Origin of the sequence: Gillisia sp. Hel_I_29 (assembly GCF_000744275.1) — a bacterium.
Lineage (GTDB): Bacteria > Bacteroidota > Bacteroidia > Flavobacteriales > Flavobacteriaceae > Gillisia.
Window position 1 is genome coordinate 2,249,192 of record NZ_JQLP01000005.1, and the last position, 230,686, is coordinate 2,479,877.

Here is a 230,686-nt window from a genome sequence, read left to right on the forward strand (position 1 = left end):
CCAGCTTGCTGCACGCCGATACGTCGTCAATGATATTAGCTCCAGAACACCTTGCTACCGAAAAAATGCTGCAAGACTCGGGCATTCCGCACACGATTTTACGTAATGGATGGTACACCGAAAATTATACTGCGGGATTAAAGCAAGCAGTAGAGCAAGGTGCTATAATTGGTAGTGCGGGAGATGGAAAAATTTCATCAGCAACACGTGAAGACTATGCCGAAGCTATAGCCGAAACCATCATAAACGATGACCATACAGGCAAAACGTATGAATTGGCTGGTGATCAAACCTTCACCATGCAGGATTTGGCTGCCGAAGTGAGCAAACAAACGGGTAAAAACATCGAATTTGTGAACCTTCCAGAAGCAGAATATGCACAAAAGCTACAGGAAATTGGATTACCTGAAGGGATGGCCAAAGCGTTTGCGAGTTTAGATTATAGCGCTTCTAAAAACGATTTGCATGATGAAAGTGGCGAACTCGCCCGTTTAATTAACCGTCCCACTACTTCTTTATCACAGGCGGTTAAAACTGGATTGAATTAAATTTTAAAATTACGGCAATAGAAACATAGAATCTATTGCCGGTTTTATTCTTTATTCAACACAATTGGTTATTAGAATACGAATAGATTATTAATTGATCCTAGTCCACTATTGCAACGCTATAATTATTGCAACGCTATAATAGGTCTGAAGAAGTGGTCAATACGGTTTGTTAAATAGCCAGTCCAATTTCTTCAGCTACCAATGGCGAAATATTGCAGATGAAAGGAGGTATTATTGATATTGTAATATAAATATAGAAGATGAAGGTTATTCCAGGACATACATGTCGTGTAATTAAGAAAACTCAACTAACAAAAAATATGCTGCGCATAGATTTTGAAATTTCGCAATCTAATTCGGCTATTGTATTCAAACCAGGTTGCTATGTAAAGTTACACCTCCCTGTGGCCAACCGAAAAAAGCCTAAAGTGCGCACTTATACTTTAAAAAATTACGATGAGGTCAATAAAATTCTCACTATAGATTTTGCATTGCACCAACCCGCCGGCATAGCAACAAACTGGGCAATGTGTGCTTGGGCTATTGAACTGAACGCTTTATTCTTGTTTGGCGCTGTGGGGCTAATTTTTACGGGAGCAGGAAAATATTCAATTGATTATCGGTTGGGTAAAAAAACGGCCTAATCTAATTTTTGCAGCAAATGAATAGAAAGCAATTTTTAAAATCAATAGCTTTATTGCCCTTAATACCTTACAGTATGACATTAAAAGATTTAAACAAAATGACCTCAACAATGAGTAACACAGGTAAAATGCCTGTGCTTTTCTTAGGTCACGGCAGCCCTATGAATGCCATTGAAGAAAACGAATTTGTTTCGGCATTCAGAAAATTAGGTCAAGAAATTATAAGACCAAATGCGATTCTTTGTATTTCAGCACATTGGGAAACTAAAGGAACATTTGTAACAGCAATGCAAAATCCACCAACCATTCACGATTTTGGTGGTTTTCCACAAGCATTGTTTGACGTTCAATACCCAGCAAAAGGAAGCCCAGAATTGGCGGAAGAAACCAAAAGTATTATTACCAAAACAGAAGTTGGATTAGACGATAAATGGGGGCTTGACCATGGAGCTTGGAGCGTAATCAAACATTTATATCCAAATGCCGATATTCCGGTCATACAAATGAGCATTGATTATTCGAAACCGGCAAGGTATCATTACGAATTGGCTCAAGAGCTAAATAGCCTTCGCCATAATGGCGTTTTAATTATTGGAAGCGGTAATATGGTGCACAACCTGCGTAGGGTGTCCTGGAACAAGCTAAACGAAGAATTTGCTTTCGATTGGGCTACCGAAGCCAACGAAAAAATGAAAAGCCATATTTTAAGTGGAGACCATCAAAAACTTATCGACTTTAAATCGCAAGGAAAAGCATTTGATTTAGCCATCCCAACACCTGAGCATTATTTGCCTTTACTTTATACCTTGGCATTGAAAGAAGAAAATGAAAAGGTAACATTGTTTAACGACAAATCTGTTGGAGGTTCATTGTCAATGACTTCTTTAAAAATAGAACCTAATTGATGAGCATAGAAAAGGCAGCAGCTAACAACGTATATAAAAAATAGCGGTTCAATAATCGCTTAATCAAAAGAAAATGAATAAATTAAAGGTCACCTATAATCCGAAAAGTTAGTGCATAAAATCCGCTACTTTTCATATACAAAAACGTTGTACACAATATTCCAGAAAATTTCCGAATTCAATAACTTAACGCAACAATTTTTCAATATCTTCATCTAATAGAAAACATAATTATGAAAAGAATTCTTTTATTGATATTAACAATTTTATTATTCTCCAATTGCTCAAAAAACAATGACCACACAGAGAGAGGAGATTTAATTAGTGAAGACAATTTTGACATTCAGAAAATTAGCTTAGATTTTAGTATTGTTGATATGGATTTCTTAGATAAGAATGTGGGATATGCAATTGATTATCAAAATCGCATATTGATTACTCGTGATTCAGGGAATAATTGGAATGAACTCTATGTTACAAATTATGAATTATTAGATATTCAATTTATAAATTTAGAAGAAGGTTTTATTTTAGCTAAAAATGGTGAAGATTTTATTTTATTAAATACTTCGAATGGAGGTGTAACATTCCAAGAAAGAATAATTCAAAATGGTGGAGAACTAACAAAATTGTATTTTGTAAATTCAGAATTAGGCTTCGCATTAGGTAATCATATAGTTAAAACTAAGAATAGTGGTGCATCGTGGAATGAAATAAACTTAGAATTTAATGTTTATCGCGATATGATTAAGATCGACAATATAATTTATACTAGTGGTTTGAGAGGTACTTTTTTAAAAAGTGAAGACGATGGAGATAATTGGGAAAAAATTAATTTGGAGACGGATTCTCACATATATGAAATTAAGCCCTTTCAAAATCTTTTTTATTTAAGAGGTCAAAGCCTTCTAAAAACCGATTTGAAAAATACTCAAGAATTTTCAATACCAGGTCTAATAAACCAAACTCATATATACAATGAAAATGTAGTTATTGGTTTTGGCGAACAATATCCTGATCAAGGATATTTTCAGAGTGGAGCAATGTTTATTTCTAACAACTCAGGAAAAACTTGGAAAACAACTATATTTAATGATTTCAATAGAATAACAGTAACAGATTTTATAGATGCAAATTATGGTTTTGCGATTGCAGATGATTTTATTAAAGGAAAACAATATTTACTAAAAATTAGCATAGAGTAATCATACTGTGTACAACAACGTATATCGCAAATAACGGGCAGTTTGCTGAAAATGATTATTTTAGTGACCAATTTTGGAAACAACTAAACTGACAAATTCGCGTCCTCATTCCCGCAACTTGCGTTATACGAGACCGTTGGCAACAAGCTAAAAAAAATCACTCAATTGGAAAAATTTGAAAAAACAACGAAAGAAATTTTTCATTTAATTGCCGAATACGGAATTAAAAATAAACCTCTTGATTTTAGAAATCCAGAAAAAATTACTGAAAAGGATAAAACTGAATTTCTAATTCAAGTTCATAAAGGTTTTAGACTTGGACAAACTTTAATAATACAAGAAATATTACCACTTATAAAGGAATTAAAACTACTTAAAGAAAACGAAAAACAAGCGAAAAGAGATAAAGACAAAGACTTATTAAAAAAAATCAATTTTGAAATCCAATTAGCTGATTACAAAATCAATATCTTAAGACATTTTGCGGATTTTATAGCTTGGCAAATATTCAAAAAAGACTATTACAAAGCTCGAAGATTTTATTCAGGAGATAGAAATAGACCTGATTTATTAAACACGAATTTAGAATCTGTTATAACAACAGTTGAGCACTATCATAAACAAGATGATAAAAATTTCGCCTTAATATCAGATTTAACGTCATTTATTGATATTGGAGATATATTATTAGTTAATGGGAAAGAAAATATAATCATTGAATGTAAAGAAGGAGAAGTTCAAAAAAAAGTATTTGATTTTTTAGATTATGCTTCACAAGATGATTTTGATGCTACTAAAATAGATTATAGTGATAAAAACGATAAGTTCTTCGACCAAGTAGAAAGGACACTTAAGCAAATGGAAAAAGGAGCTAAAGTTTCTAATTTCCTCAATAAAGAAGAAGGAACTGACGCCTTTTCTGAGACAAAAATTAAAGTATTAGAGTCAACTAATCCTCAAAAATATTATTTTAAATATCTATTAGATTTAATCAAAAATTCAAAAGAAAACAATTCCACATATGGCGAAATTGAAGATATAATTTATGTTGGTATTTATAGAGAAAATAAAAGACTTGTTTCACCACATTTATTTAAAGGAATAGTTGACCATATCTATGAAAAGAGCATAGTTGTGGATTATGTAAATTTAATTGGATTACCATTAAAAGAACCAATGTTTTTAAAACCTTTTGGTGTAGAAAATATTTTCGATATAATGTTTGGAAGAATAAAGATTTATCTAGCCATCAATTTAGATAAACTTATTGAACTATTTAATACAAAAGGAATTTCTGCAAAATGGTTAAGTAGAAAAGAAACTCACAAAATTCTCGACTTAGGACAAAGGCACAAACCTTTTGTTTTCGAAAATAAAGCGATAGAAATTACAGTAAATGGACAAACTATGACATTAGGAGATTCATTTTTAATTTATTTACTTTTAGACAACATAACACCAACATCATATGTTGAGAGATATAATAATCTGAAATAAAAAGCCAGTTGCCAACATCGGTTAAGCGCAAATAGCGGGCATTCTGGTGAAAAGTGCTATTTTAGAGACCAAGAAAAAAACAACAAAGCCGACAAGAACGCGTCCCTACTCCACGCTACTTGCCTTAGGTACTGTGTTAGAAAACAAGTATTTTTGATAAAAATTTTAGGAAGTTGTCAATGCTAAATTACTTCTATCCTGTGCAGCAAGGACTTCGGTTCTTGCTGTCTTTTTTTGCTCATGTTCTGGATCGTAATCTATTTTATTTTTCCATAAACTATACATTAATACCAATAGCTTTCGCTCTACTGCTACTAAGGCTATCATTGGTTTGACTTTAGTGGGTTGGACTCGTTCGTAAAATTTTCTCAAGGTTGGATTCCATTGTATGGCACTCATCGCTGGCATATATAGTGCACTACGAATATGTTTATTCCCTTTCTTACTGATTCTCGTCTTTCCCTTATAAGCACCAGATTCTTTCAAGACCACATCAAATCCTGCATAACTAGTCAATTGTTTAGCATTAGTAAAACCGGTGAAACCCAAAGTTTCACCTACTACGGTCGCTGCAGATTTAAAAGAGATCCCGGGGATACTTTCCAAATGCTTAATCCTTTGATGCAACTGTGGATCATTCTTAACTAGAATTTCCATCTCCTTTTCTATTTCTATCAACTGCTTTTCAATCAATTTTAATCGCTGTCCATAGCGCTTTAGCTCCCGCTTGCTTTTATAAACGGAGTGTTCCAAGGCATGAAGTCTATTTCGCTCCATCTGCTTTTCCTTTAGTAAAAAAGATCGTTCCCGACTCAGCCCTTTTAACTGACGTAATATTGGATCTGGTGGGCTCCATAATGCCAACTCTCTTTCACAACCAAGCATGGCAAGCATACGGCTATCTAAGGCATCGGTCTTGGAACGTTGATCCAAACTTTGAGCATAGCGCTTTACACGTCCTGATTGCATAACACTTACAGGAAATCCTTCCCCATAGAGATGGTATACCAAAGCTTCATGATAAATACCTGTCGATTCCATAACGACAACTATATCCTCTGGAGAACTGGCATTTTTAAGTAACCACTTTACCAACTTTTTAAAACCTGATAAATCATTACTAACCTCAAATGGATCTTCAAACTCCTTTGTAAGTCTAGCCGTTAGACGGCACAAACAAACAGCCAAAGTCTCTTTTGAGACATCTACTCCTAAGGAGAGTTTCAAAATTTCATTCTTCATAATAATGTTGATTTTTTAAACTCTATTCTCCATCACTTTTGCTCGCTTTTGATACGATCTCTGTTATAGGATCTAGGTACTGTTCAAGTTCTTAGAGAAATTAATAGAAGGGTGGAATTTCTAACACACGATATCATTGATTAAATGTATCTACCGAGACCTCCCTATCCCTTCTATGGAGTTTAATAATTAATTCCTATTTTTAGCTAAATTACAATCTCAAATCTAACATACGAACCGAGACCGTTGTAAAACATTTTATAGAAGATTGAAATGGCAAACATTGAAGAGATAACTAGAAAAATAGATATTGAACTGATAAAACAGAATAAAAACTATTTGACTTTGGGACAAGCTAATAAAATGCTTTTTGAAAAAGGAATTATTTCTGAAATCGAAAAAAATAACGGTTTTCTGAAAGGTTTATTAGAAAATAAAAATATAAAACACGCAAAATGTACTGAATCTAGTCCAAGACAATGGAGAATATTTTCATCCAATAAAAATTGGAAAAAGAATACAACATCCTTAAAACAAACAGCTGCCAGAACTAACTCGGAAGTTCGTCGCAAAAATAAATCTAAGGTTCGTGGTAAGAATAAAGAATGGAATATTTCCGGAAAAGAAATAACAATTGGTGTAATCGTATTAATGATAATAGGTTTTTTTATTTTAGATAATGGAAAGTCAGATTCTATTTTAGCTTATAATGTAGCAACTGAATATGTAAAAGTGAATCTAAGATCTCCTTCGACGGCAGAATTTCCAGGAACATTTGAAAAAAAAGACCATATAATTAGCGTAGGGGAAAATATTTATATCATTAATTCTTGGGTAGACAGTCAAAATGGTTTTGGAGCAATTGGAAGAAGTCGATGGTCTTGTAAAGTAATTGTTAACGGAGATCAAATTGAGGTCGAGAACTTAAGAGTGCAATAAAACGTTATACAACATCGGTTAAGCGCAAATAGCGGGCATTCGTGTGAAAAGTGCTATTTTAGACATCAAGTAAAAAACAATAAAGCCGACAAGAACGTGTCCCTAAACCACGCTACTTGCCTTAACCAAGAACGTTACCTGCAAGGTTTTCACAAAGATTTTAGTTTGCTAATAAAAAATAAATAATGATTAATAAAATTGAGAGCCTTGTCTCTATTGGAAAATACAGAAATTACCAAGCTTCAGGACAGGTAAATTTTAAACCATTAACTCTAATTTACGGAGACAATGGTGGTGGAAAAACGACATTAACTTCAGTTTTAAGATCTCTAACGTCAAACGATCCTGAAATAATTAGGAATAGAATTTCAACAGCAAGTACCCAACCCCAAGCTGCTCAAATTACTCAAGTAGGTACACCAAATATTTTTCACACATTTGGAAACTCAGGATGGACTATTCCTTTTCCTAATATTGAAATATTTGATATTCATTTTGTCAATGATAATATTTACTCGGGATTTGACTTTAATGAAGAACATAAAAAACAATTACATCAATTTGTAATTGGTGCCCAAGGTGTTGCAATCCAAAATCAAATTGAACAAAATAAGGCAGACAAGGCAAGCTCAAGACAAAATCAAACAAATTTAGAGGCACAACTAATTCAACAGGTTGGTAATAATCTGACAAGTGACTTGCTAATAAACTTTCTAGCTATAACTCTAACACAAGCAACCGGGATTGATCAGGCAATTACTCTGGCAGAATTAAGCTTAACAAATGCCAATTCAAATGCAGTCATTCAAACATTACAATTACCTGTACCAATTCCACCGTTTAATTCGAATATAAATTTTAGCACCTTAATAACTGATCTTCAAACCACATTACAATCAATTCAAAATCAAACTCTAGAACAATTATTTGCAAATCATTGTCAGGATTTGAATGAGAATTCAATCAATACAGCTGAAAATTGGCTTCAAAATGGTTTTAAATATATTAAGGTTAAAGCCTCCAAAGAAGAAAGTGATTTAACCTGTCCATTCTGTATGCAAAGCATAGATGATAATATGGAAATTATTAGATCATACACGAGCAAATTTAATGATGAATTCAATGCTTTTCTTTTACGACTAAGATCACATTTAAACTCTCTTCAAAATTTTAATCTAGAGGTATTAATTCAATCTATAAACAACAGTTGTGTTGCTAATAATCAAAAAATTGCATCTTGGAGCAGTCATTTACCGAGTACAGTCCAAACTCCAATAAATTCAATTATTTCAAACGAAAGCGAGTTACGTTCCCAGATGCAGAATTTAATCGCCGTGGTAGAGTTAAAAATTCAAAATCCTACTGCTATAATTGATATAAATAGTGTAAACGCTTTTCAAACTTTATTACAAAATTTAACTAATAGTATTACATTATATAATCAAAATATTACAGCGTACAATAGCTCAGTTAATACTTTTAAAAGTGGAATTCAGACAATTCAAAATGCTCAATCTCAAGTTGACAACTTAAAAAGAATAAAAAAGAGATTTGAGCCAGCTATAATTCAGATTTGCGATCAATTAATTGGGGAAAGACAACGTTTAAGAATATTAACTAGTGCTTATCCACAATTAATACAACAACAAGAAGCAGCTGCAACAACTTTCTTTGCGAACTACGAGACTAGAATTAATCATTATCTCGGTACAGTTTTTAAAACTCCGTTTAGGATAAGTAGTGTTCAACACGTTGCTCCTCAAGGACGGGCTACGCAAAGTAAAATAAATTACACGCTCACTATTGATGGTAATCCTATTTCATTTGATACTAACCAACCATTAAGTGCCAAAGAATCTTTAAGCGAAGGAGACAAAAGTACAATAGCTCTAGCATTCTTTTTATCTAAACTCGACATAGACCCAAATAGCCAAGACAAAATATTAGTATTTGATGATCCTTTATCAAGTCTAGATACTAATAGGCGATCTTACACCATTAGCATTATCAAATCGATACTACCAAATTTAAAACAAATAGTAGTACTTAGCCATAATGAATACTTTCTTTATGAAATTGGCAAAGACATACCGGTGGCAAATAAAAGCACTCTAAGAATAAAGCAAGATTTCGCAGCTAATTCATCTGAAATAGGAATTTGTGATTTAAATGAATTAGTAAAAAATGATTACTTCAAACATCTAGAAGCCTTAGAAAATTTCAGATCAAATCCTGATCATCAAATCAAGGATACGGTTTTAGGTTGGTTAAGAAATGTATTAGAATCTCACTTAAGATTTAAATTTTTCAGAGAGTTAAGATCAATGAACGGTCAACAAACATTTGGAAGATTAATATCTTATCTTGATACCTCAGGTGTTGTATTTAGAGATAATGCGAATCGGAATGATATAATTTCAACCTTGAACCTTATAAATAGTGTTTCTTGGATGTCTCACCACGGTAACCCTTTGCCTAATTACACTGCAATCGGAATTAATCCACACACTATAACTGCAACCGAATTAGATAATTTAATTCAGGATACCTTAAGTTTAATTGATACAAGACTTTAAAATATTTTTAGAATAAAACCCTGCAGGTAACATCGTTTAACAGCAAATAGCGGGCATTCAGATGAAAAGTGATATTTTAGACACTAAGTAAAAAACAACAAAGCCGACAAGAACGTGTCCCTACTCCACGCTACTTGCGTTAAACAAGACCGTTGGTTACAATATGAAAAACAATAAATTTAAAAATTAATAAATATGAAACTATTAGAAAACAAAGTATCAATAGTAACGGGTGCTGGATCTGGAATAGGTAAAGCAATCGCAAAATTATATGCTAAGGAAGGAGCTAAAGTCATTGTAAATGACATAAGTAAAGAAAATGGACAAACTGTGGTAGACGAAATTCAATCTGAAAATGGAGAGGCTTTTTTTATTGAGGGAGATGTCTCAAAAGCAGAAGACATTAAGAATTTGGTACAAAAAACAGTAGAAAAATATGGTAGATTAGATATCGCCTGCAATAATGCCGGTATTGGCGGGGAAAAGAATAATACTGGGGATTTCTCCATAGAAGGATGGCGTAAAGTAATCGATATTAATTTGAATGGCGTTTTCTATGCTTGTAAATATGAAATAGAACAAATGGAAAAAAATGGAGGTGGTATAATTGTAAATATGGCCTCTATTCACGGAACTGTTGCTGCAACGCTTTCCCCTGCATACACCGCATCTAAACATGCTGTTGTTGGTTTAACCAAAAATATAGGTTTAGAATATGCGCAAAAGAACATTAGATGTAATGCTGTTGGTCCTGGATATATTGAAACTCCTTTATTAGAAGGATTACCTACAGAAGTCTTAGACGAACTTAAAGCCAAACATCCAATGAATAGATTAGGTAAGCCAGAAGAAATAGCTGAATTAGTACTATTCTTAAGCTCTAAAAAATCATCTTTTATAACTGGTGGATATTACTTAATTGACGGTGGATATACCGCTATTTAGTAGCACTAAAATACTGTAACCAACAATGGCTATAAGTAATTGCTTCTGCTTGCCAATTATGAAAATCCTTGCAAATTTTTAGCATAGTGCGTACTTGCGAAACTTCTGCTAAATTTACGCAACTACTTATAGCCTAAACGTTGTGTGTAATACAAAAAAACACTCGACTAGGAAAATTTTCCTAATAAAATAACAGTTATTTGATAATATTTATTATTTTTGGGAAAATTTTCCTATTTAATGAATGATTTTTCTATTTCGAATTTACTACAAGAATCTTTTGAGAATAAAGAATCTATAAATCCACGCGAAATTTTCGAAAGCAGATTAGCGGAATTAAACATTAGTGAATATCAAGCTTTCAATTTAATTGGACTTGATAAAAACTCTGTTAATCCAATTCTTGATGGTTCAATAAAGCATCCTAGTCTATTCAACGTTTTGAAAATATCAGATTTCCTAAATATCGAACTGAAAGACTTAATTGTGTTTTTAATTTCTAATCAACAAAGTGATAAAATTAAAAAATTGGAAACATCAAATGATTTCCAATTCATCGAAAAGAATTTCGATATTGACAGATTGAGTAAAGTTGGTTTAATCAATTCTAAATCTGACTCGTCAGAAATCAAAAAGAATTTATTAGAATTTTTTGGCTTTGAGTCTATAAGAGAGTACGAAAACTATGCTCTAAAGTTAGATATGATTCTTTACAGTTCAACCAAAAGAAATTTTGCTGACAAAATGAGATATTTTTCAATCTCATCAGCATATATGATATTCGAACGTATATCCAATCCTAATTATTACGATAGAGATAGTTTAAAGGAGCTTGTTCCTAAAATTAAACCATATACCCAAGATGTGGAGAAAGGATTACTGACCGTATGCCAAGCTTTATATAGTATTGGAGTTACCGTCTGTTTCCAAAGACAACTTACGACTTCACAATTTAGAGGTGCAACGTTTGCGGTCAACCGAAAGCCTTGTATTGTACTTACTGACTTAAATCAGAATTATGCAACAATTTGGCACGCATTACTTCACGAATTATATCACGTTCTTTTTGATTTCGACAGCATATCATCTCAAGGCTATCATTTAACTGGAGAACCAGACCTGTTATTAATAAACGAAAAAAATGCGGATGATTTTGCACAAGAATTTTTCTTCGATTCTAACCTTTTAAGGTTTATAAAACCTCACATCAATAATGAACTAATGGTTAGTCAAATAGCAAAGAAAAATAACATTCACAAATGTTTTGTTTATCGTGCATTCCAAATTGATATGTGGTTTAATCATAAAAAGAATTTTTGGAAAGCGACGAAGTATAACAAGCATTTTCCAGAAATAGATGAAACGGTTAAGAGATTATCGCCTTTAGTATGGGAAATAGATTCAATCCCACAAAAAGCGCAAATCATTAAAGAAATATTTGAATTAAATAAAATAGTGGAATAATATGGACAAAAAGAAAAAATCAGCTAAAGACCTAGAGTTAGAAAAGCAGAAAAATATAGAGAAGTTAGAAATACTTCAAAAAGCAAAAGAAACGCAAGGTAAGCAGTTAAGTATCGACATTGAAGATGGTCAATTAAAAGAAATTGATGAACTCAAAGAACTAATTGACAAGAAATTTGACAATCCAGAGGAAAAGCACTCATTGTTCTACAACGGAATCCAAAATCTGTTGTTAAAATATTTACCAAGAGGTAAAGAATTCGCTGAACAAAGAAAAATTATTCACGAAGAAAAGCTTATTTTCTTAAATCGTGGTATAGCACTAAAACCAGATGGAACAAGAGGAAGTGACTCTAGAATGACTTATGCAGAAGATATGAATGAAATGGCAAAACTTATATCTGATTGGGTTTTGACTTCCCAAGATTATGTGGATTTATATTTAAGACTTTACCAATTAAATGAAAAATATGATTACGGACATCAGATAAATGATGATTCAAGCAATCCGTTTTTCAATAGAATGAACGAAAAATAAAGTACTACACACAACAATGTATATAAAACATAGCTCTTACAGGCTTTCCGAGAGGTTTGTGTGTATTTGTGAAGACCGCCAAATTTTTAAATTTGGCTTTTAGTAAAATAAAGATAAAAAGTAAAATTTAAAAATTCGGCTCGTGTATAATCCGAAACGATAGCGTCTTTTTACACGCTACGTTTCATATACGGAGACGTTGGGCGTAATTATTCCACATTAAGAATAGAAATTATTTTATGAAAAAATACCTAGGAATTACATTTATATTACTCTTCTCGTTCAATATTCAAGCACAAGAATTTAAAACTTCCCAAGACAGTATAGAACACTTCTATGACGATCTTTTTAAGGTAATGAAGAATGGATATTTATATAAAGAAACAGTGAACTGGAAAGAAGTAGAGTCAAAAATTGATAAGAAATTAATGCAATATTCAGATTTCAACAAATCACTAAACGAGGTTTCTTATTTTTTTGATTTAACAAAAGCAGATCATTCTAGATTATTTTATAAGGACAATCAATTTAGTGGAAATTTTCAAGGTCCTACTCAAGATGATTTTACCGAGCAATGGATAAAAAAATATAAGACAAATCCACAATTTGAAGTTAAGATTTTAGATAATCAATACGGGTATATTTTAATGCCAGCTATGTACAATGAAAAAAATCTTCATAAACAGTCACAACGCTTGTACGATGAAATTAATAACATTAAAAACTCAAATAAATTACAAGGTTGGATAATTGATCTGCGGTTTAATACAGGTGGCGACATTTTTCCAATGCTTTTAGCTTTGTATGATTTTCTAGGCGATAATGTAGTATGGGGTACACTTGACATTGATAAAAATCAGACTAGCGAAATAAGATTAAAAGATGGAAAGTATAAGGATAATTCTAAAACAGTGTTTTACATAAAACCCAATGGTGAACTACTTGATAAAATAAAAGTTGCAGTCATAACTAATATTGCAACTGGTAGTTCTGGTGAAATAACTGCATTAGCATTCAAAGGAAGAGAAAACACAATATTTATTGGTGAAAAAACATATGGTAAGACAACTAGCAATGTTAAAGCAGATTTACCATTTGGAGCATTTATGACCTTAACAACAGGCTATGACTGCGATAGAAATGGTAATTATTATGAAAATATTATTCCTGACGTTACTGTAGTTGAGAAAGATAATTTTGAAAATCTACTTTTAGATGGAAATATTCAGGAAGCAATAGAATTTATATCAGAACAAGAATAACTTCGCCCAACAACGGTTATCACAAATAACGGGTGTTGTCGAAAAAGCGTAATTTAGCATCCTAACAAGAAAACAACTAAGCCGACAAGTCCGCGTCCCTACTCCCGCAACTTGTGTTAACCGTATTCCAAGGTTAAATCCAAACTTTTTTCCCTAATTCTTCAGGTAGCAAATTTATGTAGTTCCACATACGGAGTACCTCTTTTTACTACTGCAAACACTCTGGATAATAGCTTATTGCGAACATTATGCAGCGCAATCATCTTTAGTTTACCTTCTTCTAGCTTTTTCTTGTAATAACGGCGTAATTCACTATCATGTTGAATAGCTGTACAAGCAGCCATGCTAAGCAGACTCTTCATTTGCCGGTCTCCCATCGGGTGACATTTTCGCCTTTTATGAATACTGCTCCCAGAACTATGACCAAAAGGAGCTGTCCCACAATAACTGGAGAATTGGCGCCAGCTATCAAAACGTTTAAAATATTGGTGTGATAAAGCAACTGGGCACCTACAACTAATCCCACGCCTTTTAAAGAAGAGATCAACCGATAGTTTTGTGATAATGCTTCAGAATTCTTTATAAGTGATTTTAGTTGCTTCTCTATTTTATTTATTTGAGAAGTTAGATGAGCAATAGAGCTTACCAGCGTCTTGCAACAGGTATCGGTTGAACTACTGCTGAGTAACTTCTTTAGCTCGGAAAGGGTACTCATTAAGCCTGTACGACTTCGAACCAGTTGATCCCGTAAAGCGAGTAATCTGCCTACTTCCAAGAGTTCCTTATCTTTCAGCTCACTGGCAGAAAGTTCCTCTCGGTGAAGCCAACCATATCTGGCGATCATCATGGCATCTACAACATCATTCTTCTCCCTGATTACTCCAGAGGATCTTTTGATCACTACTGGGTTTTCCTGCACATAAACCGCCTTCTTCGACGATAAATACAACGCTAACTTCAAGGAATAATGACCTGTATTCTCAAAACAAAAAAACACTTTCTGTTCCTTACCGTTAGCCCATTTCAACAAGGCTTTATAACCCACTACATCATTACTGAACTCACGATGTAAACTTCGATTATACGCAAAAGCATCTAACTTGTTTTTTGAAACATCAATTCCGATTACTTCTTGGTAATTTTTCATATTTTTAAAAATTAATATTTGAAGGGCGCAGTAACTAACTCCTTTAACGGGTCCATTTATTGACCTGGTATTCCAAATGGTTCTTTGCTGCCCATATGAAGAATGGAGGACTCTTACGGATATTGGATCTGTAATCTAGAGACCGTTTTAGTTCTCCTCCTTCTTCATATCAAAGGTATATTTATTAATAAACGTAGTAAAGGAGACCGTTGTGTACAATTTTTAAGAAAATGATAGATTTTAAAGTTCCTAGATATTGGATACAAAGAAAAAGTGGAAGTCGAAGTTATCCAAATGAGATTGAAAACTGGTTCTCTGAGGATTTCGATAATTATTTCATCTATCATAATCCGATTTTAATTGATTTAGATATTCAAAATGGTCGTGAATCTTCTCGCGACGAACTAGGAAGACCTAAAAATAAACGTGTCTTGACATTTAACCAATTCAAAAAGGAATTTTTAAAAGAAGGAGAAGACTTTAAAGATTATTACGATTACGTTATGTATCAGGTCCGAAACAAAGATACGAGACCAAATTATTTATGGGGAAGTGAAGAAGGTTCTAGTATTTATTTTAATGATATTTTAGAACTCTTAAGAGTATTCGATTCAACCCTTCAAACAAAAGTATATTGCCATTATGATGTTTTAAGAAAAATTCGAGGAAATATTGAAAACAATGACTTACCGTCATTATATTTTACAAAAATAGAACAGATTAAAAATATAGCTTCAAATTTTTCAAATCTTTCCCCAGAATTTGTGCTTGAAAAAAATAAAAAATGGTGTTTCACTACTTTATATGATGATTCCAAAACAGCCATTGGCTGTGATAATAATACTGCTGTAAAATTGATTCGAAATGCACATTTAGGAATAGAAAGGATAAAAACTGTACACAACAACGGTTAATCGCCAATAAGCGGCAACGTTAGTAAGAAAATAATTATCTTGATCAACTAATCAATACTAAGCCGACAAATCCGCGTCCCTTACTCCGCCAACTGGCGATAACCGAGACAGTTGTACCCCATTAAAGAAAAACTGACAGAACAGAACAAAAACGAGATTGAAAATTTTATCTTTACTACATAAAAAAGAAACAGAACTGAATGGCTAAAAAAACACAGATTAAAAACCTAACAAAAGCGAAAAAAGATAAGAATGATGAGTTTTATACACAGCTTTCTGACATTGAAAACGAATTACGTCACTATAAAAATCACTTTAAGGGCAAAGTAATTTACTGTAATTGTGATGACCCAAGAGTTAGTAATTTCTTTCATTACTTTTCGTATCGTTTCGAGCAATTAGGAATTAAAAAGTTAATTGCCACTTGTTACAAAAATCAAAACGCAGATTTGTTTAGCCAAAACGACTCTGACAAAGCCATTTATTTAGAATATACAGGAGACAAAAACGGAAACAGAATACCTGACCCAGAGGAAATCGGAATAATCGAACTCAAAGGAGATGGCGATTTTAGAAGTAAAGAAAGTATTGAACTTTTAAAACAAGCTGATATTGTTGTTACAAATCCGCCCTTTTCACTTTTTAGAGAATATATGGCACAACTTATTGAATATGATAAAAAATTTGTAATAGTTGGGCATCAAAACGCTACAAAATATACCGAGATATTCCCTTTAATTAAAGAGAACAAGGTTTGGTTAGGTTTTGGTTTTAAAGGTGGTGCAGGTCATTTTATTAATACCCAGTATGAAGATTATGCAACCGCAGGAGACCACAGAGAAGGAATGATAAGAGTTTCGGGAGTTCATTGGTTTACAAACCTTGACATAAATAAAAGACACGAAGATTTAATCCTATATAAAAATTATACCCCAGAAGAATATCCAACTTATGACAATTTCAACGCTATAAACGTTGATGTTACAAAAGATATTCCTGTTGACTACAAGGGGTTTATGGGTGTTCCGATTACATTTTTAGATAAATATAATCCTGACCAATTTGAAATAGTTGGGTTGGGTCAAGGTAATTTATATAGAGAATTAACACCAAAGGGTTTAAGTCAAAAATTTGTAGATGATTATTATAAAAATGGAGGAACAGGCGCAATAAAAGAAGACCATCCAATTTTAGCATATTATGATAAAGATGGTAAACCAGTCATTCCATATATGAGAATTATTATAAAAAATAAAAAAGTTTAGATGGATATAGAGCTAAAAAAAATCACGGTTCGTGAATTAACAAAAGGCTATCAAGATAATAACGAGGATGGTGTAATTGGTTTTGATGGTAAATTGGATATTAGACCACCATACCAACGAGAGTTTGTCTATGACGAGAAAGAAAGAAATGCAGTTTTGGATACTTTACGAAAGGACTTTCCCTTAAATGTAATGTATTGGGCAGTTCGTGAAGATGGAAACTTTGAAGTAATAGACGGACAACAAAGAACTATATCAATTTGTCAATATGTAGAGGGCGATTTTTCAATAGATGGAATAGGTTTTTATAATTTAACTAACGATAAACAAGAGGAAATCCTTGACTATACTTTAATGGTTTATTACTGTTCAGGTACAGATAGCGAAAAATTAGATTGGTTTGAAACTATCAATATTGCGGGAAAAGTATTGACTAAACAAGAATTAAGAAATGCAGTTTACTCGGGTTCTTGGGTTTCAGATGCAAAACGCTATTTTTCAAAAAGTAGCAGACCTAAAATCGGAGACGAATATTTAAGTGGTTCTGCAAATAGACAAGAATATTTAGAAACTGCGATAGATTGGATTTCGGAAGGGAAAATTGAGGACTATATGTCTAAAAATCAACACGAACCAAACGCAAACGAACTTTGGCTCTATTTTCAAGCAGTTATAAGTTGGGTAAAGGCAACTTTTCCAAAATATCGCAAAGAAACGAAAGGGTTAAAATGGGGTTTACTATACAATGAATTTAAAGACCAAAAATTTGACTCTAAAAAATTGGAAGAGCAAATTACGGACTTAATGATTGATGATGATGTTCAAAACAAAAAAGGAATTTATGTTTATGTTTTAACAGGAAAGGAAAAGTATTTAAACATTCGTGCATTTAGCGACAAACAAAAACGAGAAACTTACGAAAGACAAAAGGGTATTTGTATTGTTTGTAAGCAACATTTTGAAATTCACGAAATGGAGGCTGACCACATTGACCCTTGGCATTCAGGCGGAAAAACAACAGCAGAAAATTGCCAAATGTTGTGTAAAGAAGATAACCGAAGAAAGAGCGGAAAATAAAAAAAACGGGGTACAACAACGGCTATAAGCAATTGGGGTTTAAGTGCTTAACCGAAATTAATACATAAAACAAAGGTCAGTGCTAAACCGAAAAGTTAGGGCAATAAATCCCCAACTGCTCATATCCAAACCGTTACCTGCAATTATCCTAAACAAATGTATTGGAAAGAAATTAAAGATTACATAGAAATAGCAGTTCTAATTCCATCAATTCTTGGAGGATTATGGCAAACTTATGAATTAGCATCAATATCTACGAGCTATATTAGATTCTTTTCCGTAAGTCAAGTAATACCAGATGGATTACTAATTCTATTTAGTGGAATCTGTGTTTTTATCACAGACAAACTAAGTTTTTTACTTAGAAAATTTCTTCCCTTTTATAATAATAAAGTTGATAGTTGGATGGTTTCGACGATAACTATTTTAGGTTATACATTTATCGGATCTGTAATATTATACTTCTCTTATATTCATTTTATAAAACAAGAATACTTCCAGTTATCAGATCTTATATTTCTTATTTTTTTTACAATAACATTTTCATGTATATTTTATTACCTTCTACCTTATAGTTTTAGAAAGAAAATTAAGTCAGCTTTTTTTAATAGGATTAAAAAAAATGAAGAAAAAGGAAATAATGTTTTATTGCAAATAAAGGGTATGGCAATTATGATTATTGGCGCCCTAATCTTAATTATTTCATCAAAATTAATTCAAAATTTTAGACATAATTACATTGATATTGGAGAACTACAAAATTTAAAATGCCTAAAGAAAATTTTAAAGAACAAATCTAATAGTGCAAATTCTAATATAATTTATTTTAACGATAAGTATATTTTCACTAAAACATCGAACTCGGAGAATACTGAAATAGAAATTTTCAAAACTGATATATTGTTTGACGAATGCGGTATAACTGCCTATAACAACGGTTATCACAAATAACGGGTTTTATCGAAAAAGTGTATTTTAGTATCCTAAGTAAGAAAATAATTAATCCGACAAGTTCGCGTCCCTACTCCCGCAACTTGTGTTAACCGTATTCCAAGGTTAAATCCAAACATTTTTCCCTAATTTTTCAGGCAGCAAATTTATGTAGTTCCACATACGGAGTACCTCGTTTTACTACTGCAAACACTCTGGATAATAGCTAATTGCGAACATTATTCAGCGCAATCATCTTTAGTTTACCTTCTTCTAGCTTTTTCTTGTAATAACGGCGTAATTCACTATCATGTTGAATAGCTGTACAGGCAGCCATGCTAAGCAGACTCTTCATTTGCCGGTCTCCCATCGGGTGGCATTTTCGCCTTTTATGAATACTGGTCCCAGAACTATGACCAAAAGGAGCGGTTCCACAATAACTGGAGAATTGGCGCCAGCTATCAAAGCGTTTAAAATTATTGGTGTGATAAAGTATTTGGGCTCCCACAACCAGACTTACGCCTTTTAAAGAAGTGATCAACCGATAATTTTGCGATAATGCTTCAGAATCCTTTATAACTGATTTTAGTTGCTTCTCTATTTTGTTTATTTGAGAAGTTAGATGAGCAATAGAGCTTACCAGCGTCTTGCAACAGGTATCAGTTGAACTACTATTTAGCAATTTTTTTAGCTCGGAAAGCGTGCTCTTTAATCCTGTACGACTTCGAACCAGTTGATCCCGTAAAGCTAGCAATCTGCCTACTTCCAAGAGTTCTTTATCTTTCAGCTCACTGGCAGAAAGTTCCTCCCGGTGAAGCCAACCATACCTTGCGATCATCATGGCATCTACAACATCATTCTTCTCCCTGATTACTCCGGAGGATCTTTTGATCACTACTGGATTTTCCTGCACATAAACCGCATTCTTCGACGATAAATATAAGGCTAACTTCAAGGAATAATGACCCGTATTCTCAAAACAAAAAAAACTTTTAGTTCGTTACTTTTAGCCCATTTCAATAGCGATTTATAACCCAATACATCATTACTGAACTCCCGATGTAACCTTCGATTATACGCAAAAGCATCTAACTTGTTTTTTGAAACATCAATTCCGATTACTTCTTGGTAATTTTCATATTTTTAAAAAATTAATATTTGAAGGGCGCAGTAACTAACTCCTTTAACGGGTCCATTTATTGACCTGGTATTCCAAATGGTTCTTTGCTGCCCATGTGAAGAATGGAGGACTCTTACGGATATTGGATCTGTAATCTAGAGACCGTTTTAGTTCTCCTCCTTCTTCATCTCAAAGGTATATTTATTAATAAACGAAGTAAAGGAGACCGTTGCCCACCATTAAAAAAAACTAAATGCCAACAAAACAACCACCTATTTCAAGTGACATAATAGAAAATATTTGCAGAGTAATTGCGAATACTGAAACAGGTTTGACCGGAACAGAAATTGGGCGAATTTTAGCGGAATCGAACATTCCAGATACGGACCCAAAATTGACAAAATGGAAACGATTGTTTAATGCTTTCGGACATTATCAAAATAAACATAACTGCTCAAACAACATACTTACATTCCTGTCGAGAGCGATGAAACCAGTTCGTTATGTTGATAATCCTGAATTATTTAAGCACAGATTATTGGAATTAAACAAACGATTGTGTTTTATTGGTTTGGAGCTTACGGAAAAAGCCCAGTATAGAAAAATCGAAAAGACATCAACAATTACTGACCCGTTTGTTGATTTAGAAACCAAATCTTCAAACGAATATGATATTGCAATTTCATTTGCTGGCGAAGACAGAAAAATCGCAGAAGAAATTGCTGAAAAACTAAATGCAAGTGGAATTAAAGTTTTTTATGATGCTTATGAAAAGGCAACTCTTTGGGGAAAAGATTTATATGAACACTTAAATGATGTTTATAAGAATAAAGCTACGTTTTGCCTAATGGTTATCTCGACAAATTACAGAGAAAAACAATGGACAAATCACGAACGTAAAGCAGCACAAGCGAGAGCGTTTAGTCAAAATAAAGAGTATATTTTACCGCTTAAACTTGATGACACCGAAATACCAGGTTTGAACGAAACAATTGGATATGTGGATTTGCGGAATAGTGATGCCAATGAAATAGTCGGATTATTAAAAAGCAAACTGAAAGAATAACGGTGGGCAACAACGTATATAGCTCATAGCTAGTCAGTTGTTTAATTCAAAGTTAAGGCATATTTGGAAAGTCGCCAAATTTTTAAATTTGACGACTTTCCAATAAAAAAAATAAATAATAAAATTTAAAAATCTGGCTTCTGCTCAATCCGAAAATAATCGCTAATTTGGACGCTACAAGCTATATACAAGACCGTTAGCTTTAATGCTGGAGCAGGTTTTCGGAATTGATAAGCTAGTTCTCTTTAAGTTTTTCAATCGTTAACAAGTTAAAATAAAAACAACAAATAATTTATTGACTTATATCAAATAGTTTGACTAGAGACAACATTAGTTTTGTAATCTAAATATTAATAATAATTTATAATGGTATTAACAGAATTAGATGCATTACAAACCCTAGCCAAGGATAGTCAAGAACGGTTAGAAAAAGCATTAATACATCTTCAAAATGGAAATGGAGTTATCTTAAAGGATGATAAAAACAGAGAAAATGAAGGTGATTTGATATTTTCAGCTCACAGTATGACAATTAATCATATGGCTCTTATGATTAGAAAATGTAGTGGCATTGTCTGTCTTTGTTTGACAAATGAAAAGGCGGACTTACTTGACTTACCATTTATGGTTAAAAATAACACAAGTAACTTTCAAACACCTTTTACGGTTTCTATAGAAGCAAGAGAAGGAGTCACTACAGGAGTTTCTGCTAAAGATAGATTGAAAACTATAAAAGTGGCTTGTAGTAAAAATGCTAAAAGCAATGATTTAAATAAACCTGGTCATATTTTTCCTTTAAGAGCAAATAATAATGGTGTTTTAGAAAGAGATGGTCATACAGAAGGTAGTATAGATTTAATGAAATTAGCAGGCTTAAAACCAGAAGCTGTATTGTGTGAATTAATGAATGATGATGGGACAATGGCAAAAGCTGACACTATTTCTCAATTTGCAAATGAACATAATTTAATTGTCCTATCTATACAGGATATTATTCATTATCGTAAATTTGTAAGAGACTATAAATAAATGGTAAAACATATTGAACTTACTAATTTCATAAGAAAGAATGTTAACATTGAAGATGACGATTTAAAAATAGTGTTATCTTATTTTAAAACAATAAAAAAAAAGAAAAATGAAATTTTACTTTCAAAAGGAAAAAATAGTCAGGTTAGTTATTTTGTAAAAAAAGGTTGTTTGAGACTATTTTACATAGATGAGAAAGGGAAAGACGTTACACGTTATATTGCATTTGAGAATCAATTTGCTACAGAGCTTGTTAGTTTTATAACGAATCAACCTGCACAAGAAACTATTCAAGCAGTTGAAAGTAGCGAACTTTTATACATCAATCACGATGATTTTAGGCATCTAATGAAAATTATTCCCAAATGGAAGGATTTTTATAGTATCTATTTAGAAAAAGCATATGTTAATAATTCAAAGAGACTAATGTCGTTTACTACATTAAATGCATCAGAAAGATATAATCAATTATTTAAAATAAATCCCAAGATTGTTAAACGTATACCTAATAAAATAGTAGCTTCTTATATAAATATATCACAAGAAACATTGAGTAGGATAAAGTCCAAAATCTGATTTCACCGATTATAATTGAATAAAAAAGCACTAAAAGCTAACAACGTGTATAATTCATTGCTAGTACTCGCCTACTTACGAAAATCCTCGCGGATTTTCTATTCGGTTTGTATTTGCTAAATTAGTTGCTGAAACACGCAACGAAATCATACACAATCACGTTACCTGCAAGCTAAAATAAATCTAAATGCCAATAGAGAACATACCAGAAATTTTCTTTAAAGACCCAAAAGTACAACAAGACATATTTGTATATGACTTTAAAATGACAAGCGATGTTGTGAAAAGCAAAGTCAATTTAGGAATGAATATGTTCAGCTTTTTACAAGTTGGAAAAAAACAAGTACATTTTGCAGGAAAATCGGTTGCTGTAAATAAAGACCAATCATTATTACTTAAAAAAGGAAATTGGCTATGGACAGAATTACTGGATACAGAAGCCATTTACTACTGTAAACTTATCTTTTTTTCACAAAAAAAACTCACAGATTTTTTAAGTAAGTACACGAGTAATGTAAAACCTTATAAGGAGGATGTACCATATTTTGTAATTGAAAATGATGATTATATTGCTTCTTTTATAAGCTCTTTATCTTCAAGCACATTTTCAGATCATAGTTATAGCAATGCGCTATTATCTTTAAAATTTGAAGAAATAATGCTCTACATGCTTAATAAATATGGTAATGAATTCGAATTTTATTTACACTCTTTAATTCCTAAAGAGGTTTCGCCATTCAAAAATACAGTAGAGAGCAATGTAGATTCCAATTTAAAAGTGGAAGAAATTGCCTTTCTCTGTAATATGAGTCTATCAACTTTTAAACGTCATTTTACAAACGAATATAAGGAGCCACCTGGAAAATGGTTTCAAGACAAACGTCTTCAAAAAGCTAAAGAATTGTTGCAAGGAGGTGAATTAAAAGCTTCAGATATTTATTTAGATATTGGTTATAACAACCTGTCTAACTTTAGTGTAGCCTTTAAAAACAAATTCGGAATTAGTCCAACAGATATTTCGAATTAAAAAATAAATTACACAAACCTCTATTTATTAGCTATTTAAGTGTTTTATTTCATATTTAATCTTCACAAATATTCACATTGACCTTTTTTCATAAGTTATTGAACCATATCAGTAAATAGAAAGGTAATAACCCAACATACATTTGCACCATAATTACACAACGCTTGTTTTGGCAAGTATAAATTAAAATCAAATTTAAAAATTATAATTATGGCAAATGTAACAAAACCTGTATTCAAAGAAAGATACGGGAACTTTATTGGAGGAAAATTCGTAGACCCAGTAAAAGGGCAATTTTTTGAAAACAGATCTCCTGTAGATGGTAAAGTATTTACACAAGCAGCACGATCAACACAAGAAGATATCGATCTTGCATTAGATGCAGCACACGAAGCGTTTCCTGCTTGGAGTAACACGTCTGCAACAGAACGTAGCAATGCGTTATTAAAAATTGCTCAGGTTATGGAAGATAATTTAGAGTATTTAGCAACCTTAGAAACCATTGATAATGGTAAGCCAATTCGTGAAGCTCGTGCTGCAGATATTCCTTACTGTATCGATCACTTCCGTTATTTCGCAGGTGTAATTCGTGCAGATGAAGGTAGTATTTCAGAACATGACAAAGACACTGTAAGTATCGTATTACACGAGCCAGTTGGTGTGGTTGGAGAGATTATCCCATGGAATTTCCCAATGTTAATGTTAGCATGGAAAATTGCTCCAGCTTTAGCAGCAGGTTGTACAGCAGTTGTAAAACCAGCAGAACAAACACCAACAAGTGTTATGATGTTAATGGAACTTATTGGTGATATTTTACCAGCAGGTGTATTAAACATTGTAACTGGTTTTGGTAAAGAAGCTGGTGCAGCATTAGCAACATCTAACAGAATTGCTAAATTATCATTCACAGGTTCTACAGAAACTGGACGTACAGTATTACATAATGCAGCAGAAAATATTATTCCTGTAACTATGGAATTAGGTGGTAAATCACCAAACATTTTCTTCCCATCTGTAGCAGCTCAAGATGATGAGTTTTTTAGTAAAGCTATTGAAGGTGCATTAATGTTTGCTTTAAATCAAGGTGAAATTTGTACCACTCCATCTCGTATTTTAGTACACGAAGATATTGCAGATCGTTTTGTTGAAAAAATGCAAGAACGTTTAAAATTAGTAAAACCAGGAAACCCATTAGATCCAGAAACAATGATTGGTTCTCAGGTATCTAAAGCGCAATACGAAAAAATATTAAACTATATTAAAATTGGTATTGAAGAAGGTGCTGCTGTTTTAGCTGGTGGTGAAGCTGGTAACTATGAAGGTGAATTATCTGAAGGTTATTACGTACAACCAACCGTTTTAAAAGGAGATAACAAAATGAGAGTCTTCCAGGAAGAAATTTTTGGACCTGTTGTAGCCTTAACAACGTTTAAAACTACGGAAGAAGCGATTGCTATTGCAAACGACACACCTTACGGATTAGGTGCTGGTGTTTGGTCTCGTGATGCTCACGAATTATACCAAGTACCACGTGCAATACAAGCAGGTAGAGTTTGGGTAAACCAATACAATACCTATCCAGCTCACGCACCATTTGGTGGAGTTAAAGAATCAGGATTCGGTCGTGAAAACCACAAAATGGCTTTAGATCATTACCGTGTTGTAAAAAACATGTTGATCTCTTACGACAAGAAACCTATGGGATTCTTTTAATTAAAACTTTATAAAATAAGTTTATAATAAAAACCCTGGAAATTCCAGGGTTTTATTGTTTTAATCAAAGTCTTAATAAAAGATTTTAATCACTTTTTAATTATGAAAAAAACATTCTATCTTTTCCGTTATATCAGCTGGACTGCAATAATAGGTTCACTTCTTGGCTCACTGTTACTTTTTATCGTTGGTGCTTTAAAAACCATTAATGCTTTTAGAGTTGTCATCTTCAATTATATTCCTGAAAATAAAGCACATTTACATCCTGCAGATATAGCCACTACTTATCTTATAAAATCTTTAGATACGTTTTTAATAGCATTGGTGCTATTCATTTTTGCACACGGAGTTTATACTTTGTTTATTTCAAACAAAATATATGATGATGGAAATGGTGTTTTAAAATGGATTAGAACACCAAATATTGGTCATTTAAAAAATGTGCTTGCCGAAGTTATTGTCATTATTCTTTTTGTGAAATTTCTTGAGGTAGTATTTGTAAATATTGACAACCTTAAATGGGAGATTTTAATACTTCCAGCATCTATTGTGCTATTAGCATTGGGTTTAAAATTTTTAAGTCTTAATAAAGAAGATATTGATAAAACTAAAAAATAATAGCTTAAGAAAGCCATACAATTTACAGGTTATGGAGAGGTTTCGAAAAAAGTAAAAACTTCCGAAATTGTTAAACCAACCATTAGCAAAGATGAAGTATTAATTGAAACGTATGCTGCTAGTGTAAACCCTTTAGATATAAAAGTAGTTGAAGGAAAACTAAAAAGCGTGAGTAATTTTAAGTTACCTACAACTTTAGGTTATGATGTTAGTGGAATTATTATTGAAAAAGGCGAAAATGTTCCTAATTTCAATATTGGAGACGAGGTGTTTTCTAAAGTGAATAGACAAGGAACGTTTACTGAATTTGTCGCTGTGAATCAAAAACTAGTTAGCCTAAAACCCAAAAACACAACTTTTGAAGAAGCTGCTAGCTTACCATTAGTAGGTCTTACAGCAATTCAAGCCTTGAAACGAGGTAAACTAAAATCTGGGGAAAGTATTTTAATTCATGCTGGTTCTGGTGGTGTTGGTTCATTTGCCATTCAATATGCAAAATCAATTGGAGCTTATGTATATACTACTACAAGTTCAGAAAATGTAAGTTGGGTAAAAAAACTTGGAGCTGATGAAGTGATTGATTATAAAACTGTAGATTATACTGCTATTGTACAAGATGCAGATATGGTTTTGGATACACTTGGAAACGAATACACTGAAGAAGCTTTTAGCGTAATAAAAAATGGTGGAAAAGTAATAACCCTTGTTGGTCCTGTAGATAAAGAAACTGCCAACAGAATGAAACTCAATAAAATCACTAAACTATTCTTAGCGTTTAAAAGACGAAAAATAACAAAACAAATAAAGCAAAAATCAGCATTTTATAATTTAGTATTCATGCGAGCCAATGCAAAACAACTCAATGAAATTTCTGAACTTGTAGAATCTGGAACAGTCAAAACCAAAATAGACAAAGTGTTTCCATTAAAAGACACACTAAACGCCTTGCTTTACGTTAAAAAAGGGCGAACTAAAGGAAAAGTTGTTATCAAAATTAAATAAGTCATGAGTAGAGGATTTGTAAAAGAAGATGACCAAGAGGAAATTCCTATGGTACCACCAAGAGCCGACTTACCAGAAGGTGTAACTAATTATGTAACGCAAGTTGGTATGGATGAACTTTTAATTGAAAAACAAGAATTGATTAATGAAAGAGAGCATCTTGACATTTCAAACGAAAAGGAAAGCCGAATAGCCTCCAATTATATAAACGCTAAATTGCAATTGTTGAAAAACCGAATTGCTACAGCAAAAATAGTAGATCTAAACAATCAACCAAAAAACATAATTCGATTTGGTGCATTAGTAACTCTAAAAATTGGAAATAAAACAGCGCCTGAACACTATCAAATTGTAGGTGTAGATGAAGCTGATATTTCTAAAGGAAAAATCGCATTCATTTCACCAATTGCTAGACTTTTGATAAACAAAAAAGTGGGAGAAAAAGCAGTGTTGAAACTAGCTAAAGAAGACAGGTATTTTAAAATTATTAATATCAAATATTAATTATATAAAAACTAAATTAAATGTACACAAAGCATAATTATTCTTTAAAGCAGATTCTACTTTGGACACGGAAAGATATTTTTTATTTCGTAATACTTTCAACAGTACCTGTAATACTTTATACCGTTTTTCGTTGGTATTGGTTACATTTACCTTAGCTACCTATTAGTTTAATAGGTACTGCAGTAGCTTTCATTATTGGTTTTAAAAATAATGCTTCTTACGACCGTTTATGGGAAGCACGAAAAGTTTGGGGAGGCATTGTAAATACTTCTCGATCTTTAACTATAATGCTTAACGATTATGTAAATAATGAACATGCAAAAAAAATACTTTCAGATCAAGAATTATTCGAAATTAGAAGACATTTATATTGCGTCACATAGCTTGGATGAGTTCGTTACGTCACGCTTTACGCACACCAAAGTCTTGGGAAGCAGAACCAAGAAAGAAAACTGGTATAGACTATAGAAAACACTTAGAAATTAGAGAGCAAAAATATTCACTTGAAGAAGAACTAAAAGGCTATTTATCTGAAGAAGAAATGGACTATGTTTTAAGTAAAAAAAATAAGCAAGCAGCCTGTTTAAATTTACAATCAAAACATTTAAGTGCACTTAAAACTGAAGGCTATGTTTGGGAATTTGCCCATTTAGAGATTGAAAAGATGTTTGTTGAATTATTTACTCTTCAAGGTAAAGTAGAACGTATTAAAAATTTCCCTTATCCTCGTCAGTTTGGCACATTAAATAAGTTTTTTGTTTGGATTTTTGTTATTCTCCTACCATTTGGTATGATGAATGAATTTGATAAAATTGGGATAATCATCGTTGAAAGCATGGAACAATACAAACCTTATCCTAATTCAGGATTCCATTATTTAATAGAATTAATGGGGCATTATTTTATATGGTTTACTGTGCCTTTTAGCGTCATCATATCATGGGTTTTTAATACTATGGAGTGTGTAGGTGAAGCCTCTGAAAACCCTTTTGAAGGAGAAGGCAATGATGTGCCAATTACAACAATGTCTCGAGACATAGAGATTGATATTCGTCAAATGATTGGTGATCATGAAAATAATATACCTAAACCAGAGCCTGAAAAATTTAATACTCAATTATAATTTTATGTTTCGGCTCAAATTCTAGGAGCTATTTTTGCAAGTGGTTTACTAAAATTTACATTCTCTAAAAACTTAACGTTAGGAACTACAATTCCTTCTGGCTAGTTAGTACAATCGTTCATTTTAGAATTTGTTCTGACTTTCTTTTTAATGCTTACAATTTTAGGAGTAACATCTAAAAAAGAATTTTCATATATAGCAGGTCTTATAATTGGATGAGTTGTTACTGGAATTATTTTATTTTCAGGTCCAATTTCTGGAGGCTCGTTTAATCCTGCGAGAAGTTTGGCACCTGCAATTGTATCTGGAAACTTCATTGCTCTTTGGGTTTATATTACTGCACCAACTTTAGGAGCAATAGTCGCAATGTTAATTTGGAATATATTTAACAAAACGGAGTAAAGCCAGCAGGTAACAACGTATATAAAAAATTGCTGCAAAGTGCTTAATTCATTGGCTTTTTTATATATTTATGGTCAGTTTAAATTCGAAAGGTTGGTGATTATTTACACGCAACTTTTCATATACAAACACGTTAGCGGCAACCTTAAGCAATGTACTTTCCTGAAATAGGTTGACTAAAAATTAAAACTTTTAGCACTATACCTAATGAAAGAACAAAATGAACACTGTCGAAAAAATTCCTACAAAAAAGTAGGATATGATCTTAAGCTCATCATCATTGATCAGATCCAGAATGCACAAGTTTCTATCAATCATGCTTCCGATAAATATCAGGTTTCCAGAGCTTCTATTTACTACTGGTTGAAAAAATACAGTACTTTAGAACAAAAGAAGCAAGGGATGAGCAAGAAAGATGAGATCAAGAAACTCCAAGAAAAAATAGAGGAACTGGAGTTTGTAAAAGACTTCCAACAAGACATTATTGCTGACATGGAACTTATTACCGGAGTTGATATGTCAAAAAAGTCATTGCCCAAAACATTAGCAGACGAGATCGAAAAAAAGAAGCAAAACCGTTTAAAAGAAAATGGTTGATCCAATGTTTTGGGGTTTCCAAACAAGCTTTCTATAAGCGTTTAAAATCTCATCAGACTAGGCAAACACAGCAACAGCTAATCATTCGGCTCATCAAAGAGTATCGGAGTCAGTTTGGACTGCGCACCGGTGGAATCAAACTATATCAGGAATTAAAGGCTGATATGGACAGACTCGGTATTAAAATAGGAAGGGATAAATTCTATCGAGTAATGCGAATGAATAACCTGCTCGTTCCTAAATTAAAGCGGTTTCATATCACAACCGATTCAAAACACCGATTCTTTAAATACAAGAACCTTGTAAAAGACAAAGTTCCCACCAGACCGGAACAGCTTTGGGTAAGCGATATCACCTATATCAAAACCCAGAACGGACACAGTTACTTGGCATTAGTCACAGATGCCTATTCTAAGCAAATTATGGGGTATAAATTAGCAAGCCATATGAAGACATCACTTTGCATCGATGCGCTTAAAATGGCCATTAAAAATAGGAAATACAAGAATCAGAAACTCATCCATCATTCCGATCGTGGAATTCAGTATTGCAATCCCCAATACACCAGCTTTGCTGAGGAACACGGAATTCAAATGAGCATGACCGAGAAGTACGATCCGTACGAGAACGCCGTGGCTGAGAGAGTCAACAGAACCCTTAAATATGAAAATGATTTAAAACGGACTATAAAAAATACTAACTTAGCGAAGAAGATGGTCAAAAGAGCTGTTGAGATTTACAACAACAAAAGACCCCATTTTAGTCTCAAATTGAACACCCCTAACTTTGTTCATTTGAATAGAAATGTAGACTATCATTCCTACAAAAGGAACAAACAAAATTTAAAACTATTGACCATTTAATCTGTCGAAAATTGAACCTAAAATGGTCAACCTATTTCAGTATAATACACAACTTCCTCAATAAATTTTAGACAGACTGATAAGAATATTGAGACTTTTTATTATTTTTACCTATCTATAAGTAGGTAGATTGCTGATTAAACAAAAAAAGATGACAAATAATAACGAACAGACCATTAAACAATTTAGATTTTCAATTCCTATCCCTATGCGTTGGAACGACTTAGATGGGCTTGGACACGTAAACAACATTTATTACTTCGAATATTTTCAAATTATACGTGGAGAATATTTCCCAGCAGTTAGCGATTGGGATTGGAGAAAAAACATGTTTGTAATAGCACACATAGAATGCGATTTTTTACAAGAACTAACACTACAAAGTATAAGTCCAACCGTAAAAGCGCGAACATCTTCTATTTCTAACAAAAGTTTTGAAATGGAATACCTGATAACAAGTAAAGCAAAAGATGGTTCGGACATAATTCACGCTAAAGGGAAAAGCATAAATGTAATGGTGGACTTTGTTGCGAAAAAATCTGTACAAATTCCAGATTGGTTGCTTAACAAGCTAACTGAGTATGAACCTGCATTAAAACAATAAATATGGACACGAAAGAATTAATAGTTGAAACAGCGAACAGATTTTTAGTAGAAAAAGGGTTTAATGCTTTCAGTTACAAACATATTTCTCAAGAAATTGCTATTAAAACTTCATCAATTCACTATCATTATCCAACCAAAACAGACTTGGGAATTGCCATTATACAGCAACACCTAGCTACTTTAAATCAAACCATTACAAGAAATAAGAACAAAACCCCAATAGAAAAGCTTGACAAATTGTTTACCTATTATCAAAAACTGTCTAAACGCAATCATGTTTGCATTGTAGGTGCCATGGCATCCGATGTATATACTCTGGAGGAACTGCTGAGAAATGAACTTTTGAGCTTTTCAAATGCGGTAATAGATTGGGCTACTTCTATCTTAGAAGAAGGGATAAAACAACAATTATTTAAACCTTCAAAAAATGCTAGAATAACTGCGAAACTAATAGTATCCAATCTAATGGCATTAGTTCAAATATCCAGACTAGAGCAAGACAAAAACAATTTCGATATATATATCGAAGAATTAAAAAGCAATATTTTACTATGAAAATGAATAAAGAAAGAATTAGAACCTATTCGTGGGAAAACCCTGAAGAAATAGCTGAAAAAGCTATGAATTTATCGGGCTATGATTTTTTAAAAGCCATGTTTGAGGATAAGGTTGCTGTTCCGCCCATCTTACAAACGCTAAACTTTACGATATCAGAATTCAATAAAGGCAATATAGTGTTTGAGTTTACTCCCCAAGAATATCATTACAACCCTATTGGTAGCGTACATGGAGGAGTAATAACCACCATTTTAGATTCAGCCATAGGTTGTTCGTTACACAGCACCTTACCAAAAAATACCGCCTACACTACGCTGGAAATCAAGCTAAATTTTCTTAAAAAGATAACCGAAAAAACAGGGGTTCTTAAAACCAACACCAAAATAATACATTCAGGAAAATCAACCGCATTGGTAGAATCTGACCTAATTGATGAAAGCGGAAATACTTATGCACACGCGGTTTCTACCTGTATGGTTTTTAACCTGAAGAAATAAAATGAAACAAGAAAAATTTGAAACATTTTGTGCCGATGGTGTAAAATTAAGCGGTCTTTTACTTATTCCAGAAAAGCCAAAGGCTGTTATTCAATTTAATTGTGGGACGGCAACAAAAAAAGAGTTTTATCTAAAATTCCTGACCTATTTGACTGAGAATGGTTATTTGTGTTGTCTTTGGAATTATAGATGGACAAACGAAAGCGACAACTTAAAGAATAGAGACCTTAGCTATATTGATTATGGCATTAAAGATATGCCTGGTATAAAAAGTTATTTAGATAAACGGTTTCCACACTTACCATTTATGCTTATTGGACATAGCGTAGGTGGACAACAAATAGGATTTATGAACAATCTTGATAATGTGGTAGGAAACATCAACATTGCCGTTTCTTCCGGGTATTGGCTTTATATGCCATTTAAATACCGTATGAGAGCCTATTTCTTTTTTTATGTTTTTTCACCATTGAGCGCATTAGTTTATGGGTATATAAAAGCAAAGCCTTATGGTTTTATGGAAAATCTTCCCACAAAATTTGTGTTGGAATGGCGAAAGTGGTTAGGACAAAAAGATTTGTTTTTAAGTGAAAAATACTACGGAAATAGCATCCCAAAAGGACATTTCAAAAACTTCAAATTTCCTATTCACGTTTATTATTCAACAGACGATACCATTTCCTCCGCCAAAAACACCAAAGCATTTTGGCGAAACGTAAAGAGCGAAAAAGGCATAACATTCACAGAACTGACACCAACCGAGTTTGGATTGAATAAGATTGACCATTTCGGTTATTTCAAAAAAAATATGAAAGACACACTGTGGGCAGATATTGTAAATAAATTAAATAATTTTTTAGACCAATAAAAATGGAAAAACAAAACAAAAAAACACTGCTTTGGGCAAATGCAATAATGATTGCAATGATCATCATTCACGATGCAGACCACGTAAGACAAGCATCATGTTGGGACTACACCATTCCGTTGCTTGTATGGCTCGTAAACATTAGCGTTTATACACCAAGCATCATAGCTTTGTATCTCACTAGAAAAAACAAAAACTCGGCAGCACTGGCAACCGTTGTCAATGGTTTGTTAGTTGCAGCTGCATTTTCCGAAGTCCATTTATGGAGACCAACCTTTCCTGTTTGGGGAATATGGAACTCAAACTTCTTCCAGTTGGGAGCAGACTCTATTAGCTGGACAGTTCTTGCTGTAACGGTATTTGTAGGTGTAGGAGTTTCTTTAACAGGAAACTATGTAAGAGGGAGAATGTCTGTAATGAATAAATGAAACGATGAATAAAACCGTAAAATACATACTAATCACTTTCGCAACAATACTGTCCGTTTTTTTGATTTGGTATAAAATTGATAGCACACCTTACGGTGGAAACTTTACGCTTAACAATGAAAATGGAAAGTGGAAATTTAGCCAAAATCCCAAAAAGATAAACTTATTGTATTTTGGTTTTACAAAATGTGGTTCGGTTTGTCCAACTGCATTGGCAACCGTAAGCAATGCCTATGGAGAACTTACAGATGATGAGCGCAAAAATGTTCGTATGATTTTTGTGAGCGTTGACCATAAACACGACAAACCACAAGACGTTGAAAAATACGCAAAATCTTTTCATAAGGACTTTATTGGAGTTACGGGAAACAAAGAACAAATAGACGAAACTATAAAATTGTTTCCTGCTGGTTATGTAATACAAAAAAACACGAACTCTGTTATGGGATATTCTGTTTCTCACTCTGATAAACTTTTCTTCTTGGATAAAGAAGGAAAAAAAATTGCTGAAATTACAGAACCAAGAAACCCAGAAAAGATTATTGCGAAAATCAGAAAACATCTGTGAATAAAGGCAACCGCTAACAATGTATAAAAATAATAGCGGCTTAATGGCTAAAACGAAAGTTAGTAAATATAAAAAAGGTCTGTGCTTAACCGAAAAGTTAATGCGTGAAAATCCGCTACTATTCTTATACGTATTCCAAGGTTAAATCCAAACTTTTTTCCCTAATTCTTCAGGTAGCAAATTTATGTAGTTCCACATACGGAGTACCTCTTTTTACTACTGCAAACACTCTGGATAATAGCTTATTGCGAACATTATTCAGCGCAATCATCTTTAGTTTACCTTCTTCTAGCTTTTTCTTGTAATAACGGCGTAATTCACTATCATGATGAATAGCTGTACAGGCAGCCATGCTAAGCAGACTCTTCATTTGCCGGTCTCCCATCGGGTGGCATTTTCGCCTTTTATGAATACTGCTCCCAGAACTATGACCAAAAGGAGCAGTCCCACAATAACTGGAGAATTGGCGCCAGCTATCAAAACGTTTAAAATTATTGGTGTGATAAAGCAACTGGGCACCTACAACTAATCCCACGCCTTTTAAAGAAGAGATCAACCGATAGTTTTGTGATAATGCTTCAGAATTCTTTATAAGTGATTTTAGTTGCTTCTCTATTTTATTTATTTGAGAAGTTAGATGAGCAATAGAGCTTACCAGCGTCTTGCAACAGGTATCGATTGAACTACTGCTGAGTAACTTCTTTAGCTGGGAAAGGGTACTCATTAAGCCTGTACGACTTCGAACCAGTTGATCCCGTAAAGCGAGTAATCTGCCTACTTCCAAGAGTTCCTTATCTTTCAGCTCACTGGCAGAAAGTTCCTCTCGGTGAAGCCAACCATATCTGGCGATCATCATGGCATCTACAACATCATTCTTCTCCCTGATTACTCCGGAGGATCTTTTGATCACTACTGGGTTTTCCTGCACATAAACCGCATTCTTCGACGATAAATATAAGGCTAACTTCAAGGAATAATGACCCGTATTCTCAAAACAAAAAAACACTTTTAGTTCGTTACTTTTAGCCCATTTCAATAGCGATTTATAACCCAATACATCATTACTGAACTCCCGATGTAACCTTCGATTATACGCAAAAGCATCTAACTTGTTTTTTGAAACATCAATTCCGATTACTTCTTGGTAATTTTTCATATTTTTAAAAAATTAATATTTGAAGGGCGCAGTAACTAACTCCTTTAACGGGTCCATTTATTGACCTGGTATTCCAAATGGTTCTTTGCTGCCCATGTGAAGAATGGAGGACTCTTACGGATATTGGATCTGTAATCTAGAGACCGTTTTAGTTCTCCTCCTTCTTCATCTCAAAGGTATATTTATTAATAAACGAAGTAAAGGAGACCGTTAGCCACAAGCTGAAAAAAAACACTAAATGACAATAAACTATATCGTAGAAATTTGTGTTGCAATAGATATTGCAATATTAGGTATTGCTTACCCAATTATAGTCGATAAGATTTCAAACATAGGCGACAGATATAAATCAAATTATTTATCAGTTCTATTTAATAAGGAAGTTCCACAACGATCAGTTAATTTAAAATTAGGAAAGAAAGGAATAGAATTATCCATCTTTCAATTGTCATTATATATTACCATAATTTCGTTTTTATTTTTGATATTCCCAATTGAACCACTTTTTGGTTGGGATAATATTTTCATTAATAATTCCGCAAAATTCCTAGTGTTAGGTTTAACCATGATTTTAACCATTTTATTTTTTAAATGGTTAAATATGGTAGTTCTCTATAATGGTAAGCCGACTTCATTATTAAGCTATGTCATTAAAAAATATCACTCTCTTAATAAAGAATCCACGGTTAAACCTTATTATCTAAAAACAATTAATGAATTCACTTTTTACGCTATAGATAAACAAGATGAACACCTACAGGAAACTTTACTTGAATTTTACTACAGTGAGTTTTCGTCTATTAGAAAAAACCACGACAAGTCAAAGTCATTAATTTATCCTTTCGATTTATATGCTATGGTGCATAAACTAAATGTACAGCTTTCAAATAGTAAAAATTTAAAGTTGCCTGCAATAGAACACAGAGCAGTAAGTGGTTGGTGGCTTTTAGGAGAGGATTTCGAGGAAATTAAAATTTCAAAGGAAACTTATAATTGGCTTTGGAGAAACTTATATGTTATTTGTGATAATGAGAAGTTTGTGAAAATGTATTGGTCAAATGCCTATCAATATTTTGAATTTAGATTACAAACAATCCAACAAGATTATGACTTTGAATCTAGAGAAATAAAAAATAAAATAGAGGTCGCTAATCGAAGTAAAGAAAGAAAGTCTTTCCTTGAATTTCATTATGCTTTAGGAGGTCTTTTATTGTACAGAAAGCAATATAAAACTCTCAAATATATATTAAATTATTCTCAATCATTTCCACCAAAATTTGTTTTACTTCCAGAAACAATGACAGAAATTTTTGAGTGGTTGGAAGAATTTAGAAACGAATTCAAAAATCGAAAAACCCCAATAGATATAAAATTCTATTTCCCTGAATTAGATAATCTAGGAAATAGAAAACAAGTCAATTATTGGATATGTAGTTATTTAACAGTACTATTTTTACGTCAATGGACACTTCATGAACACTACACTTTCCAAGATTTTACTACTCTTCCAAATTTACCTAACAATGTTGTTGAATTAAATAATTGGTTGGCTACAGTTTCATTTTTTGAGAATTGTCTTAAAGATGTATTAGCTAATGAAGAACTTCTTGACGTTTTAAGTTACAAGGATACTATTAATAAAAAATTGCAGGAAATAAATGAATTTCCCCAAACTCTCAAAAAGGAAATCACAGATAAAATAGGATTAGAAAAATTAAACGCACAATTATCTAAAGAAAAAATCCAAAACTTTGAAGGTAAATCAAATGAAATTATTACAAATGCTTTTAAAAGCTATAATGAAATTTTCATAAAATTAGATGATAAGGAAAAAGATGATGAGTTAAAGCTAACCTTAATAGGTGGAAAAACTTTAATGTCAAAATCAGCATTTACTGATAATGATATTCCAAATTTGAACTATGATTCTATTTTTGCCAGTCAAATTTCTAAAAATAGTATAAAGCGTTTTATCCCCAATTCATTTTTAGTTTCGAGAACAAGACGTTATTTACTCAATAAGGATAATATTCTTGAAGGTTTAAATAAACTAATTGATAAAAATCCAGAGATTATTATAGTAGCAGTAAATGCGAGCTATCGTTTAAAAGAAATATTGCATAAATATGATTCTATAACAAAATATATTCCTTCAACCGAATATCGAATACAAGATATCATTTATGTCTTAAATCAATCTGACTTACCTAGCATTGAACATAGAGATATTTTAGAGCAGGAAAAAACTGATAGCCAGCTCAAATTAATCAATGATAAATTAAAAATATATGCATCTATAATTGACATAAATAATCCAGATAATGAAAAGATAAAAGAGAAATGGGAAAGTAAAGAATTTAAGGATAATTCAGAAGTCCAGGTACAGGTAACGATTGCCTTTTTAGCTATAATTTATTGGAGAAAAGAAAGAGATATTGTACAAATTGGACTTGTATCTGAATTTAAAGAGCAAGGAATAGAAAATACTATTGATGAAATAGAACCATTTAAGAAAATCTCTAAAAATTAATATAAAAAAAAGCCAGTGGCAAATATCGGTTAAGCACAAATAGCGGGCTTAGTCGAAAAAGTTTATTTTAGATACCTATTAAAAAACAACTAAGCCGACAAGTTTGCGTCCCTACTCCACGCTACTTGTCTTAGGTACTGTGTTATAAAACAAGTAATTTTGAGAAAATTTTTAGGAAGAAGTCAATGTTAAATTGCTTCTATCCTGTGCAGCAAGGACTTCGGTTCTTGCTGTCTTTTTTTGCTCATGTTCTGGATCGTAATCTATTTCATTTTTCCATAAACTATACATTAATACCAATAGCTTTCGCTCTACTGCTACTAAGGCTATCATTGGTTTGACTTTAGTGGGTTGGACTCGTTCGTAAAATTTTCTCAAGGTTGGATTCCATTGTATGGCACTCATCGCTGGCATATATAGTGCACTGCGAATATGTTTATTCCCTTTCTTACTGATTCTCGTCTTTCCCTTATAAGCACCCGATTCTTTCAAGACCACATCAAATCCTGCATAACTAGTCAATTGTTTAGCATTAGTAAAACCGGTGAAACCCAAAGTTTCACCTACTACGGTCGCTGCAGATTTAAATGAGATCCCGGGGATACTTTCCAAGTGCTTAATTCTTTGATGCATCTGTGGATCATTCTTAACTAGAATTTCCATCTCCTTTTCTATTTCTATCAACTGCTTTTCAATCAATTTTAATCGCTGTCCATAGCGCTTTAGCTCCCGTTTGCTTTTATAAACGGAGTGTTCTAAGGCATGAAGTCTATTTCGCTCAATCTGCTTTTCCTTTAGTAAAAAAGATCGTTCCCGACTGAGGCCCTTTAATTGACGTAATATTGGATCTGGTGGGCTCCATAATGCCAACTCTCATTCACAGCCAAGCATGGCAAGCATCCGGCTATCTAAGGCATCGGTCTTGGAACGTTGATCCAAACTTTGAGCATAGCGCTTTACACGTCCTGATTGCATAACACTTACAGGAAATCCTTCCATATAGAGATGGTATACTAAAGCTTCATGATAAATACCTGTCGATTCCATAACGATAAATATATCTTCTGGAGAATTGGCATTTTTAAGTAACCACTTTACCAACTTTTTAAAACCTGGTAAATCATTACTAACCTCAAATGGATCTTCAAACTCCTTCATAAGTCTAGCCGTTAGACGGCACAAACAAACAGCCAAAGTCGCTTTTGAGACATCTACTCCTAAGGAGAGTTTCAAAATTTCATCCTACATAATAATGTTTATTTTTTAAACTCTACTCTCCGTCACTTTTGCTCGCTTTTGATACGATCTCTATTATAGGATCTAGGTACTGTTCAAGTTCTTAGAGAAGTTAATAGAAGGGTACAATTTCTAACGCACGATATCATTGTATAAAATGTATCTACCAAGACCTCGCTATCCCTTCTATTGAGTTTAATTTATAATTCCTATTTTTAACTAAATTACGATCTCAAATCTAACATACGAACCAAGACCGTTGGGCTTTATACTTTAGAAAAATTTGAATTCTTATTTTTGTATCTTTGAATTAAAGAAAGAGAAATGGATATTAAAACCACAAAAATTGAATTAGTAAAAGCAATCTTGGAGATAGATAACAATGAATTTATCCAAAGAGTTGCAGACTTTATTAATAAAGAAAAAGTTGATTTTTGGAATGAATTAAGTTCTGCTGAACAGAAAGAAATTAAACAAGGTATTCAGGAACTTGATCAAGGTAAAAAAGTTTCATATGATTCATTTTTAAAGAAAATTTCTTAATGAAAGTTTTTTTATCAGAGCTTGCAGAATCAAAACTTTTAGAACTTAACGAATATCTTTTAGAAAACTGGAGTAAAAAAGTAAGAGATAAATTCATAGAAAAGTTATCTAAAAGAATCCAACAAATATCTTCGCAACCAGAAAGTTGTCCAAAATCGACTGATTTAAAAGGACTTTTTAAATGTGTTGTCACAAAACAGACAACCTTTTATTATAGAATATCTAATTCTAAAAAAGAAATAGAAATAATTACCGTCTTCGATACAAGGCAAAATCCGAAAAAATTAAAAAAGGATATTAGATAAACGTACGAAAGCCCAACAACGGTTATCACAAATAACGGGTGTTGTCGAAAAAGTGTAATTTATTATCCTAAGTTAGAAAATACTTAAACCAACAAGTTCGCATACCGTGTTCCGTAACTTACAAAAACAGCGAACCGTTGCCTTTAATTACAAAAAATACTTTTAGATTAAAAAAAATCCTTCAAAGTGTGATTTTTTCAAAATTTGATACACTAATTAGGAGAAGTTTATTTTTTAAATGAAGAAAAAAGAGCATTTTACAAGAGTAATTGAAGACAATGAAGGCTTGCTTTATAAAGTGACCCTGCTTTATACAAATAACCTTCAGGATAGAGAAGATCTTTATCAAGAGATTGTTTTTCAACTTTGGAAATCTTTCGACAGCTTTAATGAATTTTCAAAATTGAGTACCTGGATGTATCGAGTAGCATTGAATACCGCAATCTATACTTTGAAAAACAATAATAGAAAAATAGTAACGACTTCAATAGATCCTATTGTGGAAAGAATTGCCGACCTCAAGGATAATTCAAAAAAAGAAAAACTAAAACTGCTTAATAAGCAAATTCAAAAATTAAACATTTTGGAGAGAGGTGTTATTCTACTATATCTGGAAGAAAAAAGTCATGATGAAATCGCGGAAATAATTGGAATAACTAAAAGCAACGTTGGAACTAAAATTTCAAGGATCAAGAAAAAATTAAAAACCCAATTAAAAGGGAAATAGGATATTATGGAATTAGAGAAAATGAAAAATTTATTGGAAGGAATGAGCGACAGAATCGAAAAACAGGAACTGCTCACTAAAAATCTTATTGAAAACGTTACTAGTGAAAAATACCATTCAAAACTAAATAAGTTAAGATACTCTGAAATTATAGGCGCAATCATCTGTTATCTGGGTGCTATTTATTTAATAATGAATTTTATAAAAATAGATCCGTTAGCAGAAAAAATCTTCGCGATTATAGCTATTGGGTTACTCCTAATACTACCTTTAATCTCTTTAAAAAGTTTGAATGGAATGCAAAAAATAACGATTTCGTCTAAAACCTATTTAGAAACATTAAATAATTTCGAAAAACGAAAGATCAAATTTCAAAAGTTTCAAAAATTGAATGTGTCATTGGGATTATTTTTAATTTTGATCTCTATTCCAGTTCTTTCGGCAATCAAAGGTGTTGATCTTAGTAAAACCGAAAATTTCTGGATTCTTACATTTCCAATTTCAATCATCGCTTTCTTAGGATTTTCCTTTTGGGTAATAAGATCTTACAATAAATCTTTAGAATCCACTGAGAAATTACTCGCTGAAATTAACAACTAAAAAAATTTAACTATATCCGTAGTTCTATCTGCTGAAATATTCAGCAAGGATAGCTACGTCTTAAACTTAACAAAATCATGAAAACATTTATGCTCACTCTAATCGTCATATTATCAATTTTAGTCAATAATTTATTTGCCCAGGACTTGGAAGGAATCTGGCAGGGAAATCTTGAAGTTCAACCCGGGAAAACCATGCTATTTGTCTTTAAAATTTCCGAATCTAATGAAAGCTTTTTTACCAAGTTAGATATTCCCAGTCAGGGTTTGAAGGATCTTCAACCAGCTTTCACTACGTTTCTCGATAATAACTTGATCATTAACGCATCTAATTTAGGTTTTAAATTCGACGGAGTGTTAAATAAGGAGTCAGGCGAAATAATAGGCCCTTTCAAGAAGGCTTGAATAGTGTTCCTTTAATCCTAGTTAAAAAAGACAAGGCAGAACATGTAGTAATTCGGAAGAGGCCTCAGGAACCTTCCCAACCATATCCGTATCTGGTTGAAGAGGTGAAAATATATAATTCTGAAGATCATATTAGCCTTGCAGGAACATTTACCTTACCCAAATCATCTAACCAACATACGCCAGTGGTAATTTTGATTTCTGGTAGTGGTCCACAAGATAGAGATGAATCTTATATGGGGCATAAACCCTTTCTGGTACTGGCTGATTATCTAACACGTAGAGGAATAGCGGTTTTAAGGTATGATGATCGAGGTGTCGGAGAATCGACTGGAAATTTTGAAGAAGCAACTACAGCCGACTTTTCCAATGATGTATTGAAAGTCATTAAATTTTTAAAGAACAGAACCGATATTGATAGTCATAATATAGGTTTAATAGGCCATAGCGAAGGGGCTATAATCGCTCCAAAGGTTGCAAATAGCTCAAAAAATGTGTCATTCATTGTTATGTTGGCTGGAACGGGAGTTGTGGGTAAACTAGTCTCTCTTCAACAAGCTCTAGATTACAGAAATTTTCCCGTAGATGACGAAGAAAAATATAAAGAGTATATCAAAAAAGCTATTGATATTGCGGCTTATGATAAAGATGTGACAATAGTAATAAATGAATTGAAATCCTTTTATCAGAATTCTGAAGTATTAAATTCTATTTTACCTCAAAACTTAAATAAAGATGAATTTATAGAAAACCTGGTAAAAAGCAGAACCAATCCATGGATCCGATATTTTTACAACTATAATCCTGCAGAAGAAATTGCAAAAATTGAAATTCCTGCCTTGGCTTTATATGGAAGTAATGATACTCAGGTTCCTCCAAATTATAATATGCAGCCAGTAAAAGAAGCTTTACAAAAAAGTAACTCTAGAAATTACGAAGTTATTTTGATGCAAGATTTAAATCACTTGTTTCAGGAAAGCAAAACAGGTCAAATTGCTGAATATCCAGAGATCCAACAAACTATGAGTCCGAAGGTTCTTGAAAAAATTAGTAGTTGGATTCTGAATGAAATTTAATCGCTCATTAGTATATTAATTAAATTAAATGTTCTTTATGTCAAAATAAAAATTTATTAATGTAACAGTTGGCAACAACGGGTGTCAAAAATAAGGGGGTATCGAAAAAGTGTAATTTAGTATCCCAAGTAGGAATATACTTAAACTGACAAACTCGCATCTCTACCACCACAACTTGTGTTAGGTACTTTGGTATTAAACAATTAAGTTTAAGAAAATTTTTAGAAAGAAGTCAATTTTAAATTGCTTCTATTCAGTGCTGCACGGACTTGGGTTCTTGTCTTTTTTTGCTCATGTGCTAGATCGTAATCCATTTAATGAATTTTCTTGTTCAGTTATCTTTACTTAGTTCTACTGGGATGTGAAGTCCGTTACAATGCAAGAACGATTTAATTTTGGTCTTAGTTCTTGAAAGATCTCTGGATCTGGTTTTTCTCAAACGAATAAGACTTCTATCTGCTGAAGTTTGGATTGAGGTAATGTAAATCGGGGTTAGTTCACTATTCTTTAAAGAACGAGCAATTTTTTGGCTGTCCATTGAATCATTCTCTTTTACCTTCTTTTTAGTAGTGGAGACATCTGCAGGATTCACTACAATGAATTAGATACCAGTTCCTAATCGATAATGAGGCAGAAAGCCAACAAATCCAGCTTCAAAGGCACTATAAAAATCAGAGCCTTGATAATTTTGTTAGTAATGGATTAAAACTATGTTGACATTATCCTTCTGAGAAAAAAGATGATTGATCATAACCATTACCTGCCATCTCTTAAGATGAATATCGATACCAACATAAATATTTTTGGCCGGTGAAGTCTAATTGTGTACTTTGTGTCCTCTTAGGTTTGGATTTTAGAGTAAGAAAGTAGATATATTATAATAACTATCTGAAAATTATGCTTTTATCTTTAATAAGAACCTAGAGCCTTCTCCACGCTGCTCGCCTCAACAAAGACTGTTGCCCACAATACAAAAAATACAGGATGATAACCGAAAAATTATTAAAGCAAATTGATTTTATAAAAGAAATTGACAAAATAAAATATATTCAAAGACAGACAAAATTATTTAATAGTGATAGACGAGAAAATGATGCAGAACATAGTTGGCATTTAGCGATGATGGCAATTGTTTTAAGCGGCTATTCGGATTATGAAATTGACTTATTAAAGGTCATCAAAATGGTATTAATTCACGATGTAGTTGAAATAGATTCAGGTGACATTTTTATTTACGATCAAAATAAAAATCACGAAAACACTGAAGAAGAACTAAAAGCAGCTGAACGGATTTTTGGGATTTTGCCAAAAGAGCAAGCAGAGGAATTTATCAAAATTTGGACTGAATTTGAGGAAGGAAAATCCAACGAAGCGAAATTTGCAAGGACTATGGATAGACTTGAACCATTGTTACAGAATGCATCAAATGATGGTGGAACTTGGAAAGAATTTGGAGTTAAATATCAAGCTGTTTACGATAAGAAAAAAGTAATTAAAAATGGCTCAACAGAATTATGGAAATTCGCTGAAAATCTTATTAATACCAGTGTCGAAAATGGTATTCTAGAGAAGTGAGTTATAGCTAAAATATTAGAAAACAATGAAAAAATATGAAATTATAATGATAATTTGCGCCACAATTTTTATTAGTTGTAATGCAGACAAATCAAAAACGAAAGAAGAGAATCCCGAGTTCACAAAAACCAAAGTAAAAACAGATACGCTGACAAAACATCTAAAACCTTTTAATCCAGAATTGCCAACAATAGGACTTTTGATGTATAACGGAGTTTTACAAAGCGAGGTAATTGCAACATCTGATGTTTTTGCAAAACCGACCGAAGATGGGAAACAACTTTTTAATGTTATTTCTATAGCAGAAACTGAAAATCCAATTACAACTGAAGAAGGGATGCATTTCGTTCCCGATTATACTTTTAAGGATTGCCCTAAACTGACTGCTCTTTTTGTACCAAGTGCCTATGATATGTATGCCCAAGTCCACAACGAAAAAATTGTAAATTTTATAAAAAAGAAAAATAAGGAAACTAAATATACTGTCAGCAACTGTGCAGGAGCTCAACTAATCGGAAAATCGGGAATTGCTGACGGACACAAAATTGTTACGTGGATTGGAGGTGGTGAACAACTGCAAAAAGACTATCCGAATTTAAATGTTCAAAATGAAGTGTAATAACTTTCGTAGAAGATGGAAAATTTAGTTCTTCAAACGGAAATTTAGCCAGTTACATTTCGGCACTGAATTTACTAGAAAAAATGACCAGTCTGGAACATCGAAAATTTGTTGAGAGTTATTTATATCTCGACCGTCTTCAAAGTTGGGGAAAATAAATTTTGTGATCAAAATAGAACTAATTTTCTATAGAAAAATATGGAATGCATTTAGTAAATTACACTAATTCACTTGGGTGCTTTTGGTAAAAAGCAGTTATTAATTGTGTTATAATAAATTCATAGTCGATAAATTTACTTTGAAGAAGTAATTAAAAATCCTTTAGAACAATTTGTTTATAATATTAATTGGTGTGATTGGAAAAGAAATCGACTACTATGAATAGTAAAAATCTAAAATAATAACCTCAAGCATTTTTGCTTGAGGTTATATAAAGATGTGGCATAACACAAACTATTCCTCTTCCTCTTCTGGACTTCTTTGGTTTCTTCTTCTTTGATCTTGATCTTGATCATTCTGAAGATTTCTCTGATCTGGATTATTTTGTCCAGCTTTCCTCTGATTTTCATTTTGTTGTGTGCTCATAATAAAAGGTTTAGGTTTATAATAAATGAATTAAATGTAAATTACTCTAATAATTTATTTTTACAACAACACCCAATGCTAATAAAATTATAAATTATGCCTGGCTTCGCTTAAAGCTATTTAAGTTAAAATTAACAGCAGAATCTATTAACTTTTCAGACTTATATGAAGCTATTATAAATAAAATCATAAAATATAATTTATCCATCTCTAACATATTAAGACTATTTTTATAAAGAGTATATTATAAAACAAATCATGCAGTAAGTAATTAGTAAAAAATTCTATGTCTAGGTAAAAAATAACGTAGCTCCATATATAAAAAATGTTATTGTTTACTTTTGAGTGGTAACATTGTATATGATTAAATTGATTGGATGGGTTTCTTACTTTTTTGCTAAAATTGAAAAGATTAAACCCCGTGAAATATTTATAATTTCTAGAAATGCGAGAAAAAGAGTCGTCACGGAAACCTAATCCAAAATGGTAATTCTTTTGGCTTTTAAATTTCCAAAATATATCGAAGAAAAGGTCAAATGTGATTTGCTTATGCTTAAAATGTGAAATGATAATTACCTTTCCGAAGGCTTTGTAAAGCGGATTTATTTAATTATTTGTGATAGATAATACAATCTAATAGCTCAAATTTCCTATTCTTAATTATAGTTATGAATTTTCATAAAGGAAACAATGGTTTTTAATTAATAAATTAAATAGAGTCATTCATTTTTATTTGTAAGTTAGTTGTTATTTTCCTTTACCGCCATCCTTGCTCTGAGTTTATTCATATCCTCACTCAATTTTTCATCTAAGATCTTAGCATAATGTTGTGTTATTTTGAGAGAACGATGCCCAAGCATTTTACTTACTGATTCTATTGGTACGCCATTGGAAAGTGTTATAGTGGTAGCGAACGTATGTCTAGCCATATGAAATGTCAAATTCTTTTTTATTTCACAGCGATCGGCGATTTCTTTTAAATAACTGTTTATTTTTTGGTTTGAATAAACAGGAAGAAGTTTTCCTGTTGAGTCATCTAGGTACTTATATTTTTCTATAATTTTTTCAGCAACTGGGAGTAGAGGTATACTGCTTAGCGTCTTTGTCTTAGTCCTTTTTATTTTAATCCATTGGCTACCGTCTATTCCCATAATTATATTATTCGGGGTAAGTTTAAATACATCACTATAAGCAAGTCCTGTATAACATGAAAAAAGAAAAACATCTCTCACGTGTTCAATACGTGCAATAGTGAACTGCTTTTCCATAATAGTTATTATTTCTTCTTTGGATAAGAATTCGCGTTCTTTTACCTGAAGTTTAAGTTTAAAGTTATAAAATGGATCTTTTTCTATCCATCCATTTGCATAGGCTACACGTACAATTTTTTTAAGGTAAGAGAGATACTTTAATGAAGAATTATGCGAAAGATCTAATTCTGTTTTTAAATAATAAATAAAACTATTTATGAATTTAATATCAACATTTTTAACCGGATAATCCTTGCTTTTAAAAGTAAATAAAATGAAAGAAGAAATATGTTTTTTGGTAGTTGCGTATCTTTGAAGTGTTCTAAAAGAATAATCCTTACCAACTAATTTTTTCATTCTGGAATTATGTTCTTCAAACATTTCAAGTAAAAGTTTATTATCATCACCAATTCCCAAGTATTCATTTTTTATTCTCAGAAGTGATACCTCCTCATTATTATTTATAATTTTCTGATAGATTTCATAAATTCTGTTTTTAATTATATCTAAATTTCGGTTTACTTGCTTAGCTTCAATGGATGTTCCTATTACCTTGTTAGCTTTCGGATTCCATTTTGAAAGGGTAACTTTTCTCATTGTACTTAACTCAACTCTTTTGCCATCATAGGTAATTCGTAAATATACCGTGGCTTGATCAGCATTTTTATTTTTACTTTTTCTGGTGTAAAATAATATTGATAATAGATCTTGCATCTTTTATAGTTTAAAATTCAATCTAAATTTAACTGAAAATATTTATACGAAAAACGCGTAAAGCTTTATTTAACAATAGCTTACCTGCTATTCGGGGACACCTTATGAGATAGTTAAAGTGTCCCCGAAATAGACTCTTTTTAATTGTAATTAAATGATATCAGATGAATTCAATAAAAATGAAAAACCCCATAAACAGTGAAGTTTATGGGGTTTTAGTTTAATTTGATATGTAAAAAGTACTCGAGGCGGGAATCGAACCCGCACTTCCGAAAAAACTGGATTTTGAATCCAGCGCGTCTACCAATTCCGCCACTCGAGCCTAAGCAGGCGGCAAAATTATAAAAATTATTTGTTTGTCTAACATTAAACTTCAAATTTTATTGAGACTTTCTGAAATTAAGTAGTACCTGTTTAATTATAAAATCAAATGCTTAATCAGCACTCATTTAAAACATTGATAATCAGTATTATATAAACTTTTAATTTCTGCTAATATTCCTGATGTGTGGTATGCAATGCCAGTAAATTAATTTCTAAATTTGTTTCGCAACAACATAAATAGTATAAATCCACAAAACACAACACAATATGCCTGATTTAATACCTGAAGCTAAGATTTTTACTTGTACCCAAAGTAGGACACTTTCAGAAAAGATTGCAGCTGCTTATGGTACTCCTCTTGGAAATGTAATTACTGTAACCTACAGTGATGGTGAATTTCAGCCTTCATTTGAAGAGTCTGTAAGAGGATCTAGAGTTTTTATTATTGGTTCTACCAATCCAAATTCAGACCATCTTATGGAAATGCTTTTAATGCTAGATGCAGCAAAAAGAGCATCTGCAAGGCATATCACAGCGGTTATTCCTTATTATGGTTGGGCGCGTCAGGACAGAAAAGATAAGCCTAGAGTTCCAATTGCAGCTAAAATGATTGCAAGTATCTTAGAAACAGCTGGAGCTACACGTATTATCACAATGGATCTTCATGCAGACCAGATTCAAGGATTTTTTGAAAAACCTGTAGATCATCTTTTTGCTTCTACAGTATTTCTTCCGTACCTAAGAAGTCTGAATTTAGACAATTTAACTATTGCCTCGCCAGATATGGGTGGATCTAAAAGAGCGTATGCGTACTCTAAAACTTTAGAGAGCGATGTGGTTATTTGTTATAAACAACGAGCTAAAGCCAACGTGATCTCTCACATGGAACTTATTGGAGATGTTACCGGTAAGAATGTGGTGCTGGTAGATGATATGGTAGATACCGCAGGAACATTAACCAAAGCTGCAGATGTAATGATGGAAAAAGGAGCTTTAAGCGTTCGAGCTATTTGTACGCATCCTGTTCTATCTGGAGAAGCTTATGAGCGTATAGAAAATTCTCAATTATTAGAATTGATAGTTACAGATTCTATTCCATTAAAAAGACATAGTGATAAGATTAGGGTGGTGAGCTGTGCAAATCTTTTTGCAGATGTAATGCAACGCGTGCATCAAAATAAATCTATCAGTTCAAAATTTATTATGTAACTAATTGAGTTGATAAAATTTGGCGAGCCATATCGCCGTAAATATTTTTACATCAGGGTTTTAAAAGTTGCGAAAAATGTCGCACCTTTGCAACCTAAAATTTTTAAAAATGAAATCACTTACGATCAACGGATCTAAAAGAGAAAGCGTGGGGAAAAAGGCAACTAAAGCCCTACGTAATGCTGGACAGGTGCCTTGCGTTATATACGGAGGGGGAGAACCATTACACTTTGCAGCGAATGAGATTGACTTCAAAGACTTGGTTTACACTCCTGATGTGCATACTGTGGTTCTGGATTTAGGGTCAGATAAAATTGATGCTGTTTTACAAGACATCCAATTTCACCCTGTAACAGATGCCATTCTACACATGGATTTTTACCAAATCTATGATGACAAAGAAATTACTATGGAAATTCCTATTCACACTGAAGGTGTGGCTCGTGGAGTTAAAAATGGTGGGGTGTTACGTTATAACTTACGTCGCCTTAAAGTTAAAGGTCTTCCAGGTACACTTCCAGATTATATTAAAGCAGATGTTTCTAAACTTAAAATTGGAAACAAACTTTATGTAACTGCAGTAGCTAGTGAAGATTATGTTATTCAACATCCAGATAACACAGTTATCTGTCAAGTTAAGACTTCTCGTAATATTACTGAGGATCTTGAAGATGATGAGGATGAAGTAGCAGCAGATGAAGTTCCAGCAACTGAAACTGATGATGTAGCTGCGGTAAAAGAATAAACATTTTTCTACCAAAAATAAAAAGCATTCCTTTCCGATTTTGTCGGGATTTGGGATGCTTTTTTTATTTTTACCAAAATTTAATACTATGCTGGCTTTCTTCGGAAGATTATTAGGTAAAACAAAAGAAATCCAGGAAGAAGTAGATCCTATGAAAAAATTTTTGATTGTTGGACTGGGAAATATCGGTCCGAAATATCACAATACAAGACATAATATTGGTTTTAAAATTTTAGATTATATCGCCGAGAAGGAAGAGGTGACTTTTACTACAGATAAACTTGGAGATATGGCTACTTTTAGATTTAAGGGTAGAACCTTTGTCATGATAAAGCCAAGTACCTATATGAATCTTAGTGGGAAAGCGGTTAATTATTGGCTTGCTAAAGAAAAAGTACCTTTAGAGAATTTAATGGTAATTACAGACGATCTTAACCTTAATTTTGGAGCTATTCGCGTTAAGACTAAAGGTAGTGATGGTGGTCATAATGGGTTAAAAGATATACAAGCAACTTTAAATACCAGTAATTACAATAGATTTAGATTTGGAATTAGCGACGAGTTCTCAAAAGGGAATCAGGTAGAATATGTACTGGGTGATTGGACTAATGAAGAGGAAGATAAAATGCCCGAAAGGTTGGAGACTTCCCATAAATTAATTAAGTCTTTTGGTACCGCAGGCATCAACAATACAATGAATACTTTTAACGGAAAATAACCCTCACTTGAAAGAACATAAAGGAGCAAATGCTTTTAAAAGCGATAGACCTACAGTAATTACTATAGGAACTTTTGACGGGGTACACGCCGGCCATCAAAAAATAATAGAGCGTCTTATAGACACCGCGAAAGTTAATAATATGGAAAGTGCTATTCTTACATTCTTTCCACACCCCAGGATGGTGCTTCAAAAAGAGGGTGAGTTAAAACTTATTAATACTATAAACGAGCGTAAAGCACTTCTAGAAAGAGCAGGGTTAGATCATCTTATCATTCACCCCTTCACTATGCAATTCTCCAGATTAAGCGCCTTAGAATTTGTGAGAGATATTCTGGTAAATAAGCTCAATGCTAAAAAAGTGATCATAGGGTATGACCATAGATTTGGAAGAAATAGAACAGCAGATATTGCAGATCTTCGCGAATTCGGAAAACAATTTGATTTTGAAGTAGAGGAGATCGGGCAGGAGGATATTGAAGATGTGGCTGTAAGTTCTACCAAAATCAGAAAAGCACTATTAGAAGGTAGAGTGGAGAAAGCTAATAATTATTTATTGCATCCATTTGCTATCACAGGGAAAATAGTTAGAGGAAAAGGTTTAGGTAAAGAATTTGGTTATCCTACCGCCAATCTTAAAGTAGAAGAAGAATATAAACTAATTCCTAAGAATGGTGTGTATGTGGTACGTTCTTTTATAGATGGGAATTCTTACTATGGGATGATGAATATAGGCACCAATCCAACTGTTGGGGGAACTCATCAAACTATTGAAACATTTTTCTTTAATTTAGATAAAGATCTCTATGGAAAAGTGCTTACCATAGAAATGCTATCCTGGATTCGAGATGAGAAAAAATTTGAGTCGGTTTCTGCTTTAAAACTCGCAATGAGACAAGACGAAGCTTTCTCTAAAGTTTATATCAAAGATAACTATGCTGAATAGGTGGCTCTTTACCCAAATTGATAATAGTGCCCTAGTGGTATTTCGTATTATTTTTGGATTATTGCTTGCGCTTCAGGCATTTTCAGATGTAGCCTTGGGATGGGTTCGTAGAAGTTTAATAGCACCTCAAGAAACATTTAATTTTATTGGATTTGAATTTCTGCAGCCACTTCCAGGTGATGGAATGATCTATTATTACTTAATAATGGGGCTTTTTGGTCTTCTTGTTATGGTGGGCTATAAATATAGATTTAGCATAATTGCCTTTACAATTATGTGGTCTGGAGTTTATCTTATGCAAAAGACTTCTTATAATAATCATTACTATTTGCTGATGCTCTTAGGGATTATTATGACTTTTTTACCCGCAAATAGATATGCTTCTATAGATGCGTGGAAAAACCCAAAGTTAAGAGCTATCTCAATGCCTCGTTGGGTTTGGTTGGTAATTGTTCTGCAATTATGGATAGTATATACGTATGCCTCTGTGGCAAAGTTATATCTAGGTTGGTTTGATGGTTCTTTCTTTAATATCCTTCTTAGGTCCAAACAACATTATTGGATGGTTGGAGAATTTCTGCAGGAGAAGTGGGTCCATACAACGATGGCTTGGTTTGGGTTTTTATTTGATCTTACTACCATTCCATTGTTCTTAAATAGGAAAACTAGAATTCCTGCATTTATTGCTGCAATCTTCTTTCATCTCTTTAATAGCTTTATTTTTCATATTGGAATATTTCCATACTTATCATTAGCCTTTGCGCTTTTCTTTTTCTCTTCAGAAAGGATCAATAAGAACATTTTACGTGGTAAGAAGAAATTTTATACGGGTAATGAGATCAAAGTTCCTGCATATAGAAATCTACTTATAATAGTTCTTGGGATTTGGTTCATACTTCAAATAGGTTTACCATTAAGACACTGGTTCTTTAAAGATGATGTGCTCTGGACGGAGGAAGGACACAGATTAAGCTGGAGAATGATGCTACGAGCAAAGTCTGGGCGTAGTACTTTTAAGGTGGTAGAAAGAGGAACACGAGATACTATAATCGTTCAAAAGACAGATTATTTAACTCCCAAACAAAACAGAGCCATAAACTCTAAGCCAGATCTTATTTGGCAGTTTGCGCAACGCTTAAAGCGAGAATATGCTAAAAAGGGAAAAGATGTACAGGTGTTTGCAGATGCAAGAGTTAGTGTTAATGGGCAAGGCTTCTATCCATTTACAGACCCCAAAGTAGATCTTGCCAACGAGCCATGGTATCATTTCAAACATAATGATTGGATTTTACCTTCGCAATTTGAATGATACTTTTATTGGCTTTTGTTACATTTGCTGCTTATTAAAAATTTAACGGCCTTATGTTACAAGTAAGCAATATTAGAGCGCATAAAGAGGCGTACATTCAAGCCTTGAAAAAGAGAAATTTTGAAGCAGAAAGCATCTTCAACGATGTCTTAAAACTTGATGAAACTCGACGCTCGTCCCAAACAAAATTAGACGAAACTTTGGCCGAAGCAAATCAGCTTTCAAAAGAGATAGGTTTGCTGTTTAAAACAGGAGAGCATCAAAAAGCGAATTTGCTTAAGCAAAAATCTGCTCAACTAAAAGAAGCTTCCAAAAGTCATTCTGATGAACTGGGTGATGCTGTAAAGCAATTAGAGAAATTGCTATATACCATTCCTAACATTCCTCATCATTCTGTGCCTGCGGGAGTTTCAGAAGATGATAATGAAGAGATATTTAAAGCTGGAGATATTCCTGTGTTGGCAGAAGGATCCCAACCTCACTGGGAACTTGCGAAAAAATATGATATTATAGATTTTGAACTTGGTAATAAAGTTACCGGGGCAGGATTCCCTATTTATAAAGGAAAAGGTGCACGTTTACAGCGAGCACTTATTTCTTATTTTCTAGATAAAGCAGCAGATTCTGGATATAAAGAATATCAGTTGCCGCTTATGGTTAATGAAGCATCAGGATATGGAACCGGGCAATTGCCAGATAAAGAAGGACAAATGTATCATGTTACGGAAGATGATCTTTATTTGATCCCTACTGCAGAAGTCCCACTTACCAATATGTTTAGAGATGAGATGTTATCTGAAAATGACTTGCCATTAGCTTGTACAGGATATACACCTTGTTTTAGAAGAGAAGCAGGATCTTACGGTGCACATGTACGTGGCTTGAACCGTTTACACCAGTTTGATAAAGTAGAATTGGTAAGAGTGGAAAAGCCCGAAAATTCTTTTGCGGCTTTAGATACTATGGTAGACCATGTAAAAGGACTTTTGGAAGATCTAAAGTTGCCTTATAGAATTTTAAAATTATGTGGAGGCGATCTTGGATTTACTTCTTCCCTTACGTATGATTTTGAAGTATTTTCTACAGCGCAAGACAGGTGGTTAGAAATTAGTTCTGTTTCTAATTTTGAAACCTTTCAAACCAACAGGTTGAAATTGCGTTATAAAGATAAAGATGGTAATAAGCAATTATTGCATACGCTTAATGGGAGTGCGCTTGCATTGCCAAGAGTTTTAGCAGGTATCTTAGAGAACTATCAAACTGAAGATGGAATTAAAATTCCTGAAGTTTTAGTGCCTTACACAGGCTTTGATATAATAGATTAAGTTTTTGACCCTTCGACTCCGCTCAGGGTGACAGAATCTATACATCACGGTTCTAGGTGTGTTATCTAGAATCGAGATGTTATTTAACCTTTCAATAAATTAAGCAAGCAACGCATTTTGTTATCTTTACAAAATGCGCTGCTTTTTTTTACTTTGCTTCTGTTTTCTAACCAATATCGGGCTGTTTGCACAGTCTGAGCAGTTGGCTAAGAATTATATGAATCAGGGGGAGTATGAAAAAGCCTTAAAAACCTATGAGCAGTTGGTTAAAAATGATCCTCGAAATCAGCTTTATTTCTTCGGACTCATAAATTCGTATCAGCAATTAGAAGATTTTACTGTTGCAGAGAAACTTCTTCAAGAAAAACTTAGTGCCAGTAATAATCCTATTTACCTCATTGAACTAGGTCATAATCTTGAGCTTCAGAAGCTAAATGAAAAGGCTAATAGCTATTATGAAAAAGCTTTAGTGACTATAGCTCAAAATGTAAATTACTCCTATTCTTTGGCTCGTAGTTTTGAGAAATATAGCTTGTTGGATTATGCTGAAAAAGCTTATAAGAATGGAATGGCCGGAAATTCTATGATGCGATTTGAAATTCCGTTAGCAAGAATTTATGGGGAACAGGGAAAGCTAGATCAAATGTTCGAAGCATTTCTAGCTCTTATTGAAAAAGAACCTGAATTAAGTACTACTATAATTCGAGAATTTGACTGGTATATAACTAATGACGCTAGTAATGAGGCAAACCTAATATTAAAAAAAGCTATTTTACAGAGGCTTCAGCAAAACCAGGGAATTGTTTTTACTGAGATCTTGTCCTGGTTGTTCATTCAGCAAAAGGATTTTAATAAAGCATTTGTTCAAGAAAAAGCGATCTACAAAAGGGGTAATAAGAATTTACAACGAATCATTCAGCTTGCTGTAATTTCAAGATCAGAAGAAGATCTGGAAACTTCAAAAGAGGTACTGGAATTTATAATTGGAGAAGATCCACCGGGAAATATATTATTACAGGCAAAACAATTATTACTGAATATGAAGGTGCAGACAGCATCTAAAAAAGAATATGAGGAGATAGCAAAAGATTTTGACTTGGTGTTGGAAGAGTTTGGTAATGGGGAAGAGACGCTGTCAATACAGATAGATAGAGCAAACTTTATAGCATTTCAACTAGAAAATGTAAAAAAGGCAGAAGACTTACTTTTGGAACTAGCTGCTCGTACAAACTCCAATTATCAATTAGCTTCCGTAAAGATGGCGCTGGCAGATATTCTGGTAATAGCACAAAAATTTAATCAGGCGCTTATAAATTATTCCCAGGTTCAAAATTTAGTAAAGAATGATGAGCTGGCACAAGAAGCAAGATATAAAGTGGCTAAAACCAGTTATTATAAAGGAGATTTTGAATGGGCCAAATCTCAGTTAGATGTGCTTAAAGCTTCATCTACTCAGTTAATAGCCAACAACGCGCTAGAGCTTAGTTTATTAATTCAGGAGAATTCTTTAGAAGATTCTACTCAAGCGGCGCTCAAATTATATGCGCATGCAGATCTTTTGATCTTTCAGAATAAAAAAGAAGCAGCAATTAAGATCTTAGAAGAGCTGTTGCAGCAACATAAAGGAGATAAGATAGAAGATGAAGCCCTTTTAAAACAAGCAGCGCTTTATGTGGAGCTTCAACAATATGAAAAGGCAGAAACTAATTACCTAAAGATACTTGAATATTATCCAGATGACATTTTAGGTGATAATGCTACCTATCTTCTGGCAGATCTTTATAATGGGCCTCTTGGTAAACCAGAAAAAGCAAAGGATTTTTATGAGCAAATCATCTTTAATTACGCTGATAGTATTTACTTTGTAGACGCTAGAAATAAGTACCGAAGTTTGCGAGGAGATCTTCCAGACTAGAAGAAAAGGTGAGGTACATTTCAAAATCAATTCAGCTTTTTAAAAACGCTAATACTATGTATATATATAACGTAACAATCAATATTCAGGAAGATATTCATGACGAATGGCTTTTATGGATGAAAAATGAGCATATTCCAGAAATGCTTGATACTAAGAAATTTTCTAAAGCTTTAATGACTAAAGTTTTGGTTAATGAGGAAATGGGAGGTATTACTTACTCGGTACAATATACTGCAGATAGTAAAGAGCTTTTGGAAAGTTATAAAGCAGAAAATGCAGCAGAGCTAAGAGCAAAAACCAAACGTTTTGAAGGTAGATTTGTAGCTTTTAGAACAGAGCTTGAGATTGTAAGCGAACAATAATAATATCTTTTAAAGTCGTCTTTAGAAGTCGGTTAAAAAAATCCCCATGAAAAATAATAAAAAGAAGTCCTATTCAGGTAAAGACAAGAAATACGGACAGCAAAAGAATTCCTCTAAATTTCCGGATGAAATAGTAGAAGGTTCTGTAAGAGCTAAAAAACATCTGGGGCAACATTTTCTAACCGATGAGACCGTAGCAGAAAAAATTGCCAATTCGTTAACCTATTCTGGATATAAGAATGTGCTGGAAATAGGCCCGGGAATGGGAGTGCTTACTAAATATGTTATTAAGAAGGATGTAGATCTTCACGTTATAGAAATAGATACCGAGAGTGTAACGTACTTAAATGATAATTTTCCTGATCTACAAGGCAAGATTCATGAAAAAGATTTTTTAAGGTATGATATTAAAGAGATCTTTGGGGAAGATGCCTTTGCGATAATTGGTAACTTTCCTTATAATATTTCAACACAAATTGTGTTCAAAACTTTAGAAAATAGACATCAGATCCCAGAATTTTCTGGGATGTTCCAGAAAGAGGTGGCGCAAAGAATAGCAGCCCCTCATGGAAATAAAACTTATGGGATACTTTCAGTATTAACACAAGCATTTTATGATGTTACCTATCTTTTTACTGTACCTCCGGGAGTTTTCAATCCGCCGCCAAAGGTAGACAGTGGAGTGATTAGATTATCCAGAAAAGAGAATTTCACCCTTCCGTGTAATGAGGCATTGTTCTTTAGAGTGGTGAAAACAGCATTTCAGCAACGTAGAAAAACCTTAAGAAATAGCTTAAAGATCTTTCAATTACCAGACGAGATAAGGGAAGATGTTGTTTTTAATGAACGCCCGGAACAATTAAGCACTCAACAATTTATAGATCTTACCCTAAAAATTCAGCCTTATGCAATTTGAAGTTACAGAGGAACTAATTGAAAAAATAGAATCTCTTATTGAGCAAAAGAACGATGAGGAATTGTTGTTGCATCTTGATGAGGTTCACCATGCAGATATTGCAGAGATCCTTTCTGACCTTGATCTTGATGATGCTACGTATATTGTAAAGCTTTTAGATAGCGTAAAAACTTCTGAAGCTCTTATGGAGCTGGAAGAAAGCGTTAGGCTCAGAATTCTTGAGAATCTCTCTCCAAAAGAGATCGCTGAAGAATTGGAGGAAATGGATACCGATGATGCTGCAGATATTATTTCTGAACTTTCAGAAGAACGTCAGCAAAAGGTAATTTCTCATATAGAAGATGAAGAGCATGCAGATAATATTGTTGAGTTATTAAGGTATGACGAAGATTCTGCAGGGGGGTTAATGGCGAAGGAGTTGGTAAAGGTAAACGAGAATTGGAACGTTACCGGATGCATGAGTGAAATGCGAGCTCAGGCAGAAAATGTTACCAGAGTACATTCTATTTATGTAGTAGATGATAGAAACAGATTGAAAGGAAGACTTTCTTTAAAAGATCTTCTTACAGCTCCAAGTAAGGCAAACATTAGCGACGTTTATATTCCCAAAGTAGATTATGTAAATGTGCATACCGAAGGAGAAGAAGTGGCCAGGATCATGCAGAAATATGACTTGGAAGCAATTCCGGTGGTAGATGAAATGGGCAGATTGGTTGGTAGAATTACTATTGATGATATTGTAGATTTTATAAAAGATGAAGCTGAGAAAGATTACCAGATGGCTGCGGGTATTTCTGAAGATGTAGAAGCAGATGATAGTATTTGGAGACTTACACGTGCCCGATTGCCGTGGTTGATACTGGCACTATTTGGAGGATTTATAAGTGTTACAGTTCTAGGTACATTCTCTTCTGCAATGGAGAAGCATGCTGCATTATTTTTCTTTGTTCCATTAATAGCCGCAATGGCTGGAAATGTGGGAGTACAATCTTCAGCTATAGTTTTGCAAGGTTTAGCGAATAAAACCTTGAAAGGTTCTCTCTTCAGCAGATTATTAAAAGAGGTTACGTTGAGTCTTTTTAACGGAGTGGTATTGGCCGTAATTCTTGGTATTGGAGGAATATTTCTTTTAGGGTTTGATCTAACTTTTGGACTTACTGTTGGAATATCTTTAATATCAGTAATCGTAATCGCATCTCTTATAGGAACTTTTGTGCCTATTATGTTAGACAGAGTAGGGATAGATCCTGCCATGGCTACAGGTCCATTCATTACCACAAGCAATGATATCTGCGGAATTTTGATCTACTTTACCATTGCGCAACTTATTCTTGGATTCTAAAATCAGCATAAATGAAGACCATCAATATACAAGAAAAGCTTACCAAATTTAGCGATTATTGGCATCCACACCAGATCGCTGTGGTTAATGATATGCAGGTGTTGTTGGCTAAAGTTTCAGGTGAATTTGTGTGGCATATGCACGATGAGGAAGATGAACTTTTTCAGGTAGTTAAGGGGAAATTATATATTCAATTTGAAGATAGAATCGAAATTTTAGAAAAAGGAGAAATGTTGGTGGTTCCAAAAGGAGTGAAGCATTGCCCCAAAACAGATGAAGGGGAAGAAGTACATATTATGCTTTTCGAAAAACTTACCTTAAAACATACCGGAAACGTAGAGAGTACTTTAACCGTAGACGACTATCCTAAAATATAATTATTGATGAGAATTCTTCACGCAGACAGCAATCATCCATTAATGATAGAAATGCTCGAAAAAGCCGAGCATGAAAATATTGAAGCTTATACTTGGAGCAAAGAAGAGATACTAGAAAAACAGCATTTGTTTGATGGTATCATCATCAGAAGCAGATTCAAGATCGAAAAAGATTTTATAGATGCAGCTCCTAATTTAAAATTTATAGCCAGAGTGGGTGCCGGCTTGGAAAGTATAGACGTACCGTATGCCGAGAGTAAAGGTATAGCACTTTTTTCTGCTCCGGAAGGGAATAGCAATGCAGTAGGAGAACATGCTTTAGGAATGCTATTATCTTTATTTAATAAACTGAATAAAGCCGATAGAGAAGTAAGAAAGGGTTTTTGGCATCGGGAGGATAATCGCGGAATTGAGTTGGATGGCAGAACAGTGGGAATTATTGGATATGGCAACATGGGGAAAGCATTCGCTAAAAAACTTCGTGGCTTTGATGTAGAAGTGCTTTGTTATGACATTAAAGCAAATGTGGGAGATGAAAATGCTTCTCAGGTACCCTTAGATGAATTTCTGCAGAAAGTCGAGGTGGTAAGCTTACACACGCCGTGGACTCCGCAAACTGATAAGATGATAAATTCAGACTTTATCAATAAATTTAAAAAACCTTTTTGGTTACTAAATACCGCGAGGGGAAATAGCGTAGTAACAGCAGATCTGGTACATGCAATTATAGAAGGGAAAATTCTTGGAGCCGGATTGGATGTATTAGAATTTGAAAAGAGCTCTTTTGAAAATCTCTTTGTAGATGAGAATTTGCCGGAATCACTTAGGGAGTTAATGTTCTTCGAGAATGTTTTATTAAGTCCGCATGTAGCCGGATGGACGGTAGAATCTCATAGAAAACTAGCAACGACTATTGTAGATAAGATCATAGCCAAATTTGGAATAAGAAACCAATAATTTAAACAATATGAAAAATAGAGTAACCGGTATAGGAGGAATATTTTTTAAATCTAAAGATCCAGAGGCAGCTAGAAATTGGTATAATAAACATTTAGGTTTTGATACTAACCAATGGGGAAGTACATTTTGGTGGAAAGACAATCATGGGAAGGATAGTTCTACACAATGGAGCCCGTTTAAAGATGATACCACCTATTTTGAACCTTCTAAAAAAGAGTTTATGATGAATTTTAGGGTGGAAGATCTCGATGAACTATTAGATGCATTAAAGGAGGAGGGGGTTCATGTTTTTGAAGAAAGACAAGATGTGGAAGAAGGGAAATTTGGATGGATCTTAGATCCTGAAGGCAATAAAATAGAGTTATGGCAACCTAATGATAAGGCTCTGAAATAACCTATATCTAAATTATTAAATAAAAAAAGGATTGACCATTGTCAACCCTTTTTTTATTTAATAATTATATATTTATCTATGCCTGACTCATATCTATCAAAGCATTTTTAATTGGTTCTCTACCTTCCAAAGCTTCAAATGTCTTATTCTTAACCAAAGGATCTGCAAGACTCATTACCAATAAAAAGGCAACATCATCTCTAGAGATCTCACCGCGTTCATTCAGTTTCTCTCCAAGTTTTACTTTTGCAAGTCCAAGATCATCTGTTAAAGCTCCCGGACGAACTATGGTATAATCCAATCCGCTTTCTCTAAGATAATCATCTGCGTTTGCTTTTGCTTCAAGATATGTTTTAAGATCTTCATTAGAAGAAGGATTATCTGCACCCATGGCGCTTAGCATAATAAATTTCTTAATATTGGCTTTTTTAGCCGCATCTATCAATCTTTTAGCTCCTTCTTGATCTACTGCTATCGTTTTGTCTTCTCCGGTATTTCCTCCAGATCCTGCTGCAAAGATTACTCGGTCTATTCCTTTCACGGTGTGATCTAGATTTTTTTCCAGATCTCCCATTACTGTGGTAACTCCCATATCTTCAAAAACCTCTTTTTGTTCCTCTTTTCTTATAAGAGCAATAGGTTCAAAGCTAGTAGAGCTATTTAAAATTTCAATGATTCTTTTCCCTGTACTTCCGGTAGCTCCGGCAATTAATATCTTTTCCATTATCGTTTCATTTTTAATTTATACGAAGATAAAATTGATACTTGGCAAATCCCAATTCGGTAGGTGGAATAACATGAAATTAACAGCAGGAAAATAATGATTTTAAGGATGCTGTGCTTTCTGTTCCAGTTCCTTTTGAAACTCTTCCATAATTGGTTTAACCGTACTTTCAGGAAGATCTGCAATGCGTATATACATCAATCCATCTATCGCATTATTAAATAGAGGGTCTACATTAAAGGCAATAACACGTGCATTTTGCTTGATATATTTTTTAATAAGCACCGGCATTCTAAGTCCGTCCGGCTCAATTTCATCTATAATCTTATCAAATTTATTAAGATCTGCTTCACTTTCATCAAAGACAAAATCTTTATCGGCATCATTCAATTTAACTTTGAATTCTTTTTTAGGTCTTATATATTGAGCCACATAAGGATCGTAATAATTAGATTTCATGAATTCTATCATTAATGATTTAGAGAAATTCGAGAATTTATTGCTGATGCTCACTCCGCCAATAAGATATTTATGCTCCGGGAATCTAAGTGTACAATGCACGATCCCTTTCCATAATAAGAATAATGGCATTGGTCTTTGTTGATATTCCTTAACTATAAATGCTCGTCCCATTTCTATAGACTGGCTCATCATTGTATAAAGCTCAGGCTCAAATCTAAAGAGATCCTGTAGGTAGAAACCATTTATTCCATGATTTTTAAAGATCTCAGAACCCATTCCCATTCTATAGGCACCGGCAATCTTTTTTGCCTCATTATCCCATAAAAAAAGGTGATAATAATAATTGTCAAAATCATCAAGATCTGTAGCATTATTGGTGCCCTCCCCAATTTCTCTAAAGGTGATCTCTCTAAGTCTTCCAATCTCACTAAGAATGTTAGGGATGATCTCTTTCTTTGCTAAAAAGACCTCGTAATTTCTACTTTCTAAAAGACGTTTATCGAGTCTTCTGCAAGTTTCAATTTCTACTTCCATTAAACTCTCACTGGTCTCATCTATAATCTTCTTGGGAGTTTTAGGAAGTTTTATACTCTTTGGAATATTATCAAAAAGGCTCTTTTTTTCAAAAGAATTAGCCAGCATATAAGTTTTTCTTCTAAGAAATGCCGTGTAACCTTCCAGCGTTATATTAGCGTTTTGATCTGCCACAGAAATAGCATTTCCAATTCTTACATTTATTTTTCTCTTCTTCTGAGAAAGCATTTCGCTAGGAAGCTTTGCAGTTCTTAATACATCGCTCATTCCTGCAAGTCTATAGAAAAAAGTACTATTCTTAGCATGAAAATAAACCGGAATTACTGGGACCTTTGCTTTTCTAATAAGCTTCATTGCAGAAGGTTCCCAAGGTTTATCTACGATCATTTTTTCATCCTTATTGGTAGAAACTTCACCTGCTGGAAATATTCCAAGTACTCCTCCGTCTTTTACATGCTGAAGCGCTTGTTTAATTCCGCCTAAGCTTGATTTTGCATCCTTGTGATCCTCAAAAGGATTTACAGGCATAATATATGGCCTTAAAGGATCTAATCTATGAAGCAAGAAATTCGCAATGATCTTAAAGTCCGGGCGATGTTCCAGTAATGTTTTCATCAATATCATACCATCTATACCACCAAGAGGGTGATTAGAGATCACAATAAAGGGACCTGTCTTGGGAATCCGCTTTAGATCTTTCGGAGGAATTTCAAAATCTACCTCAAAACCATCTAAAATTGAATTTATAAAGTCTATTCCAGAGAGACCCTTTCTCTTTTCGTATTCTTTATTGAGCTGAGAGATCTTTGTAGTTCGCAAAACAACCCATCCTATTGAAGTTCCAAGTACACCCCACTTGTCCAGGTTCATAACTTTGGCGACTTCTTTTGCGTTCACAATTCCCATGAAGGATATTTTAAATATTAATTATTATGTGATATTCTTAGAAACAGAATTATTAGTTTCTTGTAACCAGCTGCACCGTATTTTGTGTCACCTGTTTAAGCAAGACTTCTTTATCTTTCTCTAAAGAATTAATGGCTCTTTCATCAAAATGACGAATGGTATATAATGATACCTCTGTTAAGAACTCTACTTTAAATCTCGCTTTTAAATGCTGAATTAATTTTTCAAGATTATTGAATCTATTGTCTACACAAACAGAAAAACTAATGGCAGAATTTTGAATTAGATCTACTTTCATCTGATATAAATGAAATAATCTAAAGATCTCACTAATATTCTCTTCAACCATAAAAGAGAAATCTAATGATGATAAGGATATCAATACCTGGTTCTTTTTAACTATAAAGCATGGTATAGACGGTATTAATGTCTGGCCCTTACTTACTGCAGTTCCTTTTCCATCGGGTTCCAGAAAAGATCTTACATATAACGGGATCTCTTTGCGTTGTAAAGGTTGTAAGGTTTTAGGGTGAATTACAGATGCTCCGTAAAATGCTAGCTCTATTGCCTCTTCATAAGAGATTTGGTCTAATAGTGTTGGATTTTCGAATATTCTGGGATCTCCATTCAATACTCCCGGTACATCTTTCCAAATGGTAACCTTCTCGGCATTTAAACAATACGCAAAAATAGCAGCGGTATAATCACTTCCTTCTCTCCCTAAGGTTGTGGTAAAGTTATTAGTATCTGTAGCAATAAAACCCTGCGTTAGGTATAAGTTATTAGGTTTTAAACCCGAAATATTTTCTTGAGTTTTGGTCCAGTTCACCGTAGCATCTCTATACGTACTATCTGTTTTAATATAATTTCTGGCATCTATCCAAGTATGATTTACAGCCTGAGATTTAAAATATTCGCTAACAATAGTTGTAGAGATCAATTCTCCATAACACACAATTTGATCGTATACAAAATCGTATTGCAGAGATTTGTTGTGCTTCATAAAATTATAAAGCTCTTTGAAAAAATCATTCATCTTATCAAAAACAACGCCTTCAGTGTTTTCAAATAACTCCTCTGCCAATTGATAATGATACTCTTTTATATAATTTAAACTGTCCACAGGAATTTTGCCTGTTTGCAGGTATTCAGATATAACCAATTCAAATGCATTGGTCATTTTGCCCATAGCAGAGATCACGATCATTTTATCATCAATCCCTGTTTTATTGAGCACTTTAAGAACATTTTTAACTCCAGAGGCATCCTTAACAGATGCCCCACCGAATTTATATATGTCCATATTTATTTTGTAATGTTTTTCTTAATCCCGGTTTCATCCATATGTACGGTGTACCAATTCTTCTTGATATCTGCTCCAGTATTTTCATAGAATTCAATGGCATTCTTGTTTCCTTCAGAAACCACCCATTCTACTCTTCTAACGCCATTATCATGACCATATTTTACTACCGTTTGGTATAAGGCTCCACCAAGGCCAGTTCCTCTCATAGATTCTCTTACAATAAGATCTTCTAAATGCACGGTTCTTCCTTTCCAGGTAGAAAATCTGAAGTACACCAAGGCCATACCTTCAATTTTTCCTTTTACATCTGCTACAAAACATTTAAAGTTTCCTTCCTCAAATCCTTCTTTCTCAAGGTCTGAAATTTCTATTTCTACCTGATCTGTTGCATTTTCGTAAGCAGCAAGTTCTTTTATAAGTTCAAGAACCTGTGGCATGTCTTTCTTTTCGGCTTCTCTTATAGTATAATCCATAGTGTTTTTTGGTTTGTTACAAATTTAGTAATTGATTTTTATAAACCTGTTAATGTGTTCCTATAGTTGCCTAGATACCTTAGTGTTTTACAAATTTCTTCATAGCACTTTCATCCATTTGTACAGTATTCCAGTTATCAAAAACTGTAGCTCCACTGCGTTGATAAAATTCTACTGCAGGTTTATTCCAATCTAATACTACCCATTCTGTGCGTTTAACTCCTTTTTCAACCGCGAATTCTATTACTTTTTTATATAAAGCACTTCCTAATCCTGTACCACGCATGTGCTCTCTTACAATAAGATCTTCTAGATGAACTGTTCTGCCCTTCCAGGTAGAAAATCTAAAATAGATTAAAGCCATTCCTTCAATCTTATTTTCAACTTCTGCTACAAAACAATTAAATAACGGGTTTTCACCAAAACCTTCTTCTTCAAGAGTGTTTAGATCAACTTCTACAGCATCTGGTTCTTTTTCAAATGCTGCCAATTCTTTTATCAAATCTAAGATCTGCGGGAGATCTTCTTTTTTTGCTGGTCTGATGTTATATATCATAGTATGTTAATATATTCAAAAATAAGGAACCTGATGCTTATATATTTTCCGAAAACGTTGTAGTAACTAAAAATTTGAATATTTTTACGCTGTCTTAAAAATTATACCCCATAAAATGGCTACAAAGAATCAAACCTTAGGTGAATTTATTATTGAAAATCAGCAAGATTTCGCATATTCTTCAGGAGAACTTTCACGATTAATAAATTCTATAAGATTGGCTGCGAAAGTGGTAAATCACGAGGTAAATAAAGCCGGTTTAGTAGACATTATTGGTGCCTTTGGAGAAACAAATATTCAAGGAGAAGAGCAACAAAAACTAGATGTATATGCAGATAAGACTTTTATAAGAACCCTTACCAATAGAGAGATTGTTTGTGGGATTGCTTCTGAAGAAAATGACGATTTTATTACCATTGAAGGTTGTAATAAAGATAACAAGAACAAATATGTGGTTCTTATAGATCCATTAGATGGAAGCTCTAATATAGATGTAAATGTTTCTGTGGGAACCATCTTTTCTATTTATAGAAGAGTAACTCCAGTTGGAAGTCCGGTAACTATTGAAGATTTTTTACAACCCGGGAATAAGCAAGTAGCTTCTGGATATATTATTTACGGTACATCTACTATGTTAGTATATACCACTGGAAATGGAGTAAATGGATTTACCTTGAATCCTGCTCTTGGGTCTTGGTATTTATCTCATCCGGATATGAAAATTCCTGAGACTGGAAATATATATTCTATAAATGAAGGGAATTACGTGCATTTCCCGCAGGGAGTGAAGGATTATATCAAATACTGTCAGGAAGAAAAAGAAAATAGACCATATACTTCAAGATATATTGGATCTATGGTAAGTGATATTCATAGAAATATGATAAAAGGAGGAATTTATATTTATCCTAAAAGTTCAAAATCTGAATCTGGAAAATTAAGATTGTTATATGAATGTAACCCGATGGCTTTTATTGTAGAGCAAGCCGGTGGAAAGGCAACAGATGGTTACAGTAGAATAATGGACCTAAATCCTTCAGAATTACACCAAAGAGTTCCATTCTTTTGTGGAAGTACTACTATGGTAGAAAAAGCTGAAGAATTTATGGCCAAATATGAAGAGTAATTAAATAATTACTTTCTTTCTAAAAGGTATCTGTAATCTTCAAAATTTAACTGTCCGCTAAAGATTTGGATAGACCTATTTATTATTTCTTTTGAAGCTTCAGAAGAAAAACCAAGTCCTATTGCATAACGCTGTATTAGGTCTGCTTCTTCATCATCTATTATATGATCAGAAAAGATGATTGTAAAAAGGTCATGTAATCTTTCCAATCTTCTTTCAAAATCATTAGGCGGCTGAATAGGAAAAGAAGAAGGATTTTTTATAACCTTTAGATATTCTTCTTCGCTAATATCTAGCTTTCGAGCAAATCTCATTAATTGAGCTTCTTCGCGCTCATTAATTTCACCATCTACGGCTGCTAAGTTTACAATAGCCGCAAAATGGCCTAAATTTCTCAAGTGCTCTCCTGAGCCAAACAAATCTGAAAATGACATATTTTAATAAGTTTTACCGCACAAATATAGGTAATAGGTAGTGGATGTTATATCAAATTTTTGCAAAAATTATATAGCAAACAGAAGCTAATCTTTTCTTAATCGTTTTAGGTTACTCCTGTAATTTGCTAATTTTCATTATAAATAGAGAGAAAGATATGAAACCGCCATTACTAGCATTTAATGATAAAGGAATTTACTGTGCAGAGGCAGATGTATATCTAGACCCGTGGAGACCTGTAGATAAAGCAATCATTTCTCATGGGCACGCAGATCATTCTCGTTGGGGCCACAAACAATATATTACGCATCACACCAATGTGCCCATCATTAAGCATAGGTTGGGTGACATTCAAGTAACAGGAAAAGCTTGGGATGAATCTTTTGTAATTAATAATGTAAAATTTTCATTACACCCTGCCGGTCATATTATAGGTTCATCACAAATCAGAGTAGAATATAAGGGAGAGGTTTGGGTTTTTTCAGGCGATTATAAAACCGAAGATGATGGAGTAGCAGTACCCTACGAGCCAGTTAAATGCCATAGTTTTATTACGGAATGTACTTTTGGTCTGCCAGCTTTTAAGTGGTTACCGCAAGATCAAGTAATGAGTGATATTAATAACTGGTGGCAGCAAAATAGAGAAGATGGGCGAACTTCTATTTTATTTGGATATTCCCTAGGGAAAGCACAACGACTTCTAAAATTTTTAGATCCTTCTATAGGGAAGATATATACGCATGGTGCTATAGAGAATATGACAGAAGTGATTCGGCCTATGTTAGAACTTCCGGAAACCATCAGAATTACTAGAGATACTAAAAAAGAAGAATTTAAAGGAAATATAGTTCTGGCACCACCAAGTGCACAAGGAACTACTTGGATCCGGAAAATGGTACCGTATGTAACCGCTTCTGCAAGTGGTTGGATGGCTTTTCGAGGTGCAAGACGAAGAAGAGCTATAGATAAAGGTTTTGTATTGTCAGACCATTGTGATTGGCAAGGATTACTTACTTCTATAAAAGCTACAGGTTGTGAAAAAGTAATTTGTACACATGGTTATTCTGATATTTTCTCAAAATATTTAACCGAACAGGGGTATGATGCAAGAACAGAAGCCACTCAATATGAAGGAGAATTAGGCGAATTGGAAACTAAAAATGAGCAGGAGGTGATATCATGAAACAATTTGCAGAATTAATAAGAACCTTAGATAGCACTAACAAAACCACCTTAAAGGTAGAAGCGCTCACGCATTATTTTAAAATTGCAGCTCCAAAAGATAAGGTTTGGGCTATTGCAATACTTTCTCATAGAAGACCACCTCGCCCTGTAAACACTACTTTGTTGAGACAGTGGGCTTCAGAATTGGCAAATATTCCCGCGTGGCTCTTTGAGGAATCGTATCATATTGTTGGAGATCTTGCTGAAACTATTGCACTTATAGTTCCTGCCTCCAGTTCCTCTTCAGATAAAAGTCTAACTCAATTCTTGCAAGAGATCATCGAGTTGAAGAAAAAATCTGATGAGGAAAAGAAAGAATATCTGTTCAGCAATTGGAGAGATCTTAATTATTACGAGCGCTTTGTTTTTAGTAAACTAATTACTGGTAGTTTTAGAATTGGAGTAAGCCAGAAATTAATGACTCGTGCGCTTTCAAAAGCTACAGAAATTGATGAGGATATTTTGGCTTACAAACTCATGGGAAACTGGGAGCCAAGTAAAATTTCTTTTGATCAGTTGATTTTACAAGAAAATGGAGAAGATTATTTGTCTAAACCTTATCCTTTTTACCTCGCGTATGCTGTGGAGAATGATGTTAAAGATCTGGGAGATGTTTCAGAATGGAGTGCAGAGCACAAATGGGACGGAATTAGAAGTCAGGTGATCGTTAGAAATAATGAACTTTTTGTATGGAGTAGAGGAGAAGAACTGGTTACAGATAAATATCCCGAATTTCAGGTATTTGTGGGTACGTTGCCTAACGGAACTGTGTTAGATGGCGAGATCTTACCTTTTCCAGATAATGAAATTGGAACTTTTAATGATCTGCAAACCAGAATTGGTAGAAAAACAGTTTCTAAAGCCTTGCTAAAAAAAACACCTGTTATTTTAAAGGCGTATGATATTTTAGAGTGGGAAGGAAAAGATGTTCGAGAATTGGCATTTTCGGAACGCAGAAAGATCTTAGAAGAACTTTTTAGCAATGTGAAAAATGAAGAAATACCATTGCATCTTTCAGAAAAAATATCTTTTAATTCCTGGGAAGAAGTAGCAATAGAAAGAGATAGGGCAAGAGAAGAACGGTCTGAAGGCTTAATGCTGAAGCGATTGGATTCACCTTATTTGGTGGGTAGAAAAAAAGGAGATTGGTGGAAATGGAAGGTAGATCCTTTAACTATAGATGCGGTGCTCACTTATGCAATGCGGGGTCATGGAAGAAGATCAAACCTTTTTACAGATTACACCTTCGGACTTTGGGATGAAGAAAAAAAGGAACTGGTTACTTTTGCAAAAGCCTATTCCGGCCTTACCGATGAAGAATTTAGAAAAGTAGATGCCTGGATTAAGAAAAACACACTGGATAGATTTGGTCCGGTACGAAGTGTTACGCCGCATCATGTTTTTGAGATCGCTTTTGAAGGAGTAGCGGCATCTGGCAGACATAAAAGTGGGGTGGCTACTCGTTTTCCACGAATCTTACGCTGGAGAAAAGACAAAAAAATTGAAGAAGCCAATACTGTAGAAGATCTTAAGGCATTAATACCTTAGTTGTTTTATCTACTCCAAAATTCCATCTGGAGAAATAAATATGAACAGAACCGAACTTTATAATTTAGCTGAAAACTGGTTTGAGCAACAAAACTGGAAACCATTTGCATTTCAGAAACAAACCTGGAAGGCTTTTTTACAAGGTAAGAACGGACTTCTAAATGCACCTACCGGAAGTGGGAAAACCTATGCTTTATGGATTCCGATAGTGTTAGATTATATAAAGCAAAATCCGGATTATAAAACAAAACATAGAAAAGGCCTCAAAGCCATTTGGATCACTCCGTTGCGCGCACTTTCTGTAGAGATCGAGCAATCTGCAAGAAGATTTGCAGAAGAAATGGGGACGTCGTTAACGGTGGGAATTAGAACTGGAGATACTTCTATGAAAGAGCGTGCAGCTCAGAAAAAGAGCATGCCAGATCTTTTAATAACCACTCCGGAGAGTTTGCAATTACTCTTATCTTCTAAAGGTTATGATAAGACCTTTAAAGATCTAAACGCTATTGTGGTAGATGAGTGGCATGAACTTTTGGGAACCAAACGCGGAGTTCAGGTGGAATTAGGATTATCTAGGCTTAAAACAATTTCAAAAGGATTAAAGATCTGGGGAATTTCAGCAACCATTGGAAATCTTCAGCAAGCACGAGAAGTTTTATTGGGCCCGGAATCTGAAGCTTTTAAAAATTCAGAATTAATAAGAGCGAAACTGGACAAAAAGATCTCCGTAAGATCTATAATTCCAGAGAAAATGGAAAAATTTCCATGGCGTGGCCATTTAGGGTTGCACCTCATAGATGAGGTTGTTCCAATTATTAATAATTCTAAAACTACGCTGCTTTTTACCAATACGAGATCTCAATGTGAACTTTGGTTTCAGAAATTAATGCAGAAATATCCTGAATTTGCCGGAGATGTTGCTATGCATCATGGAAGTATAAATAAAGAAACCAGGCTATGGGTAGAAGAAGCAATTAGAAATGAAAGCTTAAAAGCGGTGGTTTGTACCTCCAGTTTAGACTTAGGAGTAGATTTTGCGCCTGTAGAGACGATTATTCAAATTGGAGGGCCAAAGGGAGTGGCACGTTTTATTCAAAGAGCGGGGAGAAGTGGCCACCAACCCGGAAAAGAAAGTGTGATCTATTTTCTTCCCACGCATGCCATAGAGTTGATAGAAGCTGCGGCCCTTCAAAAAGCAGTTTCTCAAACGGTGGTGGAAGATAGAATTCCCTATTTAATGAGTTTTGATGTGCTCGTTCAATATCTGGTTACACTTGCAGTTTCTGACGGATTTTTTCCGAAGGATATCTATCCTGAAATAAAGTCTACTTTTTGTTTTCAAGGAATAACCGAAGATCAGTGGATCTGGATACTGAATTTTATTACTAAAGGAAGTCAGAGTTTGCAGGCTTATGATGAATATAAAAAAGTTGAGATTGAAGAAGATGGTAAATTTAAGGTGAACAACCGCGGAATTGCCATGCGCCACAGACTTCAAATTGGAACTATTGTAAGCGATGCCATGCTGAGTGTGAAATATATGAAGGGCGGATATATTGGAACTATAGAAGAATGGTTCATTTCTAAATTGAATCCCGGAGATGCTTTTACTTTTGCCGGTAGAAATCTAGAGCTAGTAAAGATTAAAGGGATGCAAGTTTTGGTAAGGCAGTCTAAAAAGAAGAATTCTAAGGTGCCGAGCTGGATGGGGGGAAGAATGGCCTTTTCTGCACAAATGAGTGAATTATTACGTGCAGAAATGTATGAAGCTGCAGAATCTGTAAATAGTAAATCTATAAAATCTCTGGAACTCAAAGCCTTGCAACCAATTTTATTGCGACAAAAGCTAGAATCTATAATTCCCACCAAAAATGAATTTTTAATAGAAACCTTTAAAACTCGTGAGGGCTATCATGCTATTTTCTATCCTTTTGAAGGGAGGTTTGTGCATGAAGCCATGGGTAGTTTATTGGCGTATAGAATTAGTTTGTTGTTGCCAATTTCTTTCACTATTGCTTTTAACGATTACGGTTTTGAATTGCTTTCAGATCAAGAAATTGATATGGAACAAGTGCTAGATAACGATCTATTTTCTTCGGCATTTCTTATGGATGATCTTTATAAGAGTTTGAATGCTACCGAAATGGCACGAAGAAAATTTAGAGATATAGCCGTTATTGCGGGAATGGTGTTTACAGGATATCCAAATAAGTTGGTAAAGAGTAAGCATTTGCAATCTAGTTCTCAATTGGTGTTCAGCGTTTTTAGAGATTACGAGCCAGATAATTTGTTATTCTTGCAAGCCTTCAGAGAAACCTTTGAGCATCAATTGGAAGAAGGAAGGCTTAGATTGGCATTAGAGCGAATCTCTAATCAACAAATTGTTTGGAAAGCCTGCGAAAAACCAACTCCATTTTCATTTCCTATTATTACAGATAGACTTCGAGAGAAATTGTCTTCAGAAAAATTGGAAGACCGCATCAAGAGAATGCTGCAACAATGGGAAAAGTAGTTATTTTTGCAGCGTGATAGAAAAGATTCAGATACAAGAACAAAATTTTATTTTACACTCTACTGGTGTGCTTTTTTGGGAAGAAAAGAGCATACTATTAATAAGTGATGTACATCTGGGTAAAATATCTCATTTTAGAAAATATGGAAGCGCAGTGCCGCAAAATGCGATTGCTGAAAACTTTACAAGATTAAATGAAGTTGTAGCGTTCTTTCATCCTAAAAAGATCTATTTTATGGGAGATCTGTTTCATAGTTCACTTAATATGGAGTGGGATCTTTTCGAGAATTGGCTGCAAAATATCACTTCTGAAATAATTTTAGTAGCCGGTAATCACGATATCATATCTTCAGTAAAATATGAAGCGTTGGGCATTAAGATCTATTCAGAGATCATTTTTGATCAATTTTTATTTACGCATCATCCTGAGGAACGAGAAGGTTTTTTTAATTTCTGCGGACATTTACATCCCGGTTTTAAATTGAATGGAGCTGGAAGACAACAGCTCAAATTGAGATGTTTTTATAAAAACAATAGTCAGATGATACTTCCGGCATTTGGAGAATTTATCGGGAATTTCTGGATATCTCCAAAGCCCGGAGATAAGATCTATGCAGTAACAAAAAAAGAAGTAATTTTAGTCTATTAATAAAGTTCTTACCATGGCCAAAAAACTATCTATTTTAAATTTTATCTCTGTCCTTCTAGTAATTGTGGTTAATTATTACTCTCAAATGTATACCATTAACGGGAATACAATGGCGAGTTTGAGTGCAGAATATGACAATCTCTTTACTCCAGCAGGCTACGCCTTTGCTATCTGGGGATTGATCTTTTTAGCCATGTTTGCTTATGCTATTTTTCAGATTAGAAGAGCATTTTTCAGCGATAAAAAATCAGATTTTATAGAACAAACAGGCCCCTATTTCTTTATTGCAAATTTTGCTAATGCTTCATGGGTAGTAGTATGGTTATACGAGTACACTTTTATGTCTATTATTTTAATGTTCATAATACTAATTAGTTTACTAATGGTAGTAATAAAAACCAATATGGAGCGCTGGGATGCCCCTATAAAGATCATCGCCTTTGTATGGTGGCCAATTTGTTTATATTCCGGTTGGATCGCGGTTGCTGCAATAGCAAATGTTGCTGCATATCTCTCCAAAATAGGTTGGAATGGTGGATTTTTGAATGAAGTTCAATGGACCATGGTAATGCTTACGATAGATATCTTTTTAAATATTCTAATAATTTATAAAAGGAACATGAGAGAATTTGCTTCCGTTGGAATTTGGGCTCTAATTGCAATTTATGTGAAGCAGCAAGGGAGTCATGATCTTATAGCGTATTACGCGCTAATTGGAGCAGTTTTAATTTTCTTAAATGTGGCTTATCACGGCTATCTCAATAGAGAGACCAATCCGTTCAAGAAAATGATGAATTAATTTAAATTATAGCATGCCTTTAATGTCACTTCCCCAAGTTGGGTAGGCATAGATCATATTTTTTAGTTCTTTAGTGGTTAATTTTCCACACATTGCCATTACGAACATATTAATGATCTCTGAAGCTTCCAATCCAATTAAATGCGCTCCTAAAATGAGGTCTGTTTTTTTATCTACCAACGTTTTATAGGCATATTCTTCAGAATTAACTCTTTTTGCATTAAACCAAGAAGGTACAAGTTCACACTCTAAGATATAATCATATCCTTTTTCTTTAGCTTCTTTTTCTGAAAGTCCTACAGATGCTATATTTGGAAGTGTGAAGACCACAGAGGGTTGAGGTGGATAATTTGCTTCTATTGGACTAGGTGTTTTTAGTAGATTAGAAATAACAATCAATGCTTCTTTAGAAGAAAGAGGGGTTAATGGCAATCCTTCACTATCTGAAACATCTCCACAAGCGTAAACACTTTTGTTGGTTGGATTTTGTAAATGTTTATCTACGGTGATTCCTTTTTTGCTAAAAGAAACTTCCCCTTTTATAAGATCTAGTTCATCAATAGAAGGAACTCTTCCGGCGGTATTAATTATAAGCTCTGCTTTTTCTGAAATGTCTTTCCCGTTTTGGTTTGCTGTAATTCTAAAGTTCTTTCGAAGTTTCTCGATCTTTGTGGCCTCCGCATTAAAAATGAATTTTATACCGATCTTCTCAGAAGCGGTTACCAGATGCGCAACGATATCTTTATCAAAATTATTTAGTGGTCTTTCTGAAGTATCTATCATTGTAACTTTTACTCCAAGTCTTGCGGCCATATGCGCAAATTCCATCCCTATATATCCTGCGCCAATAAAGATCATACTCTCTGGTAGCGATTTAAGGTTTAAAAAGTCATCACTTACAATAGCATATTCTCTTCCAGGAATTTTTAGCTCAAGAGGTTTTTGCCCGGTGGCAATAACTATCTTCTTGGCCGAAATTGTTTTGCCTTCTACAGAAAGCGTATTCTTATCTATAAATTTTGGAGACTGATGGAACATTTTAATATTCAATTCCTTAAAATCTTCTTCTGTTCTTCTTGGAATTGAATTTACAAAGCTCTCTTTGAAAGCCATAAGATCTTCCCAGCTAAATTCTGGCATTTTAGTAATGCCAAAACCTCTCATTCTTTCTGCTCTGTCAATAATTTCAGTTAACCCCAATATCACTTTCTTAGGGTCGCAACCTCTGTTAGAGCAAGTTCCTCCAAATTCACGATTATCTGCAATGGCAACTTTCCATCCTGCTTTCACACATTCTGTGGCTACTTTTTTTCCTGCAGTACCGGTTCCTATTACAAATACATCGAACTCCTCTATTTTAGGCATATTTATTTTCTTGAATTCTGTCGAAATTAAGTAAAAAACAAGGAGTGAGGTTTGTTCTGTATAGATTTAGGCTGAAATTAACAAGTTGAAGATTACAATACTATTTTTAGATACTACACGTATCAATAAATAGTTAAATAAACCCGCAAGTTTTGTAAACCAATTTGGTAGGAATTATCTTTGTGCCAATGAGTAAATCTACTATTGCCCAAATCTTTGCGAAGTCTCCACAACAGGAGAAACTTCAAAATATTCTTACCCAAAATTCAGAGAAACCAGCCAAAATTCATTTAAAAGGACTAGTTGGATCTTCACTTTCTTTTGTGCTTTCTAATAGTTTTAAAGAAGCAGATGCACCATTCTTGTTGATCTTTAATGATAAGGAAGAAGCAGCTTATTATCTAAATGATCTGGAACAATTAATTGGGGAGAAAAATGTGCTTTTCTATCCGGGAAGTTATCGCAGGCCTTATCAAATTGATGAAACCGACAATGCAAATGTATTGTTGAGATCTGAGGTTTTAAACCGAATTAATTCGCGTAAAAAACCTGCGGTAATAGTAACCTACCCAGATGCACTTTTTGAAAAGGTAGTTACCAGAAAAGAGTTGGATAAGAGCACCTTGAAAATTGCTATTAATGACCAGCTTTCTATAGATTTCGTAAATGAAGTTTTGTTTGAATACAAGTTTAAACGAGTAGATTTTGTTACGGAACCGGGAGAATTTTCAGTACGTGGAGGAATTATTGATGTCTTTTCCTTCAGTAATGATGAGCCTTATAGAATTGAATTCTTTGGTAATGAGGTAGACAGCATTAGAAGTTTTGATGTAGAAACTCAGTTATCTACAGATAAGGTAAAGAAGATCTCCATTATGCCCAATGTGGAGAATAAAAAGCTAGATGAAGTAAGAGAGAGCTTTTTAAAATATGTATCGTCAAATACGGTTGTTTTTGTCAAGAATTTAGATATGCTCGCTGCACAGATCGATAAGTTATTCGATAAAGCAGAAGAAGCTTTTGGAAAACTATCTGAAGGAATAAAGCATAATTCGCCGGAAGAATTATTTTGTCATTCTTCGCTCATCAAAAAACAATTACTGGATTTTAGCGTAGTAGAATTAAGCAATCAAGCTTTTTTAAGCAGTCCGGAAATTATAGAATTTAACACCAAACCTCAACCTTCTTTCAATAAACAATTCGATTTATTAATTGATAATCTTATTGAAAATCAGGAAGCGGGGTATACCAATTATATTTTTTGCGTTAGCGATCAGCAAGCGAAACGGTTTCACGACATTTTTGAAGATCAAGAACGAGAGGTTAAATATCGCACCGTGGTGCTTACCATGTTCCAAGGTTTTATAGATGAAACTTCAAAAACTATTTGTTATACAGATCATCAGATCTTTGAGCGGTATCATAAATTCCATTTAAAGAATGGGTATGCTAAAAAGCAAGCCATTACTTTAAAAGAATTAACCAATTTAGAAGTAGGAGATTATGTAACGCATATAGATCACGGAATCGGGAAATTTGGCGGACTTCAGAAAATAGATGTCGAAGGAAAAATGCAGGAAGCCATAAAATTGATCTATGGCGAACGCGATATTTTATACCTGAGCATTCACTCTTTACATAAGATCTCAAAATACAACGGGAAAGACGGGAAACCGCCCAAGATCTATAAACTTGGTAGTAATGCCTGGAAAAATTTAAAGCAGAAGACTAAAGCCAGAGTTAAGCATATCGCTTATAATTTAATTGAATTATATGCAAAACGCCGACTACAGAAAGGTTTTAAATACGGGCCGGATTCTTATTTGCAAGCAGAATTAGAAGCCTCTTTTATTTATGAAGATACTCCAGATCAAAGCACAGCTACAGCTGCGGTAAAAGAAGACATGGAAAATGAGCGTCCTATGGACCGCTTGGTTTGTGGAGATGTAGGTTTCGGAAAGACAGAAGTTGCCATTCGTGCTGCTTTTAAAGCGGTAGATAATGGAAAACAAGTAGCTGTCCTGGTGCCTACAACTATTTTGGCATTTCAGCATCACAAAACCTTTACAGAGCGTTTAAAAGATCTTCCCGTAACTGTAGATTATTTGAACAGATTTAGAACTGCCAAAGAACGAAAAGCGACTTTAGAAGACCTTGAAAAAGGAAAAGTTGATATTATAATTGGGACGCATCAACTGGTAAGTAAAGCAGTTAATTTTAAAGATCTTGGATTACTGATAGTAGATGAGGAGCAAAAATTTGGAGTTGCCGTAAAAGATAAATTAAAGACCATTAAAGAAAATGTAGATACGTTAACCTTAACAGCGACGCCTATTCCAAGAACATTGCAGTTCAGTTTAATGGCAGCACGAGATTTGTCTACCATTACCACGCCGCCACCAAATAGGTATCCTATTGAAACCAATGTTATCAGATTTTCAGAAGAAACTATAAGAGATGCGGTTTCATATGAAATTCAGCGTGGAGGGCAGGTTTTCTTTATTCATAATAGAATTGAAAATATAAAAGAAGTAGCCGGAATGATCCAAAGATTAGTGCCAGATGCTAAAGTTGGCGTTGGTCACGGGCAGATGGAAGGTAAAAAATTGGAGAATTTGATGCTTTCTTTTATGAATGGAGAGTTTGATGTGCTAGTTTCTACCACCATTATTGAAAGTGGTTTGGATGTTACAAATGCCAACACGATATTTATTAATAACGCTAATAATTTCGGGGTTTCAGATCTTCACCAAATGAGAGGGAGAGTTGGGCGTAGCAACAAAAAAGCATTTTGTTACTTTATTACGCCACCGTTTTCTGCAATGACAGATGATGCGAGAAAGAGAATTACTGCATTAGAGCAATTTTCGGAACTGGGAAGCGGATTTAATATTGCCATGAAAGATCTGGAAATTCGTGGAGCTGGAGATCTTCTTGGTGGGGAACAAAGCGGATTTATTAATGATATTGGCTTTGATACGTATCAGAAAATATTGAATGAAGCGATCGAGGAATTAAAGGAAAATGAATTTAAAGATCTGTATGAAGATACCGAGAGTATAGAAGAAAAGAATTTTGTAAAAGATACTCAGATAGACACAGACTTTGAATTGCTGTTCCCGGATGATTATATCAATAACATCACAGAGCGATTGAATTTGTACACTCAGCTTAATAATATCAAAACTGAAGCTGAATTGCAGAAGTTTGAAAGCGAATTGGTAGACAGATTTGGAGAGTTACCAACTCAAGCTTCAGATCTATTAAATAGCGTTAGAATTAAATGGATCACTTCTAAAATAGGTTTGGAAAAAGTGATCATGAAACAAGGGAAGTTAATAGGGTATTTTATAGCAGATCAGCAATCGAATTTCTATCACACACAAGCATTTACTAAAGTGTTGCAATATGTACAAACGCATTCACAGTCTTGTACAATGAAAGAGAAAAAGACTCGATCTGGGTTGAGGTTATTGTTGACATTTGATAAGATCACTTCTATAGACAGAGCTTTAAAAGTATTGGAACCTTTAGATTTTAGAGTAAAAGAGGAAGAGCCGGCGAAAGCTTAAATTTGATCTCCTCCTAATTTTAGGAGGGGTGCTCGTAGAGCGGGGTGGTCAGTTATTTAAAATTATTTTTTATTTCTTGTAACACAGATTGTAAATTATCGAAAACCATTTTATTTTCAAATCTAATTACTTTAAACCCTAATTCTTCCAATCTTTTAGTTCGATTTTTATCATTTTCTTGAGACGTTGGGTTAAAATGTACTTGTCCATCGAGTTCAATAATCAATCTTTGCTCGGGACAATAAAAATCAGTAATATAATTTTCTATACTATGCTGTCTCCTAAATTTCTTTCCGTCTAGTTTTCTTTGTTGCAATTGTTTCCAAAGATAAGCTTCCGCTGATGTTAGATTTTTTCTCAGTTCTTTCCTGTAGACTTCCAGATATTTTTTATTATGAATTCTTTTATCCATGATAGTTATTTTTACCCTTCCGTCATTCCATGGGAATGACACCTTCCCTAAAAAATAGGGAAGGAGCAATTAAAGTTTATTCAAAGTATAAAAAAGCATTTTCCAAATGCTCTATTTTGGTTTGTTTAGAATTTTTGATGATGGCAATAATATCAAATCTTACATCAACCTCCAGTTGATGTTCAGATACAAAATGATCTACAGCCTTAACTAAATGTTGAATTTGTCTAGCTTTCACAAACTCTTGAGGATCTCCAAAATTAGAAGTGCTTCGGGTTTTGACTTCAATTATGGCGAGCACATTGTTTTTTCTCGCGATAATATCAACTTCAGCCTTTTGAAATCTGAAGTTTCTGGCAATGATCTTATAACCTTTAGAGATCAGAAACTCCGCAGCCAGTTGTTCTCCCTTTTTACCTAGATCATTATGATTTGCCATTAGTTTTTACACTTCTTAAATGAAGTGCAATAAAAATAGCTAATAATGAAAGAGCGTAACAGGGGGTTATTCCCTATTTATCTCTACGTTTTATTCGCCTAAATGAAGTAAAATAGTTTGAACTTTTAGATCTAAAGCTTCAATCTCTTCAGGAGTTGCTTTTATAATTCTGTCGCCGTAATATTTAGCATTCACCTCGTTATCGGGTCCTATAAAAACTCTCAGTTTTCCGTTTTCCAATTTCCCATCATTCCATAATACAGCACCACTATAATCCCATCCAAAGCCATAAAAAGAAATCGGTTTTCCATTCATTTTGTTCAGCTCACTGTAGGTAGTTCCTATTTTTATCCCAGATTTAGATTTCCATTTACCATTATCAGAAAATCTGATCTCATCGATCTTAGTTTTACTATTATCAGTCCAAGTAATGTGAATTTCATTGGGAGTTTCCGGATATAACACTGTAAAATCTTTTTCTACGGTACCTTCTTCGAACATGCCCGTACCTTCGTTTATAGTAGCATTGGGAAAAGAATTCTTGATCTCTTCCGCAGTAAAATTTGCTAAATTTTCGATCATAAGTTTATCAAATCTACTTGAAACCGATTTTTTTGAACTTCCGCAGGAAGCCAGTGTTACAAGAGCTATAAGTATAAAAATTCTACGCATTGGTTAAGTTTTGTCTAAAAATAGACACATTTGCTCCACCAGCCTTGTCTTTTACAAGATTTTAACGTGTAATATTTAACAGTTGCTTACCTTTACAGACTCAAAAAAAGAAATGGAATAAATGAATAATTCTCCACAACGATATACAATTACCGCCGCATTACCTTACACCAACGGTCCCATTCATATTGGGCATTTGGCCGGTGTTTATGTGCCAGCCGATATTTATGCACGTTTTTTAAGAATGCAGGGTAATGATGTTGCTTTTGTTTGCGGAAGTGATGAGCATGGGGTAGCAATACCTATGAAGGCTAAGAAAGAAGGAGTAACTCCGCAGGAAATTATAGATAAATATCACGCAATTATAGAAAAGTCTTTTCAGGATTTTGGAGTTTCTTTTGATAACTACTCCAGAACTTCAAGAAAGATCCATCATGATACCGCTTCAGAATTTTTCAAGAAATTATATGAAGATGGGAAGTTTATTGAAGAAACTACAGAGCAATTATATGATGCCGAAGCAAATCAATTTTTAGCAGATAGATTTGTAACAGGTACTTGTCCAAAATGTGGACATGAAGAAGCTTATGGCGATCAATGTGAGAATTGTGGAAGTTCTTTAAATGCTACAGACCTTATCAATCCAAAATCGGCTATTACAGGTGCGGTTCCAACACTTAAGCAAACTAAGCATTGGTTCTTACCATTAGACAGGTATGAAGATTGGTTGAAAGAATGGATTATAAAAGGACATAAAAAAGACTGGAAAGTTAATGTGTATGGGCAGGTTAAATCTTGGGTAGATGAAGGTTTGAGAGCTCGTGCGGTAACTAGAGATCTGGAATGGGGAATCCCGGTTCCTGTGGAAGGTGCCGAAGGGAAAGTGCTTTATGTTTGGTTTGATGCGCCAATCGGATACATTTCTTCAACCAAGGAATGGGCAGAGAGAGAAGGTAAAGACTGGGAGCCGTATTGGAAAGATAAAGACACCAAATTGGTACATTTTATTGGTAAGGATAACATCGTTTTTCATTGCATTATTTTCCCTACCATGCTTAAAGCAGAAGGAAGCTATATTTTGCCTGATAATGTGCCTGCAAATGAATTCTTGAATTTAGAAGGTAAAAAACTTTCTACATCAAAGAACTGGGCTGTTTGGTTGCACGAATATTTAGAAGATTTTCCAAATCAGCAAGATGTATTGCGTTATGCGCTTACGGCAAATGCTCCGGAAACTAAGGATAACGATTTTACTTGGAAAGATTTTCAGGCTAGAAACAATAATGAATTGGTGGCTATCTTCGGAAACTTCATCAACAGAGTGGTGGTGTTAACCGATAAATATTATAGCGGTGAAGTTCCAACGCCAGGAGATTATTCTGAAGTTGATGAGCAGACACTTGCAACACTTAGAGCATATCCGGCAGTAATTGCCAGCTCTATAGAAAAATATAGATTTAGAGAAGCACAAGGAGAATTGATGAATCTTGCCAGATTAGGAAATAAATATTTAGCAGACGAAGAACCTTGGAAACTTATAAAAACTGATGAAGAAAGAGTAAAAACTGTATTGTTCGTGGCATTGCAAATTGCATCTGCACTTGCAACTTTAAGCGAACCTTTCTTGCCATTCACTTCAGCCAAATTGAAATCTATTTTGAATATTTCTGATGCTGAAAATGGACAAGATTCTACATGGGATGAAATTTCAACTAAACACATCTTATTAAATTCAGGTCATAAAATTGGAAAAGCAGAGTTGCTTTTCAGCAAAATAGAAGACGAACAAATTCAAAAACAATTAGACAAATTGGAAGCTACTAAAGCCGCTAACGAAGCTGAGAATAAAAAAGCAGAACCTCAAAAAGAGATCGCAACTTTTGAAGATTTCACGAAAATGGATCTTCGAGTTGGAACTATTACCGAAGCTACAAAAATGCCAAAAGCAGATAAGTTATTGGTGTTGAAAGTAGATACGGGATTAGATATTAGAACTATTGTATCTGGTATAGCTAAAAGCTTTAAACCAGAAGAAATCATTGGAAAAAAAGTAACTGTTTTAGTCAACCTTGCTCCAAGAAAACTTAGAGGCGTAGAAAGTGAAGGAATGATCTTGATGACAGAAAATGCTGATGGAAAATTGGTCTTTTTGAATCCTGATGAAGATAAAGTGAATAACGGGACTATAATTAGTTAATAAGCTAAGCCTTACTTTTAAGTAAGGCTTTTTTTACATCTATGCTCAAAATAGCTAATCATTCCATCTACAAACACTCATTGCCGGAAGGTCATAGATTTCCTATGGAAAAATATGATCTATTGCCGAAGCAATTATTACATGAAGGTACTTGTGTTGAGGATAATTTTTTTGAGCCTGAAATGCCCCCTGAAGATCTGATCTTAGCTGTTCATGACAAAGAGTATTTTGATGATCTAAAAAATGACACCTTAGATAAAAGAGCAGCCAGAAAGATAGGTTTTCCTCTTTCAAAGCAATTGATACGAAGAGAACTCATTATTGCAGACGGAACCGTGAAAGCTTGTGATTATGCTATAGCATATGGAATAGCCATGAATATTGCCGGCGGCACTCATCATGCATATTCAAATAGAGGTGAAGCTTTTTGCCTTTTGAACGATCAGGCTATTGCAGCAAGATATCTTCAGAAAAAGGAAGAAATAGAGAAAATCCTTATTGTAGATCTAGATGTGCATCAGGGAAATGGAACGGCAGAGATCTTTGAAAATGATGCTTCTGTTTTTACCTTTTCTATGCATGGCAAGAATAACTATCCTTTCAGAAAGGAAAAATCTGATCTTGATATTGAGCTCCCAGATGGAACTGAGGATGAAGAATATCTTGACATTCTCAAAAACACCTTACCCGATCTAGTTCAACAGGTTCAACCAGATTTTGTTTTCTATCTAAGTGGGGTGGATATACTTGCTACCGATAAGTTAGGAAAACTCGGATGTAGTGTGGAAGGTTGCAAAGAACGAGATCGCTACGTTTTGCAAACATTAAAAGATCTTAATCTTCCGGTAGAAGTGAGTATGGGAGGTGGTTATTCTCCCGATATTAAAATTATTTTAGAAGCACACGCCAATACTTATAGGCTAGCACAAAATATCTTCTTCTAACTATCTCTTTGACTCTTTTTCTGTTTTATAAAATTGATAAATTTTATAAGCATTTAATGTTTAGTTGATTTAATGCTTATATTTAAGTGCCCCACCCACTTTTTATTAATCAAATCAATCAAAAAAATGAGAAAATTAATGATCGTTTTCCTGATCGTTTTTGGCTTTGTACAAAAATCTCGGGCTCAAAATTCAGTATTTAAAGCAGATGACATCAACATTGATTATGAAAAATTTGTGTTGCCAAATGGATTAACCCTTTTGGTTCATGAAGATCACAAAGCGCCAATTGTGGCAGTCAACGTTTGGTATCATGTAGGATCAAAGAATGAAAAAGAAGGTAAAAGTGGGTTTGCACATCTTTTTGAACATTTAATGTTTAATGGTAGTGAGAATTATGATGATGACTATTTTCAGGTAATAGAAAGAATAGGAGGAACCGATGTTAACGGAACGACCAATACAGATAGAACTAATTATTTTCAAAACGTTCCGGTTTCGGCTTTAGATCAGGTTTTGTTTCTAGAGTCAGACAGAATGGGGCATTTACTTGGAGTTGTGGATCAGGATCTTTTAGATGAGCAGCGTGGTGTAGTTCAAAATGAAAAACGACAAGGAGAAAATCAGCCTTATGGACAACAGTGGAATTATATAACTAAAGCCATGTATCCTAAAGGGCACCCATATTCTTGGACGGTAATTGGGGAAATGGAAGATCTGAATGCTGCTTCTTTAGAAGATGTTCAAAACTGGTTCAAGTCATATTACGGTGCTGCGAATGCAGTAATTGCTATCGCCGGAGATATTAAGCCGGAAGAGATCCACAAAAAAGTGTTGGCTTATTTTGGAGATATCCCTTCAGGGCCAACCATCCAAAGACAAGAAAGAAATATTCCGGAACATAACGGAGATACGTATCAGGTTTATGAAGATAGAGTGCCAGAGGCGAGAGTACTTTTTGCATGGAATTCTCCTCCGTTTGGAGAAAAGGAAGATCTGGAATTAGATCTTGTGGCTTCTATTTTGAGCAATGGTAAGAATTCCAGACTTTATAAAAAATTGGTTTATGAAGATCAGATTGCTAGTAATGTTGCTGCTTTTCAGTCTTCAAGCGAAATCGCGAGCAATTACATTGTGTATGCGAACGTAAAACCTGGAGAAGATATTGAAGAAGTTAGAACTAAACTTTTAGCCGAAATAGATGATCTAATAAAAAACGGACCTACCGAGCAAGAGTTGAAAAGAGTTAAAGCCGATTACTTTTCAGGAATTATAAAAGGAACAGAAAGAATTGGTGGGTTTGGAGGAGTTTCAGATGTATTAGCATCAAACCAAACGTATCATGGAGATGCATCTTATTATAAAACTCAAATGAAATTTGTAGAAAATGCTACTGCTGCTGATCTACAGGCAACAGCAAAGAAATGGTTAACAAAAGGAAAGCATACTTTAATTTGCAAGCCATTCCCTGAATATACCGTTGTGAAATCTGATATTGATAGATCTAAATTACCTCCTTTAGGAACTGCTAAGGCTGTAAAATTTCCAGAAGTGCAACGAGCAAAATTGTCTAACGGGATGAACATCGTTTTAGCAAAAAGAGAAGGAGTTTCTACCGTAGTTATGGATCTTATGTTCAACGCCGGATATAAAACAGATTATTTAGCTACTCCGGGAACTGCAGCTTTAGCGATGGATCTATTAGATGAAGGAACTAAAGATATGAACTCACTTCAGATCAATGAAAAACTTCAAATGCTGGGAGCTAATTTATATACAGGATCAGACCAGGATATTTCCAGAGTGGGTATGAATACCTTAAAACAAAGCTTAGATGGAAGTTTAGATGTTTTTGCAGATGTTATTTTGAATCCTGCTTTCCCTCAAAAGGAATTCGATAGATTAAAGAATGAGCAGTTAAATGATATCAAAAGAGAGAAGTCTCAACCTGTTTCTATGGCATTGCGAGTGGTCAATAAATATTTATATGGCGAAGATCATCCTTACAGCAATCCATATACAGGAACGGGATATGAGAAAACGGTAGAAAATTTAACGCGAGCCGATGTTCAGAAATTTTATGACACTTGGATGAAGCCGAATAATGCTACACTAATTGTTACCGGAGATGTAGAAATGAGTGAGCTTAAAGCGAAGCTTGAAAAATCTTTAGGAAAGATGAAAAAAGGAGACGTTCCAACCATCACTTATAACAAGCCAAAAACAGGAACTAAAAATACGTTGTATTTAATGAACAGACCGGAATCTCCGCAATCTGTAATTATTGGGGGTTATTTAACCGGAAAGTATGGCGAAGTGCCAGAAGTTGCTGTAGAGCAAATGGTGAATGTGTTGGGAGGTGAATTTACTTCCCGTATCAATATGAATCTTCGAGAAGATAAACATTGGGCTTATGGCGCCTTCGGATTTGTGATGGATGCACAACAGGAAAGACCATTTATTGTTTATGCCCCGGTTCAAACCGATAAAACTGCAGAATCTATCTTAGAGTTGAAAAAAGAGTTATCTCAATTTGTATCTACGAAACCTGTTACTCAGGAAGAGTTAGATAAAGTAAAGACTAATCAGATTCTTGCTTTACCGGGACAATGGGAAACAAACTCGGCGGTAAATAACTCACTTTATAATATTGTGAAGTATGATCTGCCAGATGATTATTACCAAACCTATGATGCCAATATCAAGAATTTGACTTTAAGCGATTTGAAATCTGTTAGTAATAAAATGGTAAAACCAAATGAAGTGAATTGGTTTATGGTAGGAGACAGAGCTAAGGTTGCAGATAAATTAGATGAACTAGGATTTGATTCTATCATTGAGATCGATGCCGATGGAAATGTATTATCTCCAGAGATCAAAATGCCTAAAAAAGAAGAGGTGAAGAATTAGAAAATACTTTTCATCTTATTTAAATAAAATATAAAGCGACATTTCTTAACTGCTAGAAATGTCGCTTTATTATTTACTTAATGCATACTTTCTATTTCCCTAGAAGTAAAAGTTCATTACAAACCACTTCAGTAATGTAGCGTTTTACACCTTCTTTATCTTCATAGCTTCTGCTGGTAAGTTTTCCTTCAATACCTACTTCTTTTCCTTTTGGAACATAATTTTCTATCAACTCGGCAGTCTTGCCCCAAGCAACTACATTATGCCATTGTGTATCTGTGATCTTTTCGCCTTTGGCATTTTTATAAGATTCATTAGTAGCGATGGAGAATTTGGCCAATTTTTTACCAGATTCAAGATTTACGATTTCAGGATCATTACCTACATGCCCGATCAATTGTACTGTGTTTCTTAAAGTGCTCATAACTATAGAATTTATTGCAGTTGAAAATCATTCGTTCATTTCAACAGGACAAACCTACATCGAGACAGAAAGTTTATTCGGTTGGCAAAGGCTTGTTTTCGTTTACTTACGTTTGTAAACATTTGTTGTCGGTTAAGTGGTGATATTTTTTGATTTTCAGAAGATATATGAAGAATCATTTATTTAAATAAGGATTAATCGCCAACTTGCAGGTTCTTATTTTTGCGGAACAATTTCTGTCAAAAATTATCAGTTAATTTCGATAATATGTCATTTAAAAAGCTAAACACTCCGTTAATGGAGGCCTTAGAAAGATTGGGTTTTGAAGAACCTCTACCATTTCAGAAGAAAATATTACCTAAGATAAAAAGTGGGTCTAATCTTTTTATAGTAGGTAAAGAGGGAAGCGGAAAAACTTCAGCAATGATCATAAGTGTTATTCAGAAATTAAAAGGAGAAGCTTTTGAAGATGCGCCACGTGCGTTGATCTTTGTTGAGGATAAAGCTGCAGCCGTAGAACTGGAAGAGAAGTTTAAAACTTTTACCAGACGCACAGATCTAAGAGTTTACGCCGCTTTCGACGAGCCAAACATAGATAATCAAAAAGAAGATATTTACGACGGTATCGATATTTTAATAGCTACGCCAAAAAGGTTGTTTCAGTTATTCAAGATTACGGGTGTTAATGTAAGTCAGTTGCAAATGTTCATTGTTGAAGATGCCGCATTCTTAATTAGAAATAGCGCTTATAATGATGTGGTGAGAATTCCACAGAGTATTCCTAAATGTCAGTATCTTGTCTTTGCAGATAGAATGGACCCTAAAATTGAACGTTTGAAGGATACCTTTATGGAATATTCTCAGGTGGTTTCTTATAAAGGAGAATAACAGGAAAAAGTTAGTAATTTAGGGATCAGAACAGCAGGCGCAATTTGGTTCTCCAACTAAATTTCCGTCTTTATCTATTTCATATTTACAGCACTCATTAAAATTTTTCTTCAGAATAGCTTTTCCACGTCTAATTCTAGCCTTCACGTTGGCTAGACTAATAGTCAGTTTTTCTGCAGCCTCATTTTGTTTTTTGCCATCGATATAAACCATTTCTATTACCTCTTTGTAAGTCTCGGGTAGATTATTAATGAATTTATCAAAACAGCAAATGTGCTGATAGTCTGAAATAGTATTCTGCTGATCAGGATTTACAACATCCTTGAATTTAGATTCCTGATTGAAATAATTGGTAATTTCATTTCTGGTAATTTGAAAAACCCAAGCTTTTATTTTCTCTTCCTCTTCAACCTGATGTAGATTTCCATGAATTTTTAAAAAGGAATTTTGGAAGATATCGTTCGCGGCATTTTTATTCTTCACTTTTTTAAGAATGAAGAAATAGAGCTCTTCGTTAAACCAATTCCATATTTTTTGGGTTTCCATACTTAAAAATAAAGAAAAGGCCAGCTACTTCACCGGCCTTTGTAAGATTTAACAACAATTGCATTTATTACAGTCACACTTGGTGCACGGACAATTATTTTCTAAACAATTAACGCAATTACATTTTGCACAATCGCAATTGGAACATTTACAGGTATTCATAATTCTAGCTTTAAAGGGTTTATAGAGTAGACTGAAATAAATTAAAAAGGATACTCTAAAAGTGATCTTTTTTCTCCTAAAAACGACTAAGCTTTTCTGGTTCGCTTTTTTAATTTGAAAATTCGATCGTCATAATATTCTTTTAATTCTTGCAAAAAGCTCATCGGGTCTTTATATTCTTTTAGCACTTTATAAGTGTGTTTATTCTTAGCGGCTTGCAATTGCTCTAATAGATCTTTCAATTTATTTTCAAGATACTTGTCTTTTTGAGCCAATTCTAAAGATGTAGTAGGAAGTAAATTATCTCCGGCAAGCGCATTACCACTCATAATATGTAAATGAAAAAGCTTTAATTCCTGTAATTCTCCATTTTTATAAAGCTCTATAAGCTGCGTGGTAATCTCTGTTGTCAATTCAATCTTTTCATGATCTAAAGAGAATTTATCTGGATGGGAAAATAACATAGCCTCTCTATACAGTCTTTTTCGCTCCTTTTCATCTTCAGGATCCTTAATTTTTAAAGGTTCCTTTTGTTGGATTTTAAGCTCTTTACTTATTTTAAGCTTTTTGCCTTTTTGTTTTTGCTGAAGTCTTTTAAGTTTCTTAGCCTTTTTAAGCTCTTTATACAAAACGCTTAATTCTTGCTCTTCAATTATCAGGTCGCTTAAATGAGAACGAAGAATAGCTTCAAATTGAAGGGTTTCCTGCTGAACTAATTCCAGTTCTTGAGTGGCTTCCTCAATTTTTTCTTTGAGCAAACGTTGCTTTTCTAAATTAATATGAATCAGACTATTTTCTTCCATGGCGGTTTTGCTTCAACCTTAGCAAATATAAAGTTTAAGTTAAATTTACTGCGAAGTAAAATTCGGTTTAGACTTTTGTAGAAATAGCACTTCTTAACTAAAGTTTCCTACAAAAAGTTGTAATATTAAGAATGAAAAAATTTTCAGCGTTTTTACTTTTATTACTTTTTATGAATACAGCACAGTCCCAAGACCTTTCTAAGCATCATTGGGAAGACAGGTTGATTTTATTGCTTACGGAAGATCTTGAAAATGAAGATTTCACCAATCAGCTTCAAGAATTGGAAATGGGATTAAAGGAACTCGAAGATCGAAAAGTAGTTGTTTATCAGGTTTATCAACATCAAATGAAAGTAGGTTTTGCTGAAGATGCTCAGTGGACAACAGCTACCAATTTGTATAAAAAATATGACGAAAAAGATAGTCCGTTTGAGTTTTATCTAATAGGTTTGGATGGCAAGATCAAATTAAAAGATTACAACTGCATTTCTTTAGATAAAATATTAGATCTAATAGATTCCATGCCTATGAGAAAAGATAAGATACGTTCCAAATCTTAAGTTTCATTATAAAGTTAACTTAAAAATAACAGCTTTGAAAAAATTAATTACCTCCATTTTAATTGCTATCGCGCCATTCATTGGGAATGCCCAAGATAAAGAAGGAGTGAACATCAAAATAATTCCGGTAAGCGAAAATATTTCTATGCTGGTAGGGCAAGGTGGAAATATTCGAGTTTTAACAGGGGAAGACGGCACGATCATGATCGATGATCAATTTGCACGACTTTCTGAAAAAATTATGGCTAGTATAAAAACATTAAGTGATAAGCCGGTAAAATATCTGGTAAACACTCATTTTCACGGAGATCACACCGGTGGGAATGCCAACTTTCAAGAACAAGGCGCTTTAATTCTAGCTCATGATAATGTAAGAAAAAGATTGGCAGCAGATGAAAAGAATACAGATGGTAAAGGCTTACCAATTATAACTTTTGATAGTGATGTAACGTTGCATTTAAATGATAACGACATTTTGATCACACATATTCATAATGCGCATACAGACAGTGATGTATTGGTATATTTTCCAACTTCTAATGTATTGCACACCAGGGACACTTTTTTTAATGGATCTTTTCCATTTATAGATCTAAAAAGTGGTGGAAGTATTGATGGGGATATTGCTGCAGCAGAAATGGGATTAAAACTTATTAATAAGCAGACTAAGATCATTCCGGGGCATGGTGATCTGGCAACTTATGAAGATTACTCAAAGTATTTAACTATGCTAAAAGGCCTAAGAGAAAATGTTCAGAAGGCTCTAGATTCTGGGAAAGATAAAGATGCAATTATAAAAGATGAAAGCTTAACGAGTACGTTTTATTCAGATGAAGAGGTGAAAGACGGATTTATAAACGGCCCTAAAATAAGAGAAACAATTTATATGAGTCTTTCTGAACCTAAAAGTGAAGATGAAACCGAATCTAGAAAATAGGCAGTATTGAAAGCAGCTACCGTAAGTCAGATTAAAAAAGAGCTCAAGTTTAAGTCTACAGATGAATTGATGGAGCTTTGTTTGCGTTTATCAAAATTCAAAAAGGAGAATAAAGAGCTGCTCACTTATATGCTTTTTGAATCTGCAGATGAAGAAGCATTTATAGCATCTGTAAAAGCTGAAATAGATGCAGATCTAAAAAATATTAATACCAAGAATTTCTACTACATTAAAAAAAGTCTTCGGAAAATCTTGAAGAACGTTAAGAAGTACATTCGATATTCTCCAAAAAAGGAAACCGAGATCGAGTTGCTTATTTATTTCTGTGAGCAGCTTAAAGATTTTAAGCCTTCCATTAAAAGAAATGCTACCATGATGAATTTGTATAATAGGCAGGTGGCTTCTATTAAAAAAACACTTTCTGGTTTACATGAAGACCTTCAGTTTGATTATGAAAAAGAAATTGAAGCATTAGAAGATTTTTAAACCGATCAGAAAAACAGCGATCACACCTATTTAAACATTTTCGCTATATTTAAGAATGCAAAAAACCTGTTTAGAATGTGGGGAGAAGATTGTTGGAAGAGCAGATAAAAAGTTCTGCAGCGATTATTGTAGAAATGCCTACAATAATAACATCAATAAAGATAGCACCAATCTTATTCGGAATGTGAACAATTCGCTACGGAAGAATTACAGGATCCTTCTCGACTTAAATCCAACAGATAAAACAATGACCAGCAAATCTAAGTTGCTGGCCAAAGGTTTCAATTTTGAATATTTCACGAGTATTTACACCACCAAAACAGGCAATGTTTACTACTTTGTTTACGATCAAGGCTATTTGCCGTTAGAAGGCGATCTTTATGCCTTGGTAAAACGAAATTAGCAATGCCAATTCTGACCTCTTAATTTTAAGGCAGCACAAAGAATATCTTTTCGGCTTATCTGGCCTATTAATTTGCCATCTTCTACAATTGGAAATCTTCTGCAATCGTGCTTATAGAAAAGAGAAGCACAGTCAAAAATATTCACATTCTTGTCTACGGTTGGCACATCTGTAGCCATAAATTTTTCTATTTGCATGTCACCAATAGGCATGTTATAATATCTGCTTTCAGAGATCTGTTTCATACAATCTCCGTCAGATATAATACCTACCAGTTCATTGCGCTCATTTACCACAGGGGCTCCAGACATTTTGTTCTTTATTAAAGACTCCATCACTTCCACCACCAATTGCTCTTTTCTAAAGGTGATCAAATTTGTAGTCATATAATCTGAAACCAATATGGGGGCACTTTGTAATTTTTCGGGCACTGCCCGTTGTCCTTGAAAACTTTTTATCCCCATAACTGTAATTTATTGATTATTAACTACTTAAATATAGGTCTTTATTTTCGGTTTTGGAAGAGCGCCATTATTTTATTTTTTTCAGCTTAACTTATTTATCTTTAAACTCTTTATATTTCTTAGACTCTATGCTTAAAAAATTATACCCGCTCTTAGTAGTTATTTTATTGATATTTTCGGTTTGGTTCATATTTTATTCCAGCATGCCAAAAAATGCAGAAGATGAGAATATTCCTTTAACCCAATTTTCTACTCAAAGAGCCTTTAAGCATGTAGAGAATATCTCGAAACAGCCTCATTTTGTTGGAAGTGCGGCACATAGTTTGGTGAGAAATTATATCGTAAATCAACTTCAAGATCTAGGATTAGAAGTTCAAACTCAAGAAGGATATAGCCTAAATAAAAAGGGAGAATTAACAAGATCTCAAAATATTCTAGCTCGAATTTCGGGTGATGAAAACAGTAAGGCGCTGTTATTAATGACGCATTACGATAGTGCCGGCCATTCTTCTTTTGGAGCCAGTGATGCAGGTAGCGGGGTTGCTACAATTTTGGAAGGTGTAAGAGCTTTTCTTGCTAAAAATGAAGCGCATAAGAATGATATGATCTTGCTTTTTACAGATGCGGAAGAGTTAGGATTGAATGGAGCTGAACTTTTTATCTCCAAACACAAATGGGCACAAGATGTTGGTTTGGCTTTAAATTTTGAAGCAAGGGGGAGTGGCGGAAACTCTTTTATGTTGTTAGAAACCAACAATGGAAACGCTAAGCTTATTCAAGATTTTATTAAATCTAAACCTGAATTTCCGGTAACAAATTCTTTGGCCTATTCGGTTTATAAAATGCTGCCAAATGATACCGATCTCACAGTGCTTAGAGAACAAGGCAATATCAACGGTTTCAATTTTGCCTTTATAGACGATCATTTTGATTATCACAGTGCAAATGATGTTGCTGCAAATCTTGATCCTGAAACCTTAGCGCAACAAGGGAGTTATTTAATGCCATTGTTAATTTATTTTAAAGATGCAGATCTTCAAGACCTAAATTCATCTGAAGATCTTATCTATTTTAGTTTGCCTTTAGGCGAAATAGTGAGTTATCCGTTCTCATGGATCTTGCCGATGTTACTTCTTGGCTGGGTCTTATTTTTGGGAGTTCTAGTTTACGGTTTCTTTAAAAAACGATATACAGTTAAAGAGGTTTTTAAAGGTGCTATTCCATATTTTATGAGTCTTATTGGAGGATCGCTCTTGGTATATCTGCTTTGGAAATTCGCTATGTTCGTGTATCTACCATATGCCGAGATGGAAAATGGATTTACTTATAATGGCTATTATTATATCTATGCCGCCATCTTTGTGACTCTAACAGTTTGCTTTTTAAGTTATAATCTGTTCAAAGGGGAAGGCAGAAAAGCAGGTTTATTTGTATTCCCACTTTTCTTTTGGTTACTTATTTGCACTTTGGTAGCTTTCTACTTAAAAGGAGCCGGCTATTTTATAATTCCCATTTATTTTGGAGCACTGCAGTTATGGGTAATGATCCGTCAAAAAAGTCCGAATTTACTGTTGATGTTCTTATTAAGTCTACCATCTTTACTCCTTATTTTGCCATTCGTGGTGAGCTTTCCGGTAGCATTGGGCTTAAAGATCGTATTTGTGGTAGCGATGCTTACCGTGTTCTTATTTGCTCTTTTTCTGCCTGTCTTTGGATATTTTACACGGAAAAAAGCAATGGCATTATTGTGTTTTATGGTATTTAACGTGATGTTTGTGATCGCTCATTTTAATGCTGATTTCAGTGAAGATCAGCCGAAGCCAAATAGTTTGGTATATTTATTAGATACAGATGCGAATAAGGCCACTTGGAATTCTTACGATCATTTGATAGATCCTTGGACGCAGAAATATTTTGGAGAAGATCCGGTAATTCTTCCTGTAGAAGAAAGCAACTTCAGTAGTAAATATGGAAGTAAATTTTCATTTAAAGCTAAAGCTCCGGTAATAGATATTAAAAAGCCGGGAGTGATTTTTGAAAAACTGAAATCGGTAGATTCTACATCGAGTCTTTCTAATTATATGCTGAAAATTGCACCAAACAGAAAGATCAATAGAATGGAATTATATGTAGATAGAAAAGTAGATTTTGAGAAATTTACAGTGAATGATCTGGAAGCAGATTCAATTTATTTAGGGGAGAATGCTTTTCATATTTTCACCAATAGATGGGAAAATAAATTACTTACGTATCATGCAGCAAATCAGGATACCTTAAGGATTAAGTTCAGTTTGAAAAAGGAGCAGCAAGTTCCAGATTTTGTGTTGTATGAATCTAGTTATGACCTTTTGAAAAATGATCAATTAAAAGTAGCCCCAAGAAACAAAGATATGATGCCAAGACCTTTTGTTTTGAATGATGCTGTAGTTCTTAAAAAGGTGATCAGTTTTAAAGAAAAAAAGAACAAGCAGAAAAAGACTAATTAAGAATATATGAAAATATCAATACTAGGATGTGGTTGGTTAGGACTGCCCTTAGCTAAAAGATTGCTGGAAGAAGGACATATTGTTAGGGGTTCCACCACAGATAGAGATAAGTTAAGCAAATTAACTCAGGAAGGGATCACTCCTTATGAAATAAAGATCTATGTAGAAGGAATACAAGGTGATATAACCTCTTTTCTTTCAGACGCAGAAATATTAATAATAGACATTCCACCTGGTCTTAGAAATGATCCGGATGTTAATTTTATTGGAAGAATAGGGAGGTTGAAAGATTATCTAGAAAAATCTGGAGTAAGCAAAGTACTTTTTGTGAGCTCGACTTCTGTTTATGAAGATGAAGAAATTTTTCCTAATTACACAGAAATGGATCGTGCAAATGCAGAAAACAATGCTTCTAAGCAACTTATAAGTGCGGAAGAGCATCTTAGAGCTAGCGAATCTTATAAAACCACCATTGTTAGGTTTGGCGGATTATTTGGTCCAGGAAGGCATCCTGTAACATATCTTGCCGGAAAAATTGGAATTAAGAATCCGGATGCTCCTATTAATATGATTCATCAAAGTGATTGTATAGAGATTATCTCAAAAATCATTAAAAATGAAGCATGGAATGAAACTTTTAATGCGGTGTATCACGAACATTCCAGTAAGGAAGCTTACTATACACAGCAAGCACAAGAAAGAAAATTAGCAATGCCTCAATTTGATAATGAGACACCATCAAAAGGTAAGGTAGTAGATTCTATAAATCTTAAGGAGATATTAGGCTATACATTTAAACATAACCTTTTTTCACCTTTAGAAGAAGCGTAATTATTAGCAATAAAAAAAGGGCCGCATTTCTGCAGCCCTTTTTTATTTTAAAGAAATTCTTACCAGATCTTAACTCTATTTTCTGGAGCAACATACATTTTATCGCCTTTTTCAATATTGAAAGCTTGGTAGAAAGCATCGATATTTTGAAGAGGCACATAAGCTCTGTACATTCCAGGAGAATGTGGATCTGTTTTAATTCTGTTTCTAAGCGCTTCATCTCTCATTTTGGTACGCCATACCGTAGCCCAAGAAAGGAAGAAACGTTGTTCTGGAGTATATCCATCTATCTTCCCAGGATTTTCATGATCTTTTAAGTGAAGTTGAAGTCCATCATAAGCAGCATTCACACCACCAAGATCTCCAATATTTTCACCTAAAGTAAATTTACCATTAATATAAACGCTGTCTAATACTTCAATTGCACTGTATTGTTCAGCTAAAGAACCTCCAAGTTTTTCAAATTCTTCAAGATCTTTATCTGTCCACCAGTTGTTCAAGTTTCCTTCAGCATCAAAACGAGCACCACTATCATCAAATCCGTGAGAGATCTCATGACCAATAACAGCACCAATTCCACCATAGTTTACAGCAGCATCTGCTTTATAATCGTAGAAAGGAGGTTGTAAAATAGCTGCAGGAAATACAATCTCGTTATAGCTAGGATTGTAATATGCATTTACTATTTGAGGAGACATAAACCATTCATTCTTATCTACCGGCTGTCCTAATTTAGCCATATCTTCTTTTACATTCCACTTTGCAGTGTTCATTAAATTTTGAAAAAGAGAACCTTTACCATCTTTAGGAGAAGAAATTTCTAAACTGCTATAATCTTTCCAATCATCGGGATATCCAACCTTAATTCTGGTAGTCTCTAACTTTGCTATTGCTTTAGCTTTAGTGCTATCGCTCATCCAGGTAACTTGGTTAATTCTATTTTGGTAAGCTTTAATTACATTAGCAATCATTTCTTGAGCTTTCTCTTTAGCTTCTGCAGGGAAATATTTATCTACGTATAGTTTTCCTAGAGCTTCTCCAATAGTTCCATTTACAGTTTGCAAAGCACGCTCGTTTAATGGACGTTGTTGCTTAGCGCCTTGAAGTTCACCGCTATAAAAATCCCAATTTGTCTTTTCTATTTCTGTAGTTAAAGAATTAGCAGCGTCATTAAAAAGATTCCATTTTAAATATGTTTTCCAGTCTTGTACATTGTTGGATGCAAATGTCTTTTGTAATGCTTTCATGTATTTAGGCTGAGATACGATTATGGTATCTACCTTAGAAGCACCAATTTCACTAAGATATTTTTTCCAGTCTATTGCAGAAACTTCTTTTTGCAATTGCGCTATAGCCATTGGATTGTAAGTTTTTCTAGCATCTCTACGATCTACTTTATCCAATTGCGGTTCTGCCAAACTAGTTTCAAAAGCTAAGATGGTTTCAGCACTTTTTTCTGCATCTTCTTTAGAGTCTCCTAAATATTGAAGCATTTTAGTAACAAAAGTTTTGTATTTGGTACGAATCTCTTCAGAACTTGCATCTTTTACCACGTAGTAATCTCTATCTGGAAGTCCTAATCCCGAAGGATATAAATAAGCGGCATTCGTATTACTATCTTTAGCATCTGCACTTATAGAAAATGCGAAGAATCCAGCACCACCATATTGTTGCATTTCAGTTAAGTAGGCTTGTAAATCTTGCTTGTTGTTAATAGCATCTATTTTTGCCAAGTAAGGTTTTAGAGGTTCAACCCCTTTTTTGTTACGCGCAACAGTGTCAATAATGCTTTGATACATGTAAACAGCTTTAGCCTGATCGCTAGAAGCGTCTAAACTATCGCTATTTGCAGCTCCTTCCAAGAGTGAAAGTGCATCTTCATCTGTTCTCTTACGTAATTCGTTAAAACTTCCCCATGTAGTATATTCATCAGGAATTTCTGTAGAATCAGACCATTTTCCATTTACGTATCTAAAGAAATCTTCTTTTGGACTAACCGTAGTGTCCATGTAGGAAAGGTTAATCCCGTGATTTTCTTCTTCTACTGCCATTTTTTTATCGTCGTTCTTACAACCGGTTACCAGAGCGGCACCTAAAAATGACAAAAAGAAGGCATTCGATAATTTTTTCATGCTTCTAATTGATTAAAATTTTAGCACTAAAGTACTAAAAAGTAATAAATTAGGAAGAGAATATTTGCAGGTATAATTTAATGCTGATTTTAGATGTGTTAACTTTATATTAAGCGGTAATAAATTTAAGCTTCCTTAAATTCAAAAAGCTTTATTGCTTGTGCTTAGCGATATAAGTGCTGTCAAAATCTTTTTTGATCTTGGTAATCTCAGAGACATTGTCGTTGGGAATTGCTATGGAAAGTACATAATGGCGAATCTTCCAAGTACCATCAATTTTAGTTAAGACCCCAGATCCTCTGCAAATTCCCATTTGCGTATCCAATAATTCGTCAAACCATGCGGTGTTATCAGAATTAGAAAGGTATATATTGCGTTCTATGGTAGTGAAGTTCCAAGCTTTTCCTTTCTCGAAGTAAGGTTTTGCAAAATTTCTGAATTCATCATTTTGCCAGTTTTCTGAAGCATCGGTACCAATAAAAATACCGTCTGCTGCCATTAATCCAAAGTATTTATCAAAGTTGGTAGTTGCAGCAGCATGGTGCCATTGTTCCATTACATCATTTATCTCCTCCTTTTGAATAGCTCCATTAATTTCTTGAGCGTATATCAGCGTAAAATTGAATGATAATAAGAGTATTAGTAGCAGCTTTTTCATAAAATAAAATTTTAGGTGGCTATTGGTTATTGTCTAAAGAATCTTGTTTAGCTTGAAATCGCTGTTTTGGGGTAGTATATTTATTGGGTATAGCATTGTTTATAGAATCTGCTCTGGCTTCAAATTCATCAAGTTCGTTATCAAAATCTTCTAGTGTTTTTAGAAAAAGTTCATTTATCTGGATCTTCAAATTATTAAACTCGCTAGGAATAGATGCAGCAACCTCAGCTATTTTTTTAGATTTATACTCCGGTCTTGCTGCTAGTTGCTCCAGTACCTTTGCTTTTGTATACAATACGGTTAACCTTGCTTGCACAGGTTTAGATTTTAAAGTGTCTGGTACAGATTCCTGCATAGACTTCATAATCTCTACAATAGGTTTTGCATTGGATGTTACATCTTTAATAGAATAATTTTCAAAATTTCTAATCTCCTCCTGAGCCGTTACAAAACCTAACCAATCTGAAGTATACGCACTGGCAGCAGGAAGTAATCTAATTGTTTGAGAAGGCATCTTTATTTTTTGGTCTACACTAGTAGTATCTATACCAGTAGATGCTGCATTTTTTTGAGGTTGCTCACTCTGCTTGCAACTAAAAATGCTGATCAACATTAGAATGCTAAAAAATCTTCTCATAAAACAGTATTGAACGGCAAAGTTAAGGAAAATGCCAGCTATATCCATCTTTGAAAACTTCGGAGTTTAGACTCCTTTTTAACGTGAATCTTCGCAGCATCTTTATTGAAATGGATATATTTGTGCTACAAATTGAAAATAAATGAATTCTAAGAAGATATTGATTATTGGAGCTTCCGGGCAAATTGGAAGCGAACTGAGTTTAAAATTGAGAGAATTGTATGGCAATGATAATGTTGTTGCAAGCGATATTAAGGAAGGAAATGAGGAATTGATGAGCTCAGGACCTTTTGAAATTGCAGATGCAACAGATCAACCAAGAATAGAGGCTCTAATAGAACAGTATAAGATCACAGATGTGTATTTGATGGCGGCTATGTTAAGTGGAACAGCAGAAAAAATGCCAATGAAAGCCTGGGACCTTAATATGAATTCACTTTTTATCATATTAAATCTTGCAAAGGAGAAAAAGATAGAAAAGGTTTACTGGCCATCTAGTATTGCGGTTTTTGGACCTACCACTCCAAAACAAGATACACCACAAACTACCATTATGGAGCCAAGTACGGTATATGGTATAAGTAAACAAACGGGAGAGCGCTGGTGTGAGTATTATTTCAATAAATATGGAGTAGACGTAAGAAGTATCAGATATCCGGGAATTATAAGTTATAAAACCTTGCCTGGAGGTGGAACTACAGATTATGCTATAGAGATCTTTCATGAAGCTCTAAAAACAGGAACTTACACTTCTTTCTTATCTGAAAATACCAGCTTACCAATGATGTTTATGGAAGATGCTATTAAAGCAACTATAGATATTATGCAAGCACCAGCAGAGAACATAAAAGTTAGATCTTCATACAATTTAGCAGCTATGACCTTTACACCAGAAGAATTGGCAAGTGAGATCAAAAAGCAAATGCCAGATTTTAAGATTTCTTACGTACCAGATTTTAGACAAGCAATTGCAGATTCTTGGCCGGCAAGTATCGATGATAGTGAAGCTAAAAAAGATTGGAATTGGGATTTTGAATATGATCTTGAAAAACTTACAACCGCTATGTTTGAAGGTTTAAAGGTAAATGCAGTTAAAGAAAACTAAGAAATATTCTAAAAATAAAGTATAAAAAAAGCCGTCTAATTAATTAGACGGCTTTTTAAGCTTTTCGAATTAAAATATAGAAATATATTAATCGTTGATTAAACGCACTTGACCAGCGGTTAATCCTTTTCTTCCTTCTTCTTCAACGTACTCAACTTTATCTCCTTCGTTTAAAGACTCACCATTAAGTCCTGTAACGTGTACGAAGATGTCTCTTCCTGTTTCGTCGTTAGTAATGAATCCGTATCCTTTAGACTCATTGAAAAATTTAACTGTACCTTCCATTATAATAAAATAAAAAATTAATAAAGGACAAACTTACATAATATTATCAATTAGAGATAGCTAAAATAAAAAATCTTTTTAACGTTATTGATTATTAGTTAGTTAATCAATTCCGCGATCTCTCATTTTTCTCATATTTTCTTCTGTAAGAGTATAATCCTTAAGTTTTTTTCCGTTCCATCTGTGGTACAAAAAAATAGGCATTAAGATGAAGGCACTTGCTAAAACAGCTATTCCAATAATACGGTCTCCCAGCATCATTTCATCATTCATTCTATAATAAAATCCTGTACCTATAGCAATGGCTATTAAAATGCTTAATATTCTTATGATTAGTTTCATTCTTAAACAGTTACTTCAATTAATTTCTGGCGATATGCTGTTAACAATTTAGATTTAGAGACAAATCCAATATAGGTTTCATTTTCCACCACCGGTAAATTCCATGCGTCGCTATCTTGGAATTTTCTCATGATGTCTTTCATACTGTCCTTCTTCATATCTATAATTTCTGGCGCTCGTTGCATGATCTCCTGTACGGTAACTTTTTCGTAATAATCTTGTTTAAACATGATAGGTCTTATGTCATCCAGCAGGATAATACCCATAAAGTTATTGTCTTCATCTATAACCGGGAACAGGTTTCTGGAAGATTTCAAAACTCCTTCATGTATTACATCTCCCAAATTCATATTCATTTTAATACTTACAAAATTGGTTTCTATAACCTGCTTTATATCCATTAAAGTTAATACATTTTGATCTTTATCATGAGTTAACAATTCACCTCTCTGAGCAAGTTCCATGGTATAAACAGAGTGGGGTTGAAATTTATTGGTAATGAGATACGAGATCACTGCAGTTATCATTAAAGGTACAAAAAGCTCATAACCTCCAGTAAGTTCTGCTATTAGGAAGATAGCAGTTAATGGAGCGTGTAGTACCCCAGCCATAAGGCCTGCCATTCCCACCATGGTAAAACTACTTACCGAAATTGGCTTATTTAGAAAACCAAGGTTGTTCACAATTAGTGCAAAACAATGTCCCATAGCACTTCCCATAAAAAGTACGGGTGCAAAGATACCTCCAACTCCACCAGCTCCAAATGTAAATGAGGTAGCAACTATCTTAAAAATAACGAGTCCGGCAAGCAGGGTGATCACTACCCAAATATTGTCTAGAAATTCATTAAAAAAGTTGGTGCCTAAAGCCTCTATATAATTTTCGGTGAGCAGGTTATTTATAACATTATATCCTTCCCCGTAAAGTGGAGGGATAAAATAGATCATTATACCCAGTCCTAATCCACCAACAAGCAGTCTTTTAAAAGGAGAACCAAAACTTTTAAAGAAGTTATTTATTTTGAAATATACAGCTGTAAAATAGATAGAGCATAAAGATGCCAATACTCCTAAGATCATGTAAAAAGGGACTTCAGAAATATGGAATTTATCTTTAAGTTGAAAGGATAATAAAATATCAGACCCAAAGAAAAAATAAGATGTAAGGATAGCTGAAAGAGATGCTATTAATAAAGGTAGCATAGAAACCAGTGTAAGGTCTAAACTAAAAACTTCAATAGCAAAGATGATAGCAGCAATGGGAGCTTTAAAAATAGAAGACATTGCTCCGGCTGCGGCGCAACTTATTAAAAGCGTTCTCGCGCTTTGATTCATTTGAAACATTCGGGAAATGTTAGACCCCAATGAAGCCCCGGTAGCAACGGTAGGTCCTTCCAACCCAACAGATCCTCCAAAACCTACTGTAAGGGGGGCGGTAAGTAAAGATCCATACATTTGAAAGGATTTCATTAATCCCTTCCTTTTAGAAATAGCATATAAAGTAGAAGGTATACCGTGACCTACGTCTTTCTTAAAACCATATTTTATAATTAGTAGGGTAAGCGTTAGACCAATGATGGGAAATATAAAATAGAAGGCGTGATGGTAATTATAAATCAATTTACCCTCCATCAAACTTTGAATGAAGTGAGTAAGATTTTTTATAAGCACTGCTCCAAGACCTGCAGCAAATCCAATAACTCCACTTAGAATTAAAATAAATTGTTGTTGAGAAAGATGTTTTGTCTTCCAAATTAAAAAACGTTGTAAACCAGGAAATTTTTTAGGAAACATCGCTATTGATAGAATTAAGTTTGTATAAAAAAATCCTGCAATTAAGCAGGATTTGAGTTGTTATAGTTTTACTTGTAAGTGTAATTCTTTTAATTGTGCTTCATCTAAAGCGGCAGGAGCGTCTATCATCACGTCCCGGCCTGCATTGTTTTTTGGAAATGCTATATAATCTCTAATGGTTTCTTGGCCGCCAAGAATAGCGGTAAGTCTGTCAAATCCAAAAGCAATTCCTCCATGCGGCGGAGCTCCATATTGAAATGCATCCATTAAAAATCCAAATTGAGCTTTTGCTTCTTCTGGAGTAAATCCTAAATAATCAAACATCATGGCCTGAGTTTCCTTGTCGTGAATACGAATAGACCCTCCTCCAATTTCATTCCCATTGAGTACAAGATCGTAAGCATTAGCTCTTACTTTTCCTGGTTCTGTAGCTAATAACGCTATATCTTCTGGCTTAGGAGAGGTAAAAGGATGGTGCATGGCATGGAAGCGCTTGGTATCTTCATCCCATTCCAACAATGGAAAATCTACTACCCATAGCGGTGCAAATTCTTCATGATTTCTCAACCCTAACTCTGTTGCTAAATGCATTCTCAAGGCACTAAGCTGTGTTCTTGTTTTATCTGCAGGTCCCGCCATTACAAGAATTAGATCTCCTGGTTTAGCAGAGGTCTTTTCTGCCCAAACTTTGAGATCTTCTTCAGAATAGAATTTATCTACAGAAGATTTTAAACTTCCGTCTTCATTATATTTCGCCCAAACTAATCCGGTAGACCCTATTTGCGGTCTTTTTACCCAGCTTATAAGGTTATCTATCTCTTTTCTAGTGTAAGAAGCTGCTCCAGGAACTGCAATACCAACAACAAGCTCTTGTTGATCGAAAACATTAAAACCTTTGTTTTTGGTAACTTCGTCTAATTCGGCGAATTCCATTCCAAATCTTATATCTGGTTTGTCATTACCATATTTCTTCATGGCATCTGCATAGGTCATTCTTGGAAAGTCACCTATTTCAACACCTTTGATCTCTTTTAATAAATGTCTTGTTAAGCCTTCAAAAATATTCAAGATATCTTCTTGCTCTACAAAAGCCATTTCGCAGTCTATCTGTGTAAATTCTGGTTGGCGATCTGCTCTTAGATCTTCATCTCTAAAACATTTTACTATTTGGAAGTACTTATCCATACCTCCCACCATAAGTAATTGTTTAAAGGTTTGAGGAGATTGTGGTAAGGCATAAAATTGCCCTTCGTTCATTCTGCTTGGTACCACAAAGTCTCTTGCTCCTTCTGGAGTAGACTTTATAAGGTATGGAGTTTCAACTTCTATAAAATCTTTACTGGAAAGATAATTTCTTACGTGCATTCCAACCTTGTGACGAAACATAAGACTTTCCTTAACCGGATTTCTTCTTATATCCAGATATCTATATTTCATTCTGAGTTCTTCCCCTCCATCTGTGGTGTTCTCAATAGTAAATGGGGGAGTAAGAGAGGCATTGAGTATCTTAAATTCTGAAACCAGGATCTCTATGTTACCTGTTGGAAGGTTTGGATTCTTAGATTCCCGTTCTATAACCTCACCTTTAACTTGAATTACAAATTCTCTACCTAGTCCGGCAGCATCTTTCATCATTTCTTTAGAAGTTCGCTCTTCATCAAAAATAAGTTGGGTCATCCCGTATCGATCTCGCAGATCTACCCAGATCATAAAACCTTTATCTCTTATCTTTTGAACCCATCCAGACAGGGTTACCTCTTTACCAATGTGATCTTCACGCAGTTCACCACAGGTATGACTTCTATACATAATTTACTATTGAAATTTCGAACAGCAAAAGTAAGAAGATATAGCGGTTTAGTGAACTTATACCTTATAAATTATTAGAGAGGTAATGCAAGTTTTTAGATATGACTAATCTTAATTAGCTGATTTTCAATAAAAACCGTTCCAATGTTAATTTAATGTTACGTGATTATTGCTTAATTGTAAATTATACTGTATATTCGTGAAGTAAATATTAAATATCAGGCTATGAAAAATATAAAATCAATGTTAGTGATGGCAGCGCTGCTAATTGGATCGGTAGTTTTTGCTCAGGAAGTAAAACCTAGTTTTGAAAAACAAGGAGATTTAATTAAAGGAACGTTTTATTATGAAGATGGAAGTGTTAGACAGGAAGGTACGTACAAGGATGGAAAACTCCACGGGCAATGGGTTTCTTTCGACCAAAATGGTAAAAAGATTGCCCTTGCGAAATACGAAGAGGGGAATAAGTCTGGGAAGTGGTTTTTTTGGAATTCAGATCAGTTAACTGAAGTGGATTATGATAATAATCAAATTGCAGATGTAACTAGTTATAAAAACACAACCTCTATAGTTAGTAGAAATTAAGCAGTAGTCTTATAAGATATAAAACCTCGAAGCAATCGCTTCGAGGTTTTTTTATATTCAATCCTTACTATATTTCATAGAGATATAGAAGATTATCCTTTAATAGGATCTATATTTTTATCCTTGAGATGCTCTGCAAAAAATCCCATCATTGCTTTGTATAGCGCTAGTTGATTTTCTTCTTTTGCGAAACCATGGCCCTCATCATATTTTACCATATACGGTACTTCTACACCGTTATTTCTCAAAGTCTCCACAATTTGGTCTGCTTCATTTATATTCACTCGAGGATCATTTGCTCCTTGCACCACAAATAATGGTTTGGTAATCTTATCTACATGTAGAGCAGGCGAAATTTCGTCCATTATAGTTTTCTCTTCAGCGATGTTTGGATTGTACCAGATCTTGTAAAGTAGCTCACGATATTTTTCCCAATATGGCGGGATGGAGTTCATAAAAGTATGCAAGTTACTTACTCCCACATAATCTACTCCACATGCATATTTTTCTGGCGTCTTGGTCATTCCTCTTAGAACAGCATAACCTCCATGGCTACCACCGTAAATGGCTATTCTATCTTTATCTATCCAACCTTGATCTACCGTAAAATCTACACCGTCTTCTACATCATCCATAGCTTTTCTGCCAATTTCTCCAAAACCTGCTTTCAAGAATGCTTTTCCATATCCTCCAGAAACCCTAAAGTTTACATGCAGCGTTGCATAACCACGACTTGCAAATAATTGTGCAACCGGGTTAAAACCCCAGCTATCTCTTATTCCTTGTGGCCCGCCATGAGGATTTACAATTAAAGGTAATTTTTGACCATTCTTATACTCTTGGGGTAAAGTAATGTATCCATAAAGTGTAAGCCCATCTCTACTTTTAAATTTGATAGGTTTCATAGAAGCCATATTTTCGGCTTTTAAATGCGGTAATATTTTGTATAGTTGTGTTACAGAATCTTTATCAATATCATATAGATAATATTCTCCCACAATCTTATCGCTGGTAACTATTACCATATATTGAGTTTCATCATCTGTCTTTCCTACAGTAAAGAATTGTTTTTCTCCAAATTCACTTTGAAGACGGTCATAGATCTTTTTATAGGTTGAACTTACCGGAACTATAACAGTTCTTTCACCTTCATATGCAAAATAGTCTATCTCATAGTTCCGTTTTCTTGAAAGCGCAAGGCTGGAAACATCAAAGGTGTCATTGTTAAACAAAGTTTTTATCTTTTTGTTCTGCTTAAGATCATAAAGTTGGATTTCTATCTTATCACCTTCTAAATTCGAGATCACATAAGCATCATCTGGATTTTTGGTGTTAGGGTTGAAAGAAGAAATTGCAAAGGTGTCTCCAAATTCTGTCACTTTAATTTGCTTGAACTCTCCATCAATCTTATAAAGTAACTCCATATTTATACCATCAACAATTCTGTTGATTGCTCTTAAATTTCCTTCCTTGTCAAAATTATAACTGCTTACTGGTGGTTCTCCATCTTTTACGGTGTAAAGTTTAGTGATCTCTCCTGTATTTACATTTAGGCGGTAAGGCTCTTCCTGCTGAGGATTATCCTTGTTCATCTGTACAATTATATGTTCTTCATCTTCCTTTAAAGCTTCAATAATATTTACCTTAACATCAGAAAATGGAGTAAGCTCTTTCTTATTCTCTCCGGTAATATCTACTCCAAAAACATGATGGTTTTCATTCCCTCCTTTGTCCTGTAAGTATAGAATACGAGTATCATTTGCCCAGTAATAACCGCGAATAAGATCTTCTTCCTGCTTAATTAATAAGCGTTCTTTTTGGGTAGCGGTTTCTTTGATATATAGATCTCGCTCCCCACTTTCTCTTCTTTTTAAATAGCTAATGAACTTACCATCTGGTGAAAGTTTAAAAGAATAAGCCTCCGGAGTTTTAAAATAATCTTCTACAGAATATTTATAGGTTCCTGTTTCTTTGGAAGCTAAAGTAGAGAGCGTACTCTCGCTAGACGGGAGCGTTGTGTTGCCGGGCTTCTTTTTAATCGTCTTTTTTAAGTGAAGTGGATATTGTTCTCCCATTTGTTCGTAAGTTCCATTAATACCATCTTCTGATAATGTACCCTTATAGGTCATTTTTAATTTCACAGAGCTTATGGTAAGTTGATTATTCTGCAAATTTACCGAATCGAGTTCGATTCCCGTGGCTCCTTGTGCCGGAACATCCAAAGTTGCCTTATATTCATCATTAGTAGATGAAATATTGAATATAAGTTCTATTTGAGAGTCTTTTACCTGAAGAGTGCCACTGTAGGAACCTTGTAAATCCTGAGAAAATAATATTTGACAGAATAGCAACATTATTGCAACAGCATATTTTGTAAGTATTGTCATAACGGTAGTTTTAAAATATTAATTTTATTATTAGAAATATGGCAACTCCAGCTACTACTCCAATGGCAATCTTTAAGAATTGGATCTTAGTAGGGGAGGGTAGCTTCTTATTTATATTTTCCTCGAAAGTGTTTTCTTGTAGTTCCATGATTTTAAATTTTAATTAAACTGAGTGTAAATGCTTATTTCTGATAGTGTGATAATCTTTTAAAGGTTCTTCTTTGAACTGTTTATATTTTATTCTGGATGATCTCACCTTGTTTTATTTTAACAGTTTCGCTCTTGTTGGTATTCTGAAAATGAAGGATGAGTAGATCTACATCAGCATAATTATCTACTTCCATTTTTAATACTTCATGTAGTCTTGCAGCCTCTTTTTCAATTTTGGTATTTACAGTGCAATTCTCAAGGGTGATCTCTAACGCTCTGTTATTAATGCCATCTTCCTTACTAAACTGAAGGCCTACAGCACTAAATTCTGATCGTACACTTTCACAATCACAATTTTTCCTGATAGATTTTTCTATAGAAGAAGTTAGCCTGCTTTCAGATTTTATAAGCTTTGCTACTCCAAAGCCAAAAGAGATCCCTATAATGAAACCTAAGATCACTTTTAATACTAAATTCCGATTCCGATTGTTGCTTTTACTTGTTTTCATATTGTTTGTTTTAGTGGTGATTAACTAGAACAAAGCTGCAATACAAAACGCTGTAATAAAAGTGGAGCTTCCCCAGATTTAAGAAAATAGGGTGTAGAAGCTACTTAGTAAGTTGCTGTTTATAAAGGATGTACAGCTATTTTTGTGATTTAGGTATCTGGTAATGTGAAAGCCCGATATTTATAAATTTGGGGTAGTTTTTAATCTTTTCACGTTATATTCTTGAGTTCTTTTATATAAAAAGATGGATTTAAGCCAGTGTCTTTTTTAAAGTATTTTGAAAAGGAATCTGCAGATTTATAACCAACTTCTTCTGCTATGGCTTGAATAGAATATGATCTAAAAACTGTATCGTTCTTAAGACGAACAATGGTATAGTTAATTCTTAGATCATTAATATAAGTGTTGAAGTTCTTTTGGTAATGATTATTAATTACTTTGGAAAGATAGGAAGTATTCGTATTAATTTTTTTGGCAACATTATAAGAATTACATTCTTGTTTTAAATAATATTCCTGAGTCTCTAGTTTCTTTAATCCCATTAATATTTGTTGCTTAATTTCTTCTGGAACATCGGTACTGTTTTTCGCCTCTAAGATCTCATCTTTTGTATCTATAATAACATGGTCATCTTGAGGTAGCGTTTTCATTTTTTCTAAAAGAGCTTCAAATTTAATTTCATTTGCTCTTTTAGTTCTGTAAAATTTCAGAAGAAAGAAGAGTAGAAAAAGAATAACTATAGAAGCTCCTAGGAGAATATAGATCAGAAATTTTGTACGAGAATCTTTTTCCTTTTTTAATAGAACTAATTCTTCCTTGAAAGCTTTTAATTCTTGTTGTTTTGATGCCCTAACTACATCATTTTTCATCTTATTAGCATCATCTGCAGTTACAAGGTGCTTTTCAAAATAATAGCCGGCTTTTTCAAAGTCTCCGGTTTCTTTATAGGCATTGGTCATAAGCCTATAATAATCTCCCATAAACCCTTCTTCTTGGGGAGAGACCTCATAATCTACCAAGCCTTTTTCAAAAATTGTTATGGCTTCATTGTAATTTTTAGCCTTCATTTCTACCCGTCCAAAGAAATGTGCTTTTCTAAGATCTGCAATTGGAAGACCTATTGGGCATGTATTGTAATAACGTTTATAGAAATTTCTTGCAGCTTTAAAATTGTTATTCTGTAATGCGATTTCTGCATTGGTATTATACAAGTACATTACGTAGCAGCTATCTGCAGTGCGAACAATTTCTTTAATCTTTTGATTGTAATATTTAGCAGAATCTAACTTGTTATTTTTAAGGTACGAGTTGAAGAGTAAGAAGTATCCATAGGCTAATGTTCCACTTTTCTGAGCTTTTGTATAATTAGAATCGAGAGGCTTTTTTTCATATAGAGCGATGATCTTTTTCCTAATTTTTAGGGCTCCAGCATAATCGCCAGTTTCGTTTAATAAATTAGATATGTTGATAAGCGCTATATCTCTATACTGAGTATTATTTAGAGCTTCTGCCAGGTGTAAAGCAGCATTAAAACGCTCTATAGCTAGACTAAAATTTGGTACTTGTTTTTGAATTTCCCCTCCCAGATCGTAAGTGAAAATAGTTTGCTCTTTTAGATCATTTTTGTTTACGAAATCTAATAAAGCACTGTACTTCTTTTCAGCTTCCGCTAATTCTCTATGAAGAAGAAGAGCATAAATTTGATAGTAGAGTCCATTAAACTCTTCTTTTTTATTGTTTAGTTTTTTGGCTTTGGAGATATATGCAGTTGTAAATATTCTTTGCTGCTCCGGTTTACCGTAATTTGATTTGATAGAATCCATCAAAACCCCGAACGTGTAGTCGTCATATTGCAACCTATCTTGCCCATGAGATATGTTTACATATAAAAACAGAAAAAATAGGCAGTAAAATCTCATACAGTATTAGTAAGAAAAACTCTATTATGTAACAGGTATCTAAGATATCATTTAAATTTTTTTGATAGAGTTTTTATAAAAAAACTATGCCGATTAAAGTATTACTCAATACTTTAATCGGCATAGAAAATTCAAAAATTAAAAATCTTAGAGATCCGCAGATATTGGAGCATCCTGATTTTTAGGTATGGCCTCTCCATTCTTCTTAGTTGCTATCCACATTTTTATTCTCATTGAGATATAGAATAAGATAGGAACTACATTTAATGTTAAGAAAGTAGCTATAAGTAATCCGTAGATCACGGTCCATGCTAGTGGTCCCCAAAATAAAACGTTATCTCCTCCAAAATAGATATTGGCATCAAACTCACTAAACAGCGTAAAGAAGTTTATGTTAAGTCCTATAGCTAATGGAATTAAACCTAATATAGTGGTAATAGCAGTTAAAAGAACAGGTCTTAAACGTGCTTTTCCGGCTAGAATGATGCTATCTAATAATTCTTCTTTATTAAGATATTCATGTTCTTCCAGATTTAGTTCATTTTTCTTCCTGTCTATTAACAGCTGTGCATAATCTAAGAGTACTACCCCGTTATTTACCACAATTCCGGCAAGGGAGATAATACCCATCATTGTCATCATAATAACAAAAGGAGCTCCGCTAATTACAATTCCACCAAACACCCCAATAAAACTTAGGAATATGGCGATCATAATAATAAATGGTTTAGAGATCGAATTAAATTGAAAGATCAGAATAAAGAATATTAATCCTAAGCCGCTAAAGAAAGCTCCCATTAGGAAAGCTTGTTGCTTATTTTGCTCTTCTATTTGCCCTGTATAATCTACTTTAATATCATCAGAAAGACCTTCATACGTTCTCATTTCATTCTGAATTTGCTCCACCGCAGCACCAGCATCTGTAAATCCTGGAGATAATGCAGAATATACAGTTACCACTCTTCTAGTATCCCTATGTTTTATGGCGCTAAAGCCAGAGCTATTCTTCTTAGAGGCAACAGCAGATACAGGAATTTGACGTAACTGACCTTTATTATTTCTAAAGATGAGGTCTTGATTGAAAAGTGCACTAGAATTATATCTGCTCTCTTCATCAAATCTAACATAGATGTCATAATCTTCACCATCATTCTTGTAGATCCCAGCTTTAGTACCAAATATAGAATTTCTAAGTTGTTGCCCAACCTGTCCGGCGCTTACACCAAGCTCTCCTGCTTTTTCTCGGTCTACAATAACCTGCATGGCTGGCTTATCTTTGTTGACATCTATTTTTAGCTCATCTATAGCTGCAATGTTCTTATTATTAATGAACTCTCTCATACTCTCTGCAGTATTTATAAGTTCATTATAATCTTCACCTTCCAGTTCTATATTAATTGGCGCTCCGGTTGGAGGTCCATTTTGATCTTTCTCTACAGAAATCAAGACTCCCGGATAAATACCATCTAGAGCTTCCTGAACTTTTTGTCTCAGAATTTCTGAATCTTCTCCTTGTCTAAATTTAAACTCCCGCATAGAAGCTGTGATCTTCCCCTTATGAGGCATCTCTGCTGCAGATCCCCCATCGGTTTGTGGATTTCCTGCACCTTCTCCCACTTGAGATACAGCACTTTCTACCATAAAATTTCTATCACCCTCCATATATTGAGCGTCATTAATTACGGTATAAACCCTTTTTTCTATCTCTTTGGTGATGCTATTGGTCTTCTCTATATCTGTTCCCTGAGGATATTCTATATAAACAATGATCTGATTTGGTTTGTTCTCCGGGAAGAATTCTACTTTAGTTCTTTTAGAATTTAAAGAGGCACCAAAAGCCACAAAGGCAAGGATCAATAGAGCGAACGTACTTCCAATTAACCAATAGGGACGCTTCTTTAAAAATGACTTTGTTAACTGTCTTTCATACCAATTCTCTAGTTTAACTAAAGATGTATTTTGAAAACGATTTGCCATTTTTCTCAACACCAATCTATAAACCCAAAGCATGATGGCGGTAAAGATCATCACAGAACCTAAAGCGCGATAGTCGCCACCAAAAATAAAGATCAACAATCCTATTGCTGCTATTATAGAAGATGTTTTAATAATGGTTTTTAAAGGTAGATTTCTATCTTCTGTGGTCATGAACTGAGAGACTAATACAGAATTAAAGAATATAGCTACAAATAAAGAAGACCCAAGCACTACAGATAATGTTATTGGGAAGTAGATCATAAATTGCCCCATTAAACCAGGCCATAACCCCAAAGGAACAAAGGCTGCTACAGTAGTTGCTGTAGAGATAATAATAGGAAATGCAATTTCACTAATACCTTTCTTGGCAGCATCTACACGATTCATACCTTCTTCATCCATCAATCTATATACATTCTCAACAACCACAATTCCGTTGTCTACCAACATTCCAAGACCCATGATGAGTCCAAACAAGATCATGGTATTCATGGTATATCCTAAATAGTTCAAGATCATAAGAGACATGAACATAGACATAGGAATAGCAAACCCAACAAAAAGTGCATTTTTAAATCCGAGGAAGAACATCAGCACCGTTACCACCAGAATAATTCCAAATATGATGTTATTCACCAAGTCATCTACCTGTCCTATGGTTTTTGAAGATTGATCGTTAGTGATAGTGATCTTTAAATTAGACGGAAAAACATTTTCCTTAGCCTCTTTTACAATTTGCTCAACCTTTTCTGCAGCTTCCACCATGTTCTTTCCAGAACGCTTCTTAACATCCAACATTACTACACGCTCCCCAAATTCTCTAGCATAAGTAGTTCTGTCTTTTTCCTTAAAACTAATATCTGCTATATCTTTAAGGTATACATTATTTCCACCATCAGACTTTACTACAAAGTTTTCTAAGTCTGAAGGGGAATCTATTTCTCCTAAAATTCTAATAGTTCTACGCTGCCCACTGGCTATAAAATTACCTGCAGACATGGTCATATTTCCACCGTTAATTGCACTGGTAATATCCTGGAAATTTACAGAAGATGCCATCATCTTATAAATATCTACCGCAACTTCAATTTCCTTTTCCTGTGCCCCACGAATATCCACTTTTTTGATCTCGGTTAGATCTTCAATATCGTCCTGAAGATACTCTCCAAACTCTTTAAGCTTAGCAACAGGATAATCTCCAGAGATATTAATATTTAAAATAGGAACCTCTTCAGAGATACTTAATTCAAAGACATTTGGTTCTACTTTGGCGCCGTTAAATGTAGGCCAATCTTCTCCAGAGGTTTCTGAATCTATTTCATCCTTCACCTTTTGTTTGGCAAGTTCAACAGAAATACCTTCATCAAACTCCACTACGATCATAGAGTAATCTTCTTGTGAAGTAGAAGTGATCTCCTTTACATTACTTACCGTCTTTAATTTATCTTCTAAAGGATTAGTAATTAGTTTTTCAATATCTTCTGCGGTATTCCCAGGAAATAATGAGCTTACATAGATCTTAGTTTCTCTAATTTCCGGGAAGCTTTCTCTAGGCATACTAAAATATGCAGATGCTCCCAGGAATAAGATAAGGATCATCATTACATAAATAGTGGTCTTGTTTTGTATAGCCCAAGAGGATAATTTAAACTCCTGATCTATAACTTTTTTCTTCTTTTCCATATAATGTAACCTTAATCTGTAATAATTTTCACGGTTTGCCCGTCTTTAACACTTCTAGCACCTTCTTTAATGATCTGGTCTCCATCTTTTACTCCTTCTAGAACCTCAATAACATCTCCTTGAGTTTTTCCGGTTTTAATGATCTGTTGTTTTGCAACGGCTTTTTCACCTTCAACATTCTCTAAAATATAGATGTACTGTTCTCCTTCTGCATTTTCTGAAATAATACTTTGTGGGATCAATAATGCTTCTTCACTGGTATAATCGTTAATTTTTAACCTTGCAGTTAAGTTAGGTTTTATCTCTTTCTCCTTATTTGGAACTTCAATTTCTACCTTGAAAGTTCTGTTGTCTGGATTTATAAAGTTTCCTGTTTGTCTTATCTTAGTATCTATAGATTTCCCAAGTACCGGAAATGTTACTTTAACTTCTTTCCCTTTGGTAACATCAGAAATATAATTTTCGGGTACATCAGTTTGGATATACATATCAGATAAGTTCACAATTCTTAGAATTGGAGTTTGTCCTGGAGAAACCACGCTTCCTGCCTCTGTAATAACATCATCTATAATTCCTGAAAAAGGAGCGATAATCGTAGATCTTGCAACCTGACTCTTCATTTGGTTTACAGCACTTACCTGTCCTTCGTAATTAGATTTAGCCTGTAAAAATTGGATCTCACTTCCAATCTTTTGGTCCCATAATCTTTTCTGACGTTCAAAAGTGGTCTTAGCAAGATCTGCCTGAGTTTGTAGTTGTGCCAATTGTTGGCTCATTCCGCCATCATCTATTCTCGCCAAAAGCTGGCCTTTAGTAACTTTATCACCTTCCTTAACATAAACCTTATTAAGGATCCCGCCAATTTCAGCATTAATTACTAGGTTCTGCTTTGTTTCTACACTACCCTGAAGTTCCAGATAGTGATTAAAAACTTCTTTTTTGGCTAAAATAGCGGTAATTAAAGGCACATTCTTTTCAGGATTAAGCTCATCTAATTTTGCATCCAGAACTTTTAGCTGATCGTGTATTTCCTGCTGTGTGGTAGTTAATTCATCTCTTTTCTGCTGAATTGTTTTAACATCATTTGATGCTGCAATCTCTTCTACAGATTTATTGTTATCTCCTCCACAAGAAATGAGAAGCGTTGAAAGTGTAAGTATTGATAGTAACTTTTTCATGTCCTTATTTATTGAAATAAATTTAATTTTTAGCGGTGTATCTTGAAGTATCTAATAAGTTTTCTAACTCCACCTTGTTGGTTATTACATTAAGCATAGATTGTAAAAGCTCTTGTTGAGCAGAGAATAACTGGGTTTGAGCATCTCTAAGATCAAAACTCGTAGCCAATCCTTCAGAAAACTTAATTTGGTTCTTATTCTCAATTCTCTCAGCAAGCCTTAAGTTTTGCTGTTGAGTCTTGTAATTTTCTAAGCTGTACTCGTAGTTATTCTTAGCAGAATCTATTTCGAGCCTTACCTGATTTTTTGTTTGATCTAGCTGAATAAGAGCCTGATCATATTCGATCTTCTTTTGCTGAGTTCTAGCTCCGCGCATTCCACTGCTAAATATTGGGATACTAAGGTTAACGCCAAGAATAGATTGCGTAAAATATTTCTGATCGTTTTGTAAGAATGAAAAACTTTCGCTGTTTCCTTGAAATCCATAATTTACAAATGCAGATAATCTTGGTAACGCTTTAGATTGTTCTAATCTCACATAAATTCTAGCTGCCTCTGCCTGATTTTCTGCAATTCTATAGTCTATGTTTTCTTCTACAGAAATATCTTTGGCAAGAAGTTCCAAATCAAAATATCTTAATGCTAAAATGTTAAGATCTTCGGTAAGTTTTAATCGGGTTTGCACGGGTAAACCTAAAGTTAGATTAAGCATTTCATAAGAGATATCTCTGTTGCGCTTATTCCTGTTCAGGTTATTCTTAAGCCCGATTAGGGTGATCTCTAATTGTTCTACATTTTCTTCTTCGGTTAACCCATTTTCAAAGATCTTTTTAGTATCAGAATAGTTCTTCTCTAAGGTCTCTATATTATATCGAAGTATTTTTACGCTTTCTTCTGCAAGTAAAACATTTCCGTAAGCATTAATAACACTAGATTTTACCTGCTGGTCTGTTTTGGTCTTCGCATTCTTAGAAATTTGAAGCAGGGTTTTTGCAGACTGAACTCCAACAATATAAGAACCATCAAAAATAAGTTGATTCCAAGTAGCTGTTCCGTTGAGGTTTTGCTGAGTCCCAAATCTTACTGGAGTAAACGTACCTGGTTCTCCACCGGTTATCTCTGCAGGAATTAATGTTACAGGTTGCTTCAAGAAGTTTTGGTAATCTAAATTCCCTGTAATTTGCGGCAGCCCTTGTGCAATGATCTCCCATTTTTGTTTTAGGGCTTTGTCTATATCTTTAGAAGAGATCCTGGCAGCATAATTATTGTCTATCCCAAAGGCAATAGCTTCCTCTAAAGAGAAGGTATATACTCTTGAGGTGTCAGATTCTTGAGCGCAGAGATTGGCGCAAAATAGAACTGCTAAAAGCAATGAACTAATATTTTTCATATTTAAACAACTTCAGTTTTAATAAATTGATTGAGGGTTTCTAAGCCTTTGTCTGTAACTATAGCGCGCAGATGATATTCTAAAAAACTTTCTAAAAGCTCAAAGCTGCTATATTTATCTACCGGAAAATGGTAATCATCTTTAAGTCCCATCATTCCTACAAAATAGATCTTACTAATAAAGTCTATAGGTAAATTAGCTCTATACAACCCGTCTTTTATGCCGCGCTCTAGATTTGTGGTTACAGAACCTTCCATTATTTGTAAATGGGTTTTTTGAACACTCGCAAACACCTCAGGATAATATTTTTTAAGTTGATATTGAGGGGAAGATTTTTCATCCTTTAAATTATTCATTGCGAACTTTTTGATTTCAAAGAGTTCTACAATAGGATTCATCTTTTGTTTGTTTATACTTTCAATACCACAAGAAATAGTGGAGATAATATAAAAAGTGCTTGCTTCTACTAATTTGGTTTTCGTAGAGAAATGAGAGTAGATGGTCTTTTTAGAAATTCCCAGTTTATTCGCAATATCATCCATAGTAACGCTCTTAAAGCCAAGGTTTAAGAACAGATCTGCAGCGGTTTGAATAATGTGATCTTTCAATTTTATTTAATTTGAAGCGCAAAAGTACATCAGGAAACTTTAAAAACCTTAAAAGTTTCCGAAAATTTTGTAATTTAATTCGATACTGAAATTTGAAATAATATCATTTATGGTATTTTAGCCAAAAAATTAAAAATGCTATCAATATCTGAATATCGCGAAGCTTTTGTAGAGTATCTTGAAGAGAAAGTAGTTACAAGAGAACCCGTGAATTTGTACGAGCCAATTACCTACATTTTAAATTTGGGTGGAAAGCGATTAAGACCGGTATTGGTATTGATGACAGCAGAGATCTTTGATTCTTCTTACAAAAATGCACTAGATGCTGCATTGGCTATTGAAGTGTTTCATAATTTTTCTTTGGTTCATGATGATATTATGGATGCTGCACCTTTAAGAAGAGGTAAGGAAACCGTTCATGAAAAATGGGATCTTAATACGGGAATTCTTTCTGGAGATGCTATGCTTATTAATGCATACCAATTATTTGAAAATTATGATGGCGTTATTTTTAAGGAACTTGCACAGTTATTTACAAAAACGGCCATAGAGGTTTGTGAAGGGCAGCAGTACGATATAGATTTTGAGAGTAGGGAAGATGTAAAGATCTCAGACTATCTTAAAATGATAGAATTTAAAACTGCGGTTTTAGTTGGAGCATCGTTACAAATGGGAGCTATTGTAGCTGAAGCACCTGAAGAATGTAAACGCGCAATGTATGAATTTGGTAGATTGCTAGGAATTGCTTTTCAATTACAGGATGATTATTTAGATGCCTTTGGAGATCCTGAATCTTTTGGGAAACAACTTGGTGGAGATATCATTGAAAATAAAAAGACCTTTTTATATCTAACGGCACTTCAAAAAGCAAGTGAAGCAGAAGCTAAACAACTAGAACATTTATATTCTATCTCGCCTATGGATGCGTCTGGTAAAATTGAAGCGGTAAAAGGAATTTTTGAGCAAAGTGGAGCTTCTAATCTCGCTCGAGAAGAGATCAAAAAATATACAAAAGAAGCTTTTGATGTACTTGATAAAATTCAGGTGCCGGCAGATAAGAAATTATTGCTCAGAAAATTCGGAGAATCTTTAATGGATAGGCAGGTTTAAAAGTAGATGCTTACAAAAGGTAACAGGGCACTATTATTAATGCTTTTGTCATCATCATATAAAACATCATATTTTAATCCTACTGTAAAGGGTCCTGTAGTATACCCCAGCCCTAAAAATAGTGCGGGAACCCAATCTTTAGTAGTTACATCATTAGCGTCTATATATTCAATCTTTCTATTGATATAGGATTCTTGTAATTCTGTAGAAATCTGTATGGAAGATATGGGTCTTACAATTCCAATTAAACTTCCACCCACACTAGTAGCTTTAAAATTATCCACTTTTCCATAGGCAGCATTTATACCAACTCCAGCAGAAAAAGTTTTGTTAAAATCATATAAAGCAGAAGGCGCTATTTCTACTGAAATATAGTCGCTACCAACACTTAAACCTAAACTTCCTCCAAACCTAACCTGACTCCAAAACAGACTGTTGTTGTCTGATATTGAGTTTTCTGTAGTCTGCGACTTTATGGTTTGTAAACAGCTTACAATAATTAATGCAATAAGAAATACAGCTTTTTTAGGCATAATTTGATACTTAAACATGTTAAAATTCTTATAATATAATAGATAAATATAATGTTTTCTATAAGCTATAAAATCTAAAAATTGTATTTTTGCGATGTTTTATAACAAAAGAAACATTAGTTTCCACCTATGGATAGATTTTCATTTCTTAACGCCGCAAATACAGCATATTTCGCTGACCTCTACGATCAATATTTACGAAATCCAGATAGTATAGAGCCAAGTTGGCGTGCTTTCTTTCAAGGTTTTGACTTTGGAATGGAAGAAAGTGGCGTAACTGCAAATAACAATGAAGTACAATTTCAAGCCAATCCTCTTGAAAATCAGAATGGGGAAATTCCTCAGTCTGTTCTTAAAGAGTTTGAAGTAGTAAGGCTAATTGATGGCTATAGAACTCGTGGGCATTTGTTTACTAAAACAAATCCTGTTCGAGATAGAAGAAAATATACTCCAACTTTAGAGTTACAGAATTTCGGACTTTCTGAACAAGATTTGGATGTTAAATTTAGCGCTGGAGAAATATTAGGAATAGGAGCGGCTACACTTAGGGAGATCGTAGATCATTTAGAAACCATCTATTGTCATTCTATTGGGGTTGAGTATATGTACATCCGCAAGCCAGAAGAAATAGAGTGGATCCAGAAAAAACTTAACATAAATGACAATCAGCCTAAATTTAGTAATGAAGAGAAAAAACAAATTCTCTCTAAATTAAATCAGGCTATATCTTTTGAGAGCTTTTTACATACCAAATATGTTGGGCAAAAGCGTTTCTCTCTAGAGGGCAACGAAAGTTTGATCCCAGCTTTAGACGCAATTATCGAGAAAGCAGCAGATCTTGGAGTTAAAGATTTCGTGATGGGTATGGCTCACCGCGGGAGACTTAATACGCTTACCAATATTTTTGGGAAAAGCGCTAAGCAGATCTTTAGTGAATTTGATGGGAAAGATTACGAACAGGATATTTTTGATGGAGATGTAAAATATCATTTGGGCTGGACCTCTTGCAGAACGACCAACAGCGGTAAAGAAATCAACATAAACATTGCGCCAAACCCTTCTCATTTAGAGACGGTAGGAGCTGTTGTGGAAGGAATTTCTAGAGCTAAACAAGATCGAAGATATAAAGACGATATTTCAAAAGTACTTCCAATAATAGTACATGGTGATGCAGCAATAGCAGGGCAAGGTTTAGTTTATGAAATTGTGCAGATGGCGCAATTAGAAGGATACAAGACCGGAGGTACCATTCATATAGTAGTTAATAACCAAATAGGTTTCACTACTAATTATTTAGACGGTAGATCTTCTACCTATTGTACCGATGTTGCTAAGGTTACACTTTCTCCTGTATTACATGTAAATGCAGACGATGCAGAAGCAGTGGTACACGCGGTACTATTTGCTTTAGATTTTAGAATGCATTTTGGTAGAGACGTTTTTATTGATCTATTAGGATATAGAAAATACGGGCATAATGAGGGTGATGAGCCTAGGTTTACCCAGCCAAAATTATACAAAGCTATAGCTAAGCATGAGAACTCTAGAGATATTTATGCTGAAGAGTTACTTAAGAGTGGTGTAATAGAGGAAGGTTACGTTAAGAAACTGGAAGAAGAGTATAAGGCAAAATTAGAAGAAGAATTAGAAGATTCTCGTAAGGAAGATACCACCAAGATCACTCCTTTCATGCAAGATGAATGGGAAGGTTTTGAAAATGTTCAGGAAGATGTAATGATGGAGGCGGTAGATACTACTGTGTCATTAGATAAATTAACTGAAGTTGCAGAAGTTATTACCAAACTTCCAAAAGATAAGAAATTTCTACGCAAGATCGCTAAACTTATAGAAGCACGTCATACGATGTTCTTTGATACTAATAAGTTAGATTGGGCGATGGCAGAATTGTTGGCTTATGGAACTTTAATGCAGGAGGGATATAGCGTTAGAATGAGTGGGCAAGATGTAGAAAGAGGAACTTTTTCTCATCGTCATGCTGTAGTTAAGGTGGAAGAGAGTGAAGAAGAGATCATTCTACATAATAGTATACCAGATAAAAAAGGAGATTTCCATATCTACAATTCATTACTATCAGAATATGGGGTAGTGGGGTTCGATTATGGTTACGCAATGGCAAGTCCGCAAACGCTTACTATTTGGGAAGCTCAATTTGGAGATTTCGTAAATGGTGCGCAGATCATGATAGATCAATATATTTCTGCAGCAGAAGATAAGTGGAAATTGCAAAATGGATTGGTAATGTTGTTGCCTCACGGATACGAGGGGCAAGGAGCAGAACACTCTTCAGGAAGAATGGAGCGTTTTCTTCAACTTTGCGCAACAGATAATATGTTTGTAGCAGATTGTACAACGCCTGCAAATATGTTTCACCTATTGCGTAAGCAAATGAAGGTGAACTATAGAAAACCTCTAATTATTTTTACTCCAAAAAGTTTGTTGAGACATCCTAAAGTGATCTCTACAAAAGAAGAATTTGCAAATGGATCTTTTCAAACAGTTATTGATGATTCAGAAGCGAATGTAGATAATATCAAAACTTTGGTATTCTGTACAGGAAAATTCTACTATGATCTTTTAGATGAGAGAGAGAAAAATGAAAGAAATGATGTAGCTTTAGTTCGTGTAGAGCAATTATTTCCGCTTCCTTCCACTAAGATGAAAGAGATCATGGCTAAGTATAAAAATGCAGATGATCTTGTTTGGGCTCAGGAAGAACCAAGAAATATGGGCGCTTACAGCCATATGTTATTACATTTTGATGAGGCTAAGAATTTTAGAGTATGTAGTAGAAGATTTTATGGATCTCCTGCAGCAGGTAGTTCTGTAAGATATAAAAAGCGCCATGAGAAAGTAATCGAAAGCGTTTTTGATAAAACAATGAATTAATTAGCTGAATAATAAACTAAAAATTTAACCCTTATTGCGCAAGCAGAAGGATTCAAAAAATAAAAATATAAGATCATGGCTTTAGAAATGAAAGTTCCTTCTCCCGGAGAATCTATCACAGAAGTTGAAATTGCTCAATGGCTGGTAGAAGATGGAGATTATGTAGAAAAAGATCAGGCTATTGCAGAAGTAGATAGCGATAAAGCAACTCTTGAACTTCCTGCTGAAGCAAGTGGAATTATCACTTTAAAAGCTGAAGAAGGTGATGCTGTTGCCGTTGGTGCTGTGGTGTGTTTAATAGATACAGATGCTCCAAAACCAGGTGGTGGTGATAAAAAAGAATCTCCAGAATCTGAATTAAAAGAGCAGAAGGAAGAAACGTCTACTAAAGAAGATAGTGATAAAGCAGATGCTTTAAAGCAAACGCCTTCTAAACCATCTACGCCTTCGCAAAAACAAGATAAAACGTACGCTACCGGAACTCCATCTCCTGCTGCTAAGAAAATTTTGGATGAAAAAGGAATGGACTGCAAATCTGTAAAGGGAACTGGAAGAGATGGTAGAATTACCAAAGATGATGCTGTTCAGGCAAAACATTCTATGGGGACTCCTGGAGCTGGTAAAAGAGGTGAAGAGCGCAAGAAAATGTCTATGTTAAGACGTAAAGTTGCAGAGCGTTTGGTAAGTGCAAAGAATGAAACAGCTATGCTTACTACCTTTAATGAGGTAGATATGTCTGCGATCTTTTCTTTGCGTAAGCAGTATAAAGATGAATTTAAAGATAAGCACGGAGTAGGGTTAGGATTTATGTCATTCTTTACTCTTGCAGTGGTTAGAGCTTTAGAACTTTATCCAGATGTAAACTCTATGATAGATGGAGATTATCAAATAAAATATGATTATAAAGATATAAGTATTGCTGTGTCTGGACCAAAAGGTTTGATGGTTCCGGTAATGCGAAATGTTGAAAATATGGGCTTTAGAGCTGTTGAGGAAGATGTAAAACGCCTTGCTTTAAGAGCTAGAGATGGAAATATTACAGTAGATGAAATGACAGGTGGTACCTTTACAATTACCAATGGTGGTGTATTTGGTTCTATGCTTTCTACTCCAATTATCAATCCACCTCAAAGTGCTATTCTAGGAATGCACAATATTGTAGAGCGTCCTGTAGCTATAGATGGCCACGTAGAAATAAGACCTATTATGTATGTAGCGCTTTCTTATGATCATAGAATTATTGATGGTAAGGAATCTGTTGGGTTTTTAGTTGCAATAAAAGAAGCTTTAGAAAATCCGGAAGAGCTATTAATGGATAATGATGTGAAGAGAACTCTAGAGCTTTAATCTAGATTTTTGAATAAAATAAAAGGCAATAATTCTACTTGAATTATTGCCTTTTATCTTTTTGATTGGTTTCAACTAATTAAAGTAAGGAAATCAACGTCAGGATATTAATAAGAAGTACGGCTGCAACTATTACTGCTAGCACTGCCATTATAAAGGGCGGTATCGTATTTTTATCTTGAATAGACTCCATAACTTATATATTTATACCAAACTTACCTCTTTTTGTAGCACATTATAATGGGGGTTTTTCCCCAGTTTTTGTTATTTCAAATAAAGTGCTTTGTTTTTATAATCAATGACGGCTTTCCCTTTCTTTAGAACATCAGCACCTATAATTCCATGAACCTTTTCAGCTTTATGGTCTTCCAGAGCTTCATTAACGTGTGTTAGATCAAATAATACGAGGTCTATTTTTTTCTTCTTCCAGCCTTTAAGTTCTAGAATGTTCTCCTGTGCCATTTTAGTAAGCATATTATTTGCTCCCGCCCCGGCGGCTCTTACCTTGCTTTCTTCTGCTAGTAGTTTAAAATGTGTAGCGGCATCAAATCCTACACAGGTACTCGATGCACCGGTATCTAAGATAAAATTCCCTTCAATTTTATTTATTTTTGCTTTTACTTCAAAATGATTGGTTGCTGTGAACTTCATTTTGATGCGATAATATCCTTTATCTTCTAATAGTTTCCTTAGCGTAGACATTCTTTATGTTTTGGTAAAGATAGGTCTTCAAAATAAATTAATTTTGTAAATATGATATTAACAGACACGCATACACACTTATATAGCAAAGATTTTGATGAAGATAGGGCAGAGGTTCTACAGCGAGCTTTTGAGAATAATGTTAGAAGATTCTTTATACCTGCAATAGATTCTACTCATACAAAGGCTATGTACGAGCTTAAGGAGCAATTTCCAGATAATTTACATTTAATGATGGGACTGCACCCAACATCTGTAAAAGAAAATTACGAAGAAGAATTGCGGCATGTGGAAGAGGAGTTTCAGAAAAGAGATTTTATAGCGGTAGGGGAAATTGGTATAGATCTATACTGGGATAAAACTTTATTGCAGCAACAGCAAATTGCGTTCAAACGACAGATCCAATTGGCTAAGAAATACAAATTACCAATCGTAATTCATTGTAGAGATGCCTTTAATGAAGTTTTTGAGGTATTAGAATCTGAAAAGGATGATGATCTTTTTGGGATATTTCATTGTTTTACCGGAAATTTAGAGCAGGCTCAAAAGGCACTTTCTTATAATATGAAGTTGGGAATTGGAGGGGTTGCTACCTTTAAGAACGGTGGTCTCGATAAATTTTTAGTTGAAATTCCATTAGCTAATATTGTATTAGAAACAGATTCGCCTTACTTGGCACCTGCACCTTATAGAGGGAAGAGAAATGAAAGTAGTTATTTAAAGCTGATAGCAGATAAACTTTCAGATATCTATGAGGTAGATATTGAGACGATAGCAGATGTTACCACTCAAAATTCAATCGATATCTTTGGGGTATAATGTTAATTTTTAATTATTAATTTTGTTCATTTGTGAACTTAAGAAGATATACGTGACAGACTTTGATAAAATAAGATTTTACCGAGATTCTGAGGTGCATCCTGCGCTTCAGCAATATATTAAGCATCCAATGGTGAAAGCCTTGTTGCAATTCTCTTTTCCTGAAAAATCATTTTCTGAGATTGAGGAGATTGTGATGGATTGCCATTCTATTAGAGATTTTCAAACCAAGGTGATTTATCACTCTATAAGAAAAGTCTTAGAGAAAAGCTCTGAAGGATTAACCTATAGCGGCTTTGACTCTTTAAGTAAGGATGAGTCTTATATGTTTATCTCTAATCATCGCGATATTTTATTAGATACCAGTTTGCTTAATTGCGCCTTGTACGAGCAAGATCTTATCATGACGGCTTCAGCAATTGGAGATAATCTGGTTCAAAAACCATTTCTACTTTTATTGTCTAAACTAAACAGAAATTTTTTAGTGCAAAGAGGCTTGGGTCCAAGAGAAATGCTAAAGAGTTCCATGGAGCTTTCAGCATATATTAAAGATCTTTTGGTAGAACAGAATAGATCTGTATGGATGGCACAGCGAGAGGGTAGAACAAAAGATGGGAATGATCATACTCAACAAGGAGTTTTAAAAATGCTGGCTATGGCTAAGGGAGATCTTAGTTTGTCAGAATATTTTTCCAAGATCAAGATCGTTCCAATTTCCATGTCTTACGAATTTGATCCTACAGATATTTTAAAAATGCCAGAGATCATGGCAAAGCATAATGAAGAAACTTACGTAAAATCTGCTAACGAGGATTTTAATTCTATTATGCAAGGTGCTTTAGGAAATAAAGGAAGAATACATATCACTGCTGGAAATGTAATTTCTGCAGATGTATTTAAAAAGATGGAACAGGAAGAGTCTTCAATAAATGATCAATTAAAGAGTCTGGCTACATATATAGATAATAGAATTCACGAGAATTATAAACTATGGCCAGCTAATTATATAGCTTGCGATCTGTTAAAGAATAACGAATTACATAAAGATAAATATACGTCTAAGCAAAAGAGGCAATTTGAAAGGCGTTTAACACGCAGGATAGATTTTAAAAATTCTTTAGAAGTAAATAGTTACTTATTAATGTATGCCAACCCGGTGCTTAATCATGAAGCCCTTAATGAAGTCTAAATCAAACATTTTATTAATATATACCGGTGGAACCATTGGTATGATTAAAGATTTTGAAACGGGTGCTCTTAAGGCGTTCAACTTTAGTGAGCTTCTTCAAAGCATTCCGGAATTAAAACTTTTAGAGCATACTATTAATACAATAAGTTTTAAAAAACCAATAGATTCATCCAATATGAATCCAACGTATTGGATTCAGATCGCAGAAATTATTGAAGAGCGCTATGAAGAATATGATGGTTTTGTGGTGTTACATGGAAGTGATACCATGTCCTACACAGCGGCTGCATTAAGCTTTATGTTCGAGAATCTTACTAAGCCTATTATTTTTACCGGCTCTCAATTACCAATTGGAGATTTACGAACAGATGCAAAAGAGAATCTTATTACCAGTATTCAGATAGCCGGTTTGCAGAAACAAGGGAGGCCAGTAATATCTGAAGTTGGTCTTTATTTTGAATATAAATTATATAGAGGAAATAGAACAACGAAGATGAATGCAGAGCATTTTCAGGCTTTTTCTTCTTTAAATTATCCTGCTTTGGCAGAGTCGGGTGTTTATTTATCTGTTAATCATAATGTACTTTGGAAGACCAACAGAAGAAAACGTACCCAGCTACACACAAATTTTAACGATGATGTAGTTATTTTGAAGATGTTTCCCGGAATTACAGAGAGTACTATAGATCATATTTTATCTAAAAAAGGCCTTAAAGGAGTAGTTTTAGAAACTTTTGGGAGTGGGAATGCCCCAACAGATTCTTGGTTTATAGAACTGCTTAAGAAGTATATTTCTAAAGGAATTATGATCGTTAATGTTACCCAATGTATCGCTGGTAGTGTGAATATGGGGCAATATGAAACTAGTACGCAGTTAAAGAAAATAGGTGTGGTTTCTGGAAAGGATATTACTACAGAAGCAGCTGTGGCTAAATTAATGTATCTTTTAGGGAAAGAATTATCACCTAAGGTTTTTAAAACTATCTTTGAGACTTCTCTTCGCGGGGAAATGTTATAAAATTAACGCTTCTTATTTGATGGTAAACAATTTTTTTTATTATTTAGCGCACCAAATTAGAATAACGTAATAGAGAGGTGGCCGAGTGGTCGAAGGCGCACGCCTGGAAAGCGTGTATACGCCAAAAGCGTATCGAGGGTTCGAATCCCTTCCTCTCTGCAAAGTATTTTTATTAAAAAAATATTTTTATATCTTTAACCCTTTAACTAATTAATTTAAGACAAACAGTAATGAAAAGATTATTTTCAACTTTGGTAATCGCTTCGATTATGTTATTTGGAGCCGCTAATGTAAATGCGACAACTTATTTCCAAACAGCTCCAGATAATATCGTGAATTTTATTCAGGATAATCAAGACGAAGCAGCAACTCCTGACATGGACAGTGAGGAAGATTTAGGTTTTCACCAAGAACTTAAGAAACGTTTTATTGAGGGTGGTGCCGGATTTATGGGTATCGTTCTTTTATGTTTAATTCTTGGTTTGGCCATTGCCATTGAAAGAATTATCTTTTTGAACCTTTCTACAACAAACACTAAGAAATTAGCTCAAGATGTAGAAGATGCTTTAAATAGTGGTGGAATTGAAGCTGCTAAAGAAGTTTGTAGAAACACAAAAGGCCCAGTTGCCTCTATTTATTACCAAGGATTAGACCGTGCAGATGAAAGTATTGAGGCTGCAGAGAAAGCTGTTGTTGCTTACGGTGGTGTTCAAATGGGACAATTAGAGAAGAACGTATCTTGGGTTTCTTTATTTATCGCTTTAGCTCCTATGCTTGGTTTCATGGGTACAGTAATCGGGATGATTCAGGCTTTTGATAGAATTGAAGCAGCTGGAGATATGCAACCTTCATTGGTAGCAGGTGGTATTAAAGTAGCACTTCTTACAACAGTATTCGGTTTGATCGTAGCAATTATTCTTCAGATTTTTTATAATTATATCATCGCTAAGATCGATAGTATCGTTAATGACATGGAAGATGCTTCTATCACATTAATCGATATGCTTGTTGACTACAAAAACAGAAAAAGAATCTAAGAAGTAGAAACACTATGAATTTACATAAAATATTAAAATATCTAGCACTCGTTATTGGTGTCATTGGACTTATCCTATTGGGTAGGATCCTTATGGCCGGCGATGAGGCAATCAAAGCTTCGGCTGATTTGCAGGGTAGTATGCTAGACCCAATGATGTGGGTAACTTATATCGTGTTTGCAATTACTTTAATTATTGTATTGATATTCGTTATCAAAGGTCTTTTTACTGGAAACATTAAAAACACTCTTATCTCTGTAGGTGCTTTTGCACTAATTGTTATCATTGCTTACGTAGTAACGGATGGAAATCAATTAGAATTAAAGGACGGTACAACATTATCTGCTAGTGGAGATCACTGGGTAGGTGCAGGTTTGGTAGTATTTTACATACTTGCCGTAATCGCTGTTGGCGCAATGGTACTTTCTGGGATCAGAAAATTAATAAAATAAACTATGGCTAAAAGAACAGCACCAGAAGTAAACGCAGGCTCTATGGCCGATATAGCATTCTTGCTATTGATTTTCTTCTTGGTAACCACTACCATTGTTTCTGATAAGGGGATTAGCCGTAAGCTGCCTCCTATTCAGGATGAAAATGTAGAGCCTCCTATCATTAAGCAAAAGAACATCTTTACCGTAATTGTAAACAGAGACAATCAATTGCTAGTAGAGGATCAACCAATGAAAGTTAAAGATCTTCGTGCTGCTGCAGTTAAGTTTTTAGATAACGGTGCAGGTTTGGGAGATGATGCATGTAGCTATTGTCAGGGTGCGAAGGATCCTTCGTCTTCAGACAACCCTACGAAAGCAATTATCTCATTGGTTAATGACCGTAAGACAGAATATGGAACCTATATATCTGTACAGAATGAATTGGTTGCTGCCTATAATGAATTGAGAAATCAAGCTACTCAAAGACTTTATGGTAAAGACTATATTCAAATGGAGAATAACTATAACGATCCTAGCTTTAGAGGAAATAAAGAAACTCTAAAAGAAAGATTGGATAAAGTTAAGGATATGTATCCTCAAAAATTATCTGAGGCAGAGCCTAAGGGATAGCAGCTCATATAACAAAATTTAAATAATATTATGTCTAAATTTAAAAAGAAAAAGAGTGGGGAATTGCCTGCTATAAGTACGGCTTCCTTACCAGATATCGTTTTTATGTTGCTTTTCTTTTTTATGGTTGCTACTACAATGCGTGATACTACCTTAATGGTACAAAACAATTTGCCTTATGCAGACCAGGTAGAAAAGCTAGATAAGAAAGATTTAGTAATGTACATATATGCAGGAAAGCCAAGCGAAAGATATCAAGGCAAATATGGTACAGAAGCTCGCATACAGTTAAATGATAAGTTTGCCACCGTTCGCGATGTTCAAAAATTTATCTATGCTGAAAGAGAAACCAAAAGGGAAGAGTTAGTTCCGTATTTAACAACTTCTTTAAAAGTAGATGTTGAAACTAATATGGGTCTTGTTTCTGATATTAAACAGGAATTAAGAAAAGCTGAAGCTCTTAAGATTAATTATACCACCAAAACTGGTGATGTAAGCCAAAACTAAGAAATTTATTTCTTTACTGTTATAAGAATCCCTTCTCAGGTAAAACTGTGAAGGGATTCTTTTTTATATTAAATTAGCGCTGTTAAAATTCTTCTATGAAAAGATCTATCCTGGTTCTGTTGACTATCACATTTCTAAGTATTGATTGCTTATTTGCTCAGGAGAATATCATAGAGCAGCAACTGCAAGAAGTAGATAGCCTATATAGAGAAGATCAATTTTATCTGGGTCTAACCTTTCACTTGCTTACCGATCTTCCTGCAGATGTTTCTCAATCTGGATTTTCCGGCGGTTTACATTTTGGATTCATAAGAGACATTCCTCTAAATAAAAGAAGAAACATTGCGATTGGAATTGGTGCTGGTTGGTCTATAAATACATATGGTCAAGATCTATTAATAGAAGAGGGAGAGAACGGAAAAAGTGTTTTTAGCAGTCTTAACGGATTAGATTTTGACACCAATAGATTTTCTACACAAATGATTGAAGCTCCTTTAGAGTTTAGATGGCGTAGCTCTAACGCTACGTCCTACAAGTTCTGGAGAATTTATGCCGGATTAAGACCTGGGTATATATATTATTCTAAGTCTACCTATAAAGATGCAGATGCAAAAATTACCGTTAATAACATACCCGAGCTAGATAAGTTTAGACTTGGTACAACGTTAACCTTTGGATATAATACGTTTAATTTTCACGTTTATTACAATCTAACTCCAATGTTTAAAAATGCCAATTTGGAAGATGTCTCTGTAGATATGAGTGTTTTTAAAGTGGGGTTAATGTTTTATATCCTATAACCAATATTTTAATACAATTAGTTGCGGAACAAATCCTATAAAGGTTCCTATAATCAATTCTAGTCCAGTATGTGCTTTGTAGGTAAGTCTACTACTTGCTGTCCAGCCTATAGCTATAATTAGAAACGCCAAAGTGAATAGAAGATTGATTCTGTAAAAGATACTAAGCGCTAGTATAAAAGTAAAAATTCCACTTATACCTACCATATGCAGACTCGCTTTAATATTTAGCCACGCAAGTATAAAGCCTGTTGCCACAGAGATCATAATTCCTACAAAGTAATAATAGAGCGCCGGGTAATTGTAGATGTCTAAAATCTGATATAGATTAAGACCTATCAAAAGAATGTAAAAGAATAATGGCCATTTGCGTTCTTTTACATCGCTTAAAAATACATTCTTAGCTTTCCCGAGGTTCTTAAGTAGAAAAAAGAATACTATAGGTATAAATAAAGTGGTAATAGCTATAGCTAGCATCTTAGCCTGTATTAGAGGCAAAGGAAAAAACCTGGGTGTAATTAAAAAATAGAACAAGCTTCCTATAAATGGCATCCAAATAGGGTGAAAGATATAGGAAGCGCTTTTTAGAAGTTTACGCATTAAATTTCTTTTCTCATCCTTGCTACCGGAATGTCTAGCTGCTCTCTGTATTTTGCTACAGTTCTTCTAGCTATTGGATATCCTTTATCTTTTAAAAGTTTCGCCAGTTTCTCATCTGTTAGAGGCTTTCTTTTATCTTCCTCTTCAATAGAGATCTCCAAGATCTTTTTTATCTCTCTGGTAGAAACTTCTTCTCCTTGATCATTGGTCATAGATTCAGAAAAGAATTCTTTGATAAGTTTAGTTCCGTAAGGAGTGTCTACATATTTACTGTTAGCTACTCTAGAAACCGTAGATACATCCATGCCTATCTCATCTGCAATATCCTTTAAGATCATAGGGCGTAAGTTACGCTCATCTCCTGTTAAGAAATATTCTTGCTGGTAATGCATAATAGAACTCATTGTAACCATTAGGGTTTGTTGGCGCTGTTTAATAGCTTCTATGAACCATTTTGCAGAGTCTAATTTCTGCTTAATGAACATAACAGCATCTTTTTGAGCCTTGGTTTTCTCTTTAGACTCTTTGTAACCCTTAAGCATATTGTTGTAATCATTAGAAATATGCATTTCGGGTGCATTTCTTCCATTTAGACTTAATTGTAACTCACCATCTTCAATCTTAATTGTAAAATCTGGAATTACATGCTCCACCATTCTAATGTTACCTGCAAAGGTCCCACCCGGCTTCGGATTTAAATGTTCTATTACATCAATAGCATCTCTAAGTTCATCTTCAGAAATATCATGCTTAGATAATAGTTTAGAATAATGTTTTTTACTGAAGTGATCAAAAGATTTCTCCAACAGGTCTGTAGCTAAAGTAACCTCTTTGGTCACTTCCTTTCTGTGCAATTGTATTAATAAACATTCTTGTAAAGATCGAGCTCCAACTCCTGCAGGGTCTAATTCCTGAACTTTCTTAAGAACTTTTTCTACCGTAGGTTCATCTGTATAAACATTTTGGGTGAATGCGAGATCATCTACAATATCTTGAATAGTTCTTCTTATATAGCCACTTTCATCTACACTACCTACCAAGAATTCTGCAATTTCCTTTTCTATCTCGGTAAGTCTAAATGTACTTAATTGAGATTTTAAATGCTGGGCAAATGAAGTTCCAGATGCATAAGGAACATTTCTGTCTTCATCATCTGCGCTATAATTATTTGCCTGTAGCCTATAACTTGGAATTTCATCATCACTCAAATAGTCGTCAACATCAATATCAGATTCTATACTTTCAGTTCCCTCATCATATTCATCGTTAGAAAACTCATCATCAAAATCTTTTTCAAGATCTTCCTTTCCGTCTTCTAGTGCAGGGTTCTCTTCTAATTCCTGTTTTATGCGTTGTTCAAATGCCTGCGTAGGTAATTGAATAAGCTTCATCAACTGGATTTGCTGAGGAGAAAGCTTTTGAGATAATTTAAAATTTAATTGCTGTTTTAGCATAAAGTAAGTGTTCACTATTACTACAAAAATAAGCAAAAACAATCCTATTGCTACCTAGCCTTACATATGCTTTTGGTAAATTTTTGTTAATAGCTCCTTCTTCATGAGGATATATTATGGTACCCTAAACTTTTTGGGTAAATCTAAATTAAGATCTAAAATAGCGCGAGTCTTTGGGTGCTGGAGTTTTAATCCTATAGATGCTAAGTAAAGTCCGCGAAATCTTTTACTGGTTTCTTCCATCCCATATTCTTTATCACCTACAATTGGAAAGTCATTGTTAGATAAGTGAATTCTGATTTGATGCGTTCTTCCGGTATCTGGATGCGCTTCTAAGAGCGAGTATGCTAAATTCTCAATTTCCAAATGTTTCAACTTAATAAATTGAGTGGAAGAAGATTTTCCATCTAAAGCATCTGTAATTTTGAAGTTTTGAGAGGTGCTACCATGAACTAAGGCAATATACTTTTTCTGAATTGTTCTATCTTCAAATGCCAAGTGCAATGCAGTTTGCATGGTTCTAGTTTTAGCAATAAGTAGAAGTCCGCTGGTGGGATTGTCTAATCTATGCACAGGAACAGGGTATGATAGTGTATCAAATTCCGTAGAAACCTTTAAATTGAAAGGAAGCGCGTTTTCGATGGTTTTAAAATAGTTGCCACTGGTAGGATAGCCTGCAGGCTTATTAATTACGGCTAGATATTCATCTTCATATATGATCGCTAATTTTAGCTGAAATATCTTTTTAGCTTTTGTTTCAGATTGCAAAAGATCAATCTTTTGATGTTCTTTAATCCAGTCTGAAGTTTGAGCTATCTCCCCATCCAAAAGTATTTCCTTGCGTTTTATTGCTTTCTTAATACCATTTCTGGTAGTAATAGATCTAAAGATCGTTGAAGCATATTCCTGCAATCGAATATTCTCATCAATTGCAGGGACAATATGCGTTTCAAGTATTTTCAATAGTAGATTAAAATTCTGCGTTAAGTGGTGTTCTTGGGAAAGGAATTACGTCTCTAATGTTAGTCATTCCTGTTACAAAAAGAACTAAACGTTCAAAGCCAAGTCCAAATCCACTATGCACACAAGTTCCAAATCTTCTGGTATCTAGGTACCACCATAATTCCTCTTCATCTATGTCTAACGCCTTCATCTTTTCTTGAAGAACGTCTAAACGTTCCTCTCTTTGAGAACCACCAACGATCTCACCAATACCAGGGAAAAGGATATCCATAGCTCTAACGGTTTTACCGTCCTCATTCAAACGCATATAAAATGCTTTGATATTTGCTGGATAATCAAAAAGAATTACAGGGCATTTAAAGTGCTTCTCCACAAGAAAGCGCTCATGCTCACTTTGGAGATCTGCTCCCCATTCATCTATTGGGTATTGGAATTTTTTCTTTTTATTAGGCTTAGAATTTCTAAGAATATCTATGGCTTCTGTATAGCTTACTCTCTTAAAGTTGTTCTCTGTAACGAAATCTAATTTTTTAAGCAAACTCATTTCACTGCGTTCTGCTTGTGGTTTTGCTTTATCTTCTTCTTCCTGGCGTTTGTCTAAGAATTCAAGATCATCTTTGCAATTCTCCAAGACATATTTCACAACATATTTAATGAAGTCTTCTGCTAGATCCATATTTCCATCAAGGTCACAAAAGGCAACTTCTGGCTCTATCATCCAAAATTCTGCCAGATGTCTTGATGTATTAGAATTTTCAGCTCTAAATGTAGGCCCAAAAGTATATACCTGTCCTAGACCAAGAGCGAAAGTTTCTGCTTCTAACTGGCCAGAAACGGTAAGATTGGTTTCTTTTCCGAAGAAATCTTTTTTATAGTTAATAGAGCCATCTTCATTTTTAGGTGGATCTTTAAGATCTAAAGCTGTGACTTTAAACATCTCTCCAGCTCCTTCTGCATCACTACCTGTTACGATAGGAGTGTTCACATAGAAAAAATTATTCTGCTGGAAATAGCTATGTACAGCAAAAGAAAGTTTACTTCTAACTCTCATGATAGCTCCAAATGTATTGGTACGCACTCTTAAATGAGCTTGCTCTCTTAACTTTTCTAAACTATGGCGTTTAGGAGAAAGAATAGTAAGCTTAACTTCTTCAGGATTCGCATCACCAAGAATTTCTATAGACGTAACTTCTACTTCCATACTTTGCCCGCTACCTAAGCTTTCTTTTAAAGTACCAACTACTTTTATGGCTGCTCCTATATTTATACGTTTAAGAACATCTTCTTTGGTATTCTCAAAATCTATCACACATTGCAAATTATTGATAGTAGATCCATCATTTACAGCAATAAAACGGTTACTTCTAAAAGATCGAACCCATCCTTTTACTTCAACTTCCTGTAGAAATTGATTGCTCTGTAATAATTCTGCAATTTTTGCTTTTATCATTTTATATAGATTTTAGTAAACCAAAGATAATTTTTCCTAGTATTCCTACCAAGACCCTGGATTTGATTTTTATTATGAATTAGTGTCGTCTAAAATATCGTCTTCTTCAGTTATAATTTGAATAGCCGGCTCCTTTAAGGTCTCTTTATTAGCAATACTTTTTTCTAGTGATAGTAATAAAGAAGGTAAAAGTAGTAGGTTTGAGAGCATAGCAAATAGAAGTGTGGCAGAAACTAATCCTCCTAAAGCTACCGTTCCACCAAAGCTACTGATCATAAAAACTGAAAATCCGAAGAAAAGAACAATGGAGGTATAGAACATACTTACTCCTGTTTCTTTTAAAGCTGCATACACAGATCTTTTAATCTTCCAATTATTAGCTTTTAACTCCTGTCTGTATTTTGCTAAGAAGTGAATTGTATCATCCACAGAAATTCCGAATGCAATACTAAATACTAAAATTGTGGAAGGTTTAATAGGTACTCCTAAAAATCCCATCATCCCGGCAGTTACTATTAATGGAAGTAAATTGGGTATTACAGAGATCAAGATCATTCTAAAAGATCTGAACATCCAAGCCATTAATAAAGCTATTAAAATGATTGCTAATGTAAGTGAGATCACAAGATTTTTAACCAGATAGGTAGTACCTTTTTGAAAGATCAATGCCTTCCCAGTCATGCTCACCTTATATTGTTCTTCAGGAAATATCTTATTGATTTTTGGCCAGAGTTCTGCTTCAATTCTGTCCATTTCATCTGTACCAATATCTTTCATAAACGTAGTGATCCTTGCGTATCTTCCGGTAGTATCTACATAAGATGACATGAGATTACCTTCCGTAGAAAATCCTTTTAAATAAGGAGCGATAAAATTTCTTTCCTGGGAGGTAGGTAATTGGTAATATTTTGGATTACCATTATAATAAGCTTGTTTAGAATATTTGGCTAATCTTACTACAGACAATGGTTGCGATAATTGTGGAACCTCTTCTATAGCAGTTTCCAAAGTTTCCATTTTCTTTAAAGTAGAAAGTTTTAAAGCTCCTTTTGGTCTTTTAGTGTCTATTAATATTTCCAAAGGCATAATTCCATCAAATTCTTCTTCAAAGAATCTAATGTCAGTAAAGAAATCTGCTTTTTGAGGCATGTCTTCTAGTAAACTACCGGAAATCTTGATGGTGTATATACCTATAATGCTTACTACCAATAAACATACAGAAGAAATGTAGATGGCAATACGATGATGCCTTACCATTCTTTCTATCCAGTCTACAAACCCACCAATCCACTGCTTGTTTAAATGTTTAAGATGCTTGTCTTTTGGCAGAGGCATGTAACTATAGATAATAGGTATTATCACTAAGCTAAGAATAAAAAGGGCTACGATGTTTATAGATGCAACTATTCCAAATTCTTTTAGTAGCGTACTATCTGTTAAGATGAAAGTTGCAAATCCGGAGGCGGTTGTTAAGTTAGTTAGTAAGGTAGCATTCCCCACTTTTGAAATTACCCGTTGTAAGGACTTAGCCTGATTTCCATGATTTTTTACTTCCTGCTGATATTTGTTGATTAGGAAAATACAATTTGGTATTCCAATAACAATGATTAATGGAGGTATAAGCGCCGTAAGTACAGTAATTTCATAATGTAAAAGGCCTATGATCCCGAATGCCCACATTACGCCAATTAAAACCGTGATCATAGAAATAACAGTAGCTCTTATAGATCTAAAGAAAAAGAAGAAGATTAAAGAGGTTACCAAAAGTGCAGCTCCAATAAACAATCCAATCTCATCTATAATATTTTGAGAGTTTAGAGTGCGGATATAGGGCATTCCTGAGACATATACTTTCATGTCTGCATCCTCCTGAAACTTGTCTATTAAAGGTTTTAGATCTTCTATTACAAAGATCTTTCGCTGTTTAGAATTTACAATATCTTCATTTAGATAAAGGGCAGTTTGCACTGTTTTCTTATTACCACTGTAGACTAGATTTTTATAGAAGGGAAGTTTATTAAGTAATTCATCTTTATAACCGGCTACATCTGTACTGTCCCAATCTTTTTGTTCAATGAATGGAACCATTTCAAAGCGCTTGGGATTATCAAATTTCTCCAACTTTTGCAAAGTCCCTAAAGAGATCACATGGTCTATTTCAGAATAGGAACTTAAGGTTTTGGTTAGGTTATTCCATGCCTTAAATTTTTCTGGAGTGAAAAGCGTAGAATCTTTTACGGCAATCACAATCAAATTTCCCTCTTCCCCAAAGGTGTCTAAGAAATTGTTATATTCTAGATTGATCTCATCATCATCTGGTAAAAGATTGGCTTCCGTATAGGAAAAGCGCATGTTCTTCCATTGAGTAGCCAAAAAAGCGGTAAGACAAAGCGTAATTATAATAATTGTAACCCTGTTTCTAAGAATTACTCGAGCAATGGAATTCCAAAATCCAAAACTAAAAATTTTTGACATGGCTGTTTTTTAAGCGAGCGCAAAGTTACAAAAAGGCTAAGTATTAATTGATTGTAACCTAATTAATCTTCAGTATCAGATTTTTAAAATGAAGGTAGCTTTAAAAGAAAAGTTCTCTTTAAAGGTCGGCAAATGGTATGCTCCATATCTATAGGCAAAACTAAGACCAAAACCTGCAAAGATTTGGTTGATCTCTATTCCGCTTTCTGAATAGCCTTTGTTTAAGGTGTTGAATTGTATGTTCTTATGTACAGATTGATCCTTAAAATCTCCTAAGGCATGGCTAGAAACAAAAACAAGTTCTGGTTGTATTTTATCTGTAATATTAATGGGTCTTAATTGATGTCTCAAGTGAAGACTGATCTGCCTGTCGCTATAAAATTCTGTAAAATACATAGTTTCAAAAGCCATTTTACCAGCGATAGAAACTCTACTAATTATTTCTTCTTTATTTGGATTATTAGGGTAGGCATTAAAGGCATGGGTAATTGGAAAATTTCCATTTATATAATTTCCTTCTAATATGATCTCAGAAATACTCTGGTCTAAACGGAAGATCTTATAATCCATCTTAAAACCGAACTTAATATAATCAAAATCACCTTTTAAGAATTTTGAAAATCCTTTGTCAATTTGTGCAGTAAATTGTGGATATCCTGTGCGAACTTCTTGAACTTTCTCTGGGGTGCTTACGTAATTGCTGAAAGGTTTCCATGAAAAGCCTAATTTGGCTTCGGCAATTTGATAATCTTCAAAATAATCTCCTCCAGAAGAATAAGTATAATCAATGATAGGGTTAATACGCGCTGTAGATAATTCTACTTCAGACCTAAATCTAGGCGAAAATGGATGTTGTAAGTTAATTTGAAACTTCTTGTACCTATAGAATTCATTAATATTACCGTATCTGGGCTGAAGCAAATAGAATGCTTCTGTGCCACGTAGGTAACTAAAACTAGCTACTTCATTAAGGTCATCTGTATAATTAAAGCTTAATTCTGTGCCACTATTTTTATCTAATACCAATCCAGCTCCTGCATTAAATTTTACATTCCCATCTTTGGTTCCGTAGATGAAGTATCCGTTAAAACTGAATCTTTCAGAAAATTTGTTATTTGTTTTACCTCCTACGCCTAGTCTAAACCCTTGGAGATTATTATATTTTATGAATCTTTTTAAAGAGAAATCCCAAAGCCCTACCGGATAGTATCCATTAGAAATACCTTTCTTAACTTCTATCTTTCGCTCTATATTATTAAATTGAATAATGCTATCTACTTTCATTGCAGTAAGCTCATCTTTAAAAGTAAAGGGCAGTTTTCTATTGGCAGCCCAATAATTCACAGAGTGCTCTCCGGCATTTTCCAAAACTAGAATGGAGGCATCAGAATTTTTAACATTTACAGGAACATTAAATTCTAAATCGTAATTAATTGTTTTGGACTCTAAGTAAAGGCCTTCTTGTGGTGTGCCAGAGCCCAATACAGAGTTAAGAATAGATCTTTTTTGTTGCACAGATCCTAAAGAAATGCTTCCTCCAAAAACAGAAATATCTTTTTCTCCACTTCCAGGTTGTATAGTTACAAGTTGGCTGCTAGGAAACCATAGATCTTTATTTTCATAATAGTTGTACTCATGAGCGATCTTTAATTTTACAGAACCTGCAAGTTGTGCTGTTGCTTTTTGAATAGCGTAACTTGTGGTATCTATATATAATACACCTTCCAAACCTGCAACTAACCGTTCTCTTTTTGGCTTGAAATATATAAGATAAGCAGGCCTCTCTTGATTTGTGATGGTGTCTAATATCTTATAATTATAGTTTTCGAAAGCTTCATGATTATCTAAAGGCGCAGCATAATCTGTTTTATAGATGGTATAATTTTCTCCATAGAGAGAAAGGGGCTCCACTTTAAGAGCAAGAACATCATATACCGGATCACGAAAGCCAGCGGTTTTAATACCTTCTACAATTTCTCGTGGATCTAAAGACTTACTAAATACATGAGAAGAAACTTTTTCTGATAGATATGCACGGCCAACGTTGACCACTTCATTTATTGCAATATTGCTGCTATCTGTTTCTACCTTTGCAGATTGATCTAAATTGTCTATTAAAAATTTATTGTAACTCTTGTACTTATAGGAATCTAGAACTTTTGTGGGGTCATTAAGTTTTTTATTCTGAATTGCCTTTTGAATGATCTTATTGGCAGGGTTTTCCTTAGAAGAGATCAGTACCGTTTCTAGTATTTGAGCTTTTGGAGCTAGTTCAATTTGAAATTCCTTTATATCTTTTAAAAGATCTATAGATCTGGTTTGATAACCAATATAGGATACTTTTAGAATAGAGTCTGTAACACTTAAGGTTAGTGTAAAACTTCCATTTATATTGGTGAGTGTGCCGTTACTTTCTGATGAGCTTACATTAGCAAAAGCTAAAGGGTCTTTGGTCTTAGCATCAGTTACGATTCCGGATATGAGTTGCTGCGCAAAAAGAGATGGAGATGAAATAATAAACAAGACTAGAATTATAAATATTCGCATAGGTTTACTATTTCACATTAATTTGATTTGGAATAGGTGTTAAACTAAAAATGTCAGTTTCAAATAAAATTAGATCCGGTAGAACACCGAATTAATTCATTTGAAACTGACACAAATATATCTTTTTTAAGAAATGTGCAGTATTAAATGGTCATTATTTCTTTTTCTTTATTTTCAAAGATAGATTCTGTCTTTTTTATATGCTTATCTGTTAATTCCTGAATGTTGTCTTCAGCAATTTTTTTAGCATCATCAGAAACATCTAATTTTTTAATGTCATTATTAGCAACCTTACGATCATTTCTAATTCCAATTTTCGCATCTTCAGTCTCTGCTTTTGCTTGTTTTACAAGTTCGCGTCTGCGTTCTTCCGTTAATGGGGGAACACTAATAATAACACTTTCTCCATTGTTCATAGGGTTAAAGCCAAGGTTTGCTACCATGATGGCTTTTTCTATGTCTGGAATAGCTTTTCTTTCAAAAGGCTGAACTGTAATTGTTCTGGCATCTGGAGTGTTCACATTAGCCACTTGTTGTAGCGGGGTCATACTTCCATAATATTCTACCATTACACTTCCAAGCATCGCAGGACTTGCTTTTCCTGCTCTAATATTTAAGAGTTGTTTTTCCAAGTGTTTAATAGCATTATGCATATTTTCTTGGGTACTGTCAAATATAAAATCTAATTCTTCGTTCATTTTTTTAAACTTAAAGTTGAAAAAAGGCTATAGTTAGTTTCTTATAAATTTACTTTGGTTCCTATTCTTTCTCCAGTAACAACCTTTAAAAGGTTTCCTGGTGTATTCATATCAAATACAATTATAGGTAATTCATTTTCTTGGCTTAAGGTAAAAGCAGTAGTATCCATTACTTTTAATCCTTTTTTAAGAACATCGTCAAATGTAATAAAATCAAATTTTGTTGCAGCCTTATCTTTTTCAGGGTCTGCCGTGTATATTCCATCAACACGGGTTCCTTTTAAAATAACATCAGCATGTATTTCAATAGCTCTAAGAACCGCTGCAGAATCTGTAGTGAAATATGGATTCCCTGTTCCTCCTCCAAAAATTACAACTCTACCTTTTTCAAGATGGCGCATTGCTTTTCTTCTGATGAAAGGCTCTGCAACCTCATTGATCTTTACAGCAGATTGTAATCTGGTTTGTATTTCTGCATCTTCCAAAGCACTTTGTAATGCCAACCCGTTAATTACAGTGGCTAGCATTCCCATATGGTCTGCCTGTACTCTATCCATCCCTTTACTAGCTCCGGCAACACCTCTAAAGATATTTCCTCCACCAATAACTATGGCTACTTCTATACCTCTATCTACTACGGCTTTAATCTCTTGAGCATATTCTGCCAGACGTTCCGGATCTATCCCGTACTGTCTGTTTCCCATTAAAGCTTCGCCTGATAATTTTAGAAGAATTCTATTGTATTGCATAACTGTTTTGTAGATAAGTTGTGCAAATATAGACAATATCTTAATTTGAGAATAATTAGCACTTAAGGATTATTTTAAGTTGCTCATATTTAGTAATATTTTAAGAGAGTAGCTATTCCTGCTTCAACTAATTATCAATATTTAATTAGTTGACATGACATCTTTGTAATGGCGAGATTTTTGATATTATTGCAGCAGTCTATTTAAAATTGAAAATAAAATGATTGGATATTATATAATTGCAGGGCTCTTATTTTTATTGAGCATGTATGTAAGCAATAAGCTTAAAAGCAAATTTAAAAAATATTCTAAGGTTCATCTTCAAAATGGAATGAGCGGTAAGGAGATTGCGGAAAAGATGTTGAGAGATAATAATATTAATGATGTGAAAGTAATTTCTACTCCTGGAATGCTATCAGACCATTATAATCCTCAGAAGAAAACAGTAAATCTGAGTGAGGGTGTTTATTCTCAAAGAAATGCCGCCGCTGCTGCAGTTGCTGCTCATGAATGTGGGCATGCGGTGCAACATGCGCAGGCTTATAGCTGGTTACAGATGAGAAGTAAATTGGTACCTATGGTGAGTGTGGCTACAAAAATGTCTCAATGGGTAATCATGGGGGGGCTGGTATTGATGGCAACCACTGCTTTGGGGAGTACTGTACTTTTAGTAGGAATCGTACTTTTTGGTCTAGGAACCCTATTTAGTTTTATAACGTTACCTGTAGAATATGACGCAAGTAAAAGAGCTTTAGTTTGGTTAGAAACAGAAAACATGTTAACTCCACAAGAGCACGAAGCTGCAGAAGATTCTTTAAAATGGGCAGCAAGAACTTATGTAGTAGCGGCAATAGGATCTTTAGCAACCTTATTATATTTTGTAAATATTTACTTGGGAAGAAGATAGAATCTTATTCGAACTTCATAAAAAAAGGCTGGTTGAAAGACCGGCCTTTTTTTATGAAGTTCTTAAACTTTAATTTGTCTTTGTATTTGCTGATTTAATGAGATAAAAGTCTCAGTTCTGGAAACCCCATCTATAGCTTGGATATTCTTATTAAGAACATTCATTAAGTGTTCATTATCTTTACATAAGATCTTTAAAAAAATAGACCAGTTACCAGTGGTATAGTGGCATTCTATCACCTCCGGAATTTCGCTAAGCCTTTTTACCGCTTGGGGGTTACTAACGGCTTTGTCTAGATAAACACCCACAAAAGCTAATGTGGTATAGCCTAGAATTCTTGGGTTGATCATTAATTTGGAGCCTTCAATAAGCCCTGCATTTTCTAATTTTCGCAATCTTTGATGAATAGCAGCGCCGCTAATTCCTATTTTTCTTGCAATTTCAAGAATTGGTTTTCTGGCATCCTCCATTAAATAATTAAGGATGGTCTTATCTATACCGTCAATACTTACTTTTTCGTCTACTATTTTCATTGTGGAGCAATTATAAGATTTTGGAATTAAAAGGGAGTTGTTTTTATTTAATTACCTACTTCGCCAAGAGGATTGTATCCTAGATACTCAGTTTCAGTTTCTCTAAATTTAACACCATAAGCTTCTAATTCTTCTAAAATTGGTTTGTAAACCTCTTTCTTAATAGGAATTTGAACTCCAGGTGTAGTGATTTTTTTATTCAGAATTGCTAAGGCGGCTATCGCTACTGGCAAACCTACAGTTTTTGCCATAGCTGTTCTGGTTTGATCTTCACCAATAAGAACCATGGTAGCATCTATCTGTTTTCGCTGTCCATTAAGCTCATATCCAAATTTATGATACATTACTATCATATCTTTATCCTCTTTATCTAAGCTCCATTTGTCTGTTAATATTTTCTGAAGCGCTTGTGCGGGAGTAGCATCTTTAATACCGATCTTCTTTTTATCATTAAAAAGATCTAGCTCTAAAAGTTTATCCCACATAATATCATCCTGATCTATTTTAAGATTATGACGCATTTTAAGTTCTACCGTGTTGGTAGGGGAGTAGGGTAGGAATGAATTTACAAAGTCGCGGTATGATAGGTTTTCCGAGTCTTTTAACGTATAGGTATCATCTGTCATACCCAATTGTACGAACATATTCCAGGCTCTACTAAAACCAACTCTTCTTATGGTGCCTCTATATAGGGTTAGAATATCATGAAGTCCGTAGATATCCTGATAGTCTAAGGAATTTCTGTTGGCATAAACCTCAAATCTTCCATAATTATCCACTTCCAAAAATTCTGTTCGTCTAAATAATCTATGATAAGGAATGTACTTGAACTTTCCTTCTTGAATAAATTCCGCAGCTCCACCTTGCCCTGCCAGCACAACATTTCGCGGATTCCAAGTAAATTTATAGTTCCAAAGATTGGTGTCACTCTCCGGGGCTACTAATCCACCGGTAAAAGATTCAAAAAGTAAGATCTTGCCACCTTTATCTCTAATTCTATCTATAACCTGCATGGCACTCATATGATCAATTCCCGGATCTACTCCGATCTCATTCATAAAAACTAGTCCGTTTTCTTTCACTTCCTCGTCTAGAGCTTTCATTTCATTACTTATATAAGAAGCCGTAACAAGTGATTTTTTAAATTTGATGCAGTCTTTCGCTGCCTCTATATGGAATCTTGCAGGTAGCATAGAAATAACAATATCTGCTTCCTTAATTGCTGCTTCTCTACTTTCTCTATTAAATACATCTAAAAAGATAGCTTTACATCTGGGATGATCATTACAGAGTTTATTAGCTTGGGCAAGATCCAAATCGCCTATAGTTAAAAATAAATTTTCTTCTTCAGATTTATCTAGGAGGTAAGCTATAAGTACGGAAGTAGATTTTCCAGCACCAATCACTAATAGTTTTCGCATTTTAGAATTTTCTTGGTTAATTTTGTGGCTATGTTTCACGAATGTATATAATTGTGTAGACTTAAAAAAACAATCTATGGGAAGAAGATTTTATATAGCAGGATTTTTGATTGGAGTAGTGGGAGTAATTTTAGGTGCATTTGCTACGCATGGATTAAAGCCTCTAATTTCTCCAGATGCTATGGCTACTTTTGAGACTGGAACAAAATATCAGATCTATCACGCTTTGTTATTAATAATATTAGGTGGTATTTCTGGTTTGAAACCAAAAGTGGGTAAATGGGTATTCTTTCTAATAATAATAGGAGTACTATTCTTCTCCGGATCTATCTATCTGCTTGCCACTAACAGCTTAACTTCCTTTAATTTTAAGGCAATAGCATTGCTAACACCGCTGGGAGGTAGTTTATTAATATTGTCTTGGCTTATACTATTATGGTCTTTTATAACGTTAAAAAAGAAATAAATTAGAGGCTTTTGCTCTAGTATGAACTTAAGATTATATACTTTTGTATGCCTAAACAAACACACAACTTAAATTTTTATGTTGGCAAATAAACAAATTACGAAATCGATTTCGTTGGATAATTATGGGATTAAAGGTGCAACCGTGCACTATCAACTCTCCCCGGAAGAACTTCATGATATTACTATAGAGAAGAAACAAGGGGTAGAAGCTAGTTCTGGAGCTTTAGCTGTTAACACAGGTGAGTTTACAGGACGTTCTCCTAAAGACCGTTATTTGGTAAAGGATGATGAAACTAAAGACAGAGTTTGGTGGGGAGACATAAATATTCCTTTTGACCCAGAAAAATTTGACTCTTTATATAAGAAAGTTGTAGACTATCTTTCTGAAAAAGAATTGTTTGTACGTGATTCTTATGCATGTGCAGATGATAAATATAAACTGAACATTAGAGTGATCAATGAATATCCTTGGTCTAATCTATTTGCATATAACATGTTCTTAAGACCAGACGATAATGAATTGCAAGGTTTTAATGAAGATTGGATTATTGTTAATGCTCCAGGATTTAAAGCAGATCCAGAGGTAGACGGAACGCGTCAAGCAAATTTTTCGATTTTAAATTTCACCAAAAAAATAGCACTTATTGGTGGAAGCGGATATACAGGAGAAATTAAAAAAGGTATATTCTCTGCTTTAAACTTTGTACTTCCTGTACATCATAACACATTACCTATGCACTGTTCTGCAAATATAGGTAAGGATGATGATACTGCTATTTTCTTTGGACTATCCGGAACCGGAAAAACCACACTTTCTGCAGATCCAAAACGTAGATTGATAGGAGATGATGAGCATGGATGGACTAAAGAGAATACTATCTTTAATTTTGAAGGTGGTTGTTATGCTAAAGTAATTCATCTTTCAGAAGAGAACGAGCCAGATATCTTTCATGCTATTAAGCCGGGTGCAATCTTGGAAAATGTGGTTTTAGATAAAAATGGCGATGTGGATTTTGATGATACTTCTATAACTCCTAATACGAGAGTTAGTTATCCAATAAATCATATAAAGAATATAGCACAACCATCAGTAGGTAAAAATCCGAAGAATATCTTCTTTCTTACTGCAGATGCTTTTGGAGTATTGCCTCCAATCAGTAAATTGAACCCTGCACAAGCGGCTTATCATTTTATTAGTGGTTATACAGCAAAAGTTGCAGGAACTGAGGCTGGGGTTAATGAGCCTCAACCAAATTTCTCAGCTTGTTTTGGTGCACCTTTCATGCCTTTACATCCAACCGCGTATGGGGAGATGTTGAGTAAGAAAATGAAAGATGCCAATGTAAATGTATGGCTAGTAAACACTGGTTGGTCTGGTGGAGCATACGGTACAGGAAGTAGAATGAAGTTGAAATATACAAGAGCGATGATTGATGCTGCTCTTGAGGGGAAGTTGGAAAAGGTTGATTATACAACCCATCCAATATTTGGTTTAGAGATGCCGGTAGAATGTGATAATGTTCCATCTGAAATCTTGAACCCAAGACAGACCTGGGCAGATAAAGATGTGTATGATGCAAAAGCATTAGAGCTTGCAAATTCTTTTAAGAAGAACTTTACAAAATTTGAAGAGAACGCAAACCAAGAAATTCTTTCTGGAGGACCGGTGGTGTAATTAACATTAAAGCTTATAAATATGAAAAGCCTATAATTTATTAAAATTATAGGCTTTTCTAATTAAAAACAGAAGGTAATCTTTATTTCTTATTCGCTTCTTTAATATATTTCATAAGTGCCATGGTCATAGACGGAGTTTCTGGCGTTGGAGCCTGAATGTTAACAACCAAACCATGCTCTTTTGCGGCTTTTACAGTAGTATTTCCAAAAACCGCGATCTTAGTATCTTTTTGCTCAAAGTCTGGGAAGTTCTCAAAAAGAGAAACTATACCACTAGGGCTAAAGAAGACCAAAATATCGTAATAAACATCTCTTAAATGAGTAAGGTCACTAACTACAGTTTTATAGAAAACTGCTTGTTTCCATTCCACACCAAGCTTATTTAAAGTTTTAGGGATATCTGGTTTTAGCATATCTGATGCCGGAAGTATGAACTTCTCATTCTTATACTTCTTGATATAGGGAGCTAATTCAGAAAAGGTACGTTTACCTACGTAGATCTTACGTTTACGGTAAACAACATACTTCTGAAGATAATAAGCAACAGCTTCACTTAAACAAAAATATTTAAGAGTATCTGGCACTTTATATCTCATCTCCTCTGCAATTCTAAAAAAGTGATCTACCGCGTTACGGCTAGTTAATATCACTGCAGAATATTTAGTTAAATCTATTTTTTGCTGACGCACATCTTTAGACGGAACTCCTTCTACGTGTATAAACGGTATGAAATCAATTTTTACTCGTTGCTTTTCTTCCAGCTCAAAATAGGGTGAATTTTCTATCTTAGGCTCTGGCTGAGAAATTAAAATTGTTTTCACTTTCATATGTTACTGATTTTTAGAAACCTTAGGTCAATGTAATAAGCTTATACAAAATAATGTAAGGGGTTATTTCGAGAGTGCAAAGGTACAAAATAAAATAGAACCAATTACGTGTTGCAATGTTCATATTTTTTTGAATAACTCTGGAATAACTGAACATTATAATTATAAGGTAAAGACCTCCAATGGTATAGAATATCCAAGGTTGGGGATTCTGCGCGTAAACAAGAATAATGGAAGCTGGAAATAGAATTAAAGAAATGAAATTTCTATAAGTATGCTTTTGATAGAGGTAGGTATCTATAATTTCATCTATATCAAAAACGTTAGCAATAATTTTTTCTACGGTAATTTTTAGGAGTACAAAAAAGCTGTATGCGGTGGTTATTCTCAATAAGAGTATTCCTGCATTATTTTCAATTCCAAAAAATTGTCTGTAGAGGACATATAGAAATATTGAAATGCTCAAAATGTGAGTAATAAGCATGATCACATTAAATCCAAAAAGAGCTTTATGTTCTTTAGATTTTATTACCAGGAATTTTCCGGAGGTAACTAAAGATATGAAATCTTCAAACCTGTGTGAGAACAGTTTCCTGGCGAGTACTAATAAAATTAGCACCAACAAAATAATAAGCGTGAGTAAATCGTTTGAGGTACTATATCTTTCTATGGCTTCCAAACAAAAAGTTTTTACAAAGGTATGACTAATAGGGTTAAAACTTCAATGTAAATTGAAGTAGCTGTGCACAAAAATAGTTACATTTGGGCAAAATTTTTGAGCATGTCTAATGGGATAATCATTATACCCACTTACAATGAAATTGAGAATATAGAACGGCTGATTAGGAATATATTTTCTCTACAGCGTAAATTTCATATTCTAGTGGTAGATGATAATTCTCCAGATAAGACCGGTGAAAAGGTAAAAGCACTTCAGGCAGAATATTTTGGAGCCTTATATCTAGAAGAAAGAAAAGGTAAGATGGGATTGGGTACGGCCTATATACATGGTTTTAAATGGGCCTTGCAAAGAGATTATGAATACATCTTTGAGATGGATGCAGATTTCTCGCATAACCCAAATGATCTTATAAGGTTATATAATACATGTGCAAAAAATGGAGCAGATCTGGCTATAGGATCTAGATATGTAACCGGGGTGAATGTGATAAACTGGCCAATGGCTAGGGTATTATTGTCTTGGGTAGCTTCTAAATATGTGCGATGGGTTACAGGGATGGAGATACATGATACCACTGCTGGATTTGTTTGTTATAAAAGAAAGGTGCTGGAAAGCATTAATCTTAATAAAATACAATTTGTTGGATATGCATTTCAAATAGAAATGAAATTCAAAGCCTATCTATTAAAATTTGACATAAGGGAAGTTCCTGTTATCTTTACCGACAGAACCAACGGAACTTCTAAAATGAGCAGCGGAATTATATCTGAGGCTGTGTTTGGGGTAATTAATATGAAATTTAAAAGTCTTTTCAATAGGGCAGAAAAATAATGAAGAAGGTTTTAATTAAGAATGCACGTATCGTTAACGAAGGGGAAATTAAGGAAGGCGATGTATATATTGTAGATGGGATAATTACAGAAATAGCCGACAGTATTAGTGCTAAATCTCCAGATGTAAATATTGTAGATGCAGAAGGGAATCATCTTTTTCCAGGGATTATAGATGATCAGGTTCATTTTAGAGAGCCTGGCCTAACTCATAAAGAAACTATTGAGTCTGGCTCTAGAGCAGCAGTAGCCGGGGGAATTACTTCTTTTATAGAGATGCCTAATACAAACCCGCAAACTACAACTATAGAGGAGTTAGATGCTAAATTTGAGCTTGCAAGTAAAAGCTCATATGCCAATTATTCTTTTATGTTTGGTGGAACCAATGATAATTTAGAAGAGATATTAAAGGTAGATCCTAAAACTACAGCAGCTTTAAAGTTGTTCTTAGGTTCCTCTACAGGTAATATGTTGGTAGATAACCCTACAGTCTTAGAGGAGATCTTTACTAAATCGCCTTTAATGATCGCAGTGCACTGTGAAGATGAAGAGACCATCAAACAGAACTTAGCAGAATGTGTAGAACGTTATGGAGATGATATTCCTATGGAATTGCATCCAAAAATAAGAAGCGAAGAAGCTTGCTATTTATCTTCCTCTAGGGCGGTTGCTTTGGCAAAGAAAACTGGTGCTAGATTGCATGTTTTTCATCTATCTACAGCTAAAGAGCTTTCGTTATTTGATAATAAGAAGCCACTAAAAGATAAGAAGATTACTGCAGAGGTTTGTATTCATCATTTATGGTTTAATGATTCAGATTATCAGAAAAAAGGAACATTTATAAAATGGAATCCTGCGGTTAAGACCAGAGAAGATCAGGAGGCGCTTTTGCAAGCGGTTATAGATAATCATATAGATGTGATTGCTACAGATCATGCTCCTCATACTAAAGAAGAAAAGAAAAATGTTTATACCAAGGCGCCAAGTGGTGGTCCTCTTGTGCAACATGCTCTTCCTGCAATGCTACAGATGTATCACCAAGAAAAGATAAGTCTTGAGAAGATTGTAGAGAAAATGTGTCATAATCCAGCTATTTTATTTCAAATTGAAAAACGTGGGTTTATAAGAGAAGGTTATAAAGCAGATTTAGTATTAGTAGATCTAAATGCTCCATGGGCGGTGCAGCCTAACAACATACTTTATAAATGTGGTTGGTCTCCTTTTGAAGGGGTAACATTTAAATCTCGAATTACACATACTTTTGTAAATGGAAAATTGGTATACAAGAATTTTCAAGTATTGCCATTTGCTAATGTTGCAGAAAAGTTAACTTTTGATAGATAATCTGATGAAATATCTGGTTTTGATAGTTGCCTTACTTTTGGTTTCCTGCCAGAGTGTGGATAAAACGAAGAAACCAGATAATTTGATCTCAGAAGGTAAAATGGTAGAAGTTCTAACAGACCTGGTACTTCTAAACTCGGCTAAGAATTATAACCGTCGTATACTCGAGGAGACTGGAATTAATATTAATCCTTATATCTATGAGAAGCATGGCATAGATAGTCTTCAATTAGCTCAAAGCACCCAATATTACGCAGAGAATACTTCTAAATTAGATAAGATCTATAAATCTATAAAAGATTCTTTAGAGGTTAGAAAAAGTGTACTGGAAAAAATAGAAGAAGAAGAGGTGAGAGTACAAGATTCTATTAGAGAAGCTTCTGTAAAAGATTTACAAGATTCCTTAAAAAAGCAAGATAAGAAAGCAGATTCTTTATTGAAAATTAAAAACCAGGATCCCCAAGTTTCCAGCCCAGTTAGATCTTCCTCTCAAAATTAAGTTGATCTAATTTCCTTATCCAAGATATAGAAATTCCCCGTTTCTTCTATAACTCGCTGTATATTGGTGTAATCAAAATCTAGATCTTTTTTACTTTTAGCATTCGAGTAAAGTGAAGTTTCAAACAAAGCTTTATGATCTCTGCTAGATAGTTGCTTTTTTGTATTGAACAGCATGCTTCCCAAGCTTTGAAATATCCATCCTAACCTTACCATCCAGGGCTTAAGAGTTTTTGTGGGGGCAGGTTTTTGAAGTGTGAAAGCTACTTTTTCAAGAACTTCTTTAAAACTCTTATTTTCTGAAACTGCAATAAATTGTTCATTGATCAAATTAGATCGCATTGCCTTAATACTAAGAAGAACCACATCTTGTACTCCTACAAAACCGGTGATCTTTGGAAAATGAAATTTTAGACCATTATCTACTTTTTTAAACAATAAGCCACTAGCTGCATTCCAAAAGCCGGGACCAATAATTATCCCTGGATTTATAATAATTACCGGGAGACCTTCTTGTGAAGCACGCCATACTTCAATTTCTGCTCCGTGTTTGGAAATAGCATACTCTGAATGATATTTTTCTGGATGCCATGCAAAATTTTCTGAGATCATTCTTTCTCCAAGTTCTAAATCTAAAGTAGCTATAGAACTGATGTAACAAAATTTTTCAATTTTTTGAGCGATTGCCAGATTTACCATATTAGCAGTTCCGGTAATGTTCGTTTTTCTAAGTTCCTTAGAATTTGAAGAATCAAAAGAGATCATAGCGGCGCAATGATAAACTTCAGATATGTGCGCAAAAGCAGTTGTTAGCTGTGGGATGTCATCCAGATCTGCTTGTATCCATTCAATTCTTGTATAAAGATCTATTGCTTTTTCAGAAGGATGGTAGTATAAAAAAACTTTCTTTACAATTTCTAGATTGCTTTTTTCTCTGTGTGTAGCTCTTACTTTGTTGCCAGATTCTAGCAATTTCAAAAGTAAGTGTGCTCCAACCAAACCTGTTCCTCCGGTGACTAAAATCATAAGGTAAATATAGCTAATTCAGTTTAGGAAAAAACCTAGTTTGTGGTATCTTTACGGCTGTTTCAGTACAAAAATATATGATGATCAAAAATTTTGTTGAAGAACTTACTTGGAGGGGAATGCTTCACGATACCATGCCCGGAGCAGAAGAACATTTAAATCAAACTATGAGATCTGCCTATATAGGTTTTGATCCTACAGCAGATTCTTTGCATATAGGTAATCTAGTGCCCATAATGCTTTTGGCACATTTCCAAAGATGCGGTCATAAACCTTTTGCATTGGTAGGAGGAGCTACTGGAATGATTGGGGATCCTTCAGGAAAATCTAATGAGCGTAATCTTTTAGATGAAAAAACCCTAAGACATAATCAGGAATGTGTTAGAAAACAATTATCGCAATTTTTGGATTTTTCTTCAGGAGTTAAAAACGAAGCAACTTTAGTGAATAATTATGATTGGATGAAGAAAATTTCATTCCTTGACTTTATTAGAGATGTAGGAAAGCATATTACTGTAAACTACATGATGGCAAAAGATTCTGTGAAAAACAGACTTACCGGAGAAGCTACAGAAGGAATGTCCTTTACAGAATTCACCTATCAATTAGTGCAAGGGTATGATTTCTTGCATTTATATAAAAATGAAAATTGCACCCTTCAAATGGGAGGGAGTGACCAGTGGGGCAATATTACTACCGGTACAGAACTTATTAGAAGAGTGGCTGGAGGGAAAGGATTTGCGCTTACATGCCCACTAATTACAAAAAGTGATGGTAGTAAGTTTGGAAAAAGTGAAGGAGGTAATATCTGGCTGGATGCCAATAGAACATCGCCTTATAAATTCTACCAATATTGGTTGAATACCAGCGATGAAGATGCGGAAAAATACATCAAGATCTTCACATTTTTAGATAAGGAAATCATAGAAAATTTAGTAAAAGAACATAAAGAAACCCCACATTTAAGATTGCTTCAAAAGAGGTTGGCAGAAGAAGTTACAGTTACTGTACATAGTCAGGAAGAGTTAGATAATGCAATTAAAGCTTCTGAAGTTCTATTTGGTAAAAGTACTGCAGACGATCTTAAGAAGTTAAATGAAGCTACGTTCTTAGATGTTTTTGAAGGTGTGCCACAAGCAGAGATCTCTCGTGCAGATATAGATGCAGGTTTGGATATGATAGCTGCTCTTGCCGCTAAAACAGATTTTCTAAAATCTAATGGAGAAGCTCGTAGAGCGTTAAAGGAGAATTCTATCTCTGTGAATAAAGAAAAAGTTGGAGAAGATTATATGATCTCTTCAGAAGATCTTATTAATGATAAATACGTAATTATTAATAAAGGAAAGAAGAATACTTATATTCTAAGAGTGATATAAATTACAAAACCCCTTTATTCTAAAGATAAAGGGGTTTGCAACTAACTAACCAATCTAATATGAAAAAACTTCAATTAGCTGTAAACAAAAACCTAACCAAAAATTATGTTTACAATTATTAGTTCGAAGTTTTTTTCTTTCATTACAGTCTTAACAGAATAATAACAGTTTTAGGATCAGGCAGTTTGATGCTCAAATTTTAAAGTTATAAGACCATAAGATTACAACCTCTAATATCGCTATTATCAAACCTGCCCAGAATCTCTACAGAATCTTTCTTATGGATCTTACCAAGATCTTGAGTAGCGATAAAAGAGCAAGAGTTAATATTTGCCAAATCTATCACATTGATACCTCCAGTTTTGCCTTGAGATAAATAGCTCAGGGCATCTTCAGGATCTCTTATAAGGATCTTCATCCAGGGAGGACAATTAAAGATGCCGTTTCCATTAGAATAGGCTTGAGATAATAATTCTGTCATTCCATATTCGCTATGAATAGACTTAACTCCGAAACCAGCAGCAAGTATTTTATGTAATTCTTCTCTAATCATCTCTTTTCTTCTACCTTTCATACCTCCGGTTTCCATAACTACCACATTTTTTAGATTGAACTTATAATTCTCTATAAGATCTAATAGCGCAAAAGAAACACCTATCAATATTATTTTTTGGCCAGATCTATCTAATTGGATCAGGTTATCTTTTAATTCTTCCAGATTGTTTAAATAGAATCCGCTTTTAGGGTGTTTGCTCGCTTTTATTAGATGGTCTGCCATATAAATAAGGGAAGAACCATCTCTTTCTAAGTAAGAGGGTAACAGCGCTAAAACAGCATAATCTTCTATATTTCCATAAAATTCTTGAAATGCTTTATTAAAACTTTCTTCGTAAATATTAAGATCTGTAACATGGTGTTTGCTCGTATTACTTCCGGTAGTGCCACTACTGGTAAAAGTCTTCTGAATTTTATCTGCTGAAGAAAGTATGGTTTCAGATTTGAAGAAATTTATGGGTAAAAAAGGAATTTGATCGATCTCTCTAACAAGCTTAGGATCTGTATTCAGAAGATTACAGAATTTTTGATATACAGGATTATTATCAAACTGAAATTTGAAGATCTCTAAAGTAGTAGCTTTAAATTGCTCTTCGGAAGAGATAGAGAAAATCTTATTCTTATTCATATCTATATGTTCAAAAACGGACAAAGTTAAAAATAAAAAAGCTTCCTAAATGGAAGCTTAATAAGTTGTATGGCTAATATCTTACCGGACTACTAATTTTCTAGTCGCTTGCTCATCACCTTCTTTAATCTTCACAATATAAATACCCGGAGTTAATTCTGAAACATCAAGTTCTCTTCCCGTTAAACGGGCAATGAGTACTTTTTTCCCCAATACATTGTAGACTTCTATCTCTTTTGTACTATTAGCGTCTGAAGTGATATACACTTTACTTCCCGTAACAGGATTTGGATAAATAGAAAGGCCAGAAATAGGTTTTTCCTGGGCGTACGCAGGAATATTAGTGCTTTGTGCTGAGGTAAGGTTACTTAACAGCAAAAAACAAACCAATAAAAAGCTTAAAATGTAATGCTGTTTCATACTTTTTGGATGTGGTTAATACAAACTTACAATTTTTAACCCAAAAATGATACCAACTTATTGTGTTGATTGTGTTAAAAAAAATAGTTAAAAGTGCTAAAGTTTTAAAACAGAAAAAGCGAGCTAAAAAGCTCGCTTTAAAAATTGAAATATGATTATTAAGATTATAGTCTCGCATCAATCCAGTTCCAACCAGAGATGTCTACTTTAGTTCCTAAAGAGTAATCTGCATCTTTTACAGCATTAACTCCATCGATCTTTATATTAGATAATGCTCCAAAATCTTTCATATCTATATTAGTGTCATAACCTTCTAAATATAGGTTGTTAATTGTGGCTCCAGATTCTTTTTTGAATTGAAGAGCAATACCTCCTGTAGAAGAAATAGCAGTAAAGTTAATAAGTTTAGGATTGTTGTTTAGTCCATCTCCTTCAACTGCAGTAGAAAAACCTTCAATGTTGTGTAAAACATATACATTGGTAACAGTTCCATTCCATCCTTCAGTCCAATCTACAGCGTCATCTTCATTATTTTCAAAATAAAGATTCTTTGCAGAGACAGTCCCTCCAAAAAATTCAACTCCATCATCAGATCCATTTATTACGGCAATGTTCTCTACAACCGTTCCAGAACCTACAGAATAAAACGAAACTCCGTTATATTGAGATTCCGAATTAATTTGAGCTCCAGTTCCAATAATTACTAGATTTTTGATACTTCCAGAACTATCTGCATTGTCACTTCCGCCGTAAATAAAACCACCAACTTCTGCAGTAGCATCTATACCTTCTGTGGTTACAGCTTTCCCAACAATGGTTAAACCTCCCCAGTCTCCGGATTTTGCATTTATAGAAGACATAACTACAGGATTACTTTCTGTACCCTGAATATCAATTTTTCCTCCTTTAAGCACAGCTATATAAACATCTGTTCCTCCGTCTCTAGCCGTGATCTTTGTTCCTGCTGGAATGGTAAGTTTTCCGCCATCCTGCACTATGTAGGAAGAGGTAAGTTGGTATTCTAAAGAAGCATCTAAAGTTAGATCTCCGGTAACGGTACCTTGCAAAATAGTGGCATCTACACTAGATCTGTTATTGATCCAATTAAAAGAGCTTTCATCTACTGTTGCAGTTGCAGTGTAAGATATTTCTGGATTTGCAGTCTCCCCATTAAGTTTTATGTTGCTTAGAGGTCCAAAATCTTTCATATCTACAGAAGTATCATATCCTGTAAGAGAAAGACCGGTAATAGTTGCTCCAGATTCTTTTTTAAATTGTAAAGCTGTTCCTCCAGTGGTAGAAACAGAAGTTAAGTTTACAATTTTAGGATTGTTATTAAATCCATCTGCTTCAACAACTGTTGAGAAACCTTCAATAGTGTGAAGAGAATAGGCGTTAGTAACGGTTCCATTCCAACCTTCTGTCCAGTCTATAGCATCATCTTCATTGTTTTCAAGATAAAGATTTGTAACAGAAACAGTTCCTCCAAAAAATTCAACTCCATCATCTGCTCCGTTAATTAAAGCAACGTTGTTGATAGAAGTTCCAGAACCAACAGCATATAATGTTAGACCATTATATTGAGATTCTGCATTTATTTGTGCACCAGCTCCCTCTATTACTAGGTAATCTATAGATCCAGAATTGTCTGTATTGTCTGTTCCTCCATAGATAAAACCTCCTACTTCAGCCTTAGCATCTACACCTTCTGTAGTAACTGCATTCCCTAAAAGTAGCAATCCACCCCAATCTCCTGCTTGCGCATTTACGGAAGTCATGATTACCGGATTATTACGAGTTCCATTTACGGCAATTTCTGCCCCTTTTTGAATAGCTATATAAACTTCTGTACCAGCGTTCGCAGTGATCTTAGTTCCTGCAGGAATAGTAAGTGTTACTCCAGATAGTACATTTAATTGTCCTGTTAATTTGTAAGAAACAGAAGGGTCTAAAGTTAGATCAGACTCAATGTTCCCTTTTAATTCATTGTTTACCGGTCCTGGATTTACACCTCCATCTGGGTCGATGATATTGCTATCATCTGTGCTACAACTTGAGAATGTAAGCCCGCAAGCCAAAGCGAAAAGTACTGAAAAAGTTCTTAATGTTTTTTTCATGGTTTTTAATTTAGTTAGTAAAATATTTAGTGGTTAATAATAGACATGTGGTTAAATGTGCTAGAAGTTATATTTAACTCCTAATTTTAATACGGATCCTGTTGTGTAAGATCTCACAGTTTGAGTGGTCTCCACTCCTGTAGTACTAGGTCTTACTTTTTGGGTCCTTTCAATGTTAGGATTTAACAGGTTCTTTCCGCTTAAAGAAATATTGAAATGTTCTCCTAGGTCTTTAGAAATGTTTGCATCTAAGCTTACAAATCCTTTTTCTATGATCGCATCATTATAAAAAGTTGCACTTTGTGTTTGAATTTCTGGTGCTCCCAATGCGTATATTTTATCTGAAGCATAGTTAGCTGTTATGCTTGCATTGAACTCATCTTCTTTATTATCTGAGAAGTTTAGAGAAGAGTTTAAGATCCAATCTGAAGCTCCTTGCAAGCCTGTTTCAGTTAGACCTTTATATCTAAAGGTTCTAATAAAATTCCCATTTGCATCTACGGTTTCTTTAAGATCTTGCGTATGCCACATTTTTGAGGCATTAAATGTTAGGTCTAGATCTACATCAGACTGTATTAAGCCCATTCTAGTTTCTAGTTCCAATCCGTAGATCTCTGCTTTATCTCCAGAGTTAAAGAAGGAGAAGATCCCTGCAGAACCTCTATCTTGAACTTTATTAATTGGATCTTCTATTCTTTTATAGAAACCGGTTAATGAAATAAGTTCTTTTGCAGTTGGAAAAAATTCGTATTTAATATCTAAGTTATAGTTGGTAGAAGCTTGTAGATCTGGGTTCCCTCTAATTACCTGTCCTGTTTGAGAAACATATTCAAAAGGAGCAAACTCTTTAAATTCAGGTAACGTTAAAGTCTTACTTGTTGCCAATCTAAGGTTGGTCTTATCATTTAAGGCATAACGTACGTTTAAACTAGGATAGAAATTATCTTTTGCAATTTCAGATCTACCTACACGTCCTGGGATGTTACCAACGTTATAAACCGTATATAGATTGTCATTTTGGTAACGTACGCCTAGGTTAATATTAAATTTATTGATCTCATAATTAGCACTTACAAATCCAGCTGCAGATTCCAAAGTAGCGGCGTAGCGATCTGGTTGCAATCTGTTAATGATTAAAGAACCATTATTGAAATTTGTTGGAGTAAATATCTCTGAGATATTGTCTATAGAACTTGGATTAAGCAAATTGGTAATACGCTCCTCTACTCCTAAAAATTGAGAAACAAAATCTCTTTGCTTGTTCCTGTAATTTCCTCCAAGAGTTAGACTTAACTTTTGAGTTTCTTCATTGATCAAGGTCATTTTATCAGAAAGTAAACCATTATATTCTTCATCATTAATAGCCTGTCCGGATTTTCTTTGTTGAAAACCACCATTTCTACCTAGTTGAACAAAATCATCATTAAAGTTTACCTCGTTTCTAATTCTGTTTGGCTCATCTGCATCTACTCTGTTATATCCAATGGCCCAATTAAGTTCATTATTTTCAGTAAGATTATGATCTCCTATTAATTGATTGATCCAAAGACGTGTTTGTTTGATGTTTTGATCTCTAATAAATTGAGAAAGACCTTCGCTTGGTGCAGTTTCTTCAAATATTACTCCTTCTCCATTTCTACCTCCTTCATAAACTTCATCCGAAAGTTTATTTATAAAAAGGCTGGTGGCTGTCACTTTATTAGCATCATTTACTCTATAAGTAAGCGTTGCCAAACCGGTAGTATTTACAGATTTTGAAAAAATTTCTGCATCTAAGATAGAATCGTTTATAAAGTTTGCTCTAAACTCTCTAAACACGCCTTCTCTATGTTCAAAATTAGTGCTTTGAGATCCAGAAAGGAAAACAGATAATTTATCTCCTATTTTTTTCCCACCACTAATAGAATATCCTGTATTTACTGGAAGGTTTGCTGTTTCCGGACTCCAGCTTTGGTTTATGATAGACTCTCTAGGAGAAAGTTTTTTAGAGTAGAAGCCTAATGTTATATCATCTGAATTTGGAGAAACTTTAAAGTTGTTACCAACACCGCTTTTAACTGCATTGGTGTTAATTCCTCCATCTATTCCAAGAGTTAATTCTTGAGTCCCTCTTAATTCTCTTGAAGTGATATCTATATTTCCAGAAGCTTGATCTGCAGAGCTGGAAGCAGCGTATGTTTTGCTAATACTAACATTTTGAATCACCTTGGTTGGAAATAGACCTAGGTCTATATTCTTATTTTCTACATCGTCTGAAGGTATAGGTAACCCATTCATAGTAGTATATAGATAACGATCTCCAAGTCCGCGAACAAATATATCTCCTGAAGCTTCACTAGAAGTTACACCAGAGATCTTTGTAGTAGCAGCTGCGGCATCAGAAACTCCCATTTTCGCTAATTCCTGAGCTCCAATACTTTCTTTAATTTCTACAGCACCTTTTTGTTCTAGTAATAAAGCAACTTCAGAATCTCTTCTAGAAACTGTTTTAATTACCACTTCATCTAAAGAAGCTGCGCTGGCTCCTAGCTCTGTGTTTACTTCTGTCACTTTTCCTGCAACCACAATAACATTAGGTATGTCTAGCGTTTCATATCCAATAAAGCTGAAACTTACAGTATAAGTTCCGGGTGCTAAATTTTGCAACGTATATAATCCGTCAAAATCTGAAGTGGTACCTGTAGAAGTACCTTTTATTATAACATTAGCAAAAGGAAGCGGTTCTCCACTCATTTCCTTATCAGAAAGTTTTCCTGCAATAGAACCTGTAGTAGCTGGTTCTTGAGCTTGCACGATTCCTATTAAAAAAAGGGCGATAACTAATAAAAAATTCTTCATTTAATTCTGTTTGTTTCTATGCTGCAAATTAACGTGCTTAATCCCACCCGAAACTTACCTTAAGTTTAAGATTGGGTTAATGCAAGGTGTTGGAATGTTATCTTAAAGTTTATAAAAACTCACATTTTGAGAATTTTGAACGAGGATGAAAAAGGTGATTTTGTACAAGTGTTAATTATACAGTGGCTTAGCTCAAAATTTCACTTATTTGATTGTTAAGTGATTGTTACCAGATGAAACCGTGGGGAGGATACGCTAAATCAATAATATGTTTACTTTTGTATGGAACTCTTATTAAAATGCCTTTATGAAGAAAAAAGATATTACTATTCTGTTGGTTGATGACGAACCGGATATATTGGAAATTGTTGGATACAATCTTTCTTCTGAAGGGTATACGGTTATAACCGCTGAAAATGGAGCTCAGGCCGTAAAGCTTGCTAAAAAGAAAAAGCCTCATCTAATTATCTTAGATGTAATGATGCCAGAGATGGATGGTATAGAAGCTTGTGAACAAATTAGAAAGATTCCAGATCTTGGTGAAACAATTATTACCTTTCTTACCGCTCGAGGAGAAGACTATTCACAAATGGCAGGTTTTGATGCTGGTGCAGACGATTATATTACCAAGCCTATCAAACCAAAAGTTTTGGTGAGTAAAGTAAAGGCGCTTCTTAGAAGATTTAAGGAGACAGAGTCTACAACCAATATCGTAAAAATAGGGAATCTTGTAATTAATAGAGATGAGTATAAGATCATGAAAGATGATGAGGAGCTTATCTTACCAAGAAAAGAGTTTGAACTACTATCTTTATTAGCTTCCAAACCAGGGAAGGTGTTTAAGAGGGAAGAAATTCTGGATAAGGTTTGGGGAAATGAAGTAGTTGTAGGTGGAAGAACTATAGATGTTCACATTAGAAAATTGAGAGAGAAAATTGGAGACGAGAGTTTTAAGACTGTAAAGGGAGTAGGGTATAAGTTTGTAATTTAATGTCTAAAAACTTTAAAAGATCATATAAGTTTGCGATAAAAACATCGCTATACATTACAATTTTTCTGATGCTCTTAATGAGCGTCTTCTTATATATCATGCATACTTTTGAAGTAGTGCCAGTATTATTCTTCGCGGCAGCATGTTATCTATTTTCGTTTTTCATCATTCAGTATAGAGTTGAAAATTTTATATATAAAAGGGTAAAGAAGATCTATGATAATGTAACCCTCTTGGAGGCTTCAACTTTAAGACCAAATCAGATAACTACAGATATGGCTACTCTTACCAAAGAGGTAGAGAAATTTGCAGAAGATAAAAAGTTAGAAATAGAAACCTTAAAAATTAGAGAGACGTATAGGAAAGAATTTATGGGGAATGTTTCTCATGAATTAAAAACACCTCTATTTACAGTACAAGGATATATTCTTACACTTTTAGATGGAGCACATAAAGACAAAGTAATACGCAAAAAATACTTAGAGCGTGCTAGTAAAGGAGTAGAGCGGTTAATCTATATTGTTAAAGATCTAGATATGATTACCAAACTAGAGACCGGAGATCTACACCTTCATATCGAGAATTTCAATATTGTAGAGCTTGTACAAAATTCTTTTGATCTTTTGGAAATGAAAGCAGCCAAAAGAAATATCACTCTTACTTTCGATATTGCTTATGATAAACCAATCTGGGTGTATGCAGATAAAGAGCGCATTCAACAAGTAATTACAAATCTTGTGGTGAACTCTATAAAATATGGTAAAAAGGGTGGTACTACAGAAATTAGTGTGGAAAATCTTATTAAAAATAAGGTGATTGTAAGAGTTACAGACAATGGCGAAGGAATTGAGAAAGGTAATATTCCACGGTTGTTTGAAAGATTTTACCGAGTAGATAAAAGTGGATCCAGAAAAGAAGGTGGTTCTGGATTAGGTCTTTCTATAGTTAAGCATATTATTGAAGCACACCTAGAAAAAATATATGTTGAAAGTGTCTTTGGTGTTGGAAGTGAGTTTTCATTCACTTTGGAAAAGAGTAAAGAAACTACCAAGATCACAGCTCCCGTTAAATCCGACTAACCCACTATAATTATCATTCGTTTCCAACATCTTCAAATTAAAATCTTTCTGTTTACAGCTATTAGCAATATTAAGTTTTTTAAGTCTGGCAGCTAAATATTCCTGTTCCGGTTGACCCGGAGTTGGTATAAAAAATGCTTTTTTCTGTAATTTCGTTAGATCTAAAAGTGTTGTATAACCAGATCTGGAGATCACTAATTTAGAAATGTTTAGAAAAGTTTCCAGTTCTTCAGATTTCATATAGTTATAGCAAGTAATATGCTCTTTTCTCTCTATTATTTGCTGAGACTCTACAATTCCTCTAACCATAATTACATTTCCTTTAAAAGATTTAAATTCTTTAAGGAGCTTGTTCTCTAGAATTTCTCGCTGAGGTTGTGGTCCGGATAGAATAATTAGAATATCTATGGATAATAATTCTTCCTGTTTCTTAAACCTACTTATAATACCTAAATAATTGATCTTCAATTTTTTGGTTCTTAAATGTCCTAATCTTCCACTAAGATTATTTTCTCCTTCAACATCTGGAACCCAGCATTCTTCAAAATTTCCAAGTTGTTTTTGCTGAATCTTACTGCTTATAAAAGTTGTTGCTCCAGAAATTACATTTAGCTGATGTGTAATAATTACAGAATTAATTTTCTTGGAATATGCTCCCCATCGATTATCTGATATAACTCCAGCTATATTTTCTTTCTCTATAAGTGTTTCAATTACTTTATTTTCTTCTTTGATCGTTCTTAAGATATGCGGGGTTTGGCGTAATATTTTCCACGTAAAGAATAAGCTGGTTTTAGAATATCTTATGTTGTAAGAAGGTAGCGAGTATGTTCTTAGGTGCGGAAATTCTTTTTTAAGCAATAATAAAGCGTCCCCATCTGAAGCTAAGATTACTTCAAAATTTTGAGACTCAAGTTCGCAGATTATAGGAATGCATCGGGTGGCATGTCCCAGTCCCCAATTAAGCACCGCTACTAAGATCTTCTTATTTCTCATACACAAATATAGAAACACTTTACTGCAATCTCAGTGCACATTAGCGTTCAAAAATAGTACTCGTTAAAAGGTTTTTTAGGATTGTCTGCTCGATTTTAGCTAATTTTACCAAAATATTAAGTACCAGTGGGGAGTAAAAATAAACTCAAAAGATTTAGAGAGAATGAGCAATTCTCTAATGTTATTCAGCCTTCTAGAGAAGAAATTACAGATAGTACCTATCCTTTAAAGGGTAAGTGGAATGAAAATTTCTTTAAGAATGAGAATCCTATAGTTTTAGAATTAGGTTGCGGAAAAGGGGAATACAGCGTTGCCTTAGCGCAAGCTTATCCAGAAAAGAACTTTATTGGAATAGATATTAAAGGAGCAAGGTTTTGGCGAGGTGCTAAGACTGCAATAGAGGAAGATCTAAAGAATGTGGGATTTATACGTACCCAGATAGAACTTATAGATAAGTTATTTGCTGAAGGTGAAGTTGATGAAATATGGATAACTTTCCCAGATCCTCAAATAAAGTACAAGCGTACTAAGCATAGATTAACCAATTCCGAATTTCTTCAGAAATATAAATTGATTTTAAAAGCTGATGGAATGGTGAATTTAAAGACCGATTCAGAATTTATGCATGGGTATACGTTAGGTCTTTTACATGGTGAAGGTCATGAAATTATTCAAGCTAATCATGATGTCTATAAAAATGAATATTCTCCAAAGGAAGTAGTTGGTATACAGACTTTCTATGAAAAGCAGTATCTTGAGCAAGGTAAACCTATTACCTATATTCAATTTAAGATAAAATAACACTTTGGAGGAAACAAAAATTTTCCTGATAACTTATTTTGCAGCACTTCTGGGAGTAGTACCTCCCGGACTTGTTAATATGACCGTAGCTAAGACTTGTTTAGAACAAGGAAAGAAAAATGGATTGTATGTAGCGGCAGGAGCTTCATTTGTGGTAATATTTCAGGCTCTAATTGCAATTTTACTGGTAAAGTATATTTTCGATAATCCTTTTGTTAAGAATATTTTGCTACGCGCTGGTTTAGTCATCTTCTTATTACTCACTATTTATTTTTACGTGCAGGCTAGAAGAGGAACCCATATGGAAACGCATTCCAAAAAAGCTAATACAAACAGTATTTTTAAAGGGGTTTTGGTTGCCGTACTTAATTTATTTCCTATTCCCTTTTTCTGTGCATTGGCTGCAGGATTAAATATTGGGGGAGATGTAGATTATCATATTACTTTCATCCTACTTTTTATAATTGCTGCATCCTTAGGAACATTTACTACTCTTTACTTTTATGTGGTCTCCTTTCTTAAGATAGAGGAGAAAACAGAGATGTTCAGCAAATATTCTAACTATTTTATGGCTGCTCTTATGCTTGTTCTGGTCATAATAACTTTTATTAGAATCTTTCTATCTTAATATGGCTACTGAAAAAAGTTTTTTTGAAAAGGTATATGAGGTTGTGAGATTAATTCCTGAAGGTCGAGTAACCTCTTATGGAGCTATCGCAAAATATTTGGGATCAGCCAAAAGTGCTCGAGTGGTTGGGTATGCGATGAATAATTCTCATAATATGGAAGATATTCCTGCTCAAAGAGTAGTGAATAGGTTAGGACTACTTACCGGGAAGCATCATTTTGGAGGAACTTCTGCAATGCAACAATTATTAGAGGCAGAAGGAGTTCAAATCAAAGAAAATCAAATTCAGAATTTTAAAGAACTTTTTTGGGATCCAGTGCAGGAATTAACGGAATATGAAGATTGATCCTCTTTATAATTTCCGCTTATAATAGCATCAATCAATTATCTTTAAATACTTCGAATTCTTAGCTTTTACTGTTATATTTGCATTTTAGAATCAGTCTATATAAGAGGCTGAAATTGAAACAAATCAGCATGAAATTAGATCGTAAAGATATACTAGCCGCCTTAGAAACTATTACTGTTTCTGGGGAAGGTAAGAATATGGTAGAGAGCGGAGCCGTTCAAAATATAATGACCTTTGGAGATGAGGTGGTAGTAGATGTAGTTCTTACAACGCCTGCACTTCATATTAAAAAAAGAGCCGAAGTAGATATCATGAAAGCAATTCATGATAAAGTCTATGAAAAAGCTAAAGTAAAGGTGAATATTAAAGTAGAGGCTCCGGAAAAGACAGAGATCAAAGGGAAATCTATTCCCGGAATTACCAATATAATAGCTGTAGCCTCCGGAAAAGGTGGTGTTGGAAAATCTACTGTAACTGCAAATTTAGCAGTGTCTCTAAGTAAAATGGGTTTTAAAGTTGGAGTCTTAGATGCAGATATATATGGGCCTTCTATGCCTTTAATGTTTGATGTAGAAGCAGAAAGACCACTTTCTGTTAATGTTGACGGGAAATCTAAGATGAAACCTGTAGAGAATTATGGTGTTAAAATGCTATCTATAGGATTTTTTACAAAGCCAAATCAGGCAGTAGTTTGGAGAGGGCCAATGGCAGCAAAGGCTTTAAATCAAATGATCTTTGATGCTGCATGGGGAGAATTAGATTTTATGCTGATAGATCTTCCTCCTGGAACAGGAGATATTCATCTATCCATCATGCAATCATTGCCAATTACAGGTGCTGTAATTGTAAGTACTCCTCAAAATGTTGCTTTAGCAGATGCTAAAAAAGGAGTGGCAATGTTTCAGCAAGAAAGTATTAATGTACCTGTTCTTGGAATTATAGAAAATATGGCTTATTTCACCCCAGAAGAATTGCCGGAAAATAAATATTTTATTTTTGGACATGGTGGAGCTAGACATCTAGCTGAAGATCTTAAAGTGCCGTTTTTAGGTGAACTTCCACTAGTACAAAGTATTAGAGAAGCAGGAGATATTGGTAGACCTGCAGCCTTGCAAACGGCTACACCATTAGAAAGTGCTTTTGAAGAGATCACTAGAAATGTGGTACAAGAAACTATTAGTAGAAATAAAAGTATTCCTCCAACCGAAGCTATAAAAATCACTACCATGGCGGGATGTAGTGCGGTTAAAAAGAAATAAATGACTAGCGAAGAAATAAAACTTAATGTAGAAAAAGCTTTAGCCGAAATTCGTCCTTTTTTACAGAGCGATGGGGGAGATATTTCCTTAGTCTCTATTGAAGACGACAAATTGGTAAAGGTTCAATTAGAAGGTGCTTGCGTAGGTTGTCATGTTAACCAAATGACTTTAAAGTCTGGTGTAGAAATGACCATTAAGAAATATGTACCTCAGATAGAGCGAGTTATAAACATTGAGAGTTAGTAGTACTATTACTATCGATCCATGCAAATAGAAATAAGATGATTAAAACAGATATTTTGATTATTGGTGCTGGTCCAACAGGGCTTTTCACCGTTTTTGAAGCCGGATTATTAAAGTTGAAATGCCATTTGATAGATGCGTTGCCTCAACCTGGAGGACAATGTTCAGAGATCTATCCAAAAAAGCCTATTTATGATATTCCCGGATTTCCGGAAGTGTTGGCAGGAGATCTTGTAACCAATTTAATGGAGCAAATAAAACCTTTTAGCCCAGGTTTTACCTTAGGAGAAAGAGCAGAAACCTTAGACAAGCAGGAAGATGGAAGTTTTATAGTTACTACTTCTAGAGGCACAAAACATCATGCTCCTGTGGTGGTAATTGCTGGAGGTCTTGGTAGTTTTGAGCCAAGAAAACCACCTATCGCTTCTATAGGAAATTATGAAGATAAAGGAGTTTCTTATATCATTAAAGATCCGGAAGTTTATAGAGATAAGAGTGTGGTAATTGCTGGGGGTGGAGATTCTGCTTTAGACTGGTCTATTTACCTTGCAGGAATTGCAAAAGAAGTTTCTTTAGTGCATAGAAGAACAGATTTTAGAGGAGCGCTAGATTCTGTAGAAAAAGTAGAAGAACTTTCAAAAATTGGCAAGATCAATTTAATTACAGAAGCAGAAGTTGTAGACCTAAAAGGGGAAGATCATTTAGATGCTGTTGTTATAAGACATAAAGGTCAAGCTTCAGATGAAGAGGTAAAACCTACAGATCATTTTATTCCTTTATTTGGTCTTTCACCAAAATTAGGTCCTATTGGAGACTGGGGATTAGAAATAGAAAAGAACGCCATTAAGGTTGATAATACGTATGATTATCAAACCAACATTCCTGGAGTTTATGCAATTGGAGATGTGAATACCTATCCCGGTAAACTTAAATTGATACTTTGTGGTTTCCATGAAGCAGCTATTATGTGTCAGAGTGCTTACCAAAAGATCAATCCAGATAAGAAATATGTTATGAAATACACTACTGTTAGTGGTGTAAGCGGATTTGATGGTTCCAAAAAAGAAGCCAAAAGAGAAGTTGTAAAAAGCATCAATTAATAACAATAACCTCATTAGATCGAAAGAGCTCAATGAGGTTCTTTTTTATAAGTATATGTCAGACATTAAAATTACGATCATAGATAGAGAAGGAGAAGCACATGTAGTAGATGCTCCCACAGATATGAACATGAACCTGATGGAAATTGTTAGATCTTATGAATTAGCGCCAGAAGGAACTATTGGTATTTGCGGAGGAATGGCAATGTGCGCATCTTGCCAATGCTATGTGCTTAGCAATCATGATCATGTACTTCCGGAGAAAAGCTATGAAGAAGAAGATATGCTAGATCAGGCTTTTTTTGTAGAGGATAATAGCAGATTGGGCTGTCAAATCCATATGACCCCAGAATTAGAAGGTCTAGAAGTAAAATTAGCACCCGCGTCTAACTAACCTCAGCCTTTACGTTTAGAAGTATTCTAATAAGATCAAAATCCTTTTTTTCTTTACCTTGCATCTTATCTACAGCAAATCTTGGTAATGATAAGAATATTCTTTGTTCTCTTTTTATTCAATTTTACGGTCTCTGCCCAGGAGATTAGTCCTTATTTCAAGAACTATAGCAAGCAAGATTACAAAGGAGAAAATACCAATTGGGATATCTCTCAAAATTCTGAAGGCTCTATCTTTATAGCCAATGGGGCTAACCTACTTACGTTTAATGGCGATTTCTGGCAGAAATACAATCTGCCTAATTCTTATACAATAAGATCTGTAGAGGTTATAAATGATACTATTTATACCGGATCTTATCATGAATTTGGATATTGGTTAAAAGATGAAAAGAATAGACTGAATTATACTTCGTTAAGTACGTCTATAGATGCGGCTAATTTTGATAATGATGAGATCTGGAAGATCATAGCTCTCAGAGATGATATTCTTTTTCAATCCTTCGGCAAGCTTTATATATATCATAAAAAGGATGCAAAAATTGAAATAGTTCCCTTTGGGAATATCTCAGCTGTCTATAGTTTCTATATAAACAAGATACTCTACATTACTACGAAGAATAATGGGCTATATAAGCTGCAGGATAACAACGTGCAATTTATAAATTGGAGTACACCGTTAAAGGATTATACCATTCAGAGTATTGCGCCTTTTAAAGAGGGATTACTTATTGCTACTCAACTTAACGGTTTATTTCTTTATAAAGATAATAAACTCACCAAATGGCGATCTGCCTTAGATTCGCAATTCGAAAATCTAGAGATTAATAATCTTAATATTGTTAATGATCTGGTTTGTGTGGGGACCATTAATAATGGGTTGTTAGTATTAGACACAAATGGTAGTTATAAGTATGTCTTCAATAAAAAGAATGGTTTCGAGAATAATACCGTAATAAGACAATTTGTAGATAGTGATGAAAATTTGTGGCTTGCCTTAGACAATGGTCTTAGTAAGATTCATCTTTCCAAACAGATGTTTGCCTTTAATGACAAATCTGGAGTTCTAGGAACTGTTTACTCTGTGCTGGCAACAAATGAAGGGCTTCTTTTAGGTTCTAATCATGGAGTATTTAGTCTGAAAGACGGAAATTTAGAATTCTTAAGGTCATCTAATGGTCAGGTCTGGAGTCTGACGGCAGTAGGAGATGAAATTATTTGCGGTCATAATAACGGTACTTATATTATTAATAACGGAAGATTTGATTATTTAAATGAAGTGAATGGGGGTATGGATTTTATACCTATCCCTAACTCTAATTATTATTTACAACCCAATTACACAGGGTTGGCTAGATATGAGAAGGTAGATGGTAAATGGCTTTATAAGAGATATACTGAAATAGATTTTCCTGTTAATAAAGCGTACTTTGATGAAAAAGGTAAATTATGGGTGGAGACGGCCCACAGAGGAATTTTTCAATACCAAATAACTAAAGACTTTCAAAAGTTAAGATTGATACGAAAGTTTACGGATTCCCGATCTCAGCTTTTTGCTATAGGAGCTAATATGTATCTATCTTCAAAAGACAAAATTCTTAAATATGATGCAGTTAACGATACCTTATTGATAGATACCGTACTTGCAGACAAATTGAAACCATTTAAAGAAATAGCCACCTTAAATGATCATTTAGTAGTCTCCAAAAATACAGATGCTTTTAAAATAGTTGATGTAGCTTCAGGAATGCATTTTAATCTGAATGATGATTTAAATTTTAGCAGGATCGTAAAGAATTACCGTAGCGCTATAGTTATAGGAGAGTTTATATATGTTTTCATGGATGATGGTTTTCTCAAAATCTCTAATAAGGCTGTAGGACAGACCACAGAATCTGCAAGGACATTTATAGAAAAAGTATATATAAATGGGAAGCTTTCAGATCTTTATGACAAAGATGAAATTCCATATAATAAAAATGCCATAAGCTTTTGGTTCTCCAGTAAAGATCCGGGTCCACTTTCATTACCAGGATATGCTTATAAGTTGGAAGGTTATGATACAGCCTGGTCTAATTATTCAAAAGTCCATACCGTAGCGTATAACAATTTACCTCCAGGAGATTTTATATTTAAGGTTAAAAATGATTCTAATAGTGAAGAGCAATCTTATGCTAGTTTTGGTTTTAAGATTTTACAACCATGGTATTTAAGGGGATGGGCGTGGGTAGCTTATGCAGTAATATTGACCATCCTTTTATATTGCATTCATTTATACAATAAATTGAAGTTTCTTAAGCGTAAGAAAGAGTACGAAAAGAATCTGGAATATGAGCAAAAGCTCGTTATTCAGCGTCAGAATTTTGAAAATAGTAAAAAGATTACTGAATTAGAACAGGAGAAATTACGAGGTAAATTGAAGTCTAAGAGTAAAGAGTTAGCAACATATGCAGCGCTTATGGCAAGAAAGGAAGACATTCTTATTGAGATGGAGCGTGAAATAGATAAGTCTAATATTAAAACTGAGAATAATAAACTCTATAGTAAGCTAATCGATATAAAAGATAAGCAGGTACATACACAAAATGAATGGAAGCTTTTTGAAAGGAACTTTAATGAAGTTCATGAAGACTTTTTTAAGAATCTGCAGCAAAATTATACCACTCTAACTCCTAAAGATCTTAAGCTTTGCGCCTATCTGAAAATGAATTTAAGTTCTAAAGAAATTGCCCCACTTATAGGTATTACATTTAGAAGTGTAGAACTACATCGATATAGGTTAAGAAAGAAATTTAATCTTAGCAAAAAGCAAAACCTAGTTAAATTCTTAATGGAATTGTAAAATTACACTTACGAAAACGTTATAATTTTGTATTTCATACCACATCATTACCACATCAAAATATAATATTGTTAGAATTATTACTTTATTTAATTTATTTAACAAGTTAATATTCAATGTGTTGAGTATTGTTCATAACTTGATGTGTTTAGTTATATCCTCATATTAGCAACAACTACAACTCTTAACGTAGTTTTGAAAGTAATCGATCTCTATTCTTAAATTTTTTAAGAATTGAACAAGAAATATTGTCCATCATTATAAATAATTTTTAAAATTCGGGTGTCCACATGAAAACAAAACTAACTCTAATATGCTTGTTGCTTCATCTATTTTATTTTCAGGCTCAAGCTCAGGAACGTATCCTCTCAGGAACTGTAATGTCAGAATCAGATGGTTTGCCATTGCCGGGAGTGAATGTAATTGTTAAAGGAACTTCTACAGGAACCATAACAGATTTTGATGGTAAATATAGTATAGGAGCAAATAGTACAGATACGCTACTATTTAGTTTCTTAGGATTTGAGAGCAAGGAAATAGTTGTTGGCTCTCAAAATTCTATAGATATAGTACTTGGCGAAAGCGCATCTACGTTAGGAGAAGTAGTTTTAGTGGGGTATGGTAGCACTAAGAAACAAGATGTTACCGGTGCTATTACTAGAATTAAAGCTGAAGAATTGGTAAAGCAACCCGCTCTTACGCCTACTCAGTCTTTACAAGGAAAGGCTTCTGGAGTACAAATTATTGCTTCTGGTGCACCGGGAAGTTCGCCAATTGTAAGAATTCGTGGAACGGGTACCGTACAAGCGGGAAGAGATCCTATTTATGTAGTAGATGGAATAATTACAGATAGAATAGACAATATTAGCAGTGAAGACATAACTTCTATAGATATCCTTAAAGATGCATCTTCTCTGGCAATTTACGGAACCAGAGGGGCAAACGGGGTTATTATTGTAACTACTAAGTCTGGTAAAGCAGGTAAAATGCAAATAGATCTTTCTTCCTATTATGGAATTAAGGAGGTGTTGAGTAAAGTAGACATGGCTAGTGCTAGCGAATATGTTGACTTTTCTAACAGGGCTTACGGCTATGAAAGATTCAGCCCTAATCAACAATATGATACAGATTGGTTTGATGAAATTTCACGCACTGGAACGGTAATGAATCACAATATCTCTATAAGTGGAGGGAATGAAAAAGTTACGTCTTTCTTTAGTGCTAATTACTTTGAAGAAGAAGGGATCTTAATTGGAAACGATTATAGAAGATTGAATCTTAGAGCAAAAGCTTCTTATAAGCTAACAGATAAATTAAAGGTAGATCATAATATATCTTTATCTCTTAATAGATCTGTTCCAAAACCTTTCTCTGCTTTTACATCTGCATACAAACAATCTCCAATTGTACCTGTAAGATACGTGGGTGGAAGTTTTGATGGTAGATATGGAGTGCCTTTTGATGATTCTGGTGCAAGTTTTAATAATGTAGGGAATCCTGTTGCAGCTCTGGAGCTTAATGATGAAAGACAAAAGAATTTAATATTACAGGGTAATGTTTCTGCTACCTATGATGTTACAGAGTATTTATCTGCAACTTCAAGATTTGGAATTGAGAGCGGATACGGCAAATCTTATACGTTCACTCCAAATTTACAGCAGTTTCTTGCTGCAGACCCTACTAGAGAAATTAGAGACTTTAATTCTACCAATAGAAATACTTTAAGAGTTAGAAAAAGCGATTTCTACCACTGGGTATTCGATGCATTTTTAACATTCGATAAAAGATTTGCAGAACAACATGGTGTGAAATTAACACTGGGTACTACTGCGGAAGAAGAACAGAATGATTTTATAGAAGGAACTAGAAATAATGTTCCGGATGACTCTAATCTGTTTTCACTTAATAACGGAGAGCAGGGAACAGATGTGGTTAATAGTGCGCTATCAGATAAAAGAAGATTGCGTTCTTATTTTGCACGTTTAAATTATGATTTTGATAATAAATACTTGCTTACTGCAACTATAAGACGAGATGGATCTAGTGTTTTTGCAAATAATGATGATAAGTGGGGTAATTTTCCATCTGTTGGTCTAGGTTGGGTAATTTCTAATGAAGATTTTCTTAGTAATTCCAATGTTGTAAATAATTTAAAATTTAGAGCGAGTTGGGGACAGTTAGGAAATCAGAACATTCCACTAAATGTACTTACTTTTAATTCTGATCTTGGATATGTATTTGGTCCAGATCAGGTTATCACTCCTGGATCTACCATAACCGCAATTATAGATAATAACGTTGGATGGGAAGTTACCGAAGAATATGATTTTGGGATTGAGTTCGCCTTTTTGAACAATAGACTTTCCGGAGAATTTGATTACTACGATAAATTAAATAAAAATGCAATTCTGCCAATAAGCTTGCCAGATGCATTTGGAGCTTCAGGAATAACTTTAACTCATGCTGGAAAAATTAGAAATAAGGGACTAGAATTTTCATTGAATTGGGAAGATAAGATTGGTAAAGATTTCAATTATCATATAGGAGGTAATATCACTAAAAATGATAATAAACTTGAAGAGATCACCAATCCGTTCGCTTTCGAACAGCAAGGTGGAAGTATCGGAAACGGGCAGGTAACAAAACGTTTAAGAGAAGGGGAGCCGTTAGGAAGCTTTTACCTACTGGAAGTTGATGGATTTGATGAAAGAGGAGATTTTGTATATAGAGATGTAAATAATGACGGAACTATAGATGATGGAGATCGCAAATTCTTTGGATCTATTCAGCCAGACCTTTACTTTGGAATAAACGCAGGTTTAGACTATAAGAATTGGGATTTCAATATTCAAGGATATGGAAATACTGGAAGCATGGTCTATAACGGTAAGAAAGCACAGCGTTTTGGTGGAGAGAATATCGAAGCAAGCTTAGCTCAAAATATTTTCAATTTTGATAATGGTTCTAACATGAACCCGGCACCTTCTAATGAAGTGCCATTGTCTTCCACCTATTTCTTAGAAGATGGAGATTTCTTCAGAATAAATAATATCACTTTAGGGTACACCTTACCAGATATTTTGCCGGGGGCAACCAAGATCAGGATCTATGGTCTTGCGCAAAATCCGTTCATATTTAAGAAATATACAGGATTTACTCCAGAACTACCAGGTAACGGAGATCCATTAGGAGATTCTGCGGGAATTGAGTTAAGTGCCTATCCATCTGTACAGTCCTATATAGTAGGGGTGAATTTAAATTTTTAAAACGATCTAGTTATGAAAAAACCTATAATTACAATTATAACAGGACTAATGCTAGTATCATTAGCTTCTTGTAACGATGATGAGTTTCTTGCCGTACAACCTTCCAAAGAAACTACAGAACAAGCCCTCTCAAGTCCTACAGCAGCTACAGAATTGGTGAATGCTGTATATAATAAATTTCTATCTTTTAACGAGAGTTCTTTTTCGTGGATTGGTGTTACGAGTATAACAAGTGATGATGCAGATAAAGGAAGTGATCCGGGAGATAACGGTACAGATAAAGACCTTATGGATGCTTTGACTTTTACTTCTAATACCATTTCTATAAATGAAGTTTGGGAAGCCAATTATCAAGGTATATCCAGAGCAAATCAGGCGTTGCAATATTTACCAGATCTCGATATAGATGAAACTTTAAAAGCCAGACTAATTGGTGAAACTAGGTTCTTAAGGTCTATGTTTTATTTTAGATTGGTAAGAATGTTTGGTGGAGTTCCATTAATACAGGGAGTTCCAGATATTCAAAATCAGGATGATATAAATGCGGCAAATAATAGAGTATCAAAAGAAGATATTTACGCATTTATAACTGCAGATCTACAAAATGCAGTAGAGAATCTACCTACCTCTTATCCAAATACAGATCTTGGAAGAGCAACAAAAGGAGCAGCATTGTCTTTGTTGGCTAAAGTGAATATGTATCAGGAAAATTGGCAAGAAGTGTATGATCTTACTAATGAAGTGATGGGTCTAGGATATAGTTTAACTCCAGATTATGAAGATGTTTGGAAAGAAATTGGCGAAAATAATTCGGAGTCTATATTTGAAATTCAGGGTAGAGGTGAAACTCCAAATAAAGGAGTAGAAGGCTATTTTGTGGTACAAGGTGCTAGAGGTGCCGGTGGATGGGGCTGGGGATTTAATACTCCTTCTGAAGATCTCGCAAGTTCTTATGAAGAAGGAGATACTAGAAGAGATGCAACTATCATTTTTAGAGGAGAAACTCTTTGGGATGGATTTTTAGTGGCAGAAACGGTATCTAATCCTATGTATAATCAAAAAGCATATGTTAGTAAAACCATGGAAAGCTTTAATGGTGGAGATTGGGAGTCTAATAAAAATGTTAGAATTCTTAGATATGCAGAAGTTCTTTTAATGAATGCAGAGGCAGCTTTAAAAGTTGGTGGCGATGCTCTTACTCCATTAAACCTGGTAAGAAATCGTGCAGGACTTGAAAGTCTTAATACAGTTACTCAGCAAGATGTTTGGAAAGAACGCAGATGGGAACTTGCTTTTGAGCACGATAGATTTTTTGACCTTGTACGTCAAGGTAGAGCAGGACAAGTTTTAAGAGCTCATGGGAAGAATTTTGTAGATGGTAAAAATGAATTGTTCCCAATTCCACAAGCACAAATAGATCTAAGTAAGGGTAAGTTAACTCAAAACCCGGGATACTAAACTGAATCATTTAGCATTGGATCGACCCTACTAAGATCCAATGTTATTTCAAAATAAATAAAAGCTATCTAAATGAAAAGAACACGAATTATAATCGCCCTTATGTACTTCGGAATAATAAGTTCTGTAATGATCTCGTGTTCCAAAAGTGAAGATAATAACGGCAGTAATCCAACTCCAAATCCTCCAGATCCAGGATTACCTCAACAATTATCAGATGTAGAGTTAATGGATAAATTACAGGAACAAACGTTCAAGTATTTTTGGGATTTTGCACATCCTGTAAGTGGCTTGGCCAGAGAACGGTCAGATGCTAATTCTTACGGCGGTGAAGCTCCCAATATTGTTACAACAGGAGGGAGTGGTTTTGGTGTAATGGCAATAATTGTAGGAGTAGAAAGAAATTATATTTCTAGAGAACAAGCTGTAGAAAGATTGAATAAGATCACCAATTTTATATTAAATGGGGATAGATTTCATGGTGCTTTACCACATTGGTATAATGGAAATACTGGAAAAGTACGGCCATTCTTTACGGAAGATAACGGTGGAGATCTCGTAGAAACTTCTTTTATGATTCAAGGACTTTTAGCTGCCAGGCAGTATTTTGATCTGGATGTTTCAGAAGAACAGGCTTTGCGAGAAAATATTAATGCTATCTGGGATGGTGTAGAATGGGATTTTTATACCAATAATAAAAAGTCATTAACCTGGCATTGGTCTCCAGAATATCAGTTTCAAATAAATCATCAAATTCAGGGTTATAACGAAGGTTTGATAACTTATGTATTAGCAGCTTCATCCAGAACCCATGCTATTGCGCCAGAGGTTTATCATAACGGATGGGCTTCTGGTGCTAATTTTGTAAATGGAAGACTCTATTATCAAAAATGGCAATTGCCACTAGGACCAGATTTTGGAGGTCCGTTATTCTTTGCTCATTATTCTTTCTTAGGATTAAATCCTAAAGGATTGCAAGATACTTATGCCAACTATTGGGATCAGAACGTGAATCATACTCTTATTAATAGAGAGTATGTTATAAAAAATCCAAAAAGCTTTGAAGGTTATAGTGCGGTAAACTGGGGCTTAACCGCTAGTGATGATAATACCGGGTATTCTGCGCATAGTCCTACTAATGATAACGGTACTATAACTCCAACTGCAGCATTATCTTCTATGCCATATACTCCGGAAGAATCTTTAAAAACGCTTCGTCATTTTTATTATGATTTTGATGGTAAACTGTGGGGCCAATATGGATTTTATGATGCTTTTAATCAATCTGAAAATTGGTATTCCAATCAATATTTAGCTATAGATCAAGGGCCAATAATAGTCATGGTAGAAAATTATAGAACAGGATTATTATGGGATCTTTTTATGTCTTGTCCGGAAGTAAAGCAAGGCTTAACAAAATTAGGTTTCAGTAGTCCAAACATTTAGAAATACAAGAGGTGGGGAACTCCACTTTTAGCAGAACAATCTTTAAGCATTAAAAAGTAGAACTAACTTAAATCGCGTTGAATAATGAAAACAATTAAACTATTCCTAAGTTATATATCACTGGGATTATTAATGATGTTTTTCTCCTGTACAGAAGAAGATCAATTTTACCCATCTATAGAGTCTATACCTTGCGAGCAGACTGATGTAGTTGCAGATCCAAATATCATTTCAGACTTTCAATGTCAGGCAAATGTAGAGCTTGAAGGGGTAGAGGCTGTGTTAAATCCAGATGAGTCTGGAATTAATACTAGTAGATTTGTAGGTGAATATAAAGATCCTGCAGCGCCCTGGGATGCTTTAATTGTAGACTATGGTTCTGCAATAGACCTTTCTACTTATAATACCTTCAAAATAAAGGTGAAAGCCCCGGTGGCAGGGACTTTAATAGCTAAATTAGAAGGTGGGAATTCTCCCGCTAAAGAATTAAATGTAAACATCACTAATATTTCAGGGTGGGTAGAATATTCATTTGATTTTAGCGATCAATTCAATAAAGACCATACCAAGTTAGTATTGTTCTTTAATGCAGGAGTAGATACAGATGGATCAGATGTTTATTATATAGATGATCTTAAATGGGTAACTACGGCAGATCCTTGTGCCGGCGTTGCACCAAATCTGAATGTAGTAAATGATTTTGATTGTCAGAAAAATCAGGAAGTTCCTGAAGTGGAGCTTACTGCTAACCCAGCGAAATCTGATCTTAACAATAGTAAATTTGTTGGTAAATATGTAGATGAAGTTGGAGCTTGGGATGCCGTAATTATAGAGTATGGTACTTCTATAGATCTTTCTACTAACAATGTTTTCAAAATAAAAGTTTGGGCTCCGGTAGCAGGAACGCTAAAAGCTAAATTAGAAGGAGGAACTTCTGCAGGAATCGAAAAAGATGCTGCTGTTATCAAAACAGAACAGTGGGTAGAATATTCTTATGATTTCAGCGATCAGGCTATGGAAGATCATACCAAAATTGTTTTATTCTTTAATGCAGGAGTAGAAACAGATGGTAAACAAGTGTATTATATAGATGATCTTAAATTTGCTGAACTTTCTGATGTTTGTAATGGAGTAACTCCAGATAGAAGTATTATTAATGATTTTAATTGTCAGCAAAACACTACAATTCCCGGATTCCTTTCAACTTCTATAGTAGAAAACCCGAAGGTGGGTGAAGGTAACCCTAGCGATATGGTTCTGGAAGTTACAGATGATGGTACGCAAGCTTATGATGCATTGATATTTGAATCTTCACAAGCATTTGATCTATCCACAAAAAATTACTTCAAGATAAAAGTTCTTGCTGAAAGAGCAGTGCCATTATTGGTGAAACTGGAAGGAGGAACTACCCCGGCAAAAGAAGTTTTTGCAGCTATAGATGTAGTAGGAGAATGGGCAGAATACACAGTAGATTTTACAGATCAGGCAGCTTCAGATCACACAAAATTAGTGCTGTTCTTTAATGGTGGGCAAAGTGATGGAACCCCAACAGATAAATATTATATAGACGATCTAAGATTTGCAGCATTCGATCCATGCGATGGAGTTGCAACAAATATGAACATCGTAAATGACTTTGAATGTCAACAGAACTATGAGATTACCTGTTGTGTAACTACAGAAATTGTAGAAAATCCAAAATCGAGTGGAGCTAACACTAGTAGTAAAGTGCTTAAAGTGCTAGATAATGGTACCGAAGCTTATGATGCTTTGGTTTTTGATAGAGGAGGAGTAATAGATCTTTCTACTAAGAATACGTTGAAGATAAAAATTCTTTCTACCAGAGCCGTGCCTTTATTAACCAAGCTTGAAGGTGGAACTTCTCCTGCCAAAGAGATTTTTGCAGATATTACCGTTGTAGACAAATGGACAGAATATACTGTAGACTTTAGCAGTGAAGCTGGAGCTAATCATAAAAAATTAGTTCTCTTCTTCAATGGAGGTCAATCTGATGGTACCGCAGAAGATATCTATTATATAGATGATATCAAGTGGGAATAAGGTGAAGGCTCTAAATGGGCATTTTAATCTCAGTCTAAAAAAAATAATCTTTTTTGAATTAGTAAAATGTGTTGCACTTCCAATTTGGGAGGGCAACATGTTTTTACCTAACGCAAACAAATCAGTTATATGAAAATTTATACCTACCTATTAATTGCATCCATCTTTTTAAACACTTCTTGTAAAAATACTGCTGAAGATCAGCAAAAATCAGAGATAGATTCCAACGATAAAACAATTCAAAAATTAGAAGGAGAAGCATTATTGGATACTGTAGAAAGTCAGACCTTAAAATATTTTTGGGACTATGCAGAGCCAAATTCAGGATTAGCTAGAGAAAGGTTTCATCCAGACGGTAATTATCCTTTAAATGATCAAAATATTATCACTACTGGTGGTTCTGGGTTTGGATTGATGGCCTTAATTGCTGGAATAGACAGAAAATTCATTCCCAGAGAAGAAGGAATAAAAAGATTAGATAAAATTGCAGATTTTCTGGCAAAAGCAGATAGGTATCATGGGGCATGGTCTCATTGGATTGATGGTGAAACAGGAAAAACTCAACCTTTCGGACAAAAAGATAATGGAGGAGATCTTGTAGAGACTTCCTTTTTAGCACAAGGTTTTATCGTGATCAGAGAATATTTAAAAAATGGAACAGATCAAGAAAAAGCGGTAGCTGCAAAATATGATGAACTTTGGAAAGGGATAGATTGGAACTGGTATACTAATAATAAAGATGTATTATACTGGCACTGGTCTCCAGATTATAAATGGGAAATGAACTTTCCGTTAGAAGGTTATAATGAAACTTTGATAACTTACATCATGGCCGCAGCATCTCCAACTCATAGTATTTCTGCAGATGCTTATCATAAGGGCTGGGCAAGAAATGGAGCTATAGTTTCACATAATTCTAAATATGGATTGCCATTAGTTCTAAAACATAATTATGCTGAAGAATTTGGGGGTCCCTTATTTTGGGCGCATTATTCTTACTTAGGCTTGAATCCAAAAGGACTTTCAGATGAATATGCAGATTACTGGGAGTTAAATAAAAATCATGTAATGATAGATTATTTGTACTGTGTGAAAAATCCTAATCAATTTGAAGGTTATGGTGAAAATGTTTGGGGACTTACCGCCAGTTATACAAAAGAGAAAGATGGGAGTACTGGATATACCGCTCATTCTCCTAATAATGATAGAGGAGTAATTTCTCCAACTGCAGCTATAAGTTCTATTCCATATACTCCTAAACAATCTCTAGCTGCCATGAGCTATTTCTATAATGAACTGAATGATCTTACTTGGGGACCTGCCGGATTTTATGATGCTTTTAGCTTGGTAGGAGAAGATTGGGTAGCCCCTCAATATTTAGCGATAGATCAAGGGCCAATGGTGGTAATGATAGAAAATTATAGATCGGGTTTAATCTGGGATCTATTTATGGGTGCCGATGAGGTAAAGCAAGGATTAGATAAATTGGGTTTTAAATATTAATTGATATAGCATGAAAAAGTTTTTAATTCTATTCTTAATAACAATGTTTCACTTTCAGGTGTTCTCACAAATTTCTGAACACTCTTTTGATGAAAAAGTTGAAGTTCCTGTAAAGTTAGATTATGTATTATATACGCCAGATGGATATAAAGATTCCAAAAAAGAGTATCCGTTAATTGTATTTCTTCATGGAGCCGGAGAGCGTGGCGAAGATCTTTCGAAAGTTTCGGTTCATGGACCTTTAAATTATATAAAAGAAGGAAATAAGATTGATGCTGTGATCTTGGCTCCACAATGTCCGGAAGGAGTGTATTGGAGAGCGCATGAAGTTGCCGCTTTGGTTAAAAAAGTGATCAAGGAGAATAGAATTGATGAAAGCCGCGTGTATTTAACAGGTTTAAGTATGGGTGGATATGGAGTTTGGGCTACAGGAGGAGAATATCCTGAGCTTTTTGCTGCGATGGCTCCGGTTTGTGGTGCCATTTATAGACCTATGTACAGAAACATCTCTCATATCCAAAAAATGCCGATTTGGGTGTTTCATGGTGCCTTAGATGATGTGGTTTCTCCAACCAATAGTAATGAAATGGTTAAGACGTTAAAAGAGGCTGGTAATGATGTAAAGTACACAGTATATCCATTAGCCAATCATAATAGTTGGACAGAAACTTATAACAATCCTGCATTATACGAGTGGTTATTAGCTCAGAAAAAATAGAATAAATGTCAAGATCTATAGGCTAGATCGAAAAAAAATAGAAGAAGATGGAAATGATTAATACCCTATATAAACCCACTACACTTGCAAAGAAATTAATTGTTTTGGCAATTTGTGGATGTTCTTTTGCCATGAATGCTCAAGAAAAAAAACTAAATAGCAAAAAGCCAACCATAGACTACTCGGCATATAAAGCTGATAAAGTTGAAATGAACAGAAAGATAGATTCCCTGATCTCTGTAATGACTTTAACAGAGAAACTTGGACAGTTAAATCTACCCTCTTCTGGCGATTTTACTACAGGGCAGGCTAAAAGTACAGATGTCGCCAAGAAGATTGAAGAGGGAAAGATTGGTGGTTTATTCAATATTAAAACAGTTGAAAAGATAAGAGAAGTTCAAAAGATCGCTGTAGAAAAAAGTCGTTTGAAGATTCCTTTGATCTTTGGGATGGACGTGATTCACGGGTATGAAACCACCTTTCCAATTCCATTAGGCTTGTCTACCTCTTGGGATATGGCGTTGATAGAGAAAACTGCACAAATGGCTGCCATGGAAGCGAGTGCAGATGGAATTAACTGGACATTTTCTCCAATGGTAGATGTTTCAAGAGATCCACGCTGGGGGAGAGTTTCAGAAGGGAATGGGGAAGATGCTTATTTAGGTGGAGAAATTGCAAAAGCAATGGTACGTGGGTATCAGCAAGATGATCTTAGTAAAAGCAATACCATTCTTGCTTGTGTTAAACACTTTGCTTTGTATGGCGCATCAGAGGCAGGGAGAGATTATAATACAGTAGATATGAGCAGAATTCGTATGTATAACGATTATCTGCCTCCTTATAAAGCGGCGATAGAAGCTGGGGTAGGTACTGTGATGGCTTCTTTTAATGAAGTAGATGGAATTCCTGCCACAGGTAACAAATGGTTGTTAACAGACTTGCTAAGAGATCAATGGGATTTTGACGGATTTGTGGTGACAGATTACACCGGTATTAATGAAATGATAGCGCATGGAATGGGTGATCTTCAAACAGTTGCTGCTTTAGCATTAAATGCAGGAGTAGATATGGATATGGTGGGAGAAGGATTTGTTTCAACATTAGAAAAATCGCTTTCAGAAGATAAAGTTTCAGAAGAAAGCATAGATACGGCGGTTCGAAGAATTTTAGAAGCGAAGTTCCAATTAGGACTTTTTGAAGATCCTTATAGATATACAGATAAAGAACGAGCAGATTCTGAAATCTTCACTAGCGTAAATAGAAAATTTGCCAGAGAAGTAGCCTCTCAATCTATGGTATTACTTAAAAATGAAAATAATGTTCTTCCAATTAAAAGATCAGGAACTATTGCAGTTGTTGGTCCGTTGGCCAATGCCAGCAATAATATGGCCGGAACTTGGAGCGTAGCTACTCCTCAAGATAAATCTGTTTCTGTATTGGATGGAATTAAATCTGCGGTTGGAAATTCTGCTAAAGTACTTTATGCTAAGGGGAGTAATTTGTCTTACGATAAAGAATTTGAAGCACGAGGAACTGCTTTTGGAAAAGACATTCCAAGAGATGGTAGGTCTGATGAAGAGATGTTAAAAGAAGCGGTATCCATTGCTTCAAAATCTGATGTTATTGTCGCTGCAATTGGTGAAGCCGCAGAAATGAGCGGAGAAAGCAGTAGTCGTACCGATATTTCTATTCCTAAGGCACAAAGAGATCTGTTACAAGCCTTGGTGAAAACCGGAAAACCTGTAGTGTTGGTGCTTTTTAACGGACGTCCGTTGGTGCTAACAGAAGAAGATAAAACAGTACCTGCAATTTTAGATGTATGGTTTGCAGGGAGCGAAACAGGAGATGCACTGGCAGATGTTTTGTTTGGTGACGTTAATCCATCGGCAAAGATCACAGCAACTTTTCCAAGAAATGTAGGTCAGATCCCTATTTATTATAATCATAAAAATACGGGGAGACCTCTAGAAAATAAAGAAGGGGAATTCGTAAAATTTCGATCTAACTATCTAGATGTTAGAAATGAACCTTTATACCCATTTGGGTATGGTTTAAGTTATACCACCTTTAGCTATAAGAATTTGAGTCTGAGTACGGAGCAACTTGCGGAGAATGAGACCTTAAAGATTAGCGTAGATATTACCAATTCTGGTAATCATGATGGAAAAGAGGTTGTGCAGTTATATGTAAGAGATCTTGTTGGCTCTGTTACTAGACCGGTTAAAGAATTAAAAGGTTTTCAGAAGATATTTCTCAAAAAAGGAGAAATGAAAACTGTAACATTTGAGCTTAGTGTTGAAGATTTAAAATTTTATAATTCCAGTTTAGAACATATTTATGAACTAGGAGATTTTGAAGTTTTTGTTGGAACTAATTCTGCAGACGATTCTTTAAGAACATCTTTTGAATTAGTGAAGTAATAAATTAATTTGTTTTAATAATAAAAGGGCAGAAAATCTATTTTCCTGCCCTTTCTTATGATTATTCTCTAATGAGTTGCTATAGTTTCTGAAATTTCACTTTCTATTCCGTCCCAAAGTTCGATTCTGTGTTCCAGACTTTTTTTAGAAATATACATCACTTCTTGCCATTTTTCAGGATCGTTATTGCAAAGTTCCTCTATCATTTTAAAAGCCATTGGCCCATGTTCATCGGCGTCTAGTTCTATATGTCTATCAAAATAATACTTAAAGAGCTTAAGATCTTCTTCCGGAAAATTCTGTTGTACACTTTTAATAATGGAAGTGAACATATCTGGAATTAGTCCTTCTCTTCCAAAGGTGAAAGCTGCAGCAATTTTATGTGGTTTTCCTTCCGCAATAGTTTCAAAAGTAAATTTCAAAAATTGTTTAATACTGAGAGGAAGATCGCTTACCGCGATGATCAAGAAAATATCTGTACCATGAGTTACCTGAAATAAAAGATCTTCAATCTTTTTTCTGCTGGCGCCACTTCTTTCCATCGCTTCCAAATACATCTCAAAATGACTTTGATGATTGCCATCTATATTCACATCAGTCTCTTCTGCAAGAACTATTTCGTTTATGAGGTATCTTATTTCAGGATTACCAACCGGTACCCAGGGAGTAGATGTTTTAGTTAGTTTTTCCTGCAACGATTTTAATAGAGACATGAAATCCCAGACTGCAAATACATGGTGTTCCATGAAACATCGTAAATGCTCCGGTCTGGTGATCTTATTATATAATGGATGATTTAATAATTGTGCTGTATGTGGCTTTAAAGCCTTATTTATATCCTGAATCATTTTCTTTCTTTAGAGTATGCAAAAGTAATTAGCAGCTTATTACTTTTAAAATGATTAACTGTGTTTTTCTGCTTTTTAACGCTTGTTGTAGCTCTCTTTTAAATAGTACAGATACAAGAGCGTAATGCGATTTAATATTGAGATATGAAAAAAGGGTAAGCCATTATGTATAGACTTACCCTTTGGTATTTAAGTTTTAATATTTCTTAATTGAAAGCAGATATCCCGGTAATATCCATTCCTGTAATAAGTAAATGAATATCATGTGTACCTTCATAGGTTATTACACTTTCTAAATTCATCATATGTCTCATTATGCTGTATTCTCCAGTAATACCCATTGCTCCAAGTACCTGTCTGGCTTCTCTTGCAACATTTAATGCCATAGCTACATTATTCCTTTTAGCCATAGAGATCTGAGCTGAGGTAGCTTTACCTTCATTTTTAAGAACACCTAATCTCCATGCTAAGAGTTGAGCTTTTGTGATCTCTGTGATCATTTCAGCCAATTTCTTCTGTTGTAATTGAAATCCGGCAATTGGTTTTCCAAATTGCATTCTTTCTTTAGAATATCTCAGCGCTGTATCATAACAATCCATTGCAGCTCCAATTGCTCCCCAAGAGATTCCATATCTAGCGGAATCTAAACATCCTAGCGGAGCTCCCAATCCACTTTTATTTGGTAAAAGGTTTTCTTTAGGAACTTTTACGTTATCAAAAATAAGTTCTCCGGTTGCACTTGCTCGAAGCGACCATTTATTGTGGGTTTCTGGTGTAGAAAAACCTTCCATTCCGCGTTCTACAATTAATCCGTGAATTCTACCATCTTCATTCTTAGCCCATACCACAGCGATGTCTGCAAAAGGCGAATTTGAGATCCATAATTTTGCACCATTTAATAAATAGTGGTCTCCTTTGTCTTTAAAATTAGTAACTAGACCTCCTGGATTAGATCCATGATCTGGTTCCGTAAGACCAAAACTTCCCATAAATTCTCCAGATGCCAGCTTAGGAAGAAATTTCTTCTTTTGCTCTTCACTTCCATAGGCATAGATTGGATACATCACCAAAGAAGATTGTACAGAAGCCGTAGATCTCACGCCACTATCTCCACGTTCAATTTCTTGCATTATAAGTCCGTAAGAGATCTGGTCTAAACCAGCTCCGCCGTATTCTTCTGGGATGTAAGGTCCAAATGCGCCAATATTGGCAAGACCTTTTATAATAGATTTTGGAAATTTTGCTTCTTGAGCAGCTTGTTCAATAATAGGAGAAACATCTCTTTTTACCCATTCACGAGCAGCATCACGAACCATTTTATGTTCGTCTGTAAGTAGATCGTCAATATTGTAGTAATCAGGAGCTTGAAATAAGTCGGCTTTCATTTATCGTGGGTTTGTACACAAAAATAGCCAACCCAAGAATAGCAAACAATTTAAAAGCTTATAATTTTAAGTAGAAAGGTTCTACCATTTTATGATATTCTTTAGTATAATGATGTCTGCTTTCCTCTAAAATCAATATATCTTGTATAGTTTCTTTCTGCTGAAAGCTCAATAAGATCAAACTTCTTTTAATTTCAGAAGTAGGAGTGCCTTTCACTCGGGTGATCTTTGAGGGGTATAAATTGCAAACTTTAGCCAACTCTAAGATCTTGCTTTCTTCATCTGCAGGCACTATCAGGCTTAATTTTCCTTCTTCAGAAAGTAACTTTGCCGCTCCAGAAATTAATTCTTCAAAAGGCAAAGCATCTTGAAATCTTGCAATTTCTCTAGAAGAGGTCTTTTTATCAGAAAGATTAGAATTATAAAAAGGGGGGTTACTTACAATTAGGTCATATTTTTCATCCTGCATCTCCTCTACAAATTCATCAAAGCCTGCATGATAACAATATAATCTATCTCCCCAAGGGCTATTTTCAAAATTTTCTACCGCCTGTTCATAAGCATTTTCATCTATTTCAAGAGCATCTATTAAATCTGCATAACTTCTTTGCGCAAGCATCAATGAAATTAATCCAGTTCCTGTTCCAATATCAAGTATAGAAAATACATTTTTATCTACAGGAGTCCAAGCACCTAAAAGAACACCATCTGTACCAATTTTCATGGCGCATCTGTCTTGAGAAATACTAAATTCTTTAAATTTAAAAGGAGCTTCCAAGCTAATTAATCTAAGTAAAGATCTATTAGACCTTCAGGAGTTTTTAAGAATATGATCTTATTCTTTTTATCTAACTTTTCTATGAATTCCTCATTCATAGGGATAAGAACTTCTTTACCGTCTTTTTCGATCTCAAATAAAGATTGGGCAGTGCTATCGTTTATAGAAACAATTTTTCCAACGGTACCATATTCTATATCCTCAACGGTAAATCCAATAATTTCATGAAAGTAGAATTTATCGCCGTCTAGTTCTGGAAGAAGAGTGAGAGGAAGGTAGAGATCACATTTCATTAGATCTTCAGCATCTTCTTCGGTATTTACATCTTCAAATTTAGCGCGAAGCAAATCGCTTTTGTGGAGAGAGCTTCTTTCAATAAAAAATGGAACCAGATTATCGTTGTAATCAACGAATACTGATTCCATTTCTGTGTAAGCTTCGGGTTCATCGGTATCAAGTTTAATTAATACCTCCCCTTTGAAACTAAATTTACTAACGATCTTTCCTAAATAGAAACATTCTTCTTTAAGCATCGCTAGTTAATTAAATTAAGCTTCTTTGTTTTCTTCAGTAGAAGCGTCTTCTGTAGTTGCTTCAGCATCATTAGCAGCAGCTTCTTCAGCAGTTGCAGCATCTGCAGCTTCTTTAGCAGCAGCTTCGCGCTTAGCATTTACTTCTTTTTCAGCTTCTAGAGCTTTTTGCTTTGCAGCTTCTTGCTCTTTAGATAAAGATTCTTTTTTATTAGAAACTTTTCCTTCTTTTTCATCTAACCAAGCTTGGAATTTTTCATCTGCTTGCTCTTCAGTAATTGCTCCTTTTCTAACTCCACCAGCAAGGTGGTTCTTAAGAAGAGCTCCTTTATAAGAAAGGATAGCACGGGCAGTATCTGTTGGTTGTGCACCGTTCTGTAACCATTTTACCGCTTCATTAACATCTAATTCGATAGTTGCAGGGTTGGTATTTGGATTGTAGATCCCTAATTTTTCAAGGTATTTACCATCTCTTTTCGCTCTAGCATCAGCAGCGATAATCCAGTAAAAAGGTTTTCCTTTTTTACCGTGTCTTTGTAATCTTATTTTTACAGGCATAAAAATTAATTTGTGAGGTTCTCGACCTCCATTATTAATGAGTCTGCAAAGATACTATATTTATTTATTCAGAACATAATTTTCTGAACTAAAGATACCTGTGTCTATTTAAATAGGCTGCTGTGCTTTTTAAAAGAGGGTTCTTGGCAGCAATTTAAGAGAAATTAAAATATTTTATTTCAGATTGTTAATTCCAGTTAAACAGTGCTAAACCTTGTTAAAAACCTGGATATACGAAGCTTAGCGTGTACTTTTGAAGAAGAAAAAATGTTTAATAAAAAATAAAGTTATGAAGTATTCTGAAGATGTTGCTAATAAATTAAATAGTCTGCTAGAAAAAAATTATGATTCTGAAAAAGGATATCAAATGGCAGCAGAGAACGTAAAAAATCCTCAGTTAAAAGAATTCTTTAACCAACGTGCTAAAGAAAGATATGATTTTGGACATGAATTAAAATCTGAGATCAAAAGTTTTGGACAAGAGCCGGACAAAGGAACTAGTTTGAAAGGAGATATTCACAGAGGATGGATGGATATTAAAACATCATTATCATCAGATAACGAAGAAGCAGTTTTAGAAGAAGCTATTAGAGGAGAGAAAGCTGCGGTAGAAGAATATAATGAAGTGTTGAAAAGTGAAGAAATTCCACCATCAACAGGGAATGTTTTAATGAAACAACGTAATTCTATTACAGATGCATTAAATAAAGTAAAGTCTTTAGAGCAGTGGAAAGATTAATTTCCATTAAATAAAATTGTTAGTTAGAGTTAGCCAGAAAACTCTTAGAAAAGTGCAGTAACACTGTGTTTTCCTAAGAGTTTTTTATTTTTGGGAAATTTGGTTAATAAATTGAAAGTTGGACGACTAGAGGAAGGTGAATTTTTTCTTATTTTTAAATCTGATTAGTTTTACTTCATGGTTTTTTGTTGATTTCTGATAATCAATGCATAACCTCCAAATATCCCTTATAGAATGTACCTTATTTTTGATACCGAAACCACCGGATTACCTAAACGCTGGGATGCTCCATTAACCGATTTTGACAATTGGCCTCGATGTATTCAAATTGCATGGCAGCTGCATGACGAAATGGGAAATCTTATAGAAAGTCAGGATTATCTTGTAAAACCTGAAGGTTTTAATATTCCCTTTGATGCGGAAAAAATTCATGGAATTTCTACAGAATTAGCGCAGGAGGAAGGGATTTCTTTACAAGAGGTATTAGAAAAATTCAACATTGCACTGCAAAAAACCAAATTTGTAGTTGGACAGAATGTAGGTTTCGACCTTAATATTATGGGAGCCGAATTTCTACGAGAGGGAATGGAAAATTCTCTTCAAGATTTTCCGGTGTTGGATACGTGTACAGAAAAAACTGCAGAGCTATGTAAGTTACCGGGAGGTAGATATGGTAGATTTAAATTACCTACCCTTACAGAACTACACGAAGAGTTATTTTCTGAACCTTTTGCAGAAGCTCACAACGCAACGGCAGATGTAGAAGCAACTACGCGTTGTTTTTTGGAATTGATCAGAAAAGAAATTTATACCAAAGAAGAGCTGGATGTACCTGTAGATTATTTTCAGAATTTTTCTGAAAGCAATCCTCAGCCTATACAGCTTATCGGTTTAAAACACATCAACCTTAAAAAGGCTTCTGCTAAAATTAGAGAACGACTCCAAAAGGTAAATGGGGTTGATGAAATTTCTACAGAAGAGATACAGGAAAATTTAGAAAAGCTAGATGAAGTACGATTTTCTCACCTCCATAACCATTCTCAGTTCTCGATCTTACAATCTACGATAAGCATTCCTAATCTTGTAAAAGCTGCAGGAGAAGAAAATATGCCTGCTGTTGCAATGACAGATCATGGGAATATGATGGGTGCTTTCCACTTCGTAAAAGAAGTAGGGAATTACAATAAAGCTGTAAGAGCAAAAAATGAAGCTGCATTAGCAAATAATGAACCTGCAGACGCAAAGGAGTTAAAAGCAGTTCTTGGCTGTGAATTCTTTGTTTGTGAAGATCATAAAGATAAAACCAGAAAAGACAACGGGTATCAAATTGTAATTCTTGCCAAAAATAAGAAAGGTTATCACAACCTTGCAAAAATGGCGTCTGCTGCTTATATAGATGGGTTTTACTATGTGCCTAGAATAGATAAAGAAGTAATAAAAAGATATAAAGAAGATCTCATTGTACTTACTGGAAATCTTAATGGAGAAGTTCCAGGAAAGATTTTAAATGTTGGAGAAAATCAGGCAGAAGAAGCTTTGATATGGTGGAAGGAAACTTTTGGTGAAGACCTTTATATAGAATTGATGCGTCATGATCTAGAAGAAGAGAATCGTGTAAATCAAGTCTTGCTTCAATTTTCCAAAAAGCATAATGTTAAAATAGTAGCTACCAATAATACTTATTATAGAGCACAGGCAGATGCTAATGCTCATGATATTTTGTTGTGTGTAAAAGACGGAGAAAAGCAAGCTACTCCTATAGGTAGAGGTAGAGGCTATAGGTATGGTCTTCCTAATAATGAGTTCTATTTCAAATCTGATCTGGAAATGAAATCATTATTTAAAGATCTACCACAAGCGATCTCTAACATTCAAGAGGTGGTAGACAAAATTGAGCCTTTTGAGTTAGCGCGAGATGTACTTTTACCTGCCTTTGATATTCCAGAGCGATTTATTGTTGCGGAAGATGCAGTAGATGATGGAAAAAGAGGGGAAAATGCCTATTTAAAACATCTCACTTATGAAGGTGCAAAAGGGAGATATGGTGAAATTACTGAAGATATTAAGACCAGATTGGATTTTGAATTGTCTGTAATTGAAAAAACCGGATATCCTGGATACTTCTTGATTGTTGAAGATTTTATTAGAGCGGCTCGACAAATGGATGTTTCTGTTGGTCCCGGTAGGGGTTCTGCAGCGGGTAGTGCTGTTGCTTACTGTTTAGCAATTACCAATATAGATCCAATTAAATACGATCTGCTTTTTGAGAGATTCTTAAATCCGGATCGTGTAAGTATGCCCGATATAGATATTGACTTTGATGATGAAGGTCGAAGTCGGGTAATGGATTATGTGATTAAGAAATATGGTGCAAATCAGGTGGCACAGATTATTACATATGGTACCATGGCAGCTAAATCTTCTATTAGAGATACTGCGCGGGTATTAGATCTTCCATTGAACGAGGCAGATCGAATTTCTAAGCTTATCCCAAACATGTCTAAGCTTGGGAAGATCTTTGGAGTAGATGAAAAAGAATTAAAAAAGAAATTTAGAAGTGAAGATCTGGATAAAGTACGAGAGCTTTTAAATATAGCCGATGGTGATGATCTTGAGGCACAAACCTTAAATCAGGCCAGAATTTTAGAAGGTTCTGTAAGAAATACGGGGATACACGCATGTGGAGTTATTATTACTCCTAGTGATATTACCAATTTCGTTCCTGTATCTGTAGCTAAAGATTCAGATCTTTATGTTACGCAATTTGATAACTCTGTAGTAGAAAGTGCAGGGCTATTAAAAATGGACTTCTTGGGGTTGAAAACATTAACCCTTATCAAAGACACTGTCAAAATTGTAAAAGGAAGACATAATATAGATCTAGATCCCGATAACTTTCCGCTAGATGATGAGAAAACCTATGAGCTTTTTCAACGTGGAGAAACGGTAGGGATCTTTCAATATGAATCTCCCGGAATGCAAAAGCACATGCAGGCATTAAAACCAACGGTTTTTGATGACCTTATTGCCATGAATGCGTTGTACAGACCGGGGCCAATGGAATATATTCCAAGCTTTATTGCTAGAAAACATGGAGATGAAGAGATAGCGTATGATCTTGAAGATATGGAGGGATATCTTAAGGAAACTTATGGTATTACAGTATATCAGGAGCAAGTGATGTTGCTTTCTCAAAAGTTAGCAGGCTTTACCAAAGGTGAGGCAGATATGTTGAGAAAGGCGATGGGTAAGAAATTAGTTGATTTGTTGGCTACTCTTAAGCCTAAGTTCTTAGATGGAGGAGAGGCAAAAGGGCATCCAAGAGAGATTCTAGAGAAGATATGGAAAGATTGGGAAGCTTTTGCATCTTACGCTTTTAACAAATCTCACTCTACATGTTATGCTTGGATAGCATACCAAACAGCTTATTTAAAAGCGCATTATCCTGCAGAATACATGGCAGCAGTACTTTCTAATAATATGAATGATATTAAGCAGGTTACCTTCTTTATGGAAGAATGTAAGCGGATGAAATTGAAAGTTCTTGGGCCAGATGTGAATGAATCTTACTACAAATTCTCGGTAAATAAGGAGTATGCGGTGAGATTTGGGATGGGCGCAATTAAAGGGGTTGGTTCTGGAGCAGTGGCTACCATTGTAGAGAATAGAAAAACAGAGTCCGGACCCTACAAGTCTATTTTTGATATGGCCAAGAGAATAGATCTGCGTTCAGCAAATAAAAAAGCTTTTGAAAGTTTAGCATTGGCTGGGGGATTTGATGGTTTTGGGAATCATCGTGCTCAGTATTTCCACGATGAGGGAGATGGAATTACCTTTTTGGAGAAGGTAATAAAGTATGCTGCAAAATTTCAGGAAAGTGAAAATTCTTCTCAGGTAAGCTTATTTGGTGAGGCCAGTGATGTTCAAATACCAGAGCCAGTGGTTCCGCCATGTGAAGAATGGGGTACCATGGGAAAATTGAAGCGAGAAAAAGATGTGGTCGGAATTTATATTTCCGGACATCCTCTAGACGATTTTAAAGCAGAGATCCATTATTTCTGCAATGCGCAGGTTTCAGACTTTAAAGATCTTTCTACCTATGTAAACAGAGAATTGGCATTTGGAGGAGTGGTTTCAGATGTGCAACATAGAACCTCAAAAATGGGTAAAGGATGGGCAGCTTTTACAATAGAAGACTATTTAGACTCTTATGAATTCAGAATATTTGGAGAAGAATATTTGAGATTTCAGCATTTCTTAGTCCCAAATGGTTTTGTCTATGTAAAGGCTTTTGTGAAGGAAGGTTGGACCAATAAAGATACCGGCGCTAAAAGTGAACCTAGACTTCAGTTTAATAACTTTCAATTGCTGCATGATGTAATGGATATCTATGCTAGAAAACTAACTATTCAGCTAGACATTAATCATATCAAAGAAGAACAAATTGAAAACCTAAAAGAGATTATTAGAGCTCATAGGGGAGATCATAGCCTTAATTTTATAGTGTATGAAATGAAGGAAATGGTGAAGGTTGATATGACTAGTAGAAAGCAAAAAGTAAAGATTTCTCAAGAATTGCTTGACGCTTTGGAAGGAGAGCAAGTAATGTATAAATTGAATTAGAAAAATAAAATCGTCTTAATTTTAAAGAAATTGTACATTCAAGCTGTTTGTAGAAAATACAGTGCGTCTTAATTTGAATGGTCTTTATAAGATAGGGGCTTACAATGCGAGCATAATTAAATCTAATATGACACGTGTAAGTTTTGGCAAAATATTTGACTATTTTTACATATTAATCGGAAAAAATAAAAATTATGGCTTTAGAAATAACAGATGCTAATTTTGAAGAAATGGTGCTTAAAAGCGAGCAACCAGTAATGGTTGATTTTTGGGCTGCATGGTGTGGACCTTGTAGAATGGTAGGACCAATTATTGATGATATTAGTAAAGATTACGACGGAAAAGCAGTTGTAGGGAAATTGGATGTAGATGCCAACCAGGAATTTGCTGCAAAATACGGAGTAAGAAATATACCAACCGTATTGATATTTCAAAATGGGGAAGTAGTAGGGCGTCAAGTAGGTGTTGCTCCTAAGAACACTTACGCAGAAGCATTAGACGCTTTATTGTAGTGTATAAAGAGATCTTCTAAAGGAAGATAGATATATTTTGAAAAGACCTGGCAATTATGTCAGGTCTTTTTCATTTATAAATATTCTTTACCTTTCAATATCATTCTTAATTAAGAAGTCCATCATTTTCCATGAAAAAAGGTTTAGAGCAAAACGTAAATGAATTAAATGACGCATTCAATTTAGAACTTCTGGCAAAGCAAATTGTAGAAGGTTTTGTATCTGGAATGCATAAAAGCCCGTTTCATGGTTTTTCTGCAGAGTTTGCCGAGCATAAATTGTACAATAATGGGGAAAGTACAAAACATATAGACTGGAAGTTGTATGCTAAAACAGATAAATTATACACCAAAAGATTTGAAGAAGAGACCAACTTAAGATGTCATTTAGTTATAGACAACTCTTCTTCCATGCATTATCCAAAAGTCAATGGTTTTAAAAGAGATAATCTTAATAAGATCAACTTCTCTATATTGGCTGCTGCGGCTTTGATGCAGATTTTAAAGCGACAGAGAGATGCGGTTGGTTTGAGTATATATAGTGATACTTTTGAATTCTACGCCCCAGAAAAAGGAGGGGAGCGACATAGGCATATGCTTTTAAATAAGTTGGAAGGTGTTGTAAATACTCCAATTAAAAATAGGCAAACCAAAAGCTACACGTATTTACATCAAATAGCAGAGAAATTAAAGAGGCGGTCTTTGGTTTTTATATTTACAGATATGTTTCAAGAAGATAAAAACGCAGCAGAATTATTTGAAGCGTTAAAACATCTTACTTATAATAAACACGAAATTGTTCTATTTCATGTAATAGATAAGCAGCATGAATTGGATTTTAATTTTGATGATGCACCAAAAAGGTTTGTAGATGTAGAAAGTGGAGATCATATAGATCTATATTCGCAAAATTTTAAAGATTCCTATCATGAAATAACTAAGAATTACTTCAAATTTTTACAATTGCAATGTGCAAAATACAAGATTAAGTACGTATTGGTGGATGTGAAAGAAAATTTTGAAAAAATTTTAACTACCTATCTAGTTGAGCGACAAAAATTTAAGGGGTAGAGGAAAGGTTGCTGTAAAATTAAATCAAAAAAATATTTGTGGAATCTAAAAACTGCTGTATATTTGCCCTCGCAATCAAGCAACGGTCTGGTAGTTCAGTTGGTTAGAATACCTGCCTGTCACGCAGGGGGTCGCGAGTTCGAGTCTCGTCCAGACCGCAAGTTTGCAACAAAAGAAGCTTCAAGAAATTGAAGCTTTTTTTAGCAAGTATAATGAAGTTGTGTTGTTTATCTCATGAGAAGTCAAATTCTATGAGGTATGTGGTTAAAATGCTTGATTTATCAAGTATTTACCAATGAGAAGCTTTTTTCCATTAGGTTGGGAAAGGGCTTTTTTCTTTTTAGATCGATTCTATTAGGGTGAATAAAATTTACTCAATAACAAATTTGGCGTATAAAGGGAAATGATCTGAGCCAATTTTTGATAGTGTATTAAAGTCTTGAACAGTTATATCTTCAGTTACAAAAAAGTGATCTAGAGGCCAACGCATTATCAAAGACTCTGCATTAAAAGTATTGTAGAGTCCTCTTCCAATTCTCACATCTTTTAGATTGCCATCTTTGCCAAATAATCTAGAGGTATTAGACCACGCAACATCGTTAAAATCTCCAGCAATAATTGTAGGTAATGTGTATTTAGACGCTATATCTCCAACTCTTAGTAATTCTACTTCTTTTTGTTGATCCTTTCCTTGTTCTCCAATATTTTCTGGATACTTATCACTAGGAAAAGGGGCTACCGGATGCACTCCAACAAATTTGAATTCTTTTCCGGAAGCCAGAGTCACCTTCGTAAAGAATGATGGCACTTTGCTATGGTTTAAAAATTTGATCTGATGATTTGATATTGGTAGTTTAGAATACAATGCCATTCCATAGGCGTTGTCTAAAGGATATTCTATAGTATAGGGGTGTGTCTTTTTTAAATAAGAAAAATTATCAACCCACCAAGAATCCACCTCCATTAGAAGAATAATATCTGGTTCTTTGGTGGTAATTATCTCTTTTAGTGTTTGAGTCTTCCTATTTTTTATTAGAACATTCGCAATTAGAATATCAACACTGTTTTTATTTGTTACTTCGGAAGCTTTTACGGTCTTAACTACGGTATCTTTTAGAAGATAAGGAGAAATAATTTCAAATTGAATAAATATAGATGCTAAAAGTCCTGAAACTAATGCTATGCTGGAGAATTTCCATTCTTTAGTTATCAGGAGAAAGGAAAGAAATAGAAAAATGCCAACTGTTAAAAGCTGAAGGCGTGGAAAATCTAGAATTTTTAAATACCATCTGGGTATATCATAAACTAATGATGCAAGGCTAAACATGATAACTAGGCAACTTAATATGATTAATACGACCCTTGCAAACTTTCTGATATTCTTAGATTTCATTTTTGAGCTTTTCTGAATTACTTTAAAACTTAAGTTTTCTGCTGCAGCCATTTAGTAAGATGATGATGCAACTATTCCACATCAGGATATTAATAAAGACTGATTACGATGAACATATAATAACAGAATTTAAAGAACCTACTTATGGATGCAGCTTCTAAAATACGATTTTTAAAATTCGAACCTTTTTTGATGTGGTATTGTTTTGGATAATTGATGTGAAACAATCGATAAGCAATTAGATATTATAAATCGTAATTACAGAAAAGATGTATTTAGTATTAGCGATGATATAAAACATTTAACTAGCGCACAAATAAAACTTTGTGAGATCAATTATTAATACTCCCAATTTCATGATTATTTATCCTTTTAATAGCTCATATATAGTATATAATAAGATAATAAAGAAGTAAGTATTAATAATTCGCATTAGTCATAGAAAGGTCTTCTCAGCGCTTAGAAAATATTATGAAAAAAAGTGGCTTACTGCTTTCTCAGTTGGAGTAACTACTGTATATTTGCCCCCGCAACAAAGCAACGGTCTGGTAGTTCAGTTGGTTAGAATACCTGCCTGTCACGCAGGGGGTCGCGAGTTCGAGTCTCGTCCAGACCGCAAGATTGCAAAAAAGAAGCTTCAAGAAATTGGAGCTTTTTTTAGCAAGTATAACGAAGTTGTGTTGTGTGTCTCAAGAAGTTGAGACAACGTGGTTAAGATGCTGTTTTTACAGCATTTACCAATGAGAAGCTTTTTTCCATACTATTGGAAAATGGCTTTTTTATTTTATAGCTTTTCTGTTAAAATTTATTCCAAAGACTTTTTCTTCAATTTTTGGTGTCCCATACGGTGTCCCATTTTTCACCCTGGTGTCCCATTTTTCAATCTAATTAAATACTGAAAAAAATGAAGATTCTATTCTTAATCCAACGTTCAAAAATCAATAAGAAGGGGCTTGTACCAATCATGTGTAGGCTTACATATAACAGACAAAGAAAAGAGTTCTCAACAAGGTTAATGGTTAGGCCAGAAGATTGGAATGGTCACGAAAAGAGGTTAAGAAATTTACTAGAAAACGATGTCTTAAATTTTGAATTGGAGATAATGAATCAAAAGCTGCGAAAAGCATATATGTTACTTGAGGTGAAAGATGTTCCTTTTGGTCTAGAAGACATAGTAAGATTGTATAAAGGAGAGTCAGCAAAAGCAGATATAGGTGTTATTCAAGCTTATTCTGAACATAATAATTATTATAAAAATTTAATAGGAAAAGATATTAAGCTGATTTCCTGGCAAAAATTTGAGAACACTAAGGGACATTTGAAAGATTTTATATTTAAAAAATATTGTCAGAAAGATTATAAGCTTAATAAGCTAAAATTCCAGTTCATAAATGACTTCGAATATTACTTGAAAACTGAAAAGGAAATGCAACAGAGTACTATCAATAAAGCTCTACAGCGATTTAAAAAGATGATAAATTTTTCTGTTGCGCATGAATATTTAGACAGAAACCCATTCATGCTACACAAAACAAAATCAGTAAATAAAAAAATACTTTTTCTAACTGAGCAAGAACTGGAAAACCTTCAAACCAAGAAATTAACTCATAAGAGATTGGAAGAAGTGAAAGATTGCTTCATCTTCTGTTGTTATACGGGATTAGCTTTTACGGAAATGAGTAATCTCAGAATTCACAATATTATATTGGATAAAGAAAATAAGAACTGGATTAGAATGACAAGGCAGAAAACTGGCAGAAACATCTCTATTCCATTACTACCAATGGCCCAAGAAATTTTAGATAAATATAAGGGTAAGTTAAATAATGACAGAGTATTACCCACAAAAACCAATGCCCATTTCAATGCGTATTTAAAGGAAATTGCGGGCTTATGTGACATTAAAGTTAATTTAACACATCACATAGCCAGAAAGACATTTGCAACAACCGTTCTGCTTTTAAATGATGTACCTATGGAAATTGTTAGCAAATTATTGGGACATTCTAGAATTGGTATAACCCAAGCTCACTATGGTCAGATTTTAGAAGAGAAAGTTGGAATGGTAATAGAAAGGCTTTCTAATACGTTGAAGAAGAATTAAAAAGATTTGTATTAGAGCCTTCCCTTTTCTTTTTCCCTTAGCTACCATATATAAATTTTAAATTTTCCAATATAGATGTGGGTGTTTGTAATAAATCAAAATCTGACAGCTTCTTGAGCGTTACATCCTCAGTATAGTTCCAATAGTAAGTTTTTAAATCTGTAGTTAATATAAAATAAGGTGTTTTAGGATGAACTTTAATTTTATAATGATTTTTTAAAAATTGTATGTTAAGAATTAGGCTGGGGTCAATAATATATGTTTTGTTATCTATTAAAGCCTCACACCAAGTATGATAATACCCAACATTTCTTGGATTACTTGGATTCTTGCTGCTATATAGAATTTTGTTTTCATTTTTATCTAATAAAACTAGATGTCCTGTTGCAGAACATGAGTCAATATTTTTGGCTTTTAGTTTTTCAACTTATATATACGCAATGAGATGGTAAGTTCCATGGGGTGGTACTCCATTTAAGATTTCTAAATTTTCAATGAGATTTACGTATAACGTTTTAATTTCTTCAAGATTCATTTGTCCTATTATTATTATTGAGTATTAAACCACTCGGATTTAAATTATATGTGGCTAATGTGCTACAAAATTATTTTTTATATTTAACACAAACCCCTGGTTGTTAGCGTGTTGTAGGTAGCCCCAGGGTGTTACTGTTTTGTTGTCTATTATAGAAACCATCAATCAGGTATATACCTCTATCCAAATAATAATGAAACATTTAAATTATCATTACATACATTTCCCATATAGGGTTTATTAGAATTGAAATAACTAATATTGAACTTATACCCATTTACCTGTAGAGGGATTGGCTCAATGATATCCCAAGGGGAGAGTATAAGGCCATCGTGTAACCGAATTCCTTTGTAATCAAAATGTTGGTTGTACGTTTCCAGTGCTAAATTTTCCTGTTCAGTCATTTTCATATAAAAAGAACCCTTATCTACCTGTGCTGTAATTGCTGCTAATCTTATAGCAGAATCTACATCATAACCACAGATTTCGGTATAGAATTTAATTGCATCAGTTCTGGTTAGGTAATGCGAATTCAAAAATTTATTATATTGTTGTTTCGCCTTGTCCCTGTCAATATCCTGACTAAGCATGATATTATCATAAACTTGAGAATACATATCAATTTTCAGTATTTTATCTACGAACTGTGCATTAGCACTTATTAAATCAACTAGTATATAGTCAAAAGGAAATACCTTTCTATAAATTTTATTCAATTTCGTCATTGGATTATATTCTCTACCTTTTTCATTTTCAATTTTTATTTTAGGATTAATCCAATAATGAACACTATCACTTATTTTCTTTTTTATACTAGATTCATTATAGCCTAAATACTTATATTTATCCTTGTCATTTTTAGAGTAAGCTAAACCAATTATCTTCTCTATACTTCTTTCTTCCTCTACTTGTATGTTATTGAATTGTGATTTTATTATTTTTTTGACAGCTCTATAGGCCAGGGTGTGTCTTTGCTTTTTATTATCCTCAAATGGTTCTAGATTACTCCAATCCCCCGCAGTCTTACGAATAAAGAAGAGTCTATTTAGGCCCTCAGGAAATTCGTCTTTTAAAACCTTAAATACAGAATAGAATAAGTACCAGTGGGTTAGAAGATTTGTGTCGACATTATTCTTATCCGCAGCTTTTAAGATTTTTATTTGCTTTAGGCATTGTGGGCTTCTTCGAAAATGCTCAACAAGATATTTATGAGGATAATTGCGTTGTAGGTATTTATCAAAATATTCATAAAAAGCTTTTGGTTTGAGTTTAGGGTTATCAAGCTTTTCAAACAAATCTTTATCATCAATTACTTTTATGATTAAAGCAGTGAGTCTTTCCATGGCTCTATTAGAGTTATGTGAACCTTGATTGTTAAAACGGAGATTAGCAACAACCTTTTCATATTTAGTTTGCATTTCTTCACTATCACCTTCTGATACATTTAAAATCCTCTGTATAAAATTGACTCCTTTTTTTTCTTCAATTTCAATATCTGGAGATTGATATGGAATTAAATCAATTTCGTACTTGTTAAATCTTTCAGTTAAAGAGTCGGTCATATGTAACTCTAACCAATAAATCTTATTTAACATATCACTTGCAAGTCGTCCTCTATTACAATACAACTCTGGAGTAATAGATTCATTTTCATTAACCTGCCATGGGAATTTATATTTCGAGGCTTTTTGAGTATAGTAGTTAACATCAATGTGGTACTCCTTTTGCACATCTATTTGAGATGATTTTTGGGGTAAGAAATTGTTTTTAAGTCGGGTGTTAACATATAAGGCGTTAATTATATTGCCCCTACAGCGGAATAAGGCTTGAACAGCTAAATTAACACCAATTCTGGTAGCTTGATTTTTAGCTTCACTTAGTATAACTACGGATATATCTTCTTCAATATCATACCCAATAAAATATTTTCCTGAGAAAACTATTAAATTGGAATCCTTAAACAAATTCCCATCAGAGATATCCCCCATAGTTATATCATAGTATTCCAGCTTTAAGGTGAGATTTTCCCCAGCCATACTTTTTTGAAGTGTTGTAATATCCTTTTTATGAACATTTAAATTATTTGTGAAACAGGCTACTTTATGGCCCAATTCTATTTCATTATGAATAAATCGAAAAGCATCCTTATACTCGTTGCTAACACAAACATTAATCTTTGTGTTAATCTCTCTGCCAACAGTATATATAGGAATGTTTTTATCTGAAGGAATGTCCAAATACTCATAATTAGGTGTTGCCGTGGTTAGAGTAAAATTCGATACCCATTTATTGAAGACAAGCTCTAAGAATCTTCCACAATCAGGTCTCAATTGGGATTGAAGTACAACTGTATCATACTCATCCACAATAATAGGTATTTGTATTAATCGTTCAAATAACTCTTCATTATTATCGAACAAGCCACATATGCTATCTGGTGTACAGTTAATTATTATGTTCTGTTGCTCAATTGGCGTCTTTTTTAGATAGTCCAAAACATCCTTCCAGTTACTTTTTAGTTTATTGCATTTGAAGAATTGTTTGGTACTGCTATATTCTCCAACTTTCATTGCTTTTTTTTCAATCATAGGAGTTAAAGGACTAATGATAATAATATTTCCACTAGTGTAATTTAATAAGGCTGTAGTTACACCTATTCCTGGAGAGGTCTTAGTGATAAATTTGTTTTCACTAAAATCGAATAGCTTATATAACGCTTTGCCGTTTATGTATTTTCCCTCAAAAGAGATATGATTTTCTTTCATTTAATTGATTTTTAAAAATATGAGTTCTGTCCAAATCGTAATTGAATTAGATAGAATTTGCTTTGAGCAAGAATTAATTTATATGCTAGATAAGATTATAGTGCTTGAAAATCTGGTATGGTGATTTTCTTTCCTATGACTACGTAAACTGTGTCTGATTTAATAGTATGAGGACCTAGACATTTTCTTTCTTCTAAAATGAATTTATTTAGAATTCTACTACCAGTAGGTAATCCTATAAGTTTTTTTAAGGTAACGTTAATGCTAGGTGGATGGAAGTTTTTTTGAATCTGAGACAGGTTTGAGTAATAATTAGACTCTAAGTCATTGCAATAGAGATTTAAAGACATTTTCTTTTTAATATAGAAATCCATGTTAACAGTTAAGGCATAATTACCTGCTGTCGGATTTTCATTATACTGAATGTCTTTAATAAATAGTTTATTTGTACCGTAAAAGGCTCCAAGAATTTCCTGCGGGTTTTTGGTTAATAGCACATCTAAATTTGTAGGATTTTTAAGACGTTCTAATAACTTTTTCTCTATAATATTATGAAGCCCATTTTGTTTTTTATGGACATAGAACACTGTTTTTTCCTTTCTTTCATTAGTAAATGCAATCATCTCATTTTTATTAATGACTAGAGTATGAACTGTTTTTTCTAGTTTTCTGGTGCAATGATTCCTTTCGTACTCATAGGCAAAAAATTCAGCAACCTTTTTGTCTAAAGACCATGCAACACCAAAGTTTCCACTGTTTCTTTCCTTTTCGGTCATCCCTCTATAAATTGTGATTTTATCAGGGAGGTTATTCACTAAATCTAACTCTTCTTGTTCCATTATAAATTCAGGCTCAGCATTTATTTTTGAAAAAGCTTTAATAATTTCTTTTCTCCATATGTAATTGTTATCTGAGGCATCAAAAGCATTGATACAAGCATAGCCGTAAAGGTTATTACTTAACGATTTTTGAATATCTAAGAATGCTTCAAATCTATTATAGGAATTAACTCCTTTTCTGTAAATTAGGTTATCGACATCGTCTTTTGTTTCAATAATTTTCATTTTTTTTAATTTTTTAAATTAGGGAGCATTGCTCCAATTAGTAATTTTTACTCCACATTAATATCTCTGGCCAGAGTATAGGCAGTCATAAGAGGTTTCTCCTCTTATTTAATTTTTGTCCGCTTGTTAATTTGGATTAGGACTGCAAAGATAGATAATAAACTCTATCCTCCAAATATTAATTATATTATTCTTAAAAAAAACTATAAATCATTCTAATTAGTTTAATAAAATAGCATTTTTTATAAATAAAATTAATTAATTTGATAATCATTCTAATTAATTTGATAATTATTAATTAAGCAATCGATACTAAAAAATAAACTAACGGTTATGCTTATGTAATTGTGTTAAGTCAAGGTATTACGAGCTTTTTATATATCTATTCAGTAATAAGATTTGATTAGTTTTATATGGCTTTACATAAATGGTTTATATTTTATTTAATTATTATTTGTGTGTTTTTAAGTGATTAATAGATACTTTTTGACCTGTTTATGACAGTATAGTAGAGGGTGGTTTAAATTAGAAAATATAGGTATGATTTAACAATTTTCTTCTTTAGGGCCATAGTACATGGGGTTATAGAGTGTAATTTTTATTCTGTAATCTTTAGATAACATGGGGTGGTGTTTAAACAATGCTTGATGCTTTTAGTTTATTTTTTCAAAAGAATTGATGGAAATTCGTAATCACCGTTTTTTCAACATATGACCTACGGGGGGGAGGTCCTCCAAGGTATCCCCTCTCTCTCCTGGGGGGTATGGAGGGGGTGTTTATAAGATATACGATATAGTGCTTAAAAAATTTTTTCAGATTTTGGAGCTGATTTTATTTCTGACTTAATATAATATACATTGAAATAGAATTTAGAAATTTTATTTATTATTTTAGACCTCATTCCTGACTATCCCTACTTTGTCATTTATTTACGGAAAGCCTTTCTGAAACATGTTCAGAGTTTTCTATCTTTAACAAAATTTATATTATAAACCTCAATAACTACAGCCCTTTTAATGACTAACATTAAAGAATCTGCAAATTTTATATGGTCCATTGCCGACCTTCTCCGAGGAGATTTTAAACAAAGTGATTATGGTAAAATAATTCTACCCTTTACCGTATTAAGAAGACTGGATTGTGTTCTTGAAAACACAAAAGCTGATGTTCTAAAAAAATTAGAACAAGCCAGGAATATGAATATCCAAAATCTTGACCCAATACTAAATAAGGAGGCAGGATATAATTTTCATAATGCAAGTAAATTTGATTTTGACAAGCTTATAGCAGACCCAAGCAACATTGCATCAAACCTTCGCAATTATATCAACGGATTTTCTCAGGAGGCTCGAGAAATAATTGAAGAGTTCAATTTTGATGTCCAAATTACCTTATTAGATGATAACAATCTTCTATTTATGGTGTTAAAACGGTTTCAAGAAGTGGACCTTCACCCTGAAAAAGTTTCCAGTATGGAAATGGGATATATGTTCGAGGAGCTTATTAGAAAGTTTGCCGAAATCTCTAATGATACAGCTGGGGAACACTTTACCCCTAGAGAAGTAATTAAACTAATGGTAAACTTGTTGTTTATGAACGATAGGGATATTCTGACTAAAAAAGGAGTTGTAAAAACTGTTTTCGATTGTTGTGCAGGGACAGGGGGAATGCTATCTGTTGCTGAAGAATATTTGAATGAGCTCAATCCTGATGCAAGTTTGCAAGTGTTTGGTCAGGAATTGAACCCTGAATCTTATGCAATTTGTAAATCAGATATGCTTATTAAAGGTCAAAAGCCATCCAATATTGAAAAAGGTAATAGCTTAAAAAATAAGGATACCCCTAAACAGAAAGGTGACCAATTTAGAAATCAAAAATTTGATTACTTAATTACCAATCCGCCATTTGGAGTTAAATGGGGTAAAGTTGCAAAAGAAGTTCAGGAAGAACATGATGATTTAGGTCATGGTGGTCGTTTTGGTCCTGGCTTACCATCCAAGAGTGATGGCTCATTCCTGTTCCTAATGAACCTAATTTCAAAAATGAAACCAGAGGGTTCTAGATTGGCCATTGTATTTAATGGTTCTCCATTATTTAGTGGTTCCCCAAGTTCTAATAAGAACGAAAGTTCGATTCGTCAATGGATTATAGAAAACGACCTGTTAGAGGCTGTTATCGCCTTACCAGACCAGCTTTTCTATAACACTGGGATAAGTACATATATTTGGTTGTTGAGCAACCACAAGGCCCCTGAAAGGAAGGGTAAAGTACAGCTTATAAATGCTGTAGATTTCTATGAGAAAATGCCTAAGAGCTTAGGTAATAAACGCAAAGAGATAAGTGATAGACAAATAGAAGACCTTACTAAAATCTATGGGAATCATAAGTCTGGAGAGTTTAGTAAAGTATTTGATAATGAAGATTTTGGTTATTCTAAAGTCACTGTCGAAAGACCTTTAATGAAAAATGGAAAAGCAGTAAAGGATAGTAAGGGTAAGTTGAAGGCAGATTCTAGTTTAAGGGATACAGAAAACATTCCCTTGAAGGAAAATATTCAGGAATATATGAAGCGAGAAGTTCTCCCACATGTTCCAGATGCCTGGATAGATGAAAGTAAAACAAAGACTGGATATGAGATTAACTTTACTAAGTATTTCTATAAGTTTAAACCATTGAGGTCGCTAGAAGAAATACGAGCCGATATCTTGGCTCTAGAAGATGAGACGGAACACATGATTGGAAAAGTTATTAGATAATGGGGTTAGAAGGAATAATTGAAAATATAGCTCTAAGGTTACCAGAGCTACCTAGACCTCCTCGAAAAAATCTATTTCAAATCTTGGGGGTACAGAGTAAAGAGACTCTAAATTCCAGAATCCTTGCCTATTACTTTAATCCTAAGGAGGACCATGGTCTAGGATTACTTTTTTTTAATTCCCTTCAAGAATTGATTGCTGAGAAGTGCAATATTGAAATAGAGAACTATTCTGGTGAATTTTTTGTTTTTACCGAAGACTCTACTTCTAGAATTAAGGAACAGGAATTGAAATATAAGTCGATTGATATTTCAATTGATGGAAAGGATTGGTCAATAATTATAGAGAATAAATTAAATCATCACTTAGATAATCCACTGGATGTTTATTGGGACCATAAAAAGGAAGATTTCAAAAAATTAGTTGGGATTATACTATCATTACGGCCAATTCCTGAAAAGAAATGTACATCCAAGAAAGGTAGAAGCTATATAAATATCACTCACCAAGAACTAGTTCGGCAGGTTCAGTCTAATTTGAATATGGAAGGTGGCTTGAGTCATACCAGCTTAATATATTTATATGAATATTTTAAAAATATTCAAACACATTACGAAACCAAAATTGCAGAAAAGCCAATGAATGAAATAGTAAAGGCACTTAATAATCAAGGGAAAGAAGTACTGCAGATTCAAAACAAAGTGGATAGGGCTGTAGAATATATTGACAATCAGGTTTTAACAATTTTTGAAAATAATGGTTACGAAAGAAAGAGTTCAGGTCTAATCCACCCTCAATCTAATCATCAAATAAGATTTTGGGTAAACGGAGGCCGTGAAATTATATTGAATAATGAAATAAGATTTGTAATTGAATCTTTCAGTCAGACTGATTTGGTCATCCGAAATAATGAGAAGGAATTTTTTGATTTCTTACAAAAGAAGAGCAAAAGCAATCCCTTTTTCACCTATGGGAACACCAATGGGAGCAGGACCAGAACTCATTTAGTTAAATATTCAAATGAAAATTTTCTAGGTGAGAATGATATATTCAGCGAGAAATTCGAAGAATTGTTAAACGAATATTTCTTTGAGAAAGGCGGTATCGTGGATGTAATTGAAGAATATCTTTCTAATAAGCTTGGTGAAATTAATAAGGAAGCTGAAATCAATGAATAAATACACATCATATAAAGATTCTGGCGTAGAATGGATAGGTGTAATCCCAAAACATTGGAAAGTTTCAAAACTAAATTATATCTTCAAATTCAATACAGGCTTTACACCATCAACCTCCAATAATGAGTTTTATTCTAATGGATTACACGATTGGATAAATATCTCTGATTTAGGCTCCAAGTATATTAATGAATCGAAGACTAAATTGACGGATTTAGCAGTTGCTGGTAAGGAAATTGTGCCAAAGGGCTCATTGATGTATAGCTTTAAATTAAGTGTTGGGAAAATGGGTTTTACTTCAAAAGATGTTTATACCAATGAGGCTATTTTTTCTGTACTTCCTCATCCTTCTCTTAATTTGAACTATTATTATTATTTGCTCGGAACTATACTTAAATTCAATTCAAATGAAAATATTTATGGGGCAAAAATCTTGAATCAACAATTAATCAAGAATAGTAAATTGACGATTCCCCCCTCGGATGAACAAATAGCAATAGCAAATTATTTAGACAAAAAAACCACAGAAATAGACACCCTAATTTCTAAAAAAGAACTGCTCATTGAACTTCTTGAAGAAGAAAAAACTGCTGTCGTTAACCAGGCAGTTACTAAAGGTATAGACCAAAATGTGCCGATGAAAGACTCTGGAGTAGAATGGTTGGGAGAGATTCCTGAACATTGGAAAATTAAGAAATTGAAATTTCTAGGTAAAGTTCAAAATGGCGTAAGTGAAGGGGGAGAATATTTTGGTTCAGGTTATCCTTTTGTAACATATGGAGATGTATACTATAATGCAACACTGCCAAATATACCTTCGGGATTAGCCAAATCTGATGATGAAGCCAAAATAAAATATTCCGTCAAAGAGGGTGATGTTTTTTTTACAAGAACATCAGAAACAATTGAAGAGATAGGAATAGCTTCAACTTGTCTTAATACGATTGAGGGAGCGATATTTGCTGGTTTTCTTATTCAATTTCGACCAGAAAACAACTTAATTAATAAACACTTTTCAAAATTCTATTTTAGAAGCTTTATTCCTAAAACATTTTTCGTGAAGGAAATGAATCTGGTTACTAGAGCTTCCCTCAGCCAAGGTTTGCTTAAAAGGCTGCCTGTATTGCTTCCCCCTTATAAGGAACAAAAAAAGATAGGTAAGTTTCTTGATATTGAACTGACCCGAAGAAATATGACAATTTCCAAAATGGGTAAAGAAATTGAATTCCTTAAAGAATATAAAACAGCATTAATCAGTGAAGTTGTGACGGGAAAAGTAGATGTAAGAAAAGAGATATTGGTAAATTAATTTAGTATGAAGAAAATTTTAGGTTCTCCCAAAACTATAAGGGAATTATTCACTGGGGTTAAGTATAAAATACATTACTACCAAAGAGAGTATCAATGGGGTAGAAAGCAAATTGAGGAGCTGGTTGAAGATTTAACTGGAGAATTCCTTCAATATTGGTCTGAAGACCATGACCGTCCTGAAGTAGAAAAATATGGTCACTATTTTATGGGGTCTGTAGTTCTTACCGAGGATGAAAATGCCATTATAGATGGTCAACAAAGATTGACCTCTTTAAGCTTACTACTTTTATATTTAACTAAGAACCTAGAAGATTCAAATGACAAGGCTGAGGTTTTAAATTTAATTTATTCTCAAAAGTATGGTAAAACCACATTCAATATCGATGTGGAAGAAAGAACGAGTTGCCTCCAAGCGATAGTAGATGATAAACATTTTGATATAGAAGGTCATCCCGAGAGTGTCCAGAATATTTGGAAAAGATATCAGGATATATCTGGGTTGTTGTTGGATATCTTACCAGATGAAGCACTTCCATTTTTTAAAGATTGGGTAATAGATAATGTTCAATTTATAAAAATCGTAGCTCAGACCGAACAGGATGCTCATAAGATTTTTGTTTCCATGAATGACCGTGGTCTTAGTCTTACCGCAACTGAAATGCTTAAGGGTTATATCTTATCTGAAATAGCTGATAACCAAAATCGAGAATTTGCAAACAACCTATGGAAAAGCAAAATACTTCAGTTAAAATCTTTAGGGAAAGAACAAGAAAGTGACTTTATTAAGATATGGTTAAGAGCAAGATATGCCCAGACTATAAGAGAACGTAAAAAGGGAGCACAGCCTGGAGATTTCGATATTATTGGTACAGCCTTTCATAAATGGGTAAGAGAAAATTCTAGTGACATAGGTCTTTTAAAACCAGTGGACTATGAATCATTTGTTATGGATGAATTCCATTTATTTTCAAATACCTATGAGAGAATAATCAAGTATTCAGAGAATCTAACCCAAGGATTCGAATATATCTTCTATAATGCCAATCGTAATTTTACTTTGCAACCGCTTCTCCTTTTGGCTGCAATAAATAAGAAAGATACGAGAGAAGAAATAGATAAAAAATTAAGAGTAGTATCATGTTTCTTGGACCAATACATATCAGTTCGAGTGTTTAATTATAAAACTATAGATTATTCAGCAATGACCTATGCCATGTTCCAACTATCAAAAAGGATGAGGTACAAATCACCTGAGGAATTAGCCGAATTGTTGACCGAAGAAATTAATAATATGGAATTCACACTTGACGGTGTAGATACATTTAGGCTAAATGGTTGGACTAAAAGATACATGCTTCATCAGTTAGCTAGAATTACTCATTATGTAGAAAATGAAAGTGGTAAGGACACTCAATTTGATGTATATGTAAATAGAGAAATTAAGAACCCTTATGATATTGAGCATATATGGAGTGACCATTACGAGGACCATTTAGAGGATTTTGAGAGCGAAGATGATTTTCAACGTAATAGAAACTTATTTGGAGGCTTATTGATTTTGCCTGCTAATATTAATCGAAGCCTGAATGATAATAAATATTCCCAGAAGATTGAAAAATATTATGGTCAGAACTTATTAGCGGCTTCATTGAATCATAATTCCTATCAGAATAATCCTGGATTCAGAAGTTTTATCTCTAATAATGATTTAGAGTTTATTGCTATTTCAGATTTTCAGAAAAGCTCTTTTCAAGAGAGACAGCAGTTATATAAAAAATTGGTAATGCAAATTTGGAATGTAGCTAATATTAAAGCTCAATTGAACTAAATATATGGGAGTAAATCTATCAGAATATATTCATCCCGAAATGGACATACTTTTTGTAGCTCTTAATGCCCCAGTGAATTCTAATGATAACGGACATTGGTTTACCAACAATTTATCTTTTTGGAACATACTTTATAGAACTGGTATCATAACTCAATCTGTAACGAACAAATTACATGGGGATGAAAAAGTGTTTGGTAAATCTTCTATTAATTTCAATAATTGGACAATTGGTGTAACTGACCTTATAAGAACCGTAGTTGAAACAGATAGTTCTAAAGTGGACCCTACAAAGGATGATGTAAACCGTATACTGGATATTCTCAAGTTAAATAAGGTTAAAAAATTATGTTTAATGCATAGTAAAGTTGGTGCCGCTTTTAGAGATTATGCATTTAATACTTCTTTTAATAAAAATAGGTACGGTAAAATTGGAACTTGGAATGAAACTGAGATATATGAAGTTCCATTTCATAATGCCACCGTGGCAAATAAAGACCATTACTATTCATTATTAATAAATGAGGGACCTGATGGTCAAATTGAAAAACTTAAAGAGTTATCCAATAAGAATGTTCCTACTAGTAAAGAAATAAAAAACATTTCCAGTAAATCTTTTGTTATCCCTAAGTCTGGAAATAGCATCACGGAAAAGGATATTGAAAAAGGACAATTGAGGATTACGGTAGATTTTAAAAAGTATTTTCCTGAAAATTCAGAAATTATTCAAATTAAATATTTGGGTAAGAATTACAAGGCTAAATATGATTTCCAAGAAAGACGTTCATCAATACTTCGAGTTGGGCATAAATTTATGGGTGAAATGCGGATTCACCAACGAACTAGGTTAAAGGTTAGCCGAGAAAATGGCAAATACATATTCAATTTAGTTTAATGAAAGCTTTAGTAAAAAGAGTATATGATATTATAGACCTCTGCTGGTTAAGTTTCTCTGCCAAGGTAGGGAATAGCCTTATTCAAATCAATAAAGAAGCATCCATGCAATTACAATTGGCCTATCTTCTTAAAAACACATGTGATTTATCAATATATAATGAAGATGAATCAGTTCGGATTGAATTAGAAACAAGAATTGTTGTAGAAGGAAAGGTTAAAATGTGTGATATTTTGTTACATATTAAAAAAGGAGAAAAAGAGGTTTTACTACCTATAGAATTGAAATGTTATAAAACCATAAGTTCAAGTGGTGGTCCAAGAGGAGCTCAAGATATTTTTAGATGTGAACTATACAAAGATTTAGAGTTGCTTGAATCATATGAAAGGCATAATGAAAATACTGTTTTAGGTGTCCAATTAACCATGACAGATAGTAGGAATTTTATATATCCAAAAAGCAAGAATTTTAAAAGCTGGAAATATGATACTTCTCACAACACTCTAATAAAAGATGGTATTTTAATAGATACACCTATTGGTGGCAAACCAGTTAATATGATTTTACATAAAACATATTTATTTAATTGGACTCAAGTCGGTGATTACTATTTTTTAAAATTACAAGGAAAATAATATGGCAAACGGTATACACACTGAAGCAACATTTGAATCTACTATTGAGTTGTCCTTGATTGAGGATGGAGGGTATTCCCGTGGCTATTCTAAAGATTTTGACCCCCAAACAGGAGTTTTTCCATCGTATATTATCAATTTCCTGAAGAACTCTCAACCTAAATCCTGGAATAAACTCGAGAATATTCACGGAGTCAACGTTGAAGAGAAGGTAATCCTGAGAATACTTAAGGAACTAGATTTAAGAGGAACTTTAGATGTTATAAGAAACGGATTCATAGACTATGGCGTTAGGTTCCAAATGGCATATTTTCGCCCAGAAACAAGTCTAAATCCAGATGCCGAAGTATTATACAGAAAGAATAGACTAACGGTTACCAGACAGCTATATTATGAGCGTAAAGGGCGAAACTCCATAGACATGGTATTAGCACTCAATGGTCTACCAATAGCTACTATCGAGCTTAAGAATCAGTTTTCAGGTCAGGACGTAAAGAATGCTAAAAAGCAATATGTTTTCGACCGAGAACCAACAGAACCCATTTTTAAATTTAAGAAACGTTCATTGGTGCATTTTGCATTAGATACAGATGAATGTTTTATGACTACAAAACTTGAAAAGAAGAATACAAGGTATCTCCCTTTCAATTTAGGTTATAACAATGGTGCTGGGAATCCACCAAAAAAGGACAATTATCGTACAGCATATCTTTGGGAGTATGTATGGGCTAAAGATTCTTTTATGGACCTTATTGGAAAGTTCCTGCATTTAAATGTCGAAGAATATCAGCTGAATGGGGTTGTAAAAACGAAGGAGAGTATGATTTTTCCTCGTTATCATCAAATGGATGTAGTAAGATGTTTAACCAAGAATGCAAAATTAAATGGAGCGGGTAAGAATTACTTAATCCAACACTCGGCAGGTTCAGGTAAATCAAATTCCATTGCATGGCTTAGTTACCGTCTTTCCAGTTTACACAATGATAAAGATGAAAGAATATTTGATTCGGTTATAGTTATTACGGATAGACGAGTTCTTGATTCTCAATTACAAAATACCATATATCAATTTGAACACAAACAAGGAGTTGTTCAGAAAATAGATAAGGATTCTCAACAACTTGCTGATGCACTATCGGCTGGGAGTAACATAATAATCACTACACTTCAAAAATTCCCATTCGTACTGGATAAAATCGGAGAATTACCAGCCCGAAAATATGCTGTTATAATAGATGAGGCACATTCCTCCCAAGGAGGGGAAGCAACTAAAAAAATGAAAGAAGTCCTTTCTGCGAAATCTTTGGAAGAAGCTGAAGATGAAGAGATGAATTCTGGTTTGGATGAGGATGCAGAGGATAGCATAAGAAAGTCAATGGAGGCTAGGGGTAAGCAAAAAAACTTAAGTTTTTTCGGTTTTACCGCAACTCCAAAATCAAAGACAGTGGAGGTATTTGGAACACCAGATAAAAATGGCATCCCAAAACCTTTTCATCTTTACTCAATGAAACAAGCCATTGAAGAAGGATTTATATTGGATGTCCTTAAAAATTATATTACCTATAAAACCTACTTCAGACTATCCAAGGAAATAGAGGAAGACCCAAAGGTGAATAAGAAACAAGCTGCTAGAGCGATAGGTAGATTTATGTCTCTTCACCCACATAATCTTTCACAAAAAACTGAAGTTATTGTTGAACATTTCAGGCAGGTGGTTTCTAAAAAAATTGGAGGACAAGCTAAAGCAATGGTTGTCTCCAGTTCCAGACTTCATGCAGTTAGATATAAAGAAGAATTTGATAAGTATATCAAGCTAAAGGGCTATAAGGATATTAAAACACTAGTAGCCTTCTCGGGTAAGGTTATTTATGATACCTACCCAGAAGGAGTGACAGAGCAGCAATTAAATGGTTTTAAGGAAAAAGAATTACCAAAGAAATTCTCAACTGATGAATACCAGATTTTATTAGTGGCAGATAAATATCAAACTGGTTTTGACCAACCTTTACTTCATACCATGTATGTTGATAAGAAGCTATCGGGTGTGAAGTGTGTACAGACTCTTTCCAGATTGAATAGAACTCACCCAGGTAAAGAAAATACCTTCATTCTTGACTTTACCAACGAAACCGAAGATGTTCTAAATTCATTTCAGCCATATTATGAGTTGACTACAATAGAGAAAAACACCGACCCAAATCATTTATTCGATTTAAAGACAGTGATAGATAGTGCTCAGATAATTTGGGATAGTGAGGTTAATAATTTTTGTAATGTATTCTTTAAATCTGCCGCCTTATTATCTAAAGGAGAGCAAAAGATTCTTAATGGTTGTATAGACCCAGCAGTTGATAGATTCAAGCAACTACCTGAGGAGAATGCAGATGATGGGAATGGGTTGGGCAATCAGATATCCCAAGATGATTTTAAGAATGCTTTGCAGGCTTTTACCAGATTGTATTCTTTTCTTACTCAAATAATGCCATTTTCAGATGTGGAACTAGAAAAGCTTTATACTTATGGAAGATTTTTATTGAAGAAGCTTCCCAAAAAGCATCAGGGAGATAAATTTCAGTTAGGTGACGAGGTATCTCTGGAATATTATAGACTACAGAAGATTGCAGAACAAAATATAAACCTGGTTAGCGAAGGCGAATCTCATCTTGATGGAGGAGGAGAAGCAGGTATTAGAAAGCCAAGAGATGAAGAAGGCCAACTTTCAGAAATTATTGAAGTTTTGAATCAACGTTTTGGTACGGAATTCAATAATGCCGATAAGTTATTTTTTGACCAAATGGAAACTGAATTGGCCCAGGATAAGAAATTATCAGCACAGGCTAAAAGCAATTCTATTGAGAACTTCAAGTTCGGTTTTGAAGATGCCTTTATGGATAAGCTCATAGGACGTATGGAGCAAAATCAGGACATCTTCACTAAGATTATGGATGATAAGGAATTTGGTGTGTTGGTGAAGAATTACCTTTTGAAAAGAGTGTATAATCAGTTAAATCAATAAAATTTATGAATTCTGAGTTAACTAAACTCTACAGCTCTAAATGGACTAAATTTTATGAGGAACTTTCTAAAATCAATACGGATAGTAAATTTCCAATAAAACCTGCAAACCCACTTTTACTAAAAATAGGAGATGTTGAAAAATATAGAAATTCCGATATCAAAGTTATGTTTTGTGGTCAGGAACCAAATACGTGGGGAGGCGAATTAAAAAACAGTATTAGTAAAATTCAATTGTATTATCAGGATTTCTTCCTTTCCAATTATTGTTACGATAAATATGGGGGTCAATTTTGGAATGGAGTCAATAGATTAAGAGAATTGATTTATAATAAGTTCCCAGGAAAATCAATTGATTTCATTTGGAATGATATTGTGAAAGTAGGAAAAAGGGACGGACTTGGACTTCCTCCGAGGTATATTGAAGAGGTGGAACTAAAGTATTTTAAAGTTATTAGAGAAGAAGTTGAGATATTAAAACCTGACGTAATAATTTTTATGTCTGGACCAAACTATGATTGGTTCATTAAACAGCAATTTGGAGAGGTGAATTTCATTTCAGTAGATAAATTTACTGAGCGGCAAATAGTTAAAATAGATATTCCTGGTGTATCATCAGCTTATCGAACATATCACCCTAATTATTTATGGAGGAACAATATTGACCATTACTTTAATTCCATTCTTGAGGAAATTACTTTAGACATAAATTCAGACTAATATCATAATCTAGAGAAAATATATCAATGGTATGAATATGAAACGGTTGTTGAATTTAAAATTTTATCTAGCCGTTTTATCTAAATAATAAATATTATATGAGCAAAAAATTTTCCGAGATTATTTATTATAAATATTTGGAAACAGTACAAGAATCTGGGGTATTGAATACTTATGAAGCTGAACATGGTCACGAGAGTGAATTTGCATATAAGTTAACACGTTGCAAAATGGTTGCTCAAAAAGAATTTATTTCCTGCCACCATGAAATTGTTCAGATTTTTGATGAAATTATAAAAATAGATAAAAGCATCAATAAGGATATTAATAACATACAAAATAAATATTCAACCTATGATGAAATTTGGGGAAGCATATTTGATGAATTTAATTTTGCACTCACCGAAATTTTCAATTACGGGTCTGATAAACTCATAGCTTCCTTTGAAGAAAAAATTCAGAGAATAGATAAGTTTACAATATGTTTATTTGGCAAATCTAAAGTTGGTAAAAGCACCACTATGGAAGCTCTTACAAACGGTGATGGTAGTACGATTGGAATTGGAAGACAAAACACAACTAAAGATGTAAAGGAATATTCATGGAATGATTTAAAAGTAATAGATACGCCAGGGATAGATACCTTACATAAAATTGACCAACTCGATAAGTTGGCATTACAATATGCCGATAAATCCGATTTAATTGCCTTCTTAATGCCGCATCAAATTGACGAGAGTGATTTTGAGAAATTCAAATTATTTTATCAGCAGAAGAAGCCCATAATCATTATTTTAAATGTTAAACAAAGTGCTGGTAAATTAGGCACAAAGGACTTGGAAATGTTTCTCAAAAATTCAGATAGAATTTTTGAAGAAAGTAAAATCCAAGAATACAAGGATAGAATTAATGACTATGTTTTGAATGTCTTAGGAATAGAAAAGGACTTGATTCCAATTATACCAATTCACTCTGAATCAGCATTTCTTTCAAATAATTCTACTGATAAAGTTCTTTCTGAGAAGCTTAATTCTATTAGTAACTTCGAAAATTTGAAAAATTTATTGATTACGGAAGTTACAGAATTCGGAGAACTTTATCGAATAAAGAACCCTCATGAAACTGTGAAATTGTTTTCAGATAAAATTGTTGGGGAACTTAATGTTTTCAATTCCTTTTTGGATGAGCAGCAAAAAGTTTTTATTAGAAACATTGAAAAATTCAATTCCGTTAAGCATAAAATAAGTCAAATTGAAAATTCAATTATACAGAAAATACTCGGCAATTATTTTCAGAATAAATTAAGTGTTATTGACTTTGTTATAAATCAATTGTTTGATGCAAAAGAAGAACAGGAAAGAAAGAAGATATTAGATGATTTTATTTGTGAATCTGAAATGAGGATATGTATTGATAAGGCTAATAGCGAATTGCAAAATGCTATCAAGAAGGAGGTGAAGGACTATTTTAATTGCTTTTCAGATGAACTTCAATTATTAGATTTAAATTTCAGTAAGTCTAGTTTAAATATTTCAACAAGTGAAAAAATAACTGACATTGATAAGGCTAAGTCTAGGAGTAATGTTATTGACGGAGCAAGAGTTATTTCAGGTGTATTTGGGGGCATCGTATTGGGTATTTCAGGAACAGGGCTTATAGGAGGTGCTACAGGAACTGTTTTTGGATTGGGAAGTACAAATTTTTGGAATCCTGTAGGTTGGGGTCTAATGGGTCTTGGAATAGTATTGTCCATTGCAGGGATGTTTTTGTCTAGAAAACAAAAGAAAAAAATAGCAGAAGCCAAGAATAAGGCGCGTTCTGAACTTAAAAAAGAAATTAAGGCCATAAAAAACAATTTAATCAATGAAATTTTAGATTCTAATGCAAAGATAATAGAGCAAATAAAAGTTGACCATATCGATGTACTAAGTGAATATCAACTGTATTCCAAAAAGCATCAGTCTGAAATTAAAAGTTTAAAAATTTTAATTGAAAAAATAGCAATTGTCACGGATAAGAATAAATATCAGGCAATTATTGATAATCTCTCTAATACAACCTCCTGTAAGATTCAAAATGTTATTCATTCTGAAAAATTAATAACTCTAATTTTAGAAGAGCTACCAGATGCAATCCATGAACTTCAGAGAGTATTTACACGAGTTGAAGAAAAGCAAGTAATTTTATTAAAAGCATAAAATCATGATAGAAACAAAGGTTGAAATAATTCAAAATAAGGTTAACACAATTTGTCAATACTTCAAGAGCTTAGTTTTAAATAATAAATTGAATTATAGGACAGAATATGACAAGGAGAAAGTCCTAAAGGAGTTGGAAAATATCGAGGAAATGATATTCAACACTAATGAATTAACAATAGCTTTTGTGGGAGAATATAATGCAGGTAAAACTACTATTATAAACATTCTTACAGGGGAAAATTTTCCTACTAGTAATAAGCCTGAAACATTTAAAGCTGTTGAGATACCATGGAAGGGTTACAAATTGGTGGATACACCAGGGCTAGGCAGTGGTAATCCCGACCATGATAGCGAAACCCGCAAATGGTTAGAAGAGGCAGATTTGTTATTATATTTTTTGACCCCAGATTTGTTTGATTCGTTCGCAGGAAGAAGATTTCATGATATTTTAAAAAAATATAATAGGAAGCAAGAGTTGATGCTTGTTATGAATTTTATAGATGGGGAGGGAAATGATATAGAAATTTTCAGGGAAGAATTGCAAGAAGCAATTGACCCTACTCCATTAGAAGATTATTTTCCAACTTTTATTTCTGCTGAATATTTCAATCTAAGTAATCAAGAAAAAGAGCTGGAAGATAAAAAGTACTATATGGAGAAAAGTGGGTTTAATTCTTTTATGGAAACATTAGATTCATTTCTTTTAAATAAAGAAGAGAAAAGTCGGTTAACGACTCCCTTAATGAAACTTTATGTACTGTCTCAAGCTATTGAAGTAAACAGCGATTTTAATAAAGAAATTGAACTAATAAATTTTAAACTCCAATTCTTAAATGAGACGGTAAAAACAATTGAGTCCATTACCAATGATTTTGAGGGTAATTTAAATTCTGATGTATTACAAGTGTCTGGTGAAATTTATTCTGCATTGGATAATCCGCCTAAGGAATTCAAAATTTTCTTAGAGAATAAATTTGCGGAATTCAATGAGAAAATAACTGGGAGAATCGACTATTTGACACAGCAGTCTAATTTGGTACTTGAGGATTTCGAAAGTGAAAATATCAAATTAGCTAATTCAGAACTATCCAAAGAAGTGGAGAAGCGCATAAATGAATCAGAAAAATTAAAAAATATTTTCGGGAAGGTATCAACTATTTCCTATAAAAAAGAAAAATCTTCCGATTCTAGCCTTTTAAAAGATATTAGGGAAAATGTTATTGAATTTGAAACTTTGGGAGGTAGAGAGGATAAGATGGTTTCAACCATATTTAAAGGTGATTATAGTTCATTATCAAAACAATTGATAAGTAAGATTGATAGGAATGTGGTTTTAGATATCGGACACAAGTTGGGTCATAAATTCAAACCATGGGAAGCTGTAAAGTTGACTCAAAAAATTTCCACGCGTATAGCCCAGTCCGTTCCTTTTATTAATATAGCTGTTGCAGTGTGGGATGCGGGAGCCCATTTTTATAAAAAGAAGAAAGTGGAAAATGCTGAACGTAAACTGAGGGAATTTAAAGAAGAATTAAGAATTAATTTTAATAATGCAATATTGGAGACCAAAGAATCGGTAAGAAAGGAAATGATACAACCTCTACTAACAAACTTTCATTTATTGAAGAAACTTAATAATGATAAAAAAGAGGAATTAATGAAAGTTAGCGAAATCAATGAAAGCTTATTAAAAGAGATAGAAGATAAAAGACAGATGTGTCTGGATATACATAGTGAAGTACATAAAGTACTTAATTAATAAAACTAAATGGAAAAATTAATATGAGCATAAAAAAGAAAAGTATCGATACAATTAAATTTCTTTATCCACTAGAATCCTACTTTTTGGAAAAGTCAATGGAAGTTGCAGAAATTCTGAAAAATGGAGATATAGCAGAAATGAAAATTGAATTGGAAAAGAAGATAATTGAATGCAAAATTTTGGAATTACAAGCAAAGACAGACCAAGAATTTGCTATTTCAAGAAGAATCGATAATGCAGTCGATGTAGAAATTGAAGAATTTTATGAGTCATCTGGAAATGGCAAGATAGGAGGAAATGCTAGTGAAAATTCCATTGGTATTGATATTAGTGGTAGTGGAAAAAAAATAACTAGACGCATTTATAAATTTAAAGGAATAAAGGATGCATGATATTATTAGACCTTATTCTAGGATAGATATTAACAAGGAATTTATTAAGGTAAAGAAAAAACTACATGATGAAGCAGTTATAAGAGGGGTGGAATTGGATGGAAGACCTGTTTCTTACTTTGAAGATGTATACACTGGTTCAATTTTTAGAGGTGGGGAAAAGTACGAATATGAGCATATAAGGTCTGCCGAAAATTTGCATTCTGAGTATAAAAATATTCATACTGATAAGGAAATCGCACTAATCGTAAATCATAGAAATAACATTGGAGTTACTAGCTTGGAGATTAATAGATTTAAAGATAAGTATAGAATTGAAGATAGGATTTTGAATGATGATGATTTAATTAGAAAATTTCAGATTGATGTTTTTCTGACAAAACGGAATGTGAGCAAGGCGGATACTAGTATTAATGAAATGTCATTGCAAATTTTAAGGGATAGGAGGAATGATTAAAGATTTAAAATTAAACTGATGGCTATTCTCGTTCAATTTTAGACTATGCCCTTGTTGGATATACCTAATTGGTATAAAATGGTCGTTTTTTGATGTATTATTTTGCCACCCTAAAAATATACATTATATTTGAATTATTCCTAGAAATATATCATCATGACCAAAGTTAAATACGTTAGAGTTTCCACAGTAGAGCAGAACACTTCGAGACAAGAAATTAATTCAAACGAATTTTCAAAAGTATACGTTGAGAAAGCATCTGGTGCAGTAAAGTTCCTTGAACGTGATGAGGCTAAAAAATTAATTCAAGATATCGATAAGGGAAATATAGCTGAAATCCACATTACAACTCTAGACCGCCTGGGTCGGGATATAATCGACATCTTGACAATGATTGAATATTTCAATTCAAAATCAGTGAACCTATTTGTTGAAAATATTGGAATGTTCTCAATGATTAATGAAAAACCAAATCCAACCTTCAAGATGATTGCATCAGTTTTGGGGAATGTCGCTGAAATGGAACGTAATAATATGTTGGAGCGTCAAAAAGCTGGTATTGAATTGGCAAAACTTAAAGGTAAGTATAAAGGTCGCTTATATGGAACTCGCATGACCGATGAAGAATTCTTAAAGAAATATAAAAACGTGCAGGCTGAACTTAGAAATGGTGAATCATTAAGAAGAGCTGCACGTTTGGGTGGTGTCTCGTTAGGAATTGCACAGAAAGTTAAAAGATTGATGATGTCCGAAGCCTAACAACACCAATCAATTTTAATAGCTCCCATACAGCGAAGTGTGTGGGGATATTTACAGTATCACAAAACTGGAGTTAAACAATAAAAGAAGTCTACAGCCTAATAAAGAATCAATATAATGCTAGGGACGAATTAAAAGAATAAATCAATACTATTACATCCAAAGAAAATGATATTAATGATAAAGGATAAGGTAGTTGAGATACTAATGACAAGGATTAATTTAAAAAGGGAAATAATAGACCAACTAAATGTAGAGTTCAAACAAATAGATGATACTTACTATCTACAAAATGAGGTAAGGGCACAAAAGTTTCTCCCGAATAGATTTGGTCAATGGATAACCATAGAAGGTAAGAAGTGGTATAAGGATTCAACTCTTAACTATGGATTACTAAATAAACCAAAAAAAGAAGAGTTTACTCAATAATAATCGTAACGTATTATCAATTGTCACGGTGTACCCATTTGTTGGAATAAGGTCGCATTCTAGGTTGCTATGTTGTTTGAAAATTAGTCTTTAAAATATCACTTTTCACCAAACTGCCCACTATTTGCGAGTAAACGATGTTAGCCAACGTTCTATATAAGATTTAATTTAATACAATTTTTATTTATTTTTTCTAAAGCATTTAAGAATTCTGATGTATCCAAGAAGTAACTTGGATATGCCTTTTTTAAATCTTTAAATGAAGTAGCGGATACCAACACAACTGCATTTTTAGAATCATCAATGTTTTTCTCAATTTCTAAATATCGATTAGTTGCTAAATTATAACTTGATTTATTGAATACATTTAATGAGACAACCTGTTTGACAATGTCAATATGAATCAAATAATAATCTCCAGGAAATTTTTGTTTCTCAAGATGTTCAGTGGTAACTCTTAATGCTTTAAGAGTATCGATTACGCTTAGGTTCGTACACGATTTATAACATTCAACCATTAACTCTTCAAGGCTGCTTTCTTCATGAATATCTAATACAGGTAACTTCTCTTTTATGGCAAAAAGGGAACTAACTACTTGAAAAAAATCTAGCCAATCGTCTGGGCCTTTGCTTGATTTTAAGGATGTTTTTGTTATAATTCCAGCTGTTTCTACTGCCGTTGCCCAGTTATGTTGAAGTTTAGTTCTAATCTGAAGCTCAACTCTCAATTGATTATATTTTTCAACTTTTGAATTATAATTGTAAATGAAATGAATGCTCCTATATCCAGAGGGTTTTGGTCTAGAAACATAATCATTGGTCTTATCTGATTTGTTGTGATATGTCTCGCTCTCTAAAATTCCTTTAAGTTTTTTTAAATCCTTTACATCTTTAAGTACAGCTCTATATCCACCAATATCTTGCATACCTCCTAAGCCCATACTAGGGTTTAGGTCTAACTTATATTCAATTGATGTCAATCGCTTTAACCTTTGTGAGATTAAATGAGGCTCAATTTTATTTTTATCTAAAACTTTCATCAATCTTCTCTTCATAACTTTTAATGGTTGAAGATGATTTGTCCGCCAAATATTTATTTTATTTAATGCAATATTGATTTCATCTTCAGATTTTGAAGCTAAAAGCACGTTACCAGCTCTTGTTATTTCTTTTCTTGAATATTTCATTTAAATGTTGGCTAGAACTAGCAATAAATTATATAAGGTGATAGCATACGTTATTTTTCAGGTTCACTTATATTTGGACTTTCAAAAAGATTAATTTGCCTTATCGCATTCTCAATTTGTGATTCACTTATTTTAGGGTCGAGGCTATCTTCAAATTCCGAAATATTATCCATCCAAAAGTAGAACTCATCATTAGTGAATTTTGATGCTTTTTTATCCGCTGTTTTTTCAACGGAAGCAATTAGATTTTTCGTTAAATCTTTAATTTCTTGTTTTGGCGCACTATTAATTCCGTCTTCAAATAAATCTTTCTTGTAATCTTCAAATTTTTCTGCCTGTTTTATATATCTACTCAAATAATATAAGGCACTTCTTATCTCTGGAATTGAAAATCCTTGAGTAATTTTTTTAAATTCTTTCATCTTATCCGATTTTAATTATATCAAAAGCTGACTGTGGTAAATCCGAAACTATATACTCATGTGATAATGGATTTGCTCTATCCTTTACGTCTACTTTATTATAGTAAGGAACAGCTTCTAATCGGGAAATCACGCAAAGAAGAGGTCTAAACTGTTGGTCTTTAGCCAACTTTGAAATAGCAACTATTTCATTGTGTTTTTCTTCGTCAATCTTACCTAATTTAAGCATAATGTCAGCACCTTTTCTGATTCCAGTTCTGTTTAATTTAATTTTGACATTGTGCAAATCCGAACCATCGATTTCATTTTGCAATAATTTATAAATCTCTATTGGTGATGAACTTGGTGGAACTGTAAAATGAGGTGATTGAAAATCTGAACCAAAATACGGTGTACACCACATATAGTGTTTATCGTTATAGTATTTTTTATTAATGTTATATGCAAGAGTAGTCATCGTTGAATATAATATTGGATGTTTAATATCTTTTAATGACATACTTTAATATTTGTTCTATTGTTCATTATATGAGTGAGTTCTTAATGTATGCTAACGGTCTTGGTTAAGGCAAGTAGCTTGGAGTAGTGCCGCTAAATTTTCGGCTTTGCTGTATTGTTACTTGGTGTCTAAAATAGCAATTTTCAACAGAATGCCCGCTATTTGCGCTTAACCGATGTTGGTTGCAGTTTTTTTCTAAAATGCTCAGGGTAAATCGATTTTTCCTCAAATTTTTCAAGCCACTTCAAATCTCTATTCAACAGATTAATGATTAATGATATTCCTCCTAAGTCATAATTAAATAATAAAATATCATCTGACACTTCTTTAAATCTCAACTTACATTTTATTTTACTTAATCTGTATTTATCAAGATAGGTAGGAATACTTTTCGAATTTTCCAAAGCTTTATTAGTGGTTATGAAAACCCAGTCTTTAGTGTTTTGATTAGTCAAATAATGTTTTAATTCTTTAAAATTATATTTATCATAAAGCTTTTTTTGAGATTTATATATTGATTCAACAGCTACCATCAATAAGAACTTAGAAACAGCATTTTCACTTTGGTCAAATGCTTTAACGTAAACCTGACCAGTTTTAGTTTTGGGATTATAATTTTTGAAATTTTCCTTATCTAGTCCTTTGATTTCAACATGGTTTCTTTTAAAATCTTTATTTCCTTCTATTTCTAGTTTGTCAACTTTCCCCTTTGCAGTTTTACCTTTCTTTGTTTTTATTCCAAGTCGAGCTCTTTCCATAGCAAAAACTGAATTCGATAACGCCTTATTCTCGAATTTGGAAAATAAATTATTGCAATTATCACATAATTCTCCTTTTTCAAGAATATAATGCTGATTTCCTAAACTTTCAGGTATAATATGTTCAATTGAATTCGAATTATTCTTCTTATCACAAATAATACAATTAGTCATTTATTATTTCTCTGTTTAAAAATTGCTACCAACTTTCTTGGTTGAGACAACAAGTAGCGTGGAGTAGGGACACGTTCTTGTCGGCTTAGTTGTTTTTTACTTGGTGTCTAAAATATTACTTTTTATCTAAATGCCCGCTATTTGCGCTTAACCGACGTTGGCAACTGGCGTTTTACTGAAATCCTGTTTCACGTCAGCTACGCTTTTTATTATCAATCTCACATAGTAAAATATTGTTACAAGAAATAACCAAATAGTTAGAACTGTAATTATTTTACTAAACCAATTTAAACTCCATTGTGCATCCAATAAATCTATAATTGCTAAAACGGGAAAAATTATTGGGATAACCATTATTGCAATAAGTGGTATCGTTAGTAAGATTGTATCTATTTTAAGTTTTCCCTTATCTAAGTATTTACTTTGTACTTCTTCAGCAATGGAAAAAGGCATTATCCCTAAAAGGAATGACTTTGAATACATTGATTCTTCGAAAATATCATTTTTTGTATTATAAATATAACCTCCAATTTGTCTTATATTACTTATAATTGTTCCTCTCTGTGAATTGATAGCTGCAAATTGTAAAAAGAAATAATTGAAAATTAAAGGAATTAGTAGCTTTATAATTTCTTGATTAGTTGAGATACTAAATGTTCCAAGATTTATCTCTGAAAAAAGCTTCAAATCAATTCCGTAATATATCATGATTAAAGCTAAAAGCCACATTTGGGTTTTAATGTTTTCACTTTTAAGAGACTCCAACTTACTTAATAATTTGTCAAAGTAATCTCTAATGATTTCTATGGAACTGGAATTGGAATCTAAAAATTTTTCAGTTTGTACTTTATTCATATTTTAATTATGCTTGTTGCCAATGGTCTTGTATATGGCTCGTAGCGTGCAAATTAGCGATAGCTTTTCGGTTAAGCACGAGCCGAATTTTTTAATTTTTTTATTATCTTTTTTTATCAATAAGCCAAATTAAAAAATTTGGCGGACTAGTAAATGTACCTTAACATGGATTTATCAACTATCTAGCTATGAGCTATATACGGTGTTACCCGCTGGCTTTATTTCCTCACATACTTTCTAAATGCTGAAATAAATTGAAATATAAAGAAACCTACAATTATTTTATTTCCAAAATCGAGAAACAATGTCCAAAATGTATACTCCGATTTAGGTATTAAAAAATCCTTTCTGTGAGTTAAATCTAAGAATGAAAAATAATGTCCTACTAAATTCCAGTCAATTTCTGTTGACTTAAAAATTCTACCAATATTTAAAAGATATAAAACGTAGAAGAGTATTGAGAAGAAAAAAAGTCCCAAAAGAGGTCTTTTAATTGATAATCCGTGATTGTTTGAAATACTGTTCAAACCAAGGATAAATTTATCAGATTTCGGTAAGCTGGAAATCTTTTTCAAAGAATCTTTTGAAATAGCACCGAGTTTTTGTGCCTCAAAATAATTTCCAGAACCTTCTAAAGATTTCCTCAATTGAAGAAACGTTTCATATTGGTCTTTATAATAGTTTTGTGGTTTTTTTTCAGGGTAATGTATATTTTCTAATGTCATAAACTTTTCAAAACTCAAACTATCTTTTGGGAAATTACAGCTTGTAAAAGTTGCTTTAGCAAAACGTGTTCTATAAAATGACAATGTTTTATAAGCATTGAAATCAATGTTATCGAACCAACTATTATCCATATTAGATTTATGGACTTCAACTTTAGAATCAATTGAGTAGGGCGAAATATTATAAAGCAACATTTCAGATTCAGAGCTAAAATCTCTAATGAAAAGGTTGCTTATTTCTGTATTTTCAATGGAAATTTTTTCATTGGCAGAACCTCTTAATGATAGAGAATTCAAGATGCAATTTTCAATCTTTAGTTGTTCATCAATTACCTTGGAAAAATCTATGCTTAAGTTTATATTTAGTTTTTTCTTTTCCGCATTTGTTAAAAAATATCGAGTTTTATATTCCGTTATTTGTTCGTTTAGGGCACAATAAACTCCTGATTCTTCTTCTTTGCTTTGGTTAAAGCGAATATTTATTTGTTTTGAGTGATTAACATAAATTGATTGTTTTAGACTTAACAAACTACCTATTGACTTTACATCAGAGCCTTTAAGTAAAGTTTTCCATTTACTTAAAAATATATTTTCTTCAGTGTAAGATATGTCTATTCGTTTTTGGTATTGTAAAAATAGAGAGGGTGTAAAGCAATTATTAATTGAAATATTTTTAATTAAATTATTATTAATATTCCCACTAATTATAGAACCGCCGAAATGAAATGAAATTTGTTCGGTTTTTATTGTGCCTATTTGAATATCTTGAATTTGGCAGGATGAAAAGTTTAACGATATACTTTTGAAGTCAATTGCATTTTCGTTGATAATAATTAGCTTTTGAAATCGACAATTGTCAAAGTTCAGAACTGTTTTATTATCTATAAATATAACGTCGTCAAAAACTTCCTGCGTTATTTTTATTTCCGCTGTTCCAAAATCCTGATTCTTAATCGTTTTGTATGGTTCTAATTGTATCTCCAATGTTTTTTTAGCTTGCGGGTAACATGTTATACAAAATATAAATTAACGAAATAATGGTGTTATCTTAGGTATTAAAGCATCTTTTCGTAAGTTATAACAATATCAAGATTATGAATTAGTCCTTTAGATAATATCATTTTGGTTAGTTGGAGTAGTTGCGGTCTTTGTGCTGCACAGAAGGTTGAAGCTAAATAATACGAATCAATTTTAATAGCTCTCATACAGTTAAATGTGTGGGGGTTTTGCAGTATCACAAAACTGAGGTAAGCAATAAAAGAAGTATACAGCTTTATAAACAATCAATAAATTTATCTATAAATGCAATAGAGGAGTTCACAGAATTAGTGATTGAGGATATTAAAAGTTACTCACCAGTATGTTCAACCCAGATAAAATAAGGTGGCATGCTTTCTCCGTACTCTAATGTTACAGTAAATATTCCATTCGATAAGTAAGCTCTCCATTTTTTACTGGAAATTGTGATTAATTCTTTGTTATAAATTTTCACAAATTCATTTAGTGCAGCATTGCCAAATGGCATTACGGTTTGGCTTTTACAAATTCCATTCAAATCATGAAAAAAAGTAGTTTCGGATTTATTGGTTGTAATTGTAATAGATTCACCGAATTGGTCTGTTACACTATCTAGAACATATTCGCTATCGGAGTGATATGCTTTAATTTGAGAGGATGTAAAACCAATCAGTATTTGACTATATAGGGAGCCACTTAAAGTCATAAAAATAAATGTAAATACCAGATTTTTCATTCTTTATCTTTTTATAAAATTGCATTCATTAATGTGAAAGTTTTAATAGTTTCAATAAATATACTTTTTATCTACAAAAAACCTATAGATTTCATCACCAGTATCATCTTTAAGCGGATAAATAGCTCTTATCTCTTGAACATTATCATCATCTTCAAAGTAGACTATTATTAGGGTAGGGTCTTCATCATCATAAGAGATACCGTGATATACAGAATTACCACTGATATCCTCAATATTATGTTCAGTACTATTTTTAACCAATTTTTGATACATTAATAGTATCATCACTTTTGATTGTTTCAATGGTAATGTACTTATCATCAATCATGATTTTCGGGTAATCCGAATTTTTTTTTATTAATAGTAGATAGTGAAAGTAATAAGCTCATTATTTATTCGGAATAATTCCACTGAGGTGGACTGCTGATTTTATTTGTTAAAAATTATAAACATTAATAGCCAAATCTATCCTGTTCACCGTTTTGAAATGACCTCATTATTGCATCTTCTTCACCCAAATCTCCCAAACTTAAAGTTGAAGGCCTATTTTGTTTAGAAGGTTAACATGGTCTTTATATATATTTACACAATAAAAACATAATTCATCGATTGCAATTTGAATAATATCGAGACTTGAGTTAATTTTAATTAAATGAACTAGTTCCTTTAAAGGCTCTGAATTATTAATAGGGGAATATTCATCGAACGATAATATAAGAGGAATCAAGGAGCCCGTATTTTTATTACCTTTCCTAAAAAAGGACCTAATATCTCTACAAATAGCCATATCTATAGCTCTAAAATATTTGTTCTTTATAGCAGTTTCAATGACATCTGATTTAAACTTGTAAAAAGATTCTTCCGTTGCCATTATTGAATTAGAATTTTGAACATTCTTAGAGAACTCAAAAAAATTAAAATTTTGATTAGGAATATTAAAGATATCTTTTGAGTTTTGAATCAAAGCTTGTAATTCTTGAATGTTTTTTCGATTATACCTGCTATAGAATTGCTCAAATCTCTTTATGCTTAGGATAAGAGGTTCCCACTTTTCTAGAATTTTTTTTAAGTCTAATTTACGTTTGGCTAATTTTTCTTTGGCCTCTTTCTTTTGTAGTTCTCTGAGATTTACAGTCATTTTATGGTTTGTTGGGAAGGTTAAGGTACTAAAGTTAAGGATTTAAAAAGTATCCAACTTATTTCGATTATTCGGAAATTAAGAAATATATAAATTTGATTGCTTTATATATCCAATTTTAAATTCTTAAATTAGAATTGAATTAGAAGTTATTTGAAATATATTTTAACAAGGAAAAAAGTGACCCAACTCATTTTTAGCTAATTGAACAGATGTATATTTGCCATCGCAATAAAGCAACGGTCTGGTAGTTCAGTTGGTTAGAATGCCTGCCTGTCACGCAGGAGGTCGCGAGTTCGAGTCTCGTCCAGACCGCTTATTACGATGTAAAATTATACTAAAAGCCTCTAAATCAACGATTTAGAGGCTTTTTAATTTTAATTATACTCATTTAAACCCATATAAACGTAACTAATTGGTGCTCAATTCGGTGAGCATTTTTTTGCTCTGAAAATGCTCACCAGAACACTCATAAATAGCTGTTAATGAAAGTGTTGCGAGCTTTCTTTAACACTTTTATATTCCTTCATTTTGTACCTTTCCGGTGAGCATTTTAAAACTGTCACCAATGTCAAATTCATTTTCAATTCTTTTTTATCCAAAACAAAGAGCCTCTGATTCAGCAGAATCTGCTGTTTTATATACTAGAATTACCTACATAGGTAAACGTTCTGAATTTAGTACTAGTCGAAGAGTGGATATTAAATACTGGGATAACAGAAGTGGGAAAGCCAGAGGGAACTCCGATGAATCTAGAGCTATTGATCGGTATCTGGATTCCATCAAAACCAAATTATATGATATTCACGATCGATTATTAAGAGATAATCTGCCTATTTCACCTAAAATTATTAATGACATATATTTTGGAAAGGGTGAGGAGGAGCGGATGCTTATGGAGATTTTTCAGGAGCATAATGACCAAATGAAAAAGTTGATAGGTAAAGGATACACCAAAGGCACTATGCAGCGGTATGATGCCTGTAAAAATCATATCGAAAATTACCTACAATTCTCTTACAAGAAGAAAGATATTCTGGTTAAGGATGTAGATCATAAATTCATTACTGGATTCGATCATTATTTAAAATCCCAAAAAGACTGCGCACATAACACCTCTCTAAAGTATATCGTCAATTTTAAGAAGATTATTCGAATTGCCTATGCCAATCAGTGGATAGATCGTGATCCATTTTTTCACTGGAAGGGAACCTGGAAGTCTTCCGAAAGAGAATATTTAACCGATCTGGAACTTCAGAAGATGGCAGAAGCGGAATTTGATATTTCCCGCCTAGACCTTGTGAGAGATATCTTTCTGTTTTGTTGTTATACCGGTCTGGCTTTTGCCGATGTAAAAAAGCTTTCGGAAAATGATATTGTCATCGGAATGAATGGAAAGAAATGGATAAAAACCAAACGCCAAAAAACAAATTCCTTAAGCAGCATTCCCATTCTTGATGTGCCGGAAACAATACTTGAAAAATACAGCGATCATCCGCAAGTGAAAATGGGAAAAATAGTATTGCCGGCTCTGACAAATCAAAAATCTAATGCCTATTTAAAAGAGATAGCCGACGTGTGTGGCATCAAAAAGAATTTAACCACGCATCTAGCCCGTCATACCTTTGCGACCACCGTAACGCTTTCTAAAGGTGTGCCTATTGAATCGGTTGGTAAGATGCTTGGACACAAATCTTTAAAAACAACACAGATTTACGCCAAAGTGCTGGATGAGAAGGTAGGAAAGGATATGGAGGCATTGGAACAAAAGATGAAACTTCAAAAGTGATTTGTAGTCGAGGATTAGTTCAATAGAAAATTCCCTGAATTCATATTAGATAAATTAAGTTCTTAAACTCGTGTATGAGAATAAACATCACACTAATAGTACCTAACACAATAAGCGTGGAGTAGGGACTCTAATTTGTTATTTGTTATTTAGTGTCTAAAATATCACTTTTCACTTAATTGTCAGCTATTTGCACTTAACCGACTTAGCGGTAGTGTTTGTGTTGTAATTCATTATTTTTGTTCTAAAAAGGAAAATTAATGAAAAGCTATAAAATAAATGTGCCTGCAAATCAAGAAATGGATGATTGGTTTGAATTTATAAATGAAAGCTTAAAGCATAATTCTGAGGTTAATAATCTGATTGTTGATTTTAATTATGTAAATTTTCTTCACACTGACGATTTTGTGGTTCTCGCTTGCCTTATTGAGAGTTTTTATATAAAAGGTGCAAATGTTTCGTTTATAGGTGGAACATCTAAATTCAATAATCATTTGAATAATTTTAAATTTAAAAGGTATTGGGAAGATGGATTTAATCGAGAGAATTTTACAATTTCATTAAATCGAACAACTCTCTGTTTGTGGAAATTGAATAGAGATATGATGTATGGTTATTCAATGTTTGCTAAAAAATATTTTAATGATACATTTATGAGCAATAAGGATTTGTTGCCATTATCATCTAATTTGTATGAAGTATTTAATAATATTTTTGATCACTCTAATTCTGAAATCTCAGGCTATGTTATTACTCAATATTTTCCTAAAATTAATAAACTATCTTTTTCTGTTTGTGATTTTGGTATAGGCATTTCTAAATCAATTAATAATTATCGGATTAAAAATAATCAAAAAGAGAGAAGATTTCAGGGCTCTTTTAAAATCCATTGAATTAGGATATTCCGTTAAATCTACACCGAGGAATAGAGGTTTTGGACTAAATAATATTTTAGAACTGACCGAATCCTCCAATGGAGAATTAACAATAGTTTCAAATAATGGAATATTACAAAAAAGAGCTAATGAAAATTATGATGTTGGACCAACAAAGCATTCATTTTCAGGAACTTTAATTAAAGTTGAAATGGATTTAAGAACATTCTAAAATATTGATGATTCGGATGACTTATATCGATTTTAGTCTTTCATGAATTGTTAAAACAAAGAAAAGAGTTATTTTTGCAAAAGAATTATTTGTACTTTTAAATATATAATTAAATAAATATGTTAATAACTCTGAATAGTTTAGTAGACAACTGTAGTTCTAATTCACAAGGGGTTAAGTTATTTAATGCCTTAGACAGTGCAGTTCATAAGAATAATGAAATTATAATTGTTGTAGATAACAATTGTTCATTGTCATCTTCTTTTTTAAATTCTTCAATTGGTTCTTTCTTGGAAAAATATGGGATTGACCTTTTTAAAAGTAAGGTTAAATTTAAGGGTTCTAAAAATCAATTTAATCGTATTTCTGAATATTTGAATAAATTTTCAAATCTATACTCGTGTTAAAACATTGCCACTAACGGTCTTGTTTAACGCAAATGGCGTGGAGTAAGGGCGAGGACTTATTGGCTTTATTGTTTTTTTTACTTGCTCTCTAAAATAACACTTTTCAGAAGAATGCCTGTTTTTTGATTAACCAACCTATTGTACGTTTGCATTTAACACTATTTTCTTCCGTAATCAGCTGGAATTTCGCCCCAAGCTTTCGTTTTCCATTTCAAAATCTTATTTTCAACTTCGTTATTTTTCAGCCAATTTTCTGCTCTTTTAATTAAGTCGAAAACTTCTTTATTTTCTTTTGTTTCGGTAGCGGTAGTATTACAACGTTTATATTTTACCCAACCTATTGCAGTTTTACTATCCGAATAAATTGGTAGATTATCTCCTTTATTTTTCATTAATGCAACTGCGTGAACAAGCGCGAGAAATTCGCCGATATTGTTTGTAGCCCCTTTATGTGGTCCTTGTTTAAAATGCACTTTTTTAGTGCTCGTTTCGACTCCTTGATATTCCATTTGACCATTTTGCATATTACAAGCTGCATCAACGGAAATTGAATTTAAATTTGGTTTACCAATCAGCTCTAATTCTTCATCAGACAATTCGGTTTCAAATATCTTTTTACCTT

General features: G+C 33.8%; 209 protein-coding genes, 5 tRNA genes and 1 pseudogene (2 of these 215 cut by a window edge). 136 read left to right on the top strand and 79 right to left on the bottom strand.

Annotated features, from left to right (window positions below):
• From P163_RS15430 to P163_RS15450, 5 genes are all read left to right on the top strand, one after another.
• Nucleotides 1-548 carry the 3' portion of an SDR family oxidoreductase gene (locus P163_RS15430; RefSeq protein WP_034887670.1) on the top strand. 298 nt of this gene lie to the left of the window's left edge, so only the last 548 of its 846 coding nucleotides appear in the window; its start codon lies off the left edge, out of view; it ends in the stop codon at nucleotides 546-548.
• 263 nt (nucleotides 549-811) lie between these two features.
• Nucleotides 812-1,195 (top strand): siderophore-interacting protein, encoded by a 384-nt coding sequence (locus P163_RS15435; RefSeq protein ID WP_034887672.1) that lies wholly within the window; start codon nucleotides 812-814, stop codon nucleotides 1,193-1,195.
• A gap of 17 nt (nucleotides 1,196-1,212) precedes the next feature.
• On the top strand, nucleotides 1,213-2,100 hold the full coding sequence (ygiD, locus tag P163_RS15440) for a 4,5-DOPA dioxygenase extradiol (RefSeq protein WP_081891346.1): 888 nt from the start codon (nucleotides 1,213-1,215) through the stop codon (nucleotides 2,098-2,100).
• Between the two features lie 233 nt (nucleotides 2,101-2,333).
• Nucleotides 2,334-3,305 (top strand): WD40/YVTN/BNR-like repeat-containing protein, encoded by a 972-nt coding sequence (locus P163_RS15445; RefSeq protein ID WP_034893280.1) that lies wholly within the window; start codon nucleotides 2,334-2,336, stop codon nucleotides 3,303-3,305.
• Nucleotides 3,306-3,470: 165 nt separating this feature from the next.
• Nucleotides 3,471-4,802 carry a hypothetical protein gene (locus tag P163_RS15450; protein ID WP_034893283.1) on the top strand — a complete coding sequence of 444 codons (1,332 nt, stop codon included), beginning with the start codon at nucleotides 3,471-3,473 and terminating at the stop codon, nucleotides 4,800-4,802.
• A 165-nt stretch (nucleotides 4,803-4,967) separates the two neighbouring features.
• Here the strand turns inward: P163_RS15450 and P163_RS15455 are convergent, their stop codons facing one another.
• Entirely contained in the window at nucleotides 4,968-6,044 is a 1,077-nt protein-coding gene (locus P163_RS15455; RefSeq protein WP_034890591.1) for an IS110 family transposase, read from the bottom strand.
• Between the two features lie 273 nt (nucleotides 6,045-6,317).
• On the opposite strand from P163_RS15455, the gene P163_RS15460 reads away from it, so the two are divergent.
• The 6 genes from P163_RS15460 to P163_RS15485 all read left to right on the top strand — a co-directional run bounded on the left by P163_RS15460 (nucleotide 6,318) and on the right by P163_RS15485 (nucleotide 13,768).
• Nucleotides 6,318-6,983: a hypothetical protein gene (locus P163_RS15460; protein WP_034893285.1), complete on the top strand. Its 666-nt coding sequence runs from the start codon at nucleotides 6,318-6,320 to the stop codon at nucleotides 6,981-6,983.
• A gap of 185 nt (nucleotides 6,984-7,168) precedes the next feature.
• Nucleotides 7,169-9,559 carry an AAA family ATPase gene (locus P163_RS15465; protein WP_034893290.1) on the top strand — a complete coding sequence of 797 codons (2,391 nt, stop codon included), beginning with the start codon at nucleotides 7,169-7,171 and terminating at the stop codon, nucleotides 9,557-9,559.
• Between the two features lie 195 nt (nucleotides 9,560-9,754).
• Nucleotides 9,755-10,504: an SDR family NAD(P)-dependent oxidoreductase gene (locus P163_RS15470; protein ID WP_034893293.1), complete on the top strand. Its 750-nt coding sequence runs from the start codon at nucleotides 9,755-9,757 to the stop codon at nucleotides 10,502-10,504.
• A gap of 240 nt (nucleotides 10,505-10,744) precedes the next feature.
• Nucleotides 10,745-11,968, top strand: coding sequence for an ImmA/IrrE family metallo-endopeptidase (locus tag P163_RS15475; RefSeq protein WP_034893295.1), 1,224 nt, complete (start codon nucleotides 10,745-10,747; stop codon nucleotides 11,966-11,968).
• Between the two features lies 1 nt (nucleotide 11,969).
• Nucleotides 11,970-12,506 carry a hypothetical protein gene (locus P163_RS15480; RefSeq protein WP_051931264.1) on the top strand — a complete coding sequence of 179 codons (537 nt, stop codon included), beginning with the start codon at nucleotides 11,970-11,972 and terminating at the stop codon, nucleotides 12,504-12,506.
• 239 nt (nucleotides 12,507-12,745) lie between these two features.
• Nucleotides 12,746-13,768, top strand: coding sequence for a S41 family peptidase (locus P163_RS15485; RefSeq protein WP_034893297.1), 1,023 nt, complete (start codon nucleotides 12,746-12,748; stop codon nucleotides 13,766-13,768).
• Nucleotides 13,769-13,929: 161 nt separating this feature from the next.
• Here P163_RS15485 and P163_RS18635 read toward each other — a convergent pair whose 3' ends face one another.
• On the bottom strand, nucleotides 13,930-14,334 hold the full coding sequence (locus P163_RS18635) for an IS110 family transposase (RefSeq protein WP_316930089.1): 405 nt from the start codon (nucleotides 14,332-14,334) through the stop codon (nucleotides 13,930-13,932).
• A 197-nt stretch (nucleotides 14,335-14,531) separates the two neighbouring features.
• Nucleotides 14,532-14,915, bottom strand: a pseudogene (locus tag P163_RS18640) (IS110 family transposase); the annotation flags it as partial.
• Nucleotides 14,916-15,145: 230 nt separating this feature from the next.
• On the opposite strand from P163_RS18640, the gene P163_RS15495 reads away from it, so the two are divergent.
• From P163_RS15495 to P163_RS15510, 4 genes are all read left to right on the top strand, one after another.
• Nucleotides 15,146-15,829 carry a hypothetical protein gene (locus P163_RS15495; RefSeq protein WP_034893301.1) on the top strand — a complete coding sequence of 228 codons (684 nt, stop codon included), beginning with the start codon at nucleotides 15,146-15,148 and terminating at the stop codon, nucleotides 15,827-15,829.
• A gap of 200 nt (nucleotides 15,830-16,029) precedes the next feature.
• Nucleotides 16,030-17,094, top strand: a complete 1,065-nt coding sequence (locus tag P163_RS15500; protein WP_034893303.1) for an adenine-specific methyltransferase EcoRI family protein — start codon at nucleotides 16,030-16,032, stop codon at nucleotides 17,092-17,094.
• Nucleotides 17,095-18,171 (top strand): HNH endonuclease family protein, encoded by a 1,077-nt coding sequence (locus tag P163_RS15505; RefSeq protein WP_034893305.1) that lies wholly within the window; start codon nucleotides 17,095-17,097, stop codon nucleotides 18,169-18,171.
• 156 nt (nucleotides 18,172-18,327) lie between these two features.
• Nucleotides 18,328-19,122: a hypothetical protein gene (locus P163_RS15510; protein WP_034893306.1), complete on the top strand. Its 795-nt coding sequence runs from the start codon at nucleotides 18,328-18,330 to the stop codon at nucleotides 19,120-19,122.
• A 205-nt stretch (nucleotides 19,123-19,327) separates the two neighbouring features.
• Here P163_RS15510 and P163_RS15515 read toward each other — a convergent pair whose 3' ends face one another.
• A complete protein-coding gene (locus tag P163_RS15515; protein ID WP_231556209.1) occupies nucleotides 19,328-20,056 on the bottom strand; it encodes a transposase in 729 nt (242 codons plus the stop codon).
• A 418-nt stretch (nucleotides 20,057-20,474) separates the two neighbouring features.
• Here P163_RS15515 and P163_RS17970 point away from each other — a divergent pair, with 418 nt between their 5' ends.
• From P163_RS17970 to P163_RS15560, 10 genes are all read left to right on the top strand, one after another.
• Nucleotides 20,475-21,287: a toll/interleukin-1 receptor domain-containing protein gene (locus tag P163_RS17970; RefSeq protein WP_051931265.1), complete on the top strand. Its 813-nt coding sequence runs from the start codon at nucleotides 20,475-20,477 to the stop codon at nucleotides 21,285-21,287.
• Nucleotides 21,288-21,653: 366 nt separating this feature from the next.
• Nucleotides 21,654-22,316, top strand: coding sequence for a 3,4-dihydroxy-2-butanone-4-phosphate synthase (ribB, locus tag P163_RS15525; protein ID WP_034893308.1), 663 nt, complete (start codon nucleotides 21,654-21,656; stop codon nucleotides 22,314-22,316).
• Nucleotides 22,317-22,892, top strand: a complete 576-nt coding sequence (locus P163_RS15530) for a Crp/Fnr family transcriptional regulator (protein ID WP_034893311.1) — start codon at nucleotides 22,317-22,319, stop codon at nucleotides 22,890-22,892.
• A 187-nt stretch (nucleotides 22,893-23,079) separates the two neighbouring features.
• Complete coding sequence (locus tag P163_RS15535; protein ID WP_034893314.1) at nucleotides 23,080-23,919, top strand: helix-turn-helix domain-containing protein; 840 nt, start codon at nucleotides 23,080-23,082, stop codon at nucleotides 23,917-23,919.
• 210 nt (nucleotides 23,920-24,129) lie between these two features.
• Nucleotides 24,130-25,632, top strand: a complete 1,503-nt coding sequence (locus P163_RS15540) for an aldehyde dehydrogenase family protein (protein ID WP_034893317.1) — start codon at nucleotides 24,130-24,132, stop codon at nucleotides 25,630-25,632.
• Between the two features lie 102 nt (nucleotides 25,633-25,734).
• Nucleotides 25,735-26,250, top strand: coding sequence for a YqhA family protein (locus tag P163_RS15545; protein ID WP_034893320.1), 516 nt, complete (start codon nucleotides 25,735-25,737; stop codon nucleotides 26,248-26,250).
• 81 nt (nucleotides 26,251-26,331) lie between these two features.
• Complete coding sequence (locus P163_RS15550) at nucleotides 26,332-27,252, top strand: NADP-dependent oxidoreductase (RefSeq protein WP_410503406.1); 921 nt, start codon at nucleotides 26,332-26,334, stop codon at nucleotides 27,250-27,252.
• Between the two features lie 3 nt (nucleotides 27,253-27,255).
• The gene (locus P163_RS15555) at nucleotides 27,256-27,756 is read left to right on the top strand and encodes a GreA/GreB family elongation factor (protein WP_034893326.1); all 501 of its coding nucleotides are present in this window, start codon (nucleotides 27,256-27,258) and stop codon (nucleotides 27,754-27,756) included.
• A gap of 197 nt (nucleotides 27,757-27,953) precedes the next feature.
• On the top strand, nucleotides 27,954-28,142 hold the full coding sequence (locus tag P163_RS18830; RefSeq protein ID WP_231556230.1) for a bestrophin family ion channel: 189 nt from the start codon (nucleotides 27,954-27,956) through the stop codon (nucleotides 28,140-28,142).
• Between the two features lie 5 nt (nucleotides 28,143-28,147).
• On the top strand, nucleotides 28,148-28,882 hold the full coding sequence (locus tag P163_RS15560) for a bestrophin family ion channel (protein WP_231556210.1): 735 nt from the start codon (nucleotides 28,148-28,150) through the stop codon (nucleotides 28,880-28,882).
• A 101-nt stretch (nucleotides 28,883-28,983) separates the two neighbouring features.
• On the opposite strand, the gene P163_RS18650 is transcribed toward P163_RS15560, so the two are convergent.
• Nucleotides 28,984-29,199 carry a hypothetical protein gene (locus P163_RS18650; RefSeq protein WP_034893329.1) on the bottom strand — a complete coding sequence of 72 codons (216 nt, stop codon included), beginning with the start codon at nucleotides 29,197-29,199 and terminating at the stop codon, nucleotides 28,984-28,986.
• Here P163_RS18650 and P163_RS18835 point away from each other — a divergent pair.
• The 9 genes from P163_RS18835 (at nucleotide 29,135) to P163_RS15605 (ending at nucleotide 34,269) form a co-directional block, all read left to right on the top strand.
• Complete coding sequence (locus tag P163_RS18835; protein WP_410503407.1) at nucleotides 29,135-29,284, top strand: aquaporin; 150 nt, start codon at nucleotides 29,135-29,137, stop codon at nucleotides 29,282-29,284. The two genes, P163_RS18650 and P163_RS18835, sit on opposite strands and share 65 nt — an antisense overlap.
• Before the next feature lie 207 nt (nucleotides 29,285-29,491).
• Nucleotides 29,492-29,881, top strand: coding sequence for a transposase (locus P163_RS15570; protein ID WP_034893332.1), 390 nt, complete (start codon nucleotides 29,492-29,494; stop codon nucleotides 29,879-29,881).
• The gene (locus tag P163_RS15575; protein WP_081891347.1) at nucleotides 29,878-30,744 is read left to right on the top strand and encodes an IS3 family transposase; all 867 of its coding nucleotides are present in this window, start codon (nucleotides 29,878-29,880) and stop codon (nucleotides 30,742-30,744) included. The genes P163_RS15570 and P163_RS15575 overlap by 4 nt, the downstream gene beginning before the upstream one ends.
• A 151-nt stretch (nucleotides 30,745-30,895) precedes the next feature.
• Nucleotides 30,896-31,348 carry an acyl-CoA thioesterase gene (locus P163_RS15580; RefSeq protein WP_051931310.1) on the top strand — a complete coding sequence of 151 codons (453 nt, stop codon included), beginning with the start codon at nucleotides 30,896-30,898 and terminating at the stop codon, nucleotides 31,346-31,348.
• A 2-nt stretch (nucleotides 31,349-31,350) separates the two neighbouring features.
• The gene (locus tag P163_RS15585) at nucleotides 31,351-31,905 is read left to right on the top strand and encodes a TetR/AcrR family transcriptional regulator (protein ID WP_051931266.1); all 555 of its coding nucleotides are present in this window, start codon (nucleotides 31,351-31,353) and stop codon (nucleotides 31,903-31,905) included.
• The gene (locus tag P163_RS15590; protein WP_231556211.1) at nucleotides 31,902-32,405 is read left to right on the top strand and encodes a PaaI family thioesterase; all 504 of its coding nucleotides are present in this window, start codon (nucleotides 31,902-31,904) and stop codon (nucleotides 32,403-32,405) included. Before P163_RS15585 ends, P163_RS15590 begins: the two co-directional genes overlap by 4 nt.
• A gap of 1 nt (nucleotide 32,406) precedes the next feature.
• On the top strand, nucleotides 32,407-33,273 hold the full coding sequence (locus P163_RS15595) for a serine aminopeptidase domain-containing protein (RefSeq protein WP_034893338.1): 867 nt from the start codon (nucleotides 32,407-32,409) through the stop codon (nucleotides 33,271-33,273).
• A 56-nt stretch (nucleotides 33,274-33,329) separates the two neighbouring features.
• Nucleotides 33,330-33,701: a hypothetical protein gene (locus P163_RS15600; RefSeq protein WP_156100725.1), complete on the top strand. Its 372-nt coding sequence runs from the start codon at nucleotides 33,330-33,332 to the stop codon at nucleotides 33,699-33,701.
• 4 nt (nucleotides 33,702-33,705) lie between these two features.
• The gene (locus P163_RS15605) at nucleotides 33,706-34,269 is read left to right on the top strand and encodes an SCO family protein (RefSeq protein ID WP_034893341.1); all 564 of its coding nucleotides are present in this window, start codon (nucleotides 33,706-33,708) and stop codon (nucleotides 34,267-34,269) included.
• A 169-nt stretch (nucleotides 34,270-34,438) separates the two neighbouring features.
• Here P163_RS15605 and P163_RS15610 read toward each other — a convergent pair whose 3' ends face one another.
• Nucleotides 34,439-35,425, bottom strand: a complete 987-nt coding sequence (locus P163_RS15610; protein WP_034893344.1) for an IS110 family transposase — start codon at nucleotides 35,423-35,425, stop codon at nucleotides 34,439-34,441.
• 238 nt (nucleotides 35,426-35,663) lie between these two features.
• Here P163_RS15610 and P163_RS15615 point away from each other — a divergent pair, with 238 nt between their 5' ends.
• Nucleotides 35,664-37,955, top strand: a complete 2,292-nt coding sequence (locus tag P163_RS15615; RefSeq protein WP_034893347.1) for a hypothetical protein — start codon at nucleotides 35,664-35,666, stop codon at nucleotides 37,953-37,955.
• Nucleotides 37,956-38,126: 171 nt separating this feature from the next.
• Here P163_RS15615 and P163_RS15620 read toward each other — a convergent pair whose 3' ends face one another.
• Entirely contained in the window at nucleotides 38,127-38,825 is a 699-nt protein-coding gene (locus P163_RS15620) for an IS110 family transposase (RefSeq protein WP_034893350.1), read from the bottom strand.
• A gap of 3 nt (nucleotides 38,826-38,828) precedes the next feature.
• Complete coding sequence (locus P163_RS15625; RefSeq protein ID WP_197055444.1) at nucleotides 38,829-39,188, bottom strand: IS110 family transposase; 360 nt, start codon at nucleotides 39,186-39,188, stop codon at nucleotides 38,829-38,831.
• 327 nt (nucleotides 39,189-39,515) lie between these two features.
• Between P163_RS15625 and P163_RS15630 the strand changes: the two genes are divergently transcribed.
• The 6 genes from P163_RS15630 (at nucleotide 39,516) to P163_RS15650 (ending at nucleotide 42,846) form a co-directional block, all read left to right on the top strand.
• Entirely contained in the window at nucleotides 39,516-39,734 is a 219-nt protein-coding gene (locus tag P163_RS15630; RefSeq protein WP_034893355.1) for a hypothetical protein, read from the top strand.
• A complete protein-coding gene (locus P163_RS15635; protein ID WP_034893358.1) occupies nucleotides 39,734-40,039 on the top strand; it encodes a type II toxin-antitoxin system RelE/ParE family toxin in 306 nt (101 codons plus the stop codon). The genes P163_RS15630 and P163_RS15635 overlap by 1 nt, the downstream gene beginning before the upstream one ends.
• Before the next feature lie 238 nt (nucleotides 40,040-40,277).
• Nucleotides 40,278-40,766, top strand: a complete 489-nt coding sequence (locus P163_RS15640; protein ID WP_034893360.1) for an RNA polymerase sigma factor — start codon at nucleotides 40,278-40,280, stop codon at nucleotides 40,764-40,766.
• A gap of 6 nt (nucleotides 40,767-40,772) precedes the next feature.
• The gene (locus tag P163_RS15645; protein ID WP_034893363.1) at nucleotides 40,773-41,366 is read left to right on the top strand and encodes a hypothetical protein; all 594 of its coding nucleotides are present in this window, start codon (nucleotides 40,773-40,775) and stop codon (nucleotides 41,364-41,366) included.
• 77 nt (nucleotides 41,367-41,443) lie between these two features.
• Entirely contained in the window at nucleotides 41,444-41,770 is a 327-nt protein-coding gene (locus P163_RS17975; protein WP_051931269.1) for a hypothetical protein, read from the top strand.
• Nucleotides 41,767-42,846 (top strand): alpha/beta hydrolase family protein, encoded by a 1,080-nt coding sequence (locus P163_RS15650; protein WP_051931270.1) that lies wholly within the window; start codon nucleotides 41,767-41,769, stop codon nucleotides 42,844-42,846. The genes P163_RS17975 and P163_RS15650 overlap by 4 nt, the downstream gene beginning before the upstream one ends.
• A 331-nt stretch (nucleotides 42,847-43,177) precedes the next feature.
• Here P163_RS15650 and P163_RS17980 read toward each other — a convergent pair whose 3' ends face one another.
• Nucleotides 43,178-43,438, bottom strand: coding sequence for a hypothetical protein (locus tag P163_RS17980; RefSeq protein ID WP_051931271.1), 261 nt, complete (start codon nucleotides 43,436-43,438; stop codon nucleotides 43,178-43,180).
• Nucleotides 43,439-43,830: 392 nt separating this feature from the next.
• Between P163_RS17980 and P163_RS15660 the strand changes: the two genes are divergently transcribed.
• Nucleotides 43,831-44,421, top strand: coding sequence for an HD domain-containing protein (locus tag P163_RS15660; RefSeq protein WP_034893367.1), 591 nt, complete (start codon nucleotides 43,831-43,833; stop codon nucleotides 44,419-44,421).
• Nucleotides 44,422-44,446: 25 nt separating this feature from the next.
• The gene (locus tag P163_RS15665) at nucleotides 44,447-45,040 is read left to right on the top strand and encodes a DJ-1/PfpI family protein (protein ID WP_316930085.1); all 594 of its coding nucleotides are present in this window, start codon (nucleotides 44,447-44,449) and stop codon (nucleotides 45,038-45,040) included.
• Nucleotides 45,041-45,493: 453 nt separating this feature from the next.
• Here P163_RS15665 and P163_RS18750 read toward each other — a convergent pair whose 3' ends face one another.
• The 3 genes from P163_RS18750 to P163_RS15675 all read right to left on the bottom strand — a co-directional run bounded on the left by P163_RS18750 (nucleotide 45,494) and on the right by P163_RS15675 (nucleotide 47,911).
• Complete coding sequence (locus P163_RS18750) at nucleotides 45,494-45,625, bottom strand: hypothetical protein (RefSeq protein ID WP_262489661.1); 132 nt, start codon at nucleotides 45,623-45,625, stop codon at nucleotides 45,494-45,496.
• Between the two features lie 740 nt (nucleotides 45,626-46,365).
• Nucleotides 46,366-47,589: a site-specific integrase gene (locus tag P163_RS15670; protein WP_034893369.1), complete on the bottom strand. Its 1,224-nt coding sequence runs from the start codon at nucleotides 47,587-47,589 to the stop codon at nucleotides 46,366-46,368.
• 240 nt (nucleotides 47,590-47,829) lie between these two features.
• Nucleotides 47,830-47,911 (bottom strand) — tRNA-Leu (locus P163_RS15675).
• A 269-nt stretch (nucleotides 47,912-48,180) separates the two neighbouring features.
• On the opposite strand from P163_RS15675, the gene P163_RS15680 reads away from it, so the two are divergent.
• From P163_RS15680 to P163_RS15740, 13 genes are all read left to right on the top strand, one after another.
• Nucleotides 48,181-49,122 carry a ribose-phosphate pyrophosphokinase gene (locus P163_RS15680; protein ID WP_034893372.1) on the top strand — a complete coding sequence of 314 codons (942 nt, stop codon included), beginning with the start codon at nucleotides 48,181-48,183 and terminating at the stop codon, nucleotides 49,120-49,122.
• A 109-nt stretch (nucleotides 49,123-49,231) separates the two neighbouring features.
• Nucleotides 49,232-49,867: a 50S ribosomal protein L25/general stress protein Ctc gene (locus tag P163_RS15685; protein WP_034893374.1), complete on the top strand. Its 636-nt coding sequence runs from the start codon at nucleotides 49,232-49,234 to the stop codon at nucleotides 49,865-49,867.
• A gap of 88 nt (nucleotides 49,868-49,955) precedes the next feature.
• On the top strand, nucleotides 49,956-50,585 hold the full coding sequence (gene pth / locus P163_RS15690; protein ID WP_034894514.1) for an aminoacyl-tRNA hydrolase: 630 nt from the start codon (nucleotides 49,956-49,958) through the stop codon (nucleotides 50,583-50,585).
• Nucleotides 50,586-50,592: 7 nt separating this feature from the next.
• The gene (locus tag P163_RS15695; protein ID WP_034893377.1) at nucleotides 50,593-51,531 is read left to right on the top strand and encodes a bifunctional riboflavin kinase/FAD synthetase; all 939 of its coding nucleotides are present in this window, start codon (nucleotides 50,593-50,595) and stop codon (nucleotides 51,529-51,531) included.
• Nucleotides 51,521-52,840: an HTTM domain-containing protein gene (locus P163_RS15700; protein ID WP_034893379.1), complete on the top strand. Its 1,320-nt coding sequence runs from the start codon at nucleotides 51,521-51,523 to the stop codon at nucleotides 52,838-52,840. The genes P163_RS15695 and P163_RS15700 overlap by 11 nt, the downstream gene beginning before the upstream one ends.
• A 53-nt stretch (nucleotides 52,841-52,893) precedes the next feature.
• Entirely contained in the window at nucleotides 52,894-54,165 is a 1,272-nt protein-coding gene (gene serS, locus P163_RS15705) for a serine--tRNA ligase (RefSeq protein ID WP_034893382.1), read from the top strand.
• 202 nt (nucleotides 54,166-54,367) lie between these two features.
• On the top strand, nucleotides 54,368-56,080 hold the full coding sequence (locus P163_RS15710) for a tetratricopeptide repeat protein (protein WP_231556212.1): 1,713 nt from the start codon (nucleotides 54,368-54,370) through the stop codon (nucleotides 56,078-56,080).
• Nucleotides 56,081-56,136: 56 nt separating this feature from the next.
• Nucleotides 56,137-56,445, top strand: a complete 309-nt coding sequence (locus tag P163_RS15715; protein WP_034893389.1) for a DUF4286 family protein — start codon at nucleotides 56,137-56,139, stop codon at nucleotides 56,443-56,445.
• 46 nt (nucleotides 56,446-56,491) lie between these two features.
• Nucleotides 56,492-57,361 carry a 16S rRNA (adenine(1518)-N(6)/adenine(1519)-N(6))-dimethyltransferase RsmA gene (gene rsmA, locus P163_RS15720; RefSeq protein ID WP_081891349.1) on the top strand — a complete coding sequence of 290 codons (870 nt, stop codon included), beginning with the start codon at nucleotides 56,492-56,494 and terminating at the stop codon, nucleotides 57,359-57,361.
• The gene (mgtE, locus tag P163_RS15725) at nucleotides 57,351-58,703 is read left to right on the top strand and encodes a magnesium transporter (protein ID WP_034893392.1); all 1,353 of its coding nucleotides are present in this window, start codon (nucleotides 57,351-57,353) and stop codon (nucleotides 58,701-58,703) included. The genes rsmA and mgtE overlap by 11 nt, the downstream gene beginning before the upstream one ends.
• A gap of 11 nt (nucleotides 58,704-58,714) precedes the next feature.
• Nucleotides 58,715-59,080, top strand: a complete 366-nt coding sequence (locus P163_RS15730; protein ID WP_034893395.1) for a cupin domain-containing protein — start codon at nucleotides 58,715-58,717, stop codon at nucleotides 59,078-59,080.
• A 6-nt stretch (nucleotides 59,081-59,086) separates the two neighbouring features.
• Nucleotides 59,087-60,037, top strand: coding sequence for a 2-hydroxyacid dehydrogenase (locus P163_RS15735; protein ID WP_034893398.1), 951 nt, complete (start codon nucleotides 59,087-59,089; stop codon nucleotides 60,035-60,037).
• A gap of 10 nt (nucleotides 60,038-60,047) precedes the next feature.
• A complete protein-coding gene (locus tag P163_RS15740) occupies nucleotides 60,048-60,434 on the top strand; it encodes a VOC family protein (RefSeq protein WP_034893401.1) in 387 nt (128 codons plus the stop codon).
• A gap of 76 nt (nucleotides 60,435-60,510) precedes the next feature.
• Here the strand turns inward: P163_RS15740 and P163_RS15745 are convergent, their stop codons facing one another.
• The 5 genes from P163_RS15745 to P163_RS15765 all read right to left on the bottom strand — a co-directional run bounded on the left by P163_RS15745 (nucleotide 60,511) and on the right by P163_RS15765 (nucleotide 65,395).
• A complete protein-coding gene (locus P163_RS15745; protein WP_034893404.1) occupies nucleotides 60,511-61,158 on the bottom strand; it encodes an SDR family oxidoreductase in 648 nt (215 codons plus the stop codon).
• Between the two features lie 102 nt (nucleotides 61,159-61,260).
• Complete coding sequence (locus P163_RS15750) at nucleotides 61,261-63,060, bottom strand: GNAT family N-acyltransferase (protein ID WP_034893407.1); 1,800 nt, start codon at nucleotides 63,058-63,060, stop codon at nucleotides 61,261-61,263.
• 52 nt (nucleotides 63,061-63,112) lie between these two features.
• Nucleotides 63,113-64,363 carry an aspartate kinase gene (locus P163_RS15755; protein ID WP_034893410.1) on the bottom strand — a complete coding sequence of 417 codons (1,251 nt, stop codon included), beginning with the start codon at nucleotides 64,361-64,363 and terminating at the stop codon, nucleotides 63,113-63,115.
• 2 nt (nucleotides 64,364-64,365) lie between these two features.
• Complete coding sequence (locus P163_RS15760) at nucleotides 64,366-64,839, bottom strand: GNAT family N-acetyltransferase (protein WP_034893413.1); 474 nt, start codon at nucleotides 64,837-64,839, stop codon at nucleotides 64,366-64,368.
• 79 nt (nucleotides 64,840-64,918) lie between these two features.
• Nucleotides 64,919-65,395 carry a GNAT family N-acetyltransferase gene (locus P163_RS15765; RefSeq protein WP_034893416.1) on the bottom strand — a complete coding sequence of 159 codons (477 nt, stop codon included), beginning with the start codon at nucleotides 65,393-65,395 and terminating at the stop codon, nucleotides 64,919-64,921.
• Nucleotides 65,396-65,510: 115 nt separating this feature from the next.
• Here P163_RS15765 and fbp point away from each other — a divergent pair, with 115 nt between their 5' ends.
• On the top strand, nucleotides 65,511-66,521 hold the full coding sequence (fbp, locus tag P163_RS15770) for a class 1 fructose-bisphosphatase (protein ID WP_034893419.1): 1,011 nt from the start codon (nucleotides 65,511-65,513) through the stop codon (nucleotides 66,519-66,521).
• 8 nt (nucleotides 66,522-66,529) lie between these two features.
• Here fbp and P163_RS15775 read toward each other — a convergent pair whose 3' ends face one another.
• Entirely contained in the window at nucleotides 66,530-66,955 is a 426-nt protein-coding gene (locus P163_RS15775; protein ID WP_034893423.1) for a TerB family tellurite resistance protein, read from the bottom strand.
• Between the two features lie 158 nt (nucleotides 66,956-67,113).
• On the opposite strand from P163_RS15775, the gene P163_RS15780 reads away from it, so the two are divergent.
• Genes P163_RS15780 through P163_RS15800 form a run of 5 tightly spaced genes read left to right on the top strand, consistent with a single transcriptional unit; the run spans nucleotide 67,114 to nucleotide 73,688 of the window.
• Nucleotides 67,114-68,139: a ligase-associated DNA damage response exonuclease gene (locus tag P163_RS15780; RefSeq protein ID WP_034893426.1), complete on the top strand. Its 1,026-nt coding sequence runs from the start codon at nucleotides 67,114-67,116 to the stop codon at nucleotides 68,137-68,139.
• Nucleotides 68,136-69,728, top strand: a complete 1,593-nt coding sequence (locus P163_RS15785; RefSeq protein ID WP_034893429.1) for an ATP-dependent DNA ligase — start codon at nucleotides 68,136-68,138, stop codon at nucleotides 69,726-69,728. The genes P163_RS15780 and P163_RS15785 overlap by 4 nt, the downstream gene beginning before the upstream one ends.
• Before the next feature lie 40 nt (nucleotides 69,729-69,768).
• Nucleotides 69,769-72,240, top strand: coding sequence for a ligase-associated DNA damage response DEXH box helicase (locus P163_RS15790; RefSeq protein WP_034893432.1), 2,472 nt, complete (start codon nucleotides 69,769-69,771; stop codon nucleotides 72,238-72,240).
• A gap of 13 nt (nucleotides 72,241-72,253) precedes the next feature.
• Entirely contained in the window at nucleotides 72,254-72,889 is a 636-nt protein-coding gene (gene pdeM, locus P163_RS15795; RefSeq protein WP_034893436.1) for a ligase-associated DNA damage response endonuclease PdeM, read from the top strand.
• A gap of 13 nt (nucleotides 72,890-72,902) precedes the next feature.
• Nucleotides 72,903-73,688, top strand: a complete 786-nt coding sequence (locus P163_RS15800) for a hypothetical protein (RefSeq protein ID WP_034893439.1) — start codon at nucleotides 72,903-72,905, stop codon at nucleotides 73,686-73,688.
• Nucleotides 73,689-73,694: 6 nt separating this feature from the next.
• Here P163_RS15800 and P163_RS15805 read toward each other — a convergent pair whose 3' ends face one another.
• Nucleotides 73,695-75,053, bottom strand: a complete 1,359-nt coding sequence (locus P163_RS15805) for a dihydrolipoyl dehydrogenase family protein (protein WP_197055445.1) — start codon at nucleotides 75,051-75,053, stop codon at nucleotides 73,695-73,697.
• A 188-nt stretch (nucleotides 75,054-75,241) separates the two neighbouring features.
• Here P163_RS15805 and mfd point away from each other — a divergent pair, with 188 nt between their 5' ends.
• Nucleotides 75,242-78,625, top strand: coding sequence for a transcription-repair coupling factor (gene mfd, locus P163_RS15810; RefSeq protein WP_034893442.1), 3,384 nt, complete (start codon nucleotides 75,242-75,244; stop codon nucleotides 78,623-78,625).
• Nucleotides 78,626-78,677: 52 nt separating this feature from the next.
• On the opposite strand, the gene P163_RS15815 is transcribed toward mfd, so the two are convergent.
• From P163_RS15815 to P163_RS15825, 3 genes are all read right to left on the bottom strand, one after another.
• On the bottom strand, nucleotides 78,678-79,037 hold the full coding sequence (locus P163_RS15815) for an endonuclease domain-containing protein (RefSeq protein WP_034894522.1): 360 nt from the start codon (nucleotides 79,035-79,037) through the stop codon (nucleotides 78,678-78,680).
• 76 nt (nucleotides 79,038-79,113) lie between these two features.
• Nucleotides 79,114-79,476 (bottom strand): YraN family protein, encoded by a 363-nt coding sequence (locus tag P163_RS15820; RefSeq protein ID WP_034893445.1) that lies wholly within the window; start codon nucleotides 79,474-79,476, stop codon nucleotides 79,114-79,116.
• Nucleotides 79,477-79,566: 90 nt separating this feature from the next.
• A complete protein-coding gene (locus P163_RS15825; protein ID WP_034893449.1) occupies nucleotides 79,567-80,148 on the bottom strand; it encodes a hypothetical protein in 582 nt (193 codons plus the stop codon).
• 121 nt (nucleotides 80,149-80,269) lie between these two features.
• Here P163_RS15825 and metG point away from each other — a divergent pair, with 121 nt between their 5' ends.
• The 3 genes from metG (at nucleotide 80,270) to P163_RS15840 (ending at nucleotide 86,199) form a co-directional block, all read left to right on the top strand.
• On the top strand, nucleotides 80,270-82,345 hold the full coding sequence (gene metG, locus P163_RS15830) for a methionine--tRNA ligase (RefSeq protein WP_034893451.1): 2,076 nt from the start codon (nucleotides 80,270-80,272) through the stop codon (nucleotides 82,343-82,345).
• A 41-nt stretch (nucleotides 82,346-82,386) separates the two neighbouring features.
• On the top strand, nucleotides 82,387-83,289 hold the full coding sequence (locus P163_RS15835; RefSeq protein ID WP_034893455.1) for a histone deacetylase: 903 nt from the start codon (nucleotides 82,387-82,389) through the stop codon (nucleotides 83,287-83,289).
• Between the two features lie 126 nt (nucleotides 83,290-83,415).
• Nucleotides 83,416-86,199 (top strand): M16 family metallopeptidase, encoded by a 2,784-nt coding sequence (locus tag P163_RS15840; protein ID WP_034893458.1) that lies wholly within the window; start codon nucleotides 83,416-83,418, stop codon nucleotides 86,197-86,199.
• A gap of 91 nt (nucleotides 86,200-86,290) precedes the next feature.
• Here the strand turns inward: P163_RS15840 and P163_RS15845 are convergent, their stop codons facing one another.
• The gene (locus tag P163_RS15845; RefSeq protein WP_034893461.1) at nucleotides 86,291-86,623 is read right to left on the bottom strand and encodes a single-stranded DNA-binding protein; all 333 of its coding nucleotides are present in this window, start codon (nucleotides 86,621-86,623) and stop codon (nucleotides 86,291-86,293) included.
• Nucleotides 86,624-86,890: 267 nt separating this feature from the next.
• On the opposite strand from P163_RS15845, the gene P163_RS15850 reads away from it, so the two are divergent.
• On the top strand, nucleotides 86,891-87,511 hold the full coding sequence (locus P163_RS15850) for a DEAD/DEAH box helicase (RefSeq protein WP_034893464.1): 621 nt from the start codon (nucleotides 86,891-86,893) through the stop codon (nucleotides 87,509-87,511).
• An 18-nt stretch (nucleotides 87,512-87,529) separates the two neighbouring features.
• Here the strand turns inward: P163_RS15850 and P163_RS15855 are convergent, their stop codons facing one another.
• Nucleotides 87,530-88,057: a sigma-70 family RNA polymerase sigma factor gene (locus P163_RS15855; protein WP_034893468.1), complete on the bottom strand. Its 528-nt coding sequence runs from the start codon at nucleotides 88,055-88,057 to the stop codon at nucleotides 87,530-87,532.
• A 248-nt stretch (nucleotides 88,058-88,305) separates the two neighbouring features.
• Nucleotides 88,306-89,022, bottom strand: a complete 717-nt coding sequence (locus P163_RS15860) for a hypothetical protein (RefSeq protein WP_034893471.1) — start codon at nucleotides 89,020-89,022, stop codon at nucleotides 88,306-88,308.
• A gap of 170 nt (nucleotides 89,023-89,192) precedes the next feature.
• Between P163_RS15860 and P163_RS15865 the strand changes: the two genes are divergently transcribed.
• Genes P163_RS15865 through P163_RS15880 form a run of 4 tightly spaced genes read left to right on the top strand, consistent with a single transcriptional unit; the run spans nucleotide 89,193 to nucleotide 91,408 of the window.
• Complete coding sequence (locus P163_RS15865) at nucleotides 89,193-89,582, top strand: DUF4174 domain-containing protein (protein ID WP_034893474.1); 390 nt, start codon at nucleotides 89,193-89,195, stop codon at nucleotides 89,580-89,582.
• Between the two features lie 34 nt (nucleotides 89,583-89,616).
• Nucleotides 89,617-90,519: an MBL fold metallo-hydrolase gene (locus P163_RS15870; protein WP_034893477.1), complete on the top strand. Its 903-nt coding sequence runs from the start codon at nucleotides 89,617-89,619 to the stop codon at nucleotides 90,517-90,519.
• 6 nt (nucleotides 90,520-90,525) lie between these two features.
• Nucleotides 90,526-91,005: a hypothetical protein gene (locus P163_RS15875; protein ID WP_034893481.1), complete on the top strand. Its 480-nt coding sequence runs from the start codon at nucleotides 90,526-90,528 to the stop codon at nucleotides 91,003-91,005.
• 55 nt (nucleotides 91,006-91,060) lie between these two features.
• Nucleotides 91,061-91,408, top strand: a complete 348-nt coding sequence (locus tag P163_RS15880) for a hypothetical protein (RefSeq protein WP_034893484.1) — start codon at nucleotides 91,061-91,063, stop codon at nucleotides 91,406-91,408.
• Here the strand turns inward: P163_RS15880 and P163_RS15885 are convergent.
• Nucleotides 91,405-91,872: a CBS domain-containing protein gene (locus P163_RS15885; protein WP_034893487.1), complete on the bottom strand. Its 468-nt coding sequence runs from the start codon at nucleotides 91,870-91,872 to the stop codon at nucleotides 91,405-91,407. The genes P163_RS15880 and P163_RS15885 overlap by 4 nt on opposite strands.
• 203 nt (nucleotides 91,873-92,075) lie before the next feature.
• Between P163_RS15885 and P163_RS15890 the strand changes: the two genes are divergently transcribed.
• A complete protein-coding gene (locus tag P163_RS15890; RefSeq protein WP_231556213.1) occupies nucleotides 92,076-94,358 on the top strand; it encodes a M28 family peptidase in 2,283 nt (760 codons plus the stop codon).
• 6 nt (nucleotides 94,359-94,364) lie between these two features.
• Nucleotides 94,365-95,189 carry an NAD(P)H-binding protein gene (locus P163_RS15895; RefSeq protein WP_034893492.1) on the top strand — a complete coding sequence of 275 codons (825 nt, stop codon included), beginning with the start codon at nucleotides 94,365-94,367 and terminating at the stop codon, nucleotides 95,187-95,189.
• Between the two features lie 59 nt (nucleotides 95,190-95,248).
• Here P163_RS15895 and P163_RS15900 read toward each other — a convergent pair whose 3' ends face one another.
• From P163_RS15900 to P163_RS15910, 3 genes are all read right to left on the bottom strand, one after another.
• The gene (locus tag P163_RS15900) at nucleotides 95,249-97,321 is read right to left on the bottom strand and encodes a M13 family metallopeptidase (protein ID WP_034893495.1); all 2,073 of its coding nucleotides are present in this window, start codon (nucleotides 97,319-97,321) and stop codon (nucleotides 95,249-95,251) included.
• 151 nt (nucleotides 97,322-97,472) lie between these two features.
• Nucleotides 97,473-97,979, bottom strand: a complete 507-nt coding sequence (locus tag P163_RS15905) for a nuclear transport factor 2 family protein (RefSeq protein WP_034893498.1) — start codon at nucleotides 97,977-97,979, stop codon at nucleotides 97,473-97,475.
• Between the two features lie 19 nt (nucleotides 97,980-97,998).
• Entirely contained in the window at nucleotides 97,999-98,616 is a 618-nt protein-coding gene (locus P163_RS15910; RefSeq protein WP_156100726.1) for a hypothetical protein, read from the bottom strand.
• Between the two features lie 142 nt (nucleotides 98,617-98,758).
• On the opposite strand from P163_RS15910, the gene P163_RS15915 reads away from it, so the two are divergent.
• A complete protein-coding gene (locus P163_RS15915) occupies nucleotides 98,759-99,721 on the top strand; it encodes an NAD-dependent epimerase/dehydratase family protein (protein ID WP_034893504.1) in 963 nt (320 codons plus the stop codon).
• A gap of 87 nt (nucleotides 99,722-99,808) precedes the next feature.
• Here P163_RS15915 and P163_RS15920 read toward each other — a convergent pair whose 3' ends face one another.
• The 4 genes from P163_RS15920 to aspS form a co-directional block, all read right to left on the bottom strand.
• Entirely contained in the window at nucleotides 99,809-100,006 is a 198-nt protein-coding gene (locus P163_RS15920; protein WP_034893507.1) for a cold-shock protein, read from the bottom strand.
• Between the two features lie 102 nt (nucleotides 100,007-100,108).
• Nucleotides 100,109-100,348, bottom strand: a complete 240-nt coding sequence (locus P163_RS15925) for a hypothetical protein (RefSeq protein ID WP_034893509.1) — start codon at nucleotides 100,346-100,348, stop codon at nucleotides 100,109-100,111.
• Between the two features lie 2 nt (nucleotides 100,349-100,350).
• Nucleotides 100,351-102,141, bottom strand: a complete 1,791-nt coding sequence (locus P163_RS15930; RefSeq protein ID WP_034893512.1) for a chloride channel protein — start codon at nucleotides 102,139-102,141, stop codon at nucleotides 100,351-100,353.
• 60 nt (nucleotides 102,142-102,201) lie between these two features.
• A complete protein-coding gene (gene aspS, locus P163_RS15935; protein ID WP_034893515.1) occupies nucleotides 102,202-103,950 on the bottom strand; it encodes an aspartate--tRNA ligase in 1,749 nt (582 codons plus the stop codon).
• A 225-nt stretch (nucleotides 103,951-104,175) separates the two neighbouring features.
• Between aspS and P163_RS15940 the strand changes: the two genes are divergently transcribed.
• Nucleotides 104,176-104,535 (top strand): toxin-antitoxin system YwqK family antitoxin, encoded by a 360-nt coding sequence (locus P163_RS15940; protein WP_034893518.1) that lies wholly within the window; start codon nucleotides 104,176-104,178, stop codon nucleotides 104,533-104,535.
• 92 nt (nucleotides 104,536-104,627) lie between these two features.
• Here the strand turns inward: P163_RS15940 and P163_RS15945 are convergent, their stop codons facing one another.
• The 8 genes from P163_RS15945 to P163_RS15975 form a co-directional block, all read right to left on the bottom strand.
• Complete coding sequence (locus P163_RS15945) at nucleotides 104,628-106,922, bottom strand: alpha/beta hydrolase family protein (protein ID WP_034893523.1); 2,295 nt, start codon at nucleotides 106,920-106,922, stop codon at nucleotides 104,628-104,630.
• A gap of 10 nt (nucleotides 106,923-106,932) precedes the next feature.
• Nucleotides 106,933-107,070, bottom strand: coding sequence for a hypothetical protein (locus P163_RS18380; RefSeq protein ID WP_156100727.1), 138 nt, complete (start codon nucleotides 107,068-107,070; stop codon nucleotides 106,933-106,935).
• Nucleotides 107,071-107,152: 82 nt separating this feature from the next.
• Nucleotides 107,153-107,581, bottom strand: a complete 429-nt coding sequence (locus tag P163_RS15950) for a hypothetical protein (protein WP_034893527.1) — start codon at nucleotides 107,579-107,581, stop codon at nucleotides 107,153-107,155.
• 209 nt (nucleotides 107,582-107,790) lie between these two features.
• Complete coding sequence (locus P163_RS15955) at nucleotides 107,791-109,500, bottom strand: AraC family transcriptional regulator (RefSeq protein WP_081891351.1); 1,710 nt, start codon at nucleotides 109,498-109,500, stop codon at nucleotides 107,791-107,793.
• A gap of 147 nt (nucleotides 109,501-109,647) precedes the next feature.
• Nucleotides 109,648-113,160: an efflux RND transporter permease subunit gene (locus tag P163_RS15960; RefSeq protein ID WP_034893535.1), complete on the bottom strand. Its 3,513-nt coding sequence runs from the start codon at nucleotides 113,158-113,160 to the stop codon at nucleotides 109,648-109,650.
• Between the two features lie 11 nt (nucleotides 113,161-113,171).
• On the bottom strand, nucleotides 113,172-114,338 hold the full coding sequence (locus P163_RS15965) for an efflux RND transporter periplasmic adaptor subunit (protein ID WP_034893538.1): 1,167 nt from the start codon (nucleotides 114,336-114,338) through the stop codon (nucleotides 113,172-113,174).
• A 22-nt stretch (nucleotides 114,339-114,360) separates the two neighbouring features.
• Entirely contained in the window at nucleotides 114,361-115,728 is a 1,368-nt protein-coding gene (locus P163_RS15970; protein ID WP_034893542.1) for a TolC family protein, read from the bottom strand.
• Between the two features lie 2 nt (nucleotides 115,729-115,730).
• On the bottom strand, nucleotides 115,731-116,336 hold the full coding sequence (locus P163_RS15975; RefSeq protein WP_034893544.1) for a TetR/AcrR family transcriptional regulator: 606 nt from the start codon (nucleotides 116,334-116,336) through the stop codon (nucleotides 115,731-115,733).
• A gap of 135 nt (nucleotides 116,337-116,471) precedes the next feature.
• Here P163_RS15975 and P163_RS15980 point away from each other — a divergent pair, with 135 nt between their 5' ends.
• Nucleotides 116,472-117,446, top strand: coding sequence for a polyprenyl synthetase family protein (locus tag P163_RS15980; RefSeq protein WP_034893546.1), 975 nt, complete (start codon nucleotides 116,472-116,474; stop codon nucleotides 117,444-117,446).
• Here the strand turns inward: P163_RS15980 and P163_RS15985 are convergent.
• Nucleotides 117,443-117,979: a hypothetical protein gene (locus tag P163_RS15985; protein WP_034893549.1), complete on the bottom strand. Its 537-nt coding sequence runs from the start codon at nucleotides 117,977-117,979 to the stop codon at nucleotides 117,443-117,445. The two genes, P163_RS15980 and P163_RS15985, sit on opposite strands and share 4 nt — an antisense overlap.
• Nucleotides 117,980-118,108: 129 nt before the next feature.
• Between P163_RS15985 and P163_RS15990 the strand changes: the two genes are divergently transcribed.
• Together P163_RS15990 and odhB are read left to right on the top strand one after the other, a co-directional pair.
• Complete coding sequence (locus tag P163_RS15990) at nucleotides 118,109-120,886, top strand: 2-oxoglutarate dehydrogenase E1 component (RefSeq protein ID WP_034893551.1); 2,778 nt, start codon at nucleotides 118,109-118,111, stop codon at nucleotides 120,884-120,886.
• 75 nt (nucleotides 120,887-120,961) lie between these two features.
• On the top strand, nucleotides 120,962-122,233 hold the full coding sequence (gene odhB / locus P163_RS15995) for a 2-oxoglutarate dehydrogenase complex dihydrolipoyllysine-residue succinyltransferase (protein ID WP_034893556.1): 1,272 nt from the start codon (nucleotides 120,962-120,964) through the stop codon (nucleotides 122,231-122,233).
• Nucleotides 122,234-122,497: 264 nt separating this feature from the next.
• On the opposite strand, the gene P163_RS16000 is transcribed toward odhB, so the two are convergent.
• Nucleotides 122,498-122,935: a retropepsin-like aspartic protease gene (locus P163_RS16000; RefSeq protein WP_034893559.1), complete on the bottom strand. Its 438-nt coding sequence runs from the start codon at nucleotides 122,933-122,935 to the stop codon at nucleotides 122,498-122,500.
• Nucleotides 122,936-122,986: 51 nt separating this feature from the next.
• Between P163_RS16000 and P163_RS16005 the strand changes: the two genes are divergently transcribed.
• The 9 genes from P163_RS16005 to P163_RS16045 all read left to right on the top strand — a co-directional run bounded on the left by P163_RS16005 (nucleotide 122,987) and on the right by P163_RS16045 (nucleotide 129,369).
• Nucleotides 122,987-123,754: a TatD family hydrolase gene (locus P163_RS16005; protein ID WP_034893561.1), complete on the top strand. Its 768-nt coding sequence runs from the start codon at nucleotides 122,987-122,989 to the stop codon at nucleotides 123,752-123,754.
• A gap of 52 nt (nucleotides 123,755-123,806) precedes the next feature.
• Nucleotides 123,807-124,943, top strand: a complete 1,137-nt coding sequence (locus P163_RS16010; RefSeq protein WP_034893564.1) for a 1-acyl-sn-glycerol-3-phosphate acyltransferase — start codon at nucleotides 123,807-123,809, stop codon at nucleotides 124,941-124,943.
• Entirely contained in the window at nucleotides 124,933-125,961 is a 1,029-nt protein-coding gene (locus tag P163_RS16015) for an asparaginase (RefSeq protein WP_034893566.1), read from the top strand. The genes P163_RS16010 and P163_RS16015 overlap by 11 nt, the downstream gene beginning before the upstream one ends.
• Nucleotides 125,962-126,032: 71 nt before the next feature.
• Nucleotides 126,033-126,120 (top strand) — tRNA-Ser (locus tag P163_RS16020).
• A gap of 71 nt (nucleotides 126,121-126,191) precedes the next feature.
• On the top strand, nucleotides 126,192-126,998 hold the full coding sequence (locus P163_RS16025; RefSeq protein ID WP_034893567.1) for a MotA/TolQ/ExbB proton channel family protein: 807 nt from the start codon (nucleotides 126,192-126,194) through the stop codon (nucleotides 126,996-126,998).
• A 14-nt stretch (nucleotides 126,999-127,012) separates the two neighbouring features.
• Nucleotides 127,013-127,450, top strand: coding sequence for a hypothetical protein (locus P163_RS16030; RefSeq protein ID WP_034893569.1), 438 nt, complete (start codon nucleotides 127,013-127,015; stop codon nucleotides 127,448-127,450).
• Between the two features lie 3 nt (nucleotides 127,451-127,453).
• Entirely contained in the window at nucleotides 127,454-128,062 is a 609-nt protein-coding gene (locus tag P163_RS16035) for an ExbD/TolR family protein (protein ID WP_034893571.1), read from the top strand.
• Between the two features lie 30 nt (nucleotides 128,063-128,092).
• The gene (locus tag P163_RS16040) at nucleotides 128,093-128,569 is read left to right on the top strand and encodes an ExbD/TolR family protein (protein ID WP_034893573.1); all 477 of its coding nucleotides are present in this window, start codon (nucleotides 128,093-128,095) and stop codon (nucleotides 128,567-128,569) included.
• Between the two features lie 95 nt (nucleotides 128,570-128,664).
• Nucleotides 128,665-129,369, top strand: coding sequence for a porin family protein (locus P163_RS16045; RefSeq protein ID WP_034893576.1), 705 nt, complete (start codon nucleotides 128,665-128,667; stop codon nucleotides 129,367-129,369).
• Here P163_RS16045 and P163_RS16050 read toward each other — a convergent pair.
• The 8 genes from P163_RS16050 to pyrH form a co-directional block, all read right to left on the bottom strand.
• Nucleotides 129,364-129,969: a hypothetical protein gene (locus P163_RS16050; protein ID WP_034893579.1), complete on the bottom strand. Its 606-nt coding sequence runs from the start codon at nucleotides 129,967-129,969 to the stop codon at nucleotides 129,364-129,366. The genes P163_RS16045 and P163_RS16050 overlap by 6 nt on opposite strands.
• Nucleotides 129,969-131,423 carry an RNA polymerase factor sigma-54 gene (gene rpoN, locus P163_RS16055; RefSeq protein ID WP_034893581.1) on the bottom strand — a complete coding sequence of 485 codons (1,455 nt, stop codon included), beginning with the start codon at nucleotides 131,421-131,423 and terminating at the stop codon, nucleotides 129,969-129,971. The genes P163_RS16050 and rpoN overlap by 1 nt, the downstream gene beginning before the upstream one ends.
• Nucleotides 131,424-131,537: 114 nt before the next feature.
• Nucleotides 131,538-132,386 carry an RluA family pseudouridine synthase gene (locus P163_RS16060; protein ID WP_034893583.1) on the bottom strand — a complete coding sequence of 283 codons (849 nt, stop codon included), beginning with the start codon at nucleotides 132,384-132,386 and terminating at the stop codon, nucleotides 131,538-131,540.
• Nucleotides 132,387-132,393: 7 nt separating this feature from the next.
• Nucleotides 132,394-133,836: an asparagine--tRNA ligase gene (asnS, locus tag P163_RS16065; protein ID WP_034893585.1), complete on the bottom strand. Its 1,443-nt coding sequence runs from the start codon at nucleotides 133,834-133,836 to the stop codon at nucleotides 132,394-132,396.
• A gap of 72 nt (nucleotides 133,837-133,908) precedes the next feature.
• On the bottom strand, nucleotides 133,909-136,311 hold the full coding sequence (locus P163_RS16070; protein WP_034893587.1) for an efflux RND transporter permease subunit: 2,403 nt from the start codon (nucleotides 136,309-136,311) through the stop codon (nucleotides 133,909-133,911).
• 75 nt (nucleotides 136,312-136,386) lie between these two features.
• Nucleotides 136,387-138,858: a DUF5686 and carboxypeptidase-like regulatory domain-containing protein gene (locus P163_RS16075; RefSeq protein WP_034893589.1), complete on the bottom strand. Its 2,472-nt coding sequence runs from the start codon at nucleotides 138,856-138,858 to the stop codon at nucleotides 136,387-136,389.
• Between the two features lie 143 nt (nucleotides 138,859-139,001).
• The gene (frr, locus tag P163_RS16080) at nucleotides 139,002-139,556 is read right to left on the bottom strand and encodes a ribosome recycling factor (RefSeq protein ID WP_034893591.1); all 555 of its coding nucleotides are present in this window, start codon (nucleotides 139,554-139,556) and stop codon (nucleotides 139,002-139,004) included.
• 41 nt (nucleotides 139,557-139,597) lie between these two features.
• Entirely contained in the window at nucleotides 139,598-140,305 is a 708-nt protein-coding gene (gene pyrH / locus P163_RS16085) for a UMP kinase (protein WP_034893594.1), read from the bottom strand.
• Between the two features lie 220 nt (nucleotides 140,306-140,525).
• Here pyrH and P163_RS16090 point away from each other — a divergent pair, with 220 nt between their 5' ends.
• A complete protein-coding gene (locus P163_RS16090) occupies nucleotides 140,526-141,212 on the top strand; it encodes a zinc metallopeptidase (protein WP_034893597.1) in 687 nt (228 codons plus the stop codon).
• A gap of 62 nt (nucleotides 141,213-141,274) precedes the next feature.
• On the opposite strand, the gene P163_RS16095 is transcribed toward P163_RS16090, so the two are convergent.
• Nucleotides 141,275-141,745 (bottom strand): Lrp/AsnC ligand binding domain-containing protein, encoded by a 471-nt coding sequence (locus P163_RS16095; protein ID WP_034893600.1) that lies wholly within the window; start codon nucleotides 141,743-141,745, stop codon nucleotides 141,275-141,277.
• 47 nt (nucleotides 141,746-141,792) lie between these two features.
• Nucleotides 141,793-143,166, bottom strand: a complete 1,374-nt coding sequence (locus tag P163_RS16100; RefSeq protein ID WP_034894524.1) for a saccharopine dehydrogenase family protein — start codon at nucleotides 143,164-143,166, stop codon at nucleotides 141,793-141,795.
• Nucleotides 143,167-143,242: 76 nt separating this feature from the next.
• On the opposite strand from P163_RS16100, the gene P163_RS16105 reads away from it, so the two are divergent.
• On the top strand, nucleotides 143,243-143,632 hold the full coding sequence (locus tag P163_RS16105) for a DUF423 domain-containing protein (RefSeq protein ID WP_034893602.1): 390 nt from the start codon (nucleotides 143,243-143,245) through the stop codon (nucleotides 143,630-143,632).
• A gap of 78 nt (nucleotides 143,633-143,710) precedes the next feature.
• A complete protein-coding gene (pckA, locus tag P163_RS16110) occupies nucleotides 143,711-145,309 on the top strand; it encodes a phosphoenolpyruvate carboxykinase (ATP) (protein ID WP_034893605.1) in 1,599 nt (532 codons plus the stop codon).
• Nucleotides 145,310-145,391: 82 nt separating this feature from the next.
• Here the strand turns inward: pckA and P163_RS16115 are convergent, their stop codons facing one another.
• Both P163_RS16115 and P163_RS16120 read right to left on the bottom strand, forming a co-directional pair.
• A complete protein-coding gene (locus P163_RS16115; RefSeq protein ID WP_034893607.1) occupies nucleotides 145,392-146,138 on the bottom strand; it encodes a uroporphyrinogen-III synthase in 747 nt (248 codons plus the stop codon).
• 22 nt (nucleotides 146,139-146,160) lie between these two features.
• Complete coding sequence (locus tag P163_RS16120; RefSeq protein ID WP_034893610.1) at nucleotides 146,161-146,817, bottom strand: DUF4271 domain-containing protein; 657 nt, start codon at nucleotides 146,815-146,817, stop codon at nucleotides 146,161-146,163.
• A 102-nt stretch (nucleotides 146,818-146,919) separates the two neighbouring features.
• Between P163_RS16120 and P163_RS16125 the strand changes: the two genes are divergently transcribed.
• From P163_RS16125 to P163_RS16135, 3 genes are read left to right on the top strand one after another with little or no spacing between them, the layout of a single operon-like run.
• Complete coding sequence (locus P163_RS16125; protein WP_034893613.1) at nucleotides 146,920-147,651, top strand: polyprenol monophosphomannose synthase; 732 nt, start codon at nucleotides 146,920-146,922, stop codon at nucleotides 147,649-147,651.
• Entirely contained in the window at nucleotides 147,651-148,994 is a 1,344-nt protein-coding gene (locus tag P163_RS16130; RefSeq protein WP_034893616.1) for a dihydroorotase, read from the top strand. Before P163_RS16125 ends, P163_RS16130 begins: the two co-directional genes overlap by 1 nt.
• Entirely contained in the window at nucleotides 148,984-149,493 is a 510-nt protein-coding gene (locus P163_RS16135; protein ID WP_231556214.1) for a DUF4296 domain-containing protein, read from the top strand. The genes P163_RS16130 and P163_RS16135 overlap by 11 nt, the downstream gene beginning before the upstream one ends.
• Here the strand turns inward: P163_RS16135 and P163_RS16140 are convergent.
• Nucleotides 149,490-150,518: an SDR family oxidoreductase gene (locus tag P163_RS16140; protein WP_034893618.1), complete on the bottom strand. Its 1,029-nt coding sequence runs from the start codon at nucleotides 150,516-150,518 to the stop codon at nucleotides 149,490-149,492. The genes P163_RS16135 and P163_RS16140 overlap by 4 nt on opposite strands.
• A gap of 80 nt (nucleotides 150,519-150,598) precedes the next feature.
• Here P163_RS16140 and tyrS point away from each other — a divergent pair, with 80 nt between their 5' ends.
• On the top strand, nucleotides 150,599-151,894 hold the full coding sequence (gene tyrS, locus P163_RS16145) for a tyrosine--tRNA ligase (protein WP_034894530.1): 1,296 nt from the start codon (nucleotides 150,599-150,601) through the stop codon (nucleotides 151,892-151,894).
• 205 nt (nucleotides 151,895-152,099) lie between these two features.
• Here the strand turns inward: tyrS and P163_RS16150 are convergent, their stop codons facing one another.
• The 4 genes from P163_RS16150 to P163_RS16165 all read right to left on the bottom strand — a co-directional run bounded on the left by P163_RS16150 (nucleotide 152,100) and on the right by P163_RS16165 (nucleotide 158,452).
• The gene (locus P163_RS16150; RefSeq protein WP_034893620.1) at nucleotides 152,100-153,077 is read right to left on the bottom strand and encodes an acyltransferase; all 978 of its coding nucleotides are present in this window, start codon (nucleotides 153,075-153,077) and stop codon (nucleotides 152,100-152,102) included.
• 81 nt (nucleotides 153,078-153,158) lie between these two features.
• A complete protein-coding gene (locus P163_RS16155) occupies nucleotides 153,159-153,497 on the bottom strand; it encodes a T9SS type A sorting domain-containing protein (protein WP_034893623.1) in 339 nt (112 codons plus the stop codon).
• Between the two features lie 164 nt (nucleotides 153,498-153,661).
• The gene (locus P163_RS16160; RefSeq protein WP_034893626.1) at nucleotides 153,662-155,614 is read right to left on the bottom strand and encodes a hypothetical protein; all 1,953 of its coding nucleotides are present in this window, start codon (nucleotides 155,612-155,614) and stop codon (nucleotides 153,662-153,664) included.
• 60 nt (nucleotides 155,615-155,674) lie between these two features.
• On the bottom strand, nucleotides 155,675-158,452 hold the full coding sequence (locus P163_RS16165) for a TonB-dependent receptor (RefSeq protein WP_034893630.1): 2,778 nt from the start codon (nucleotides 158,450-158,452) through the stop codon (nucleotides 155,675-155,677).
• A 307-nt stretch (nucleotides 158,453-158,759) separates the two neighbouring features.
• Here P163_RS16165 and P163_RS16170 point away from each other — a divergent pair, with 307 nt between their 5' ends.
• Nucleotides 158,760-159,443, top strand: coding sequence for a response regulator transcription factor (locus P163_RS16170; RefSeq protein ID WP_034893633.1), 684 nt, complete (start codon nucleotides 158,760-158,762; stop codon nucleotides 159,441-159,443).
• Nucleotides 159,443-160,522: a sensor histidine kinase gene (locus P163_RS16175; protein ID WP_034893636.1), complete on the top strand. Its 1,080-nt coding sequence runs from the start codon at nucleotides 159,443-159,445 to the stop codon at nucleotides 160,520-160,522. The genes P163_RS16170 and P163_RS16175 overlap by 1 nt, the downstream gene beginning before the upstream one ends.
• Here P163_RS16175 and P163_RS16180 read toward each other — a convergent pair.
• Nucleotides 160,460-161,518, bottom strand: coding sequence for a glycosyltransferase (locus P163_RS16180; RefSeq protein WP_034893639.1), 1,059 nt, complete (start codon nucleotides 161,516-161,518; stop codon nucleotides 160,460-160,462). The genes P163_RS16175 and P163_RS16180 overlap by 63 nt on opposite strands.
• A gap of 126 nt (nucleotides 161,519-161,644) precedes the next feature.
• Here P163_RS16180 and trmB point away from each other — a divergent pair, with 126 nt between their 5' ends.
• From trmB to bglX, 15 genes are all read left to right on the top strand, one after another.
• Entirely contained in the window at nucleotides 161,645-162,319 is a 675-nt protein-coding gene (gene trmB / locus P163_RS16185; RefSeq protein ID WP_034893642.1) for a tRNA (guanosine(46)-N7)-methyltransferase TrmB, read from the top strand.
• A 4-nt stretch (nucleotides 162,320-162,323) separates the two neighbouring features.
• Nucleotides 162,324-162,947, top strand: a complete 624-nt coding sequence (locus tag P163_RS16190; protein ID WP_034893645.1) for a LysE family translocator — start codon at nucleotides 162,324-162,326, stop codon at nucleotides 162,945-162,947.
• A 1-nt stretch (nucleotide 162,948) separates the two neighbouring features.
• Nucleotides 162,949-163,293, top strand: coding sequence for an MGMT family protein (locus P163_RS16195; RefSeq protein WP_034893648.1), 345 nt, complete (start codon nucleotides 162,949-162,951; stop codon nucleotides 163,291-163,293).
• Between the two features lie 131 nt (nucleotides 163,294-163,424).
• Nucleotides 163,425-164,555, top strand: a complete 1,131-nt coding sequence (locus P163_RS16200; RefSeq protein ID WP_034893650.1) for an Mrp/NBP35 family ATP-binding protein — start codon at nucleotides 163,425-163,427, stop codon at nucleotides 164,553-164,555.
• Nucleotides 164,556-164,798, top strand: a complete 243-nt coding sequence (locus tag P163_RS16205; RefSeq protein WP_034893652.1) for a NifU family protein — start codon at nucleotides 164,556-164,558, stop codon at nucleotides 164,796-164,798.
• Between the two features lie 38 nt (nucleotides 164,799-164,836).
• Nucleotides 164,837-165,898 carry an NAD(P)/FAD-dependent oxidoreductase gene (locus tag P163_RS16210; protein ID WP_034893656.1) on the top strand — a complete coding sequence of 354 codons (1,062 nt, stop codon included), beginning with the start codon at nucleotides 164,837-164,839 and terminating at the stop codon, nucleotides 165,896-165,898.
• 55 nt (nucleotides 165,899-165,953) lie between these two features.
• Nucleotides 165,954-166,292 carry a 2Fe-2S iron-sulfur cluster-binding protein gene (locus tag P163_RS16215; protein ID WP_034893659.1) on the top strand — a complete coding sequence of 113 codons (339 nt, stop codon included), beginning with the start codon at nucleotides 165,954-165,956 and terminating at the stop codon, nucleotides 166,290-166,292.
• 87 nt (nucleotides 166,293-166,379) lie between these two features.
• Complete coding sequence (locus tag P163_RS16220) at nucleotides 166,380-169,133, top strand: triple tyrosine motif-containing protein (RefSeq protein WP_034893662.1); 2,754 nt, start codon at nucleotides 166,380-166,382, stop codon at nucleotides 169,131-169,133.
• Nucleotides 169,134-169,423: 290 nt separating this feature from the next.
• Nucleotides 169,424-172,399 (top strand): SusC/RagA family TonB-linked outer membrane protein, encoded by a 2,976-nt coding sequence (locus P163_RS16225; protein ID WP_034893666.1) that lies wholly within the window; start codon nucleotides 169,424-169,426, stop codon nucleotides 172,397-172,399.
• 12 nt (nucleotides 172,400-172,411) lie between these two features.
• Nucleotides 172,412-173,857, top strand: coding sequence for a RagB/SusD family nutrient uptake outer membrane protein (locus P163_RS16230; RefSeq protein WP_034893670.1), 1,446 nt, complete (start codon nucleotides 172,412-172,414; stop codon nucleotides 173,855-173,857).
• A 72-nt stretch (nucleotides 173,858-173,929) separates the two neighbouring features.
• A complete protein-coding gene (locus tag P163_RS16235) occupies nucleotides 173,930-175,303 on the top strand; it encodes a glucoamylase family protein (protein WP_081891352.1) in 1,374 nt (457 codons plus the stop codon).
• A gap of 84 nt (nucleotides 175,304-175,387) precedes the next feature.
• On the top strand, nucleotides 175,388-177,364 hold the full coding sequence (locus P163_RS16240) for a hypothetical protein (RefSeq protein WP_156100728.1): 1,977 nt from the start codon (nucleotides 175,388-175,390) through the stop codon (nucleotides 177,362-177,364).
• A 129-nt stretch (nucleotides 177,365-177,493) separates the two neighbouring features.
• On the top strand, nucleotides 177,494-178,867 hold the full coding sequence (locus P163_RS16245) for a glucoamylase family protein (RefSeq protein WP_051931274.1): 1,374 nt from the start codon (nucleotides 177,494-177,496) through the stop codon (nucleotides 178,865-178,867).
• 10 nt (nucleotides 178,868-178,877) lie between these two features.
• Entirely contained in the window at nucleotides 178,878-179,585 is a 708-nt protein-coding gene (locus P163_RS16250) for a prolyl oligopeptidase family serine peptidase (protein WP_034893676.1), read from the top strand.
• Between the two features lie 47 nt (nucleotides 179,586-179,632).
• Complete coding sequence (gene bglX, locus P163_RS16255; RefSeq protein ID WP_231556215.1) at nucleotides 179,633-182,005, top strand: beta-glucosidase BglX; 2,373 nt, start codon at nucleotides 179,633-179,635, stop codon at nucleotides 182,003-182,005.
• Between the two features lie 68 nt (nucleotides 182,006-182,073).
• Here the strand turns inward: bglX and P163_RS16260 are convergent, their stop codons facing one another.
• From P163_RS16260 to P163_RS16280, 5 genes are all read right to left on the bottom strand, one after another.
• A complete protein-coding gene (locus tag P163_RS16260; RefSeq protein ID WP_034893679.1) occupies nucleotides 182,074-182,853 on the bottom strand; it encodes a DUF3050 domain-containing protein in 780 nt (259 codons plus the stop codon).
• Between the two features lie 206 nt (nucleotides 182,854-183,059).
• On the bottom strand, nucleotides 183,060-184,238 hold the full coding sequence (locus P163_RS16265) for an acyl-CoA dehydrogenase family protein (RefSeq protein WP_034893682.1): 1,179 nt from the start codon (nucleotides 184,236-184,238) through the stop codon (nucleotides 183,060-183,062).
• 58 nt (nucleotides 184,239-184,296) lie between these two features.
• A complete protein-coding gene (locus tag P163_RS16270) occupies nucleotides 184,297-184,962 on the bottom strand; it encodes a tRNA1(Val) (adenine(37)-N6)-methyltransferase (RefSeq protein ID WP_051931312.1) in 666 nt (221 codons plus the stop codon).
• Nucleotides 184,963-185,021: 59 nt separating this feature from the next.
• On the bottom strand, nucleotides 185,022-185,549 hold the full coding sequence (rimM, locus tag P163_RS16275) for a ribosome maturation factor RimM (protein ID WP_034893688.1): 528 nt from the start codon (nucleotides 185,547-185,549) through the stop codon (nucleotides 185,022-185,024).
• Between the two features lie 15 nt (nucleotides 185,550-185,564).
• Entirely contained in the window at nucleotides 185,565-186,104 is a 540-nt protein-coding gene (locus tag P163_RS16280) for a 30S ribosomal protein S16 (RefSeq protein ID WP_034893691.1), read from the bottom strand.
• Nucleotides 186,105-186,393: 289 nt separating this feature from the next.
• Here P163_RS16280 and P163_RS16285 point away from each other — a divergent pair, with 289 nt between their 5' ends.
• The 5 genes from P163_RS16285 (at nucleotide 186,394) to P163_RS16305 (ending at nucleotide 193,206) form a co-directional block, all read left to right on the top strand.
• A complete protein-coding gene (locus tag P163_RS16285) occupies nucleotides 186,394-186,843 on the top strand; it encodes a ferritin-like domain-containing protein (RefSeq protein ID WP_034893694.1) in 450 nt (149 codons plus the stop codon).
• 234 nt (nucleotides 186,844-187,077) lie between these two features.
• Nucleotides 187,078-191,466, top strand: a complete 4,389-nt coding sequence (gene dnaE / locus P163_RS16290; RefSeq protein WP_034893696.1) for a DNA polymerase III subunit alpha — start codon at nucleotides 187,078-187,080, stop codon at nucleotides 191,464-191,466.
• 194 nt (nucleotides 191,467-191,660) lie between these two features.
• Nucleotides 191,661-191,978 carry a thioredoxin gene (trxA, locus tag P163_RS16295; protein WP_034893699.1) on the top strand — a complete coding sequence of 106 codons (318 nt, stop codon included), beginning with the start codon at nucleotides 191,661-191,663 and terminating at the stop codon, nucleotides 191,976-191,978.
• A 131-nt stretch (nucleotides 191,979-192,109) separates the two neighbouring features.
• Nucleotides 192,110-193,048 carry a DUF58 domain-containing protein gene (locus P163_RS16300; RefSeq protein WP_034893701.1) on the top strand — a complete coding sequence of 313 codons (939 nt, stop codon included), beginning with the start codon at nucleotides 192,110-192,112 and terminating at the stop codon, nucleotides 193,046-193,048.
• 84 nt (nucleotides 193,049-193,132) lie between these two features.
• A tRNA-Asp gene (locus tag P163_RS16305) sits at nucleotides 193,133-193,206 on the top strand.
• A gap of 212 nt (nucleotides 193,207-193,418) precedes the next feature.
• On the opposite strand, the gene P163_RS16310 is transcribed toward P163_RS16305, so the two are convergent.
• The gene (locus tag P163_RS16310) at nucleotides 193,419-194,492 is read right to left on the bottom strand and encodes an endonuclease/exonuclease/phosphatase family protein (RefSeq protein WP_231556216.1); all 1,074 of its coding nucleotides are present in this window, start codon (nucleotides 194,490-194,492) and stop codon (nucleotides 193,419-193,421) included.
• A 491-nt stretch (nucleotides 194,493-194,983) separates the two neighbouring features.
• Here P163_RS16310 and P163_RS16315 point away from each other — a divergent pair.
• A tRNA-Asp gene (locus tag P163_RS16315) sits at nucleotides 194,984-195,057 on the top strand.
• Between the two features lie 288 nt (nucleotides 195,058-195,345).
• The gene (locus P163_RS16320; RefSeq protein WP_034893703.1) at nucleotides 195,346-196,545 is read left to right on the top strand and encodes a site-specific integrase; all 1,200 of its coding nucleotides are present in this window, start codon (nucleotides 195,346-195,348) and stop codon (nucleotides 196,543-196,545) included.
• Between the two features lie 714 nt (nucleotides 196,546-197,259).
• Here P163_RS16320 and P163_RS16325 read toward each other — a convergent pair.
• Both P163_RS16325 and P163_RS16330 read right to left on the bottom strand, forming a co-directional pair.
• Complete coding sequence (locus P163_RS16325) at nucleotides 197,260-199,845, bottom strand: hypothetical protein (protein ID WP_034893705.1); 2,586 nt, start codon at nucleotides 199,843-199,845, stop codon at nucleotides 197,260-197,262.
• A gap of 95 nt (nucleotides 199,846-199,940) precedes the next feature.
• Complete coding sequence (locus P163_RS16330) at nucleotides 199,941-200,909, bottom strand: hypothetical protein (RefSeq protein WP_034893708.1); 969 nt, start codon at nucleotides 200,907-200,909, stop codon at nucleotides 199,941-199,943.
• Nucleotides 200,910-201,925: 1,016 nt separating this feature from the next.
• Here P163_RS16330 and P163_RS16335 point away from each other — a divergent pair.
• The 14 genes from P163_RS16335 to P163_RS16400 all read left to right on the top strand — a co-directional run bounded on the left by P163_RS16335 (nucleotide 201,926) and on the right by P163_RS16400 (nucleotide 219,247).
• Entirely contained in the window at nucleotides 201,926-203,665 is a 1,740-nt protein-coding gene (locus tag P163_RS16335) for a class I SAM-dependent DNA methyltransferase (RefSeq protein ID WP_034893711.1), read from the top strand.
• Nucleotides 203,665-204,843 carry a PD-(D/E)XK nuclease family protein gene (locus tag P163_RS16340; RefSeq protein WP_034893714.1) on the top strand — a complete coding sequence of 393 codons (1,179 nt, stop codon included), beginning with the start codon at nucleotides 203,665-203,667 and terminating at the stop codon, nucleotides 204,841-204,843. The genes P163_RS16335 and P163_RS16340 overlap by 1 nt, the downstream gene beginning before the upstream one ends.
• Nucleotides 204,836-206,152, top strand: a complete 1,317-nt coding sequence (locus P163_RS16345; RefSeq protein WP_034893717.1) for a restriction endonuclease subunit S — start codon at nucleotides 204,836-204,838, stop codon at nucleotides 206,150-206,152. The genes P163_RS16340 and P163_RS16345 overlap by 8 nt, the downstream gene beginning before the upstream one ends.
• Nucleotides 206,153-206,158: 6 nt before the next feature.
• Nucleotides 206,159-207,982: a DUF262 domain-containing protein gene (locus tag P163_RS16350; RefSeq protein WP_034893720.1), complete on the top strand. Its 1,824-nt coding sequence runs from the start codon at nucleotides 206,159-206,161 to the stop codon at nucleotides 207,980-207,982.
• A 4-nt stretch (nucleotides 207,983-207,986) separates the two neighbouring features.
• Nucleotides 207,987-208,877 carry a hypothetical protein gene (locus tag P163_RS16355; protein ID WP_034893723.1) on the top strand — a complete coding sequence of 297 codons (891 nt, stop codon included), beginning with the start codon at nucleotides 207,987-207,989 and terminating at the stop codon, nucleotides 208,875-208,877.
• On the top strand, nucleotides 208,877-209,512 hold the full coding sequence (locus tag P163_RS16360) for a hypothetical protein (protein ID WP_051931275.1): 636 nt from the start codon (nucleotides 208,877-208,879) through the stop codon (nucleotides 209,510-209,512). The genes P163_RS16355 and P163_RS16360 overlap by 1 nt, the downstream gene beginning before the upstream one ends.
• Nucleotide 209,513: 1 nt before the next feature.
• The gene (locus P163_RS16365) at nucleotides 209,514-212,528 is read left to right on the top strand and encodes a type I restriction endonuclease subunit R (RefSeq protein WP_034893726.1); all 3,015 of its coding nucleotides are present in this window, start codon (nucleotides 209,514-209,516) and stop codon (nucleotides 212,526-212,528) included.
• Nucleotides 212,529-212,533: 5 nt separating this feature from the next.
• Nucleotides 212,534-213,247 (top strand): uracil-DNA glycosylase family protein, encoded by a 714-nt coding sequence (locus tag P163_RS16370; protein ID WP_034893729.1) that lies wholly within the window; start codon nucleotides 212,534-212,536, stop codon nucleotides 213,245-213,247.
• Between the two features lie 98 nt (nucleotides 213,248-213,345).
• Entirely contained in the window at nucleotides 213,346-215,445 is a 2,100-nt protein-coding gene (locus P163_RS16375) for a GTPase (RefSeq protein ID WP_034893732.1), read from the top strand.
• 187 nt (nucleotides 215,446-215,632) lie between these two features.
• A complete protein-coding gene (locus P163_RS16380) occupies nucleotides 215,633-217,207 on the top strand; it encodes a GTPase (protein ID WP_197055446.1) in 1,575 nt (524 codons plus the stop codon).
• 23 nt (nucleotides 217,208-217,230) lie between these two features.
• Nucleotides 217,231-217,602: a hypothetical protein gene (locus P163_RS17985; protein ID WP_051931276.1), complete on the top strand. Its 372-nt coding sequence runs from the start codon at nucleotides 217,231-217,233 to the stop codon at nucleotides 217,600-217,602.
• A complete protein-coding gene (locus P163_RS16390; protein ID WP_051931277.1) occupies nucleotides 217,595-218,059 on the top strand; it encodes a hypothetical protein in 465 nt (154 codons plus the stop codon). The genes P163_RS17985 and P163_RS16390 overlap by 8 nt, the downstream gene beginning before the upstream one ends.
• Before the next feature lie 156 nt (nucleotides 218,060-218,215).
• Nucleotides 218,216-218,818 (top strand): recombinase family protein, encoded by a 603-nt coding sequence (locus P163_RS16395; protein WP_034893738.1) that lies wholly within the window; start codon nucleotides 218,216-218,218, stop codon nucleotides 218,816-218,818.
• 177 nt (nucleotides 218,819-218,995) lie between these two features.
• Complete coding sequence (locus P163_RS16400; protein ID WP_034893741.1) at nucleotides 218,996-219,247, top strand: hypothetical protein; 252 nt, start codon at nucleotides 218,996-218,998, stop codon at nucleotides 219,245-219,247.
• 152 nt (nucleotides 219,248-219,399) lie between these two features.
• Here P163_RS16400 and P163_RS16405 read toward each other — a convergent pair whose 3' ends face one another.
• The 9 genes from P163_RS16405 to P163_RS16445 form a co-directional block, all read right to left on the bottom strand.
• Entirely contained in the window at nucleotides 219,400-220,434 is a 1,035-nt protein-coding gene (locus P163_RS16405) for a RelA/SpoT domain-containing protein (protein ID WP_034893742.1), read from the bottom strand.
• 50 nt (nucleotides 220,435-220,484) lie between these two features.
• A complete protein-coding gene (locus P163_RS16410) occupies nucleotides 220,485-220,856 on the bottom strand; it encodes a hypothetical protein (protein WP_034893745.1) in 372 nt (123 codons plus the stop codon).
• Nucleotide 220,857: 1 nt separating this feature from the next.
• The gene (locus P163_RS16415; RefSeq protein WP_156100729.1) at nucleotides 220,858-221,355 is read right to left on the bottom strand and encodes a hypothetical protein; all 498 of its coding nucleotides are present in this window, start codon (nucleotides 221,353-221,355) and stop codon (nucleotides 220,858-220,860) included.
• A gap of 158 nt (nucleotides 221,356-221,513) precedes the next feature.
• A complete protein-coding gene (locus P163_RS16420; protein WP_034893752.1) occupies nucleotides 221,514-222,287 on the bottom strand; it encodes an HNH endonuclease in 774 nt (257 codons plus the stop codon).
• 147 nt (nucleotides 222,288-222,434) lie between these two features.
• Complete coding sequence (locus P163_RS16425) at nucleotides 222,435-223,142, bottom strand: hypothetical protein (RefSeq protein ID WP_034893755.1); 708 nt, start codon at nucleotides 223,140-223,142, stop codon at nucleotides 222,435-222,437.
• A gap of 218 nt (nucleotides 223,143-223,360) precedes the next feature.
• Nucleotides 223,361-224,851 (bottom strand): hypothetical protein, encoded by a 1,491-nt coding sequence (locus P163_RS16430; protein ID WP_034893758.1) that lies wholly within the window; start codon nucleotides 224,849-224,851, stop codon nucleotides 223,361-223,363.
• A gap of 364 nt (nucleotides 224,852-225,215) precedes the next feature.
• Entirely contained in the window at nucleotides 225,216-225,620 is a 405-nt protein-coding gene (locus tag P163_RS16435; protein WP_034893761.1) for a hypothetical protein, read from the bottom strand.
• Between the two features lie 51 nt (nucleotides 225,621-225,671).
• The gene (locus P163_RS16440; protein WP_156100730.1) at nucleotides 225,672-225,944 is read right to left on the bottom strand and encodes a hypothetical protein; all 273 of its coding nucleotides are present in this window, start codon (nucleotides 225,942-225,944) and stop codon (nucleotides 225,672-225,674) included.
• A 208-nt stretch (nucleotides 225,945-226,152) separates the two neighbouring features.
• Nucleotides 226,153-226,761: a hypothetical protein gene (locus tag P163_RS16445; protein WP_034893767.1), complete on the bottom strand. Its 609-nt coding sequence runs from the start codon at nucleotides 226,759-226,761 to the stop codon at nucleotides 226,153-226,155.
• 241 nt (nucleotides 226,762-227,002) lie between these two features.
• Between P163_RS16445 and P163_RS16450 the strand changes: the two genes are divergently transcribed.
• From P163_RS16450 to P163_RS18840, 4 genes are all read left to right on the top strand, one after another.
• Nucleotides 227,003-227,076 (top strand) — tRNA-Asp (locus P163_RS16450).
• 253 nt (nucleotides 227,077-227,329) lie between these two features.
• On the top strand, nucleotides 227,330-228,550 hold the full coding sequence (locus P163_RS16455) for a site-specific integrase (protein WP_034893771.1): 1,221 nt from the start codon (nucleotides 227,330-227,332) through the stop codon (nucleotides 228,548-228,550).
• 260 nt (nucleotides 228,551-228,810) lie between these two features.
• Nucleotides 228,811-229,443 (top strand): hypothetical protein, encoded by a 633-nt coding sequence (locus tag P163_RS16460; RefSeq protein WP_034893774.1) that lies wholly within the window; start codon nucleotides 228,811-228,813, stop codon nucleotides 229,441-229,443.
• 333 nt (nucleotides 229,444-229,776) lie between these two features.
• Nucleotides 229,777-230,064, top strand: coding sequence for an STAS-like domain-containing protein (locus tag P163_RS18840; protein WP_034893777.1), 288 nt, complete (start codon nucleotides 229,777-229,779; stop codon nucleotides 230,062-230,064).
• A 158-nt stretch (nucleotides 230,065-230,222) separates the two neighbouring features.
• Here P163_RS18840 and P163_RS16470 read toward each other — a convergent pair whose 3' ends face one another.
• On the bottom strand, nucleotides 230,223-230,686 hold the 3' portion of the coding sequence (locus P163_RS16470; protein WP_034893780.1) for a viroplasmin family protein. 169 nt of this gene lie beyond the right edge of the window; only the last 464 of its 633 coding nucleotides appear in the window; the start codon falls outside the window, past its right edge — the gene reads right to left on this strand; the stop codon is at nucleotides 230,223-230,225.

What these genes read in the sequence shown, in the direction of transcription:
- P163_RS16410 (WP_034893745.1), bottom strand. Translation starts at nt 220,856, where the DNA reads ATGAAAGAATTTAAAAAAATTACTCAAGGATTTTCAATTCCAGAGATA.
- P163_RS15535 (WP_034893314.1), top strand. Translation starts at nt 23,080, where the DNA reads ATGCCAATAGAGAACATACCAGAAATTTTCTTTAAAGACCCAAAAGTA.
- P163_RS15970 (WP_034893542.1), bottom strand. Translation starts at nt 115,728, where the DNA reads ATGAAAAATATTAGTTCATTGCTTTTAGCAGTTCTATTTTGCGCCAAT.
- P163_RS15885 (WP_034893487.1), bottom strand. Translation starts at nt 91,872, where the DNA reads ATGGGGATAAAAAGTTTTCAAGGACAACGGGCAGTGCCCGAAAAATTA.
- P163_RS15820 (WP_034893445.1), bottom strand. Translation starts at nt 79,476, where the DNA reads ATGGCAAATCATAATGATCTAGGTAAAAAGGGAGAACAACTGGCTGCG.
- P163_RS16285 (WP_034893694.1), top strand. Translation starts at nt 186,394, where the DNA reads ATGAAGTATTCTGAAGATGTTGCTAATAAATTAAATAGTCTGCTAGAA.
- P163_RS18380 (WP_156100727.1), bottom strand. Translation starts at nt 107,070, where the DNA reads ATGGAACTACAAGAAAACACTTTCGAGGAAAATATAAATAAGAAGCTA.
- P163_RS15595 (WP_034893338.1), top strand. Translation starts at nt 32,407, where the DNA reads ATGAAACAAGAAAAATTTGAAACATTTTGTGCCGATGGTGTAAAATTA.
- P163_RS15850 (WP_034893464.1), top strand. Translation starts at nt 86,891, where the DNA reads ATGTCATTTAAAAAGCTAAACACTCCGTTAATGGAGGCCTTAGAAAGA.
- P163_RS16225 (WP_034893666.1), top strand. Translation starts at nt 169,424, where the DNA reads ATGAAAACAAAACTAACTCTAATATGCTTGTTGCTTCATCTATTTTAT.
- P163_RS15510 (WP_034893306.1), top strand. Translation starts at nt 18,328, where the DNA reads ATGTATTGGAAAGAAATTAAAGATTACATAGAAATAGCAGTTCTAATT.
- P163_RS16390 (WP_051931277.1), top strand. Translation starts at nt 217,595, where the DNA reads ATGCATGATATTATTAGACCTTATTCTAGGATAGATATTAACAAGGAA.
- P163_RS15480 (WP_051931264.1), top strand. Translation starts at nt 11,970, where the DNA reads ATGGACAAAAAGAAAAAATCAGCTAAAGACCTAGAGTTAGAAAAGCAG.
- P163_RS15755 (WP_034893410.1), bottom strand. Translation starts at nt 64,363, where the DNA reads ATGGACATATATAAATTCGGTGGGGCATCTGTTAAGGATGCCTCTGGA.
- P163_RS15745 (WP_034893404.1), bottom strand. Translation starts at nt 61,158, where the DNA reads ATGGAAAAGATATTAATTGCCGGAGCTACCGGAAGTACAGGGAAAAGA.
- P163_RS15435 (WP_034887672.1), top strand. Translation starts at nt 812, where the DNA reads ATGAAGGTTATTCCAGGACATACATGTCGTGTAATTAAGAAAACTCAA.
- P163_RS16045 (WP_034893576.1), top strand. Translation starts at nt 128,665, where the DNA reads ATGAAAAGATCTATCCTGGTTCTGTTGACTATCACATTTCTAAGTATT.
- odhB (WP_034893556.1), top strand. Translation starts at nt 120,962, where the DNA reads ATGGCTTTAGAAATGAAAGTTCCTTCTCCCGGAGAATCTATCACAGAA.
- P163_RS16420 (WP_034893752.1), bottom strand. Translation starts at nt 222,287, where the DNA reads ATGACTAATTGTATTATTTGTGATAAGAAGAATAATTCGAATTCAATT.
- P163_RS15880 (WP_034893484.1), top strand. Translation starts at nt 91,061, where the DNA reads ATGCAAAAAACCTGTTTAGAATGTGGGGAGAAGATTGTTGGAAGAGCA.
- P163_RS16200 (WP_034893650.1), top strand. Translation starts at nt 163,425, where the DNA reads ATGAAATTAGATCGTAAAGATATACTAGCCGCCTTAGAAACTATTACT.
- pth (WP_034894514.1), top strand. Translation starts at nt 49,956, where the DNA reads ATGCTGGCTTTCTTCGGAAGATTATTAGGTAAAACAAAAGAAATCCAG.
- P163_RS15530 (WP_034893311.1), top strand. Translation starts at nt 22,317, where the DNA reads ATGGTAAAACATATTGAACTTACTAATTTCATAAGAAAGAATGTTAAC.
- P163_RS16400 (WP_034893741.1), top strand. Translation starts at nt 218,996, where the DNA reads ATGATAAAGGATAAGGTAGTTGAGATACTAATGACAAGGATTAATTTA.
- P163_RS15815 (WP_034894522.1), bottom strand. Translation starts at nt 79,037, where the DNA reads ATGGATAAAAGAATTCATAATAAAAAATATCTGGAAGTCTACAGGAAA.
- P163_RS15740 (WP_034893401.1), top strand. Translation starts at nt 60,048, where the DNA reads ATGAAAAATAGAGTAACCGGTATAGGAGGAATATTTTTTAAATCTAAA.
- P163_RS16035 (WP_034893571.1), top strand. Translation starts at nt 127,454, where the DNA reads ATGGCTAAAAGAACAGCACCAGAAGTAAACGCAGGCTCTATGGCCGAT.
- P163_RS15800 (WP_034893439.1), top strand. Translation starts at nt 72,903, where the DNA reads ATGGCCAAAAAACTATCTATTTTAAATTTTATCTCTGTCCTTCTAGTA.
- P163_RS15965 (WP_034893538.1), bottom strand. Translation starts at nt 114,338, where the DNA reads ATGAAAAAGTTACTATCAATACTTACACTTTCAACGCTTCTCATTTCT.
- fbp (WP_034893419.1), top strand. Translation starts at nt 65,511, where the DNA reads ATGGCTACAAAGAATCAAACCTTAGGTGAATTTATTATTGAAAATCAG.
- P163_RS15990 (WP_034893551.1), top strand. Translation starts at nt 118,109, where the DNA reads ATGGATAGATTTTCATTTCTTAACGCCGCAAATACAGCATATTTCGCT.
- P163_RS15910 (WP_156100726.1), bottom strand. Translation starts at nt 98,616, where the DNA reads ATGAGAAGATTTTTTAGCATTCTAATGTTGATCAGCATTTTTAGTTGC.
- P163_RS15960 (WP_034893535.1), bottom strand. Translation starts at nt 113,160, where the DNA reads ATGGAAAAGAAGAAAAAAGTTATAGATCAGGAGTTTAAATTATCCTCT.
- ribB (WP_034893308.1), top strand. Translation starts at nt 21,654, where the DNA reads ATGGTATTAACAGAATTAGATGCATTACAAACCCTAGCCAAGGATAGT.
- serS (WP_034893382.1), top strand. Translation starts at nt 52,894, where the DNA reads ATGTTACAAGTAAGCAATATTAGAGCGCATAAAGAGGCGTACATTCAA.
- P163_RS16170 (WP_034893633.1), top strand. Translation starts at nt 158,760, where the DNA reads ATGAAGAAAAAAGATATTACTATTCTGTTGGTTGATGACGAACCGGAT.
- P163_RS15865 (WP_034893474.1), top strand. Translation starts at nt 89,193, where the DNA reads ATGAATACAGCACAGTCCCAAGACCTTTCTAAGCATCATTGGGAAGAC.
- P163_RS16455 (WP_034893771.1), top strand. Translation starts at nt 227,330, where the DNA reads ATGTCAAATTCATTTTCAATTCTTTTTTATCCAAAACAAAGAGCCTCT.
- P163_RS15545 (WP_034893320.1), top strand. Translation starts at nt 25,735, where the DNA reads ATGAAAAAAACATTCTATCTTTTCCGTTATATCAGCTGGACTGCAATA.
- P163_RS15610 (WP_034893344.1), bottom strand. Translation starts at nt 35,425, where the DNA reads ATGAAAAATTACCAAGAAGTAATCGGAATTGATGTTTCAAAAAACAAG.
- P163_RS15895 (WP_034893492.1), top strand. Translation starts at nt 94,365, where the DNA reads ATGAAAATATCAATACTAGGATGTGGTTGGTTAGGACTGCCCTTAGCT.
- dnaE (WP_034893696.1), top strand. Translation starts at nt 187,078, where the DNA reads ATGTACCTTATTTTTGATACCGAAACCACCGGATTACCTAAACGCTGG.
- P163_RS16105 (WP_034893602.1), top strand. Translation starts at nt 143,243, where the DNA reads ATGGGAAGAAGATTTTATATAGCAGGATTTTTGATTGGAGTAGTGGGA.
- aspS (WP_034893515.1), bottom strand. Translation starts at nt 103,950, where the DNA reads ATGTATAGAAGTCATACCTGTGGTGAACTGCGTGAAGATCACATTGGT.
- P163_RS15605 (WP_034893341.1), top strand. Translation starts at nt 33,706, where the DNA reads ATGAATAAAACCGTAAAATACATACTAATCACTTTCGCAACAATACTG.
- P163_RS15560 (WP_231556210.1), top strand. Translation starts at nt 28,148, where the DNA reads ATGAGTTCGTTACGTCACGCTTTACGCACACCAAAGTCTTGGGAAGCA.
- P163_RS16330 (WP_034893708.1), bottom strand. Translation starts at nt 200,909, where the DNA reads ATGAAAATTATTGAAACAAAAGACGATGTCGATAACCTAATTTACAGA.
- P163_RS15640 (WP_034893360.1), top strand. Translation starts at nt 40,278, where the DNA reads ATGAAGAAAAAAGAGCATTTTACAAGAGTAATTGAAGACAATGAAGGC.
- P163_RS16280 (WP_034893691.1), bottom strand. Translation starts at nt 186,104, where the DNA reads ATGCCTGTAAAAATAAGATTACAAAGACACGGTAAAAAAGGAAAACCT.
- P163_RS16140 (WP_034893618.1), bottom strand. Translation starts at nt 150,518, where the DNA reads ATGATTTTAGTCACCGGAGGAACAGGTTTGGTTGGAGCACACTTACTT.
- P163_RS17970 (WP_051931265.1), top strand. Translation starts at nt 20,475, where the DNA reads ATGCCAACAAAACAACCACCTATTTCAAGTGACATAATAGAAAATATT.
- P163_RS15500 (WP_034893303.1), top strand. Translation starts at nt 16,030, where the DNA reads ATGGCTAAAAAAACACAGATTAAAAACCTAACAAAAGCGAAAAAAGAT.
- P163_RS15475 (WP_034893295.1), top strand. Translation starts at nt 10,745, where the DNA reads ATGAATGATTTTTCTATTTCGAATTTACTACAAGAATCTTTTGAGAAT.
- P163_RS15845 (WP_034893461.1), bottom strand. Translation starts at nt 86,623, where the DNA reads ATGAGCACTTTAAGAAACACAGTACAATTGATCGGGCATGTAGGTAAT.
- P163_RS15630 (WP_034893355.1), top strand. Translation starts at nt 39,516, where the DNA reads ATGGATATTAAAACCACAAAAATTGAATTAGTAAAAGCAATCTTGGAG.
- P163_RS16260 (WP_034893679.1), bottom strand. Translation starts at nt 182,853, where the DNA reads ATGATTCAGGATATAAATAAGGCTTTAAAGCCACATACAGCACAATTA.
- P163_RS15445 (WP_034893280.1), top strand. Translation starts at nt 2,334, where the DNA reads ATGAAAAGAATTCTTTTATTGATATTAACAATTTTATTATTCTCCAAT.
- P163_RS17985 (WP_051931276.1), top strand. Translation starts at nt 217,231, where the DNA reads ATGAGCATAAAAAAGAAAAGTATCGATACAATTAAATTTCTTTATCCA.
- metG (WP_034893451.1), top strand. Translation starts at nt 80,270, where the DNA reads ATGAATAATTCTCCACAACGATATACAATTACCGCCGCATTACCTTAC.
- P163_RS15860 (WP_034893471.1), bottom strand. Translation starts at nt 89,022, where the DNA reads ATGGAAGAAAATAGTCTGATTCATATTAATTTAGAAAAGCAACGTTTG.
- P163_RS16155 (WP_034893623.1), bottom strand. Translation starts at nt 153,497, where the DNA reads ATGAAACAGCATTACATTTTAAGCTTTTTATTGGTTTGTTTTTTGCTG.
- P163_RS15700 (WP_034893379.1), top strand. Translation starts at nt 51,521, where the DNA reads ATGCTGAATAGGTGGCTCTTTACCCAAATTGATAATAGTGCCCTAGTG.
- P163_RS15890 (WP_231556213.1), top strand. Translation starts at nt 92,076, where the DNA reads ATGCCAAAAAATGCAGAAGATGAGAATATTCCTTTAACCCAATTTTCT.
- P163_RS16350 (WP_034893720.1), top strand. Translation starts at nt 206,159, where the DNA reads ATGAAGAAAATTTTAGGTTCTCCCAAAACTATAAGGGAATTATTCACT.
- P163_RS15930 (WP_034893512.1), bottom strand. Translation starts at nt 102,141, where the DNA reads ATGTTTCCTAAAAAATTTCCTGGTTTACAACGTTTTTTAATTTGGAAG.
- rpoN (WP_034893581.1), bottom strand. Translation starts at nt 131,423, where the DNA reads ATGCTAAAACAGCAATTAAATTTTAAATTATCTCAAAAGCTTTCTCCT.
- P163_RS16230 (WP_034893670.1), top strand. Translation starts at nt 172,412, where the DNA reads ATGAAAAAACCTATAATTACAATTATAACAGGACTAATGCTAGTATCA.
- P163_RS15735 (WP_034893398.1), top strand. Translation starts at nt 59,087, where the DNA reads ATGAGAATTCTTCACGCAGACAGCAATCATCCATTAATGATAGAAATG.
- P163_RS15765 (WP_034893416.1), bottom strand. Translation starts at nt 65,395, where the DNA reads ATGATATATAACATCAGACCAGCAAAAAAAGAAGATCTCCCGCAGATC.
- P163_RS15785 (WP_034893429.1), top strand. Translation starts at nt 68,136, where the DNA reads ATGAAACAATTTGCAGAATTAATAAGAACCTTAGATAGCACTAACAAA.
- P163_RS15470 (WP_034893293.1), top strand. Translation starts at nt 9,755, where the DNA reads ATGAAACTATTAGAAAACAAAGTATCAATAGTAACGGGTGCTGGATCT.
- P163_RS15805 (WP_197055445.1), bottom strand. Translation starts at nt 75,053, where the DNA reads ATGCCTAAAATAGAGGAGTTCGATGTATTTGTAATAGGAACCGGTACT.
- P163_RS16240 (WP_156100728.1), top strand. Translation starts at nt 175,388, where the DNA reads ATGAAAACAATTAAACTATTCCTAAGTTATATATCACTGGGATTATTA.
- P163_RS18840 (WP_034893777.1), top strand. Translation starts at nt 229,777, where the DNA reads ATGTTAATAACTCTGAATAGTTTAGTAGACAACTGTAGTTCTAATTCA.
- P163_RS16405 (WP_034893742.1), bottom strand. Translation starts at nt 220,434, where the DNA reads ATGAAATATTCAAGAAAAGAAATAACAAGAGCTGGTAACGTGCTTTTA.
- P163_RS15790 (WP_034893432.1), top strand. Translation starts at nt 69,769, where the DNA reads ATGAACAGAACCGAACTTTATAATTTAGCTGAAAACTGGTTTGAGCAA.
- P163_RS15835 (WP_034893455.1), top strand. Translation starts at nt 82,387, where the DNA reads ATGCTCAAAATAGCTAATCATTCCATCTACAAACACTCATTGCCGGAA.
- P163_RS15915 (WP_034893504.1), top strand. Translation starts at nt 98,759, where the DNA reads ATGAATTCTAAGAAGATATTGATTATTGGAGCTTCCGGGCAAATTGGA.
- P163_RS15940 (WP_034893518.1), top strand. Translation starts at nt 104,176, where the DNA reads ATGAAAAATATAAAATCAATGTTAGTGATGGCAGCGCTGCTAATTGGA.
- P163_RS16375 (WP_034893732.1), top strand. Translation starts at nt 213,346, where the DNA reads ATGAGCAAAAAATTTTCCGAGATTATTTATTATAAATATTTGGAAACA.
- pckA (WP_034893605.1), top strand. Translation starts at nt 143,711, where the DNA reads ATGTTGGCAAATAAACAAATTACGAAATCGATTTCGTTGGATAATTAT.
- P163_RS16030 (WP_034893569.1), top strand. Translation starts at nt 127,013, where the DNA reads ATGAATTTACATAAAATATTAAAATATCTAGCACTCGTTATTGGTGTC.
- P163_RS16245 (WP_051931274.1), top strand. Translation starts at nt 177,494, where the DNA reads ATGAAAATTTATACCTACCTATTAATTGCATCCATCTTTTTAAACACT.
- P163_RS16160 (WP_034893626.1), bottom strand. Translation starts at nt 155,614, where the DNA reads ATGAAAAAAACATTAAGAACTTTTTCAGTACTTTTCGCTTTGGCTTGC.
- P163_RS15495 (WP_034893301.1), top strand. Translation starts at nt 15,146, where the DNA reads ATGATAGATTTTAAAGTTCCTAGATATTGGATACAAAGAAAAAGTGGA.
- P163_RS16175 (WP_034893636.1), top strand. Translation starts at nt 159,443, where the DNA reads ATGTCTAAAAACTTTAAAAGATCATATAAGTTTGCGATAAAAACATCG.
- P163_RS16345 (WP_034893717.1), top strand. Translation starts at nt 204,836, where the DNA reads ATGAATAAATACACATCATATAAAGATTCTGGCGTAGAATGGATAGGT.
- P163_RS15760 (WP_034893413.1), bottom strand. Translation starts at nt 64,839, where the DNA reads ATGGATTATACTATAAGAGAAGCCGAAAAGAAAGACATGCCACAGGTT.
- P163_RS16235 (WP_081891352.1), top strand. Translation starts at nt 173,930, where the DNA reads ATGAAAAGAACACGAATTATAATCGCCCTTATGTACTTCGGAATAATA.
- P163_RS18650 (WP_034893329.1), bottom strand. Translation starts at nt 29,199, where the DNA reads ATGAAGTTTCCAGATACAATTGCAGGTGCCAAACTTCTCGCAGGATTA.
- P163_RS15945 (WP_034893523.1), bottom strand. Translation starts at nt 106,922, where the DNA reads ATGACAATACTTACAAAATATGCTGTTGCAATAATGTTGCTATTCTGT.
- P163_RS15840 (WP_034893458.1), top strand. Translation starts at nt 83,416, where the DNA reads ATGAGAAAATTAATGATCGTTTTCCTGATCGTTTTTGGCTTTGTACAA.
- P163_RS15905 (WP_034893498.1), bottom strand. Translation starts at nt 97,979, where the DNA reads ATGAAAAAGCTGCTACTAATACTCTTATTATCATTCAATTTTACGCTG.
- P163_RS15730 (WP_034893395.1), top strand. Translation starts at nt 58,715, where the DNA reads ATGAAGACCATCAATATACAAGAAAAGCTTACCAAATTTAGCGATTAT.
- P163_RS15855 (WP_034893468.1), bottom strand. Translation starts at nt 88,057, where the DNA reads ATGGAAACCCAAAAAATATGGAATTGGTTTAACGAAGAGCTCTATTTC.
- tyrS (WP_034894530.1), top strand. Translation starts at nt 150,599, where the DNA reads ATGATCAAAAATTTTGTTGAAGAACTTACTTGGAGGGGAATGCTTCAC.
- asnS (WP_034893585.1), bottom strand. Translation starts at nt 133,836, where the DNA reads ATGATAAAAGCAAAAATTGCAGAATTATTACAGAGCAATCAATTTCTA.
- P163_RS16265 (WP_034893682.1), bottom strand. Translation starts at nt 184,238, where the DNA reads ATGAAAGCCGACTTATTTCAAGCTCCTGATTACTACAATATTGACGAT.
- P163_RS16355 (WP_034893723.1), top strand. Translation starts at nt 207,987, where the DNA reads ATGGGAGTAAATCTATCAGAATATATTCATCCCGAAATGGACATACTT.
- P163_RS15485 (WP_034893297.1), top strand. Translation starts at nt 12,746, where the DNA reads ATGAAAAAATACCTAGGAATTACATTTATATTACTCTTCTCGTTCAAT.
- P163_RS16075 (WP_034893589.1), bottom strand. Translation starts at nt 138,858, where the DNA reads ATGCGAATATTTATAATTCTAGTCTTGTTTATTATTTCATCTCCATCT.
- P163_RS16395 (WP_034893738.1), top strand. Translation starts at nt 218,216, where the DNA reads ATGACCAAAGTTAAATACGTTAGAGTTTCCACAGTAGAGCAGAACACT.
- P163_RS16220 (WP_034893662.1), top strand. Translation starts at nt 166,380, where the DNA reads ATGATAAGAATATTCTTTGTTCTCTTTTTATTCAATTTTACGGTCTCT.
- P163_RS15685 (WP_034893374.1), top strand. Translation starts at nt 49,232, where the DNA reads ATGAAATCACTTACGATCAACGGATCTAAAAGAGAAAGCGTGGGGAAA.
- P163_RS16005 (WP_034893561.1), top strand. Translation starts at nt 122,987, where the DNA reads ATGATATTAACAGACACGCATACACACTTATATAGCAAAGATTTTGAT.
- P163_RS15825 (WP_034893449.1), bottom strand. Translation starts at nt 80,148, where the DNA reads ATGCGTAGAATTTTTATACTTATAGCTCTTGTAACACTGGCTTCCTGC.
- ygiD (WP_081891346.1), top strand. Translation starts at nt 1,213, where the DNA reads ATGAATAGAAAGCAATTTTTAAAATCAATAGCTTTATTGCCCTTAATA.
- P163_RS16000 (WP_034893559.1), bottom strand. Translation starts at nt 122,935, where the DNA reads ATGTCTACGCTAAGGAAACTATTAGAAGATAAAGGATATTATCGCATC.
- P163_RS16095 (WP_034893600.1), bottom strand. Translation starts at nt 141,745, where the DNA reads ATGAAAATAGTAGACGAAAAAGTAAGTATTGACGGTATAGATAAGACC.
- P163_RS15680 (WP_034893372.1), top strand. Translation starts at nt 48,181, where the DNA reads ATGCCTGATTTAATACCTGAAGCTAAGATTTTTACTTGTACCCAAAGT.
- P163_RS16270 (WP_051931312.1), bottom strand. Translation starts at nt 184,962, where the DNA reads ATGAAAATTGGTACAGATGGTGTTCTTTTAGGTGCTTGGACTCCTGTA.
- P163_RS16180 (WP_034893639.1), bottom strand. Translation starts at nt 161,518, where the DNA reads ATGAGAAATAAGAAGATCTTAGTAGCGGTGCTTAATTGGGGACTGGGA.
- P163_RS15645 (WP_034893363.1), top strand. Translation starts at nt 40,773, where the DNA reads ATGGAATTAGAGAAAATGAAAAATTTATTGGAAGGAATGAGCGACAGA.
- P163_RS15590 (WP_231556211.1), top strand. Translation starts at nt 31,902, where the DNA reads ATGAAAATGAATAAAGAAAGAATTAGAACCTATTCGTGGGAAAACCCT.
- P163_RS16440 (WP_156100730.1), bottom strand. Translation starts at nt 225,944, where the DNA reads ATGATAAGTACATTACCATTGAAACAATCAAAAGTGATGATACTATTA.
- P163_RS16025 (WP_034893567.1), top strand. Translation starts at nt 126,192, where the DNA reads ATGAAAAGATTATTTTCAACTTTGGTAATCGCTTCGATTATGTTATTT.
- P163_RS16165 (WP_034893630.1), bottom strand. Translation starts at nt 158,452, where the DNA reads ATGAAGAATTTTTTATTAGTTATCGCCCTTTTTTTAATAGGAATCGTG.
- P163_RS15670 (WP_034893369.1), bottom strand. Translation starts at nt 47,589, where the DNA reads ATGCAAGATCTATTATCAATATTATTTTACACCAGAAAAAGTAAAAAT.
- P163_RS16050 (WP_034893579.1), bottom strand. Translation starts at nt 129,969, where the DNA reads ATGCGTAAACTTCTAAAAAGCGCTTCCTATATCTTTCACCCTATTTGG.
- mgtE (WP_034893392.1), top strand. Translation starts at nt 57,351, where the DNA reads ATGCAATTTGAAGTTACAGAGGAACTAATTGAAAAAATAGAATCTCTT.
- P163_RS16425 (WP_034893755.1), bottom strand. Translation starts at nt 223,142, where the DNA reads ATGAATAAAGTACAAACTGAAAAATTTTTAGATTCCAATTCCAGTTCC.
- P163_RS16195 (WP_034893648.1), top strand. Translation starts at nt 162,949, where the DNA reads ATGGCTACTGAAAAAAGTTTTTTTGAAAAGGTATATGAGGTTGTGAGA.
- P163_RS15600 (WP_156100725.1), top strand. Translation starts at nt 33,330, where the DNA reads ATGATCATCATTCACGATGCAGACCACGTAAGACAAGCATCATGTTGG.
- P163_RS15775 (WP_034893423.1), bottom strand. Translation starts at nt 66,955, where the DNA reads ATGTCATTTTCAGATTTGTTTGGCTCAGGAGAGCACTTGAGAAATTTA.
- P163_RS16070 (WP_034893587.1), bottom strand. Translation starts at nt 136,311, where the DNA reads ATGTCAAAAATTTTTAGTTTTGGATTTTGGAATTCCATTGCTCGAGTA.
- P163_RS16435 (WP_034893761.1), bottom strand. Translation starts at nt 225,620, where the DNA reads ATGAAAAATCTGGTATTTACATTTATTTTTATGACTTTAAGTGGCTCC.
- P163_RS15715 (WP_034893389.1), top strand. Translation starts at nt 56,137, where the DNA reads ATGTATATATATAACGTAACAATCAATATTCAGGAAGATATTCATGAC.
- rimM (WP_034893688.1), bottom strand. Translation starts at nt 185,549, where the DNA reads ATGCTTAAAGAAGAATGTTTCTATTTAGGAAAGATCGTTAGTAAATTT.
- P163_RS15570 (WP_034893332.1), top strand. Translation starts at nt 29,492, where the DNA reads ATGAAAGAACAAAATGAACACTGTCGAAAAAATTCCTACAAAAAAGTA.
- P163_RS15980 (WP_034893546.1), top strand. Translation starts at nt 116,472, where the DNA reads ATGCTATCAATATCTGAATATCGCGAAGCTTTTGTAGAGTATCTTGAA.
- P163_RS15615 (WP_034893347.1), top strand. Translation starts at nt 35,664, where the DNA reads ATGACAATAAACTATATCGTAGAAATTTGTGTTGCAATAGATATTGCA.
- P163_RS15585 (WP_051931266.1), top strand. Translation starts at nt 31,351, where the DNA reads ATGGACACGAAAGAATTAATAGTTGAAACAGCGAACAGATTTTTAGTA.
- P163_RS16310 (WP_231556216.1), bottom strand. Translation starts at nt 194,492, where the DNA reads ATGGCTGCAGCAGAAAACTTAAGTTTTAAAGTAATTCAGAAAAGCTCA.
- P163_RS16130 (WP_034893616.1), top strand. Translation starts at nt 147,651, where the DNA reads ATGAAGAAGGTTTTAATTAAGAATGCACGTATCGTTAACGAAGGGGAA.
- P163_RS15465 (WP_034893290.1), top strand. Translation starts at nt 7,169, where the DNA reads ATGATTAATAAAATTGAGAGCCTTGTCTCTATTGGAAAATACAGAAAT.
- P163_RS16090 (WP_034893597.1), top strand. Translation starts at nt 140,526, where the DNA reads ATGATTGGATATTATATAATTGCAGGGCTCTTATTTTTATTGAGCATG.
- P163_RS15555 (WP_034893326.1), top strand. Translation starts at nt 27,256, where the DNA reads ATGAGTAGAGGATTTGTAAAAGAAGATGACCAAGAGGAAATTCCTATG.
- frr (WP_034893591.1), bottom strand. Translation starts at nt 139,556, where the DNA reads ATGAACGAAGAATTAGATTTTATATTTGACAGTACCCAAGAAAATATG.
- P163_RS16040 (WP_034893573.1), top strand. Translation starts at nt 128,093, where the DNA reads ATGTCTAAATTTAAAAAGAAAAAGAGTGGGGAATTGCCTGCTATAAGT.
- bglX (WP_231556215.1), top strand. Translation starts at nt 179,633, where the DNA reads ATGGAAATGATTAATACCCTATATAAACCCACTACACTTGCAAAGAAA.
- P163_RS15580 (WP_051931310.1), top strand. Translation starts at nt 30,896, where the DNA reads ATGACAAATAATAACGAACAGACCATTAAACAATTTAGATTTTCAATT.
- P163_RS15750 (WP_034893407.1), bottom strand. Translation starts at nt 63,060, where the DNA reads ATGGGAATTGTGAACGCAAAAGAAGTCGCCAAAGTTATGAACCTGGAC.
- P163_RS16335 (WP_034893711.1), top strand. Translation starts at nt 201,926, where the DNA reads ATGACTAACATTAAAGAATCTGCAAATTTTATATGGTCCATTGCCGAC.
- P163_RS16215 (WP_034893659.1), top strand. Translation starts at nt 165,954, where the DNA reads ATGTCAGACATTAAAATTACGATCATAGATAGAGAAGGAGAAGCACAT.
- P163_RS16370 (WP_034893729.1), top strand. Translation starts at nt 212,534, where the DNA reads ATGAATTCTGAGTTAACTAAACTCTACAGCTCTAAATGGACTAAATTT.
- P163_RS16015 (WP_034893566.1), top strand. Translation starts at nt 124,933, where the DNA reads ATGAAGTCTAAATCAAACATTTTATTAATATATACCGGTGGAACCATT.
- P163_RS15925 (WP_034893509.1), bottom strand. Translation starts at nt 100,348, where the DNA reads ATGAAACTAATCATAAGAATATTAAGCATTTTAATAGCCATTGCTATA.
- P163_RS15665 (WP_316930085.1), top strand. Translation starts at nt 44,447, where the DNA reads ATGAAAAAATATGAAATTATAATGATAATTTGCGCCACAATTTTTATT.
- P163_RS16365 (WP_034893726.1), top strand. Translation starts at nt 209,514, where the DNA reads ATGGCAAACGGTATACACACTGAAGCAACATTTGAATCTACTATTGAG.
- P163_RS16445 (WP_034893767.1), bottom strand. Translation starts at nt 226,761, where the DNA reads ATGACTGTAAATCTCAGAGAACTACAAAAGAAAGAGGCCAAAGAAAAA.
- P163_RS16340 (WP_034893714.1), top strand. Translation starts at nt 203,665, where the DNA reads ATGGGGTTAGAAGGAATAATTGAAAATATAGCTCTAAGGTTACCAGAG.
- P163_RS16210 (WP_034893656.1), top strand. Translation starts at nt 164,837, where the DNA reads ATGATTAAAACAGATATTTTGATTATTGGTGCTGGTCCAACAGGGCTT.
- P163_RS15780 (WP_034893426.1), top strand. Translation starts at nt 67,114, where the DNA reads ATGAAACCGCCATTACTAGCATTTAATGATAAAGGAATTTACTGTGCA.
- P163_RS16125 (WP_034893613.1), top strand. Translation starts at nt 146,920, where the DNA reads ATGTCTAATGGGATAATCATTATACCCACTTACAATGAAATTGAGAAT.
- P163_RS16320 (WP_034893703.1), top strand. Translation starts at nt 195,346, where the DNA reads ATGAAGATTCTATTCTTAATCCAACGTTCAAAAATCAATAAGAAGGGG.
- P163_RS15950 (WP_034893527.1), bottom strand. Translation starts at nt 107,581, where the DNA reads ATGAAAACAAGTAAAAGCAACAATCGGAATCGGAATTTAGTATTAAAA.
- P163_RS15635 (WP_034893358.1), top strand. Translation starts at nt 39,734, where the DNA reads ATGAAAGTTTTTTTATCAGAGCTTGCAGAATCAAAACTTTTAGAACTT.
- P163_RS16300 (WP_034893701.1), top strand. Translation starts at nt 192,110, where the DNA reads ATGAAAAAAGGTTTAGAGCAAAACGTAAATGAATTAAATGACGCATTC.
- P163_RS15460 (WP_034893285.1), top strand. Translation starts at nt 6,318, where the DNA reads ATGGCAAACATTGAAGAGATAACTAGAAAAATAGATATTGAACTGATA.
- P163_RS16325 (WP_034893705.1), bottom strand. Translation starts at nt 199,845, where the DNA reads ATGAAAGAAAATCATATCTCTTTTGAGGGAAAATACATAAACGGCAAA.
- P163_RS18750 (WP_262489661.1), bottom strand. Translation starts at nt 45,625, where the DNA reads ATGAGCACACAACAAAATGAAAATCAGAGGAAAGCTGGACAAAATAAT.
- P163_RS15920 (WP_034893507.1), bottom strand. Translation starts at nt 100,006, where the DNA reads ATGGAAGGTACAGTTAAATTTTTCAATGAGTCTAAAGGATACGGATTC.
- P163_RS15955 (WP_081891351.1), bottom strand. Translation starts at nt 109,500, where the DNA reads ATGAGATTTTACTGCCTATTTTTTCTGTTTTTATATGTAAACATATCT.
- rsmA (WP_081891349.1), top strand. Translation starts at nt 56,492, where the DNA reads ATGAAAAATAATAAAAAGAAGTCCTATTCAGGTAAAGACAAGAAATAC.
- P163_RS15660 (WP_034893367.1), top strand. Translation starts at nt 43,831, where the DNA reads ATGATAACCGAAAAATTATTAAAGCAAATTGATTTTATAAAAGAAATT.
- P163_RS16100 (WP_034894524.1), bottom strand. Translation starts at nt 143,166, where the DNA reads ATGCGAAAACTATTAGTGATTGGTGCTGGAAAATCTACTTCCGTACTT.
- P163_RS15540 (WP_034893317.1), top strand. Translation starts at nt 24,130, where the DNA reads ATGGCAAATGTAACAAAACCTGTATTCAAAGAAAGATACGGGAACTTT.
- P163_RS16415 (WP_156100729.1), bottom strand. Translation starts at nt 221,355, where the DNA reads ATGTCATTAAAAGATATTAAACATCCAATATTATATTCAACGATGACT.
- P163_RS16115 (WP_034893607.1), bottom strand. Translation starts at nt 146,138, where the DNA reads ATGAAAGTGAAAACAATTTTAATTTCTCAGCCAGAGCCTAAGATAGAA.
- P163_RS16460 (WP_034893774.1), top strand. Translation starts at nt 228,811, where the DNA reads ATGAAAAGCTATAAAATAAATGTGCCTGCAAATCAAGAAATGGATGAT.
- P163_RS15505 (WP_034893305.1), top strand. Translation starts at nt 17,095, where the DNA reads ATGGATATAGAGCTAAAAAAAATCACGGTTCGTGAATTAACAAAAGGC.
- P163_RS15985 (WP_034893549.1), bottom strand. Translation starts at nt 117,979, where the DNA reads ATGCCTAAAAAAGCTGTATTTCTTATTGCATTAATTATTGTAAGCTGT.
- mfd (WP_034893442.1), top strand. Translation starts at nt 75,242, where the DNA reads ATGAGTAAATCTACTATTGCCCAAATCTTTGCGAAGTCTCCACAACAG.
- P163_RS17975 (WP_051931269.1), top strand. Translation starts at nt 41,444, where the DNA reads ATGAAAACATTTATGCTCACTCTAATCGTCATATTATCAATTTTAGTC.
- P163_RS15455 (WP_034890591.1), bottom strand. Translation starts at nt 6,044, where the DNA reads ATGAAGAATGAAATTTTGAAACTCTCCTTAGGAGTAGATGTCTCAAAA.
- P163_RS16360 (WP_051931275.1), top strand. Translation starts at nt 208,877, where the DNA reads ATGAAAGCTTTAGTAAAAAGAGTATATGATATTATAGACCTCTGCTGG.
- pyrH (WP_034893594.1), bottom strand. Translation starts at nt 140,305, where the DNA reads ATGCAATACAATAGAATTCTTCTAAAATTATCAGGCGAAGCTTTAATG.
- trxA (WP_034893699.1), top strand. Translation starts at nt 191,661, where the DNA reads ATGGCTTTAGAAATAACAGATGCTAATTTTGAAGAAATGGTGCTTAAA.
- P163_RS15900 (WP_034893495.1), bottom strand. Translation starts at nt 97,321, where the DNA reads ATGAAAAAATTATCGAATGCCTTCTTTTTGTCATTTTTAGGTGCCGCT.
- P163_RS16250 (WP_034893676.1), top strand. Translation starts at nt 178,878, where the DNA reads ATGAAAAAGTTTTTAATTCTATTCTTAATAACAATGTTTCACTTTCAG.
- P163_RS16150 (WP_034893620.1), bottom strand. Translation starts at nt 153,077, where the DNA reads ATGAATAAGAATAAGATTTTCTCTATCTCTTCCGAAGAGCAATTTAAA.
- P163_RS16205 (WP_034893652.1), top strand. Translation starts at nt 164,556, where the DNA reads ATGACTAGCGAAGAAATAAAACTTAATGTAGAAAAAGCTTTAGCCGAA.